At 44.5% G+C, this 230,686-nt stretch carries 207 protein-coding genes (2 of these 207 only partly in view); 85 read left to right on the top strand and 122 right to left on the bottom strand.

What is annotated here, in order from left to right; all coding sequences use genetic code 11:
• The 4 genes from L4D74_RS02930 to L4D74_RS02915 form a co-directional block, all read right to left on the bottom strand.
• On the bottom strand, positions 1-493 hold the 5' portion of the coding sequence (locus tag L4D74_RS02930; RefSeq protein WP_428750611.1) for a DEAD/DEAH box helicase. It extends 764 nt beyond the left edge of the window; only the first 493 of its 1,257 coding nucleotides appear in the window; its start codon is at positions 491-493; its stop codon lies beyond the left edge, outside the window.
• Between the two features lie 180 nt (positions 494-673).
• Entirely contained in the window at positions 674-1,156 is a 483-nt protein-coding gene (locus L4D74_RS02925; RefSeq protein ID WP_250615501.1) for a YehS family protein, read from the bottom strand.
• Positions 1,157-1,381: 225 nt separating this feature from the next.
• A complete protein-coding gene (locus L4D74_RS02920; protein ID WP_428750610.1) occupies positions 1,382-2,992 on the bottom strand; it encodes a methyl-accepting chemotaxis protein in 1,611 nt (536 codons plus the stop codon).
• A gap of 260 nt (positions 2,993-3,252) precedes the next feature.
• Positions 3,253-4,095, bottom strand: coding sequence for a crotonase/enoyl-CoA hydratase family protein (locus L4D74_RS02915; protein ID WP_428750608.1), 843 nt, complete (start codon positions 4,093-4,095; stop codon positions 3,253-3,255).
• A 364-nt stretch (positions 4,096-4,459) separates the two neighbouring features.
• Here L4D74_RS02915 and L4D74_RS02910 point away from each other — a divergent pair, with 364 nt between their 5' ends.
• Both L4D74_RS02910 and L4D74_RS02905 read left to right on the top strand, forming a co-directional pair.
• Positions 4,460-4,729 (top strand): hypothetical protein, encoded by a 270-nt coding sequence (locus tag L4D74_RS02910; RefSeq protein ID WP_428750607.1) that lies wholly within the window; start codon positions 4,460-4,462, stop codon positions 4,727-4,729.
• A gap of 180 nt (positions 4,730-4,909) precedes the next feature.
• Complete coding sequence (locus L4D74_RS02905; RefSeq protein ID WP_250615505.1) at positions 4,910-5,152, top strand: hypothetical protein; 243 nt, start codon at positions 4,910-4,912, stop codon at positions 5,150-5,152.
• 80 nt (positions 5,153-5,232) lie between these two features.
• On the opposite strand, the gene yihG is transcribed toward L4D74_RS02905, so the two are convergent.
• The 11 genes from yihG to L4D74_RS02850 form a co-directional block, all read right to left on the bottom strand.
• On the bottom strand, positions 5,233-6,126 hold the full coding sequence (gene yihG / locus L4D74_RS02900) for a 1-acylglycerol-3-phosphate O-acyltransferase, YihG family (protein ID WP_428750605.1): 894 nt from the start codon (positions 6,124-6,126) through the stop codon (positions 5,233-5,235).
• Positions 6,127-6,271: 145 nt separating this feature from the next.
• Positions 6,272-6,778 carry a phosphatidylglycerophosphatase A gene (gene pgpA / locus L4D74_RS02895; RefSeq protein ID WP_428750604.1) on the bottom strand — a complete coding sequence of 169 codons (507 nt, stop codon included), beginning with the start codon at positions 6,776-6,778 and terminating at the stop codon, positions 6,272-6,274.
• The gene (gene thiL, locus L4D74_RS02890) at positions 6,775-7,746 is read right to left on the bottom strand and encodes a thiamine-phosphate kinase (RefSeq protein ID WP_428750681.1); all 972 of its coding nucleotides are present in this window, start codon (positions 7,744-7,746) and stop codon (positions 6,775-6,777) included. The genes pgpA and thiL overlap by 4 nt, the downstream gene beginning before the upstream one ends.
• Before the next feature lie 91 nt (positions 7,747-7,837).
• The gene (nusB, locus tag L4D74_RS02885) at positions 7,838-8,305 is read right to left on the bottom strand and encodes a transcription antitermination factor NusB (RefSeq protein WP_265675785.1); all 468 of its coding nucleotides are present in this window, start codon (positions 8,303-8,305) and stop codon (positions 7,838-7,840) included.
• Positions 8,305-8,775, bottom strand: coding sequence for a 6,7-dimethyl-8-ribityllumazine synthase (gene ribH, locus L4D74_RS02880; RefSeq protein WP_004741508.1), 471 nt, complete (start codon positions 8,773-8,775; stop codon positions 8,305-8,307). The genes nusB and ribH overlap by 1 nt, the downstream gene beginning before the upstream one ends.
• 175 nt (positions 8,776-8,950) lie before the next feature.
• Positions 8,951-10,060 (bottom strand): bifunctional 3,4-dihydroxy-2-butanone-4-phosphate synthase/GTP cyclohydrolase II, encoded by a 1,110-nt coding sequence (ribBA, locus tag L4D74_RS02875; RefSeq protein ID WP_428750603.1) that lies wholly within the window; start codon positions 10,058-10,060, stop codon positions 8,951-8,953.
• A 145-nt stretch (positions 10,061-10,205) separates the two neighbouring features.
• The gene (locus L4D74_RS02870) at positions 10,206-10,859 is read right to left on the bottom strand and encodes a riboflavin synthase (RefSeq protein ID WP_428750602.1); all 654 of its coding nucleotides are present in this window, start codon (positions 10,857-10,859) and stop codon (positions 10,206-10,208) included.
• A gap of 59 nt (positions 10,860-10,918) precedes the next feature.
• Complete coding sequence (gene ribD / locus L4D74_RS02865; RefSeq protein ID WP_428750601.1) at positions 10,919-12,052, bottom strand: bifunctional diaminohydroxyphosphoribosylaminopyrimidine deaminase/5-amino-6-(5-phosphoribosylamino)uracil reductase RibD; 1,134 nt, start codon at positions 12,050-12,052, stop codon at positions 10,919-10,921.
• Positions 12,053-12,076: 24 nt separating this feature from the next.
• A complete protein-coding gene (gene nrdR / locus L4D74_RS02860; RefSeq protein WP_250615512.1) occupies positions 12,077-12,526 on the bottom strand; it encodes a transcriptional regulator NrdR in 450 nt (149 codons plus the stop codon).
• Between the two features lie 131 nt (positions 12,527-12,657).
• Complete coding sequence (truC, locus tag L4D74_RS02855; RefSeq protein WP_428750680.1) at positions 12,658-13,437, bottom strand: tRNA pseudouridine(65) synthase TruC; 780 nt, start codon at positions 13,435-13,437, stop codon at positions 12,658-12,660.
• 59 nt (positions 13,438-13,496) lie between these two features.
• Positions 13,497-13,796, bottom strand: a complete 300-nt coding sequence (locus L4D74_RS02850; protein WP_428750600.1) for a YqcC family protein — start codon at positions 13,794-13,796, stop codon at positions 13,497-13,499.
• A 117-nt stretch (positions 13,797-13,913) separates the two neighbouring features.
• On the opposite strand from L4D74_RS02850, the gene L4D74_RS02845 reads away from it, so the two are divergent.
• Together L4D74_RS02845 and L4D74_RS02840 are read left to right on the top strand one after the other, a co-directional pair.
• A complete protein-coding gene (locus tag L4D74_RS02845; RefSeq protein WP_428750599.1) occupies positions 13,914-14,963 on the top strand; it encodes a DUF3549 family protein in 1,050 nt (349 codons plus the stop codon).
• Positions 14,964-14,972: 9 nt separating this feature from the next.
• On the top strand, positions 14,973-15,272 hold the full coding sequence (locus L4D74_RS02840; protein WP_428750598.1) for a DUF3301 domain-containing protein: 300 nt from the start codon (positions 14,973-14,975) through the stop codon (positions 15,270-15,272).
• 22 nt (positions 15,273-15,294) lie between these two features.
• On the opposite strand, the gene L4D74_RS02835 is transcribed toward L4D74_RS02840, so the two are convergent.
• A complete protein-coding gene (locus L4D74_RS02835) occupies positions 15,295-15,774 on the bottom strand; it encodes a GNAT family N-acetyltransferase (RefSeq protein WP_428750597.1) in 480 nt (159 codons plus the stop codon).
• A gap of 788 nt (positions 15,775-16,562) precedes the next feature.
• On the opposite strand from L4D74_RS02835, the gene L4D74_RS02830 reads away from it, so the two are divergent.
• Together L4D74_RS02830 and L4D74_RS02825 are read left to right on the top strand one after the other, a co-directional pair.
• Positions 16,563-16,850 (top strand): hypothetical protein, encoded by a 288-nt coding sequence (locus L4D74_RS02830; RefSeq protein ID WP_428750679.1) that lies wholly within the window; start codon positions 16,563-16,565, stop codon positions 16,848-16,850.
• Positions 16,843-17,295, top strand: coding sequence for a YaiI/YqxD family protein (locus tag L4D74_RS02825; protein ID WP_428750596.1), 453 nt, complete (start codon positions 16,843-16,845; stop codon positions 17,293-17,295). The genes L4D74_RS02830 and L4D74_RS02825 overlap by 8 nt, the downstream gene beginning before the upstream one ends.
• Before the next feature lie 77 nt (positions 17,296-17,372).
• Here the strand turns inward: L4D74_RS02825 and L4D74_RS02820 are convergent, their stop codons facing one another.
• The 6 genes from L4D74_RS02820 to L4D74_RS02795 all read right to left on the bottom strand — a co-directional run bounded on the left by L4D74_RS02820 (position 17,373) and on the right by L4D74_RS02795 (position 23,730).
• Entirely contained in the window at positions 17,373-18,623 is a 1,251-nt protein-coding gene (locus L4D74_RS02820) for a glutamate-5-semialdehyde dehydrogenase (protein WP_428750595.1), read from the bottom strand.
• A gap of 19 nt (positions 18,624-18,642) precedes the next feature.
• Positions 18,643-19,779, bottom strand: coding sequence for a glutamate 5-kinase (proB, locus tag L4D74_RS02815; RefSeq protein ID WP_428750594.1), 1,137 nt, complete (start codon positions 19,777-19,779; stop codon positions 18,643-18,645).
• 161 nt (positions 19,780-19,940) lie between these two features.
• Positions 19,941-20,330, bottom strand: coding sequence for a sigma factor-binding protein Crl (crl, locus tag L4D74_RS02810; RefSeq protein ID WP_428750678.1), 390 nt, complete (start codon positions 20,328-20,330; stop codon positions 19,941-19,943).
• A gap of 128 nt (positions 20,331-20,458) precedes the next feature.
• Positions 20,459-21,706, bottom strand: coding sequence for an esterase FrsA (frsA, locus tag L4D74_RS02805; protein WP_428750593.1), 1,248 nt, complete (start codon positions 21,704-21,706; stop codon positions 20,459-20,461).
• A 226-nt stretch (positions 21,707-21,932) separates the two neighbouring features.
• Positions 21,933-22,397: a xanthine phosphoribosyltransferase gene (gpt, locus tag L4D74_RS02800; RefSeq protein ID WP_428750592.1), complete on the bottom strand. Its 465-nt coding sequence runs from the start codon at positions 22,395-22,397 to the stop codon at positions 21,933-21,935.
• A 37-nt stretch (positions 22,398-22,434) separates the two neighbouring features.
• Entirely contained in the window at positions 22,435-23,730 is a 1,296-nt protein-coding gene (locus L4D74_RS02795) for an NCS2 family permease (protein ID WP_428750591.1), read from the bottom strand.
• Positions 23,731-24,633: 903 nt separating this feature from the next.
• Between L4D74_RS02795 and L4D74_RS02790 the strand changes: the two genes are divergently transcribed.
• From L4D74_RS02790 to L4D74_RS02780, 3 genes are all read left to right on the top strand, one after another.
• Positions 24,634-26,103, top strand: coding sequence for an aminoacyl-histidine dipeptidase (locus L4D74_RS02790; RefSeq protein WP_428750590.1), 1,470 nt, complete (start codon positions 24,634-24,636; stop codon positions 26,101-26,103).
• Positions 26,104-26,251: 148 nt separating this feature from the next.
• Positions 26,252-26,455, top strand: a complete 204-nt coding sequence (locus tag L4D74_RS02785; protein WP_428750589.1) for a YaeP family protein — start codon at positions 26,252-26,254, stop codon at positions 26,453-26,455.
• 10 nt (positions 26,456-26,465) lie between these two features.
• Positions 26,466-26,657, top strand: coding sequence for a DUF4250 domain-containing protein (locus tag L4D74_RS02780; RefSeq protein ID WP_428750588.1), 192 nt, complete (start codon positions 26,466-26,468; stop codon positions 26,655-26,657).
• 117 nt (positions 26,658-26,774) lie between these two features.
• On the opposite strand, the gene L4D74_RS02775 is transcribed toward L4D74_RS02780, so the two are convergent.
• The 13 genes from L4D74_RS02775 to bolA form a co-directional block, all read right to left on the bottom strand.
• On the bottom strand, positions 26,775-28,154 hold the full coding sequence (locus L4D74_RS02775; protein ID WP_428750587.1) for a sodium-dependent transporter: 1,380 nt from the start codon (positions 28,152-28,154) through the stop codon (positions 26,775-26,777).
• 248 nt (positions 28,155-28,402) lie between these two features.
• Complete coding sequence (locus tag L4D74_RS02770; protein ID WP_390902939.1) at positions 28,403-29,152, bottom strand: YggN family protein; 750 nt, start codon at positions 29,150-29,152, stop codon at positions 28,403-28,405.
• Between the two features lie 48 nt (positions 29,153-29,200).
• Entirely contained in the window at positions 29,201-29,677 is a 477-nt protein-coding gene (locus L4D74_RS02765; RefSeq protein WP_265675805.1) for a transcription elongation factor, read from the bottom strand.
• A 1-nt stretch (position 29,678) separates the two neighbouring features.
• The gene (gene dinB, locus L4D74_RS02760; RefSeq protein ID WP_428750677.1) at positions 29,679-30,749 is read right to left on the bottom strand and encodes a DNA polymerase IV; all 1,071 of its coding nucleotides are present in this window, start codon (positions 30,747-30,749) and stop codon (positions 29,679-29,681) included.
• Positions 30,750-30,864: 115 nt separating this feature from the next.
• Positions 30,865-31,098, bottom strand: coding sequence for a (Na+)-NQR maturation NqrM (gene nqrM / locus L4D74_RS02755; protein WP_428750586.1), 234 nt, complete (start codon positions 31,096-31,098; stop codon positions 30,865-30,867).
• Between the two features lie 12 nt (positions 31,099-31,110).
• Positions 31,111-32,109, bottom strand: coding sequence for an FAD:protein FMN transferase (locus tag L4D74_RS02750; RefSeq protein WP_428750676.1), 999 nt, complete (start codon positions 32,107-32,109; stop codon positions 31,111-31,113).
• A gap of 166 nt (positions 32,110-32,275) precedes the next feature.
• On the bottom strand, positions 32,276-33,502 hold the full coding sequence (gene nqrF / locus L4D74_RS02745; protein ID WP_428750585.1) for an NADH:ubiquinone reductase (Na(+)-transporting) subunit F: 1,227 nt from the start codon (positions 33,500-33,502) through the stop codon (positions 32,276-32,278).
• 35 nt (positions 33,503-33,537) lie between these two features.
• Positions 33,538-34,134: an NADH:ubiquinone reductase (Na(+)-transporting) subunit E gene (gene nqrE / locus L4D74_RS02740; protein WP_265675809.1), complete on the bottom strand. Its 597-nt coding sequence runs from the start codon at positions 34,132-34,134 to the stop codon at positions 33,538-33,540.
• A 7-nt stretch (positions 34,135-34,141) separates the two neighbouring features.
• Positions 34,142-34,774, bottom strand: a complete 633-nt coding sequence (locus tag L4D74_RS02735) for an NADH:ubiquinone reductase (Na(+)-transporting) subunit D (protein ID WP_244358056.1) — start codon at positions 34,772-34,774, stop codon at positions 34,142-34,144.
• The gene (locus tag L4D74_RS02730; protein WP_428750584.1) at positions 34,774-35,553 is read right to left on the bottom strand and encodes a Na(+)-translocating NADH-quinone reductase subunit C; all 780 of its coding nucleotides are present in this window, start codon (positions 35,551-35,553) and stop codon (positions 34,774-34,776) included. Before L4D74_RS02730 ends, L4D74_RS02735 begins: the two co-directional genes overlap by 1 nt.
• A complete protein-coding gene (locus tag L4D74_RS02725; protein ID WP_428750583.1) occupies positions 35,543-36,784 on the bottom strand; it encodes an NADH:ubiquinone reductase (Na(+)-transporting) subunit B in 1,242 nt (413 codons plus the stop codon). Before L4D74_RS02725 ends, L4D74_RS02730 begins: the two co-directional genes overlap by 11 nt.
• Positions 36,785-36,787: 3 nt before the next feature.
• Positions 36,788-38,128 carry a Na(+)-translocating NADH-quinone reductase subunit A gene (locus L4D74_RS02720; RefSeq protein ID WP_428750582.1) on the bottom strand — a complete coding sequence of 447 codons (1,341 nt, stop codon included), beginning with the start codon at positions 38,126-38,128 and terminating at the stop codon, positions 36,788-36,790.
• A gap of 501 nt (positions 38,129-38,629) precedes the next feature.
• The gene (gene bolA / locus L4D74_RS02715; protein ID WP_428750581.1) at positions 38,630-38,938 is read right to left on the bottom strand and encodes a transcriptional regulator BolA; all 309 of its coding nucleotides are present in this window, start codon (positions 38,936-38,938) and stop codon (positions 38,630-38,632) included.
• A gap of 149 nt (positions 38,939-39,087) precedes the next feature.
• Between bolA and L4D74_RS02710 the strand changes: the two genes are divergently transcribed.
• The 4 genes from L4D74_RS02710 to L4D74_RS02695 all read left to right on the top strand — a co-directional run bounded on the left by L4D74_RS02710 (position 39,088) and on the right by L4D74_RS02695 (position 42,883).
• Positions 39,088-40,218: a methyltransferase gene (locus L4D74_RS02710; protein ID WP_428750580.1), complete on the top strand. Its 1,131-nt coding sequence runs from the start codon at positions 39,088-39,090 to the stop codon at positions 40,216-40,218.
• 134 nt (positions 40,219-40,352) lie between these two features.
• Positions 40,353-40,922 (top strand): YajG family lipoprotein, encoded by a 570-nt coding sequence (locus L4D74_RS02705; protein WP_265675815.1) that lies wholly within the window; start codon positions 40,353-40,355, stop codon positions 40,920-40,922.
• Complete coding sequence (locus L4D74_RS02700) at positions 40,922-41,467, top strand: peptidylprolyl isomerase (protein ID WP_428750579.1); 546 nt, start codon at positions 40,922-40,924, stop codon at positions 41,465-41,467. The genes L4D74_RS02705 and L4D74_RS02700 overlap by 1 nt, the downstream gene beginning before the upstream one ends.
• Before the next feature lie 69 nt (positions 41,468-41,536).
• Entirely contained in the window at positions 41,537-42,883 is a 1,347-nt protein-coding gene (locus L4D74_RS02695; RefSeq protein ID WP_428750675.1) for an AmpG family muropeptide MFS transporter, read from the top strand.
• 125 nt (positions 42,884-43,008) lie between these two features.
• Here L4D74_RS02695 and L4D74_RS02690 read toward each other — a convergent pair whose 3' ends face one another.
• From L4D74_RS02690 to L4D74_RS02680, 3 genes are all read right to left on the bottom strand, one after another.
• On the bottom strand, positions 43,009-43,701 hold the full coding sequence (locus L4D74_RS02690; RefSeq protein WP_428750578.1) for a ChrR family anti-sigma-E factor: 693 nt from the start codon (positions 43,699-43,701) through the stop codon (positions 43,009-43,011).
• A 1-nt stretch (position 43,702) separates the two neighbouring features.
• A complete protein-coding gene (locus tag L4D74_RS02685) occupies positions 43,703-44,281 on the bottom strand; it encodes a sigma-70 family RNA polymerase sigma factor (RefSeq protein WP_428750577.1) in 579 nt (192 codons plus the stop codon).
• A 119-nt stretch (positions 44,282-44,400) separates the two neighbouring features.
• Entirely contained in the window at positions 44,401-45,000 is a 600-nt protein-coding gene (locus tag L4D74_RS02680; RefSeq protein WP_428750576.1) for an LON peptidase substrate-binding domain-containing protein, read from the bottom strand.
• Positions 45,001-45,312: 312 nt separating this feature from the next.
• Here L4D74_RS02680 and L4D74_RS02675 point away from each other — a divergent pair, with 312 nt between their 5' ends.
• The 4 genes from L4D74_RS02675 to csdA all read left to right on the top strand — a co-directional run bounded on the left by L4D74_RS02675 (position 45,313) and on the right by csdA (position 48,916).
• A complete protein-coding gene (locus L4D74_RS02675) occupies positions 45,313-46,107 on the top strand; it encodes an outer membrane protein OmpK (RefSeq protein ID WP_428750575.1) in 795 nt (264 codons plus the stop codon).
• A gap of 124 nt (positions 46,108-46,231) precedes the next feature.
• Positions 46,232-47,125, top strand: a complete 894-nt coding sequence (panE, locus tag L4D74_RS02670) for a 2-dehydropantoate 2-reductase (protein WP_428750574.1) — start codon at positions 46,232-46,234, stop codon at positions 47,123-47,125.
• Positions 47,118-47,720, top strand: a complete 603-nt coding sequence (locus tag L4D74_RS02665; protein ID WP_428750573.1) for a DJ-1 family glyoxalase III — start codon at positions 47,118-47,120, stop codon at positions 47,718-47,720. The genes panE and L4D74_RS02665 overlap by 8 nt, the downstream gene beginning before the upstream one ends.
• Positions 47,717-48,916, top strand: coding sequence for a cysteine desulfurase CsdA (gene csdA / locus L4D74_RS02660; RefSeq protein ID WP_428750572.1), 1,200 nt, complete (start codon positions 47,717-47,719; stop codon positions 48,914-48,916). Before L4D74_RS02665 ends, csdA begins: the two co-directional genes overlap by 4 nt.
• 129 nt (positions 48,917-49,045) lie before the next feature.
• On the opposite strand, the gene L4D74_RS02655 is transcribed toward csdA, so the two are convergent.
• From L4D74_RS02655 to L4D74_RS02640, 4 genes are all read right to left on the bottom strand, one after another.
• On the bottom strand, positions 49,046-49,471 hold the full coding sequence (locus L4D74_RS02655; protein WP_428750571.1) for a SufE family protein: 426 nt from the start codon (positions 49,469-49,471) through the stop codon (positions 49,046-49,048).
• 13 nt (positions 49,472-49,484) lie between these two features.
• Complete coding sequence (gene tcdA / locus L4D74_RS02650) at positions 49,485-50,294, bottom strand: tRNA cyclic N6-threonylcarbamoyladenosine(37) synthase TcdA (RefSeq protein WP_428750570.1); 810 nt, start codon at positions 50,292-50,294, stop codon at positions 49,485-49,487.
• Positions 50,295-50,386: 92 nt separating this feature from the next.
• A complete protein-coding gene (gene mltA, locus L4D74_RS02645) occupies positions 50,387-51,502 on the bottom strand; it encodes a murein transglycosylase A (RefSeq protein ID WP_428750569.1) in 1,116 nt (371 codons plus the stop codon).
• A 70-nt stretch (positions 51,503-51,572) separates the two neighbouring features.
• Complete coding sequence (locus tag L4D74_RS02640) at positions 51,573-51,998, bottom strand: DUF2850 domain-containing protein (RefSeq protein ID WP_428750568.1); 426 nt, start codon at positions 51,996-51,998, stop codon at positions 51,573-51,575.
• A gap of 210 nt (positions 51,999-52,208) precedes the next feature.
• Here L4D74_RS02640 and argA point away from each other — a divergent pair, with 210 nt between their 5' ends.
• Together argA and L4D74_RS02630 are read left to right on the top strand one after the other, a co-directional pair.
• Positions 52,209-53,546 carry an amino-acid N-acetyltransferase gene (gene argA / locus L4D74_RS02635; RefSeq protein WP_428750567.1) on the top strand — a complete coding sequence of 446 codons (1,338 nt, stop codon included), beginning with the start codon at positions 52,209-52,211 and terminating at the stop codon, positions 53,544-53,546.
• A gap of 228 nt (positions 53,547-53,774) precedes the next feature.
• A complete protein-coding gene (locus tag L4D74_RS02630; RefSeq protein WP_265675829.1) occupies positions 53,775-53,954 on the top strand; it encodes a hypothetical protein in 180 nt (59 codons plus the stop codon).
• 116 nt (positions 53,955-54,070) lie between these two features.
• On the opposite strand, the gene recD is transcribed toward L4D74_RS02630, so the two are convergent.
• From recD to L4D74_RS02610, 4 genes are all read right to left on the bottom strand, one after another.
• On the bottom strand, positions 54,071-56,326 hold the full coding sequence (gene recD / locus L4D74_RS02625) for an exodeoxyribonuclease V subunit alpha (RefSeq protein ID WP_428750566.1): 2,256 nt from the start codon (positions 56,324-56,326) through the stop codon (positions 54,071-54,073).
• Positions 56,326-59,949 (bottom strand): exodeoxyribonuclease V subunit beta, encoded by a 3,624-nt coding sequence (gene recB, locus L4D74_RS02620; RefSeq protein ID WP_428750565.1) that lies wholly within the window; start codon positions 59,947-59,949, stop codon positions 56,326-56,328. Before recB ends, recD begins: the two co-directional genes overlap by 1 nt.
• Before the next feature lie 227 nt (positions 59,950-60,176).
• Entirely contained in the window at positions 60,177-63,683 is a 3,507-nt protein-coding gene (gene recC, locus L4D74_RS02615) for an exodeoxyribonuclease V subunit gamma (protein WP_428750564.1), read from the bottom strand.
• Positions 63,684-63,773: 90 nt separating this feature from the next.
• Entirely contained in the window at positions 63,774-64,766 is a 993-nt protein-coding gene (locus L4D74_RS02610) for a TDT family transporter (protein ID WP_428750563.1), read from the bottom strand.
• A 101-nt stretch (positions 64,767-64,867) separates the two neighbouring features.
• Between L4D74_RS02610 and L4D74_RS02605 the strand changes: the two genes are divergently transcribed.
• The 3 genes from L4D74_RS02605 (at position 64,868) to dapD (ending at position 67,620) form a co-directional block, all read left to right on the top strand.
• Positions 64,868-65,761 (top strand): LysR substrate-binding domain-containing protein, encoded by an 894-nt coding sequence (locus tag L4D74_RS02605; RefSeq protein WP_428750562.1) that lies wholly within the window; start codon positions 64,868-64,870, stop codon positions 65,759-65,761.
• Positions 65,762-65,904: 143 nt separating this feature from the next.
• Positions 65,905-66,195, top strand: coding sequence for a YebG family protein (locus L4D74_RS02600; protein ID WP_428750561.1), 291 nt, complete (start codon positions 65,905-65,907; stop codon positions 66,193-66,195).
• Between the two features lie 393 nt (positions 66,196-66,588).
• Complete coding sequence (gene dapD, locus L4D74_RS02595; RefSeq protein WP_428750560.1) at positions 66,589-67,620, top strand: 2,3,4,5-tetrahydropyridine-2,6-dicarboxylate N-succinyltransferase; 1,032 nt, start codon at positions 66,589-66,591, stop codon at positions 67,618-67,620.
• A 135-nt stretch (positions 67,621-67,755) separates the two neighbouring features.
• Here the strand turns inward: dapD and rnd are convergent, their stop codons facing one another.
• The 8 genes from rnd to L4D74_RS02555 form a co-directional block, all read right to left on the bottom strand.
• Complete coding sequence (rnd, locus tag L4D74_RS02590; protein WP_428750559.1) at positions 67,756-68,874, bottom strand: ribonuclease D; 1,119 nt, start codon at positions 68,872-68,874, stop codon at positions 67,756-67,758.
• A gap of 75 nt (positions 68,875-68,949) precedes the next feature.
• Complete coding sequence (fadD, locus tag L4D74_RS02585; protein WP_428750558.1) at positions 68,950-70,650, bottom strand: long-chain-fatty-acid--CoA ligase FadD; 1,701 nt, start codon at positions 70,648-70,650, stop codon at positions 68,950-68,952.
• 195 nt (positions 70,651-70,845) lie between these two features.
• The gene (locus L4D74_RS02580) at positions 70,846-71,724 is read right to left on the bottom strand and encodes an alpha/beta fold hydrolase (protein ID WP_428750557.1); all 879 of its coding nucleotides are present in this window, start codon (positions 71,722-71,724) and stop codon (positions 70,846-70,848) included.
• Between the two features lie 2 nt (positions 71,725-71,726).
• On the bottom strand, positions 71,727-72,275 hold the full coding sequence (locus L4D74_RS02575) for a Slp family lipoprotein (RefSeq protein ID WP_428750556.1): 549 nt from the start codon (positions 72,273-72,275) through the stop codon (positions 71,727-71,729).
• Positions 72,276-72,305: 30 nt separating this feature from the next.
• Positions 72,306-72,623, bottom strand: coding sequence for a chromosome partitioning protein ParA (locus L4D74_RS02570; protein ID WP_428750555.1), 318 nt, complete (start codon positions 72,621-72,623; stop codon positions 72,306-72,308).
• A 186-nt stretch (positions 72,624-72,809) separates the two neighbouring features.
• On the bottom strand, positions 72,810-73,511 hold the full coding sequence (tsaB, locus tag L4D74_RS02565) for a tRNA (adenosine(37)-N6)-threonylcarbamoyltransferase complex dimerization subunit type 1 TsaB (RefSeq protein WP_428750554.1): 702 nt from the start codon (positions 73,509-73,511) through the stop codon (positions 72,810-72,812).
• Positions 73,512-75,470 (bottom strand): DNA repair helicase YoaA, encoded by a 1,959-nt coding sequence (gene yoaA / locus L4D74_RS02560; RefSeq protein ID WP_428750553.1) that lies wholly within the window; start codon positions 75,468-75,470, stop codon positions 73,512-73,514.
• Between the two features lie 135 nt (positions 75,471-75,605).
• Positions 75,606-75,806, bottom strand: coding sequence for a hypothetical protein (locus tag L4D74_RS02555; protein ID WP_428750552.1), 201 nt, complete (start codon positions 75,804-75,806; stop codon positions 75,606-75,608).
• A gap of 281 nt (positions 75,807-76,087) precedes the next feature.
• On the opposite strand from L4D74_RS02555, the gene purU reads away from it, so the two are divergent.
• Positions 76,088-76,921, top strand: a complete 834-nt coding sequence (purU, locus tag L4D74_RS02550) for a formyltetrahydrofolate deformylase (RefSeq protein ID WP_428750551.1) — start codon at positions 76,088-76,090, stop codon at positions 76,919-76,921.
• 630 nt (positions 76,922-77,551) lie between these two features.
• A complete protein-coding gene (locus tag L4D74_RS02545; RefSeq protein WP_428750550.1) occupies positions 77,552-77,812 on the top strand; it encodes a hypothetical protein in 261 nt (86 codons plus the stop codon).
• A gap of 155 nt (positions 77,813-77,967) precedes the next feature.
• Here the strand turns inward: L4D74_RS02545 and L4D74_RS02540 are convergent, their stop codons facing one another.
• Positions 77,968-79,095 (bottom strand): right-handed parallel beta-helix repeat-containing protein, encoded by a 1,128-nt coding sequence (locus L4D74_RS02540; RefSeq protein WP_428750549.1) that lies wholly within the window; start codon positions 79,093-79,095, stop codon positions 77,968-77,970.
• 569 nt (positions 79,096-79,664) lie between these two features.
• Complete coding sequence (locus L4D74_RS02535; protein WP_428750548.1) at positions 79,665-80,264, bottom strand: VOC family protein; 600 nt, start codon at positions 80,262-80,264, stop codon at positions 79,665-79,667.
• A 163-nt stretch (positions 80,265-80,427) separates the two neighbouring features.
• Between L4D74_RS02535 and argS the strand changes: the two genes are divergently transcribed.
• Both argS and L4D74_RS02525 read left to right on the top strand, forming a co-directional pair.
• Positions 80,428-82,161, top strand: a complete 1,734-nt coding sequence (argS, locus tag L4D74_RS02530) for an arginine--tRNA ligase (RefSeq protein ID WP_428750674.1) — start codon at positions 80,428-80,430, stop codon at positions 82,159-82,161.
• 80 nt (positions 82,162-82,241) lie between these two features.
• Positions 82,242-82,670 (top strand): HIT domain-containing protein, encoded by a 429-nt coding sequence (locus L4D74_RS02525; RefSeq protein ID WP_428750547.1) that lies wholly within the window; start codon positions 82,242-82,244, stop codon positions 82,668-82,670.
• A gap of 78 nt (positions 82,671-82,748) precedes the next feature.
• Here the strand turns inward: L4D74_RS02525 and L4D74_RS02520 are convergent, their stop codons facing one another.
• The 3 genes from L4D74_RS02520 to L4D74_RS02510 are packed head-to-tail and all read right to left on the bottom strand — an operon-like array spanning position 82,749 to position 85,473.
• Positions 82,749-82,979 carry a FeoC-like transcriptional regulator gene (locus L4D74_RS02520; protein WP_428750546.1) on the bottom strand — a complete coding sequence of 77 codons (231 nt, stop codon included), beginning with the start codon at positions 82,977-82,979 and terminating at the stop codon, positions 82,749-82,751.
• Positions 82,976-85,246 (bottom strand): Fe(2+) transporter permease subunit FeoB, encoded by a 2,271-nt coding sequence (gene feoB, locus L4D74_RS02515; protein WP_428750545.1) that lies wholly within the window; start codon positions 85,244-85,246, stop codon positions 82,976-82,978. The genes L4D74_RS02520 and feoB overlap by 4 nt, the downstream gene beginning before the upstream one ends.
• Positions 85,243-85,473, bottom strand: a complete 231-nt coding sequence (locus tag L4D74_RS02510; protein ID WP_250615574.1) for a FeoA family protein — start codon at positions 85,471-85,473, stop codon at positions 85,243-85,245. Before L4D74_RS02510 ends, feoB begins: the two co-directional genes overlap by 4 nt.
• A gap of 636 nt (positions 85,474-86,109) precedes the next feature.
• Between L4D74_RS02510 and L4D74_RS02505 the strand changes: the two genes are divergently transcribed.
• From L4D74_RS02505 to L4D74_RS02495, 3 genes are read left to right on the top strand one after another with little or no spacing between them, the layout of a single operon-like run.
• Positions 86,110-86,859, top strand: a complete 750-nt coding sequence (locus L4D74_RS02505) for a 5-oxoprolinase subunit PxpA (RefSeq protein ID WP_428750544.1) — start codon at positions 86,110-86,112, stop codon at positions 86,857-86,859.
• Positions 86,849-87,547, top strand: coding sequence for a 5-oxoprolinase subunit PxpB (gene pxpB / locus L4D74_RS02500; RefSeq protein WP_428750543.1), 699 nt, complete (start codon positions 86,849-86,851; stop codon positions 87,545-87,547). Before L4D74_RS02505 ends, pxpB begins: the two co-directional genes overlap by 11 nt.
• On the top strand, positions 87,532-88,521 hold the full coding sequence (locus L4D74_RS02495) for a 5-oxoprolinase subunit C family protein (protein ID WP_428750542.1): 990 nt from the start codon (positions 87,532-87,534) through the stop codon (positions 88,519-88,521). Before pxpB ends, L4D74_RS02495 begins: the two co-directional genes overlap by 16 nt.
• A gap of 53 nt (positions 88,522-88,574) precedes the next feature.
• Here L4D74_RS02495 and L4D74_RS02490 read toward each other — a convergent pair whose 3' ends face one another.
• Both L4D74_RS02490 and L4D74_RS02485 read right to left on the bottom strand, forming a co-directional pair.
• Positions 88,575-92,123, bottom strand: coding sequence for a helix-turn-helix domain-containing protein (locus L4D74_RS02490; RefSeq protein WP_428750541.1), 3,549 nt, complete (start codon positions 92,121-92,123; stop codon positions 88,575-88,577).
• 129 nt (positions 92,124-92,252) lie between these two features.
• Entirely contained in the window at positions 92,253-93,131 is an 879-nt protein-coding gene (locus L4D74_RS02485; RefSeq protein ID WP_428750540.1) for a zinc ABC transporter substrate-binding protein, read from the bottom strand.
• A gap of 82 nt (positions 93,132-93,213) precedes the next feature.
• On the opposite strand from L4D74_RS02485, the gene znuC reads away from it, so the two are divergent.
• Complete coding sequence (gene znuC / locus L4D74_RS02480; RefSeq protein ID WP_428750539.1) at positions 93,214-94,002, top strand: zinc ABC transporter ATP-binding protein ZnuC; 789 nt, start codon at positions 93,214-93,216, stop codon at positions 94,000-94,002.
• Positions 93,995-94,780, top strand: a complete 786-nt coding sequence (znuB, locus tag L4D74_RS02475; protein WP_428750538.1) for a zinc ABC transporter permease subunit ZnuB — start codon at positions 93,995-93,997, stop codon at positions 94,778-94,780. Before znuC ends, znuB begins: the two co-directional genes overlap by 8 nt.
• Before the next feature lie 159 nt (positions 94,781-94,939).
• Here the strand turns inward: znuB and sucD are convergent, their stop codons facing one another.
• From sucD to sdhC, 8 genes are all read right to left on the bottom strand, one after another.
• On the bottom strand, positions 94,940-95,812 hold the full coding sequence (gene sucD, locus L4D74_RS02470) for a succinate--CoA ligase subunit alpha (protein ID WP_428750536.1): 873 nt from the start codon (positions 95,810-95,812) through the stop codon (positions 94,940-94,942).
• A complete protein-coding gene (sucC, locus tag L4D74_RS02465; protein ID WP_250615582.1) occupies positions 95,812-96,978 on the bottom strand; it encodes an ADP-forming succinate--CoA ligase subunit beta in 1,167 nt (388 codons plus the stop codon). Before sucC ends, sucD begins: the two co-directional genes overlap by 1 nt.
• A 204-nt stretch (positions 96,979-97,182) precedes the next feature.
• Positions 97,183-98,388: a 2-oxoglutarate dehydrogenase complex dihydrolipoyllysine-residue succinyltransferase gene (gene odhB, locus L4D74_RS02460; protein ID WP_428750535.1), complete on the bottom strand. Its 1,206-nt coding sequence runs from the start codon at positions 98,386-98,388 to the stop codon at positions 97,183-97,185.
• A gap of 21 nt (positions 98,389-98,409) precedes the next feature.
• Positions 98,410-101,229, bottom strand: coding sequence for a 2-oxoglutarate dehydrogenase E1 component (gene sucA / locus L4D74_RS02455; protein WP_428750534.1), 2,820 nt, complete (start codon positions 101,227-101,229; stop codon positions 98,410-98,412).
• 127 nt (positions 101,230-101,356) lie between these two features.
• Entirely contained in the window at positions 101,357-102,067 is a 711-nt protein-coding gene (locus L4D74_RS02450; RefSeq protein WP_265677403.1) for a succinate dehydrogenase iron-sulfur subunit, read from the bottom strand.
• Positions 102,068-102,082: 15 nt separating this feature from the next.
• Positions 102,083-103,849: a succinate dehydrogenase flavoprotein subunit gene (sdhA, locus tag L4D74_RS02445; RefSeq protein ID WP_428750533.1), complete on the bottom strand. Its 1,767-nt coding sequence runs from the start codon at positions 103,847-103,849 to the stop codon at positions 102,083-102,085.
• Positions 103,850-104,197 carry a succinate dehydrogenase, hydrophobic membrane anchor protein gene (gene sdhD, locus L4D74_RS02440; RefSeq protein ID WP_428750532.1) on the bottom strand — a complete coding sequence of 116 codons (348 nt, stop codon included), beginning with the start codon at positions 104,195-104,197 and terminating at the stop codon, positions 103,850-103,852.
• Complete coding sequence (sdhC, locus tag L4D74_RS02435) at positions 104,191-104,583, bottom strand: succinate dehydrogenase cytochrome b556 subunit (protein WP_428750531.1); 393 nt, start codon at positions 104,581-104,583, stop codon at positions 104,191-104,193. Before sdhC ends, sdhD begins: the two co-directional genes overlap by 7 nt.
• A 394-nt stretch (positions 104,584-104,977) precedes the next feature.
• Between sdhC and L4D74_RS02430 the strand changes: the two genes are divergently transcribed.
• Complete coding sequence (locus L4D74_RS02430; protein WP_428750530.1) at positions 104,978-106,267, top strand: citrate synthase; 1,290 nt, start codon at positions 104,978-104,980, stop codon at positions 106,265-106,267.
• Between the two features lie 171 nt (positions 106,268-106,438).
• Here the strand turns inward: L4D74_RS02430 and L4D74_RS02425 are convergent, their stop codons facing one another.
• Positions 106,439-107,197 carry a Nif3-like dinuclear metal center hexameric protein gene (locus tag L4D74_RS02425; protein WP_428750529.1) on the bottom strand — a complete coding sequence of 253 codons (759 nt, stop codon included), beginning with the start codon at positions 107,195-107,197 and terminating at the stop codon, positions 106,439-106,441.
• Between the two features lie 79 nt (positions 107,198-107,276).
• Between L4D74_RS02425 and L4D74_RS02420 the strand changes: the two genes are divergently transcribed.
• Positions 107,277-108,047 (top strand): DUF1853 family protein, encoded by a 771-nt coding sequence (locus L4D74_RS02420; protein WP_428750528.1) that lies wholly within the window; start codon positions 107,277-107,279, stop codon positions 108,045-108,047.
• Positions 108,048-108,194: 147 nt separating this feature from the next.
• On the opposite strand, the gene thiI is transcribed toward L4D74_RS02420, so the two are convergent.
• The 3 genes from thiI to pomA all read right to left on the bottom strand — a co-directional run bounded on the left by thiI (position 108,195) and on the right by pomA (position 111,677).
• Positions 108,195-109,643 (bottom strand): tRNA uracil 4-sulfurtransferase ThiI, encoded by a 1,449-nt coding sequence (gene thiI / locus L4D74_RS02415; RefSeq protein WP_428750527.1) that lies wholly within the window; start codon positions 109,641-109,643, stop codon positions 108,195-108,197.
• A gap of 288 nt (positions 109,644-109,931) precedes the next feature.
• A complete protein-coding gene (locus tag L4D74_RS02410; RefSeq protein ID WP_428750526.1) occupies positions 109,932-110,870 on the bottom strand; it encodes a flagellar motor protein MotB in 939 nt (312 codons plus the stop codon).
• Between the two features lie 42 nt (positions 110,871-110,912).
• Entirely contained in the window at positions 110,913-111,677 is a 765-nt protein-coding gene (gene pomA / locus L4D74_RS02405; RefSeq protein WP_265677411.1) for a flagellar motor protein PomA, read from the bottom strand.
• A 325-nt stretch (positions 111,678-112,002) separates the two neighbouring features.
• Here pomA and xseB point away from each other — a divergent pair, with 325 nt between their 5' ends.
• From xseB to dxs, 3 genes are read left to right on the top strand one after another with little or no spacing between them, the layout of a single operon-like run.
• Positions 112,003-112,245 (top strand): exodeoxyribonuclease VII small subunit, encoded by a 243-nt coding sequence (xseB, locus tag L4D74_RS02400; RefSeq protein WP_250615595.1) that lies wholly within the window; start codon positions 112,003-112,005, stop codon positions 112,243-112,245.
• A 20-nt stretch (positions 112,246-112,265) separates the two neighbouring features.
• Positions 112,266-113,150, top strand: a complete 885-nt coding sequence (ispA, locus tag L4D74_RS02395) for a (2E,6E)-farnesyl diphosphate synthase (protein ID WP_428750525.1) — start codon at positions 112,266-112,268, stop codon at positions 113,148-113,150.
• A 22-nt stretch (positions 113,151-113,172) separates the two neighbouring features.
• Positions 113,173-115,038: a 1-deoxy-D-xylulose-5-phosphate synthase gene (gene dxs / locus L4D74_RS02390; RefSeq protein WP_428750524.1), complete on the top strand. Its 1,866-nt coding sequence runs from the start codon at positions 113,173-113,175 to the stop codon at positions 115,036-115,038.
• A gap of 75 nt (positions 115,039-115,113) precedes the next feature.
• Here dxs and gltX read toward each other — a convergent pair whose 3' ends face one another.
• The gene (gltX, locus tag L4D74_RS02385) at positions 115,114-116,547 is read right to left on the bottom strand and encodes a glutamate--tRNA ligase (protein WP_428750523.1); all 1,434 of its coding nucleotides are present in this window, start codon (positions 116,545-116,547) and stop codon (positions 115,114-115,116) included.
• A 164-nt stretch (positions 116,548-116,711) separates the two neighbouring features.
• Between gltX and L4D74_RS02380 the strand changes: the two genes are divergently transcribed.
• Together L4D74_RS02380 and L4D74_RS02375 are read left to right on the top strand one after the other, a co-directional pair.
• Entirely contained in the window at positions 116,712-119,423 is a 2,712-nt protein-coding gene (locus L4D74_RS02380; RefSeq protein ID WP_428750673.1) for a heavy metal translocating P-type ATPase, read from the top strand.
• Between the two features lie 67 nt (positions 119,424-119,490).
• Positions 119,491-119,937, top strand: a complete 447-nt coding sequence (locus L4D74_RS02375; protein ID WP_265677415.1) for a DUF411 domain-containing protein — start codon at positions 119,491-119,493, stop codon at positions 119,935-119,937.
• 84 nt (positions 119,938-120,021) lie between these two features.
• On the opposite strand, the gene L4D74_RS02370 is transcribed toward L4D74_RS02375, so the two are convergent.
• The 3 genes from L4D74_RS02370 to L4D74_RS02360 form a co-directional block, all read right to left on the bottom strand.
• Complete coding sequence (locus L4D74_RS02370) at positions 120,022-120,384, bottom strand: DUF2799 domain-containing protein (protein WP_428750522.1); 363 nt, start codon at positions 120,382-120,384, stop codon at positions 120,022-120,024.
• A 135-nt stretch (positions 120,385-120,519) separates the two neighbouring features.
• Positions 120,520-121,266, bottom strand: coding sequence for an oligogalacturonate-specific porin KdgM family protein (locus L4D74_RS02365; protein WP_428750521.1), 747 nt, complete (start codon positions 121,264-121,266; stop codon positions 120,520-120,522).
• A 409-nt stretch (positions 121,267-121,675) separates the two neighbouring features.
• On the bottom strand, positions 121,676-122,368 hold the full coding sequence (locus tag L4D74_RS02360) for an oligogalacturonate-specific porin KdgM family protein (RefSeq protein WP_428750520.1): 693 nt from the start codon (positions 122,366-122,368) through the stop codon (positions 121,676-121,678).
• A gap of 538 nt (positions 122,369-122,906) precedes the next feature.
• On the opposite strand from L4D74_RS02360, the gene L4D74_RS02355 reads away from it, so the two are divergent.
• Entirely contained in the window at positions 122,907-123,788 is an 882-nt protein-coding gene (locus tag L4D74_RS02355; protein WP_428750519.1) for a TraB/GumN family protein, read from the top strand.
• Between the two features lie 408 nt (positions 123,789-124,196).
• Entirely contained in the window at positions 124,197-124,406 is a 210-nt protein-coding gene (locus L4D74_RS02350; protein ID WP_265677420.1) for a hypothetical protein, read from the top strand.
• Positions 124,407-124,440: 34 nt separating this feature from the next.
• Here the strand turns inward: L4D74_RS02350 and cueR are convergent, their stop codons facing one another.
• Complete coding sequence (cueR, locus tag L4D74_RS02345; RefSeq protein ID WP_428750518.1) at positions 124,441-124,833, bottom strand: Cu(I)-responsive transcriptional regulator; 393 nt, start codon at positions 124,831-124,833, stop codon at positions 124,441-124,443.
• A gap of 179 nt (positions 124,834-125,012) precedes the next feature.
• Here cueR and L4D74_RS02340 point away from each other — a divergent pair, with 179 nt between their 5' ends.
• Positions 125,013-125,669, top strand: a complete 657-nt coding sequence (locus tag L4D74_RS02340) for a YccT family protein (RefSeq protein ID WP_428750517.1) — start codon at positions 125,013-125,015, stop codon at positions 125,667-125,669.
• 145 nt (positions 125,670-125,814) lie between these two features.
• Here L4D74_RS02340 and L4D74_RS02335 read toward each other — a convergent pair whose 3' ends face one another.
• The 3 genes from L4D74_RS02335 to zipA form a co-directional block, all read right to left on the bottom strand.
• Positions 125,815-126,876 carry a porin gene (locus tag L4D74_RS02335; RefSeq protein ID WP_428750516.1) on the bottom strand — a complete coding sequence of 354 codons (1,062 nt, stop codon included), beginning with the start codon at positions 126,874-126,876 and terminating at the stop codon, positions 125,815-125,817.
• Positions 126,877-127,359: 483 nt separating this feature from the next.
• Positions 127,360-129,363 (bottom strand): NAD-dependent DNA ligase LigA, encoded by a 2,004-nt coding sequence (ligA, locus tag L4D74_RS02330; RefSeq protein WP_428750515.1) that lies wholly within the window; start codon positions 129,361-129,363, stop codon positions 127,360-127,362.
• Between the two features lie 73 nt (positions 129,364-129,436).
• Positions 129,437-130,453, bottom strand: coding sequence for a cell division protein ZipA (gene zipA, locus L4D74_RS02325; RefSeq protein WP_428750514.1), 1,017 nt, complete (start codon positions 130,451-130,453; stop codon positions 129,437-129,439).
• A 184-nt stretch (positions 130,454-130,637) separates the two neighbouring features.
• Between zipA and cysZ the strand changes: the two genes are divergently transcribed.
• Positions 130,638-131,375 (top strand): sulfate transporter CysZ, encoded by a 738-nt coding sequence (gene cysZ, locus L4D74_RS02320; protein ID WP_265673806.1) that lies wholly within the window; start codon positions 130,638-130,640, stop codon positions 131,373-131,375.
• A 69-nt stretch (positions 131,376-131,444) separates the two neighbouring features.
• Here the strand turns inward: cysZ and L4D74_RS02315 are convergent, their stop codons facing one another.
• Positions 131,445-131,915: a zinc ribbon-containing protein gene (locus L4D74_RS02315; RefSeq protein ID WP_428750513.1), complete on the bottom strand. Its 471-nt coding sequence runs from the start codon at positions 131,913-131,915 to the stop codon at positions 131,445-131,447.
• A gap of 266 nt (positions 131,916-132,181) precedes the next feature.
• Here L4D74_RS02315 and leuS point away from each other — a divergent pair, with 266 nt between their 5' ends.
• The 13 genes from leuS (at position 132,182) to L4D74_RS02250 (ending at position 145,289) form a co-directional block, all read left to right on the top strand.
• Complete coding sequence (leuS, locus tag L4D74_RS02310; RefSeq protein WP_428750512.1) at positions 132,182-134,758, top strand: leucine--tRNA ligase; 2,577 nt, start codon at positions 132,182-132,184, stop codon at positions 134,756-134,758.
• Between the two features lie 149 nt (positions 134,759-134,907).
• On the top strand, positions 134,908-135,480 hold the full coding sequence (locus L4D74_RS02305; protein ID WP_428750511.1) for an LPS-assembly lipoprotein LptE: 573 nt from the start codon (positions 134,908-134,910) through the stop codon (positions 135,478-135,480).
• A 101-nt stretch (positions 135,481-135,581) separates the two neighbouring features.
• The gene (gene holA / locus L4D74_RS02300) at positions 135,582-136,601 is read left to right on the top strand and encodes a DNA polymerase III subunit delta (RefSeq protein ID WP_428750510.1); all 1,020 of its coding nucleotides are present in this window, start codon (positions 135,582-135,584) and stop codon (positions 136,599-136,601) included.
• Between the two features lie 76 nt (positions 136,602-136,677).
• Entirely contained in the window at positions 136,678-136,995 is a 318-nt protein-coding gene (rsfS, locus tag L4D74_RS02295) for a ribosome silencing factor (protein ID WP_265673801.1), read from the top strand.
• A gap of 4 nt (positions 136,996-136,999) precedes the next feature.
• Positions 137,000-137,470 (top strand): 23S rRNA (pseudouridine(1915)-N(3))-methyltransferase RlmH, encoded by a 471-nt coding sequence (rlmH, locus tag L4D74_RS02290; RefSeq protein WP_102468828.1) that lies wholly within the window; start codon positions 137,000-137,002, stop codon positions 137,468-137,470.
• A gap of 11 nt (positions 137,471-137,481) precedes the next feature.
• The gene (gene mrdA / locus L4D74_RS02285) at positions 137,482-139,368 is read left to right on the top strand and encodes a penicillin-binding protein 2 (RefSeq protein WP_428750509.1); all 1,887 of its coding nucleotides are present in this window, start codon (positions 137,482-137,484) and stop codon (positions 139,366-139,368) included.
• The gene (gene rodA / locus L4D74_RS02280; RefSeq protein WP_265673799.1) at positions 139,368-140,489 is read left to right on the top strand and encodes a rod shape-determining protein RodA; all 1,122 of its coding nucleotides are present in this window, start codon (positions 139,368-139,370) and stop codon (positions 140,487-140,489) included. Before mrdA ends, rodA begins: the two co-directional genes overlap by 1 nt.
• Positions 140,490-141,284 carry a septal ring lytic transglycosylase RlpA family protein gene (locus tag L4D74_RS02275; protein WP_428750508.1) on the top strand — a complete coding sequence of 265 codons (795 nt, stop codon included), beginning with the start codon at positions 140,490-140,492 and terminating at the stop codon, positions 141,282-141,284.
• A 103-nt stretch (positions 141,285-141,387) separates the two neighbouring features.
• Positions 141,388-142,566, top strand: a complete 1,179-nt coding sequence (locus L4D74_RS02270) for a serine hydrolase (protein ID WP_428750507.1) — start codon at positions 141,388-141,390, stop codon at positions 142,564-142,566.
• A 171-nt stretch (positions 142,567-142,737) separates the two neighbouring features.
• Entirely contained in the window at positions 142,738-143,016 is a 279-nt protein-coding gene (gene ybeD, locus L4D74_RS02265) for a DUF493 family protein YbeD (RefSeq protein WP_237483776.1), read from the top strand.
• Between the two features lie 175 nt (positions 143,017-143,191).
• Complete coding sequence (gene lipB, locus L4D74_RS02260) at positions 143,192-143,833, top strand: lipoyl(octanoyl) transferase LipB (protein WP_265673796.1); 642 nt, start codon at positions 143,192-143,194, stop codon at positions 143,831-143,833.
• 4 nt (positions 143,834-143,837) lie between these two features.
• The gene (gene lipA, locus L4D74_RS02255; RefSeq protein WP_265673795.1) at positions 143,838-144,803 is read left to right on the top strand and encodes a lipoyl synthase; all 966 of its coding nucleotides are present in this window, start codon (positions 143,838-143,840) and stop codon (positions 144,801-144,803) included.
• Between the two features lie 156 nt (positions 144,804-144,959).
• Positions 144,960-145,289, top strand: coding sequence for a hypothetical protein (locus L4D74_RS02250; protein WP_102468849.1), 330 nt, complete (start codon positions 144,960-144,962; stop codon positions 145,287-145,289).
• Positions 145,290-145,383: 94 nt separating this feature from the next.
• On the opposite strand, the gene glyA is transcribed toward L4D74_RS02250, so the two are convergent.
• On the bottom strand, positions 145,384-146,634 hold the full coding sequence (gene glyA, locus L4D74_RS02245) for a serine hydroxymethyltransferase (protein ID WP_428750506.1): 1,251 nt from the start codon (positions 146,632-146,634) through the stop codon (positions 145,384-145,386).
• 348 nt (positions 146,635-146,982) lie between these two features.
• On the opposite strand from glyA, the gene L4D74_RS02240 reads away from it, so the two are divergent.
• Positions 146,983-147,582 carry a YitT family protein gene (locus L4D74_RS02240; RefSeq protein ID WP_428750505.1) on the top strand — a complete coding sequence of 200 codons (600 nt, stop codon included), beginning with the start codon at positions 146,983-146,985 and terminating at the stop codon, positions 147,580-147,582.
• A 94-nt stretch (positions 147,583-147,676) separates the two neighbouring features.
• Here the strand turns inward: L4D74_RS02240 and treC are convergent, their stop codons facing one another.
• The 5 genes from treC to gmhB form a co-directional block, all read right to left on the bottom strand.
• Positions 147,677-149,362, bottom strand: coding sequence for an alpha,alpha-phosphotrehalase (gene treC, locus L4D74_RS02235; protein ID WP_428750504.1), 1,686 nt, complete (start codon positions 149,360-149,362; stop codon positions 147,677-147,679).
• A 60-nt stretch (positions 149,363-149,422) separates the two neighbouring features.
• Complete coding sequence (treB, locus tag L4D74_RS02230) at positions 149,423-150,847, bottom strand: PTS trehalose transporter subunit IIBC (RefSeq protein ID WP_428750503.1); 1,425 nt, start codon at positions 150,845-150,847, stop codon at positions 149,423-149,425.
• 236 nt (positions 150,848-151,083) lie between these two features.
• Positions 151,084-152,028, bottom strand: a complete 945-nt coding sequence (treR, locus tag L4D74_RS02225; protein ID WP_428750502.1) for a trehalose operon repressor TreR — start codon at positions 152,026-152,028, stop codon at positions 151,084-151,086.
• Between the two features lie 20 nt (positions 152,029-152,048).
• Positions 152,049-152,423: an MliC family protein gene (locus L4D74_RS02220; RefSeq protein ID WP_428750501.1), complete on the bottom strand. Its 375-nt coding sequence runs from the start codon at positions 152,421-152,423 to the stop codon at positions 152,049-152,051.
• Positions 152,424-152,569: 146 nt separating this feature from the next.
• Entirely contained in the window at positions 152,570-153,121 is a 552-nt protein-coding gene (gmhB, locus tag L4D74_RS02215) for a D-glycero-beta-D-manno-heptose 1,7-bisphosphate 7-phosphatase (RefSeq protein ID WP_265673788.1), read from the bottom strand.
• A gap of 199 nt (positions 153,122-153,320) precedes the next feature.
• Here gmhB and metN point away from each other — a divergent pair, with 199 nt between their 5' ends.
• The 3 genes from metN to L4D74_RS02200 are packed head-to-tail and all read left to right on the top strand — an operon-like array spanning position 153,321 to position 155,868.
• The gene (metN, locus tag L4D74_RS02210; protein WP_428750500.1) at positions 153,321-154,355 is read left to right on the top strand and encodes a methionine ABC transporter ATP-binding protein MetN; all 1,035 of its coding nucleotides are present in this window, start codon (positions 153,321-153,323) and stop codon (positions 154,353-154,355) included.
• Positions 154,345-155,022 (top strand): methionine ABC transporter permease, encoded by a 678-nt coding sequence (locus L4D74_RS02205; RefSeq protein ID WP_265673786.1) that lies wholly within the window; start codon positions 154,345-154,347, stop codon positions 155,020-155,022. The genes metN and L4D74_RS02205 overlap by 11 nt, the downstream gene beginning before the upstream one ends.
• A gap of 33 nt (positions 155,023-155,055) precedes the next feature.
• Positions 155,056-155,868 (top strand): MetQ/NlpA family lipoprotein, encoded by an 813-nt coding sequence (locus tag L4D74_RS02200; protein WP_265673785.1) that lies wholly within the window; start codon positions 155,056-155,058, stop codon positions 155,866-155,868.
• A gap of 136 nt (positions 155,869-156,004) precedes the next feature.
• Here L4D74_RS02200 and L4D74_RS02195 read toward each other — a convergent pair whose 3' ends face one another.
• Together L4D74_RS02195 and syd are read right to left on the bottom strand one after the other, a co-directional pair.
• Positions 156,005-156,781, bottom strand: a complete 777-nt coding sequence (locus L4D74_RS02195) for a Zn-ribbon-containing protein (RefSeq protein WP_428750499.1) — start codon at positions 156,779-156,781, stop codon at positions 156,005-156,007.
• Between the two features lie 35 nt (positions 156,782-156,816).
• Positions 156,817-157,362 carry a SecY-interacting protein gene (gene syd, locus L4D74_RS02190; RefSeq protein ID WP_428750498.1) on the bottom strand — a complete coding sequence of 182 codons (546 nt, stop codon included), beginning with the start codon at positions 157,360-157,362 and terminating at the stop codon, positions 156,817-156,819.
• 110 nt (positions 157,363-157,472) lie between these two features.
• On the opposite strand from syd, the gene queF reads away from it, so the two are divergent.
• From queF to xni, 5 genes are all read left to right on the top strand, one after another.
• On the top strand, positions 157,473-158,318 hold the full coding sequence (gene queF, locus L4D74_RS02185) for an NADPH-dependent 7-cyano-7-deazaguanine reductase QueF (RefSeq protein WP_428750497.1): 846 nt from the start codon (positions 157,473-157,475) through the stop codon (positions 158,316-158,318).
• A 25-nt stretch (positions 158,319-158,343) separates the two neighbouring features.
• A complete protein-coding gene (locus L4D74_RS02180) occupies positions 158,344-160,617 on the top strand; it encodes a tetratricopeptide repeat protein (RefSeq protein WP_428750496.1) in 2,274 nt (757 codons plus the stop codon).
• 103 nt (positions 160,618-160,720) lie between these two features.
• Positions 160,721-162,292, top strand: a complete 1,572-nt coding sequence (locus L4D74_RS02175; protein ID WP_428750495.1) for a GGDEF domain-containing protein — start codon at positions 160,721-160,723, stop codon at positions 162,290-162,292.
• A 215-nt stretch (positions 162,293-162,507) separates the two neighbouring features.
• Positions 162,508-163,869 carry a nucleotide 5'-monophosphate nucleosidase PpnN gene (gene ppnN, locus L4D74_RS02170; RefSeq protein WP_428750494.1) on the top strand — a complete coding sequence of 454 codons (1,362 nt, stop codon included), beginning with the start codon at positions 162,508-162,510 and terminating at the stop codon, positions 163,867-163,869.
• Positions 163,870-163,931: 62 nt separating this feature from the next.
• Positions 163,932-164,708, top strand: a complete 777-nt coding sequence (xni, locus tag L4D74_RS02165) for a flap endonuclease Xni (protein ID WP_428750493.1) — start codon at positions 163,932-163,934, stop codon at positions 164,706-164,708.
• 62 nt (positions 164,709-164,770) lie between these two features.
• Here xni and rlmM read toward each other — a convergent pair whose 3' ends face one another.
• From rlmM to seqA, 6 genes are all read right to left on the bottom strand, one after another.
• A complete protein-coding gene (rlmM, locus tag L4D74_RS02160) occupies positions 164,771-165,862 on the bottom strand; it encodes a 23S rRNA (cytidine(2498)-2'-O)-methyltransferase RlmM (protein WP_428750492.1) in 1,092 nt (363 codons plus the stop codon).
• Positions 165,859-166,308 (bottom strand): DUF423 domain-containing protein, encoded by a 450-nt coding sequence (locus L4D74_RS02155; RefSeq protein ID WP_428750491.1) that lies wholly within the window; start codon positions 166,306-166,308, stop codon positions 165,859-165,861. The genes rlmM and L4D74_RS02155 overlap by 4 nt, the downstream gene beginning before the upstream one ends.
• The gene (locus tag L4D74_RS02150) at positions 166,298-166,924 is read right to left on the bottom strand and encodes an alpha/beta family hydrolase (protein WP_428750490.1); all 627 of its coding nucleotides are present in this window, start codon (positions 166,922-166,924) and stop codon (positions 166,298-166,300) included. The genes L4D74_RS02155 and L4D74_RS02150 overlap by 11 nt, the downstream gene beginning before the upstream one ends.
• Entirely contained in the window at positions 166,917-167,825 is a 909-nt protein-coding gene (locus tag L4D74_RS02145) for a transcriptional regulator GcvA (protein WP_265673776.1), read from the bottom strand. The genes L4D74_RS02150 and L4D74_RS02145 overlap by 8 nt, the downstream gene beginning before the upstream one ends.
• Positions 167,826-168,213: 388 nt before the next feature.
• Positions 168,214-169,860 carry a phosphoglucomutase (alpha-D-glucose-1,6-bisphosphate-dependent) gene (gene pgm / locus L4D74_RS02140; RefSeq protein ID WP_428750489.1) on the bottom strand — a complete coding sequence of 549 codons (1,647 nt, stop codon included), beginning with the start codon at positions 169,858-169,860 and terminating at the stop codon, positions 168,214-168,216.
• Positions 169,861-169,952: 92 nt separating this feature from the next.
• On the bottom strand, positions 169,953-170,483 hold the full coding sequence (gene seqA, locus L4D74_RS02135) for a replication initiation negative regulator SeqA (RefSeq protein WP_250615642.1): 531 nt from the start codon (positions 170,481-170,483) through the stop codon (positions 169,953-169,955).
• Between the two features lie 93 nt (positions 170,484-170,576).
• On the opposite strand from seqA, the gene L4D74_RS02130 reads away from it, so the two are divergent.
• The 3 genes from L4D74_RS02130 to fldA all read left to right on the top strand — a co-directional run bounded on the left by L4D74_RS02130 (position 170,577) and on the right by fldA (position 172,236).
• Positions 170,577-171,332, top strand: coding sequence for an alpha/beta fold hydrolase (locus tag L4D74_RS02130; protein WP_428750488.1), 756 nt, complete (start codon positions 170,577-170,579; stop codon positions 171,330-171,332).
• 98 nt (positions 171,333-171,430) lie between these two features.
• Positions 171,431-171,652: a DUF2788 domain-containing protein gene (locus L4D74_RS02125; RefSeq protein ID WP_250615644.1), complete on the top strand. Its 222-nt coding sequence runs from the start codon at positions 171,431-171,433 to the stop codon at positions 171,650-171,652.
• Positions 171,653-171,702: 50 nt separating this feature from the next.
• Positions 171,703-172,236, top strand: coding sequence for a flavodoxin FldA (gene fldA, locus L4D74_RS02120; protein WP_428750487.1), 534 nt, complete (start codon positions 171,703-171,705; stop codon positions 172,234-172,236).
• 35 nt (positions 172,237-172,271) lie between these two features.
• On the opposite strand, the gene L4D74_RS02115 is transcribed toward fldA, so the two are convergent.
• Positions 172,272-172,784 (bottom strand): DUF4442 domain-containing protein, encoded by a 513-nt coding sequence (locus L4D74_RS02115; RefSeq protein ID WP_428750486.1) that lies wholly within the window; start codon positions 172,782-172,784, stop codon positions 172,272-172,274.
• A 208-nt stretch (positions 172,785-172,992) separates the two neighbouring features.
• Between L4D74_RS02115 and fcrX the strand changes: the two genes are divergently transcribed.
• Positions 172,993-173,439, top strand: coding sequence for a ferric iron uptake transcriptional regulator FcrX (fcrX, locus tag L4D74_RS02110; RefSeq protein ID WP_428750485.1), 447 nt, complete (start codon positions 172,993-172,995; stop codon positions 173,437-173,439).
• Between the two features lie 108 nt (positions 173,440-173,547).
• Here fcrX and glnS read toward each other — a convergent pair whose 3' ends face one another.
• Both glnS and nagE read right to left on the bottom strand, forming a co-directional pair.
• Complete coding sequence (gene glnS / locus L4D74_RS02105) at positions 173,548-175,218, bottom strand: glutamine--tRNA ligase (protein ID WP_428750484.1); 1,671 nt, start codon at positions 175,216-175,218, stop codon at positions 173,548-173,550.
• Positions 175,219-175,468: 250 nt separating this feature from the next.
• Positions 175,469-177,040 carry an N-acetylglucosamine-specific PTS transporter subunit IIBC gene (nagE, locus tag L4D74_RS02100; protein WP_265673770.1) on the bottom strand — a complete coding sequence of 524 codons (1,572 nt, stop codon included), beginning with the start codon at positions 177,038-177,040 and terminating at the stop codon, positions 175,469-175,471.
• A gap of 478 nt (positions 177,041-177,518) precedes the next feature.
• Here nagE and nagA point away from each other — a divergent pair, with 478 nt between their 5' ends.
• The 4 genes from nagA (at position 177,519) to asnB (ending at position 183,445) form a co-directional block, all read left to right on the top strand.
• A complete protein-coding gene (gene nagA / locus L4D74_RS02095) occupies positions 177,519-178,655 on the top strand; it encodes an N-acetylglucosamine-6-phosphate deacetylase (RefSeq protein ID WP_428750483.1) in 1,137 nt (378 codons plus the stop codon).
• 2 nt (positions 178,656-178,657) lie between these two features.
• Positions 178,658-179,872: a DNA-binding transcriptional regulator NagC gene (gene nagC, locus L4D74_RS02090; protein ID WP_265673768.1), complete on the top strand. Its 1,215-nt coding sequence runs from the start codon at positions 178,658-178,660 to the stop codon at positions 179,870-179,872.
• Positions 179,873-179,975: 103 nt separating this feature from the next.
• Positions 179,976-181,556, top strand: a complete 1,581-nt coding sequence (locus tag L4D74_RS02085) for a cation:proton antiporter domain-containing protein (protein ID WP_428750482.1) — start codon at positions 179,976-179,978, stop codon at positions 181,554-181,556.
• Positions 181,557-181,780: 224 nt separating this feature from the next.
• On the top strand, positions 181,781-183,445 hold the full coding sequence (asnB, locus tag L4D74_RS02080) for an asparagine synthase B (protein ID WP_428750481.1): 1,665 nt from the start codon (positions 181,781-181,783) through the stop codon (positions 183,443-183,445).
• A 72-nt stretch (positions 183,446-183,517) separates the two neighbouring features.
• Here asnB and L4D74_RS02075 read toward each other — a convergent pair whose 3' ends face one another.
• Positions 183,518-184,702, bottom strand: coding sequence for an NnrS family protein (locus L4D74_RS02075; RefSeq protein WP_428750480.1), 1,185 nt, complete (start codon positions 184,700-184,702; stop codon positions 183,518-183,520).
• 331 nt (positions 184,703-185,033) lie between these two features.
• On the opposite strand from L4D74_RS02075, the gene L4D74_RS02070 reads away from it, so the two are divergent.
• Positions 185,034-186,035 carry a substrate-binding domain-containing protein gene (locus tag L4D74_RS02070; RefSeq protein WP_428750479.1) on the top strand — a complete coding sequence of 334 codons (1,002 nt, stop codon included), beginning with the start codon at positions 185,034-185,036 and terminating at the stop codon, positions 186,033-186,035.
• Positions 186,036-186,113: 78 nt separating this feature from the next.
• On the opposite strand, the gene L4D74_RS02065 is transcribed toward L4D74_RS02070, so the two are convergent.
• Positions 186,114-187,499: an MFS transporter gene (locus tag L4D74_RS02065; RefSeq protein ID WP_428750478.1), complete on the bottom strand. Its 1,386-nt coding sequence runs from the start codon at positions 187,497-187,499 to the stop codon at positions 186,114-186,116.
• Positions 187,500-187,568: 69 nt separating this feature from the next.
• Positions 187,569-188,639: a cellulase family glycosylhydrolase gene (locus L4D74_RS02060; RefSeq protein WP_428750477.1), complete on the bottom strand. Its 1,071-nt coding sequence runs from the start codon at positions 188,637-188,639 to the stop codon at positions 187,569-187,571.
• Positions 188,640-188,857: 218 nt separating this feature from the next.
• On the opposite strand from L4D74_RS02060, the gene L4D74_RS02055 reads away from it, so the two are divergent.
• Positions 188,858-189,874: a LacI family DNA-binding transcriptional regulator gene (locus tag L4D74_RS02055; RefSeq protein WP_428750476.1), complete on the top strand. Its 1,017-nt coding sequence runs from the start codon at positions 188,858-188,860 to the stop codon at positions 189,872-189,874.
• 44 nt (positions 189,875-189,918) lie between these two features.
• Here L4D74_RS02055 and galM read toward each other — a convergent pair whose 3' ends face one another.
• The 7 genes from galM to mglB form a co-directional block, all read right to left on the bottom strand.
• Entirely contained in the window at positions 189,919-190,992 is a 1,074-nt protein-coding gene (gene galM, locus L4D74_RS02050) for a galactose-1-epimerase (RefSeq protein ID WP_428750475.1), read from the bottom strand.
• Positions 190,989-192,146 carry a galactokinase gene (gene galK, locus L4D74_RS02045; protein WP_428750474.1) on the bottom strand — a complete coding sequence of 386 codons (1,158 nt, stop codon included), beginning with the start codon at positions 192,144-192,146 and terminating at the stop codon, positions 190,989-190,991. The genes galM and galK overlap by 4 nt, the downstream gene beginning before the upstream one ends.
• Before the next feature lie 73 nt (positions 192,147-192,219).
• Positions 192,220-193,272 carry a UDP-glucose--hexose-1-phosphate uridylyltransferase gene (locus L4D74_RS02040; RefSeq protein WP_265673761.1) on the bottom strand — a complete coding sequence of 351 codons (1,053 nt, stop codon included), beginning with the start codon at positions 193,270-193,272 and terminating at the stop codon, positions 192,220-192,222.
• Between the two features lie 53 nt (positions 193,273-193,325).
• Positions 193,326-194,345, bottom strand: coding sequence for a UDP-glucose 4-epimerase GalE (gene galE / locus L4D74_RS02035; protein ID WP_265673760.1), 1,020 nt, complete (start codon positions 194,343-194,345; stop codon positions 193,326-193,328).
• Between the two features lie 307 nt (positions 194,346-194,652).
• Positions 194,653-195,660 (bottom strand): galactose/methyl galactoside ABC transporter permease MglC, encoded by a 1,008-nt coding sequence (gene mglC / locus L4D74_RS02030; RefSeq protein WP_265673759.1) that lies wholly within the window; start codon positions 195,658-195,660, stop codon positions 194,653-194,655.
• Positions 195,661-195,670: 10 nt separating this feature from the next.
• A complete protein-coding gene (gene mglA / locus L4D74_RS02025) occupies positions 195,671-197,179 on the bottom strand; it encodes a galactose/methyl galactoside ABC transporter ATP-binding protein MglA (protein WP_428750473.1) in 1,509 nt (502 codons plus the stop codon).
• Between the two features lie 137 nt (positions 197,180-197,316).
• Complete coding sequence (gene mglB, locus L4D74_RS02020; RefSeq protein ID WP_265673757.1) at positions 197,317-198,291, bottom strand: galactose/glucose ABC transporter substrate-binding protein MglB; 975 nt, start codon at positions 198,289-198,291, stop codon at positions 197,317-197,319.
• A gap of 437 nt (positions 198,292-198,728) precedes the next feature.
• Between mglB and L4D74_RS02015 the strand changes: the two genes are divergently transcribed.
• Positions 198,729-200,072 carry an MATE family efflux transporter gene (locus L4D74_RS02015; protein ID WP_428750472.1) on the top strand — a complete coding sequence of 448 codons (1,344 nt, stop codon included), beginning with the start codon at positions 198,729-198,731 and terminating at the stop codon, positions 200,070-200,072.
• 112 nt (positions 200,073-200,184) lie between these two features.
• On the opposite strand, the gene L4D74_RS02010 is transcribed toward L4D74_RS02015, so the two are convergent.
• Both L4D74_RS02010 and L4D74_RS02005 read right to left on the bottom strand, forming a co-directional pair.
• Positions 200,185-203,301, bottom strand: coding sequence for a beta-galactosidase (locus tag L4D74_RS02010; protein ID WP_428750471.1), 3,117 nt, complete (start codon positions 203,299-203,301; stop codon positions 200,185-200,187).
• 181 nt (positions 203,302-203,482) lie between these two features.
• A complete protein-coding gene (locus tag L4D74_RS02005; RefSeq protein WP_428750470.1) occupies positions 203,483-204,412 on the bottom strand; it encodes a LysR family transcriptional regulator in 930 nt (309 codons plus the stop codon).
• A gap of 86 nt (positions 204,413-204,498) precedes the next feature.
• On the opposite strand from L4D74_RS02005, the gene chrA reads away from it, so the two are divergent.
• From chrA to L4D74_RS01990, 3 genes are all read left to right on the top strand, one after another.
• Positions 204,499-205,695, top strand: a complete 1,197-nt coding sequence (gene chrA / locus L4D74_RS02000) for a chromate efflux transporter (RefSeq protein WP_428750469.1) — start codon at positions 204,499-204,501, stop codon at positions 205,693-205,695.
• Between the two features lie 250 nt (positions 205,696-205,945).
• A complete protein-coding gene (locus tag L4D74_RS01995; RefSeq protein WP_428750468.1) occupies positions 205,946-207,079 on the top strand; it encodes an HD domain-containing phosphohydrolase in 1,134 nt (377 codons plus the stop codon).
• Positions 207,080-207,277: 198 nt separating this feature from the next.
• The gene (locus L4D74_RS01990) at positions 207,278-208,963 is read left to right on the top strand and encodes an AMP-binding protein (protein ID WP_428750467.1); all 1,686 of its coding nucleotides are present in this window, start codon (positions 207,278-207,280) and stop codon (positions 208,961-208,963) included.
• Between the two features lie 50 nt (positions 208,964-209,013).
• Here the strand turns inward: L4D74_RS01990 and L4D74_RS01985 are convergent, their stop codons facing one another.
• Complete coding sequence (locus tag L4D74_RS01985; protein WP_428750466.1) at positions 209,014-209,223, bottom strand: DUF1127 domain-containing protein; 210 nt, start codon at positions 209,221-209,223, stop codon at positions 209,014-209,016.
• Positions 209,224-209,317: 94 nt separating this feature from the next.
• Between L4D74_RS01985 and L4D74_RS01980 the strand changes: the two genes are divergently transcribed.
• Entirely contained in the window at positions 209,318-210,253 is a 936-nt protein-coding gene (locus L4D74_RS01980; RefSeq protein WP_428750465.1) for a LysR substrate-binding domain-containing protein, read from the top strand.
• Between the two features lie 100 nt (positions 210,254-210,353).
• Here the strand turns inward: L4D74_RS01980 and fusA are convergent, their stop codons facing one another.
• Positions 210,354-212,441: an elongation factor G gene (gene fusA, locus L4D74_RS01975; protein ID WP_428750464.1), complete on the bottom strand. Its 2,088-nt coding sequence runs from the start codon at positions 212,439-212,441 to the stop codon at positions 210,354-210,356.
• A gap of 338 nt (positions 212,442-212,779) precedes the next feature.
• Positions 212,780-214,159 carry a DNA repair protein RadA gene (radA, locus tag L4D74_RS01970; protein ID WP_428750463.1) on the bottom strand — a complete coding sequence of 460 codons (1,380 nt, stop codon included), beginning with the start codon at positions 214,157-214,159 and terminating at the stop codon, positions 212,780-212,782.
• A gap of 286 nt (positions 214,160-214,445) precedes the next feature.
• On the opposite strand from radA, the gene L4D74_RS01965 reads away from it, so the two are divergent.
• On the top strand, positions 214,446-216,791 hold the full coding sequence (locus tag L4D74_RS01965; RefSeq protein WP_428750462.1) for a PilZ domain-containing protein: 2,346 nt from the start codon (positions 214,446-214,448) through the stop codon (positions 216,789-216,791).
• A gap of 137 nt (positions 216,792-216,928) precedes the next feature.
• On the opposite strand, the gene serB is transcribed toward L4D74_RS01965, so the two are convergent.
• On the bottom strand, positions 216,929-217,897 hold the full coding sequence (serB, locus tag L4D74_RS01960; protein WP_428750461.1) for a phosphoserine phosphatase: 969 nt from the start codon (positions 217,895-217,897) through the stop codon (positions 216,929-216,931).
• 106 nt (positions 217,898-218,003) lie between these two features.
• Here serB and L4D74_RS01955 point away from each other — a divergent pair, with 106 nt between their 5' ends.
• Positions 218,004-218,606 carry a YtjB family periplasmic protein gene (locus L4D74_RS01955; protein WP_428750460.1) on the top strand — a complete coding sequence of 201 codons (603 nt, stop codon included), beginning with the start codon at positions 218,004-218,006 and terminating at the stop codon, positions 218,604-218,606.
• Between the two features lie 54 nt (positions 218,607-218,660).
• On the opposite strand, the gene deoD is transcribed toward L4D74_RS01955, so the two are convergent.
• The 7 genes from deoD to L4D74_RS01920 all read right to left on the bottom strand — a co-directional run bounded on the left by deoD (position 218,661) and on the right by L4D74_RS01920 (position 225,841).
• On the bottom strand, positions 218,661-219,380 hold the full coding sequence (deoD, locus tag L4D74_RS01950) for a purine-nucleoside phosphorylase (protein WP_265673743.1): 720 nt from the start codon (positions 219,378-219,380) through the stop codon (positions 218,661-218,663).
• Positions 219,381-219,554: 174 nt separating this feature from the next.
• The gene (locus L4D74_RS01945; RefSeq protein ID WP_428750459.1) at positions 219,555-220,775 is read right to left on the bottom strand and encodes a phosphopentomutase; all 1,221 of its coding nucleotides are present in this window, start codon (positions 220,773-220,775) and stop codon (positions 219,555-219,557) included.
• Positions 220,776-220,790: 15 nt separating this feature from the next.
• Positions 220,791-222,125, bottom strand: coding sequence for a thymidine phosphorylase (deoA, locus tag L4D74_RS01940; protein ID WP_428750458.1), 1,335 nt, complete (start codon positions 222,123-222,125; stop codon positions 220,791-220,793).
• Positions 222,126-222,211: 86 nt separating this feature from the next.
• Positions 222,212-222,988: a deoxyribose-phosphate aldolase gene (gene deoC / locus L4D74_RS01935; protein ID WP_428750457.1), complete on the bottom strand. Its 777-nt coding sequence runs from the start codon at positions 222,986-222,988 to the stop codon at positions 222,212-222,214.
• Positions 222,989-223,457: 469 nt separating this feature from the next.
• Positions 223,458-224,723: a NupC/NupG family nucleoside CNT transporter gene (locus tag L4D74_RS01930; RefSeq protein ID WP_265673739.1), complete on the bottom strand. Its 1,266-nt coding sequence runs from the start codon at positions 224,721-224,723 to the stop codon at positions 223,458-223,460.
• Positions 224,724-224,928: 205 nt separating this feature from the next.
• The gene (locus L4D74_RS01925) at positions 224,929-225,726 is read right to left on the bottom strand and encodes a TatD family hydrolase (protein WP_428750456.1); all 798 of its coding nucleotides are present in this window, start codon (positions 225,724-225,726) and stop codon (positions 224,929-224,931) included.
• Positions 225,719-225,841, bottom strand: coding sequence for a DUF5363 family protein (locus tag L4D74_RS01920; RefSeq protein ID WP_428750455.1), 123 nt, complete (start codon positions 225,839-225,841; stop codon positions 225,719-225,721). The genes L4D74_RS01925 and L4D74_RS01920 overlap by 8 nt, the downstream gene beginning before the upstream one ends.
• Positions 225,842-226,193: 352 nt before the next feature.
• On the opposite strand from L4D74_RS01920, the gene L4D74_RS01915 reads away from it, so the two are divergent.
• The 4 genes from L4D74_RS01915 to L4D74_RS01900 all read left to right on the top strand — a co-directional run.
• A complete protein-coding gene (locus L4D74_RS01915) occupies positions 226,194-227,189 on the top strand; it encodes a BMP family lipoprotein (RefSeq protein ID WP_428750454.1) in 996 nt (331 codons plus the stop codon).
• Positions 227,190-227,422: 233 nt separating this feature from the next.
• Positions 227,423-229,009 (top strand): ABC transporter ATP-binding protein, encoded by a 1,587-nt coding sequence (locus L4D74_RS01910; protein WP_428750453.1) that lies wholly within the window; start codon positions 227,423-227,425, stop codon positions 229,007-229,009.
• A complete protein-coding gene (locus L4D74_RS01905; protein WP_428750452.1) occupies positions 229,006-230,130 on the top strand; it encodes an ABC transporter permease in 1,125 nt (374 codons plus the stop codon). Before L4D74_RS01910 ends, L4D74_RS01905 begins: the two co-directional genes overlap by 4 nt.
• A gap of 2 nt (positions 230,131-230,132) precedes the next feature.
• Positions 230,133-230,686: the 5' portion of an ABC transporter permease gene (locus tag L4D74_RS01900; protein WP_265673735.1), read on the top strand. 412 nt of this gene lie beyond the right edge of the window; 554 of the gene's 966 nt are visible here — the first part of the coding sequence; it begins with the start codon at positions 230,133-230,135; the stop codon falls past the right edge of the window.

The raw sequence follows: 230,686 nt of genomic DNA, 5'->3' as shown, positions 1-230,686 counted from the left end.
GGTCTACTTCATCCAACACGACATGCTTGATATCGCCTAGCCGGATCGCTTGTTGATTGATCAAGTCAAGTAAGCGTCCAGGAGTGGCAATGATCATGGTCGGGTGTTGCTCTAACTGGTACTTTTGGGCATCAATATCCACACCACCACACAGTACAATTGACGACTGAGATAGGCTTTTCGCCAGCGGCGCCAAAGCATCATTCACCTGCATCGCCAACTCACGTGTCGGTACAAGAACCACTGCTCCACTGACGTTTTGATGGCTATCAGCGCTCTCTTCACCCGCCGCTGCCCTTTCTCTGTACAATCGTTCTATTAATGCTAAACCATAAGCCATGGTTTTACCGCTGCCTGTCTGAGCAATCGCTAACACATCTTTACCCAATAATGCCTGTGGCCATGTTAACGATTGAATTTTAGTCGGCGACGGGTACATCTTCGCAATAGCGGTAGTCAGCTTAGAGTTAAAATTGAAGGTTTTAAAAGGCATAATCAAGTTCATCGTAGGAGAAAAGTGAGTGGGTACTCTCGGTGTTGCGTCTGGTGGTCTACAGCAACCACTATGAGGGTAAATTAGCGAATATCAGTGAGAACTAAGAGGAATAGGTAAGCCAGCATTGCAGCAAAAGACATTGCATCTTTTGCTGCTTAACTGACTTAACTTACAAGCTTAATCTTGGTATTCGCTTTTGTCTTCAGGACGTAACTGGCGTTGTATCGCCATTAAGAAGTTACGCAAAATCTGATCTTTACATTCACGATAGTGCTTATTGTCTGGCTTACGGAAAAACGCACTCAATTCGTGCTTACTTAGATTAAAATCTACCGATTGTAGGGCATCTAAGATATCTTCTGCTTTCATGTTTAGCGCGATTCTAAGCTTCATGAAAATCATGTTATTCGTTAGGCGCTTTTCAGGCTCAGGTTGCGCACCTTCGCGCTTACCGCGTTTAATATTAATTAAGCCATTCAAGAAAATCGCTAAATCTGTATCGCTTGCTGACTTATAATTATCATCGCTGTCTTTTTTTAACCAATTCGACACTTGTTCACGTGTCACTTTGTGCTCTGCCGCTGCAAACACGTCAATCATTTCTGCGTCTTTAAAGTCAAAGGTATAGCGAATACGGCGTAAAATATCGTTATTAGTCAAAATAAATTCCAAACAAGAAAGTAATCAGCATAGTCAGTAACACAGAGGGTGTAGCAGTATGTACCACTGACCTTGAAAGTCGAGCGCGAAGCCTAACACAACCGTGTTTGACTACCTACCTATTTAAGCACTGATTCGACGATGAAGCCATGTCTGAGAACGAATTATTCAGACATGGCTTAGTTCTCTACACACTGAATGGCTTCCGTTTAACCGCTGACCGGGCTACAACGTGAACCGCGCAACTAAGTGCTCAAGTTCGTTCACTTTCTTGTTGAGCTCATCTACCTGCTTAGCACTGGAATGGGCTCGTTCTAATGTACGATCTGAGATATCACTAATCGAGGAAATATCCGATGCTATTTCCTTTGTCACTGCTGTTTGCTCTTCTGCTGCTGTCGCAATGGAGTTAATCATATTTTGGACATTGCCCGCGCCTGAAACTATCTCTTCAAGTGCGCCAATTGCCCCTTCACTTTGCTTTACTCCCAACTCAACCAGCTGACAATTATCAACCGTAAGCGAGACTGCCTGCTCAGTTCCTGATTGAATTGATTGGATTAACGTTGCCACTTCTTGCGTCGCACGTGTCGTACGCTCTGCCAAGGCTCGAACTTCATCCGCAACGACAGCAAAACCACGGCCTAATTCACCCGCTCTTGCCGCTTCAATAGCTGCATTCAGTGCCAATAAATTGGTTTGTTCGGCGATCTCTTGTATCACCTTAATAACGCTTCCAATTTGTTGACCATGCTCGCCGAGGGCGCTCATTTGAGATGACATCTCTTGCATTTGGATAGACACTTGCTGAACACTCTCGACCATTCCCGAAATAACTTCACGCCCTTCTACCGCACACGACTCTGAACGCTGCGCTTCACTATAGGTCTGGTTACCTTGCTGGGCGACTTCAGAAATAGTTAAGCTAAGCTCCTCTGAAGCTGTCGCTATCAATGTCGCTTTGTCAGACTGCGATGATGCCCCAACAACCATCTGCTCACTAATCGCACTTAGTTCATAGGTTGCCTCTTTAACGTCAGCACTGACAGAGTGGATCGAACATATTAAGTCAGCCAGCGACTGCTGCATTTGATTAATAGATTGCGCTAGAGTCGACAGTTCATCACTTGCGTCATCTTTCACTTTCGCATTCGATAAATCACCATTAGCAATACGACGAGCAATGTCGTTTAATACCGAAACACGACGAACTATAGAGTTAGAAAGTAGATAAGCTACTACGATGGAGCCTACCAATACGAATATTGCTGAAATAATGATAGTCAAAAAGATCACATTGAACGAATCGACTAGACCATTCAGAGATTGATAAGTATCTTGTTTTTCTGAAGCAGAAGCCTCATCAAGCGCCTTTTCTAGCGGGACTAAATACTGCTGAAATAGTTGTTTGGTAATATCAAAATTAACTGAGATACGTTCTTCAGAAACAGACGTCATAACTTCTGCTTCAAAGCTATCGGTATAACGTTGCAGCAGCGTCAAACCTTCTTTCAACATCAAGCTATCGGCCCGGTTGCTCGCTTCTAAGCGTCGCAGCTCCGTAAACGCTGCATGGGCACTGGCTAGGTTGTCTCGATACGCTTGGACAGCCTGAGCATCACCCAGTATCACTTCAAGTGAACTACGATAGACATCGCCAATCTCATCAATCAAAATAAGATACTGCTCAAGCTCAGGGACATCATCACTACTCGCTTCTATCGCAACTTGCTCTGAAGCGGTCACTTCAAACCAAATAATGCTTAACCCAGAGCACATAATTGCGAACACCGCAAAAAAACCGCCGTACAACTTATTCTTAACTGACCACTTCACACTAACTACCTATCAATAGACTTATTTTTCTTCGAGAATTATAAGGCTAATTTGATATAATCACTAGGTAAAGTCGCTCACTATGGGAAACAGTTAACACGCCTCTTCCCATAGTGGGAACATTCGTATCCCATTGAAAATCATATGCTACCGCCAATAAGTGCGGTCATTTTTAGATAAACTAACAAAGATATCACAGACTACTATTACGGTTTTATCGGCCAATATTGAGGTTTTATTTGCCCATATTAAGGCACTGCCTACCAATATTTCTGTCGTTTTTTAAAATTGGCCGCTGTTTTATTACGCAAGCCTTTTTGAGCTTGTTTGAAGTTTTTGCCCAGCATAATTCGAATTTGGCTATACGTTTCATAGGCGAGTAACTTCCATGCAGGGGCAGTCCAATAGCGAGTGTAGATGTGCTTGATTGCAGCCGTAACATCTGGCGATTTAAGAGCGATCTCTTGGCATAACTCATCAGCGGCCTGCATCGGTGTATCATGGATTTCGGTGATCAATCCCAACTCTAATGCACGCGTCGCATCAAGTTGCGTCGCGCACATGGAAATTCTCATCGCTTGGTCTTTTGCCATCACCTCTCTAAGTCCAAGAGAGCCTGCCATATCGGATGTTAAGCCCATTTTTGATTCCATAATAGATAGATTCGCGTTGGGTGAACACATTCGAAAGTCAGCGCCCAACGCAATTTGCATACCCGCTCCCCAGCAGTAACCTTCAATGACAGCAATAACAGGAATCGATAGCGCTCGCCAATTAGCACTAACTTGCTGAGCTCGATTAGCACTTCCTGGCCACACTTTAAAAAGCAGTTGAGCGGCAAACCGTTTATTGGCCATCATGGCACTAAAATCTAAACCAGAACTAAAGTTGTCACCATTACCCGTCAGAATTACCGCGCGAAGCTGACGATCTCGCTTTAAGCGACGACTGATATCAATTAACTCGTCAAACATGATCATATCGACACCATTGAGTTTATCTGGTCGATTCAACGCTATAATGATGACATCACCCCGTCTAACAACCTCAATATGTCGATAGTTATATTCCTTGCTAGAATCATGAAGAGATTCAGATTTCATATTCCACCTTCTTTGCGTGCGGTTGACTGACAGCCATGAATTCTAACCGGACTGCCGCTACCGCGGACGATAGATCTGTTACCACTTAATAAGACATAACTCGACTTTACTTGCTCATAAAAAGCCGATGAGGAAAGTGTAGACACTCACCGATAATTAATTAGTGTATTTACTCAAACTGAGACATTGAGCAGAACGCTCACCGTAATATTCCTTTGTCATTTTGTGACTGCCTCGCTTAATTATGAATCAAGTAAGCCGTGATTATTTGCAGTATCTCCAATTAATATGATTATCAACTTGTGTTATCACGAGGAATTGTTTGAATGGGCTGGTAGTAATGGATAAAAGGGAACACTATCCAATGTCAAATGACTCTAGCAATAAAGATATCAATCAATCACACCCTCTTTGGTTGTCGGCTCTATTCACCGTTGTTACTTTTGTACTGCTTTATTCGGTCCTGCCTAGCTACGTTGGCTTAGATAGCTTAGCAGGCTCGGCTTTACTGTCGATCGTAAGTGAATGGGCTGCACTCATCTCTGTATTGTGGCTACTACCACATATCAAAGGGATCTTTCATTTACGCCGTCGCCAACAAAAAGTATCCAATCTCGAAAAGCTATCCGTGTAGATTAGCCGTGATGACGTTCGACCTTACCACCTATGCACTTTGTTTATTATATACTTAACAACAAGTTACAAGTAAGCACCGAATTCGGCCAAAAAATGTGATCAAGTTCAACTTGATCCATGAATATGGCAGTGGTAGTGTGGTCAGCGATGACGAAAACATGACCACAAGGAGCGTGCTTTGCCGAATATTCAAGTGAGTCGTTGGCTAGTTGAATCTTGCCCTAAAGTCTTAGAGCAAAAGATCATCTCAGCTGTCGCCTACCGAGAAATGAAGGGATCTATTTCTGATATGGAATTGTGTCAGATATTCGGAGAAACCGTTTGGAAGAGCGGTGACAACTACCACACACATGCGGTCTCATTGCACATCAATGAAGAAGAAAAGCGTTGTCGAGTCATTCCTAGACTATCTATCGCTTAATTAAATAAAAAAGGTCTACCTCGCGGTAGACCTTTTTTATAATTCATATTCGCACTAAACAGTGACAGGTAAGTATTCGCTTACTTCAAACCATTATTCTGATAAATTGATTCCAGCGTTTCGTCTTTACGCTTCCAAAGTGCGTTTAACCAGTGATGAAAGCGACGTTTAAACGCTTTGTCTTTAAAGTAATCCCCACTTAGATTTTCATCCATAGGGTAAACCTCTATCTTAACCACTACTTTGGTTAATCGACCTTTAAGCAAATCTTCAAACGGACTTTCGCGGTTTTCTGGATAGGCCAAGGTAATATCAACAACGCCATCTAACAGTTGATTCATCGCGTTTAGGGTAAAGGCTACACCACCTGTTTTAGGTTTGAGTAGATGACGATAAGGCGTTTTACCTGTTTGCACCTTTTCAGGGCTGTAACGGGTACCTTCAACAAAACTGATCATCGTGGTGGGTACATGCTGAAATTTCTCGCACGCCTTTTTTATCGCGTTAAAGTCATCATTACGACGCTCTGGGTGCTTAACGAGGTAAGCTTGCGAGTGACGCTTCATAAACGGCATGTCTAGCCCCCAGCAAGCCAAACCAACAAAAGGGACGTACAACAAGCTTTGCTTTAGTAGAAACTTGCACATTGGCATTCTGTCTTTCATTACCGAGCTGATAATCACAATATCGGTCCAGCTCAAGTGGTTTGAAAGTAGCATATACCATTGTTCAGGCGTGAGCTCCTCGCCCCCTTCTATCTGCCAGTCGATGTTATTGTTTACGTTTAACAACCAGAGGTTAACGGTTGCCCATACCCACATTTGCTTATTTGCCAAACTCGTCATGGTCTTTTGCACTGGATGAAGTGGCAAAATCAATTTGATAATAGAAAGTGTTGAAACCACGACTGCGGTAACCGCCGTGTTCAATATGACGAGAAGTGAGTTGATCAATAAACGCAGATTACTAAGCATACATCTTGTTACGAGTTCAAAAAGGGAGGCTAATAATAACAATTTTTTCAGTTCAGTATAGTAAAGCTTTGTCCCTACTTAACAATTAATCGAGAAAATAACCCTATGAGTTCATAGGGCAAAAACTCTAATACTTACGTTCGCTTTAAGATAGCCAACCAGAGAAGTGACCCACTAAGTACAGACAAAGCCCGGCCATCACACCAGCAACAATGTCGTCAATCATAATGCCTACACCACCATGAACCCGTTTATCTAGCCATCCGATAGGCCACGGTTTCACCATGTCAAAAAATCTAAACAGCACAAAACCCGTTATCAGCCACTTCCATTCATCCACAGGAATGTTTAATGCAGGCACGATCATCATGGTAATCCAAAAACCAGAGAACTCATCCCAGACAATAGAGCCATGATCATGTACTCCCATATCATCAGACGTCACCTGACAAATTTTCACGCCGATAAAGCAAGATGCCACAACCAAGACGACATAAAGACTAAATGGTAGCTGCACCAACAAAAGATACAATGGAATTGCCGCTAACGTCCCCATCGTACCGGGAATGATTGGAGACAGACCACTGCCAAATCCTGTCGCTAGCAGGTGCCAAGGGTTTTTTAACGAAATCAGGCTCAATGGGTTGGTCATACGGTTACCTTAAAGTGGTCAAATCCACTTACGTTCCAGTCTAAAGGGATATTATTGCGATGCAGTTCTAAGTGGCGAGTGCCCGTTATTCTGCCTATACAGCGAAATGGCGTGTTCGAAAGCGCCACCTCTAGTTGCCCGCGGTTCGCTTCCGGAACAGTAAAGCACAGTTCATATTCTTCACCGCTAGTAAGGGCGTAGTACTGTCTCTCATCCTCTTGTTGCAAAAAGGCCGTCAATGCAGGTGAGATAGGTAGCTCAGCAACATCTATTCGCGCCCCTACGTCAGAGCGAGCTAGAATATGTCCAAGATCGGAGACAAGCCCGTCTGAAATATCGATAGCAGAAGACGCAATGTCTCTTAGTGCCATACCACTTAGCACTCTAGGAGTAGACATAAAGTGTTGCTCCACCAGATGCTCATTAAGCGTTGCATCGTCGCTCATACGCTGCTGTAAAATAACATCTAACCCGGCCTTAGCATCACCTAACGTCCCCGTTACGTAAATCCAGTCACCTACATTTGCACCACTGCGAGTGAGCCCCTTACCTTCGGGCAGTGTTCCCTGAACGGTCAGCGTAATCGACAATGGACCTTTTGTCGTATCGCCACCGATTAATTGTATGCCGTAATAATCAGCCAGTTTGAAAAAGGTTGTGGTAAACACTTCGAGCCATGCGTCGTCAACCTTAGGAAGCGCGATCCCCATGGATACCCATGCAGGAGAGGCTCCCATGGCAGCAAGGTCGCTAATATTTGACGCTAACGCCTTATGGGCAATATGAGCAGGGTTTGCATCTGCGAGAAAGTGAGTGCCAGACACTAGCATGTCTGTGCTAACTGCAATGTGGCTATTCTGTGCGGGGGCCACGATAGCGCAATCATCACCTTGGGCTAGGATTACATCTTTACGCTGTTGCTGCTGATGAGCAAAGTATTTGTCAATTAAGCTAAATTCACCGGACATATGGGCAATAGACTCTAGAATTAGGTGCTCAGAGTATATAAAAAAGGCCAGCATAATGCTGACCTTTTTAGGATAAGACGAACGTTAATTGTTACTTTTTACGTACGCTTGGCGCGGCTTTATCAAGCACACCGTTAACGAACTTGTGGCTATCTTCTGCTGCAAACACTTTTGCTAGCTCAATAGCTTCATTGATAACAACTTTGTAAGGAACGTCTTCACGGCTTGTCATTTCGTACATAGCTAGACGAAGCAACGCCAGTTCCATCATATCGAGATCTTGCATTGGGCGAGATACGAATGGACGCAGTTTGCTGTCTAATTCTGTGTGATTCAACGCGACACCCGTGAGCAAGTCACGGAAATACACAACGTCAGTCTCTGGTGCGCTTAACGCTGGCTCTGCGGCATGATGTTCTTCTTCATCATACTTACCACCTGACAAGAATTGTTCTTCTACATTGGCAACATTTTCTTTAGTAATTTGCCAAGAATAAATTGCTTGCAGAGCAAATTGACGTGCATTACGACGTGCGGCTGGTTTCACACTGGCCCCCATTAGGAATCGATTTCAGAAAGAACGTTGATCATCTCTAGCGCGCTTAGTGCAGCCTCTGCACCTTTATTACCAGCCTTGGTTCCGGCGCGCTCAATAGCTTGATCGATAGTATCAACAGTCAAAACACCAAATGCGACTGGTAGGCTGTATTCCAGTGACACTTGAGCAAGACCTTTATTACACTCACTACAAACATAGTCAAAATGTGGCGTTCCGCCACGAATCACTGTACCTAGTGATACGATAGCGTCAAACTTGCCTGTTTTAGCAACGCGTTGAGCTACCAATGGCAGTTCAACCGCACCAGGACAACGAACAACAGTAATGTTGTCTTCGCTAACCTGACCATGACGTTTCAAAGTATCGATAGCACCAGACAATAGGCTTTCATTAATAAAGCTATTAAAACGAGCAATAACAATCGCAATTTTTGCGTTTGGTGCAGGGAAGCCACCCTCGATAACTTTCATATACTTTCCTTATAAACTATGTTCATCTCGCGAGAATCGCCGGATTCTAGCACAACTCAATTATCAATATCTAGCTCAAACTTCCTCACACCTAAATCATTTAAGGCTTGAAGAAGCTTGAATCTATGTGTTAAACGCGGTTTGTTCCGTTTTCACTGGATAAAAACGTTAGCGCCTATTTAGTTACGTACTCAGTCACCGTTAAACCAAAGCCACCAAGCGCGTGGTATTTTTTATCGGCCGATGACAGCAATCGCATTTCATGCACACCAAGATCAGCCAATATTTGCGAACCGACTCCCACACGACGTGAGGTGCCTTGTTTTTTCGCCATGGTTGGTGCTTGGCCGCTGTCTTGCTGCTCAAAGACTTTGATCTTGTGAACGATAGATTCCGTTGTTTCTTCATTACCTAGCAAAACTAAAACGCCGCCCTCGCGACCAATACGCTGCATGGCCTTATCCAAAGTCCAGCTACGTTCAGAGTTTCGATCTGAGCGAAGAATATCAGTGAAGGTATCTTGTAAGTGAACACGCACTAGAGGGGTTTGTGCGGTCAGATCACCACTGCACATCGCATAGTGAATTTGGTTATCAATGGTATCGCGGTAAGTCACGAGCTCAAACTCACCAAACTCAGTAGGAAGATGACAAGCTGCAACTCGCTCAATCGTCGTTTCGTTATTATTACGATACTCAATTAAATCCGCAATGGTACCCAATTTCAGATCATGCTTTTCTGCAAAGATTTCTAAATCTGGGCGACGAGCCATACTTCCGTCGTCGTTAAGAATTTCAACAATCACTGACGCAGGTTCAAAACCCGCTAACTTTGCCAAATCACAACCCGCTTCAGTGTGCCCTGCACGGGTTAATACCCCACCATCTTGCGCGGCAAGTGGGAAGATATGCCCTGGCTGAACCAGATCGGCAGCCTTCGCCCCTTTCGCTACGGCCGCTTGAACCGTACGTGCACGATCTGCAGCTGAAATACCGGTAGTCACGCCCTCTGCGGCTTCGATAGAAACGGTAAAATTCGTCGTGTATTGGGCGTTGTTATCTTGCACCATTGGCGGTAAGCCAAGTAGCTCACAGCGCTCTTTGGTCATAGTCAAACAAATCAAACCGCGACCATGTGTTGCCATGAAGTTGATCGCTTCTGGCGTGACATGTTCCGCAGCCATGATGATGTCGCCTTCATTTTCACGATCTTCGTCATCCATCAAGATGACCATTTTACCTAATCGAATATCTTCTATAATGGCTTGGGGCGTACTAATTGGCATATCACATTCCTGTTATTCATTTTGTTTGGTTGCAGCGTTTGCCATATTGCTCAACGTTTGCTGTTTCACTAAGCGTTATACCGCTCTAAACGGTCATTGTTTCGCTATGCGATGCTGTCTCTCTAAACATGGTCTTATCACTAAACTAAGCGAAACCATTTTGTTGCAAAAATTCCATTGAGATACGTGACTCTGGTTCGCTCTGCGTGTGGCTTTGCAGTAAGCGTTCCATATAGCGAGCCATGACATCCACTTCTAAATTCACTTTGCGCCCAACTTGAAAGCGATCGATCGTCGTTTCTTCAGTTGTATGCGGCACAATGGTGAGTTTAAAGGCATTTTTTCGTAACCCATTGACGGTCAAACTAATACCATCAACCGTAATCGATCCTTTTTCCGCGACATATTTATTGAGTTCTTGAGGCATCTGAACCCAGAACTCGATGGCTCGTCCCACATGCTGGCGATCAATAATTTCGCCAACGCCATCTACGTGTCCAGAAACAATGTGCCCACCAAAGCGCGTCGTTGGCAGCATTGCTTTCTCTAAATTCACCTTTTCACCTACTTGATAGTGCGCAAAGCCTGTCTTATTTAGAGTTTCAACCGACAAATCTGCTGTGTATGTGGTGGCCGTATACGCGGTCACAGTTAAGCACACCCCGTTGGTGGCAATACTATCACCTAGTTTCACGTCACCCATGTCAAGCTTACCCGCATCAACATGAATACTAATATCTTCTCCGCGAGGAGTGATGGCTTGTAGCGTACCTATTGCTTCGATAATACCTGTAAACATCTGTCTCTATTTCTATGTTGTTTATTGGGGTCAGACTAATATCGCGGTCTATTGCGTTATTATTGACGAAGTCGCGACTGTGGAGCGGCTACGATACGAATATCTTGACCCACCATTCGCACGTCCTTAATCACTAAATCAATCGTATCTTGCATCGACTGTAAACCTAAAGCGCCAATCAAACCGCGACCATCCGCACCCATCAGTTTAGGCGCTAAATACACGATCAGCTCATCAACCAATTGTTGTTCAATTAACGCACCAGCTAAGGTTGCGCCCGCTTCGACCCATACGTGATTAATTTGCTGCTCTGATGCTAACCTGGTCAATGTCTCTTCAAGACAAAGCTGCCCCTTCTCATCCGACGATACATTGATATCACCATCCGATTGGGCGATACGAAGCACTGCCCCATCACTTTGATAAAGCGCTAAGTCAGGGGTTAACTGATGTTTCCTATCTAAAATAACTCGAACAGGTTGGCGCAGCTGCACCGCGGTTATCGTATTTGTCACCTGACTTGGCAGTTCGTGCCAACGTACATTCAGTGATGCGTTATCCTCTATCACGGTTTTACTGGTCGAGAGCATTGCACCAGCTTGCGCTCGATAGGCCTGAACATCTCGCCTCGCACAAGGTCCCGTAATCCACTGGCTCTGGCCATTTTCTAGTGCGGTTTGTCCATCAAGGCTTGCCGCCATTTTAAGCTGAACAAACGGCAACCCCGTTTCCATTTTCTTCAAGAAACCCGGATTTAATGCTCGTGCATCCGCCTCTAACAAGCCAACTTGAACCTCAATTCCTGCTTCACGCAACATGCTAAATCCACGCCCCGCTACCTGCGGGTTGGGATCCGACATTGCGCAAATCACTTTCGCGACACCAGCTTTAATAAGCCCTTCCGCGCACGGAGGCGTTCTTCCATAATGCGAGCATGGCTCAAGAGTCACATAAGCCGTGGCGCCCAAAGATTGCTTACCAGCCATTCTAAGAGCATGCACTTCTGCATGGGGCTCGCCTGCTTTTTGGTGATAGCCTTCGCCAACAATCTGCCCATTGAGCGTCAGCACACACCCAACATTAGGATTTGGAGCGGTTGTAAAACGTCCTTTGTACGCCAATGCTATCGCACGACTCATCATCTGATGATCGATAGCACTAAATCCAGCATCATTTGCGTTGGACTGCTTCATACAAGGTGTTCCTTTTTGTATCGATTAATCTTCTAGTCGAGCGATTTCTTCACCGAACTCTCGAATATCTTCAAAGCTGCGATAAACCGATGCAAATCGGATATAGGCCACTTTGTCGAGCTCTTTAAGCTGAGTCATGACTAAGTTACCTATCATGTCACTCGGTACTTCACGCTCACCTGTGGCGCGAAGTTGGGATTCAATATGGCTAATAGCTAGCTCGATAGCATCTGCGCTCACTGGGCGCTTTTCTAATGCTCGCTGAATACCACCCACCATTTTATCTTTGTTAAATGGTTCACGATTGCCATTTGATTTAATGACTTTCGGCATCACTAGTTCAGCTGTTTCAAAGGTGGTAAACCGTTCGCTGCACGCCAAGCACTGTCGTCTACGGCGAACCTGATGACCATCAGCTACCAATCTTGAGTCGATGACTTTTGTATCATTTTCTGAGCAAAAGGGACAATGCATAACACCTCCTAGGGTTGAAGTGGCCATTTATATAGATTGCAGGGACTATAGGTTAGCTATAGTAGGTTGCTAAGACAGTCTATCGAAATTCAACCCATTAAGAAATCTACTATTTAAGCTTCTCGGCTTGATTACTTCATGTAATCCTGAATCGCTTCACATTCTTGCCAAGCAAATTCATTAAACAGACGAATCCAGACATCATCAAAACGAGCATTGATAACAATCTCACTATCAAGGATCGGGTGTATGAACTTTAATGACGATGCATGAAGCATCAGCCGACGAGCAGAAAACTGGTCACGGAACAATCGATTATGTTTACCATCGCCATGTGTTGTATCGCCAATAATAGGATGGCTAAGATGGTGCATATGCCTTCTTAGCTGATGCTTACGTCCCGTTTCGGGTTTCATCTCGACTAAGCCATAACGACTCGTTGGGAATCGTCCTGTCGAGTAAGGTACTTCGACTTTGGCTAACGGTTCGTAAACTGTCACCGCCGGTTGCGCCTCTTTTTCTTGACTCGCAAACTTGTCAGCAATTTTGTCCAATTCCAACTTGAGTGCGTAATCTAGGCGATCGCCCTCTTCTATCCACCCTCGAACAATCGCATGATAGGTCTTTTCCATTTTGTGCTCAGCAAACATAGGCATCGCTTTTGAGGCAACATCACTAGATAGTGCAAACAACAACACGCCAGACGTGGGTCTATCTAAGCGATGCAAAGGGAAAACGTGTTGACCAATCTGGTCGCGAAGCGTCTGCATGACAAATCGTGTTTCACCTTTATCTAACCATGAGCGGTGAACAAGCATACCTGCAGGTTTGTTCACCGCAATCAAATACTCGTCGCGGAAAACAATCTCTAGCGGGGCAACCGGTGCTAAAGTGGTCGTTGATTCTTTCACGGTTTCTGACGAGTTTTCTAAATCACAATCAGAAGAGTGACTGGTACTGTTCGAGGTAGTCACGACTTGGACGCTCCATCAATTTTTTTTAGGATGTGGATAACATCATTATACTGTGGCAAAGTTTGCCAAGACTGCTCAAAATACGGTGTTATGTCGAAATTAGCCGGTAGCGCTTGTCCGGCGGCAAGCATGGCTTCAATTCGAGAAATAAACACCCATTGTAACCACTCTTCTGGCGCTAATGTATCTATCGCAAACGGCTGCGTGCTTAAAAATTTTTCTTCGGCAGGAGATTGCTTCTGCCATAGGCCATGTTGCTGCATCGCCCATTTTAATTCTTCAATATGTTGCTTCATGTTCAATATCTGAGTTGTCAGGCTGATTTAATCCAATGAAAAGCAACCATGACCTTGAAAATTCGCGATAGAATACCATCTATTGCTCTATACCCAAACCGTACTAGGAACAACGCCATGGATACCCTTCATACTTTGACAAACATGCTGGTGAACAGTGGTTGCCAATACCACATCTACGATCTATCACGACGTGTTCAGAAAATTGATAACCAGCAATTTGCCAATGTTGAAAAAGGCAGCCAACCTTATCCGTTTCCCATTCAACGTAAAGCACAATTTGCGGTAGCATACTGGAATGAAGAGAAACAGCCTTGGATCTGGTTTTTAACGTTCAACTTAGACGAGCGCGGGTTATTAAACCAAGGTGATATTGGGCAGTTTATCCAATTTGTCCTAGAGGCAATGGGATCTCGTTTAAGCCAGGAAATGACTGACGAACAGCAGCAAAAGCTAGCAAACAACCCGTTTACCTTCCGACCAAAAGACGACAAGCTCGCCATTTTCCATAGCCTATTAAGAGCTGAGCTTACTTTACCTACTAGCCAATACTACACACACGCTCAAGAATATTTCCAAGGAAAGCTAGGCTGGAACAATTGGCAGGGTGTTGGTTTACAGGGGATTACTGATCTCGCAGCACGATTAACGAATGACGATAATGGTCGAATCGTTCGTGCCAGCTTACGTCATATTGCTAGCGAACCTAAATACGCACTACTCGGTGCCCTTGAACATGTAGCGTTGCCTGACAAACTATCTGATGTCATATTTGAACTCGCACAAGATGAATGCCAATCAAGCGACGCTGATCTGTTTTTGCTGTCCGCTTACGTTCGTGCATTAGCAGGTGGCAAGCCACAACAGCTCGAAACCTTAGTGACAGGCATCCTAAATAGCGCTCGCCTTAGTCACCAAGAGATCCTCATTGCTATTGCAGGTAGAGCTTGGCTTCCTCTCACGACAACAACGATCGCCGACCAATACCTCATTCGCTTAGCACAGACAGGTAATCAAGCGCTGTTTAACCAATTGTTTGCCGATTTAGTGATGATGCCAAGCTTAAGAATGGTGCTATTACCTTTGTTGCATTCAACCCCTTCACAAGAACTCACTACTGCTCTCGTAGGCTTGCAACAAGCCGCAACGCAAGGGCGTACGCACTAAGGATAGGCTGTGATTGATAACCTTCTAATGATTTTGGCGCTGAGCCTATTTTGCTTTTTCTTTTGGCAGCAAAGGCGCCAATCAGAAATAGCGAAGTCGGCGGTAAGTCGTCGCTGTAAAGAACTCGATTTACAAATGCTCAGTGTTTCGTTCGGTACACATAAGATTAAAGATGCCAATGGTCGGTTTGGCTGGCACACCATTTATGAATTTGAGTTTTCCGCACTAGGTGACGACTACTATCAAGGAAAGCTGGTGATGAAAGGGTTTTATGTTCTGAATTTTCATATTCCGCCGTACCGCATGTAAAGGCAATGGCGTCATCTTTGACTTAACTGGCAGTCATGGTAAACATTAAATATGGACCGTGCTCATTGACAGCTTGGCCACAAGATTGAAAGCCAAGTTTTTCTAATAATCGAATAGAAGAGTGATGGTCAACATCAACGTTGGCCGTCAATGACTGCACGCCCAGTTCGTGACTCGCTGTCGGCAGAAAACGCTGCAATACTTCTGTGGCGATCCCTTGATTCCAATACTGTTTATCAAACAAAAAAACCAGTTCAGCTTGCTCTTTCACGTTATCAACAAACACATGACCTAAATAATCACGGGTTCGAATATCTAACACCGCCATTGCGAATATTTTTGGCTCTTCTAATAGCGTTTGAAAAAGTTGACGAGCGGTTTGCAGTGAATGAGGGCCATTCATATACTGACGATTTTTGGCGCAAACATTCAGCATCAAAAAATCCGATTCCAAATGCTTAGTATAAGGGACTAAAAGTGTCCTAAGTGTTGCGATTGTCATGAGGCATTCCTTTACGTTCATTCAGGCGTAGAACAAAATAAGGAGAAGAGGAAAGGCATTGGTGGGTATGGGAAAAAGAAAAGCCCCAACACTCGCGTATTGGGGCTATAGTCTTACTCGCAGCAGTCCGGCTACTATAGGTGCTCCATGCATCATCCGTAATAGTGGCTGAATCCTTCAGCTATATCCTTGCATCGCCGTCCTAGCGGTGTCCATATCATCCAATGACGCTAACCATCCCAGTCAGCTCGCTTCACTTGTTCCTTGAGCGGTGTCCTTGAACATCATCCTGATGTTGATCCTTGCACTCTCCTGAGTGTGTCCTTGTCCTTTTAAATCATCTTCCTGACGATTTTTACGCATCCAGCGTTTGTCCTTACTTCCGTGCTAGCCACTCTCACCTTGAGTCACTAAATCTTCTTCCTGAAGATGACCTTCCTGTGTCTTTCCTGTTCCGTGTCAGCATCCTTCCGACAAGTTCTAATTTACCCGATTTCAGCCTTGAGACAATATACTGGCGATAAAACTATTTTAAAAAAGAAAAGAGATAAACGACATAAACGATAATAATCAACAAGTTAATTAAAACAACACAGATAAAAACCAGGTATTTTTCTCTTTATCTTACAGCTCACGTGAGAGATCTCTCACGCGCTATTTCCACTTTACCCGTTCTCAATCCCTCAACACAGACCAGCATCCGTGGTGAGCTTCACAACTTGTTAAGCTGTACCCTCACGCTATTCAAATGTACTATTCAAAGATGACCTATTTAATGGATAAAAATGATGTTAACCAAAGATGTTTCTACTGAGATTCATGCGGTCCTCACAAGTTTGCACGAGGAAGGAAAGGAGCCAACCGTCGCTTTGGTCAAAGGCAGACTATCGACAAAAGTTCCAATGCCGGCTCTCATCACTGTCATTAAATCATGGAAAGCGAATCAGCACGTTCCTAAAATAGAAGTTGCTGCAGACAACAGTTCACTTTCCCAAGAAGCACGAATTACGGCCTTAGAAGCTCAGGTGCAATTGCTAATAACAAGACTAGAAAAACTGGAAAATACAGATGGTTAAGATTTGGGTAGACGCCGATGCATGTCCAAAAGTGATTCGTGAAACACTTTGCCGCGCCGCAGAAAGAACCGGACTTACCTGCACGTTTGTCGCCAACCACACCGTGCCCGTGCCAAAACGCGACAACATTCATTCAATCACGGTACCCGCAGGTTTTGATATTGCCGACAATGAAATCGTTAAACGCGTTGAAGCGGGTGATTTGGTCATTACGTCCGACATCCCATTAGCAGATGAAGTGATCACCAAGAATGCTTTAGCGCTAAGCCCTCGTGGTGAGCTCTACACCAAAGAAACCATTAAGGCACGGCTTAACATTCGTGATTTCATGGATACCATGCGCTCTAGTGGTATTCAAACCGGAGGACCCGCTCCGTTAGGCCAAACAGAAAGACGGGAATTTGCCAATAATTTGGACCGTTTTTTGGCTAAGGCGAAGCGTTAAGCTTATCTGTTATCAATTCAAAGCATTAAAAAAGGCGCAGTATTCTGCGCCTTTTCTTTGTATTACGTGAAGACTCGTTACGGCCTTGCAAGGTAATCGGCTTTTCCGACCCATTTATAACTGGTCAATTCTTCTAAGCCCATAGGGCCACGAGCATGAAGTTTCTGTGTCGACACAGCAACTTCCGCCCCTAAACCAAATTGCGCACCATCGGTAAAGCGTGTCGATGCATTCACATACACTGCCGCCGAGCCCACCGAGTTAATAAACTTCTCTGCGCTCGCCAAGCTATTGGTCATGATGGCATCAGAATGGCTAGCATTATGAATTCGCATATGGTCAATCGCTTCATCAACATCAGCAACCACCTTCACACCAAGCGTATAGCTGAGCCACTCAGTATCAAAGTCACCTTCTTGCGCCGCGCGTAAATCATCAGCACCATCCAGAATGGCAAGAGCCTTAGGTTCAGCAACGAGTGCCACTTTACCCTGAATACGCTGTGAGAGTGCCGCTAAAAACTCTGACGCTACCTTTTCATGTACCAACAAGGTATCGAGTGAGTTGCACGCTGAAGGACGCTGTACTTTGGCATTTTCTACCACATCCATCGAGCGCTTCAGATCGGCCGTTTCATCAACAAAGATATGACTAATACCAAATCCGCCGATGATCACAGGTATATTACTGTTCTCTTTACACATTTTGTGTAGACCCGCCCCGCCGCGAGGGATGATCATATCAACATAGTCATCAAGCTTTAGTAACTGTGAAACCAACTCACGATCAGGTTTTTCAATATATTGAACGGACGCAGCAGGCAGCCCAGCTTTTGCCAACGCTGATTGAATCACTTTCACTAGTTCCATATTGGAGTGAAAGGTTTCTTTTCCGCCACGTAAAATACTCGCGTTGCCCGTTTTTAAACACAATGCAGCAATATCAATGGTCACATTAGGGCGCGCTTCGTAGATAACACCTACAACACCAAGAGGCACGCGACGACGAGATAAGCTCATGCCATTTTCTAAGACTTTACTGTCCATCTCACTGCCAACAGGGTCATTGAGAGTGATAACGTTACGAACGTCATCGGCAATGCCTTTTAATCGCTGCTCATTGAGCAATAAGCGATCAAGTAACGCTTCCGTCAGTCCAGCTTCTCTTCCTAGATTGATATCGATGGCATTCGCAGCCAAGATAGCAGGCAAGTTCGCCTCAAGTTCATCAGCGATAATATGCAATGCCTGATTTTTCTGTGCCGTCGATGCTGTTGCCAGTGCAAAACTTGCTTGTTTTGCATCGCGACCCATTTGGATCATGTCCATAATTTATCCTTTTGAATTCTTAATCTTGAATGACAACCATGTCGTCACGGTGAATCACTTCTGAGCCATAGTCATAACCAAGTACTGCAGATATTTCATTGCTGTGTTTACCCGAGATCTTAGCCAAGTCACTATCAGAATAACCGCAAATACCTCTAGCAATAAGAGCACCATCTAAGGTGGTCACGCGAACCACGTCACCGCGGCTAAAATGACCAGAAACGCTAACGACACCTTTCGCCAATAGACTGCTTCCCTTGCCAATTACCGCATTCACTGCGCCTTTATCAATGATAATATCACCCGTTGCAGCTGGGCCGGCTAAAATCCAACGTTTGCGGTTTTCTAGCGCTTCTGCAAGTGGCAAGAAACGCGTCCCTTGCGGCTGCTCTGATAAAGCGTCAAAAATGACATTCTCTGCACTGCCTGCAGCGATGATAACTTCTATACCAGCACGTCGAGCGATATCAGCCGCCTGTAATTTTGTAGCCATGCCGCCTGTACCCAGCGTGGTGCCACTACCACCAGCGATTTTTCGCAGCGTTTCATCAATCGTCGTGACTTCTCGTATCAACTCGGCGTTTGGATCTTTACGAGGGTCTGCGGTAAATAAGCCACGCTGGTCAGTCAGCAGCAGCAATTTATCCGCACCGCAGAGAATACCGACCAAAGCAGATAAATTGTCGTTATCGCCGACTTTGATTTCTGTCGTCGCTACCGCATCATTTTCATTCACAATAGGGATAATGTCGTGATCAACCAGGGCATTAATCGTATCGCGTGCGTTAAGAAAACGCTCACGATCATCAAGATCGGCACGAGTTAGGAGCATCTGCCCTATTTTTAGGCCATAGATTGCAAATAAGGACTCCCATACTTGGATCAATTGGCTTTGACCAACCGCAGCAAGCAGTTGCTTACTCGCCATTGAATTGGGAAGTGCGGGGTAATCAAGATGTTCACGACCAGCCGCGATCGCGCCAGACGAAACAATCACGACAGAATGACCAAGTTTTTTTAACTCAGCGCATTGTCTAACTAACTCCACCATATGCGCTTTATTTAACGCGAGTGAGCCACCCGTAAGAACACTTGTTCCCAACTTCACCACAACGGTTTGTTTATTGGTCGTTCCAGAATTGATTTCAGTTGCCATTTCTTTGAGCTTGATATGAAAATTTAATAGGAGTGATGTTTTAGCAATCAAACATCAATTGTACAAGTAAAAACTGGTTAGGCAGGGAAACAGGTGTCGATAAATGATAAAAATAGCCTCAGATGGTCTCTAAGGCTACCTAGTTGCAATATTAGCTCTACTTACACAAACTCAACCGAATCGTCATGAATCTCAACGCAAAGCTTGAACTTTTCACTTAGTACTTTCGTCAACTTTTCATGAAAGACTTCTTGAGTCCGAGTAATCTCTGCCGTTGCTGCTTTTGGGGCAGATTCAAGTACCCATTCACCCACTTGGTTATAACGGCCAATCTGGTACGTAGCTTCTAATTTTGCATCATCTATCGATAAATCTAACCACCAGCCCCAAAACTCGCGGTCTTCGGGAGATTTGCTATCATCCACACAAACCGACAAGCAGTCAAAATGGTAGGCTCCTTCTTTACACAATGGCTCTCTCAAGTAGGGACCAATGGCTTTTAGTGCCGCTACCAAACGGTAATGTGTGGGTTTTTTTGCCTCTTCTGACATCATGAAACTCCGTTTCAATGTAAAAATACGATTTAGACCACATAACTCTACAACTGATGATTTATTTATACTTTTATCAGAGGCTTGGTTACACAGTCATTTCATATTTAACTAAATACACACAAATGTCACCTGAAAAGTTCATCTTCTAACCACTTTATCGCCATTTCTAGCGATTGCTCATACCCTTTGGCGATCCCTTTTGCTGGGATCTGCTTCGCTTTACCATAGTCACTAAACATCGCGACAAGACGATTGTCAGAGATTGGCGAAACCATATCGCCTTCTAAGCTCATCGCGAGAATAGGCACTCGCGTGCGGCGAGACGTCAAAAAACCTTGTACTTTTAATGACCAAGCCATGAGCTGACCCGATAGACTGTTTATATCGACGATATCTTTGCCCAAGCGCGATGCCAACATGTCCAAATACATCTTAGGCATCTGCCTGATTTTTTCGGGTTTGGTTAACACGTCGTGTATCGGGGCGCCGAGAGAAACGCAGCCCTTAATTTTATAGGGCTCTAAAAACGATAACCGTACCATTGCGTTACCGCCAAATCGGAACCCAAGCAAACCGACCTTAAAATGATCGACCCAAGGAATATTTGGCAATTCATTGAGTACCGCTTGATGCAAACAGGAGCTGTCTTCACTCAGTGGCCAACGAGCGCTGTGACCAATAGAGGGCATATCAACCGTCAACATAGCAATACCCGCAGGCGCGAGATAATCACGGTACAAGCGCCACATATCCGTTTGTAATGAGTCTAATCCTGCACTCACGATTACCACAGGCTGAGGCTTATCAGTACTCGGTAAATGAAGATTGGCGACGATGCGCTTATTCTTATACGGGATTTCAAGTTGCTTGATAATATGACTTGTTCGTTTGGCGGCTTCATTATAAGCCGTGTTGGCAAGCACCTGCGCTTGAAGCGCCAAGTTGTCATTTTTTAAGTGTGGATAACCAGCAATACTAAAACACAATGACGCGGTAAAAAGCTGCTCAGCTGACGCGTCACCATCGAGATCATTCGCCTGTTTTTGGTGCAGCATGCCCAATTTAGTCCACTCATAGTTCCAGTTTCCACTATGGTATCCCATCACCGTGTCTAGCCACTCATCCACCGTACGAGAGTGATCAGAAGAAGCAATACGAGCAAGAATTCTCTCTTGTTCAATAGGATCAATACCTTGCCAAACCCACTGCAACCGTAGCAAGTTTCGATACCAAGCCCTTGGCATCAGCTCTCGCTTCTCCTCAAGAATTTTCTCACTACTTGGCATATACCTCATAAGGCGAGAGGTCTCTTTCGCCTGCTTATTCTTTTCAAACAAGGTTTCGGAGATATTTTTACTGACTTCTTCAGACATACGATGACCTTACTAATATCGTTCACATCCTATAGTAATCAAAAAACCGTTTGGGTTCAGTTCTTTTACATCGACAAGCTACAAACTGCACATAACTCGCCGCAAACTCTAGCTATAAAAACGTTAGCTTTAAAACTTTAGCTATAAAAACTCTGGCTACAAAAACTCGAGGTACAAAAAAAGCCCACATTTTCATGTGGGCTCTCTCAATATACGATTGAAATCGTTATTTTTGCTTGCGATTCACAGGCTCTACATAAGATAGAACCATATCCCAAGGCTGCTCAATCCACGTGTCTTGAGGAATATCAACAATATACTCGTCAACAAGATCAATACCAGCAGGCTTTGCACAAACGGTAATCAACTTCGCTTTTGGGTACATTTCACGAATTTTACGAGCGGTATCGCCACTGTCGACGAGATCGTCGATGATCAAGAAACCTTCACCATCGTGTTCAGGTGCTTTCAGTACTGTCATATCACGTTGATGGTCGTGATCGTAGCTAGAAATACATACCGTATCAACAAAACGAATACCCAGTTCACGAGCTAGAATCGCAGCAGGAACCAAACCACCACGGCTTACACCGATGATGCCTTTCCACTGTTCTGCCGGCATTTGAAGCTCAGCAAGTTGACGGCAATATGCGTGCATATTGTCCCATGTGATGATGAATTTGTTAGACATAGTAAAAACCTAAATTATATAAGATCGAATGAGCCAATTATGCTGCTTCAAGGACATACTTAATGATGAAAATTGCCGCCATCACCCAAACACTAACTGAAACGTCGCGGCCTTTGCCGCTGAACAATTTAATTGCAGCGTAAGAAATAAAGCCCAAAGAGATACCTTCTGCAATAGAGAAGGTAAAAGGCATCACCAAGCAAGTCACCACAACCGGTGCGGCTTCTGTAAGGTCACGCCAATCGATGCTTACTAACCCTGACATCATCAGAATTGCAACATAGAATAGCGCGCCAGCCGTCGCGTAAGCGGGAATCATACCAGCTAAAGGCGAGAAGAATAATGCAAGTATAAACAAAATGCCAACAACAACGGCAGTTAATCCTGTTCGACCACCAACTGCAACACCTGCCGTACTTTCTACAAATGATGTAGTGTTTGATGTACCAAGCAGAGCACCAACCGACGTAGCAGTAGAGTCAGCAAGTAGTGCTTTATTTAGACGCGGAATTTTTCCGTCTTTCCCAATAAGGTCTGCTTTTTGAGCAACGCCTACTAGCGTGCCAGCCGTGTCAAATAGGTCAACAAACAAGAACGCGAAGACCACGGAAATCATGCCAATCTCAAACATATGTGAGAAATCAAGCTGTAAGAACGTAGGTGCAATGCTTGGTGGCGTAGACATAATGCCATGCCATTGAACATCACCAAAAATGATACCTAACGCCGTTACCGAAAGGATAGCGATCATCACTGCGCCTTTTAGGCCACGATGTACAAGAGCAATCGTTAGGAAGAAACCAAAGGCCGCTAAAACAGCAGGCAGTGACGTGATCGCCCCCATTGAAACCAGTGTTGCTGGGTTATCGACGACAATGCCAGAGTTTTTCAAGGCAATCAGCGCTAGGAATAAGCCAATACCCGCTGAAATACCAGTACGCAGCGACATTGGAATAGAATTGATGATCCATTCACGAATCTTAAATACACTCAATAGAATGAACAAAACGCCCGAGCAGAATACTGCCGCAAGTGCCACTTGCCACGTGTGGCCCATTCCAAGAACAACCGCATAAGTAAAAAATGCATTCAAGCCCATACCAGGTGCTTGTGCAATAGGATAGTTTGCAACAAAACCCATGATGAAACAGCCAATAGCCGCCGCCAAACAGGTTGCTACAAAAACAGCATCACGATCCATTCCTGCATCAGCTAAAATAGCTGGGTTTACAAAAATAATGTAAGCCATTGTCAGGAAGGTAGTAAGTCCAGCAATGATCTCAGTGCGCACATTCGTGCCATTTTCACTGAGTTTAAATAGCCTTTCGAGCATGTTCGAATCCCTAAAGAGTAAAAAGTAAACGGTTGCGTAAACGATTGGCGCGAATTATAAGGGGTTCAATTCGCAAATTCCACCTAGAATTTTCACTCTATTGCAGATAAATGATCATTAATATGAAATCAATTAACTATGCAATAGTAACAAATTGAGACAGTTAGCAATAAAATCATCGTGAACAAACCGAATGACACTCGCACCAACTGCACATTTTTCATACAACGACTGGTATTATAGAAGACAAAAGAAAGCTAGGGGCGAGATTACAGGCAAAAAAAAACGCCACTCATAGAGTGGCGGTAGAAAAATTTTGGTCATCAATTGGGGTAACCAGCAATAATTTCTAAAATATAGGGGTATAAACTTTATTATCTACCGAAGTAGACGCTGTAGGCGAAGTCTTGTGTGTATACATTTTTACTTGTCCAAAACATCGCGCTTGCTAAACCTTTCATAAATATCACCTTAAACAATACAACTTAATTTAAATGTTGAATCTCGGTTCCTTGGAGGCGATAACTCGGGTTCAATCCTTGAACGGGTGTGTTGAACTTAATCAACTGACCAAAAGAATACCATACTGATGATTAATTACAATGCATATCGTGATTTAAATCACATTTAATTGATAGATCTGTATACAAACGCACTATTCTGAAAGTTTATTACATAAATTAGATCGATAGATATCAAAAGGAAGCAAAATGGGTTATTAACCCTCGAGGCTGCACACTTTCTTTACATCAACATCAAACTACTTATCTATGACTACTCCCTGTTTACAACTAATGGTATCCTTTGCCCATCTTTAATTCGCTAGAAAACCAGAGAATCACAATGACATTTGTGCTTTCTTAGGAATAACTATCTAGCAAAGTCGCTACAAAGGAGAGATCTGTGTCTGAATTCCACTCTGAGATCAGCAAGTTGTCACCAAGCCCGGTTTGGCAGTTTTTCGATAAAATTTGTTCTATTCCTCACCCATCAAAGCATGAAGAAGCGCTTGCGCAAACCATCATCCAGTGGGCTCAAGAGCAAAACCTTGATGTTAAGCGCGATAAAACCGGTAACGTGTTCATTAAAAAGCCCGCTACGGCAGGCATGGAACACAAAAAAGGTGTTGTGCTTCAAGCTCACATCGATATGGTTCCTCAAAAAAATGAAGATACGGATCACGACTTTACTCAAGATCCAATTCAGCCATACATCGATGGCGAATGGGTGACAGCCAAAGGCACGACACTTGGTGCTGATAATGGTATGGGCATGGCGGCGTGCCTTGCAGTGCTGGCATCAGACCAAATTAAACACGGTCCACTTGAAGTCTTGCTAACCATCGACGAAGAAGCGGGTATGACAGGCGCATTTGGTCTTGAAGCCGGTTGGTTAGAAGGTGATATTCTCCTTAATACCGACTCAGAGCAAGAAGGCGAAGTCTACATGGGCTGCGCAGGTGGTATCGACGGTTCAATTCAATTTGACATCACTCGCGAAGCGGCGCCTACCGGTTATGTTGCTCGCCAGCTTATCTTAAAAGGTCTAAAAGGTGGTCACTCCGGTTGTGACATTCATACTGGTCGTGGTAACGCCAATAAACTACTTGCGCGTTTTCTTGCTGGTCACGCAAAAGAACTCGATGCTCGCTTGATCGAATTCCGCGGCGGTAGCCTGCGTAATGCCATCCCACGAGAAGGCTTTGTGTCCCTTGCGGTACCAGAAGAAAATGTTGCTAAGCTCGAATCGCTATTTGCTCAGTACACTAGCCTGCTTCAGCAAGAGCTTGCTGCTATTGAAACTGGTTTAGTGACGTTTAACGAAGCGACTGAAATTAGCGAAGTATTTGAAGCGCAGTCACAAGCTCGCTTTATTGCTGCGCTTAACGCTTGCCCTAACGGCGTGATTCGCATGAGTGATGACATTGAAGGTGTTGTAGAAACATCACTAAACGTTGGTGTTATCACCACAGAGCATAACACGGTGACGGTACTGTGCCTCATTCGTTCGTTAATTGACTCTGGTCGTTCTCAAGTAGAAGGCATGTTGACGTCTGTTGCTGAACTGGCTGGTGCAAACATCGAATTCTCTGGCGCCTACCCTGGATGGAAGCCTGATCCGGATTCAGCCATTATGGCGATATTCCGTGACATGTACGAAGGTATCTACGGACACAAACCAAACATCATGGTCATTCATGCTGGGCTTGAGTGTGGTCTATTCAAAGAACCATATCCGAATATGGATATGGTCTCGTTTGGTCCAACTATTAAATTCCCTCACTCTCCTGATGAGAAAGTGAAAATTGACACGGTTGCTCTATTCTGGGAACAAATGGTCGCACTGCTAGAAGCGATTCCTGAAAAGGCTTAATCCTTACCCATTATAAGATAAGCTGATTAGCTTTTAAGCCGACGTTTTTAAAACGTCGGCTTTTTTGTTTTAGGTCAATCTGGAATTTTGTTTTTTCTCAGTAGCCTGTGTATATTGAGATAAATTATCATTTAGAAGAGAATTAAACATGCAAGTATATGGTTGCTGTGAGAGAGTAAGAGAGCTTTATGCGCAAATAGGCAGTGGTGATCAAGCTTATATACCAAAAGCAGTGTCGTGCGCGGTGCGAGCGTTAAATGATATTGCAGCAGACGATTCACTGCCAGAAGAAGTAAGAGAAAAAGCCGCCTTTGCTGCTGCTAACTTACTGATCTCTGATTTCGACGATTAGAAGGTACCCAATGAATCTAGCGAACTTTGCTACCATGGATACTGTCATGTTGATGAGTATTATCAATATGAAGCTGCGTGATGACTTTAACGGCAGTCTTGACGAACTGTGCGCGACTCATGATTTAGATAAGCAAGCATTAATAGAGAAGTTATCACAAGCGGGTTTTGATTATCTCGCAGAGATCGGACAGTTTAGATAACCGTTTGGACACTTTAGATAACCATGTAGCTATCTTAGATGACAACGTAGATAAGAATAACGCCGACGATAATCGTCGGCGTTATTTAATCAATCCGTTTGACGTACTTAAATTTTCTTAGCCGAATGAGGCCCATATTACCGTCGCGACCAATACCGGACAGACAAACTTCACGTAAAGTGGCCATACTTTACCAAACCAGCCAAGCTGAAAATCAGGGCACCCTTGTTCTAGCTCTTTCACTTTACTCGCCCGGCTCCACACCCAACCACCAAAAATACAGAACATTAGCGCAGCAATGGGCTGTAGGTACTGTGTCGCGATCATCGCCACTAAACCAAATAATTCGCCGAAATTGAATACAATAAAAATACTGAACGCAGCGATCAATGCTCCCAGCACCCAGCTGGTTTTCTTCCTACCCGTGTTTAATCGCTCATCTACCAAGGCAACCGGACATTCAAGCATAGAGATGGACGATGTTAAAGCTGCGATAGTCAGCAGTAAAAAGAAAACGACAGAGAATACCAAGCCCAATAATCCTAACGACTCAAACATTAACGGTAATACCGTAAATACCAAGGTATCTGAACTGATTAGCGACCCATCTTCCGCGTATATTTGCACCCCTTTTTGCATAGCAACAAACATCGCAGGCATCACGACTAATCCAGCAATAAAAGCCACTGATGTATCCACTAAGGTCACATTCATTGCCATTTTCGGCAGATCTTCTTTCTTAGAAAGGTAAGAGCCGTAAATCAGCATGGAACAACCACCAATAGTCAAAGAAAAGAAGCCCTGCCCCATTGCAGCCAGAATCAACTTTCTATCCCAAACTTTTTCAAAATTCGGAACCAGATAGTGTTTAAGCCCTTCCATCGCACCTTGTTGCATCATGATGTAGACAAACAATAGAGCAAATAAAATAAACAAGGATGGCATGAGTCGAGTTGACCATTTTTCAATGCCCTGTTTCACACCGCCTTGTACAATTAAGATAGTCAGCAAGTAAAATGCAATCGTGCCAAAAACATTACGTCCAACACTGAACCCTTTAAACCAATCAGCAAGCGACGCGTAACCAACAATTTCTAAGACCGCGCCAATCAAAAAGCAGATTAACCAGCCGCCTACAATGGAGTAAAACGCTAATACAGCACAAGGAACCGCAAGACCAACCCAGCCTACACATGCCCCTAGCTTTTTAGCCATAGGATTAGAAGAAAGCGAACGCATGCTATCGACTGGGTTCGCTTGTCCATGACGCCCTATCGCCATTTCCACGACGAGCATTGGAAACGCCACGACAAGAATCATCACAAGATAAACAAGAAGGAACGCACCTCCGCCATTACTGGCAACTTGCGTTGGAAAACCCCAAATGTTGCCTAGACCAACAGCAGCCCCTGCTGCCGCAAGAATGAAACCGAGTTTTGAACCAAAATGCTCACGGGGTGTTGCGGCAGTCGCCGACGAAGAAGTTGTATTATTCACTATTGATTAGTCATTGCGTACTAGTTGGCTGATACAATAGTTCAATTGGTCTAGTAAAGCAATATTAAGCAGTGTAATAAACTAATAGATTGGTAAACTAATTTGTATATCTTCTATTCTAGGTAAGTAAACCCAAATAACGTAGCTAACACGATGTGAACGTGGTGGCGAGAACCTCCCAATGAAAATGCCATCCAAGCCGAGCACTGCCAGCTTGGATGTCGAAAACGAATCCGCTTTATAGACCGTTAAATAGTGAATACTTGATAGTCTTTCAACTGAGGAATTTTTTTCTGTAGCTCTTGCTCTTCCGTCGCCACATCGTTAAGAGAGTCGCAGTAATCTTCAGCTTGCTCCTTGATCACTTCGGATTGGTTGTTCATTGTCTCAGCAAGTCGTGTTTTAAGCTCATCCATTTGCTCTGAAAGTGCCGTCAGGTTTAACCCACCTTCTTGCTGCATTTTCTCTTGCAACGCGGTGAACGCGCTACTAAAAAACTCTTTGTTGAACACTTCTTTCGCTTTCTCATAATCCTGCTGCCAGTTGTTAGTAAACGAACTGAACGCCTCAGACTTCAAAACAAAGCTGCCGTCTTGGTGGTAGCGAGATTCGATATCTTTAAAAAACTCGGATAACGCGGTCTTGACGCTATCAAAAGCTGCCGAATTATCGAAGCTTGCAGAAACATCATCAATAAGGTCATTCGTTAGCGCTAAGCCGTTCTCAGCCAGTGCTTTAGCTTGAGGAACATACTTGTTCATATTTTCCCGATAGCTTGCTAGCGCTTCTTGTTGAAGCCTATCGAGCGCCACTTTCTCACCATTGATAAACAATTCATTATTGTCGTCAATTAGCACCTTCGAGCCTTCAGCCTTGACGATTTCGACTTGTTTGCCGTCAAGGTGCACTTCATTCTTGATATCAAGCTTACACTGCTCATAAGCCAAAGACGCTGTCGATAGTAACGACAACCCTACCCCAAACAACAAGTGCTTCAATTTACTCATCATTGCCAATTCCTTCACATTCCTAATGACTTTACACGCTCAAACAATATTCACAATAACATGATGGGTCACACGCTCTCCAACTTGTAAGGCTATCTCATCATCTAACAGTCTTCCAACTAACGCGCGTCCTAATGGCGACTCTGGAGTCACAACTCTTATCCCTTCGGCAACGATTGACACGCCACCACCGCAAGGTAACAGTAGATAACGACTTAGGACTTCTTGGTCGTCTTCCAACTCAACCATAGCGGATAAACCAACTGGAGTGTCGTGATCGAATGTACGAATAACCAAATGTCTTAGCGTTGCTATGTCTTTCTTTATTGCTTCTAATCGCATTGCCTGCCCATGAGCAAGATACGCTGCTTCGAGTGCAAGCGTGTCATATTTATTGTCTGGTATGGTTTCCTCATTGGTCGCAGCATCCACGGTCTGCTCCATTGCAGACAATAGCGTAGTGATTTTTTGTTCCAACTCAACAATGACCTGTTGGACAACGGCGGCTTTATTCATTTCATTCCTCAAACATGGACAATTGACGCGCGCTTTCTAGCGGCTCTAAGATAACGTTCAATCCCAATAATCTAATTTCTCGTCCTTGCTGTCGTTCCAAAATTTCCCCCAATAGCGCCTTGAAATAAGGTAAATCGAGCTGATTGTGAACGTGCTCGATCGTGGTTTGCTTAAAGTCGGCAAATTTCACTTTAACACCTTGCTTAATCACATTTCTCGCGGGCTTTGCTCGATTAAGTCTTGCTTCAAGTTCCGGGTAGAGTTTCTCCTCTATGACCTGCCAACATTGCTCAAAGCTAGTAATGTTTTGGCTGAAGGTGCGCTCTACCCCTATAGACTTGCGCTCCCTTTCTACCACCACTTCCCGCTCATCAATACCATGACTTTTCTTCCATAGCGATGCTCCTAAACGGCCAAAGCGCACGATCAACTCTCGGTAGTCACTGTTTCTTACATCTAAGCAGGTATAAAGACCCGCCCGATTTAATTTCTCTAGACTCACTTTTCCGACACCGGGAATCTTACCCAAGTCTAAGCCATCAATGATACCTTGAACCTCGTCGGGTGAGATCACAAACTGCCCATTTGGCTTATTAAGATCCGATGCTATTTTCGCTAAGAACTTAAGCGGAGCAACGCCCGCCGATGCGGTTAAATTCAGTTCTTGTTCGATATCATGTCTAATACTTTGGGCAATCAACGTGGCAGAGTTTTGGTGCAACTGACAATCCGTGACATCTAAGTACGCTTCATCCAGAGATAACGGCTCTATCAGAGAAGTGTAACGCGAAAAGATCGTACGAATATGCTGCGAGACTTGCTTGTAGACCTCCATTCTCCCCGGAACAAGAAGTAAATGAGGACATAACTTAACGGCTTGCGCAGAGGGCATCGCTGAACGAATACCAAATTTCCTAGCCTCATAATTACAGGTGCTGATCACCCCTCTTTGCCGCTCGTTCCCGCCAACAGCTAGTGGCTTACCTTGATAGTAAGGGTTGTCCCTCATCTCTACCGCGGCGAAAAAACAGTCCATATCAACATGAATAAACTTACGGATCGGGTCAGACACAAACGCACCATACTGGTTATACATACAGCTTCAGTATACGCAATTTCTTCCCTGCAAACACGTAAAAAAGCCAGAGCAATGCTCTGGCTTTGTAAAGTGCTCGATTTAAATCTTATTACGCGATGCGATCTTTTTCCCAAGCCGCCAGTTTTTCTGCGCGAATTTTCTCTTTTGCTTCGCGCTTTTTACGTGCATCGCAAGGTTCTGGACAGTTACAAACTTTATCAATACCTACAGCACCTAGTCCACCACAGCTGCCTTTTACGACTTTCTTCTGAAAGATATAACCCACAGACATCGCGGCAATAACCGCAAGAAACACACCAAATGTAACTAAAAACGTACTCATTTTGTCCACCTCTTACTGATTAAGGTAAGGCTTAAAGGCCTCTGACGCAATTTCTTTAAATCCATCGTCGGTCTTCACCACAATGAACGCTGGAATTTGATTTTCTTCCGCAATTTCTAGTGCTTTTTCTTCACCGAGTACCATAAGCCCGGTCGCTAGACCATCCGCCGTCATCGATGACTCATCTAAAATCGTTACCGACACCACCTTATTATGAATAGGCTTACCTGTAGCAGGATCGATGATATGGGAATAACGTACACCATCTTTCTCAAAATAGTTGCGATAGTCACCAGATGTCGCAATTGCCATGTCACCCGGTTCAATGATTTCTTGAATATTACGCTCATCAGTTGACGGTTTTTCAATCGCGATTCGCCATTTCACGCTCTCACGATTCACGCCTTTCAAACGCATTTCACCACCGACTTCGACCATGTAGTCATCAATGCCAACGCTCTCTAGATACTCAGCGACCACATCCACGCCCCAACCTTTGGCGATAGTCGAAAGATCAACATACAAGCTTCTTAAGTCCTTACGCAAAGTTTCATCTGTTGCCGAAAGATGAGCAATGCCAGTTTGCGCTTTACGTTGAGCGAGTTCTTCATCGGTCGGTACAATTTCAGGTCTTGCCTCTGGGCCAAAACCCCATAAGTTAACCAACGGGCCTACCGTGACATCTAAAGCACCCAATGTTAATTCATTAAGTCGAATGGCTTCCTTCACCACAATTGCTGTCTGCTTAGAGACAGGAAAAGGTTCTGTCCCGTAATAACGATTAAACCTACTCAGCTCTGAATCTTGTCGGTAAGTCGACATTTGATCGTTGACTTCTTCTAGCAGGTCATTGATCTCTGCCTGGATATTTTCCGGTTTTGGCGTGTTGTCTTTCACTATGTACTTCACATTATAGAGCGTTCCCATTGTAGGACCACTCAAATGAATTTGTTCACGACTGCCGCCACAGGCGGACAAAACCATTAAAGCCACAAGGCTTACGATAATCATTCTCAAGCGTTTAGCTAGATGAAACATACTTTTACTCACCTACCGAATTTAAAAACATTCTGCTTATCAGTCTTTTATAAGAACGGATAACCACGAATATTCTTACATTCAAAAAATAAAATGGCTGACTCACATGAGCCAGCCATGATTATACATTACCTAAAACTTAACCACCGAAGTCATCAAGTAGGATGTTTTCATCTTCAACACCAAGATCTTTCAGCATGCCGATAACAGCCGCGTTCATCATTGGTGGACCACACATGTAGTACTCACAATCTTCAGGCGCTTCATGGTCCTTCAGGTAGTTTTCATACAATACGTTATGGATGAAGCCTGTGTAACCATCCCAGTTATCTTCTGGCATTGGATCAGACAGAGCGCAGTGCCACACGAAGTTTTCATTATCTGCCGCTAGGCCATCAAAATCATCGACGTAGAACATTTCACGCTTAGAACGCGCACCATACCAGTAAGACATCTTACGCTTCGATTGAAGACGTAACAGTTGGTCAAAGATATGTGAACGCATTGGCGCCATACCTGCACCACCACCGATGAAGACCATTTCATTGTCCGTTTCTTTAGCGAAGAACTCACCAAATGGACCTGAAATTGTACACTTATCACCAGCTTTAAGTGACCAAATATAAGATGACATCACACCAGGTGCTACGTCAGGGTTATTTGGCGGCGGAGTCGCGATACGTACATTAAGCTTGATGATGCCTTTCTCTTCTGGGTATGAAGCCATTGAGTAAGCACGAATCGAATGCTCTTTTACGATAGACTCGTAACGGAATAAGTTAAACTTGTCCCAATCTTCACGATATTCCTCAGGAATATCATAATCCGCATATTTAATGTGGTGAGGTTCAGCTTCAATCTGAATATAACCACCAGCACGGAATGGTACTTCTTCCCCTTCAGGGATTGCCAGCGCCAATTCTTTGATGAAGGTTGCTTCGTTATCGTTCGAGATAACGGTACATTCCCACTTTTTAACACCAAAGATTTCTTCTGGAAGCTCAATGTCCATATCCGTTTTCACGGCAACTTGACATGCTAAACGCTCACCTTCACGGGCTTCGCCTTTAGAAATGTGGTCAAGCTCAGTTGGTAGAATATCGCCACCGCCTGATTTTACTTTTACGCGACACTGACCACATGAGCCACCGCCACCACAAGCAGAGGAAACAAAGATGCCTTTACCCGCCATCGCGCCGAGTAATTTGTCACCTGGAGAAGTTGTGAAGCTCTTCTCTGGATCACCGTTAACGGAGATAGTTACGTCACCTGTTGGTACCAACTTTGATTTAGCAAATAAGATTACTAATACCAAAGCCAATACGATCAAGGTAAACATCACTACACCAAGGATAATAACTTGCATTGACTATTCCTTAAAATTTGTGTCGTTTACCCGACCTACAGTTGAACACCAGAGAACGACATGAAGCCAAGAGCCATCAGACCAACCGTAATAAACGTGATACCAAGACCACGCAAACCCGGAGGTACGTCTGAATACTTCATTTTCTCACGAATACCCGCTAACGCTACGATAGCTAGCATCCAACCAATACCTGAACCAAAGCCATAAACCACAGACTCGGCAAAGTTATAATCACGTTGAACCATGAACGATACACCACCAAAAATCGCACAGTTAACTGTGATCAATGGTAGGAAGATACCCAGAGCGTTATACAACGGTGGGAAGAATCGATCGAGGATCATTTCTAGGATTTGAACGAGCGCTGCGATTACACCGATAAACGTAATGAAGTTCAAAAAGCTAAGGTCAACACCTGCAACTAAAGCGTTCTCTTTCAACACGTAGGTATAAACAAGGTTGTTCACTGGCACAGCAATGGTCAATACCACAACAACCGCAACACCAAGACCAAACGACGTTTTCACTTTCTTAGACACAGCTAAGAAAGTACACATTCCCAAGAAGAATGATAACGCCATGTTTTCGATGAAGATCGATTTAACAAGTAGACTAATATAATGTTCCATTTCGACCTTACTCCTTCGCTTCTACTTGTTCTGGTTTAAGGATACGGATAGCCCAAATCATAAAACCAATTAAGAAGAATGCTGATGGTGCTAGAAGCATCAGACCATTTGGTTGATACCAGCCACCGTTAGATACCAGTGGAAGTACTTCAACACCAAACAGTTTGCCAGAACCTAGTAGTTCACGGAAAAATGCAACTGTCATCAGTACAAAACCATAGCCAAGACCATTACCAATACCATCGATGAATGACGGCAGTGGCGCTGATTTCATTGCAAACGCTTCCGCACGACCCATTACGATACAGTTCGTAATGATCAAGCTTACAAATACTGAAAGCTGCTTAGAGATATCGTAAAGATACGCTTTCAAGATTTGGTCAACAACGATTACCAAAGAGGCGATGATCGCCATTTGTACGATGATACGCACACTGTTTGGCATATGGTTACGAATAAGCGAAACGAACAAGTTAGACAATGCAGTAACGAAAATTACCGCCAGTGTCATTACAAATGCTGTCTCTAATTTCGTCGTTACGGCGAGTGCAGAACACACACCTAGAACTTGAAGTGCAATCGGGTTGTTATCCAACACCGGTGCAAACAGGCTCTTTTTCATTTCTTTAGCATCAGACATTAGTTCAGACCTCCGTCACGAACCTTCGTTAGGAAAGGACCAAAGCCCATATCACCTAACCAAAAGTCAAATGTGTTTTGAACGCCGTTACTTGTCAACGTGGCACCAGATAGGCCATCTACGCCATGCTCTGAACCAGCAGGAGCACCACCTTTCACCACTTTGATAGCTGGCTTATGGTTTTCATCAAATAGCTTCTTACCAACAAACTGATCACGCCAAGTTGGGTTTTCAACTTCGCCACCCAGTCCAGGAGTCTCACCTTGCTCGTAGTAAGTAATACCGTTCACTGTGTTACCGTCAGTTTGTACCGCTACAAACGCGTACATCATTGACCATAGACCATTACCATGAACAGGTAGAATAAAGCTCGTTACCTTACCGTCTTGCTTAACAAGATAGATAGTACCCACGTTAGCACGACGAATGATCTTCGCTTTATCTTGTTCTGCCGTTAAACGGATAGATTCAGATGGTACTTTTGACGCTTTACGTTGGTCGTAAGTTGCAGCGTCATCATTGCCAACTTTGTCAACAAATTCACCGGTATCAAAATCAACCAAACGAGGTTCAATGTACTCAGCAAACAGCTCAGGGACTGTCCCCTCCGCTTGAATACCAGCAACATCAACAATCTTGCTTTGTTTATCTAAAACCGCATTAGCTTGCTGCTTATCACGTAGGCCAACAGCCGCTGTTGATACAACGATTGAGCACACTAAGCTCAATGCGATAACAACAAACAGCGTTTTTTTAATGCTATCGTTATTACTTGCCATAGCGCGCTAGTCTCCGTTTGATGTTTTTCTCAATAACCACGTGGTCAAACAGAGGGGCAAACAAGTTGGCGAATAAGATCGCTAACATCATACCTTCTGGATACGCTGGGTTAACCACACGAATCATGACACACATCGCGCCAATCAAAATACCGTACCCCCATTTACCTTTGTCGGTAAATGATGCAGATACTGGATCCGTGGCCATGAAGAACATACCGAATGCGAAGCCACCCAAGACAAGGTGCCAATGCCAAGGCATTGCAAACATAGCGTTGGTGTCAGAGCCTACAACATTGAACAAGGTTGCAACGGCTATCATACCGATCATTACACCGGCGATAATGCGCCATGACGCAATGCCCATGTAAACAATCATTGCTGCACCAATCATCAGTGCAAGTGTCGACACTTCACCAATTGACCCTGGAATGTTACCGATGAAAGCGTCCATCCAAGTGATCGTTTGACCAGTAATGTTGTTCAGTAGTGCGCCTTCGCCGCCTTGTGCCCATTGGCTCAGTGCCGTAGCACCTGAGAAGCCATCAGCCGCGACCCATACTACGTCACCCGAGATTTGAGCAGGGTAAGCAAAGAATAGGAATGCACGACCTGCCAATGCAGGGTTAAGGAAGTTACGACCAGTACCACCAAAGATTTCTTTTGCGACAACAACACCAAAGGTAATACCTAGAGCTGCCTGCCAAAGCGGAAGAGTTGGTGGGACAATCAAAGCAAACAAGATTGATGTCACGAAGAAACCTTCGTTAACCTCATGTTTACGTACCATACAGAACAACACTTCCCAGAAACCACCAACAATAAACACGGTTGCGTAGATTGGTAGGAAGTATGTAGCACCAAGTAGCATCTTACTGCCCCAACCTGCGTCGGCCCCTAAAGTGCCGCCAATAGCTTGAGTTAGCCAGTAATGCCAGTTGCCATCGATGATGTTCGCAAGTTCTGCGCCAGCATACATATGGTTAAGCGCCATGATAGCTTGGTTGCCTGAGTTGTACATACCCCAGAATACTGCTGGGAATACCGCAAACCAAACCATGATCATGATACGCTTCAAGTCGACGCTATCACGAACGTGCGAGCTACGCTGTGTCACCAAGCCTGGCGTGTAGAACAACGTCGCCGCTGCTTCATACAGAGCAAACCACTTCTCGTGTTTGCCACCTGGCTCAAAGTGATGCTCGATATCCTCAAGGAATTTCTTAAGCATGAATTACCCTTCCTTCTCAATTTTGTCTAGGCACTCACGTAGGAGTTGACCATATTCGTACTTACCTGGACAAACAAAGGTACATAGCGCCAAATCTTCTTCATCTAGCTCTAGAGCACCAAGGCGTTGTGCACTGTCGATATCGCCAGCACATAAATCGCGAAGAAGTAACGTTGGTTCCATATCTAAAGGCAGTACTTTTTCGTAGTTGCCGATAGGTACCATTGCACGGTCACTACCATTCGTTGTCGTTGTCATGTTAAACAACTGACCTTTAAACACATGGCTTAAGAATGAACGAGTAATAGAGAACTTGTTTTTACCCGGTACAGCCCAACCAAACAATTCCTTCTCACGGCCTTCGCGTAAAACAGAAACTTGTTGGTGATAGCGACCTAGGTAAGCATGAGGACCTTTAGCATGTGTACCTGACAGTACAGAACCAGAGATAACTCTAACTTCACCCGGCATCAATTCGTTATCCGTAACCTCTTCTAGACTAGCACCTAGCTGAGTACGAATTAAACGAGGATTGTTTACTACAGGACCTGCAAGAGAGATAACACGGTCGGTGAAGATTTCACCTGTAGTGAACAGCTTACCAAACGCAATAACGTCTTGATAATTAATGCTCCATGCTACCGTTTCCGCATTAACTGGGTAAAGGTAATGCATGTGAGTGCCCACGAGACCTGCTGGGTGCAGACCGTCGAAAACGTGCTCTTCTACATTAGGCTGAGTTGAACGAGGAAGACTGGTGCCTTTCTTACACACGTATACCTTGCCATCTGTCAATTTAGAGAGAAGGTCAAGGCCGGCTACGAATGCCTCTTTCTGTTCATTGATGATCAATTCAGGTTCAGCCGCTAACGGATTAGTATCCATTGCTGTGACGAAAATCGCCTGAGTTGTTGAATCAATCGCGGGTACCTTGCTAAACGGTCGAGTACGTAAAGCTGTCCACATACCAGAAGCAACAAGCTGGTTTGTGATCGTCGCGCGATCAAGCCCTGCTAGTTGGTCTGCTGTGTAACTTTCGAATGTCACTTGGTCGTTGCCACTTACTTCAATCACTACAGATTGAAGTACGCGTTTTTCACCACGGTTCACTTCGATAACTTTACCGCTTGCTGGTGAAGTAAACATAACGCCAGGGTTCTTTTTGTCTTCAAAAACAACCTGACCTTTCTTTACTTCATCGCCTACACGAGCATGCATTGTTGGACGCATACCCACGTACTCTTCGCCAAGCAAGGCGACTTTAGTGATGGACTTACCATCATTAATCACCTGGGATGGAGTTCCTGCAATAGGAAGGTCCAAACCCTTTTTTATTGTAATCATACGCACTTGCACTACTTTTATCGGGAAAAAGATTCTTTTTATTGCGTAACATTTAGACACGACATTGAGGTGTCTCGCCTCAGCGTTTTAAACACCAAGACAGCAACATCACATTAACAATCTCACTGTGAAATCACAGCGAGATTTGTCTGGTGCGGTAGTTTAACATCTTTTGCAAAGTGGATGCCATGATGAATCCCTGCAATAACCTTATTATTTCGAAAGTTTTGCTATTGCAGCGCTTATCAATATTGATAACTTTGACGTATCGCACAAAGCGTTATTAAGTCTATTAAAATTAAGCAGTTAATTCATTCACAAAATGAAACAATTGAACTTAAACCACCTTCATTCAAAAACATGTTGAAACACTGTTAAGAAAATACCCCTTAAGGGCTAGTGTTTCGAGCGAGACGCCAGCTTCCATTAACAGGACTAATACCAGTTATAAAAAATGTTATTCATCGCTAAATCGACAGGCTTAACTGTACAAAAATGTAACTATTTGCCACCACCAGCGCAATCTGGACTATTTGGAGATTGCTGGTTTTTGTCATTCCACTCTTGAGGGGTATAAGTGTGAATAGCAAGGGCATGGATCATACCGGCTAGCTCCTCAGCTAGAGCAGTATTTATTTTACGATGGCGAGCGATCAATCGATCGCCTAAAAATGCATCACTAACAACGACAACCTTAAAGTGACTCTCTGAACCTGGCGGGACGTTATGCATGTAGCTTTCATTAATGACATCTAGAAACGTAGGGGCAAACGCTAGATTAAGTTTCTGCTCGATGGTTTGTTGAATCATCTGACTTCCTTAAGCAGGGTTATTATTATGACATTGTCGGTAAAGTATATCCTTTACTTAATCAATAATCTCCCCTTAAACCGTATTCTCTTTGGCTATTGGCGCGAGTTTTTGTCAAAATACAGCGATAATCACTAAATCTCATCATTATGAAAACTGAACTTTCCCTGCTCGGCCGCACACTCGAACTGTATCGCTATCCAAAGCTTAATAACGAAAAGCTTCAGGCATGGGATGCAGGCGATGAATATTTGATTACCCATATTGAAGAACAAAACCTCAATCGTGACCAGCATATTTTAGTGCTGAATGACAATTTCGGCGCATTGAGTTGTTGGTTGTCTTCCCTGCACATCGTGACGACCGTTAGTGACTCTTTCATTTCCCAGCAAGGCATACATGCCAATCTTGCTCATAATCACTGTGCCGAGATAAATGTTATCGCCTCCGTTGATAACTGGCCGAAAAACGTCAATCTAGTCATTATGCAAATACCGCGTAATAACCGCTACCTGACTTGGCAATTAAGTCAAATTCGCGCTTTGTATGGTGATACCTGTCAGGTCATCGCGGTAAATAAAGCCAAGGAAATCCACAGTTCAACGCTGAAATTATTCGAGAGGCACCTTGGTCATACGACCACCTCTTTGGCATGGAAAAAGCACCGCTTAGTCTTTAGTGTTGGTGATCAGCCAAACCCACCTCATGTCGATCCGTATACCACTTGGCAGGTAGAAGAAGAGTCTATGACGCTATCAAACTTGCCCAACGTGTACTCAGGGGAAAGTCTCGACCTTGGCGCTCGCTTTTTCTTACCGCACCTTCCAAGCCACACAAAGTACCGAGATATTGTTGATTTAGGCTGTGGTAATGGCGTCCTGTCGGTCAAGCTCAGACTACTCAATCCAGAAGCCACTATTACCTCTGTTGATGAGAGCTACATGGCGGTTGAGTCAGCAAAAAACAATGTATCGCTAAATCGCTTATCGATTGAGAAAGCGCGATTCGTTGCCAATAACTGCCTAGACGGTTTCAGCGCAGAGTCGCAAGATCTCGTTGTCTGTAATCCTCCGTTTCACCAGCAACAAGCCATCACTGATCATATCGCATGGCAAATGTTCTGTGACGCAAAGCATGTTCTTCGGACTGGTGGCGAGTTATTAGTTATCGGAAACCGCCACCTAGGCTACGATAAAAAACTAGAGAAATTGTTTGGTAAGCGGCAGGTCAAACTTGTCGCGACTAATGCTAAATTTGTTATTTTACAGGCGACTAAGTAAAGTTATCGTCATAGTTAGTGAATACGCTAACGACACTATACGTTATCAGATAGAATTTCGTCAGTGCACGCACCCCAGTATTGCGCTGACAAGTGCTGACTCATCGTATTGATGAGTGTAAAAAGGAATTAAGAATGAAAAAGCTCGTTTTAGCCGCAACCATCGTCTTGTTAGCTGGTTGTGCAAGCCCAAAACAAGAACAAATCAATTTTGCTCCACAAGCCGCCACTAGCGCGGCAAAAATTGTCGAAGGCAAAACCATGTCACTTTCTAGCCAAGATGTGCGTACTGCGCAATATGTCGCGTTAATGGATAATGGACGCGCCAATATCACGCCTATTCACACACGACAAAATGTTCGTATTGGCATTGAGAACGCATTGGTTCAACAATTTTCCTCTCAAGGCTATAAAGTCACTGTAAATAGCCCAAATACCGTAAAAGTAGAGATTCAAGAAGCCCTCGTCTCCGTCAAACACACCGTTATGGAAAATGATATGGCTGCCAACGTTGTTGTAGAGCTAACGGTTGAAAACAGCAAAGGTAAATTAGTCAAAACGTATACGGGCAAGGCCACGCGTTCTGGGCTAATGAGCGCATCAAACGATGATATTGAAACCGTCCTCAACGATACTGTTAACCTTGTCCTTAAAGAAATATCGAACGACGCTGAACTGGTTGATTACATGAAGGAACGTTTCTAATGATGAGAACTCTAATTTCAACACTGGCTTTAATGTCTGCCACCGTTTTTGCTGCACCAACCGTACAGGTTGACACCAATATCGGCTCTTTCACCGTTGAGCTAAATGAAGAAAAAGCGCCAGTGAGTGTCGCCAATTTCCTACGCTACGTTGATGATGGCAGTTACGTAAATAGTCAATTTCATCGCGTTATTCCTGGTTTTATGGCTCAAGGTGGCGGCTTTGATGAGAAATTTAATCGACTACCTGTCAATAAAGCGATTCAAAATGAAGCGGCCAACGGTCTTGATAATGACATAGCAACTATCGCTATGGCACGTACTCAAGACCCAGACTCCGCGACGCGTCAGTTTTTTATCAACTACGCCGACAATGATTTTCTCAATTACAGCGTATCAAACCCCGGCTATGCGGTATTTGGTAAGGTAACCGAAGGGTTTGATGTGGTGAAAAAGATGTCTGAGAAGCCAACTCGTACGGTGCGTGGCATGCGCGATGTACCGATGGACCCTATAGTCATTACCAAAATTGAACGCCTTCCATAAACCAATCAACAGAGAGAGTTCGCTCTCTCTTTTTCTTTTTAGGTGAGGAGCACCTCTGTGGAACAGAAAATGACATGGCAAGATACAATCAGAAGCTATTGGGATAAACGTCTACTCTGGGTGTTTATGCTCGGCTGTTCTAGTGGTTTCCCATGGGTATTAATTGGTTCCAATATGTCAGGCTGGCTGAAAGATGCCGGACTTACTCGTACCGCAATAGGTTACTTTGGCTCGGTCTTTGCTGTGTACGCCATTAACTTTTTATGGGCTCCTCTTGTCGACCGCGTTCGACTCCCTATATTATACCGTACGCTTGGGCAACGACGCAGCTGGATCTTTTTATGCCAATCTTTAATGTTAATTTGTACATTATTAATTGCGGGTGTGAATCCAGCGGAAAACCTAATGCTCACGTCGCTATTGGCGTTAGGTATAGCCATTGCTTCGTCTACTCAAGACATAGCCGTCGATGCCTTTAGAATAGATACGTTCCCAAAATCTCAATCCAATAAACTGCCTCAAGCTTCTGCGATGGCCGTAATAGGTTGGTGGACAGGATACTCGCTTCCCGGTTACTTGGCTTTCGTTAATGCCGATAGTATGGGCTGGAATGGCGTGTATTATGGTATGGCTATTATTGTCGGTGTCCTCATGATGTTCACCCTATTGGTAGGTGAACCAAAAACGGATCGGGACGCACTGCAAGCGCAAGCGGAGCAACGCCATCAGAAGGTGGTAGACAACAAAGTTCTCGCTTGGCTTAGTGTCACCGTCATCGAGCCCTTTCTTGATTTCTTCCGCAGCAACGGCGTAAGAGTGGCGGCAACCCTGCTGCTATTTGTATTCCTATTCAAAATTGGTGAAGCCTTTTTGGGCAGAATGTCCATCCCGTTTTACAAAGAAATTGGCTTTAGCAATGAACAAATTGGTTATTATTCTAAGCTCATTGGATGGGGAGCCACCATTGCTTTCACACTGCTAGGCAGCATGTTTAATGTACGATTTGGAATCGTTAAAGGTCTTATGATTGGCGGAATTGCCATGAGTGCGAGTAACCTTATGTTTGCTTGGATCGCTCAAGTAGGGCCTAACGAGCATCTTTTCTTAGCGACGATCATCGTCGATAACTTTACAACTGCGTTCTCCACCGTGGCGTTTGTCTCGTTCTTGACTATTTTGACCGGGCAAGCTTTCTCCGCCACACAATACGCCCTCTTAGCATCGCTAGGGAATTTTGGACGAACAACATTGGCTTCGTTCAGTGGCGAACTGGTCGATATGCTCAATGATTGGAGCCTGTTCTTTATTATCACCTCACTGATGGTCATACCAAGCCTAATTATGCTCTATTCGCTAAGGCACTATTTTAATGACTTACTGACTAAAGCAAAAGAAAGGGACTGCGCGCCAAAGTAGTTTTCGAACATATACTGACTGATATAAAATACACCCCCTATGCTTGCCGCATAGGGGGTGTATTTTTTGCAACATCTAACGCCCTAGCAAATCGTTAGAAGCTGAGCAGCAGCAACCTTACTACTCTAAGGATACATTCCCTTACCAAAGCGGTTAAATAGCCTTGCAACGCCCTGAGTAAATACCAATGGCTGAGTCAAAATAGACAAGCACAAACAGTCTTGTCCTTCCATCGTTTGGGGAGAATGTTTCGTATCTTCGTTTTCTTCTACGTAGTCACCTTGCTGATAATAACCCTGCTCATCACTAAATGCGCCATGGAGCACTAAAGTGGACTCTATCCCTTTATGCGTATGCTGAGGAACTTGTACACCTTCAGTAATGTATAAAAGGCTCACTCGGTAATCTTCACCCAGATCGGCGTTTGAGGTAAAGACTTTACCGCCGTAACTTCGCCACTCTCCCATCCGCTCTACAATCGGCCTTAAGGAAGCTGGGACTAAAAATGTTTTATCATTAACTTTTACTTCAGCAGCAGGGCGAGGTTTTGGTGAGGAAAAATCCACATCTAAAGACATAATATCCTCGAGCATATTTTCAAACACACGCTGGGTTTCGATCTCAGATTTGGTATTACGTTCAGTGCTATCTAGCGGTGACTCTGTCAATGCGTTTGCGGCAATCGCTTCCAATTCAGTCACGCGTTCGCTACATCGACTACACGATTCAAGATGCACAGCAATAGCAACACCTCTTGCCGTGTCTATCTCTCCATTGGCGTAGAGAGAAAGTAAAGTATCATCTGGATGGTAAGCCATATCAATGCTCCTCCATGGAGAGTCGTAATTTTTCCACGGCTAGTCTCAAGCGAGACTTCACGGTGCCAAGGGGGATGTCGTACATATCTGCTACTTCTTGATGGGGTAAATCCTGCAAATATACCGCCCTAACAACGTCCCTTTGTGATTTGGGCAAGCTATCAAGAAAATGAATAATCTGCTCTTTTAACCTATCAGTCTCAGGCGAGTAATGATCGACAAAGTCCGGCGGGCAATAATCTGTTGGCCATATGTCATCAGCCCGCACATGCAATTCCTTCCCTTTCTGCTTACGCAGCATATCGAAGCACAGGTTCCGAGTTATTGTGTATATCCACGTTGATACCGCACTTTTCTGAGCGTCGAATAAGTGCGCTTTCTGCCAAACCGCCGCCATCGCTTCTTGCACGATTTCAATCGCAATCTGATCATTGCCGATATAACGAAAAGCAAATTGCTTCAATCTTGGGGAGTAATAGTGAAAAAGCATGGCGTAGGCTTGCTTATCTCGCGACTTAATCTTAGCCATACACTCGTTCCACTCTTGCTTGCTAAGTGTTTCTGAGTCGTCTGCAATCATAGACAAAATCCTAGGTTAGTTGCATTACGTCATTAGTACAGTGTACGCACGGTTTAAACAATGGATCACAACAAAAGTCATGCGAACATTTTTACCACTGATATTGGCACACTAAGCCATTAACTATTTGGCTTAGATTCAATTAGGCCATGCTTCATTATGGCTTGCTCTATAAAACTCAGCATAGCCTCACAGTCAGGCTGAGCCACTAACTGCTCAAATTCTTGGCAAGATACGGGCAAGACTTCTAACCATCTCTGGCTAACCCAAGTTGCGTCGTCATAAAAACAATGTAAATAAAGCGATTCCAGCACAGGAAAAGCTTTGTAAACTTCTTGCAGTCGTTCACCAATATATTCTTGTTGTCGGCTTAATGTTTGGGGTTGCCATGACGGTAGCCAATTGACATTAGCTAGTCGCAGGCCGTCATACTCGCTAACAACACTGTTAATTAAAAAACGTTTAATGCCCGAAACAGTGATACCCAATATGTCACCTTCCAATACTTCAAAGTCAACGATACTAACGAATGTCCCTGTCTGCGTCACATTGCCCGGTGGGCGCCCCCCATCCTCATCAATCAAACACATTCCAAAGCCAGAACTCTCTTTCAAACACTGAGCTACCATCCGCTTATAGCGTGGTTCGAAGATTCGTAATTTCATTTTCCCTTCAGGTAGAACAATCGACCCTAGCGGAAATAACATAATTTGAGACATTCAGGCTCCTTATCGATATGCACAACGTTTTTACGCTGCTATCAGGAGATTCGATCAACGCATAGAATATTGTTAGCAATTTTAACGTCATTGTTAACAAAAAGATGCGCAGCATTGGTTGATTTGTATGCGATTCATAAAAGTTCCCTTAAACCTTCAATAAATGTGATAGCACTCTCAATATTTAGCAACCGTTTGCGACGTTGCACATTTACTTTGCGATACAAATCGCTATCATGCACCCCCATCGGATGAGTTCGCACGGAAAGCGACCAATTTTTCAGTACAACTTTAATAAGAGTAGATCTCATTATGCGTAAATCACTTTTAGCTCTTGGCGTTGTTGCAGCAGTGGCATCAGTTCCAGCTTCAGCAGAATATCTATACGGTTTCGGTAGCGTCTATCTAGACCACCAAAGCTGGAACCATGGCCCTAATAAAATTGATCAGCCATCAAATGGACCAAGCGTAGGTGATCAACGTAACCAATTCGTGCTAGGTATCGAAGGTGGCGCGGGGTTCACTTGGGGTGAGCTATACGGTTTCTACGATCGTGAAAGTGTTGAAAAGAGCTCATCTGAGCAAAAGAACTCTATTAAAGGTTCTGCGCATGTTTATCTAGGCGATTCTGGCGTGTCTCTATACGGTCAGGTTTATCACCATGATAACCCTAACCAAAGTGAGACGAACCGCGTACTAGGTGTTGGCTATACTGCATTGCAAGGTGACAACTGGTTCTTCAAACCATGGGTGGGTGTTCATGATATTACATCATGGGATAAATTCTCGACTCATCAGAATGTTAACGGTAACAACGGCTACATGGCTGGCTGGACGGCTCGCTACGGATTTGATGCTTTTGGTCAAAACTTCTCGTTTGTAAACTGGAACGAAATTGAGTTTGACCGTAACGATCAGTATGCAGAAAACCAAGGTGGTAAAACTGGCCTAAACGGTGCGGTTGTATTCAACTGGCACGCAACAGAACACCTAACGGCTGCGCTACAATATCGTTACTTCCAAAATAAATTGGGTATTTGGGGCTCTTCTAAATACCAGCAACATTACGGTGACTTACTCATCTACCGTATGCAATACAACTTCTAATTCTTATTCAATAGAAGAAGTTCGAAAAAATGGCGCATTCGCGCCATTTTTTATGCCTGTTACTTTCGAGTATTGGTGATAATTTTGCTATTCTTCGCCTATTATTCGTAACTCATTACTTGCTGTGAACATAACTATTCTTGGCCCCGGTGCCATCGGCTCTTTGTATGCGTACAAATTAAAGCAAGCCGGACACGACGTCTCTGTTTGGGGTAGAAACTCAAACAACACCGTCGACATCCAATTAGATCACTTGCCAACGTTGCAGTTTGCGAATCAAAACCTCGATGCGCTCAAGCGTGCTGACCTGTTAATCGTGACACTAAAAGCCTGGCAGGTTGAAGCGGCGTTATCACCGTTACTCCCGCTACTACACCCCGATACCATGATATTGTTTTTACATAATGGTATGGGCTGCGTCGACAAACTGGCTAAGAAACTGGCGAGCTTCCCAGTACTCCTCGGTACTAGTACACACGGTGCACTCAGACGTACCCCTTTTCATGTTAACCACACCGGTCTAGGGGAAACCCATATTGGCGCTTGGAATAATAAAGGACAGCAATGCCAGTTTTTATCTGACGTACTGAATCATGCTATCTCGCCAGTAAAATGGCACCCATCCATCCAGCATGCCCTTTGGACTAAATTAATCATAAACTGTGCCATAAACCCGCTAACCGCACTCGAGAATTGCAACAATGGGCAACTGGCCGAGCAGCGCTACCGCCATCAAATTGAACAAATTATTGATGAGGCGCACTTGTGTGCCGAGAAAGTGGACGTGACCTTAGATAACGCTGCTCTCAAAGAAACAGTATTCAACGTCATCACCAAGACTGCAGAGAACTACTCCTCCATGCAGCAAGACGTCAGCCAGCAACGCGCCAGTGAAATTGAGTTCATCACTGGCTATGTGGTTAGCATTGCGGAAAAATATCAACTTAATATCCCGGTAAATAATGCGCTTTTTAAACAAATAAAATCCATTGAAGCCAGTTGGAGCAAACATGACTAAACGAATACTAGTGCCTATTGCGCCTGGCACTGAAGAAATGGAAGCCATAACCATCATAGACACCATGATCAGAGCTGGCTTTCAAGTGACGACAGCAAGCGCCGCTTTTGATGGTAGCCTAACAATGAAAGGCTCACGAGGCATCACCTTAACCGCCGATTGCAAGTTAGTAGATGTGGCTGATGATGAGTTTGATGTCATCGCTCTACCGGGCGGCGTTGGCGGTGCTGAGGTATTCAGGGACAGTGTGGTATTAGTTGAAATGGTGCGCCAGCATAAATACGAAGGTAAATTACTCGGTGCAATCTGCGCCGCGCCGGCGTTAGTGCTTATTCACCACGATCTATACCCGGATGCGCTCATGACATGCCACCCTAGCTTTCAATCTCATATCGCAGATGCGTGCTGGCGACCTAAACGCGTCACGTTCGATGTCAATCACAACCTGATGACCAGTCAAGGACCTGGTACAGCACTTGAATTTTCTATCGAGCTCATTATTGCTCTATGTGGTAAAGAAAAAGCCTGGCAAGTCGCTGAGCCTATGGTCACGAATCCAACCTTGCATTATCACGAAATGGGGAAAAGAACATGAGCGTTCTCCAAGCTATCCGTGAGCAGTTTCCGGCGTTAACTCAAGACACCGTCTACCTAGACAGCGCTGCGACAACGCAAAAGCCGCAAGCCGTCATTGATTGCCTGACCGATTACTACAAAAATCAAAATGCTAACGTACATCGCGGCAGCCACTCACTCACCGCTCAAGCAACAAGCCGTTTTGAAAGTGCTCGCGACACCGTTACACGCTTTATCAATGCCTCTTCAAGCAAAGAGATCATTTGGACGAGAGGCGCAACAGAAGCACTCAATCTCATTGCTCAGACCTATGCACGCAGCACTCTTCAACCTGGTGATGAGATCCTAATCTCTGAAATAGAACATCATGCCAACATCGTTCCTTGGCAAATTGTGGCTGAACAAACAGGCGCATCAATCGTCAAGATTCCGATGACACCGGATTGTCAAATTGATGCTAAGCAAGCCGCTGAGTTAATCAACGAACGTACAAAAATTGTTGCCATCGCTCAAGTCACTAACGTCACCGGCAGTCGCCTTCCTATTGAGGCAATCATTGCTGCAACGCGTGAAAAGAGTCGCGCTGTCGTCGTCATTGATGGTGCGCAAGGCATTGTGCATGAGCATACCGACGTCCAAGCACTCGATGCCGATTTCTACGTTTTTTCTGGGCATAAGCTGTATGCACCAGCAGGGATTGGCGTGCTGTATGGCAAGCAAACGCTGCTTGAATCTATGCCCCCATGGCACGGCGGCGGAAAAATGGTCGAGCACGTCAGTTTTGCACAAACGACCTTCTCTGCATTACCGGGGAAATTTGAAGCAGGAACGCCTAATGTCGCAGGCGCATTGGCCCTTGCCTGCGCTATCCAATGGCGTGAGCAGTATAATTTGTCGGAGCTAGAGCAGCATGTCGCCGCTCTTCAACAAAGAGCCTTCGATGCGCTTAATGCTATGGATGATATTACGGTGATCGGTTATCAACCGGGTTCCAGCGTCATTACCTTCATCATGCAAGGCGTCCACCACCAAGACATCGCCACCTTGCTAGATCAGCAACACATTGCCGTACGCTCAGGGCACCATTGCGCGCACCCTCTAATGGATGCACTCGGTGTTAAAGGAACGGTTAGAGCCTCTTTTGCGATTTACAACACGCTACAAGAGGTCGACCGTTTCATCGAAGCACTGGAGAAAAGTGTCGATATCCTTTGATGATATCGCCTTTAAATAGGCAAGAGAGTTCAACAAGATAAAAAAACGCCATTCAACGTAAGTTTGAATGGCGTTCTTATTGAATACGAGATCTTATTGGAAGTAGGTGTCACACCTTACTGCAATAATTTATTGATTTACTGTCGCTTTAACCGTCTCGACGATGGCTTTCAAACCATTACCGCGAGAAGGGCTAAGATGATTGACTAAGTTTAACTGGTCAAAGTAACCATCAATATCAAAAGCCAAAATTTGCAAAGCGGTTTTATTATGGTAAGCCGCTAGGACAATGGCGATTAAACCACGAACGATTCGTGCGTCTGAATCCGCCTCTATATGCCAAATTCCCGCTTCTTCAGTCATGTGTAACCAGACCGAACTTTCACAACCCGAGACCAGCACCTGCTCCTTCTTCGCCTCTGCATCCAGCGGAGGGAGTAATTTCCCCCACTTTACTACCTGACGATAGCGCGCCTCCCACCCGTGAAGTTCAGCCATCGTAGTAGCAATATCACTTGCGGTGATTTCAATGCCAAAAGGTTGGTTATCCGTCATGGTCTGTCTCCCTCTACGCTCGATATTTCTGAATCAATCTGTCAACAATTCTAGATACTGCCACAAAACCAAAGCTCGCAGTCACAACCGTTGCAGCGCCAAACCCACTCGCACAATCCATTCGTTTCGGGCCCTCCGCTGTTGATTTAACGCCACAAACCGAGCCATCTGCTTGAGGGTATTTCAATTGTTCAGTAGAGAACACGCAATCAATACCAAACTTCCTAGCTGGGTTTTTAGGGAAATTATGATGACGGCGCAATGTGTCTTTAAGCTTCTTCGCCAAGGGATCTTGAATCGTTTTGGTTAAATCGGCGATTTGGATTTGGGTCGGATCGATCTGACCGCCCGCACCACCAGTCGTAATGATCTTAATCTTATTACTTCGACAATACGCCAATAATGCCGCTTTAGGTTTCATACTATCAATCGCATCGAGAACATAATCGAAATCTTTGCTGATGTATTCCGCGACATTTTCTGGCTCGATAAAATCATCGATGAGGTTGATTTTACACTCAGGATTAATCAGCTTTACACGCTCAGCCATCACTTCAATTTTGCTCTGACCAACCGTTCCCGTCATGGCATGAATTTGACGGTTAATGTTGGTCACACAGACGTCATCCATATCGATAAGTGTTAACTCACCCACTCCTGTGCGCGCCAGTGCTTCAACTGCCCACGAGCCTACACCACCAATACCCACAACACATACATGCGCAGCGCGAAGTATTTCGACCTCACTTTGCCCATAGAGACGTCGTGTACCACCGAATCGTTGATTATAATTGTCGGAGGCTGGTTGGTTTAGTTCTCGCATAACACTACCTAGCTAATGATGAGTAAAAAAGAAAGAGTGCGATTTATACGCACTCTTTCTATAAAGGTCAACTGCTGCTCTTTTTCAAATAATTATTTCTTTTTTTCGGCTCTTTTTTCTGGCGACAGCGCCCAAGGATCTTGCGAAGGTGAGTTCTCTAAACCTAGCTTCCAAACCCGACCGAAGTGCTTATAGTGCCCCGCTTGAGTGCCCGCGAAATCACCTAGCCCATGATACAAGTCAAAGTGATTTCCTTTCACTGCACCACCGGTATCCAATACAATCAGTAGTCGCAGTTCATGTGCTCCGCTCCACGTACCATCAGCGTTAAGCAGTGGCACTTCCGCTAGAATCGGTGTACCCATAGGAAAGGTACTTCGATCGCCAGCGACTGCTGCCATCGCCTGAAGTGGGATACCTGCCGTACCCGTCACTGGCGCCGCCTTTTGTGGGGCAAAAAAGACATAAGAGGTATTTTCTTCTAGCAAGGCTTGAACGGTTTTTTCATCCTGCTTCATTACCCAGTCTTTGATCGCTTTGAGTGACATTTTTTCTTTCGGCACTTCGTCACGTTCGATCAAAACACGGCCAATACTGACATAAGCACGGTTGTTTTTCCCAGCATAGGCGAAGTACTCTAAGGTATCGTCATCACCAAAGTGCACAAAACCACTGCCTTGTACTTCCATTATAAATGGGTCAATCAAATTATCAGCATAGCCAAGCTCTAGGCCCTGACCATTCAAAGCGCCGCCGTAGATTTCCGCTCGAGTTGGGCACTCTTGTTGGCAATCTGGAAGACCATAAACCGGATATTTAAACTTCTCATCAGGATGATGACGAAGCTCCATAACTGGTGAGAAATAACCGGTAAACAAAACGTTGCCTTTTTTATCACCGCCACCCAGTTGCGCAGCCTGAACACCATATTCACCTAGCTGTTTGGGATCACCACTCTTTATCGCCCATTCTTGCAACTGTTCATACAATGGTTGATACGTTTTTGCCATAGATGGTGAGTTTTTGGTGACCTCGGCCGCCTGTTTTTCAAAACTATTGAAGTTTCTTGGTTGATTGGACTCAATCACTTCTGTCTTGTTCAAAAATGATGGGAACTCTTGGTCATGATACTGCTGTGCGCGATCCGTTTGTTGAGCACACCCAAAAACCAGTAAAACTGAAGCCAGTGGTAAAATACGTTTTATCAAGATTGTTATCCCTTATTGATGTTGCATTCAGGATGGCAAACTCTTTAAAAAATCGCAATAAAACGTAGGGTTATCGGAGGCTTTTTTTGTGTTTTCCTGACAATTCAAACACGGGATGGTAATGCGCTGGCGATAATTGCTGCAATTGGGTTTTATTTTTATTGAGCACTTGGTACTGATAGTGAATATCACCAGAATAAAAGGTTATTAAATCCCCTTTTAAATCAAAACTTGTCGCCACGACTCTGTGGTTGATCGTCACACCATTTTGACTAAGTTCGAACCAATCTTTCACGTAAGAAGCGGCTTCTTTCTCTACCCACATCCCATATACCGACGATTTAGGATTACTATGGCTCTGATAGCGCTGAGCCAGATCCTGATAGAGACTCATCACTGCAACAGTACCGATAATCGCCAATAAAATCAGAACTCGTTCAAACAACTTACTGCTTTTTTTAGGTGACGCAGCACTCACCGCTTGAGACGTTTTCATCGAAATAAACCTAAGCCTCTATGATCAATCCAACTGCCTTGCATTATCTACCTCTGCTCCAATAACTGCTACGACAACTCTATCCAAACATGCTTTTTACTTAACTGATTTCGCTACTCTTAAAATTCCGCTTGCACACAGATGAATAAAAAGTCATTATTTCCACATAAATAACAGACAAGCTTCGGCTGTCAGTAGAAGGTTACCATCGTGAAAATCCGTAGCACCGCCTTAGTAAAAGGATTTAGGCAGTCCACTCCATACGTTAATGCCCATCGCAACAAGACCATGGTAATTACGCTCGGTGGCGAGGCTTTTTCCGACAAAAACTTCAACAATATCATCAGCGATATCGCATTGCTGCATAGTCTTGGCGTCAAGCTCATTCTCGTGCACGGCGCTCGCCCGCAAATCAATGAGCTACTCGAACGAAACGACTGTCACTCTCCCTATCACAAAGGTACACGCGTTACCGATGAACGCGGCTTAGGCTACGTCATGCAAGCAACGGGTCGCCTGCAACTCGATATTACTGCACGCCTGTCCATGAGCCTAAACAATACGCCCATGGCTGGAACGCAGCTCAATGTTGTGAGTGGCAATTTTGTGATCGCTCAACCACTTGGTGTCGATGACGGCATCGATTTTTGTCACAGTGGTAAAGTTCGCCGTATTGATGTCGACGGTATTAATCGCGTTCTCGACCAAGGTTCCATTGTGTTACTCGGCCCTGTTGCAGGTTCGGTAACCGGTGAAACGTTCAACTTACTCTCAGAAGAAGTGGCGACCAAAGTCGCAATAAAATTAAATGCCGATAAATTAATTGGCTTTTGTTCAGAGCAAGGGGTACTGGATAGTAATGGTAACGCATTAGCGGAATTATTCCCGTCTGAAGTTAACCGCATTATTAGCGAACTTGAGATAAACGAAGCTCGCAACCCGGAAAATAGCAGTGGCACCCTACGCTTTTTACGCGCATCGAAAGCCGCGTGTCACGCAGGCGTACCACGTTGCCACCTTATCAGCTATAAGATCGACGGTGCACTCATTCAGGAACTGTTTTCGCTTGATGGTATCGGTACCCAAATCGTTAAGGCCAGCGCAGAACAAGTTCGACAGGCTGAAATCGATGACATTGGTGGCATCTTTGACCTTATACGACCGTTAGAAGAAGAAGGAGTGCTAGTTCGACGTTCGAGAGAGCAACTTGAGCAAGAAATACATCAATTTACCATTATTGAAAAGGATGGCCTCATTATCGGCTGCGCGGCTCTCTATCCCTACAATGAAGACAAAATGGCAGAAATGGCGTGCGTTGCCATTCACCCTGATTACCGGGACGGCAATCGCGGATTGTTATTATTGAACCATATGCGGCAGCAATCTAAATCAAAGGGCATTGAGCAGATTTTTGTCCTCACCACACACAGCTTACACTGGTTTCGTGAGCAAGGTTTCCATGAAATTGGCGTGGAGTCACTGCCTATGTCCAAACAAGATTTTTATAATTTCCAACGTAAATCAAAGATTTTGTCTATGCCAATCTAAATAGTAGCGCTATTAAAACGCCAATAGCGATATGAGTAATATCTGATATAAAACAACAAATGATATATAAAATCGATTGCCATTAATTAATTGCATAAAATATTTTACATCGCTCTCGTTAGTGGCTAAAATTCAATCAAATTACAGGATTTATCGTGATGTAGATCCCATTTATTGGGAGTGCAGGGATAGCTACGTGTGCCACTACTGCCATTGAGAGCAATATCTATGCGTACTGTTATTTGTAATTCTATTCAAAGCTTCTGGGATATGGCTGAAAACCATTTACTTGAAGGTCTAAGCGTTCACTGTGTATTCCCAGCGACTGATAAGATTCAATCGCTTATCGGGCTTTATCAGGAGCAATATAAGATCAATAAAATTACCTTTTCGGAAGTGTTTAATTGACCTTAGTTGCTTTATTTAGAACGCACTACCATGGATGGTAGTTCAGCTTATTCATTATAACTCTTTCCCACTCATGATTACTGCTATCCACGATCACTTTGCTCGCGACTGATCTTTTACACGACCATTATTGGCCGTTCCGATTGTAATCGACTCGCCAGCCCGCTATGCCTGATTGTTTGGCAACGAATGGCTTTCAATATCACTTTCGGCTCCGCTATCAGAGTCAACGTTTTCTTTGCTCGCGTAATACCTGTGTAAATCAACTCTTTAGTTAGTAGAGGCGAAAAGTCGGCTGGCAGAATCATAAAGGTATGCGTAAACTCACTGCCTTGTGACTTATGAATCGTCATGGCATAAGCCGTCTCATGTTCAGGAACACGGCTCGGCAATACCGACTTGATCGAGCCATCAGGAAGCTCAAAAAACACCTTGAGTTTGGCAACCTCTCCGGTGTAATCCATCATACACAAACCAATGTCGCCATTATAAAGCCCTAGGTTATGGTCGTTTCTCGTCACCATAACAGGACGCCCCGCATACCATTGAGCTTCGCCATTGTTGATAATAGCGCGCTGCTTTAGTCGTTGCTCAATTCGCTGATTAAGCCCCACAACACCAAAGTCTCCTTCACGAACAGCACACAGCAATCTATGATTAGAAAAGCTCGCCAGTGCTGATTTTGCCGTCATTCGTTGCCAAATGGCTAACGTCTCTGCGCTCCGGCGCTCCTCTCCATCGGGTTGCGCGGTAATAACCTTTAAATAGGGCTGGTAAGCTTTCACCATACTTTGTAGCAGGTTCTGATAAGCATCGGCGGTTAAATGATGCCATTCGATATCAGCAAACCCTTTATCCCACACTTGCCCAAAGCCACGCGTGTCACTGGCATTGATCGTTTTAGCCAGTTGCCCTATTCCTGATCTCGCATCAAAACGATAGCTTTTTTGCAGCACGCACAAGCCATCCGCTACAATGCTTCTTTGTAGATTTTCTTTGCCTGGAGAATGGCGAATCGCACTACGATGACGGCAATCAAATTGCGTTAACTGCTTGATGGTGTCATTTTGCCCTTGGCTATAACCCTGACTGGCAAACTCACAAATATCCGACAACACTGCCCCCGCCTCAACCGATGCCAATTGGTCTTTATCACCGAGTAGAATAAGCCGAGCGTACGCAGGTAACGCATCAAGCAAACGGTGCATCATAGGCAAATCCACCATAGAAGCTTCATCCAGCACCAGTACGTCTAAGTGAAGTGGATTTTCACGATGGTGGCGGAACTCAACGCGATTAGGGATTGCCCCCAATAAACGGTGAATCGTACTCGACTCCGTTGGAATTTTAGCGAGTATTTCTGGCTCTATCGCCAAGCCACTTAAGGCTTTACCTATCGATTCCGTTAACCTTGCCGCTGCCTTTCCTGTCGGAGCCACCAGCTTAATGATGGGGCTTTGTTGACTGAGACCTGCCTGATGAACAAGCGCCGCGAGTAATTTCGTTACCGTAGTCGTTTTACCAGTACCTGGTCCACCTGAGATGACTGAAAATCGGCGAGTCAACGCGACTGCCGCTGCCACCTTTTGCCAATTAAGACAGCAAGATAACGGGATTAGGTTATCCAATTTACTAAGATCGCTACATTGCTTAGCGTGCATTAATTGCTGGTCGACATCCCCCCAATTGATGATCTCTGGGGTCACGACATCCAGAAAATCACATACCAACTGCTGCCGAACCACTTGGGTATTTTTTTCACTCGGCAATTGCTGTAACGAAGAAAATAAGTAGTGATATTCACGAGCAAACAGCTGATCAAGCAAATTAGCCAGTCGCGCTGGACTTTCGATAGTAATCGCACTTGCCATCGCATTCATCCGATCGGCGATGGTTTGTTCGTATCGATAATAGCGATGTAAATATAAGCGACCATGTTGCCAAACAAGGGGGGTTGGTAGTGTGCCACTTTGAAGCATAGCTAACGACGTCGTGATACTCTTTGCATCATTCAATACTCGCAGCCAATCAACCTGGTTAATTAAGCCATCAATTTGCTGCGCGACCTCGCCATAGATGCCAAGCAAACTGGCACTTGGTAATGACCCTGATGCCAAAGGTAATATTGAGCTCTCTGGTGACGCGTTCATGTCAGGTGTATTGATATCAGATGTGATAGGGGCAAGATTCACGCAAATATGCCCTTGCCCTAGATTGGCACTTGTCAGTGCGGCAAGCCACATCACTTCTGCTCGATGCTCAGACTCTAAAGACGAAACAAACTTAGCAAACTGTAAATCGAGTGGTCGTAATACCTTTTTCTCCGCGAGAAATGCCACGACTTCAGGTAAAGATTGAAACAGCTGTGACATTATCGAGTCTTCCCTTGTTGCTCATTAAAACGATCGTGATGAATGGTCTCGCCAGATATAAGCGCATCAAGCTCTTCTATCAAAGCCTGCGCTGGTTTACTGTTAAAAATTCCAGACGTCGACCCAGGTTCAATACCACGCAAAAATAGATAATAAACGCCGCCGAAATGCGCCTCATAGTCGTAGTCTTTAATCCGGGTTTTGAGAAAACGATGCAGCGCCAACGCATACAATTGGTATTGCAGATCATAACGATGATCGATCATCGCGTGTTTAAGCTGCGCCTGTTGGTAATGCTCGGGACTGTCACCAAGATAATTGGACTTCCAGTCAAGCACATAGTACTTGCCATCATGTTCAAACACGAGGTCAATAAAGCCCTTCAACATGCCACTTGCGGTATAAAACCCAAGATCTTTCGCCTGCGCCGACAAATCATCATGACGCTGAATCACTCGGTTGAGTGACATTGCATCAAGCACCTCTATTGGTAATAAGAACTCCATTTCAACCAACTTCTGTGACGCCCCTTTTTCTCGCAATCGTAACGAAGAACCATCAAGCGGAGTGTCGAGCACACGATCGACAAGATCATGAATAATAGGCAGCCACTGAGGATCGTATTGCTCTTTTTCTAATAACAGAGCAATCACATCGCGATTCACTTCGGATCCCGCAGGCTCGGTAAACGTCACTTCTTCAAATACAGTATGAAGAAAAGTACCCGGGCGCGCCCCTTTCGGAAAATGGTAAATACTTTTTTCTGGTTCTAACAGCGATAGTGTCTCCGCCTCTTGCGAGGAATCAATATCAATACCCGCGGCTTCGATAAATACTTCTCGGTCTGAATCTTGGTGGCCTTGTTTAACCAAATTGGAGTAACTGGTCATTCGCCAGTGACGGTCGATTTCTGTCTCTAAGGTTTTCACACGAAGATCCGGTAACATCACTTCGCTGGGTTTATATAGCTCATCATCAACTTCCGGCGGAGACATCACTCTAATCGCCGTTTGTTGCGCGGCTAACTGCGCCAATGACGATCCCAGTTCATTTACTCCCAGCTCTTTGGCTTGCTGAACTAAGTAACCAATGGCGCTGTGATGCACCCCTGTCGGCTCTTTCGTTGAACGGCCATTTCGAAGCGGAGCAATACCGATAAAACACCCATAAACCGCGCGCGTCAATGCCACGTAGATAAGACGTAGATCCTCTGCTAGGCGCTCTTTATCCGCTTGCGCGAGTGCCGACTTTGACTGAGCAAGATCAATCACAGGTGATTGCAAAGCTTCATCGTAATACTTCGCTTCTGACGCTTCTCTATAGCTGGTGACAAAAGGCAGATAGACTAAATCGTACTCCAAGCCTTTTGATTTATGGATGGTGATAATTTGCACCAAATTTCTTTCTGACTCTAAACGTTGAATATGCTCATCGCTACCACCTAACCCTTGCGCGGCGTCTTCAATAGACTGCCCTAACCAGCGCAACAACGCACTGTCACTTTCTAAATCTTGCCTTTCATTTTGCAATAACTCGCCAAGGTGAAGGTAGTCGGTCAATAAACGTTCGCCCCCAGCTTGAGTCAGCAACCGGCTAGCAATCTCACGTTTAAATAACACGGCGCGCAACATAGGAAGTACACCACGGGTTTGCCATAAGTGACGATACTCTTGAAACTCGGCCGTCACTTTTTCCCACACAGTTTCTTCATTGTTCAGGTCATCTAAGTAGGTAGCGGACAAAGCAAAAAGCTCACTGGCTAACGCCGCTTTTAGTGCTCGTTCATCCCCTAAAGACCACACGGCTTGCAGCAACCGCAACATATCCAGGGCAACACCACTGGCAAACACACTATCACGGTTAGAGAGGTAAACACTGGCAATGCCACGCTCCGCTAGCGCTTGCTTGATTAACTGACCTTCGCTGCCCGTTCTAACTAACACGGCGATATTGCCTGCTTCTATCGGTGTCTGTTTTTCGCCGTTGACTAAAATGGACTTGTGACGTTGCGCCCCAGTGAGCACCGTCTTGATATGTTGCGCAGTCGATGCTGCCATCGCCGTAACATACTCGCCTTTAGGTAACGGTTTTTCTGCTTCTTGTAACCAGAACTCGACCGCTGTTTGCCTTTCACCATCAAGGCACCAGTGACGCAAATGTGCCTTCGGGTTAGCTTGGACGGTAAAAAACGGAATATCATCATCATAAACAAATGGAGAAACCGCCTGCTCAAATAGGCTATTAACCCCCTGAACCATACTTTCGCTTGAGCGCCAGTTGGTGCCTAACGTGTAATGATCGGTCACTTGGTTTCTTGCTTTGATATACGTAAAAATATCCGCACCACGGAAACCATAAATCGCCTGTTTAGGGTCGCCAATCATAAACCAGCCACATTGAGGATGCTGTAAATAGACCCGGCTAAAAATATGATACTGAAGCGGGTCGGTATCTTGGAATTCATCAATCATCGCCACGGGAAACTGCTGGCGTATTTTATCCGCCAATCCATCACCGGATTCAAACTCCAATGCGGCGGACAGGTGCGTCAACAAATCATCAAACGACAACCATTGTTTACTCTCTTTTGCGTCAATGAGGCGCTGTCGGCAACTCTTGATAGCCAGAGCAAGCAAGGGGGTCTTTAACTCTGGTGGTGAGGCAAGGAGTGTTTCTATTGCTTGGAAAACCTCATGAACCGGAGGCTCGCCCTTTGGGGTTTTTTCATTCAACACCGTTTGCGAGAACTTCTCTAAAGAGTCCGGCAAATAATAATCTTTAGTCTCTGATTTAGCCCATTCAGTTATGGCCGCCACCCACGTTGGCAATGATTTTTTGGTGTAACTACGCTTGTTAACATCGGATGCACTAATGCACGGCACAATATCATCCGCGACGGCCAGCCATTGTGATTTAAGCGCTTGGATTGCACCTAGGTTTTGTTGATGCAACGCGTTAAGATCCGCGGCGCTAGCATGACGGGTAAATGATACATCCGGTCCGGTCATATAGCGTGAAATATCACTAAGCAGTGCGCTAGGCGTCGACCATAATTTGCGAACTTCATTAGCTAGATCTAATCCCAAAGGATAAAACTGACTGCGCCAAAAATCCGCTACAACTTGTGCTTTGAGGCGACTTTCATCAGTAATGAATTCATTATTAAAGCGCGCGCCCGACTCAAAGGCGTTTTGCGTTAGCATTCGTTGACAAAAGCCATGAATGGTATACACCGCTGCTTCATCCATCTGCCTTTCGGCTTGCAGCAAGGTAGCGACCGCAAAACGATGATCGTCAATATCCGTCAATAATGGCGCAATCACAGGATCATCACTACTGCCACGTGCAAAGGCGATTCTAGCTTGGTGAATTCTGGCGCGTATCCGATCGCGTAATTCTGCTGTAGCGGCTTCAGTAAAGGTCACCACCAATATTTGGTCAACCGTCAACGGCTGCTGATGTCGAGAGCTTTCATCCCCATGCCCGAGTAACAAGCGCAAATAAAGACCAGCAATAGTGAAGGTCTTTCCTGTACCCGCGGAGGCTTCGATAAGCCTTGCCCCGTGCAAGGGAAAGCTCATGGTATTGAGCGCAATTGGCGTCTGAATATTCTTGTCTGACATGGCGTATAAACTCAACTTTGTGACCTAGCACTTAAATTTTAATAAAAACAACAAGCTATCGAATGTGACTATCAATACCTGAGACCCTATTCACGGAACCATTGCGAGATAATCATTACTATTTACTTAACGAATTACGGTCCCTCTGACCCTGTGGCCGACCAGCAACCCTACATATAGTCTAATAATGCTGGCGGTCACCACTCCTTTCATTAACATCACTTCTTTCAGGAACTCTTAGGTTGAGCCTGTGAGTAATAATCTTCGACCGTTTGGCTTAAGGTTCTTGGTGCTTGTAGTACTTGCGCGGCAATCCGCTTACTCTCTTGCGCCATCGACTCTTCCCATTGCGGCCAAACCCGAGAAATATAGGCATTGCCCCCCTCTCCCGTGACCATGTAGCCGCCAACAAACTTAGCTTCCATTTTACTGAGCATTTTTTCATCATCTGGCTTCCAAGCACCGCGACTATAATTGGCTTCAATGCCGGCCATCGCCGTTTCAGGGAAATACGCCAATGGTTGGTCAAGACCTTGTACATAAAGCGACAGCAGCTCTTTTAGATAGCTCATCGCCGCATCAGAATCTAATGCTGGCAACACGCGATGCACGACCCCTTCTTTTTTGTCATAAGCGAGCATATGGGTCACCTTCCCTTTGCCAATAGCGGCTAGGAGTAGATGGTCAATCCAAGCGCTCAAATAATCGCTAGCTCTTAGTCTGCCACTACGATAGCGAACCAATCCAGACGAGAACTGCCCGGTTATCCAACCTTGCAGGTGAATCCGGTGCTTACCCAAATCGATGAGCAGATTAACTTCTGCATCTTCTACCGCTGAGCTCGTGAGTGCGACCACGGCTTGCGCCAGTTCTTGAGTTTGCCCCATGTTTCCGGCTAATTCCAAATCACCAAAGTGACGAACCGGCAAGAATCCTTGCGCTTTTTGCTGTTGCTGAAAAGCCTGTGTCTTCGCATCAGACAGCTGACCGCCATTTTTCACCAGCGCATGTAAGAGCTCATTACGCAGGCCAAAACTCTCGAGTCCGTTAAGTGAGAAAGGTTCATCTTCTTCCACCATAAAATGCTGCTGATCAAACGACACTTGTAAGCGACGATTGAAAAGATATTGCACAGGCAAACGCCAGAAACGATGGAACTCGGCAAGATCCAGTTCAATCACCTCATCGCTCGTTCGAAGTATCGGCGGTAAAACAAAATGACTCGCAACCGCCCCCACCGCTTGCTCTTGGGCGCTCTGTTGCGCCGTTGGTAACCATTCAGCGGCATAACTTTGTTTTGCACTACTGGCATCAAAATGTGAGGGACTAAATGGCACCATTGGGTATTCTTGAGTTAACTGCTCGATGAGGCGGTGACCTGAGTCATCAACACTCAAGGCTTCATCATCAGGTAGTCGATAGTTTTGCTGACAATACTCCATCAACTCCGACACCAATACCGAAGGCACACGTTCGGTATTGTCTTGAATCGACCGTCCTACGTAACTGATGTACAGCGATTGCTGCGCAGACAGTAACGCTTCCAAAAATAGATATCGGTCGTCATCTCTTCGCGATCGGTCACCAGCGCGCGTTCGTCCGGTCATTAAATCGAAGCTCTCTGGCGGGACACTTCGCGGATATACACCATCATTCATACCAAGCAAGCACACCACTTTAAACGGAATAGAACGCATAGGCATTAAGGTGCAAAAATTGACTTGTCCGGCTAAAAATCGCTGACTAACGCGTGAGCCAGATAATTTATTCGTAAAGTACTGGCGCACGATCTTTGGTGAGAGTTTTTCGTCAAAACAGGCGTCTTGTAACTGCTCCTGAAGACCAGAAATAGTGTCTCGGATCGATTTAATGACCACTTCGCCTTCGAGTTCGACTTTAAAAAAGTCGTCAACGAGCTGATTAATGACACTACGCCATTGCTCAATGCTCACCGCCGTATTGAGGCGCTGACGGTAATTCGCAACAGTATCAATAAACTGTGCTAGCTTGCCCGCTGTTTCGGCGCGCATGCCTTGCGTTTGCTCATACGGCGCGATCACCGTGTCATCGATGGTCAATAGCCCAGATTCTTCACCAATCGCATAGCCTGCCAGCATTCTTGAAATGCCAAACATCCAAGAATTTTGTCCAAACTCAGGCAGTTCAAATTCGCTGGCAGTATGCTCGTCCACTCCCCAGCGCACTTGGGCTTCATCCACCCAAAGTTTGATCATCGCATACTCTTGCTCGTCCAAATCAAAGCGAGCCAATATGGCAGGGACATCAAGAAGCTCAAGTAACTCACTGGAGGTACAACGTAATTCGGGAAGGGCAAGCAACTGATTAAAGGCATTAAGTAGCGGGCTTTCTTTATCCGCCGTGCGGTCAGATATCGAGAAAGGGATATAACGCTCACCCGCGGCATTACCAAACACAGCTTGAATCGCAGGGCTATAAGCATTGATGTCCGCCACCATGACTATAATGTCTCTTGGCTTTAATTGCGGATCGTTATCAAACATCGACAGAAGATTGTCGTACAACGCCTCAACTTCACGCATCGCGCTATGACAGACGTGCAAGGTGAGTGAACGATCGCTAGCGCTCACTTCGGGCTTATGGTCTGAATGTAGAATAACCGCATCATCTTGATGCTCTTCAAGACTCAAAATATCGGCTTGAATGTGATGCAGTAACGAGTCTCGGTCGACCTCGACAAACGCGTCTATCTCATTAGATTCAAGTTGCGAGAGCAAATACAAATTATCTCGCCCCAGCTTTCCCATCGAAGCCAATAAACTGTTGCCAATATCAGTGACGTGAAGCTCATCATCAAGATTGTCGTCAATACTCCCTTTCAACAGCAAGGTTTGCTCACAATCCGATACATCTGCGACGTCATCTACCGTTTGCAAATGTTTGCGCTTATTTGCGGCTAAGCGTGCAAGATACTTACGGTCCCGCACATCGCCCCAGTAAAAACGACAAGGGTTGGTAAACATCATGTGGACATCAATGTGCTGCCCCAGCGCCTTAAGTGCATCCAAATAACGAGGGGGCAGCGATGAAATACCAAACACAAACAAACGCTTTGGTAAACCCGCTAACCGGGAGTCTACTTTCGTATCACCATGACTCTGAGCGAGCGCATCAATAAAATGCTCATACAAATTTGCTCGATGATAAGGCGACTGACCTAATGCTACCGTATGATCATATAAAGACTGCCAAAGTTTCGCCTGCCAAGGTTGCTCATCTTCCAACTCAGCGACGGTGAGTCCGGCTTCCCAAGCCGCAATCCACTCTGGTCGATACACCAAATAGCCGTCATAAATATCGGCAATTTTCTCTGCTAACTGATAGCGCTTAGACGCGTCGTCATCACCTTCAAGATATTGTGCAAGAGGCGCAAAATATTCATCGTGAAGGTGGCTTGGCAACAGATGCATGATTTTCCATGTCATCGCCTCTTTGTTGAAGGCACTTCTTGACGGGACATCATCAAGCACTTGGGTAAAGCGCTCCCATATGAAGGTCGCAGGAAGAGGAAAATCGGTGTTCGCCGCAATGCCAAACTCTTGTGCCATGGCAATTTTCAACCATTGTGACATGCCTGGGCTTTGTACCAGAATTTGTTCTTTTTCGAAGGGGTTATCGAGTGGATCGATCTTAATGAGCTGTACTAATAGGGATTTAAGTACATCGATTTGATTTGAGTGATAAACGGTGAACACGTTACCGCGCCTTTAGCAAATAATCCTGTCTCAAGATTATCACATTACAACGCGATAACGCATAATTACCCATGGATAAACAAAGTCTGCCTATCGAGATACTGTATTATTTGATGACCAAGCCATTTTTATCGGACAATAAGCAAACAGATAACGAATCGCCACATAGCTCACCACGGCCGTGGCAATGATTAGCTCTATATTTGCTAGTGTGAGCACCTGATCCACCGCACTTTGTGGCACATGAACGTTTATCATCCACGCCGCCAATTTAAACAGCGCCGTTGCACTAATCACCAACGGGAAAGTAAATGCCGCGTAGCCTGGGCTAAATGGGAGACGCAGCAGTTTAATGAACGCTAAATAAATCACTATTGTCATCAATACTGCGATACCAAATAACATCGCCACCAGCACCGGTGAAGGTTCTGCAACCACCGTTAAATAGCCCGCTAAAGAGAGGCTTGCTGGCGCTGCCAAAATAGCCAAGGTTGGTTTCGCCGCGTCAGGTATTTCCGTCGCAAAAATTAAGCGATATACCATGCAAGGTAACATCACTGCATAAACAGCAATACCAAAATACAAGGCCGCATTCGCAACGGGTGCTAGTGACGCCGTGCCAGAAAACGCCACATCTGCAACCACAATACCAATAGGTGGCACAAACCAACTTGGCACCATATGGTGCAATTCAAAATCACGACTGCGATGATAAGTAAAACTGGCTAGGAACACGACATGCAGTGCTACTGCGGCTAGCCAAATACTGTCACCGAGCACAGGGAAAAACTGCCCGATAGAGTTCGATACCACCATGGTGGCCATAGCAAATGTCGGTACAACACTTCCCACAACTGGGTGAGCAAGATCCTGCACCAATAAGTGACTATGGAACAAAAATTTATAGGCCAGTATCACCAATAATACGCTTGCAACCGCTGCGCTTGACCACTGCGCGACGTGATGAAAATCACCCGCATTTTCCCAACACCATCCAAGGCTCGCAATCCCTAACGCCAAACCCGCCATCGGGGTTGGTGCGCTTTTCATTTTATGATGAGCTCGTTTTGCTGTCGCAATCATAATCATGCCTTGTCTGCTGTCTATAAGTTGCACTTATGATAATTCTAGTTTACGTTTAGGTATATCTAAATATCCTCAACATACGTTCAGAAAAACAAAACATGAATGCTCATATTTCACTAAAACAACTCAAAGTGTTTGTTGCTGTTACTCAACATCAAACCCTAACCTCGGCTTCTGACACGCTGTTTCTCTCCAAGGCTGCCGTAAGTATGTCTTTAAGCGAGTTAGAAAAACAAATAGGTCATGCCCTTTTTGATCGCGTTAACAACCGTCTTGTAATTAACCAAGAGGGACAAAAGCTGCTGCCACTTGCCGACGAACTATTGAGCCGAGCCAAAGACATCGAGTCCTTATTTTCGGACGAACAAAGTTTTCGTGGTCAGCTACGTATCGGAGCAAGTGACACCATAGGCAATCAAGTCGCGCCGTATTTACTCAGTGAATACCGCCAAAGTTGCCAGCACAAAGCGCAACAACTGTTTATCTCCAACAGTGCGCTTATCTGTGAAAAACTGATTGATTATGAACTTGATATTGGTTTGATCGAAGGTAAAACACTGCATCCAGAATTAGAAAGTACCCCTTTTAGCGAAGATGAGATGTGCATTGTCGCCAATGTTGACCATCCACTCACGGGGAACGAGGTGATTGATCTTTCATTACTAGAAAATAGCGAATGGATCCTAAGAGAGCCCGGATCCGGTACACGCGAATTTTTCTTACGGGCCGTCGCCCCTCGTATCGAGGTATGGCACGAAGCGTTTGAGCTCAATACAACGGAAGCCATTTTAAACTGTGTCTCTTCTGGATTAGGGCTGGCATGCATCTCTAGGCTTGCCGCCCATACAGCTATCCGTGATGGTCGCATCCGTGAAATACCGGTTTCACTCGATATGAAGCGACGATTTTGGCTACTCTTCCACAAAGAAAAATACCAAAGTCCATTATTGCGCTCTTTCATTTCTTTTTGCCAACAATGGCAGCGTAGCTAGGTCTATATCAATATAACGACCCTACGAGTAGTAAATAGGCAATCAGCTCTCAGTTTTGCTGCGCTGACTGGACAAGCATTTTAAACCTATGTATAAACAGCCAGTATTGTCGATAAAAAATTTAACTTGTTAGAGGATTAACCATGGCTGTAATCGTCAAGTACGTGGTGGAACGCAACGGAGAAGAAAAGATGACTTTTACCTCTAAAGCTGAAGCTGACGCTTATGACAAAATGTTAGATACTGCTGATGAACTGTTTACACTGCTTGGTGAAAGCAAGCTCATTGAAAACGAAGAGAAACAGGAAGAGCTTTCCTTATTCTTAGCACAACATAAAGAAGAAGTGCTTTACGCACTGGGTGCTAAGCGTAAGCCAACGCCGAAGAAACCAAAAGCGGTTGAGCCTGTTGAAGCTCAAGACGACGCTGCGTAATATATCAATCGGCTTAGAGTCGCGTACTTTGAGCCGATTATTTGTCCATTTATCTGCTCACCAATAAATACCTTCCCACCCTGCTCACCATTGCCTCATTATCTAAATCCGTATCTAATGCCACAGCCTTATTCTACCGCACAACCCTTGGTACTCATTAACATCATGACTAAGCAACATTGTTAGCGGTTGAAATGATTTCTTTTTGGCGAAAAGTGTCTCTATAAAGACAACCAATATCTTTTTACAGACTTTTGCCCTATTTGCTCTTTCATCTGCCGTTACCACTCTTTAAGATAAAACCAACAACTTAAGATAAAACCATCAACAGAATCTAAGCCCTTGCTGCACTAGCACTGGTTTATGGACAATTCAAAATGGAGAACGATAGTCATGGCAGCATTTTCACTCGCCTTCGGTACCGCCACTAAAAACCGCGATGGAAAAATCATCGAAGCATTTTTTCCACATCCGCGACTCAATCCAAGTGATGCGACAATCGCCGCGATTGCAGAAGTGTCTGGTTACACTCAAGGCAACCAAGCTATCGAGATCAGCCCAGAGCAAAGCGCACAACTGGCGACGGCGTTTGCTAATAATGACGACGCTCAAAGTGCCGCGTTCGCTGAAAAAGCATCACAGTCACAACAACCACTTGTACTTGTAGTGCTTGCAAGCGACGAAAAGCCGCAGTCTGTTGCAGAAGGCTTTTTGAAACTACAACTAATTTCAAACCGCCTAGTACAACCACACGGTACAGTACTTGATGGCATCTTTGGCCTACTGCATAACATCGCTTGGACAAACCAAGGTCCAATCGATCTTCCAGAGCTGGCAGACCGTCAAATTGAAGCACGCCTTGCGGGACAAGCCCTAACCGTCGACTGTGTTGATAAATTCCCTAAAATGGTCGATTACGTGGTACCAACAGGCATTCGTATTGCTGATACTTCACGTGTTCGCTTGGGCGCACATGTGGGTGAAGGGACCACCGTTATGCATGAAGGTTTCATCAACTTCAATGCCGGTACGACAGGTGTGAGCATGGTTGAAGGCCGTATCTCTGCAGGTGTTGTGGTTGGAAACGGTTCTGATATTGGTGGTGGCGCTTCTATTATGGGCACACTATCTGGCGGCGGTACGGTGGTTGTCTCTATCGGTGAAAACTCACTGCTTGGCGCAAATGCTGGGCTTGGTTTCCCACTAGGCGATCGCTGTACGGTTGAGTCTGGTCTGTATGTCACAGCAGGTTCTAAGGTTCGTATGCTTGACTCGACAGGTCAAGAAGTTGAAATCGCCAAAGCGCGTGACCTAGCAGGTAAGTCTGACTTACTGTTCCGTCGCAACTCAGTGACAGGTCAAATTGAGTGCCTCACTAATAAAAGTGCGGTAGAGCTTAACAGTGAATTGCACAGCAATAACTAATACTTTTCGTGTCACGCCCCCAATTGCCTCCAACTCTGAACGAGTGAATAGCTAGCACATTGCGGGATGCGCATAAAAAAACCGAGTGATGATTCACTCGGTTTTTTCTATCTAAAGCGGCTTAATAGCATTCGTTTAGTTCATTCGCTTTTCTAAATGTCGACCTAACACGTCCATTCTCCACCCCTGCATTACATCAGGCAGCTGCGCTGGATCGCGGTCTTTGTTCCAAATCCACGATAAGAACTGATTCAACTGCTTTTTCGATGCTAAAAACTCAGTTGCCAACCCAGTCTGCTGAGAGGCCACTTTTACTTCATCTTTTAACAGTTTAAAGATCTGCTTATAGCCAGGATAATCCATCAAACGCTCAATTTTATCAGGGTACTCGTCCGCAGATAACTGCTTGGCTGATTTCACGATAGAGGCAATTTTGTCGGCATGTCGACGGATAGAGCGAGGATCTAGTCCTTCTTCTTCCATTGCTTTCGGTTGAGTCAATCCAAAGCGCGCGATGGTCCAAAGATCTTGCTCTTTGACCACAAAATTAAGTGCTAAGTCACGACGAATCGCTTCTTTAAGTCGCCATGTTGCGAGTGGCTTAAGCGCGGCTAACTGCTTGGGGCTAAGTTGCCATGCGCCTTTAATATCCAAATAAGCATACTCAGCATTAGGGGTTTTACCGCGTTTTTGTGTCATCAACTCAGACTCTTGCAGCGCCGCATCCCACCAGCCTTTCTCTTCTACTTTGTCGCTTAATTGTTGATATAAAGGCCATAAATAGAATACATCCGCCGCGGCGTAATCAAGTTGCTTTTGAGTCAGTGGGCGAGCAACCCAATCGGCTCTAGATTCACTCTTATCCAGCTGGACATCAATATACTCATCCACTAACGCGGCAAAGCCTGTCGACAGCCCATAGCCAAGGAAGGCCGCCATAATTTGTGTATCTACCATTGGAAATGGCATACAACCGAAGCTATTGGCAAACACTTCCAAATCTTCACCACAAGCATGCAAGACCTTCAGGACTGACGCATCTTGCAATAATGCGATAAATGGCGAGAAGTCGCTTATCGTCAGCGGATCAATCAGGGAAAGCTGATGACCATCATAGAGCTGAATTAAACCCAGTTTTGGGTAGTAGGTTCGGATACGAACAAACTCCGTATCCAACATAACCACGTCGGATTCACGAGCTTTTGTGCATACCGATTCTAACTCGGCAAATTCTGTAATTATCTGATATTCCACGACGACTCTCTTAAAAAAAACAATGCCAGCATTGAGAGCTGGCATTTTAACATCGATAGTAACAAAAGGTTAACGCTAAACCGTTTTTTCTGATGTTGGTGTCAGTTTCGCGTCGTTCTCTTCGCGGAGTACTCGGCGTAAAATCTTACCCACATTGGTCTTGGGTAAGTCATCTCTAAATTCGACACGTTTTGGCACTTTATAGCCAGTTAAATGGGTACGACAGTGCGCAATAACTTCTTCCTTGGTTAAACTGTTATCGCTTTTCACAATATACACTTTCACCAACTCTCCCGATGCTTCATTTGCCTCACCGATAGCCGCCACTTCAAGTACCTTATCGTGCAACGCAATCACATCTTCAATTTCATTAGGATACACGTTGAAGCCCGATACCAAAATCATGTCTTTTTTACGATCGACAATATGCAAGAAGCCATCCTCGTCAAATTTGACGATGTCACCCGTTGATAACCACCCTTCTTGATTGATCACCTCTTTGGTCGCTTCCACTCGCTGCCAGTAGCCTTGCATTACTTGCGGGCCACGAACTTGCAGTTCTCCCGTAGAGTCATCGGATACAGGTTGACCCTCTTCATCAACAATGCGCACTTCTGTGCCCGGAACGGGTAAGCCAATCGAGCCGTTATACTCTTCTAAATCGTAAGGGTAAGCAGCAACTAACGGCGAACACTCCGTCAGACCATACCCTTCAAGCAGTAAACAGCCTGTCGTCTTTTTCCATTGTTCGGCAACGGCGCGTTGCACCGCCATGCCGCCACCCACAGACAGACGTAGCCCTCTAAAATCTAGCTCATGGAAGTCTTCATTATGAATAAGCGCATTAAAGAGTGTATTAACGCCAGTGATCGCCGTAAATGGGTACTTTTGTAGCTCTTTGATGAAGCCAGGAATATCACGAGGGTTAGTAATGAGTAGGTTTTGACCACCCATTTCAACAAACAGCAAGCAGTTTACCGTCAAAGCAAAAACGTGATACAGCGGCAGCGCTGTTACTACCAGCTCACGCCCTTCTTGCAATACTGGTCCGTACATGCCTTTCGCTTGCAGTACATTCGCTATCATATTGCGATGCGTGAGAATTGCGCCTTTCGCCACACCCGTCGTACCGCCGGTGTATTGCAAAAATGCGATGTCGTCACCCGACATAAACGGTTTCACGTATTGCTGGCGACGTCCTTTATGTAAGGCTTGTCGAAATGAAATCGCACCCGGAAGATTGTATTTTGGCACCATGCCTTTTACGTACTTCACGACGAAATCAACCACTGTGCCTTTCGCTCGTGGCAACATTTGTCCAAGGCTAGTTAAGACCACATGTTTGATTGGCGTTTTATCAACAACCTGCTCTAACGTATTGGCAAAGTTAGACACGATTACTATCGCTTTGGCGTTTGCATCGTTGAGCTGGTGTTCTAACTCTCGCGGCGTATAAAGTGGATTCACATTAACCGCGATGAGGCCAGCTCTTAAAATACCAAACAACGCAACAGGGTATTGCAGCAGGTTAGGCATCATAATGGCAACGCGGTCACCTTTTTTTAGCTTTAGCTCGTTTTGCAAATAGGCAGCAAACGCACGGCTGCGCTCTTCTAACTTACGAAATGTCATGACCGAGCCCATGTTAACAAAAGCGGGCTGATCGGCAAATTTATGCACCGACTGTTCGAACATCTCTACTAAAGAAGGATACTGATCCGGATTGATATTCTCTGGCACGTCATTTGGGTATCGAGAAAGCCAAGGTTTATCCACAATTACACTCCTAGCGTATTAAGTCTTGCGTTTAATCTTCAAAATGTGAGCCTTTAAAAAACTTAGCTGTTTAAATCTTCGCTATTTAACAACTTGTTACATTCAACTCACAACCTGAGAATCCGTTACTCATTGGTATTGCTTACTATTACAGCACAGGCAACCCTTTCACGCACGAAACACTCAAACACTTGTTTAATTTTTGTTAACTAGTTCAGAAATTAGTTCAAATACTCTATCTGGCGATTCTAAATGGCAATGATGATCACCGTCTACCCACTCTACTTGCACATTGTTAAGTTTTTCTAAGGCGAGTTTGTCTTGAAGAAAACCGTATCCAGAGCGACCTAATATAACCATATGAGGAATGGAAATGGCGGACATCACCGCTTCAGCGTGTAGTCGCGACATACGATACACAGACTCACATTTGAGCTTGCTATCATGGCGCCAATACCACTGCCCATCAACGCTTTGAAGGTCTCTCTCCACAATAGGACGAACCGAGTCGACATCTAATTTCGTTGCTCGCATCCGCATAGTCACCGCGTCATCAAAGGACGGCAGTGCTCGCCGTTTTTTGTTTCTCCAGCGCTCGCGACTTTCGATGCCTTTTCTCAACCGACTGACCGCTTGAGCGGGGTCTTCTGCCATTGGGAAATGCGCTTCAATTTGAACTAATCCTGCGACATTTTCAGGAAAGGCGGCACTATAGCAACTTGCAATCAATGCACCAAGCGAATGTCCAACCAAGAATGCATTGACCGCTTGAAGATTAACCAAAACCTGATGTAAATCGTCAATATAGTCATGAAAGCTATAAAAATGGTCACTATTTTTATGAGTTGAATGCCCATGACCCGGTAGATCCAAGACCAAAACACGCCAACTCAATCGCTGCTGCTCAATGATAGTCAGCAATTTGTGAAAGCTCGCGGCATTATCCATCCAGCCATGAACAAAAACGACCGTCTTAACGGTCGTTTCCTCTGTTTGAAATACAGCGCCTTGATACTCCAAGTAAGCGATGTTTCTATCGTTAACTTGCAGTAAACACTCTTTAAAAGCTCGCAAGATTACTTCACCTCTTTAATAACTCGACCTTGCGTTGGCCCGTAATAGAAGTCGTCACAGTAGTAGCCCCAGCAAGAATGAAAAGCGCTCGCCTGACGGTTTATAATTAGACGCTCTTCCACTCGCCATAAATACTGTCCGTATGCCTTGATCACTGGAAAGTCTGCTTCAAATTCGCCAACTTTTCCCCGTTCATCGCCCGCTTTACTTCCGCCGACGGTGATCAGTCGACCTCTAGTGTACGTCACCGGGTCAATAAACCCGTCCACGTACGCGATAAAGCGGCCATTAGGCTCTTGGTCGATATCCGGCTTGCCATATTTATCGATAGGAAGGTTAACAATTTCAATTCGGGTCTGAGTCGCAAGGTTAGTGACGGTATCTATGACCCCACCAAGACGAACTTCACTGCCATCTTGCGCATCTACAACCGGTTGATATTGCGCAATAACATTTTCATTCGTTGTAACCAACGAATCCGGCAAGCTACCACAAGCGGTGAGCATGAAAGACAGGCACAATGCCCCTAGCAATTTCAACAATTTATTCATTCTCGTTCCACACATTAATCATTCTCATTATCACACGTACATATCGACACCAAACAGCTGTTCAAGTTCCTCGCGTTTAGCACGGTTCATCACATTCATATACGCTTCTAGCGCTTGTTTGGACCGTCCTTCAGGCAAGTCATAGTGAACGTGAGTACGTTGCACGTCTGCATCAGAAATAGTTTTTACTGAATGAGCCACTGCCTGAGCAACTTTCGTAACCTGTGTAGATTGGCCTACCAGAGAGGAGGGTTGAGACGTGGTGGCATTCGATACCGATTGCTTACGCTTTGTTTTATTCGTCCGCTGCTGAGAATGGACGGTAGGTAAACCTTGAATCGAAACCATATGCCTCACCTAGTGCGTGGTTATGTTAAACGCCTTACTGGAATAACCGTTATGTTATCGTGTACTTGCTGTTATACGCTCTCATATGAGCACAGTTTCCATTATAAAGGGGCGATACCTTCACCCCTTCCACTTATCAACCGAGCCAAAAATCTTAAAATAGCGAGCTAAAGATAACGGGGGAATTTATTCTCTTCCCGGCAATTTTTTCCAAGTCACATTATCTCGCAGATAAACAGGACTCGCCTCTTCCGCTGCAACAACATTGCCTTTTGCTAGCTCATATTGTGCTAAAAAAGCAATATCTTCCGCTTCTGGATAGAGTACACCTGATGGTTGAGTGTCAATCGCAAGTGCCGACAGTGATTCAGAATACGCATCCCAACCGGTTCCTGCCGTTGCCCATGCCTTGTCATCTTTAGGTGTGTTCGCCACTACCGTGTCAGGTGCAACCACTTGCTCTGGTTCAACCTCTGCCCAATCGCCGTTTTCAAGGCGCTCAAAACGCCCCCAATAGACTTCGCTCATACGGGCATCAATCGCGGTCGCAACGTGGGTGGTTTCACTTTTACGGTAAGCGCCTTGCGCCATGGCTTTTAAGGTTGAAATACCAATCATCGGTAAATCAGCACCAAAGCCAAGCCCCTGAGCCACACCAATACAAATGCGCACGCCAGTAAAGCTACCTGGACCTCGTGCAAACGCTAATGCATCAAGATCTTGTAAAGTCAGTCCCGCCTCATTTAGCAGCTCATCAACCATAGGTAAGACTTTCTTAGTATGATCACGTGGCGCAAGTTCACTGCGAACGTAAGTTTTATCTCCCACTAAAAGTGCGACAGAGCAGTTTTCAGTGGCGGTATCAATTGCTAGAATTTTGTTAGTCATCTATTTCTCAATGCGTTCTTTTTTTGGTGCACTTTGCTGGGATTGTAGCAAAAATGTCTCTATTTTTCCGAGGTCTCGAGTCCGCGGTATAGGCGGCAAGCTGGCGAGAAAAGTAGCGCCATAGTCACGCGTCACCAAACGGTTATCGCAAATAATCAGAGCACCACAGTCCTTTTGATCGCGAATCAATCGACCAACACCTTGCTTCAACGTAATAACCGCATCCGGTAATTGCACATGATTAAAAGGGTCACCCCCTTGCAACTTACAGTCTTCAATTCGCGCTTTAAGCAGCGGATCATCAGGTGCGGTAAACGGTAATTTATCGATAATAACACAGCTAAGCGCGTCACCTCTAACATCTATTCCTTCCCAAAACGCCCCTGTCGCCACAAGCAAAGCATTACCTAGTTCCATAAACTCAGCCAAGGTTTTTTGCTTGCTGGTTTCACCTTGCAGCAAGACCGGCAAGGTGAGCGTTTCGCGAAAGCGCTCACCTAACTCTCTCATCATGCTGTGCGAAGTGCATAGGAAAAAACAGCGACCTTGGTTTTTTTCTATGACGGGTGCCAGCATAGCGACCAGCTTCTCAGCGAGTCCTTTACTATTGGGCTCAGGTAAATATCGGGGCACACACAATCTTGCCTGTGTTGAATAATCAAAAGGACTAGGCAGCGAAAATTGCTGTGTTGGGGTCAGACCTAAGCGTGAAGTAAAGTGTTGAAAGTCCTCAGACACTGCCAGCGTTGCTGAAGTGAAAATCCACGCCCCACCTTTCGCTTCAATCTGCTCATGAAATTTATCAGCCACACTAAGTGGGGTAATGTGTAAACTAAACTGCCTTGGCGTCGTGTCGTACCAATAGGAGTAACCCGTAATGGACACATCGCATACGCGTTCAATGCGTCCTTTAATTAAATTAGCGCGCTCAAAAGCGGTATCCAATAATTGGCTGCGACCTAATGCCAGTTTCAGCACATCAATACACAGCACGACAGAGTCACGCAGCCTTTCGACCTCTCGCAAAATAGACGGAGATTTAATCGCATCACGCCAGTTTCCTCGAAACCCCGTATCACCGAGTACAATTCGTAAATCCATCGCCGCTTGCGACAGTCTATCTCCCGCTTTTTGTAACTGCTTCATATCACGCGCTTCAGTGCGGTAACCGATCTCTATATCTTTCGCAAGATCTTGAATTTGGCGGCTCGATAAAGACTGACCGAAATACTGGCTGGCAATGTCTGGAATTTGGTGCGCTTCATCAAAGACAAACACTTCCGCCTCTGGAATCAACTCTCCGAAACCCGTCTCTTTAATGGCCAGATCAGCAAGGAAAAGGTGATGATTTACCACGACAACGTCGGAGTCCAAGGCGCGTTTTCTTGCTTTTAGAACAAAACAATCTTGGTAACTAAGGCAGTCTTTACCTAGACAATTATCGTTAGTAGAAGTGATAGTGGGAATCACGGGACTGTCTTCGGCAATGGCATCGCATTCACCCAAGTCACCTGATTTGGTTTCCGATGCCCAACCACGCACTTTGACTAACTGGGATAGCAATTCGGTATGAGTTTCTGTGGTATGGCTTTCTACCATTTGACGGCTCAACCGATCTAGACATAAATAATTGGATCGCCCTTTAAGCAATGACACTTTGCCATGAAACCCAAGTGCATCGACCATCAATGGTAGGTCACGATGAAACAATTGCTCTTGCAGGTTTTTAGACCCAGTACTGATAATGGTTTTTTTACCACTCAGTAATGCAGGAACAAGATAGGCGAAGGTTTTACCTGTACCCGTGCCCGCTTCTACAACCAACTGCGCTTCTTGCTGAATCGCACTTTCTACCGCGTTAGCCATATCCAGTTGCGGCTGACGAGGTTGAAAACCGGGGATAACTTGTCCTAAGGCTCCGCCTGACGCGAAAGCCTTATTGATTGCTTTAGATACCATGACACCGAGTCAATTAGCTACGAATGGCGTTAGTATACCTGAACAAGGTGTCATGCTTGTAGTGCGTAAGGAGATGTGGAGCATAAACTACCTACCCAAATGCCATAACCTCCCAATGTGCATAAGAGTTTGAAGCTAATGACGATTAAGGTAACGAGACAGCCATGTTGGGGGGCTGTGCTCTTCTTCTGTTGATTTCAATTGTTCTACGGCGTGCTGTGGGGAAACCTTTCCTTCCCATAATAAGTCTAGGCGCTGACTATCAACGTTTTTATCACCTATCAGTTTTGATACTCGTTGATCGTAAAGTTTTCGTGCTAATAGTTCTCTATCCATAGCATTCCCTTCTAAACAAAACAAAGGCCGTAATAAAATCGAAAAAAGTTCACAGCCCTTCGACACGATTTGGAAGATACCTTTCGATTTTGTTGAAACCTTAGTCAGAATAGATTAAAACTGGTGGATAGATTGCGTGTTACGTCAATAAACGCACCAAACTAAAATCCTCTTGATCGTAAATTACGATTCACTTCAATAGATTGTATTTTCAACGTTATTGAGATCGATGCTACTTCAATTGGTACAGAATTTTTACTATTTCACGGAAGCCGTAAATCATGGAAAAGAAAACCCTGTTAACGCATTGTAATGATGCGCCGGGACTCATCTCAAAAATCACCAACATCTGTTACAAACACCAACTGAACATCATTCACAACAATGAGTTTGTAGACAATACCAGTGGTCATTTTTTTATGCGTACCGAACTGGAAGGCTATTTTAATAATCAAACCTTACTGGCCGATTTGGACCAAGCACTGCCTGCAGGCACTAAGCGTTCATTAGTCGATTCATCTCGTAAGAAAGTCGTTATTTTAGTCACTAAAGAAGCGCATTGCCTCGGTGATATTTTAATGAAAAATTTTGATGGCAGCTTGAATGTCGACATTGCTGCCGTGGTCGGAAATTACGATACACTTCAGAGCCTCACGGAAAAATTTGATATCCCTTACCATTACGTGTCTCATGATGGGTTGAGCCGTGAAGAGCACGAAGCAAAAATGCTAACCGTCATTGACCAATATGATGCTGACTACCTAGTACTCGCCAAATACATGCGTGTACTCACACCTGCTTTTGTTGAAAAATACCATCACAAAATCATTAACATTCACCATAGTTTCCTACCTGCTTTCATTGGCGCAAAACCGTATCAGCAAGCCTATGACCGCGGTGTAAAGATCATCGGCGCGACCGCGCACTTTGTTACTAATGATCTTGATGAAGGTCCAATCATTAAACAAGACGTCATTCCTGTGGATCATAACTTCAGCGCGGCCGACATGGCTCAAGCAGGTCGCGACGTTGAAAAGAACGTTCTGTCCAAAGCACTCAATAAAGTCATCAATGATCATGTGTTTGTTTATGGTAATAAAACCGTGATTCTCTAACTCGCTAAGGAGCCAATGAGACTATCAGCTCATGGCTTAGTCACTCTGGCTCCTTTGTTCCATTACCTTGTCTCCGTTTTTAGAATAGTGAGTGCTGTGCTCAAACCACCTATAACGTTACTTGAGGTAGCTATCTACCCTGCTCGCAATTCACGCCATAAGAAAATGTAAGCTTAAGATTAAAACACCTTACATTACCTTACGTTTTAAACAGGCGACTTAAATACTAACCGTTGATAAAAATAAACACTTCCAACTACTTACATAAATATCAATTAAGCATTCATTAGTAAGTCACTCCTTAGCTTGATAAATTGTTCAACAACAAAGCAGCTATCAACAAAACCCTTACACTCAATTACACATCATCATACTAAACTAATATAATCTAGTCATACCAGTTAACTACCTATCGTTACATTTTATTATAAGCTCCCAGTGGCACTTAAAAACAAAAAATATTAACTGGCTACATGATTATTTCTCTCTCCGCTGCAAAGCAATAAAGACAAGTTATATTCCGTTAAATGAGACCATATAAGTAAGAATGAAATAAAATGGATAATTAAACAGGGCACCAGATGCATATAGAACACTTTGGTGCCTGATTTTCTATAGCTAGGAGCAGTAATGAACACTATTCAGTCACTAGAACTGTTAAAGACATCCGCAGAAAACAGAACAAAAACGCTTACACATTTAAAAGAGGAGTTTGCATTCTTAGTCGGTTCAGATATTAAACTCGCTGTTTTAGAAGTTAATCATGACTGGTGCAAGATTATAGGCAACAGTGTTTTTATACTAAAAAATGCTTGTAGCTTTGAAATATTCATCCTGCACATCAGCAAGGTTATAGATATATCAGCAAGCAATTGGGATGAAAATCATTAATATACAACTCAAATACAACGATTTTTCGGTGTTTTTAAGCCAACTCTAATTTAAAACACACCATCTATATATTATATTTAGAGGCTCTATCACGATAGTGTTAAGGCCTCATATCCGAAACTGAGTAATAGAACCGAGTAATAGTACGCTTATGGCTAATTTAAATAACCACTAATAGCCTGGCATGCCACAGGTATAGACTGACTCGGTTCTAGTATGTCCAAATAGCAACTATCTACATTTTTCCTAAATACCATTGGGACTGAATAGTCATTTTTTTCCTGTAATTCTAAATCTGTTTCTATGGACCCCACAACTCCTTCAATCGCTCTTTTTACTCGTCCGCCGGCATCTATATATTCGAAAGGAGAACGAAAACTATTACTTGTGATTTCTGCAACTCCATCTAAGGGGACACCTCTGATGATAATCGATGGATAGTGACCCCACTTAGTTCCACCGAATACAAACCAGTTATTGATCACCTTTATAGATTGTCCTCCTACACCTGGGCTGACGCTAGATTCATGCATATCGAATGAATGACCATTACCTTCTTCTAAAATAACGTTATACGAGGCGGTGTAAGACTCACCCTCCTGACCAGAGCCTGCGATACTATGTCGATTACTATCGAAGACATTACAGAATATTGAGGCTGAAGAATTTCCATTTTGAACGACAATACCATAGCCACGGCTTTTCTTTCTATTGTGATGTATATAATTATTTCTAACTGACACGTTTTGCCCTTTCTTGACAGAAACAGCACCTCCTCCCCAACCATAAATCTCATTATTTTCTACAATTAGCCCAACCGTATCTACCTTATTTTGAACGCCTATTGTCAATACATTCGTATCTATATTTGACACTGGCCCTTGAATCCTCATACCTGTTAACTTTACGTTATTACCCGTTGCAATGATAGGAAAGTAATGCTGTTCCTCATCTATATAATCAACTTTCAGCAACGCCCCCTTGCTACCATTTACACCTCTATCGCTATAAATAACCACGTTGTCAGGAATATCTAACCCATTTTTTATATAAGGTAGTGTTATTACTGCATCACCTGGAATATAGATCTTGGTTTCCCCCATATCTAAAGCCTGTTGTAGACCATTGATATCATGTACTGAGACGGTATTTTGGGAGTTAGCATCATGAATTATCGGGTGTTCAAACCCACCAACCGTGCCACACACATTTAGTCCTTCAGCGTGCAATGGATGAGCTAGTATAATAAGCGACGTGTAAAGTAAGAGTGTTTTAGGTTTCATACGTTTATACCTTCCTGTTAACTTTTACATTATTATTGAGTTTTACTATTCGAAAAATATTGAATCTACAAATTACCAGCACTTCTTCTTTTGGAGTAAGAGTCACTTAAACCAAGCATACTCCTCGAACGGTTGGTTTCGATTTTGCTACATTTCCAACATGATGACTCATCATCATAGCTATAATATGGCTATATGATAAAAATATTGAATCGCAGGCATAGATAAAATTTTGCGAATAAATCGCCCTACTCATGTACAGAGTAATATCTTTAACTTATTACTTTTAATTATTATGATTTGCACTCAGTTACTATTTATAAAATAGTATACCTGTCACGTTGCAGATTTTTATTGATATGTTTCACATTATTTCGATCACAGATAGACGAAAGAATTTGAAAGTCACAGAGTGGACGGAATTTAAAGTAGAAGCCACATGTAATGCAGCTCTTCTGGTTAGTAAAGCAATCACTGGTTTATATGCAATGGCTATCTCTTGCCGAGCCTGAAAGAAAGCACGAGATACCCATTACAGGCGGTTTACTTAGGACGACATTACCTTCGCCCTATATTGACTGTTCCGAAGCGACAATGTTTCTCAAACTATGAGGATGTAATTTGATACATACACCGTCATGTTTAAACGCTACTGTTGGGTTAGCGAGTCGCTCACCTTCTCCATGGGGGCTAGAGAGTTTCATTTTAATGCCATTCTCATCTAAGCAGGCTAACTTAGCCGATAATTCGGGGAACTGCGTGCAAAGATCGGCCAGAAAATCATCCGCAGTGCTCGCTTGTGACGGCACAACAAATTCGACGTGCTCCCAGTGTTCAATGGGGTGAGACTTATTTGGCGCGGGATATGGCAACTCCAAACACTCGATTTCACCTACTTTTGTCACGATTGGTTGCTCAAACTGCATGACAATAATCGGTCGGCCATTAATGATTGCCTCTGAGATAACCTGACCATATCCAAGCCATTCTTGATGTGCTGCTTTAGCGACGTCAGCGTCATTAATTCTCATAGCAATATGGTCAGCTTGATGACGAGAAAGATCTAAAGATAATTGCTTGCATAAATTGAGGATTTTATCCATAAATCCGTCGATTTCATTCAACATCTGAGACGGCATTAAGCCTTTTTGCATCAGGGTTTGTCGCACTATATGATCACTCTTTTTGTACTTTCGAGGCTAAATACTACCAGTAATCCCGAAGATTAAGAAAAAATCCAATACTTGCCCCTAGGTGAAGGGCGTTAAAGTTGCTATTATGTGCGCCAAATTACTAGATGAAAACCAATTCCAAGAATTGAAGGAAATGCGTGTGAATATCCAAGCACTGATCAACGACAAAGTATCTCAGGCTCTTGAAGCCGCTGGCGCACCAGCAGGCAGCCCTGCAGCCGTTCGCCAATCTGCGAAAGCACAGTTTGGTGACTACCAAGCCAATGGTGTCATGGGCGTTGCTAAGAAGTTGGGCAGTAATCCACGAGAATTCGCTCAAAAAGTCCTAGACGTTTTAGACCTAGAAGGTATTGCAAGCAAAACTGAAATTGCAGGCCCGGGTTTTATCAATATTTTCCTTAGCGAAGAGTTTCTAGCTAAACAAGCAGAAGCTGCACTTGCTGATGCTCGACTAGGTGTTGCTTCACAAGAGCAACAAACTATCGTTGCTGACTACTCTGCTCCAAACGTAGCAAAAGAAATGCACGTCGGCCATTTGCGCTCAACCATCATTGGTGACGCTGTTGTACGTACTCTTGAGTTCCTAGGTCATAAAGTGATCCGTGCAAACCACATTGGCGACTGGGGCACACAATTTGGCATGCTTATCGCTAACCTTGAACGTGTGCAAAAAGAATCAGGCGAAGTTTCTATGGAACTGTCTGATCTTGAAGCCTTCTATCGCGAATCTAAAAAACTCTACGATGAAGACGAAGAGTTTGCTGCTCGTGCTCGTGGCTACGTTGTTAAACTTCAAGGCGGCGATGAGTACTGCGCTCAAATGTGGAAAAAACTTGTCGATGTGACTATGGTTCAAAACCAGCACAACTACGACCGCCTTAACGTATCACTCACTCGTGATGATGTTATGGGTGAGAGTATGTACAACGACATGCTGCCTGCAATTGTAAAAGACCTTCAAGCTCAAGGTCTCGCCGTTGAAGATGATGGTGCTCAGGTTGTATTCCTAGATGAATACAAAAACAAAGACGGTGAAGCGATGGGTGTCATCATCCAAAAACGCGACGGTGGCTTCCTATACACCACTACCGACATTGCCTGTGCAAAATACCGTTACGAGCAGTTAAATGCTGATCGTGTACTTTATTTCATCGACTCTCGTCAGCATCAACATCTACAACAAGCATGGACTATCGTTCGTAAAGCGGGCTATGTTCCGGAAAGCACCACCCTTGAACACCATGCATTTGGCATGATGCTAGGTAAAGACGGTCGCCCTTTCAAAACTCGTGCTGGCGGTACGGTTCGTTTGGCTGACTTGCTTGATGAAGCCATTGAACGAGCTGGTGCATTAATTGAGTCTAAAAACCCAGATCTTGAATCAACTGAAAAAGCGAACATTGCCAATACAGTGGCAATGGCAGCCGTTAAGTACGCCGATCTTTCTAAGCACCGTACTACCGACTACGTATTTGATTGGGACAACATGTTGGCATTTGAAGGCAACACGGCTCCTTACATGCAGTACGCTTATACACGTGTAGCATCCGTATTTGCTAAAGCAGGTGTTTCAATGGATGACCTGCAAGGCCAAGTCATCATTACTGATGAGAAAGAGAAAGCGCTGGTTGCTAAACTTATGCAGTTTGAAGAAGCGGTTCAATTGGTCGCTAAAGAAGGTCAGCCTCACATCATGTGTAGCTACCTGTTTGAATTGGCTGGTCAATTCTCTAGCTTCTATGAAGCTTGCCCTATCTTAGGCGCATCTGATGAAGCGACTAAACAGAGTCGTTTGAAACTAGCAGCGCTAACAGCAAGAACCATCAAACAGGGCTTAGACCTGCTTGGTATTGAAACATTAGAAAGAATGTAATGTTTCAATCTAAATAAAATGAGAAGGCGACTTGCGAAGGCAATTCGCCTTTTTTTGAACTCAATTTTGGGAGACCTTCTATGTCGTTTTCACTGCACCCTCAATTAGCGCTCGACACCACTTACCTCGGCGACTTTCCTCTTTGTGTGGCATTGCTTCACAAAGACGATTCGGTGCCATGGGTTATCCTTATTCCAAAACAAGCTAACCTTCGCGAGCTTCACCACTTGCCAATGGCGCAACAGCATCAATTCCTCGCCGAGTCTCAATGCGTGAACCTCGCATTGGAGTCACTATTCACACCTGATAAGCTCAACTTAGGTGCGCTCGGCAACATGGTGCCACAACTTCATATCCATCACATAGCTCGTTTTAGCAATGATATTGCCTGGCCAGGACCACTGTGGGGAAATACCAAAGGCGAATACCGTAGCGATGCAAAACAAACTGAACTTGCTAGCACTCTACGTATAGAGCTGGCAAAGTCTGCTGAATTCCATTACCAATAAACATTCGGTACCGGCAAGTCAGTAACTCGATAAGTAAATAGATCCTGTCACCACAAAAAAGGCCCCGAGGGGCCTTTTTTACATCGTCACCTGAATGGATAAACTATTCGGTTGATTCACGTGATACCTCACCCTAATCAACTGCCCAGCTTTATCACAATCTTCTGTCCTTGAAAGCTTTCCTTTGCGAATCCAGACTGCAAGCATGGCCTCAATACCATCTTCGCTTAGCGCAAACGCCTCAGCAAGCGCTTGACGGGTCACACCTGGATGACACTCTATATGTGCTTTCAAGTCAGCTAAAATCATACCACTTGAACCTCTAGTGCTTTTTGTTTTTTACCCTCAGACTTCAACAGTTTGAATACTAAAAGACCAAATAGCAATATACCCACAATCCATGCTGAACTTGTCGTAGGGTGCGCGCTAAAGTGAGTCACTTGGTAATACAAAGTTGCACTGCCGTATGCAAGACCCATCGTCCATACACCAATGAATCGAGCATATTTCTGGCCAAATTCACGTACGTAAGCCCCCATAGCTGCAACGCATGGTGTGTAAAGTAAGATAAATATAAGGTAAGCAAAAGCAGCGTTTGCGGTGACAAAGTACCCTTTTAGGTTCCCAAAAATAGATGTGTCTACTTCCTGCTCTTCAGCAACAGCCGTCGCATCAGATAAATCTCCAACATCAACACCTAATGGATCGGAATAACTTAAACCAGATAAGTTATCAGGAATAGAAGCAACCGCGTCTTGCAAACTCGCCATTAAGTTGAACTCTTCACCTTCATCATTACCCGACGTGTATAAGCTATTTAGCGTGCCCACTACGGCCTCTTTAGCAAAAATACCGGTAATAATACCCACCGTTGCAGGCCAGTTATCTTGCTGAACGCCCATCGGAGCAAAGACAGGAGTCACAACTTGCGCGGCTTTCGACAACACTGAATTCTCACTGTCCTCATTACCAAATGAGCCATCCATACCAACCGAGTTAAAGAAGCTAAGAATCGTGACGACAACAACAATAGTCTTACCGGCACCCAGCACAAAACGTTTTAGCTTCTGCCACGTTTTGATCATTACGTTTTGAATCGTCGGTAATTCATAGTCTGGCATTTCCATCACAAGGCTATCACTGGCACCTGGATAGATGGTGTACTTCAATACTAAGCCGGTAAAAACAGCGGCGACTATACCTAATAGATAAAGTGCAAAAACAATATTTTGACCACTCTCTGGGAAAAACGCTGCAGCAAAAAGCGCATAAACAGGTAATCTTGCACCACAAGACATGAACGGTGCCATCGATGCAGCCAGCTTACGCTCTCTCTCTTGGTCTAGTGTGCGCGTCGCCATAATAGAAGGGACGTTACAACCAAAGCCAAGGACAAGGGGAACAAACGCCTTACCCGGAAGGCCAATTTTTTGCATGACTTTATCGAGTACAAACGCTGCACGAGCCATGTAACCAGAACTTTCCAACACAGCAAGAAACAAATACAGCGCAGCAATTACGGGAACAAACGTTGCTACCGTCTGAATACCACCACCGACACCGTCAGCAATCAGGGTAACTAACCAAACTGGCAAATGGTCATCAAGCAGATAGTGGCCGCCGTCCACAAGTAATGCGCCCACACCTATATCGAAGAAATCGATAAAAGCACTACCGATATTAATTGAGAACATGAACATCAAGTACATGACCACAAAGAAGAAGGGAATGCCTACCCACTTGTTCAATATGATCTCATCAACTTTTTCAGTAAAACTCCGACTCAACTTACCTTCGCTGCGACGCAGCTTTTTACACTGTTCATGTAAAAAGGTGTACTTCACATCTGCAACTTGTAAATCAATATCAATGCCAGTTTGAACTAGAGCAAGTTCGACTGTCGATTTTTGGTCACTGGTTAATGCGTTAAGCACCATGACGTCATTTTCAAGTGAGCGAATCGCTAACGCCCTTGCATCTACTGCTTCGTCAGCAAACATTGGAGTTAACTTAGCAATGGCATGTTCCATTTCATTGCCATAGTTAAGCATCAGCTTATCAAGCGTTAAGCCTTGCACCACAATTTTATGCAGTTGCTCTTTTAAGGTTCGAACTTGGTCTTTATCCGTTGCTGACAAGGTCACGACAGGACAGCCGAGTGTTTTTTCTAAAGCTTTTATATCTAGCTTCACTCTTTCTCGCTTCAAGGCATCCATTTTGTTAAGCACAACAATCATTGGACGGCCAAGTTCACGCAGTTGAAGCGTCATATACAAACTGCGCTCAAGACTGGTCGCATCAACTACGTTAATAATGAGATCCGCTGGATGTGTTAAAACCGCACGTGAGGCAATGGATTCATCAATACTGTTGCCATCATTACCACTGTCTAGCGCGTAAATACCCGGAAGGTCGGTTAATTGAAAGTCATCTCCAGCATGACGATATTGACCCGTTTTCTTTTCTACCGTTACACCAGCCCAGTTACCAACTTGTTGCTTAGCACCAGTTAGTCCGTTAAATAGAGTCGTTTTCCCGCTATTAGGGTTACCAACGGTTAGGATGGTGTAATTCATTTCGCCGACTCCACTTCGATAGATTGTGCAATTGCATTGCGAATTGCCAGTGAGACACCTCTAACTTCAACCTGAAGTGGGTCTCCCATCGGTGCACGACGGATCACTTTGATTTCAGTATTCGGTAAAATCCCCATTACCATTAATTTTTTACGGACGTCAGTTGAGAGCCCAGATAAAGCAGTGATAACACCACTGCTTCCTACTTGTAATTCAGCCAGCTTCATTTAATTCACCCAAACTATGATTGGTAATGAGAAATATTAACATTAGCACTAATTTTAATGGTGCAACCTTAGGTTTCGCTTTGCGTTAGATCAACTTTGCGCTATTTGTAACCGAACGTAACGTCAAAAAAAACACGTTAATTTCGTCAAATTAACGTAAAACCATTGTAAGCCGTTTAAAAACCAGCCAGGTAAAAACAACAAAATAAAGCAAAAAATCCTTTTAAATCAAACAAGTAACAACTTAACAATGAACTTGTCGCGATTGTTATGGTAGGTTGCCGTTTTTTTTATAAGTACATTAAGTGGGAATCGCTATAGTGAATTCCAACAGAGCAAAACGCTCCTGTATATTAAATTCCAGAGGTGATGTGGTGACCCACATCACTCCGGCAGCAAGCGAAGGTGTCATTGGCACCCGCGGTATGGTCCCCCGGCTATGCCGCGATTTTTTTTGCGTCGCGTTTACCCGCTACAAGATCTGCGCTAGTAAAATACCACCCCCACCTATGCAACTACTCTCACCCTAATAAGCGTGACTTCGCCCTTATAACGTTAGCCTCAAATACTGTACATTTGTCAATCAATCTCAAATTGATCATAATGGAAGGTAAGTATTTCAGGGAATTAGATACGATGATGGCACTAAATGGTGATGTAGGTGAAAGCTACGGCTGTTGGTCTTTAGGTAAAGATGAACGGCTCATTCCTCTATTAGATAAGGCAAATATCGCCTGCGGTTTCCATGCCTCCGATCCTGAAATCATGTCTCAGACAGTACAACTGTGTAAACACCACAATGTATCTATTGGTGCTCACCCTGGCTACGAGGATAAAGTGGGCTTTGGCCGACGAAGCATCACGATGTCTACCGATGCCTTAACCACATCGATTCTATACCAAGTTGGTGCTTTAGAAGGGATTTGCCGGCTTCATCGCTGCAACGTTGACTATATTAAACCCCATGGTGCGATGTATCACGATATGATGCATTCAGCGTCTATCATGCAGGCTATCTTTGCCGCAGCTAAAGTGCTCAACCTGCCAGTCATGCTACTCGCCAACAGTCACACAGAGCAAAACCGCCAACTTGCCAGTAACATGGGTATCTCAATACTCTTTGAAGCTTTTGCTGACCGCTTGTATTTAGACAATGGTGAATTAACACCTCGAAGCCAAGCTAACGCAGTATTCCGCTCCAGCGAACAAATTTTGGGCCAAGCCCGCCGTCTGTTACAAACACAAACACTCATTACTGCATCAGGAAAGAAGCGAACCATTGTCGCAGACTCGCTTTGCGTTCATGGCGATAATGACGCTTCTATCGAAGTCGCAGCCGCTATCCGAACAATTATCAACGGCGGAGGACAAACCAATGGAGATTAAGCTAGAGGTCTATTCTGTCTCAGAATCTAGCCTTATGGTATATTTTGGCAAAAGCATCGACCTTACCCTTCCCCGCTATATTGCAAATTATGCCCAGCAGCTCACCGACGCTTTTCCAGACGCAATACTCAATTGCACACCATCTTATGCTTCTCTCCTTATTGAGTTTCACCCACTAAAGCTGGATTGGGTAACATTACAACGCTTTATCTTAACCATGAAACCCAGTCCTCCCTGCGCTGATACATCACAAAATACTATCCCCCTGCCGACCTACTACGATTTAAGTACCGGACCGGATCTTACAACCATGACAGCGCAACTAAACCTGTCCAAAGAACAAATAATTGAGCTTCACCACTCCGTGCTTTACAGCGTGTGTGCCATTGGGTTTGCACCTGGCTTTGCCTTTCTGGCTGACGTTCCGGAAGAGATACGTATGCCTAGATTAACTGAACCAAGAAAAAGGGTTCCGCAAGGCAGCGTCGGTATCGCCGATCGACAAACAGCAGTGTATCCACAAACGACGCCAGGAGGATGGAACATTATTGGTAATTGTCCATTGCAACTCTACGACGCAGCCTCTCCCCAGACGTCGCGATTAAAAGTTGGTGATAAGGTTCAATTTACCCCGATCAGCCAACGTGAGTTTCTTGAAATGGGGGGAACAACATGCCTAGACTGGTGATCATCAGCCCAGGTCACTTGAGCTTAATTCAAGATTTAGGTCGCTTTGGGGTTGCTCAATATGGACTTAGCCAAGGTGGCGTTGCTGATTTACAGGCACATTGCTGGGCGCAAAAAGTGCTACAAAATCCCACCTCAAATGCAAGTATTGAGGTTTTATTTGGTCATGCGCAATTCCAAGCTCTTGAGCCCATCACCATAATGCTCAGTGGCGCAGATTGTTATGCCAGCATCACTTCCCCAAAGTCTGCGGCTTCATCAAAACAAGCCATATCAAACTGGCGGCCTTTTACGCTCAAGTCTGGTGAAACCTTACAACTAAACACCCCTAGGACTGGCGCACGAACCTACTTATCAGTGAGAGGAGAATTCCAACTGGCTTCTAGCCTTGGCAGTGCGTCAACAGTTGTTAGAAACCGTATAGGGGGGATAAAAAATGGCGAGCCATTACGCCGAGGGGATATCCTCACCATCAATGAGTCAAAACCTCAGTACAATGCTAATAAAGAGGCGCCTACCGAATTAGCTTCGATACCAAGGTCTGCCATTTCTAGGTATCCCATGCAGCAACGCATTCGGCTCATTCCGAGCTATCAATTTTCTAGCTTTGATCCAACGATGACTAAAGCGTTACTTAACCGCTGGTTTACCGTCTCTACGCAAAGTGATCGGATGGGAATTCGTCTGTCTTCCTCAGAAGCACCAACAACTCAACACACGGGGCTTAATCAAACTGATATCATCTCAGAAGGCATTGCATGTGGGTCGGTTCAAATTACACACGGCGGCTCGCCCATTATTTTGCTACAAGATAGACAAACCCTCGGCGGCTATCGTAAAGCAGGAGTGATCGCCTTTCGAGATCTAGCCAAATTAGGTCAATTACGCCCTGGGGCACAAATCCAATTTGAGTTGACAAATATAGAGGTAGAAAGAGTCAAACAACGCGCTTTCTATCGCTACTTTTCTTTATAAGTACTCATTAAAGCAATACTGAGCCCAGAAAGTGACGATTTTTAAGCACATATTTAAGCGCTTTCACTCTCATCACTCTCCAAAGAGGCAAATTTCGAAGGTGAGATCCCAAAATAAAGCTTAAATCGTTGTGAGAAATATGAAGGGTCATTAAAGCCACATGAGAAAGCCACATCTGCCACCTTTTCACCTTGCAATAACATCTCACACGCTTTTTCCATGCGAATTTCACTTAAGTAATCGGAAAAAGTGACGCCGAATAGCGACTTAAAACGCCTCTGCAAGCTGCGCTCAGAAATATACAACACCTTTGCCGCGCTTGAGGTACTAAATTCAGGATTATTAAATTGATCAGACACCAATTGTGTGACATTGGCTTTCCAGTCATCATGCTTCGCTTTATCGGGACTGTTTTCCGCAACGGATTCTAATGTATGAGCGTCTAAATCGGTCGGCTTCGAAACTGGCGGCTCAATCTCTAAGTTATCTTTATTAGTATCAATTAAATTAGCACTATAGAGGTTCCAGCGTATCACCATACGATTAACGGCGCCTCGCTCTATAGGTCGTAATTCGCCCCCTGAGTTATGAATGTGTAAAGGTAAACTACTTGGACTAAAGTCGAGCACTTTTTCCGTTTCTACATTATCAAACTCTTGTGGTGAACAATTGACACTAGGCAAAGGTAAGCCTGAGTCTTCAAACGTGACACTCAGCTTCGTTCTATCAACATCGACGGTAATACTAAGAACCTGCCCTCTCACTAAACGCTTCAAAGCATTTGATAAAACAGAGTTAAAAATAATATCTAAGTTACAATCATCCAAGAAAACATAACTCGTCTCAGAAAGCACCAATAGTTCAATGCGAACACCATGGTGCTCAAACTCTTGCAGCCAAGCTTTGACAGTAAAATTAATAATATTGCTAACAGAGCACACAGCTGGGCGCTGGCCTTCTTCATCAAAGATGGCGTCTAGATTTCGTAATCGCTCATTGAGTCCAGTATTTTGCTTTACGTTATCTAGATACGTATGCTTTGATGCATCGACGGCACTTTGGACTAAATCACGCATTACCTGCTGCCTAACATGGAATACTTTTCTCAGCTGTTGGTTATTCCTGACAAGAACGCGACTTTGGTGCTGTAACTGCTCTGTTTTAAGAGAAACTTGTGTCTTCAACATTTTGTTAATAGCCGTCACACGTCGTGAGCGCCATAGCACAACCCAAATAATCACGGACAGCGCGCCAAAGAAAGCAAAAGCGTAAAAACTTGCCGACTTATACCATGGCGTTAATACCACCAGCCCAAATGACTTTTGGCTAAAACCGCTCTCATCACCGACAACACGAATATAAAGTTGATGTTTTCCCTCTGTCGGTTTATCAAAATTAAGCTCTAATCCTTGAATCTCTGACCAGGTATCATCGCCATCAAAGCGATACTCTATCGCCTTACCCGATGCAAATGGCCACACACCAAACCTCATACCAATCGACTTGCCATAAGGAATATGGAGGTTTCTCACCGGTTCAGAGCCAATAGATACCGATTGGTTATCGACTGTAACCTCGGTAATTAGAACCGTTTGGCTTGGGAGCGCAGTCTGCAGTAATTCGCTTGATATAAACTCGACAATGCCGTAGCGAGAACCAACCGCTATCGCATCAGTTTCTCGATTGTAAGCACAACTGCCATCAACAAATTCATTATTAATCAATCCATAGGGTTCAGATAAGTGCCGCTTAATTTCTCCTGTCGGTAAGTATGCACTCACCCCCATAGAGGTGATGAGCCATAATGCGTCGCTACTCTGAGTCACACACAGCGGACGAATATTGGCACGCTGCAATTCAACTTGGGTTAACGTTCGACTTTCAGGCTGATAAGTAAAGACTCCATAACTGCTAACAGCCCAAAGAGTCTCTTGCATTGATGTCATTTCAATCACACGACCAAACGCTTCACTATCACTGACATAGTTGCTCTTACCACTTTCAACGATATATAGCCCATGATCCGTACCCACAGCTAAACGTTGCTTCTCCAACGCTTTCAATGTGGTTATCTTTGCGGGTAAGTGCTTATTTAGCACCCAATCCGTACCGTAATCTTTCAGTTCATTGCTAGCAACATCAAGAGCAAATAGCCGTAAACCGCTACTCATCCATAAAGTACCACTATCACCGTCTTCAGATTCAAACGCTAAATGCTCAATATCAACGGGTAACGACGGGTACTCTTCCCGCATAGGTGTTACGCGATAACGTCCTAAATCAAGCGATAACAGCCCGCGCTCTGTTGCTAACCAAAGCATTTTATCTCGCTGCGCTACAGAGGAAACTTTCCCCCAAAACACCAGCGTTGAGATACCTTGGTTATTAACGGAATATAAACCATTATTTGTAACAACCCAGTACCCACCTAACGGGTTATTAAACATATCGAGCTTAGTATCAATACGCCTTAGATCATCTTGGTAATTAACGGAAGAACGCCGAAATAGGGCACTGTATTCAGAAAAGTAGCGCACCCCGCCATTGGTCGCTATCCACATCCCACTCATTCCGTCACTGACTAGTGAGTATATTTTCTCGCCAAGCAAGCCATACTCATCATTCAAGTTGACCTCTACTCTATTGGCGCCTCCTTGCGTCTTATCAATCAGATATAGCCCGTGCTCCGTTCCTACCCAATAATACCCTTCGGATTCTTCCAGAGTGAGAACATGAGACTGAGCTAACGGGTAATACTGAGAAGTAGATTGAGATGTAGATGTAGATGTATCGACATCATAGATTTCAACACCCGTCGTAAAACCAACGACAAGCTGTTTGTTTTCTGGAGAATAGTGGAGCGTTGATGCAGAGAGGTTTGCTGACAGTTTAAGTCGCGTTAATGAGCCATTACTCCAACGAAACACACCAATCGAGGTCGCTAAATACCAACTTTCATCGATAAAAAGGGCATCAGCAACATCAATAGACAATCCGCTGTGATAACTTTCAAATAAAGAAAGAGGCAGCATTGTCACCCGTTCACTGCTCATTGAATACATGTAGAACTGCGACTCGTCCACAAACCACAAATTGACATTAGACTCACCTAAGTGGCGAATGGTATTCGTCAATTGAACGTCGTAAATAACTTGCTCTTCGTCTTGAGGAACTTGAGTCAGGACGTGATTATCGCGGTGATACCAGAACCGACCTTGAGCAAAGACCGCATTTGAGGCAACAAATGGCGGATTGTTGAGAGTGACAAAACGGCGACCATCAAAAAAACGAATTTTATCATGGACATCAAAAGACCAAAGTCCACCATCTACCCCGATATATAACTGTTTTGCCGGTAAGTACTGCCCTTGCGACTGCAGTTGAAGTGGGTAAAAAATAGGAGGGAACTCAACGGCAGCTGCCTTAGTACACGATAGTAAAAGGAACCAGCATACACACTGAATCCACAGCCTCGTTTTTATCCTAAATTGCGGCAATATTTTCTTCGCATAACCGCACTCAGCCTCACTATGACGGGAGGCTGAGTGTAACCAAAACGGATAATAGAAAGTGTGAATCACAAGAGCTCGGTTAATTTGCATCGATAATTATCGCTAATTTAATCGATTTAAAACATTTATTAAAGCGCTCACCGTTGATTACCACGCTAATTGCTTAGGTGATCACACCCCACTCCCCCCTATTCACATCATTACTCATACGCTATGAGCCTACTGAGATAAGCAATCAGAGAAACTATCTGACAGCGTATGAAGGAATGTAAAGTAGCTACCATCCTCGACAACAATATCCGTGCCGAGAGGGTCAAGTCGGCCGATGTTTGTACCCGTGCCACGAGTGACTGATTCAATCACAGCTGGCGTGTATTGCGGCTCAGCAAACACACACTTTATCTGTTTTTTCTTAAGCGTTGTTTTGATGTTAATCAGTGTCTTCGCCCCTGGTTTTCGCTCAGGGCTAACCGTAAAGTGACCTAGATTGTTAAGAGAGAAATAGGATTCAAAATACCCATAGGCATCATGAAAAACATAGTAGCCTTCAGTTTGAATCGGCGCGAGCTCTTGTTTTATATCGCTTTCAGCCTTACTAAGGTTTGCCTCAAATTTAGCCAATTTATTCTCATATTCAGTACTATTTTCTGGGTCCAACTCTATCAACTTGGCGCTAATCGCTTGAGCAACTTTTAGCGCTTGTTTAGGGCCTAACCAAACATGAGGATCATAGCTGCCATGATGGTGTCCCTCATGACCATGATCGTCATCGCCAAACTCACGCAGTGACAGCCCTTCAATATCCACAACGGTCACTACGTTCGATTTTCCGTCGAGCGATTTGTCTAAGAAACTCTCTAAGTCGGGACCAAACCAAACGACGACATCACTACTGTGCAATCGCTTAACATCTGAAGGTCGCATCGCATAATCATGAGGAGAAGCATTGGCGTTTAATAACGAAGACGTAGTTTGCCCGTCTAAAATGAGCTCGTGGGCGATCATTTCAAACGGCTTGATGCTATTTAGCACCTCAATTGCCTGGGACTTCATTGGAACAAGTATTGCTAAAGCAGCAAAGGAAAGATAACGCAACATAGTGGCCTCAAGTGGTAGACTGGCTTAAGAGAGTTTTAAATGTTACATTATAACACTTAGCATTTGCAAATGAGTTCTATTCATGTCCGAATTAATTCGACTCGATGGGGTATCTGTCGAGTTCGGTAAACGTCGTGTGCTCGATAACATCACGCTGACGATAAATAAAGGCCAAATCCTCACCCTAATTGGCCCTAATGGTGCAGGTAAGTCTACCTTAGTAAAGGTATTACTTGGACTACAGAAGCGCTACCTTGGCCGTATTGAAAGCGCTAAGAAGCTAAGAATCGGCTATGTGCCTCAAAAATTACATCTCAATGAAACCTTGCCACTTAATGTCGGACGATTCTTAGCGCTGGCTGGAAAATACAGCGCTCAAGAGCAACTAGACGCCCTCAAGTTGGTTGGTGCCGAACACCTCATCAAAAATAATATGCATCAGTTATCGGGTGGCGAAAACCAACGAGTGTTACTTGCCAGAGCCCTACTCCAACGTCCTGATTTGTTAGTTTTGGATGAACCAGCCCAAGGGGTTGATGTACAGGGGCAAATTGATTTATATGATTTAATTGATAATATTCGCCATCGATTCGGTTGTGCGGTTTTCATGGTCTCTCATGATCTCCACCTTGTAATGGCTAAAACCGATGATGTCATTTGTCTTCATCACCATATTTGTTGCCAAGGTAGCCCACAAACCATCACTCAACATCCTTCTTATATCGCTCTTTTTGGTACGGCCACGAAGGAAACTTTGGCATTTTATCAACATCAACATACCCACCACCATCACGATTTGTCCGGTGAAGCGGTGACGGGCGATGCATCGCAGTGCGCACATCATAAACATGGACACACTCACCATGATTGAATTTTTACTTCCTTCTATTTTCGCCGGGCTTGGTATCGCTTTAATCGCGGGTCCACTTGGTTCTTTTGTGGTTTGGCGAAAGATGGCCTACTTCGGTGATACACTCGCTCACGCTTCTCTAATGGGGCTAGCGCTTGGTTTCTTGTTTGACATTAACCTGTATTTAGCACTGATCATTTGTTGTATGGCGCTAGCCGTCATATTGGTTACGCTGCAAAAGCAGCAGCTTGTCGCTACCGATACTTTATTAGGTATTTTAGCGCACAGTGCGCTGTCTCTCGGGCTCGTTGCCGTAAGTTTTCTAGACAATATTCGCGTCGATCTTATGAGTTACCTGTTTGGTGATTTACTCGCCGTTTCTCCGACTGATCTTGCCTATATTTATGCGGGCGTATTAGTCATTGGCGCGTTGTTATTTATTTTCTGGCGCTCTTTGCTCTCTACAACAGTCAGTGAAGATCTTGCTGCAGTCGAAGGCATCAATGTAGATTTGATGCGTCTATTGATTATGATCATGGTTGGACTTGTCATTGCTATCGGTATGAAATTTGTTGGAGCACTGATCATGACGTCACTACTGATTATACCCGCTGCCACCGCTCGTAAATTCACTCGAACTCCCGAAACAATGGCGTTTACCGCGTCAGCCATCGGTATGGTCGCAGTACTTTGTGGCTTGAGCCTTTCTTGGTTCTACGACACACCTGCTGGCCCGTCGGTGGTGATCAGCGCCGCCGCTTTTTTCTTATTAGCTCAACTAATGCCTTCACGTGATTAATAACTCTCCATCAACGCGATGACGCATCATGGTCACATAGCTAAATAAACCAGCGGTAATAAAAAGGGCCCCTACCGGGGCCCTTTTGCAAACCTATTCAAACGTACCATTGATTCAAACGTACATTTAAGGGCTTGTCGTCTTAATCCGACTTGGTTATTACCAACCGGTCACTTCACGAAGTGCTGAGCCAATGTCAGCCAAGCTTTTCACTGTCTTAACGCCAGCTTCTTCAAGTGCAGCAAATTTATCTTCTGCTGTCCCTTTACCACCAGAAATAATCGCACCAGCATGGCCCATACGCTTACCTGGAGGCGCAGTAACACCTGCAATGTATGACACAACAGGCTTTGTCACGTTTGCCTTGATAAAGGCTGCCGCTTCTTCTTCCGCTGTACCACCGATTTCACCGATCATAACGATCGCTTCGGTTTCTGGATCTTCTTGGAACAACTTCAAGATATCGATGAAGTTTGAGCCCGGAATTGGGTCTCCGCCAATACCTACACACGTAGACTGACCAAAGCCTTCATCTGTTGTTTGCTTAACCGCTTCATAAGTTAGAGTGCCTGAGCGAGACACGATGCCCACTTTGCCTTTCTTATGAATATGACCTGGCATAATGCCAATCTTGCACTCATCCGGTGTGATGACACCTGGACAGTTAGGGCCGATCATCACAACACCCGCTTCATCTAGACGAACTTTAACGTCTAAAAGATCAAGCGTTGGAATACCTTCCGTGATAGTTACGATAAGCTTGATGCCCGCATCAATCGCTTCTAGGATAGCATCTTTACAAAATGGTGCTGGTACATAGATAACTGATGCGGTTGCACCTGTCGTTTCTACAGCTTCACGAACCGTGTTAAATACCGGTAGACCAAGGTGAGTTTGACCACCTTTACCTGGCGATACACCGCCAACCATTTGTGTTCCGTAATCAATCGCTTGTTCTGAGTGGAACGTACCTTGACCACCAGTAAAGCCCTGACAAATAACTTTGGTATCTTTATTAATTAGTACAGACATTATTTGCCCTCCGCTGCAGCAACAACTTTTTCCGCAGCTTCAGTTAGAGAAGTCGCAGCTATGATATTTAGACCACTTTCCGCTAATTTTTGCGAACCTAGAGGTGCGTTGTTACCTTCAAGACGAACGACAACAGGGACCTTAACGCCCACTTCTTCCACTGCGCCAATGATGCCGTCAGCAATCAGGTCACAGCGAACAATACCACCAAAGATATTAACAAGAACCGCTTTTACATTAGTGTCTGACAGGATGATCTTAAACGCTTCTGTTACACGCTCTTTTGTCGCACCGCCCCCTACATCGAGGAAGTTTGCAGGTTGACCGCCGTGTAGGTTTACGATATCCATCGTACCCATTGCTAGGCCAGCACCGTTAACCATGCAACCAATGCTACCATCAAGTGCTACATAGTTAAGTTCCCACTGCGCTGCATGTGCTTCACGCTCATCTTCTTGAGATGGATCGTGCATCTCGCGAAGCTTAGGCTGACGGTACATCGCGTTTGAATCAATGTTTATCTTGCCATCAAGACAAAGAAGGTTACCTTCCGCCGTGACCACAAGTGGGTTAATTTCTAGCAGAGCTAAATCGTACTGAGCAAACATGTTGCCAAGACCTAAGAAGATCTTAACGAACTGTTTAATTTGGTCGCCGACGAGACCTAGCTTAAATGCAAGCTCACGGCCTTGATAGGCTTGAGGACCAACAAGCGGGTCAATCGCTGCTTGGTGGATTAATTCAGGTGTTTCTTCAGCAATCTTTTCAATGTCCACACCACCTTCGGTTGATGCCATGAACACGATACGACGCGTTGCACGGTCAACCACTGCACCTAAATACAATTCATTGGCAATGTTTGATGCTTCTTCAACCAAAATCTTAGTGACAGGCTGACCATTTGCATCAGTTTGGAAAGTAACCAGGTTTTTTCCTAGCCATTTCTGAGCAAACTCTTTAACGCCTTCCTTAGTATCATGCAGTTCAACACCGCCCGCTTTACCGCGACCACCAGCGTGAACCTGACACTTAACTACTTTTTTCTCTGTACTAATACGACCGGCTGCTTCGAACGCTTCTTGGGCGGTATCACATGCAAAGCCTTCTGGTACAGGCAAACCGAATTCTGCAAACAGCTGTTTTGCTTGGTATTCATGCAAATTCATTTCGTTATTCCATTTGTTTATCCCTAAAGGGATTTATTATTTCCATAAAGCCGATAAGTGGGCCATACGTCTGTAGGAGGTACTTCTACGAATCACCCGTTAAAGGGCTAAATAAGAGCTAGACGCTGAGCCTGCCTAGCTCCTTTCACTTGGGATGACTACTCACCCCAATAAACAGCGCGTTGTTATATATTGTTCAATACGTTATACATCGAGCAATAAACGTGCTGGGTCTTCTAATAGTTCTTTAATTGTTACCAAGAAACCAACCGATTCACGACCATCAATAAGACGGTGATCGTAAGACAGCGCTAGGTACATCATAGGTAAAATTTCCACTTTCCCATCAACCGCCATTGGTCTGTCTTGGATTTTATGCATCCCCAAAATAGCTGCTTGCGGTGGGTTGATGATTGGCGTTGACATCAATGAACCGAAAACACCGCCGTTAGTAATAGTAAAGTTACCACCTGTTAGCTCTTCGACCGTTAACTTGCCATCGCGGCCTTTGATTGCGAGCTCTTTGATGCCTTTTTCAATATCAGCAAAACCCAAAGTGTCACAATCTTTAAGGACTGGCGTCACCAAACCACGAGGGGTTGATACCGCCATGCTAATGTCGAAGTAATTGTGATAAACAATTTCTTCGCCATCAATGGATGCATTCACTTCAGGGAAACGCTTCAACGCTTCTGTCACTGCTTTCACATAAAAAGACATAAAGCCTAGGCGCGTACCATGACGCTCCTCAAACTGGTCTTTATATTGCTTACGCAGATCCATGATTGGCTTCATGTTAACTTCATTAAATGTCGTTAACATTGCTGTACTGTTTTTCGCTTCAAGCAGACGTTCTGCAACACGCTTGCGAAGACGAGTCATTGGGACTCGTTTTTGGCTGCGCGCCGAAATAGGAGCAACCGCGGCTGGCTCTTCCACTTTTGGTGCGTTCTTCGCAGCAGCAAGGTGTGCCTCAATGTCTTCACGAGTGATTCTGCCGCCAACGCCAGAACCCTTCACATCTTCTGCTTTCAAGCTGTGTTCACCCAGTAAACGGCGAACCGCTGGGCTTAACGCGTCGTTTGACTCTTCTGTCAATGCCGCTTTGTGGCGCTTGTCAGGAGAGGCTTGAGTTGAATCCGTCGTATCTGTTGTCGGCTCGCCCGCAACCGCACCCGGCTTCAGACGTGCAATCAGCTCTTTAGATAGAACGGTCGCCCCTTCTTCTTGAATAATTTCTTCCAGTACACCTGCTTCTGGCGCAGGGACTTCAAGGACTACTTTATCCGTTTCAATGTCTACAATGACTTCATCTCGAGCCACTGCTTCGCCTGGTTTCTTATGCCAAGTCGCGACGGTTGCGTCAGCGACAGATTCAGGTAAGTCTGGAACCAGAATTTCAATTGTCATATCTGTTTCTTCCTTTTACTTCTAGTTCTTAATCAAGGTCAACGCGTCTTCAATCAACGCTTTCTGTTGTTTCAAGTGTACTGACATATAACCAACTGCAGGTGAAGCAGAAGCTGGACGCCCTGCATATTTCAAATCAACACCTACAGGGATTGCTGCACGGAAATTGTGTTGGCTTGAATACCAAGCGCCTTGGTTTTGCGGCTCTTCTTGACACCACACCACGTCTTGTACATTGGTATACTTCGAAATTTTCGCTCGAACATCATCCAATGGGAATGGATAAAGCTGTTCAATACGCACAATCGCAACATCTTCTTGCTCATTGTTACGACGCTGCTCTAGAAGATCAAAGTACACTTTACCAGAGCAGAAAATTACACGTTTTACGTTCTCTGGATTAAGGTCATCAACCTCACCAATCGCTGGCTCAAATGTACCTGAAGCTAAGTCATCGAGACTTGATGTACACAGAGGGTGACGAAGCAGTGATTTTGGTGACATCACAATCAACGGGCGACGCATTGGTCGTACAACCTGACGGCGTATCATGTGATAAACCTGCGCCGGCGTTGACGGGATAATGACTTGCATGTTTTGCTCAGCGCAAAGTTGCAAGTAACGCTCTAGCCTTGCGGATGAGTGCTCCGGCCCTTGACCTTCATAGCCATGAGGTAGCAACATGGTCAAACCACATAAACGTCCCCACTTTTGCTCACCAGACGAAATGAATTGGTCAATCACCACTTGAGCACCGTTAGCAAAATCGCCAAACTGTGCTTCCCAAATGGTTAACCCACTCGGCTCTGCGGTTGCGTAACCGTATTCAAACGCCAATACCGCTTCTTCCGATAACACCGAGTCAAACACTTGGAATGGCCCCTGCTTATCGTGAATATTCGCTAACGGTATGTAAGTACTTGCGTCATCTTGGTTATGAAGAACTGAATGTCTATGGAAGAAAGTACCTCGACCAGCATCCTGGCCTGAGATACGAATACGCTTGCCATCATCAAGGATCGTCGCGTAAGCCAGTGTTTCAGCCATACCCCAATCAACCATCTTCTCGCCATTCATCATGGCGGCGCGATCGTTGTAAAGTTTATTGACTCGACTCTGTAGTTTATGACTTTCTGGGACCTGCCCTAAGCGTTCGCCTAGTTCAACAACGCGCTCTTTTTTAACTGCGCTGTCCCACTCCATATCCCACTCGTGTCCGAGATAAGGAGACCAGTCAACAGAATGGAGTGCCATTGGACGCCACTCTTTCACCACCACTTCACCGCGATCTAACGCATCACGGTATTCGTTTACCATTTGCGTCGCGGTTTCGATATCGCTCTCATTACGCTCAATCAACACATCAGCGTATAGTTTACGTGGGGTTGGGTGCTTTTTAATTTTCTGATACATCAACGGTTGAGTTGCATTCGGCTCATCCGCTTCGTTGTGACCATGGCGACGGTAACAAACGAGATCGATAATCACGTCTTTGTGGAACGTGTTTCTAAAATCAAGTGCGATACGAGTAACGAAAGCGACCGCTTCTGGGTCATCAGAGTTCACGTGGAAAATTGGAGCCTGAACCATCTTGGCGATGTCAGTACAGTACATGGTAGAACGCATGTCATGTGGGTTTGACGTAGTAAAACCGACTTGGTTGTTCACCACGATTCGAACCGTACCACCGACTCGGAAACCACGAGCTTGTGACATGTTGAATGTTTCTGCTACCACACCTTGCCCTGCAATAGCAGAGTCACCGTGAATGGTAATAGGAAGTACCATACTGCCGTCTTTATCACCAAGGCGATCTTGACGCGCTCGCACAGAGCCAATAACCACCGGATTAACGATCTCTAGGTGAGAAGGGTTGAATGCTAATGCTAAATGCACATCCCCACCAGGTGTCGCAAAATCGGCTGAGAAACCTTGGTGATATTTAACGTCACCAGTACCCCAAGTATCGTCGTGCTTCTTACCCGCAAATTCATCAAACAAGTCTTGTGGCTTTTTACCTAAGACGTTGACCAGCATATTGAGTCGACCACGGTGCGCCATCCCAATAACCACTTCGCGTAGACCGGATGCACCCGCATGACGAATGAGCTCTTTCGTCATTGGCACTAGCGCATCACCACCTTCTAAAGAAAAACGTTTTGCACCTGGGAATTTAGCACCTAAATAGCGCTCAAGACCTTCCGCTGCAGTCAGTTCTTCTAAAAAGGTATTTTTTTGGTCTTCGTCAAAGGAAGGTTGACCAACTACAGACTCAAGTCGTTGCTGAATCCAACGCTTTTGTTCGGTGTTCGTCATGTGCATGTATTCAGCGCCAACAGAACCACAATAGGTTTTTTGTAGGGCTTTATGCAGGTCTCTCAACGTCATGCTCTCTTGGCCAATGGCAAAAGAACCTACGTTAAAGGTTTCGTCTAAATCATCATCCGTTAAAGAGTGGAATGCAGGTTCAAGTTCTGCAACGGGGGGACGTTTCCACAACCCTAAGGGGTCAAGATCTGCTGCTTGATGACCGCGAAAGCGGTATGCGTTGATAAGCTGTAGTACTTTTACTTGCTTAGCATCGACTTCTGGATCACTTACTTGGGCACTTGAATGCTTTGTTTCTTTAGCGAGTCGTCGGAAGTAATCACGGACACGTGAATGCGGTTGTTCAACCACATCGTCAGGCTGCATAGGCAACCCATCAAAAACACGTCTCCACTCCTCACTTACCTGTTCGGGATCACTTAGATACAGTTCGTAGAGGTCCTCTACGTAGGTTGCATTGGCGCCAGCCAAGTGTGAAGACTCGAGCCATGCCTTCATCACGCCGTTGTGCATATTTTCCCTTACCAGTAGTTTTCATAGTTGCTGCGGTCTAAGCCGAGCTATCGAAAGTCGATTCTCATAGAGAGAGTCCTCTACTCGAATCGACAATTTTTATAGACTAAAACAACGCCGGACTTACTTAAATCGAACGGTTCACTAACATCGATTTAATGTGTCCGATCGCTTTTGTTGGATTTAATCCCTTAGGACATACACTGACACAGTTCATGATGCCGTGACAACGAAATACGCTAAATGCGTCATCCAATTCAGATAATCGTTCCTCTGTCGCCGTATCACGGCTATCAATTAGCCAACGATAAGCCGCCAATAGGCCAGCCGGTCCAATAAACTTATCTGGGTTCCACCAGAAAGAAGGACACGACGTCGTACAACATGCACACATGATACACTCATAAAGCCCATCAAGATGTGCCCGTTCTTCAGGAGATTGTAAGTTCTCTCTTGAAGGAGGCAAATTGCCATCAGAAACAAGAAACGGCTTAACTTTCGAGTAGTTATCATAAAACTGAGTCATGTCGACAATCAAGTCTCGTACCACAGGTAATCCAGGTAAAGGACGAATAACTATCTTGTCACCCTGCAAAGCGGATAACGGTGTGATACACGCTAGACCATTTTTGCCGTTCATGTTTAAGCCATCAGAGCCACATACCCCCTCACGGCAAGAACGTCTAAATGAAATACTTGGATCTTGCTCTTTTAGCAGAATCAAAGCATCTAGCAGCATCATATCCGAGCCTTCATCCACCTCTAGGGTGTAATCTTTCATGTAAGGCTTCTGATCAACATCTGGATTGTAACGATACAAAGAGAAATTCAGTTGCATAATTTTGTCCTCCTCTTAGTACGTACGTGCTTTTGGTGGAAAAGCTTCACGATGTACTGGTTCCATGTTTACACCACGCTTCGACATCGCTTCTGTCTCCGGATTGTAGATGGAGTGGCATAGCCATTGCTCATCATCTCGCTCTGGGAAGTCGAATCGAGCATGAGCACCACGACTCTCTGTGCGGTAATTCGCCGCCACAGCCGTTGCAAATGCCGTTTCCATTAGGTTTTCAAGCTCTAAACACTCAATACGCTGCGTGTTGAATTCTGTCGACTTATCAGACAGGTAAGCGTTATTCAAACGTTCACGAATCACTTTTAGCTCTTCAAGCCCTTTAGCCATCGCATCACCTTCACGGAATACCGAGAAGTTGTTTTGCATACATTGTTGCAAGTCTTTGCGAATTTGAGCTGGGTCTTCACCACCAGTACTGTTTTCCCAACGGTTATAACGTTCTAGCGAGCGTTCAATGTCCGCTTCTGTCGCTGGCTTCGCATCCGCTTGTTTTTTCAACGTTTCGCCAAGGTGTAGGCCAGTTGCTCGACCAAATACCACCAAATCAAGTAACGAGTTACCCCCTAAGCGGTTCGCACCATGTACTGATACCGATGCAATTTCGCCACAAGCAAAGAGACCTTGAATCTCCACATCCGAGCCGTTGGCATCTTGCTTAATTGCCTGACCAGAAACTTGAGTTGGCACACCACCCATCATGTAGTGACAAGTTGGAATGACTGGGATTGGTTCCTTAACTGGATCAACGTGAGCAAACGTACGAGACAACTCACAAACACCTGGTAGACGCGACTCAAGCGTATCTTTACCTAAGTGATCAAGTTTCAGCTTGATATGTGGTCCCCAAGGACCATCGCAGCCGCGGCCTTCACGAATCTCAATCATCATTGAACGTGCAACCACATCACGACCCGCTAAGTCCTTCGCGTTTGGTGCATAGCGTTCCATGAATCGTTCGCCATCTTTGTTTAGAAGGTAGCCGCCTTCACCACGACACCCTTCCGTCACAAGTACCCCTGCGCCCGCAATACCGGTTGGGTGGAATTGCCACATTTCGATATCTTGCATTGGGACACCAGCTCGAATTGCCATGCCAACACCATCACCGGTATTAATATGCGCATTCGTTGTCGATGCATAAATACGACCCGCGCCACCCGTTGCTAAAATCGTTGCCTTGGATTTGAAATAGCACACTTCGCCCGTTTCCATGCAAAGTGCCGTACAACCCATAATGGCGCCGTCTTCATTTTTCACAAGATCAAGGGCATACCATTCAGAGAAAATCGTGGTCTTGTGTTTGATATTTTGCTGGTAAAGCGTATGAAGCAATGCGTGACCTGTACGGTCAGCGGCCGCTGCGGTACGTGCCGCTTGCTCACCACCAAAGTTTTTGGATTGACCACCAAACGGACGTTGGTAGATAGAGCCGTTATCAAAGCGAGAAAATGGCAATCCCATTTTTTCAAGTTCGATGACTGATTCAGGTCCATTTTTACACATGTATTCAATAGCATCTTGGTCACCGATATAGTCGGAACCTTTTACCGTATCGTACATATGCTGTTCCCAGTGATCCTCATGCGCATTACCTAACGCAACGGTAATACCACCTTGAGCAGACACCGTATGTGAACGAGTTGGGAAAACTTTTGATAAAAGAGCACAGCTTAAGCCTTGCTCTGAAATTTGTAGAGCAGCGCGCATACCCGCACCACCAGCGCCGATTACAACAGCGTCAAACTCTCTAACTGGAATAGTCACTTACGCACCCCACAGAATAAAGAAACCAGAGAAAAAATAACCAAGAAGCACTGCAACAATTGCCAGCTGCAGTCCACCACGTAACTTGGTGCATTTGATATAGTCTGTAAGAACTTGCCATAAACCGATCCACGCGTGAATCAGTACTGATGTCAGGGCAAGCATAGTGAAGACTTTAGTAAAGGTCCCACCAAAAAATTGCGTCCATGACACATAAGAGATATCGCCAGAAAAGGCACAAAAGCTTACGATATAAATCGTATAAAGCGTCATAATGATTGCCGTTGCACGAATCAATAAGAAATCGTGAACACCATTACGACCAACTGAAGAAACACTACCTACCATACTAATACTCCCGCCAACAGAGACAGGATACCTGTCAAGATGAAGGAAACCTTGGCACTTTTTGCGCCCGTATCGAGCTCTTCAAAATAACCAAGATCCATAAGCAAATGACGAATACCACCAACAATGTGGTAAGCCAATGCCGTCAATATTCCCCAAAGAATAAACGTCACGAAGAAACCGTCGACGATGTCTGCAGCTTCAGCGAATCCGATAGGGGAGGAAAGTGACATGGATAGTAACCATAGGAGGATCCCAATCGACACAAAGGTAATCACACCCGACACACGGTGCAGGATGGACGCAATTGCGGTGATTGGCATTTTTATTGTCTGTAAATCTAAATTAACAGGTCTGGGCTTTCTTTCTTTCATGGGCTTGCTCACTCAGCTCCATTGAGCATTTATTGTTATAGATAAATTTTGGCTTGGAAGCCTCAAAAATTAACACAAACTTAACAATTATTCCGTGTTACAACCGAGATAATTGTAATGATAATGTTAAACATCCAGAGTTAGCACCGACCTCACTTCGGTTTGTACCCTCGATTTTATAAGGACTCAGCCAAAATTTTCACCGCAACTATACGGCTCGCAACATTCTAATACAATTGCTGTAACAAAATATGCTACACAGCACAGATTTTTAACCATTTTTCCTTAAAAAATCATAACAAGTGCACACAAAACCGTATATAAATTGACTTTGAAGTCGAAGCAAAGTAAAAAATTGGCACATAAACATCCTGGACGGATTAAATAATAAACAAAGGAGATTGTTATGGCGGATAAGAAAGCGACCCTTCATATTGAAGGTACAGCGCCGATCGAGCTGCCGATTATGGATGGTTCTATAGGACCACAAGTAGTCGATGTTCGTAAGCTTGGAGCGAATGGTTATTTTACTTTTGACCCAGGTTTTCTTGCCACTGCATCCTGTGAATCTCAAATCACTTATATCGATGGTGACAAAGGTGTGCTTTTGCACCGTGGATTCCCAATCGATCAATTGGCTAACAATGCAGATTACCTAGAAGTATGTTACATCCTTCTCATGGGCGAAGCCCCAACTCGAGAAGCATATGAGAGCTTCAAACAGACGGTCACCCGTCACACCATGGTTCACGAACAAATTGCGAGCTTCTTCCACGGCTTCCGTCGCGACGCTCACCCGATGGCCGTAATGTGTGGTGTAGTTGGCGCACTTGCAGCCTTCTATCATGACTCTTTAGATGTCAATAACGACAACCACCGTGAAATTGCTGCATATCGACTCATTTCGAAGATGCCTACTCTTGCGGCGATGTGTTACAAATACTCAATCGGTCAGCCATTCATCTATCCACGTAACGATCTGACTTACTCGGAAAACTTCCTACATATGATGTTTGCTAACCCATGCGAAGAGTATGAAGTTAACCCTATCGTTGCTCGTGCTATGGATAAGATTTTCACGTTGCACGCAGACCACGAACAAAACGCATCAACATCAACTGTACGTCTTGCTGGTTCATCTGGCGCTAACCCATTCGCGTGTATTGCCGCTGGTATTGCTTCGCTTTGGGGCCCTGCTCACGGTGGTGCTAACGAAGCATGTTTACGTATGCTGGAAGAGATCGGTTCAGTCGACAACATCCCTGAGTATGTTGATAAAGCCAAAGATAAAGATGACCCATTCCGCTTAATGGGCTTTGGTCATCGTGTTTATAAGAACTACGACCCACGTGCAACGGTTATGCGTGAAGCGTGTCATGAAGTGCTTAAAGAGCTTAACATTCAAGATCCACTGCTTGATGTAGCAATGGAATTAGAGCGTATTGCACTGTCTGATGAATACTTCGTTTCGAAGAAACTGTACCCGAACGTAGACTTCTATTCAGGTATCATTCTAAAAGCGATCGGTATTCCTGTTTCTATGTTTACCGTTATCTTTGCGATGTCTCGTACTGTAGGTTGGATTGCACACTGGAACGAAATGCACAGTGACCCTGCAAACCGAATTGGTCGTCCACGTCAACTTTACACTGGTGAAGAAATGCGTGACTTCCGACCTCTACATGAACGTGAGTAACTGAGTATCAAATAGCGCTTGATTGAGCACTATTTGTGAATATGTAAACAAAAAAGAGCAGCGCCAGGGCTGCTCTTTTTTATGCCTAACCAATTTATGCTTAACTGATTTATGGCTAATCCACTTCTTAGGCGCGAGTATTTAACGTGCTAACGCTTCAGGTGCTAATAGTTATACTGGATTATCGATATCGACAAATTCGACATCCAAACCATGTTCAGCCGCTAGCCACTCCCCTAACGCTTTAACACCGTATCTTTCAGTGGCATGATGCCCTGCAGAAAAATAGTGTATTCCCATCTCACGTGCCGTATACGTGGTACGCTCTGATACTTCGCCCGAGATAAACGCATCCAGCCCCTGCGATGCAGCCATTTCAATATAATCTTGACCACCACCCGTACACCAACCTACGGTTTCTATACGTTTATTTTCATTTTCTGGTGTAATATGTAGAGGCTCTCGATGCAATACCTTGTTAATACGCTGCGCCAATTCTTGTCCGGACAATGGTGTCTTAAAACGGCCACACATAGCAACTGACTGCGCATGCCCTTCTAACCCTGCCTCAACCTCAATATCAAGCAATTGAGCCAACTGGGCGTTGTTACCGAGCTCTGGATGGACATCTAACGGTAGATGATAACCAAAAAGATTAATATCGTGTTTAATCAAGCTACGAATTCGTTTACCCTTCATGCCACGAATCGCTTCTGGCTCACCTTTCCAAAAATAACCATGATGAACAAGAATGGCATCCGCATTCACCAAAATAGCATGATCGATTAACGCTTGAGAGGCCGTCACACCGGTGACTATTTTTGTTATCTCTACCGCACCTTCAATCTGCAACCCGTTAGGGCAGTAGTCTTTAATGAGTTGCGGTGACAGCTTGTCATTCAATATTGCTTCAAGTTGTAGATGGTTCATGCAAATTCCTGCTTTGTGGCTTGATCCAGATGGTTATAGCAATTTAATCTAATGCTGTCGAAAGGAAAGTATAAAACTCATGATGAAAGACTATTTAGCCGAATTTGCAACATGGATAAGCCAAGCATCGAGCTTAACTAATGGTGATCCTCGTTTGGAAACACAGTTGCCACCAAAGGCAGACCTCATACCCATGGGCACCGCACCCTATCATGGCAATCCACGTTTGGGATTTCTTTATCAAGAGCTCTGTCGTCGTCACTTTGAACAGCACCCAGATTACGACGTCATTGCAGAAGAGATACAATTACAGCAGGATAAAAAGACATTAGGCGCTATCGACTTCTTAATTGGCAATAAACGACAATCTACTTTGGAACACTGGGAAGTCGCCATCAAGTTCTATCTGCTAAAAGACGACCGTTGGTATGGCCCCAATGCAAAAGATCGCTTAGATATGAAGTTATCTCGAATGTTAGATCACCAATTAATGATGACGGAGACTGATGCTTTTAAAACGCAATTTCCTGATCTAGCACCGACTAGCAAGCACCTATTGATGCAAGGAAGACTCTACGTCAATCCATTCAATATCGAGCAGATACCCAAGCAATGCCTTGGATTTGACCTAGACAAAAATAATATCGCTGGCTTCTGGTGCTATCAAAAAGACATCTCTAAATTAACCGAGCCGATGTATGCCCTTCCGAAAAATTTGTGGGCAACTGGATTCACGGGCGCTAAGCCTACCGCCTTAACATGCTGGCCTGAGCATTTTGTTCATTGCCAATCCGAATCTGGGCAATTTTGGTTTATTGTGCCCAATGACTGGCCGGAAAGCTCAATGTAATGAGTTGGATTAGCAAATCAAACGGCTATATTCGTATACTCAACCGCTAAATAGCACGCGCAAAAAAAGGCGCATAATGCGCCTTTTTATTCATATTTTCCTGCAAGTCATGTTACCTGCAATTAAATATGGCTGCACCGCCTATTTCTATGGGCGATAAACCTTAACATTAGCAAAGCCTTGCTCTTGCAAGTACAGCGCTTGTAGTCGGCTCATTACACCACGGTCACAATACAGTAAGTACGTTTTCGTTTGGTCGAGATCGCCGAACTGAGTCCCTAACTTAAAGAATGGTAAGTGTTTCACTTCCACACCTTCGATTTCTAGAGGGCTCTCTTCTTCCTCATCTGCACTACGAATATCTAAAACAATCGCATGCTCTTCTACCGCTTGAACCTGTTCAACTTCTGGTGCTTGCTGTTGGCTTTCTTTTTCTATGTCGCGGATATCCATTACTCTCGCATCAGATACCACTTGCTCAAGAATGGAGAAATCGAACTTCTCTTCTTCAGCTTCTAGCTTTGCTTTCACGGCTTTAACTGTTGGCTTTTTAGAGATCACCCCACAGTATTCTGGCATCGTTTTAGCAAAATCTTCCGTACCAATTTCACGGGCAACATCAATAATATCTTCTTTGTCCCAGTTGATAAGAGGACGAAGAATTAATGTATCCGTCACATTATCAATGTGACGTAAGTTGGTCAGAGTTTGACTTGATACTTGACCTAATGCCTCACCAGTAACGAGGGCCTGGATACCAAACTTTTCAGCAACCATACCACCGGCACGCATAAACATACGCTTAAGCACGACGCCCATTTGACCGTCGTCGACTTTCTCTAGAATTTCAGCCACAACGGGTTCAAAATCGACAGAAATGAACTTTACTTTTGCCGAAGAGCCATACTTATTCCACAAAAAGTGCGCCACTTGCTTCACGCCAATCTCATGAGCTGGCCCACCAAGATTGAAAAAGCAGTAATGCGTTTTAGAGCCGCGCTTAATATGCAGGTAGCTCGATACACCTGAATCAAAACCGCCAGAGATCAAACTCAATAAATCTTCTTGTGTACCTAGCGGAAAGCCACCCAGCCCTTTATGACGAGCAATGACTTGGTTGAGTTTTTCATTGGCAATTTCGACATTGACCGTAACGTCAGGTTTGCTCAATTTAACGCGCGCGCTTTCTACCGCTTGGTTTAGACCGCCACCAACATAACGCTCGAGTTCAATTGAAGTAAACTCATGCTTACCACGTCGCTTAGCACGTACGCAGAAAGTTTTACCTGCAATCAGACCGCCATTCAACTCGAGCACTTGCTCGTAGATGTTGTGCAGATCTGTGAAGTCCGATTGTTGAACTTCCAACACATGGTGAATGCCCGATGTATGCGTCAATATTTCTAAAACTTCATTGTAGTATTGCGCCGAGTTTGCACTCACTTCAATGTGATCGCGACGGTTAAACACCGCTACAGATTCAGTACGACGTTGAATAATAATACGCAAATTGGACTCAAGGATTTTGGTAAAGCGCTTACGCACTGAGTCACTTTTAACAAAAATCTCTGGATGGGGCTTTACGATAAATCTCATAGTCTAATCACATCTCGTTGGAATGCTGTCTAAACCGACAGTAAGGGCAATATAACAACTTTAGTATAATTCTGAGTTACGTTTCCATGCTAAATAGCATCGTTTCAATGTCAGAATTTGTCAGGGGCGCAAGTATATACCTAACTGACTATTGGATTCCAGTTTCTGTCTATTGAACAGGCAATTTCAATGTAAAAACGCCAGCGCGAAAAGCACTGGCGTATGGTTATCACCTTAACACTGTTACCACCTTAACATTGTTATCACCTTGACGTGGTAGCAACCATTCTACTCACCATCCGCAGAGACTTCCTCAGTAAAGAGCGGCTCACCTTGCATAATACTGATTTCTACACGACGATTTCTAGCGCGCTGCCTTTCCGTATCATTCGGCTCACGAGGCTCCGTATCGGCAACACCTATCACTCTTAGCCTTTGATGAGAGAAGCCTTTTACCTTCTCCATTTCCTGCGCAACTGAAACTGCTCTTTGAGAAGATAAATCCCAATTTGAGCGATAAAGTTCAGAATCTAACGGTGTATTGTCGGTATGACCAGATACACGTACTAGGCCTGGGATATCTTTAGCAAGATCCGCCACCTGACGCACTAACGGCCTAAACTTTGGCTGTAAAAAAGCCGAGCCTTCTGGGAAAGCGCCTTTTTCTTCAATTCGAATAACCAGTTGCTGCCCTAAGTTCTCTACCTCGACCGCCCCTTGTTTAATTTCTTGCTGAAGCGCCATCTTTATCGCTTCTTCTAGTTTTTCCAGCTCTTCAGACGCCGCATCTTCGCTTTCTGATGATGCGGTGCCTATTTGATTTTTCTGGGTACGATCTGCTGTTTGGCCACCGGTAATTTTCCCATCATCACGTTGGTTACCACCTGCGCGATCAGAGTCGCCCTCTTGAAATTCCAATGTCTGCTGAGTAATGTCTATCGTCTGCTGCATAATGACATCGATAGGTGTCGGCTCCGGTCGACCCGGCCGAAATTCTTGCGCAATAATACTGGTTCCTTTAGGGATATCCTTCACTTCCAGTCTATTTTGCACACCAAAGGCAAACTTCATCGAGCCAGCAATTTGCTTGAACTTCAACACATCCATTTCTGAAAATGAAAGTAACAGAACGAAGAAACACATTAATAGCGACATCAAGTCGGCAAAGGTACCCATCCATTGAGGGAGACCAGGAGGCGGACAGTCACACTTTTTATCGTCTTCCATTAGAACGCCTCCCCACCTTGCTCAACGTCTAGGATTGGCATGCTACTCACCATCCAAATCAAAAGCGCGTTTGCTTTCATTAAGATAGTTCTTCAAGTAGCCATCGATAACTCGTGGGTTCTGTCCATCTTGAATAGCTAGCACACCGTCCATAATTAAACGACGGTTAAGTTTTTCTTGCTCTCTGCGCAACGTCAATTTATCAGCTATGGGGAAAAAGAGCATGTTGGATAATATTGCCCCATAGAGCGTCGTTAACAACGCCACCGCCATCGCAGGGCCGATAGATTTAGGATCATCCATGTTAGAGAGCATCGCCACCAAGCCAATTAAGGTACCAATCATACCCATAGCAGGTGCAACATCACCGAATGCTTTGAAAACACTGGCCCCTTTAACATGTCGCTCATCGGTCAGCGCAATGTCTTTTTGCATCGCATTTCTTACCACTTCTGCATCATGGCCATCCACCAGCAAGTCGATCCCCTTCTGCATGAAGCTATTTTGAATATCCATCTCTTCTAATGCTAGGAAGCCACCTTTACGCGCCGCATCTGCCATTTCAACGATTTTAGCAATAAGGTCTTCAGGTTCATCAGTTTTGAACATGAACGCCTTGCCAGCAATTTTTGCCGCGCTGAAAAACTGGCTCAATGTGAACTTCATCAACACAACAAAGGTTGAGCCGCCGATCACAATAAACACAGACGTTGTGTCGTAATAAATCATGATGCTTCCGCCAAGCACCATGGCTACAATAATGGATGCCACCCCACCGATGAGGCCAACAAGCGTCGCTAAATCCACTCAATACTCCGTTTTCATTTGACGTCGCACATGATTCTATCGCAATCATAAATGCGCTTGAGTCTATCGCTTTATAATGAGGTTATCGACCAAGCCTTGATATCTTTAAGTTATTTATGACCATAAAATCACAGTTTTGAACATAAGTACCGTAAAACGCGCTAAGTATCCGTCGTAATAAGTCATTTAACTGCCGATAAATCGTGCATTATTTTGCCCGAAACCCTGTCACTACCCTATCTTGCCTACATTTTTGGCAGCATTAATTTGACCATCTGGCGAGGCTCATGTAACGTTCGATCATTTCGGATAAAACAAGTACGTTATGGCTACGAAAAAACCAGAAAATATGTCATTTGAAGCGACAGTCGACGAACTCGATCAGCTTGTCGAACAACTTGAAAATGGCGACCTCGCACTAGACGATGCCCTCAAGAAATTTGAGCGCGGCATTGCCCTCGCACGAGCAGGTCAACATAAGCTTACCGATGCAGAACAAAAAGTGAGTATTCTTCTTAGTAAAGACGATAACGCTGAGCTGCAAGATTTCTCCCAACAGCCAGAGTAACGTCAAAAGTGAGTACCAACATGATCGAGACTTTGCAGTCTTATCAGACAAGAAACAACCAGCAATTAGACGCTTGGTTGGATACGAATCCGTTTCAGAAACAACGTTTAACCGAAGCCATGCGCTATGCGCTGCTACTCGGTGGTAAGCGTGCTAGACCCTTTTTGGTGTATGCCACAGGACAAATGCTTGGTTGCACGCTAGAAGAACTCGACACGCCCGCTGCGGCTGTTGAATGTATCCACGCTTATTCACTGATTCATGACGACTTACCCGCCATGGACGATGACGAGTTGCGCCGTGGTCAAGCCACCTGCCATATTGAGTTTGACGAAGCAACGGCGATTTTAGCGGGTGATGCGCTGCAAACATTGGCATTTACTGTCCTTTCTGAAGGTCCGATTGCTCCAACCTCAGAAACACAACGTATACAGATGATAAAGCTGCTTGCGTTTGCGTCTGGCGCATCGGGTATGTGTGTGGGTCAATCACTGGATCTGGAGGCGGAAAATCGCTTCGTTGATATCCACGAACTCGAGCAGATTCATCGCCATAAAACTGGAGCATTAATAAAGTGTGCTGTTCAGTTAGGCGCTTTAGCCGCCGGAGAAAAGGGCGTAGCCGTTCTACCTCAACTTGAGAAATATGCTGAATCTATAGGCCTCGCGTTTCAAGTGCATGACGATATCCTTGATGTTATTGGTGATACTGAAACGCTAGGTAAACCGCAAGGTTCCGATCAAGAGTTAAACAAAAGCACCTACCCTGCACTACTTGGGTTAGAAGGTGCACAGCAAAAAGCCAAGGCTCTTTTCGAAGAAGCGCTTTGTGCTTTAGATGCAATCCCCTACAATACGCAATTACTTGAAGATTTCGCCCGATATGTCATCGAGCGCAACAATTAACAATACTAAGCGCTAAATTACTATGACACTTGATATTTCCAAATATCCGACACTGACATTAGCAAATACGCCAGAAGATCTGCGTTTGATGCCAAAGGAATCGCTGCCTAAGCTGTGCGAAGAACTGCGGACGTATTTGTTAAATTCAGTTAGCCAGTCCAGTGGCCACCTTGCCTCCGGTCTGGGAACGGTTGAACTTACTGTCGCCTTACACTACGTCTACAACACCCCCTTTGACCAACTCATTTGGGACGTAGGCCACCAGGCCTACCCACACAAAATATTAACGGGTCGTCGTGACAAAATGTCGACGATTCGTCAAAAAGACGGGCTGCACCCATTTCCTTGGCGTGAAGAAAGTGAATACGATGTCCTATCTGTTGGTCACTCATCTACGTCAATCAGTGCCGCGCTTGGTATTGCGATTAGCGCGCAAAAAGAGCAGCAAGACCGTAAGGTCGTCAGCGTGATCGGCGATGGCGCGATCACGGCAGGCATGGCTTTCGAAGCTCTCAACCATGCCGGTGATGTCCACCCAGATATGTTGGTTATCCTTAACGATAACGAAATGTCGATCTCCGAGAACGTCGGTGCTCTAAATAACCATTTAGCACAAGTACTATCCGGTAGCCTTTATACCTCGATTCGCGAAGGCGGCAAGAAGGCGCTTTCAGGCTTGCCTCCAATTAAAGAGCTGGTTCGTCGTACCGAAGAACACCTAAAAGGCATGATTGTTCCGGGCACCTTGTTTGAAGAATTTGGTTTTAATTACATCGGCCCTGTTGATGGCCACGATGTCAATGAGTTGATCAAAACGCTCAAAAATATGCGTGAGCTTAAAGGCCCTCAATTTCTGCACATCATGACCAAGAAAGGCAAAGGTTATGAACCTGCAGAGAAAGATCCGATTGGTTATCACGGTGTACCTAAATTTGATCCATCTCATTCAAGTCTGCCAAAAAGCAGCTCAAGCAAACCCACTTATTCTAAAATATTTGGTGACTTCCTTTGTGATATGGCCGCACAAGATCCTAAGCTCATGGCTATCACTCCAGCGATGAGAGAAGGCTCTGGTATGGTGCGCTTTTCTAAAGAGTACCCAGATCAGTATTTCGATGTTGCCATTGCAGAGCAGCATGCCGTGACATTGGCTACAGGTATGGCTATCGCTGGTAACCACCCTATTGTGGCGATCTACTCGACATTCTTACAACGTGGCTACGATCAGCTTATTCATGATGTTGCTATTATGAATCTACCGATAATGTTTGCGATTGACCGCGCAGGTTTAGTGGGTGCTGATGGTCAAACACACCAAGGGGCGTTTGATCTTAGCTTCATGCGATGCATTCCAAATATGCTTATCATGGCGCCGAGCGATGAAAACGAATGTCGCCAAATGTTATACACGGGTCATACTCATAACGGTCCAAGTGCTGTTCGCTACCCTCGTGGCAGCGGTAATGGTACTACGCCAGAACAAGCGTTTACTGCGCTAGAGATCGGTAAAGGGCGTATCGTGCGAGAAGGGAAGAATGTAGCGATTCTTTCTTTTGGTACGTTCCTAGAAGACGCGCTACAAGCCGCTGAAGCGCTTGATGCTACCGTTGCCGACATGCGTTTTGTAAAACCTCTTGATGAAACGTTGATCAAAGAGCTCTGTGCATCGCACGATGTCATCGTGACGCTTGAAGAGAACGCGATTGCTGGCGGCGCAGGTGCGGGCGTTATCGAGTTTATGATGAGTGAAAAGATACTTAAACCAGTACTAAACTTAGGTCTGCCAGACCAGTTCATCGCGCAAGGTTCGCAAGAGGAACTGCACGCGGAATTAGGCTTGGATGCAACGGGAATTGAGCAATCTATTCGTGATTATCTCGCCAAATAATAGATGGACCTAAACCGTCATAAATTAGATAAACAAAAGGCGACCAATGGTCGCCTTTTTCATTTTTAACATTCATCATGCCTTTGCGTTTGCTTCACGCTCTGCAATGAAAGCTAGCGCCATGGTAATACGAGCAATAACGCGCTCTTTACCCACGAGTTCCATTACCGCATCAACCGACGGAGATTGACCGCCACCTGTTACTGCAACACGAAGTGGCATACCGATTTTACCCATACCAATTTCAAGCTCTTCACACACTGCTGCAATCACTTGGTTTTTGATATTTTCTGTTGTCCACTCTTGCAACGCTTCCACTTTCGCAAGCGCCGCTTCTAGCGGGCCTTTTGCTACGCCGCGTAGATGTTTCTTCGCCGCACCAGCTTCAAATTCAGAGAAATCTTCGTAGAAGTAGCGAACTTGCTGCGCAAGCTCAACTAGCGTGTTACAACGCTCACCCACAAGGGTAATCACATCGGTAATCGCCGGGCCATTTTCGATGTTTAGCTTTTGCTCATCGAGATGCCATTGTAGGTACTTTGCCACGTACTCAGGAGCTGAAGTCTTGATGTAGTGGTTGTTCAGCCACAACAATTTATCAGTGTTGAACGCTGAAGCAGACTTTGAAATCGCATCTAACGAGAACAAGTTAATCATTTCTTCTGTCGAGAAAATTTCTTGGTCACCATGAGACCAACCTAAACGAACAAGGTAGTTGTTTAGTGCATTTGGCAAGTAACCTTCATCACGGTATTGCATTACCGAAACTGCACCATGACGCTTAGACAGCTTAGCGCCATCATCACCAAGAATCATTGCACAGTGAGCAAAAGTAGGTACTGGTGCACCAAGTGCTTCATAGATATTAATTTGACGTGGCGTGTTATTGATATGATCTTCACCACGTACCACGTGTGTGATACCCATATCCCAGTCATCAACAACCACAACAAAGTTGTACGTTGGCGCACCGTCAGTACGACGAATGATCAAGTCATCCATTTGGCTGTTCGAGATTTCGATACGACCACGGATTTGATCATCAAATACCACGCTACCTTCTTTCGGGTTGCGGAAGCGAATCACGCACGCATCACCTTCTGCTGCCGCAGCATTTGCTGCAACAATTTTTGGGTGGTTAGCATCATAACGAGGCATTTCTTTGTTTGCTTCTTGCTCTGCACGAATCTCTTCTAAGAGCTCTTTTGGTGCGTAGCACTTGTAAGCTTTGTCTTCAGCAAGTAAACGATCAACCATCTCGTTGTAACGATCAAAACGCTTAGATTGGAAGTAAGGACCCTCATCCCACTCCAGACCCATCCATGTCATGCCTTCAAGAATCGCATCAACGGCTTCCTGAGAGTTACGCTCTAAATCCGTATCTTCAATACGTAAAACGAACTCACCGCCTTGGCTTTTCGCAAATAACCAAGAATAGAGTGCAGTACGTGCACCACCGACGTGAAGATAGCCTGTTGGGCTTGGAGCAAAACGTGTTTTAACCGTCATTGAAAGTACCTTGTTGTCAACTGCGCACGATGCTCGTCATCGTACGTTGCAAATTTTGGACGCCATTTTATCACCTTGTGCTAAATCTACAATGAATAGCTTGACCTTACCCTAACGTCAAGGTTTATGTTGTAACCTCACACTACGGTTTTTTGAGGTTTATGATGAATGACTATGAGTTAAATTTATCCGGTCTGTCTTGTTCACGCTGTGTGAATAAACTCAAAACCGCGCTAGAGCACACCTTTAGCGATCTTAACATTCACGCTATTAGTACGACACACATAACGTTTTCTTGCTCCGCATCGCTAGAAACTATCTACCCTGTCATCACTAGTCTCGGCTATGACGCTGGGGCTGAGTATCAATTTGCACTCCAAGGGTTAAACTGCCAAAAATGTGTGAATAAACTACAACAGCACCTAGGCGCTTATGCCGGTGTTTCTATCCTACAGCTTGATAAACATCGTCTAACCGTTCGCTCTATTTACTGCCAAGATACACTACAACGTTGGATAGCAGAGCTTGGCTATCAAGCCAACATGATAAGCCCTGACAATGGTAACCGCGCATCAAAGGTTATTGAGCCTGAAAATGTAGCCCCTATCAGTACAGCTGCTACTGCTACTAAAAAAGTAGATAGCAACATTCAATTACTCATTCAAGGCATGACCTGTGCAAGTTGCGTCGCATCCGTTGAGCAATCTATTTTACAAGTTAGCGCGGTGACGCAGGCTCGAGTCAACCTAGCAGAACAAAGTGCCATCGTTTCACTAAGCACGAACACGGACAACGTAGAAGCGCAACTGATCACCGCCGTGACCAATGCAGGTTACCAAGCAGAGATCGTTCACGATCTCTCAGCCAGTCAAGCGCTACAGCAACAGCGCCTACTTGATCATCAACACCAGCAAAAGAAAAACACTATTGTCGCCCTATCACTTGGTGCGCCATTAATGCTTTGGGGTGTTCTCGGTGGCAATATGATGATCAGAAACCCTTTAGACCAAGCGGTTTGGGGAGCCATCGGGTTAGTGTGCTTATGGTTACTTGCCAGTGCTGGGCGTGACTTTTTTGCAAACGCGTTGGGTGCGCTAAAGCACAAACGCGCGACAATGGACACTTTGGTTGCTCTTGGTACCGGTTCTGCGTGGTTATATTCGATGTTAGTGGTGATTAAACCCGACTGGTTTCCACTGCAATCACGCCATGTCTATTTTGAAGCCAGTGCGATGATCATTGGTTTGATTTCACTTGGTCATTTCATAGAGGCCAAAGCAAAGTCCAGAACCAATCAATCACTACAAGCACTTATGACACTACAGCCAAAGTTCGCCACTGTGCTAATGGATGGTAAAGAAACCTCGCTGCCTATTTCAGACATACAGATTGGCATGATATTACGCATCAAGCCCGGTGAAAAAATTCCGGTCGATGCGCACGTCACTCAAGGGCACAGTTATGTCGATGAATCCATGCTCACGGGGGAACCCGTCGCCATATCAAAACAGCAAGGGGATATGGTTGCAGCGGGAACCCTTAACCGAGACGGTAGTTTGCTTGTTACCGCATCCGGTGTAGGAAAGGACACAAAACTGTCTAGAATCATCACCATGGTGAGAGAGGCACAAAGCAGTAAACCAGCCATCGCAAAACTCGCAGACTCCATTTCTGCCGTATTTGTGCCAATTGTTGTCGCGATCGCTATCGCCTCTGCCTTCATTTGGTTCATGGTAGGCCCTGAACCTAAAATAAGTTATATGCTTGTTGTCACGACAACCGTGTTAATTATAGCCTGTCCATGTGCTCTTGGACTTGCTACTCCCCTGTCGATAACGGTTGGCATTGGTAAAGCCGCGCAAGCTGGCATTCTCATTAAAGACGCCGACGCCTTACAAAAACTAAGCCATGTCAACGCGGTTGTATTTGATAAAACAGGCACACTCACCGTTGGTAAGCCTACCGTGCAAGAGGTGTTTTTATTCGATATTTCTGAACCAGAACTCGCGCAACTGGTGTTGCCACTAGAACAACGTTCTGAGCACCCATTAGCGAAGTCCGTCGTGCAATACTGGGAGAATGACCACAGTGCTCACGCTGATCTTGATGTCGAACAATTTGAAAACCTACAGGGAAAAGGCGTTTCTGGTGTAATTCAAGGGCGCTCTGTATTGATCGCATCACTCAATCACATCCAAAGTGTTGGCTTAGAGACGGAGATGATTCAACAGGCATTACAACAAAGCCAGCACCTTGCCTCAACCCCCGTGATTGTTGTTATCGATGGTCATATTCAAGCTGTTATCGCCATTGCTGATGAGGTCAAAGCCGAAGCGAAGTTCGCGATTGCAGCGTTACAAGCCAATGGTATTCATACGGTCATGCTAACAGGCGACAACCACCACGTTGCCAATACGGTCGCAAAACATATTGGGGTTGATCAGACCATTTCTGAAGTATTGCCTGAACAAAAGGCAGAGCACATAAAAACACTTCAACGCCAATATGGCAAGGTAGCAATGGTGGGAGATGGCATTAACGATGCGCCAGCTTTAGCACTGGCTGATGTCGGCATTGCGATGGGGTCTGGCAGTGATGTAGCCATTGAAAGTGCAGCAATGACGCTGCTGAATAGCAACCCCAATTCAATTAACTACGCCATTGAGCTATCACGCGCGACAGTTAAGAATATCAAGCAAAATTTATTTGGCGCCTTCATTTATAACACACTGGGTATTCCTATTGCGGCAGGTGTGCTCTACCCACTATTTGGTTTTTTACTCAGCCCAATTTTTGCAGGGGCAGCAATGGCACTGTCGTCCATAACAGTAGTAACTAACGCCAACAGATTGAGAAACTTTACCAGTAAACACTAATCTTCTTATGCAAGTTGCAAATAACATAAAAACACCAACCATCATGATAATAAATAAGGAATTAGCAATGTCGAACTCATCACGCGTAATAAAAACACTGACACTTTCCATGGCGTTGGTGACAGGTTCTGCGTTGGCAACCAACGTCCTCACCTATAAATCCCCATACTGTGGGTGCTGCACAGAATGGGTCACTCATATGGAAGAGGCGGGATTTGACGTCGCCGTTGAAAACCATAAAGACATGAACCCTATTAAACAGAAGCTTGGTATAACACCAGAGCTTGCCTCTTGTCATACCGCTGTTATTGGAGAGTACGTTTTCGAAGGTCATATTCCAGCGGAAGATATTCGCTCATTCTTAGAAAATCCACCAAAAAATGCTAAAGGGCTTGCCGTTCCAGGCATGCCTTTAGGCTCTCCAGGTATGGAATATGGCGATAAGAAAGATGCGTATCAGGTGCTAGCGTATAATGAAAAGGGTCAAGTGTTTAGCTACCGTTCGTATGAATAGGCCGTCATTGTATCGACAAAAAGTTCATAGTAGCCGGATGTTGAACATAGCAGTTCGACATCCGCCTTTACTGCATCGCTGTCGCTAAAATTGCCCAAAGCTGCGGTTGGCGCGTCCGTCATTGAAGTCAAGTCGAAATCGCCAATCAAGCTCATCACAAATACCTTTATAGGGCTGACGGGAACGACCAAGTCTAAATGCATCTTGCTGACAATATTCATTACGGCCTTGTTCGTAGCCTTCGGAGTAATGAATATATTGAGGCTCCCCATATTCTTTCAGATCAGACTTTGCTTGCTTCAAGTTCCCTTTCTTCGCCTGCTCGTACCCAAAACTGACCCACTCCTCTGCGTTATTCGATAGAGGATAAACGGTTTGACTGCAGCCAAAAAACAGCGTGACAACGCCCAAAATAGCGACAGAACGTAATATAATGTGTAGCACCATGACTCTCCATTTCGTACCTTATAATCATTGTTACGTGACTCATTCAAATGTCGATTAGTCACGAGAAAAATAAAACCGTACTGCGAGGGAGTTCAAAGTAACATCTGGTGCTATTCACTGCATTGTACAAACACCTTAAAACAAATACTTCCCACCAATCAAGAAAGCGCTGTTCGCGACACCAGAGCGATAATAAGGGTGGCGGAAACTGCCTTGGCTTTTGTATTCAAAGTAGGGCTGAAAAGCATATTTGGTTAGCGTTAAACGAAACTCATGATCCATGGTGTTATCCGTGTAAGGATACCAAGGGTGATACGCGCCGCCCATATGATACACATTGTTGTAATGAACTTTGACAGGATGCGTTTTGAACTGGTAAGCGATTTTATTATCAAAGCGATAGTCCATATCAGGCTTATAGCCCCATTTGTCATGCTTAGCGTAAACTTCCACTCGAGTTCGGTGACTTAATGAAACCCCTTCATCAAAATCATAACCAATCTTAAACAAAGGTCGAAACTGCATGGTTTCACCAAGCTGCATTAAGTGTTCATAACCCGCTCCTAACCAAAATTGACGCGATAGCGCAAATTTTTGCTCGATGCCCAACGTGGTTAATGGTGCTCTTGCCGAATGTCCATAATAAACATCATGATGGTTATGGTGGTGATCGCTATGTGGAGTGGTGCCTAGAGGAATGTCTTCAACCTTAAAGCGCAAGGTCGTATCACTGTCAAACGTATGCCCTGCTTCCATTTTGGCGGTCACTTTTGAATCATACAAATAGGTGCTATTAAATTGGACATTTCCCTCGATGTAAGAGGAAGAAGCCAGAGTAGAAAAAGAGAGAATGAGCGTTAGATAGATAATTAAGGTGCGCACAACATTAATCCTTAGGTGCTGAAATTTGGCTAGGATAATGCGCGGTTGATGATGAATGGGCAAATGGCAACAATGTCAAAATAACGACAAATACCAAGCAATATAAAAAACTATTATATTCATAAAATCATAGTGTTGTGACAGTTCGCTAATCGGTAAGTCAGAAGAAGTTTAGCCCTACGCTGAGAATCCACCGACCTCTTACATTAATGCCTACTATTTACCCCAAATGCCTTTAGGTAAAGTTCCAATAAAATGTTCCAAAACCTTCACAACAAAGATAATCCTCCATGAGAGCAAAGCACCAGACACAAAAATAATCCTCCATGAGAGCAAAGCACCAGACACAAAAAAAGGTCCCCGCCGGGACCTTTGTATTATGGAAATATGAACAATATTTTACGTCGGCTTAGAAGCCGTAAGAAGCACCGAATACCAAGGCGTTGTTAACAATGCTATCGCCTTGAGCGTCTTTTGGTCCATGGGCTTGGCTACGGAACTCAACATAAGGCTGAACGCCAGCGCGAGTCCAAGTTGCACGAAGCTCGTGATCCATTGAGTTATCAGCATCGCCTTGCTTAAATACATAGATATTGTTGTAGCTTAGCGCTAAATCTTGGTCCGCAAATGCATAAGCAATCTTGTTATCCAAACGAGTTTCATCGTTGGTTTTCACACCACCACGGTAATCATCCGCTTGGATATGGTGACGAGTACGGTTGCTTAATGAAAGACCGTTATCGAAGTTATAACCAATTTTCACAAGTGGACGATATTGAAATGTTTCACCCGCTTGAATAAGATGATGGTAGCCCGCTGCAACCCACAAGTTATCAGTGATGTTGAATACTTGTTCAGCACCAAGAGTAGTAAACGGAAGAGGCTTTGCCGTGTCTTCAACTTTACCTAGTGGAATCGCATCAAACTCAACTAAAAGCGTTGTGTTTGAATCAAACGTGTGACCAGCTTCTAGAGTAGAGGTTGCTTTTGAACCTTGTAGGTACGAATCATGAAACTGAACGTTACCTGTTACATAAGAAGAACCTGCGAATGCGCTGGTAGAAGCTACTGCTAGTGCGGTTAGAGCGAGAACTTTTTTCATTATCATTACCTATTTAGTTGTTTGGGTGACCGCTTATGTTGCGGTCTTGATTCATTGCCTGTTTGGCTTGACAACAATTTAACGACATTTAATTCGCGCAAACAAATAAATAGCTAAATTTAGTGATCACACGCACACCAATAGCAAATAAAAAAACATAAACCAAACAAATACAATAACTTAATTAGAAATTATAAATTAACATTTATAGATGCAATACGTTGTCATATGACAACTCTCACAAAAAACTCATAGAAAAACCGCCAAATCTGTCTTAACAGATGACTAAGCGACGCTTTAATCGTATTAATCATGCCTATAAATGTGACAAGGATCGATGATTTTAGATTTATCACCAGAGAAAGTGAACTCTTAATAATCGCCACTAATCAAGTTTTCTCCTCTTTTAAGGCAATAGCTGACGTTGAGTTGAGTAATAAAAGCGAGCGTTGAAGTATTCAAGTCCTTGCCGCTATGCTTAGGATCAAAGACAATACAGTCGCCATTCACGAACCGTCGATCATAGCTAAAGGAAATCATGGTGAAAAATTTTGGTGTAAATAAATGGTGGTTGCTTCTTTTATTAACTGCAGTCGCGCCTCTTAAAGCAGAGCCATTAGTGTGGAAAGCATCATATGGTATGCAAACTCTTTATTTAGTCGGTACAGTCCACTTAGGTGATTCATCTATGTACCCTTTGCCTGATGCTCTCACCCAAAATTTGCGGCACAGTAATGGTCTTATCATTGAAGCCGATTTGTCCGAATCGGTGACCATGCCAACTCAGGCCAAGCTCAACAACGTAGAATTCTTACTCGATGCGAAAGAGAACCTCCAGCTTAAGCGTATCGTCGATACGACAAAATTAGACTGGGCGACAATAAAAACGCTCGCTCCGTGGCAAGTCGCCCTAACTTTGCAAAACTATCAATTTCAATCCCTTGGTTTTCATTCTCAATTTGGTGTTGATAATGCCGTAATCAAGCTAGCCGAGACGAATGACATTCCAGTCATAGGTTTAGAAACACTGCAGTTTCAAATCAATTTACTCGCTAAGCAAGACGATAATGGCGTAGCGATGTTGAAGCAAACATTGGCAGAGTGGAAAGATGGAGAGAACAATGTGCACTGTTTGATCGAGTCTTGGAAGGCTGGTGATAGTGGTAACCTGAATATGCTGCTTGATTCAGCCACGACCGATCAAAGCTTTGAACAAGATTTTATTGTCAATCGAAACCAAAACTGGGTTAAGACATTAACAACCGACCCAGATCTTGCAAAAGGCACTTTTACTGTGGCAGTTGGCGCTTTGCACCTTGTCGGCAAACAGAGTCTTATCCAACTATTGTCGCAATCTGGCTATGCTATCGAGCAGTTAACCCAGTCTAAACAAGTCCGTTGTCAGATAAAAGTGCCATGAGCACGTCTCAATTATGAGACACACTTGAGGTGCTTTTATTGTTAATTTACTCAATTACCGAGCAATTCCAGCAAAAAGGCGGTTTATCTTTACGAGGCGATAAATTGCTTTTCTTATATCGCTGTAATTATTCAGCTTTAATAGAATGAAGCTAAGATTGTGTTAGAAACAAAGTAAGTCATAACGCGCTGTTTTCTGATTCAACATTTAACTAAGCACCTCTTTTCCAATTCGTAAATATTCTAAATTTCAGTCCTTTACGAGATGAAGTCGTTCATGAAGTTCAACTTGTTTAGAATTAAAAATTTTTTAAATGCCATAATATTTTTTGAATTATCTGAAAGCTTGCTCATAATCAACCTATCTCAATATTGTGAGATGCGTCACAACTTTAATTAAGGGACTATTATGAATAAGCTACTTACTTTTATCGCTATTACTTCTGTTTCACTTTCAACGGCTGTTTTCGCGACTACCGGAGGTTCCAATGCACCTTATGGAGGAGCTTCCAATCAAACCGCTTCTGGTCAGTATGTCGACTGTAAACTTGAAGACGGTACGACAAAAGTCATTCCGATTCGCGCTTGTGATAAGTTAGGTGGTAAAAAGATTTATTAACGCCAATCAAGAAGAGTAGAACCTAAGTATCGCTCTACTCTTCGCCTTTTAGACCATCAATAATGGGGCACTTAGACTGAGTATCACCTGGACATTTATCTATCCACTGAGTCAATTGCTGTTCCATTTGTTGAAGCGCTTTGATTTTTTGCTGAATTTCTTCACGCTTTTTTATCGTGGTGTTTTTTACGCTTTCACTCATCCGTTGACAACTAAATGCAAGCTCTACCAACTCCCGACATTCATCCAGTGAAAAACCAACCGCTCTTGCCCTCGCAATCACGGTAAGTTCATCAATGTGACGTTGGTTATATTGACGATAGCCGTTCTCGGCTCGGCTCGGTTCTGAGATCAATTTTCGTTCTTCATAAAGACGAATGGATTTTGCCGTTAATCCAGTCGCGCCTGCGACCTCACTAATATTCATCAACACCTCACTAATATTCCTCAATGATGACACCTTGAGAACAAATGTTACCTTACTCGCAAAAAGATGTACGAGCAAACTAGCTTGCAGGTAAATACTATTCTTCGAGATGCAAAATAACTACTATAACCGTTACATGTTTATTATTTTGCCACGTCGGCAAAGTATCTCAAGGAGTGATGATGAAACGAGTAAAAACACTACTTGCTGGCCTTATACTTGCGCCAACAATGGCATACGCGTCAGTAACCGTTGATATTCCCATTGATGTACAACTGCTCACTGTAAATGAAAAAGATGTTGGCTTTTCTAGTCTCGGCTTTGATCATAAAGATTCCGTTACGCTCAACAATGGCGTGAACCAGCTGGTTTTTCGAATTACTAAAGTCGTTTCTGATGGCGGAAATAAAGGTACTAAGTACACCTCTGTGCCACTCGTTGTCACGTTTGATGCGGCAGATGTAGAGCTTAATATTGATGTACCGAAACTTAGAACGCTGGCGCAGGGATCGACCTTCAATGACAAACCGACCTTCTCGGTATTGCAAGACGGTAAAGAAGTTAACAGCTTAAAAAAAGGGAAGATCAACGCAGGACTAAAATTTTACTCTGATACGGTTGCAGAAGTGGAGCGATTTAACAAATCGAACGAACCTGCAAGCTTAAGAAACTTTGGTGCTGTCGCTGCAATACCATCTGAATCACTACCATCCGAGTCAGAAGTAAGTACTAGCAAAGCAGCCGTTAGTTTAAACAACGTTAAAGCGCAATTCGAAACTCTATCAAAAGCAGATAAAGAAGAGTTTCTATCTTGGGCGATTAAAAACCTTAACTAACGAATACAGCAGAAATTAAACCAGAAAACACGACTTACCGTCGTGTTTTTTTATGCCTTATATATTGCATTCTAAACATAGAAGTCACCAAAACCAAAAAAGGCCAGCAATCATGCTGGCCAAAAAAAGCAGTTTGAGATTTAGCTTAGAAGTAGTATTCCATACCTAGACGCCAGCCCGTATCAGTATATTCACCGTGATCTACAGAATTATCCGTTTGGTGAACTACACGTGCGTAAACAACCGCAAGAGGGTCTAGGGCGTACATAACTTGACCTGTAATTGCGCGATCGCTTTCGTTAACTGATGTGCCATCTTGTTCTAGGTCCGTCGACATCGCATAGTTAAGGTTAAACGTCCAATGCTCGATGCCAGTATAGTAAGCACCTACTTTGTATGCACTTTGCTTCAATTCACCAACACCAACAACTGTAGCTTCATTACTTGTCGCTTTACCAGTAATGTAAGCTAAGTGGCCACCGAATGTATCAAAATCTAAGTTTAAACCGGCAATTAATGCTTCACCATCGCCATTCTTACCGACGAAAGCATCATTCTCTACATCATAAACTCTTTCATATGCCACCTTACCTGTGAACACACCTTTTTGGAATTGTGCGCTACCAGAATAAACATTGGATCCAGATTTATCTTCATTACCACGACCAGCACCAACCGCAAAACTGAAGCCACCATACACAGCGGAGTCATAACGACCAAAGTTAGACTGACGATCGTAGTTAATGCGACCGGTGTTACCTACGTTGAAACCTGTACCAGAGCTTTGACCTGTATAGCCATCAAGTACTTCAAACATTGGTGTTAACATACGACCGAAACGGACACGACCCGCATCTTCAAACTCAAAACCGCCGTACGTATCACGTACACCAAAGCCACTCTTTGAACCGTCATCACCAACATCGCCACCTTCCAATTGCCAAATCAGTTTTGGACCGCGTTCAAATTGCGCACTACCACGTACACCAACACGAGACTCATTGTCCATTTGTACTACTTTGTCTTTCTTTAGCTTCGGATTTGTTGATTTAGCTTGCTCACCTGTTTGTGCATTCTGCGCAACAGAGATTGCGATTTGACCGTATAAATCAACTGTTTCTGTCGCTGGTTTTGCTTGAACAGAACCTGCTAAAGTTAGTGACGCCACTGCTGCACCGATGAGAGTGCGTTTAAACATTTTTTCCATGGAATAAACTCCTAAAAATGGATATAGCTGTTTTTTAATATTTCGCCTTAAGTTGGCCGCCGAAGGGAAATATTTCCTTTTTAATTTTAATAACCAGTAGTACTGATTAATTTCCTGTCTACACCGTGTGTATCCATGTCCTTAAGACTAACTTCGCAACAAAAAATATCAATTAACAGTTCACTTTCCATAAAAAAAATAGGAGGCACCGCAAACTTTACCCTCACTTATTGATGAAGATCTTATTTTCTACATAAAAAAAATAAAAACGCTTTTAATCGCTTTAAATCAACAAGTTAAACAAAACAAGCTCGACAGCAACGTGATATGCCTCGCAGTGGTTTTTTATTAAACCTCCTTCAGTAAATAAATAACGAGTTGATCACACAATTATTTATATAATTATTTATATAAATTCAATGTGAAGTTACTCGCAAAAAAAAGAGCCTCATAAGAGGCTCCTTTGATATCACTGAATAACTATTACGGAATTAAATCTATTAAATCTTGTTCGGTTTTTATTTCCACGCCTAGCTCTTGAGCTTTCGCTAATTTAGAGCCCGCATTATCACCAGCAAATAATATATCGGTTTTCTTAGACACACTGCCGGTCACTTTTGCCCCTAATGCTTGCAGCGCTGCTTTTGCATCACCGCGATTAAGTTGTAACAGTGAACCCGTTAACACAACAACCTTACCCGCTAATGGTTGTGGGACATCATCACTAAGCTGTTCAATAGCAGGCCAATGAACGCCAACATCAATCAATGAATCAATGACCTTACGATTTAATTCTGCGGCAAAGAAGTACCTAATGTGTTTAGCCACAATTTCACCAACATCCTGCACTTCGAGCAACGCTTCATGAGATGCCCCCATGATCGCCTCAAGCGTTTCAAAATGCGCAGCTAGATTGGCTGCGGTCGCCTCACCAACTTCGCGAATACCTAAAGAATAAAGAAAACGTGCGAGCGTCGTTTCTTTTGATACCTTAAGCGCATTAACGACATTCTGCGCCGATTTAGGACCCATGCGCTCAAGAACCGTTAATACACCAGCGGATAATTTAAAAAGATCTGCCGGTGTTTCTACCATCTCTTTATCAACAAGCTGCTCTATCACCTTGTCTCCAAGTCCATCAACATCAAGTGCTTTCCTTGAAACAAAGTGCTTGAGCGCCTCTTTACGCTGTGCTTGGCAAACTAATCCACCAGTACAACGAGCCACCGCTTCACCCTCTATTCGCTCGATACCCGATGCACATACCGGACAGGCTTGCGGAAAACAAATATCCTGTGCATCTTCTGGTCTTCGCTCTGGCACAAAGGCAACGATCTGCGGAATAACGTCACCGGCTCTTCTTACAATCACGCTGTCGCCTATTTTGACGCCAAGACGGGCAATTTCATCGGCATTATGTAGCGTGGCATTGCTCACCGTTACGCCGCCAACAAATATAGGCTCTAATTTTGCTACAGGCGTGATCGCTCCGGTTCGCCCTACCTGAAACTCAACGCTGTTTAACGTGGTAATTTCTTCTTGAGCTGGAAATTTATAAGCAATCGCCCAACGTGGTGCACGAGCAACGAACCCGAGTTGCTCTTGCAAGGTGATGTCATCAACTTTAATCACTACCCCATCAATTTCGTACGCTAATGCATCGCGCTTATCTGAAATTGATTTATGATACTCCTTCACCGCCTCAATACTACTGACTCGCATAGTTTCCGGGCCCATAGGAAAACCCCAAGCCTTAAGCTTCGTGAGCCGATCGTAGTGACTCGGTGGCAGTTCAACGCCTTCTACCACACCTAGGCTATAAGCATAAAAACTCAATGGTCTTGTCGCCGTCACTCTAGAATCTAGCTGGCGTAAGCTCCCCGCCGCTGCATTACGTGGATTAACAAATACCTTGTCACCTTTTTTTGCGGCAAGCTCATTCATTTTGTTAAAGCCCGCTTTAGGCATAAACACTTCGCCACGAACTTCAAGACGCGCGGGAATATCACTGCCTTGCAGCTTCAATGGGATCGCACTAATAGTGCGGACATTTTCCGTAATGTTTTCACCTGTTGCGCCGTCACCACGTGTCGCTGCCTGAGTGAGGACGCCATTTTCGTACATCAAGCTCACCGCTAAGCCATCTAATTTAACTTCGCAACAGTAACTTCCCACAGTGGTGCGGTTAACACGTTCGCCTAGCCTCTTATTGAATGCATCTAAGTCTTCATCCGAAAAAGCATTGTCGAGCGATAGCATGGCGATTTCATGTTTGACTTGAGTAAAACCATCCAATGGTGCCCCGCCCACACGTTGGCTTGGTGAGTCCACCGATACCCATTCAGGGTTGTCCGCTTCAATCGCCAGTAACTCTTGCATTAAACGATCATACTCGGCATCGGGGACGACTGGTGTATCCTCCACGTAGTACTTCACGGCGTAATGGTGAAGTTGATCTTTAAGTTCATTTAATCGTTGCTGAGACATGCTTTTATCCTGATCGTAATGATAAAAAAGGCTCCTATTAGTAGGAGCCCTTTTTTACTAATAAATGGTTATGTTACGCACCCGCTTTTAAGCGGTTAAAATCCTGAATCTGTTTTTTATAGGCATCAATGCGAGTTGGGGTGAGTAAGTTACGCTGGTCATCCAACACATTGCCACTGACATCGTCCGCGATCTGTTGTGCGGTTCTAAGCATGAGCTTAAAGTTTTGCTCAGCTTCGCCAAAACATGGCAACGTCATAAAGAATGAAATCCCCTTGGTGGTAAAGGTCTCTGGATCATCATGCTGAAGTGTACCTGGCTGCATCATATTCGCGACACTGAAGAGGACTTTCCCCGTTCCAGATAGATCGGCATGACGGTGGAATATATCCATATCACCGTAAATCAGGCCGTTTTGACGCATGCTATCGAATAGCTTACTGCCGATAAACGGTTCATTACCAGAGCAGTGTACATTCATCACCAACACTTGCATTTCCGGTTCTTCGGGCTCACTAATCTCTGACTCTTTGGGTGTGCTTGGCGCCACGACCTTATCCTGAGCATTCGAGACTGGTTGATTCTCATCAACATCAGAAAATGCTTGTGATGACACGACCTCATCGAAACTCTCTACCTGTGGCGTAACCACATCGATAGCATCAAGGTCGATCTTAGGCTCTTTTAGATCCAGTGGCTCTAAATCATCTGCCGTTTCTTTCGCACTAAATGATGGCATATCGTCAGTTTCATAGGAGGCCGTCAACGAATTCGTCCTATCCCGACGGTTCTCATAGTGAGTCGGTCCGTCCGACACAACGACATCATCGAGAGCATCATCAAGAGGATCAAACGCGGGTGCTTGTTGGTTCAAACCAAAATCAGGTTCGCTTTTAACCTTACGCACGATCTCAAAATCATCTTCTGGTGCCACATAATGATCATCATCTGATGTCTCATCGATATTTCCCAAAGGTCGATCAGCAAATTTTTTCTGGCCTTCTTTCTTGCTTGACCATAAGCCATGAAACAACAGCGCCGCTATGGCTAAGGCACCGACAATAATGAGTACGAATCGCAATTCCTGCATTGTTTGCTCTCAATGTTATAAAAATAGTCCTTATTGAAGTGCTTAAACACTTCCAACTGACCTACTTTACCAAAACTCTACCTATTAATAGAACACCTTAGTATAAGAAGTTTGTGATTTCCTCTGACCTTTTTTGTTATAGTCGCCCTAAAGCCCTGCTAAATCACTATAAAGGAGCTCAACTTTGAACAAAGCCAATACCGGATTTGGTTATTTCCACCAAGGTTTTCAGCTTGCTTTCACGCCTGGCATTCGTCGCTACGTAATTATGCCTTTGCTCGCTAATATTTTATTGGTTGGCTCCGCTATGTATTACCTCTTTTCTAACTTAAATATTTGGATAGAGAGTTGGATGGGCGCTTTACCAGAATTTTTATCATGGCTGAGTTATGTCTTGTGGCCGCTGCTGACGTTAACCATCTTGGCCACCTTTTCGTATTTTTTTAGTACGCTGGCCAACTTTATTGCTGCGCCATTTAACGGTTTATTGGCAGAAAAGGTCGAGGAGTCCCTAACTCAACAAAAAGTGTCTGATGATGGCATACTCAGCGTCGTCAAGGATGTACCACGTATTATGGCAAGAGAATGGCGTAAATTGCTTTACGTACTACCAAAAGCGATTGGGCTTTTCCTGCTGTTATTAATACCCGCTCTTGGGCAAACTATCGCGCCGTTTCTTTGGTTTATTTTTACCGCTTGGATGTTAGCGATCCAATATTGTGATTACCCATTTGATAATCATAAAGTCCCATTCAACGACATGCGCTTGTCGTTGAAAAGAAAGCAAGGCAAAAGCTACAGCTTTGGTGCGATCGTTGCTTTGTTTACTTCAATCCCGATTTTAAACTTATTTGTCATGCCTATTGCTGTTTGCGGCGCAACTGCAATGTGGGTACAAGAGTTTAAAGAACAGCACAAATAACCCTGCAAACTCCAACAATTCACGAATCAGTCCCCCTCTTAGTAAGAAGGGACTGATGAATTGATGGGATTAAGGCTTAAGAGGCTGCCTATTAAAGGTTTTGTGACCGCACTTGCCGCAATTTGAAATGGTTGTCGGGTGATTGTATTCCGCTTTATGGCCGCACTCTTCACATACCAGCACCCCAAAACCGATCATCTCTCCGGCGCTATATACACCTTGGTGCTCGAGATCCTGAAATAGCTCTAACCACTCAACTTTCGTTTTGTCCGTGATATCTAACAGTCCTTGCCAAATCGAGTTAGCCACCATCAAATAAAATGGCCCACTTTTACTTTCTTCATAGTTGTCAGCAAATTCTTTTAAATCCGAATGGATATAAGCAGAGATCAACGCCATTTCATCTTTTGTCATGTCGTTCGCGGCTTCAATCACAGAGCCTGACTTTTCGAGCACATGCTGCACTTCTTCAGGGCTGTGCTTGAGGTTATCCACCACATCTTCAAACATCTCTTCATAGCTGGCTTTACGTTTAGGCATAGATCCCCCTTTTTCGCCACAATCATCACAGCTTACGCTAGACAACAAATGGAATAATCTTATAAGTATAGCGTGCTACGTCATAACACCTAACTGACTACCCCATCAGTCTGCACTCTGCCTAACATTACCATTCAATATGGCAACTTCAACGACTCTGGGTACATTGACTATTGTTGACCGCGCCTGCTTTAGGTATTCTATGATGATCTAGTAGTCTCTGTTTTAACAGAACTCACAAATTCCAAGATAACCGGAAATCATCGATGCAAGAACAATACAACCCGCAAGAGATTGAACGTAACGTTCAAGAGCACTGGGACAACAATAAAACCTTTGTTGTAAGTGAAGACGCAAATAAAGAAAAATTCTACTGCCTATCTATGTTCCCGTACCCAAGTGGTCGACTGCACATGGGTCATGTTCGTAACTATACCATCGGTGATGTGGTTTCACGCTTCCAGCGCCTGCAAGGTAAAAATGTCATGCAACCAATTGGTTGGGATGCATTTGGTCTACCAGCAGAAAACGCAGCTGTAAAAAACAATACCGCTCCAGCACCTTGGACTTACGAAAACATCGAGTACATGAAAAACCAACTTAAGCTTTTAGGCTTTGGTTACGATTGGAGTCGTGAGTTCGCAACGTGTACGCCTGAGTACTACCGTTGGGAACAAGAGTTCTTCACTAAGCTTTACGAAAAAGGTTTGGTTTACAAGAAGACCTCTTCAGTTAACTGGTGTCCAAACGACCAAACTGTACTTGCAAACGAGCAAGTAGAAGACGGTTGTTGCTGGCGTTGTGACACGCCAGTAGAACAAAAGAAAATCCCTCAGTGGTTCATTAAGATCACTGAGTACGCGCAAGAGCTACTAGACGATCTAGACAACCTTGAAGGTTGGCCTGAAATGGTTAAGACCATGCAACGCAACTGGATCGGTCGCTCTGAAGGTGTTGAGCTATCTTTCGCTGTTAACGGTGAAGAAGCGCCACTAGAAGTGTACACAACACGTCCAGACACACTAATGGGTGTTTCTTATGTTGGTATCGCAGCTGGTCACCCACTTGCCGAGAAAGCAGCAAAGAACAACTCTGAGCTTGCGGCTTTCGTTGAAGAGTGTCGTAACACTAAAGTTGCTGAAGCAGAACTCGCAACAATGGAAAAGAAAGGCATGGATACTGGCCTAACAGCTATCCACCCCCTTAACGGTCGCGTTGTTCCTGTATACGTAGCAAACTTCGTTCTTATGGATTACGGCACTGGTGCGGTAATGGCGGTTCCTGCTCACGATCAACGTGACTACGAATTCGCAACGAAATACGGCATCGACATCATTCCAGTCATCAAACCAGAAGATGGTTCTGAGCTAGACGTATCTGAAGCGGCTTACACTGAGAAAGGTGTTTTGTTTGATTCAGGCGAATTCGACGGCCTTGCATTCCAAGAAGCCTTCGATGCCATTGCTGCAAAACTTGAAGCAGAAGGTAAAGGTAAGAAGACAGTAAACTTCCGCCTACGCGACTGGGGTGTCTCTCGTCAACGTTACTGGGGCGCACCAATCCCAATGGTCACGACGGAAGATGGTGAAGTTCACCCAGTACCTGCAGACCAACTACCCGTCATTCTTCCTGAAGACGTGGTTATGGATGGCGTGACTAGCCCAATCAAGGCTGACAAGTCTTGGGCTGAAACCACGTTTAATGGCGAGCCAGCTCTACGTGAGACCGACACGTTCGATACCTTCATGGAATCTTCGTGGTACTACGCACGTTACTGTTCACCACAAGCCGATGACATTTTAGACCCAGAGAAAGCGAACTACTGGCTGCCGGTTGATCAATACATCGGTGGTATTGAACACGCGTGTATGCACCTGCTTTACTCTCGTTTCTTCCACAAATTGCTACGCGATGCAGGCTACGTCACCTCTGATGAGCCATTCAAGCAACTTCTATGTCAAGGCATGGTTCTTGCTGACGCGTTCTTCCACACTAACGAAAAAGGCACGAAAGAATGGATCGCTCCAACTGACGTGACTATCGAGCGTGATGGGAAAGGCCGCATCGAAAAAGCTGTCGATAACCAAGGTCGCGACGTTGAGCACTCAGGCATGATCAAGATGTCTAAGTCGAAGAACAACGGTATCGACCCGCAAGAGATGGTAGATAAGTACGGCGCTGACACTGTACGTCTATTCATGATGTTTGCATCACCTGCAGATATGACACTTGAGTGGCAAGAATCTGGCGTTGAAGGGGCAAACCGCTTCCTTAAGCGTGTTTGGAAGCTGGTTCACGCTCACTCTTCTAAAGGTGCTGCTGAGGCGGTTGATGCGTCTGCGCTATCTGGTGACCAGAAAGCACTTCGTCGTGATGTCCACAAGACCATTGCAAAAGTAACCGACGATATTGCTCGTCGCCAAACGTTTAACACGGCAATCGCGGCCATCATGGAGCTGATGAATAAGCTCGCAAAAGCACCTCAAGAGTCAGCGCAAGACCGTGCAATCCTTGATGAAGCACTAAAAGCCGTGGTTCGCATGCTTTACCCAATGACACCGCATATCTCTTACGAAATGTGGATTGCTCTTGGTGAGTCAAACGTAGACTCGGCAACATGGCCAACGTTTGACGAAAAGGCGTTGGTTGAAGACGAAAAAACGATCGTTGTCATGATCAACGGCAAACTACGTGCGAAACTAACCGTTGCCGCAGATGCGACAGAAGAACAAGTTCGTGAGCTAGGACTCAACGATGAGAACGCGAAAAAGTTCTTAGATGGACTGACGATTCGCAAGGTTATCTTTGTTCCTGGTAAGCTATTGAACATCGTAGCAAACTAAGCAGCGTCCTTGATATAAAGTCGCAGGTGTTATGCCTGCGACTTTAATCACTCATGAGCATTCAACAACATCATTAACCCATCATCGTTTTATTTAAGCTTCCTATTAGGGCGTTTACATAAACCATTGTCTAACGAGTAAGCGGTATTATGCGCCTGTTAAAACACAACCTACTAAAACTCTTTTCCGTGTTCCTGCTCACCTCGCTCCTTAGCGCTTGTGGCTTCCACCTTCGTGGTGAGTACACGGTACCGGATGATATCAAAGAAATTTCCGTCACCAGTTTTGATCAGTACAGCATGATTACTCGCCAGATCAAAGAGCAGCTTCGCCTTAGTAATATTGAACTTGTGACACCTCGTATGGACGTGACCAACCTGCATATCACAGGAGAAACCACTAAAGATCGTACCCTCTCCTTATACCAAAATACCCGAGCGGCGGAAAAAGAGATCACCTATGAAGTGAAGTATCGCGTCACCGTTCCCAATCTCGGCTCAAAAGACTTCACTGCGACTATGACGCGCAGCTATCTTGATAACCCTTTATCAGCGCTAGCAAAATCAGCAGAACGTAAACTGCTAGAAAACGAAATGCGTGAGCTTGCTGCGCAACAAATGATGCGTCAGATGGCCCGTTTGAAAACAGAAATTGAAGAATTTGAACACAAGCAAAAAGAAGCAGAAACGACACCAGAGCCAGTAGCAACGCCTAACTCCTAGTTTGTCTTAAAGAGTTGACGTTTTACTTTGCGAATTTACGTTGTACCGCGAGAGGCGTGTGTTTCTCGCGCCAAAGTTAAGCCTTAGTACAAGGAATTAATGTGAAAGTTTTTGCCGATCGCCTCACCGAGTCGCTCACTCAGCGCTGGTTTGCTTGCTACCTGTTATTTGGTAATGAACCACTATTTATTCAAGAAAGTCGCGCCCACATCATCGCGCGAGCCAAAGCATTAGGCTTCGAAGAACACCACAGATTTGTCGTCGATGCTTCTATTGATTGGAATGACGTTTTTGATTGCACGCAATCTATGAGCCTATTCTCATCAAAGCAAATTATTGAGTTAGAGCTTCCAGAAGCGGGGGTTAACGCCGCTATTGCGAAACAGCTAACAGAAATAGCGAGCCAACTTCATGAAGATATTGTCTTGCTAATATCCGGCAGTAAATTAACCCGCGCTCAAGAGTCTGCCGCATGGTTTAAGGCGCTAAATGGCTGCCATGTAAGCTGTACGACTCCCGATATCAAACGGTTGCCACAATGGGTTACACAGCGATGCCGAGCGATCAACCTCACTCCCGATCATGAAGCCGTCCAGCTATTATGCCAATGGCATGAGGGCAACCTATTTGCGCTATCTCAAAGCCTCGAAAAGCTGACGCTTCTATACCCTGATGGTCAGTTAACGCTCATTCGAGTCCAAGACGCGCTCAGCCGCCACAATCACTTTACCGTCTTTCATTGGGTTGATGCCATGCTGGAAGGCAAAGGCAAGCGAGCACAGAGGATCTTAACTCAACTTGAATCAGAAGGCATTGAAGCCATTATTTTGCTAAGAACCGTTCAAAAAGAGTTGTTTCAACTGGTTAAAATGCAACAAGCACTGACTCAGCTTTCCATGACACAAGTATTTGATAAGTTTCGCGTATGGCAAAATAAGAAACCCCTTTATAACGCAGCGCTGACCCGTTTGTCTCCAGCTAGGCTCAAACAATCTATTCAGTTGTTAGCACAGATAGAAGTCCAAGCTAAAACACAGTATGACATCAGTCCTTGGCCATTAATCCATCAGTTATCCATGAACTTAAGCGTTACTGACACACCAATGTCTTTACCTCACTAAAACCTGTTATAATCCAAAGATCAATAACCGCTGAGTGTTATTGCCTTGTTCTATTCCACCAAAAGAGGAAAACCCCTTGCAACACGAAGAATTGAAACTATTTCTAGCTGATAAAGCAGATGACATGAAAGCCGTCGATATCGTTACCATTGATGTAATCGGTAAATCAAATGTCACTGACTTCATGATCGTGTGCACTGGTACATCGAAAAGACACGTTGTTTCTATTGCAGACCACGTCGCAACTGAAGTAAAAAAAATGGGCCTAGAGCCACTTGGTGTCGACGGTGAACAAGAAGGTGAATGGGTCGTTCTCGATATGGGCTCTACCATGCTACATGTCATGCAAGAGCAACACCGAGAGCTTTATCAACTAGAAAAACTCTGGGGCTAATCGCTTGAAACTACAACTCATCGCTGTTGGGACCAAAATGCCTAAATGGGTAGAAGAAGGCTTTCAAGAGTATCGCCGACGTTTCCCTCATGATATGCCTTTAGAGCTCATTGAGATTCCAGCAGGAAAACGCGGGAAAAATGCCGACATTGCACGCATCTTACAGAAAGAAGGCGAAGCTATGTTGGCGGCTGTTCCTAAAGGCAATAGAGTCGTAACTTTGGATATTCCGGGTAAGAAATGGGATACCCCCCAACTTGCTGAACAACTTGAGAGTTGGAAGCTCGATGCCCGTGATGTCTCTATTTTGATCGGTGGTCCTGAGGGCTTAGCGCCAGCATGTAAAGCGGCTGCCGACCAAAGTTGGTCTTTATCGGCATTAACACTGCCGCATCCATTGGTACGAATAGTGATGGCAGAAAGCTTATATAGAGCTTGGTCAATTACCACTAATCACCCTTACCATCGAGAGTAGTTTCACCCCCTATGAGACTTAAACGTAGCCAGATAAGAGACCATCAGGCAGAAGCGCGACTGTTTAAAAGTCGCGCTTTAGTATCTTTCATCTTCATTATTGTGATGATGATGCTTTTGGTCGCCAATCTATACAATATTCAGATCAATCAATATCAAGATTACAAAACTCGCTCAAACGACAACCGCATCAAAGTCGTTCCGATTGCACCAAATCGGGGGCTAGTTTACGACCGAAATGGCGTACTACTGGCGGAAAACCGCCCGGTATTCAACTTAGAAATCATTCCCGAAAAAGTCAAAGATATGGATCAAACCATCTTAGACTTACGCGAATATCTCGACATATCCGATGACAGAATCGAAGCCTTTCAACGTGAGCGTAAACGCACACGACGCTTTAAGTCTATCCCGCTGTTGACCCAACTCAATGAACAGCAAGTGGCCACTTTTTCTGTCCATCAACACAAATTCCCTGGCGTTGAAATTGCGGCAACCCTTAAGCGCTACTACCCATATGGTGACGTGCTGACTCATGTCATTGGCTACGTGTCTCGCATCAATGACCGCGACATTCAACGTCTGGCTCGCGAAGAAAAAGTGGCAAACTACCAAGCGACTCGTGACATCGGTAAGCTTGGTATTGAGCGCTATTACGAAGATTTACTGCACGGCACAGCTGGCTACCAAGAAGTTGAAGTCAACAGCCGTGGTCGAGTGCTGCGTACGCTTAAGTTTGTTCCACCCACGCCGGGCAAGGATATTGTTTTAAACCTTGATATCAACCTACAACTCAAAGTACATAAGCTACTTGATGGACGTCGCGGTTCAGCCATCGTGCTCGATCCTACCGACAATGGCGTATTAGCGATGGTTTCTAGCCCGAGCTATGACCCTAACGCGTTTGTAAACGGGATATCAAGTAAAGCTTATCGAGCATTACTAAACGACAAAAATAGACCGCTGGTAAACCGAGCAACGCTGGGTATCTACCCTCCGGCCTCCACGATTAAACCCTTTATCGCCGTCGCCGCTCTACAAGAAGGGGTGATAACGCCTACGACAACCCGAAACGATCCGGGTTACTGGCGCATACCAAATTCAAAAACGCGCCCTTATCGTGACTGGTTACGCTGGGGACACGGTAAAGTCACCATTGTCAAAGCCATTGAAGAGTCGGTGGATACCTTCTTTTACCAAATCGCTTATGACATGGGAATTAACCGTCTTTCATCGTGGATGATGATGTTCGGTTTTGGCGACTACACCGGTATCGATATTCATGAAGAAAGTAAGGCTAATATGCCAACTCGTGAATGGAAAATGGCAAGGCACCGCACCCCTTGGTATCAGGGCGACACCATCCCTGTCGGTATTGGTCAGGGTTACTGGACCGCAACACCAATGCAAATTGCCAAGGCGACATCTGTGCTTGTAAACCATGGTGAAGTTCTATCGCCCCACTTACTTCGTGCCACGATTAACAATGGCGATAACTTTGATAACCAAACGCTCACTGAAATTGATAGCCGCCCGCCAATCACAGGAGTGCAAGAGCGGTATTGGGGTCTTGCGTTGGAAGGCATGCGCCGAGTAAATCACGGTGTTAAAGGTACTGCACGTCGTTCATTTAAAAATATGCCGTACCAGTCCGGGGGCAAATCCGGCACCGCTCAAGTATTTAGCTTAGGTGAGGATGAAAAATATAACGCCGATGAAATCGCAGAGCATTTGAAAGATCATGCACTGTTTACAGGCTTTGCTCCGTTCAAAGATCCAAAAGTTGTGGTCACCATTGTGCTCGAGAACGCCGGTGGCGGTTCTACAAATGGCGCCCCTGTAGTAAGGCAAGTATTTGATCTCGCACTAGTTAACAATCAAGAAGGTGAAGAAGAATAATGAAATTCGATCCATCAACAGGACGAAACCGCTTCCTACTTGAACGCTTTCACATCGACCTGCCCTTATTGCTCGGTATTCTTGCATTAATGGGCTTTGGGTTAGTTGTGATGTACAGTGCAAGCGGGCAAAGCCTCGCGATGATGGATAGACAAGCAATGCGTATGGTGTTGTCATTGGTCGTTATGATTGGCTTAGCCCAACTCTCACCTCGCACGTACGAAACCCTTGCACCACTCATGTTTTTTACTGGCGTGATTCTCTTGCTGGGCGTACTGTTTTTCGGCGAGTCTTCAAAAGGAGCACAGCGATGGCTAAACCTCGGTTTTGTCCGTTTTCAGCCTTCCGAACTGCTTAAACTTGCTGTACCTCTTATGGTGGCAAGATATATTGGCAAGCGCACACTACCCATTAGTTTTCAAACACTTATCATTTCCCTTGTGATGGTGATGGTGCCAACCATTCTAATTGCAAAGCAGCCGGATCTTGGAACCTCAATCCTTATCGCGGCATCGGGTATTTTCGTTATTTTCTTAGCAGGAATCAGCTGGAAAATCATTACCGGAGCAGCCATTGCTGTCGGGGCCTTTATCCCCGTTCTTTGGTTCTTCCTTATGAGGGAGTACCAAAAAGTAAGGGTTCGTACACTCTTTGATCCAGAGTCTGACCCACTTGGCGCTGGTTACCACATCATACAAAGCAAAATTGCTATTGGTTCTGGTGGTTTAGGGGGAAAAGGTTGGTTACACGGCACGCAATCACAGCTAGAATTCTTACCAGAACGTCATACTGACTTTATCTTTGCAGTCATCGCTGAAGAATGGGGTATGATTGGTATATTACTTCTTCTGTCATTGTACTTATTCATCATTGGTCGTGGCCTCTACCTAGCAAGCTCGGCACAGACTGCGTTTGGCCGCATGATGGCAGGCAGTATTGTTCTAAGCTTTTTTGTTTACGTTTTCGTAAATATTGGTATGGTAAGCGGTATATTACCTGTTGTTGGTGTTCCTCTACCGCTAATTAGCTATGGTGGTACTTCCATGGTGACCTTGATGGCTGGCTTTGGCATATTAATGTCCATCCATACTCACCGCAAAGCGTTTTCAAAGGCGACATAAATGACTCTGTTTTTTACCTCATCTCACTCTCGCTGGTTGCTTACCTGCTTGAGTATAATCGTCATTGCGGGCTGCTCTTCATCAGACAGCCGCTACGATATTGATAATGATGTGGCTCCAACCACCCCCATTTCAGTTGACCATATTGAAGGTGCTCAACCAAAATATGAACCTTATAGCATGGGTGGTAACAAAGACTATAAATTACGCGGTCAGCGTTATACCATCGTAAAAGATGCGCAAGGCTTTACTGAAAAAGGCCAAGCATCATGGTATGGCAAAAAATTCCATGGACATTTGACCTCAAATGGTGAAGTGTATGACATGTATTCTATGTCTGCCGCGCACAAAACTCTACCAATCCCGAGTTATGTGAAAGTCACAAATACCGATAATGGCAAAGAAACTGTCGTACGTGTTAATGACCGAGGTCCATTTCATGAAGGTCGAATTATTGACCTCAGCTATGCCGCGGCTAAAAAGCTCGATGTCATCAAAACGGGGACAGCCAATGTCAAAATTGAAGTGATTACCGTTGAGAAACCAACCGGACAGCATCAACTAGATAAGCACCCAAAATATGGCATACAAGTGGTGGCGTCACCACATAAAGACAGAATCACAAAATTGTCGAATGAATTAAGTAATACCCTATCGGTTGAGACGTTCCTATCACCGATAAAGAATAATTATCGCTTAATGCTTGGTCCTTTTAGCGACTATAAAGATACTCATGATGCGTTAGAGCAAGTACAAAAGCTCGGTTATACCTCAGCTTTCGTCAAAAAACTTTAAACATCATTGACATAAATCACCGTTGTTACTTAGTGTGTAAGCTCTTTAGTGCGCAGCGACCAATCTGTTACTATACGGATAACTCACAAATACTGTGTTCAACATGAATAAAAACAAGTCTTCTATGAAATTCATTACATCTATTGCTCTTGCAGCAACATTAACGGCTAGTTATGCCGTAGCTACGCCTGTCGTGATGCCTAACGCGCCGCAAATTGCCGCGAAAGGCTTCGTACTTATGGACTATAACTCAGGTAAAGTCCTCGCTGAGAAAGAGATGAATACCCAACTTCATCCTGCCAGCTTAACCAAAATGATGACAAGCTACGTTATCGGCCAAGAGCTAAAGAGCGGCAAAATTGCGCCAAGCGATGAAGTGACCATCAGTAAAAACGCTTGGGCAAAAAATTTCCCTGACTCTTCTAAGATGTTCATCGAAGTAGGCACTAAAGTCACAGTTGAAGAGCTAAACAAAGGCATCATTATTCAATCTGGTAACGATGCTTGTGTGGCAATGGCAGAGCACATTGCAGGTTCAGAAGATGCGTTCGTTGATTTAATGAATGCTTGGGCGAGCTCAATTGGCATGAACGATACGCATTTTGCAAACGTTCATGGTCTCGATAATCCAAACCTATATTCAACGCCATACGACATGGCACTGCTAGGGCGTGCGCTTATCAAAGACGTTCCAGATGAATATCGTGTTTACTCCGAGAAGAAGTTTACCTACAACGGCATCACACAATACAACCGTAATGGTCTATTGTGGGATAAAAGCATGAATGTTGATGGTATTAAAACCGGTCATACAAGCAAAGCTGGTTACAGCCTAGTCAGTTCAGCAACCGAAGGTAAAATGCGCCTTGTTGCCGTAGTGATGGGCACAAAAAATGCCAACGCTCGTAAATCTGAAAGCAAAAAGTTACTAAGCTATGGCTTCCGATTCTTCGAAACCGTTAACCCTCATACCGCTAACGAAACCTTCGTTGAAGAGAAAGTATGGATGGGTGATAAAGATACCGTTGCTCTTGGTGTGGCAGAAGACACATTCGTGACACTACCTCGTGGACAAGCGAAAAATTTAAAAGCAAGTTTCGTGCTTGAAAAACAACTCGAAGCACCCATATCTAAGGGCGATGTTGTGGGTAAGCTATACTATCAGTTAGATGGTGAAGATGTTGCCGAGTACCCATTGCTTGCACTTGAAAATGTACAAGAAGGCAGCTTGTTTAGCCGCTTATGGGACTATATCGTTTTACTGGTTAAGAGCTTCTTCTAGCCACAACGTAAAATGATGATAGCAAACAAAGCCGCATAATGCGGCTTTGTTGCTTTTTACTTCAAGCGTCATCAACTTGCTTATGTGCTACGAACTCGTCTTGAGTTTCGTCGCCTTTGACATTACTATTCGCACCGTTACAACAAATTTGATTTTTTTGGAGTCGCCATTATGTTAACCATCAATTCAGATGCAAAACTCAAAGACCTACTAGAGTTCCCTTGCTCGTTTACATATAAAGTGATGGGTTATGCTAAGCCTGAACTTCCTGAAAAAGTGTTGGAAGTGATCCAGCGTCATGCACCTGGAGACTACAGCCCAACGATTAAGCCTAGCGCTAAGGGCAACTACCATGCTGTTTCAATTAACATCACTGCGACGTCTATTGAGCAGGTAGAAACGCTATACAAAGAACTTGGTGAAATTGACATCGTTCGTATGGTTCTGTAAAAATTTGAATGATTCAATTTTTTTTGAAAGCAGCCTCGGCTGCTTTCTTTTTATTTTTCAAAAAGTTAACTAGTGCACATAACAAACTGGTTAAATTTTCACTATTTAGCTGTAGTTCAAGTCAATGAACAGGTTTATAATGCAAACACTTTATTAAGTAACGACGAGGGTACGAGTGAAGAATCAGCTAATAGTAAGAAAGCTTGGGCGCAAAGACTACGAACCAGTCTGGAAAGCCATGCATGCTTTCACCGACAATCGAAACGACGACACTCGTGACGAAGTCTGGTTAGTAGAGCACAACCCAGTCTTCACTCAAGGGCAAGCAGGCAAAGAAGAACACTTACTCAACACCGGTGACATCCCTGTCGTCAAAAGTGACCGCGGTGGACAAGTGACCTATCATGGTCCTGGTCAACTGGTCGCTTACTTTCTAATTAACCTTCGTCGTAAAAAATTAGGTGTCAGAGATCTCGTCACTCATATAGAGAATCTCGTCATCAACACGCTAAACACCTATAATATTGCGGCGGCGGCAAGGCCGGATGCTCCTGGTGTTTACGTCGATGGAAAGAAGATCTGCTCTTTAGGGCTTCGTATCCGTAAAGGCTGTTCGTTTCACGGATTAGCCTTAAACGTCGATATGGATCTCTCTCCTTTCTTAAGAATTAATCCTTGCGGCTATGCCGGTATGGAAATGGTCCAAATTAGCCAACTTGGTGGGCCTGATAGCGTTGCCAGCGTCGAAGAACAGCTGGTCAACGAATTAATACAATTACTTGATTACGAGCAAGTAGAATTCAGCGAAGAAGCATAAGACGATGAGCAAACCTATACAAATGGAAAAAGGCGTCAAATATCGCGACGCAGATAAAATGGCACTGATTCCGGTAAAAAACATGCCGGAGGAACAAAGAGAAGTCCTACGTAAGCCAGAATGGATGAAGATAAAGCTGCCTTCTGACAGCCAAAGAATTCAAGACATCAAAAAGGCGATGCGTAAAAACAATCTTCACTCAGTCTGTGAAGAGGCGTCTTGTCCAAACCTCGCCGAGTGTTTCAACCATGGTACTGCGACGTTTATGATCCTTGGTGCTATTTGTACTCGCCGCTGCCCATTTTGTGATGTTGCCCATGGTCGTCCAAATGCACCTGAATCTAATGAGCCGCAAAAACTGGCTCAGACCATTAAAGACATGAAACTCAAATATGTGGTCGTGACTTCCGTTGACCGCGATGATTTACGTGATGGCGGCGCTGAACACTTTGCTAACTGTACTCGTGAAATACGAACGCTGAATCCTGAAATTCGTATTGAAACCTTAGTACCGGATTTCCGTGGCCGTATGGATGTTGCCTTAGAAGCATTAAAAGACAACCCACCCGATGTCTTCAACCACAACTTAGAAACCGCCCCTCGCCTTTACCGTAAAGCGCGACCTGGTGCGAACTATAAATGGTCGCTACAGCTGCTAGAAAAATTTAAAGCTATGCACCCAGATATTCCAACAAAGTCTGGGGTAATGATGGGGCTCGGTGAAACAAAAGAAGAGATTGTTCAAGTACTTAAAGACTTGCGAGCTCATGGCGTCACCATGCTGACGCTCGGTCAATATCTCGCACCAAGCCGCCACCACTTACCGGTTGAGCGTTATGTACCACCATCAGAATTTGATGAGCTTAAAGAAATCGCACTAGAGCTTGGCTTTACCCATGCCGCCTGTGGACCTTTTGTGCGTTCTTCTTACCACGCGGATCTACAAGCGAAAGGCGTAGAAATCAAATAACCGCCGTAAAAAGTCCCCCACATAAAAAACACGGATGTGCGTTGCACTATCCGTGTTTTTTTTAAGAAAAATGACCACCATGACAATCTCGTACTCGCATTTTCCTCATTTTTAGGTAGGCTTATAGAAAAACATCAGCCATTCAAGGATGTACGCATGAAATTGCTTAAAATAGGTTTACCCATCATAGCCGCAACACTCATTGCAGGTTGTGCTCAAAACTCACAACAAGACAATTACTTAGAGGCTTCATTCGAGTTATGTAATACCGAAGTGAACCTTTACTCAGTCAGCGATGATGGTCGTGTTCGAGTAGTATGTAAAGATGGCGCGAAGTTCTCAATGAACAGTGAAAAAACGCTGGAAATTATGCGAGATATCAACATTGATTACTGTAACGGTGAAGGCTTAGGGCAATTTAACGAAAGCCGTAAGTACTACTCCTTCAAGTGTAAATCTGGCACGTTACTTAATATTAATAAGTAATTTCACGTTAATAGCTAAGCATCACGCACAAAAAAACGAGCTAATAAGCTCGTTTTTTTTCAATGCCTATGACAGCAAAGCACTTTTAGTTCACTTACGCGTAAACTGGCAGACGCTTACAAATATCTAGAACCTTCGCTTTTGTAGCAGTAATTACCGCTTCGTCGCCAAGATTATCAAGCACATCTGACATCCAATTCGCCAACTCTTTTGCATCAGCTTCAGAGAAGCCACGACGAGTAATCGCTGGCGTACCAATACGGATACCAGAGGTTACAAATGGGCTACGTGGGTCATTCGGTACTGAGTTTTTGTTAACGGTAATGTTAGCAGAACCCAAAGCCGCATCGGCTTCTTTACCTGTGATATCTTTATCAATCAGGTCAACAAGGAATAAATGGTTCTCTGTTGAGTTAGATACGATCTTGTAACCACGCTCTTGGAATTGTGCAACCATCGCTTTAGCATTATCAACAACACGTTGTTGGTAGGCTTTAAATTCAGGCTCCATCGCTTCTTTAAATGCAACCGCTTTACCCGCGATAACATGCATCAGAGGACCACCCTGACCACCAGGGAAAACTGCTGAGTTCAGTTTCTTGTACATGTCTTCGCCAGCGTTTGAAAGAATCAAACCACCACGTGGGCCTGCAAGCGTTTTATGCGTTGTTGTTGTAACAACGTGAGCATGTGGTACCGGTGTTGGGTAAACACCAGCGGCGATAAGGCCAGCAACGTGTGCCATATCAACAAAGAAGTACGCGCCAACTTTGTCTGCAATTTCACGCATACGTGCCCAATCAACGATTTGAGAGTAAGCAGAGAAGCCACCGATGATCATTTTTGGTTTGTGCTCAACAGCCAACTGTTCCATTTCGTCGTAGTTGATTTGACCCGCTTCATCAATACCGTAAGGAATGACATTGTAGTGTTTACCAGAGAAGTTCACTGGAGAACCGTGAGTCAAGTGACCACCGTGCGCTAGGCTCATACCTAAAACAGTATCTCCTGGATTCAGAAGCGCCATATAAACGGCACTGTTCGCTTGAGAGCCAGAGTGTGGCTGAACGTTTGCATATTCACAGCCGAAAAGCTCACATGCACGGTTGATTGCCAATGTTTCCGCTTTATCTACATACTCACAACCACCGTAGTAACGCTTACCAGGATAGCCTTCTGCGTACTTATTGGTTAATTGAGTACCTTGCGCTTCCATCACGCGAGGGCTGGTGTAGTTTTCCGAAGCAATAAGCTCAATGTGCTCTTCTTGGCGAAGAGTTTCTTCTTGAATGGCTGCAAATAGTTCCGCATCGTAATCAGCGATGTTCATATCACGCTTTAGCATCTGTATCTCCTGACTCAGATTGTACTGAAAGTTTCAAAAAAACCACACAATGACCAAAAGCAAACGTTTTCGTCACCACGTTTGATGAATCGCATAATACATAATTTGATCTAGGTCATAAAGGAAAAAATGGATCTTTTTCATGCAGTTTCTTCATAGTGAACGTTAGATTGCATCATGTACGGCAAGAAAATAACCCCATCTACAACCTAAAGTGTCAATAAATCCTTTTACAGTGTGTAAAAATTGAATTACATAGGTTTACCGTAAATTTCTCCTCCTAGCTATCGAAAAGATCATCTTTTTAATACTATTGCCGCCAATTACTATAGGAAGATTTTTAACTTGATGGAAAAACACTCACGCAAAGAAGACTGGATAGCCATTTTAACCGGCACTTTCGTAGTGGCCCAAGGTATATTCTTCCTGCAATCGGCTCAATTGCTGACTGGCGGGACCACAGGTCTTGCGTTATTACTTAGCCAGTTTCTACCGGTTTCATTCGGTATGCTCTATTTTGCCGCCAATACGCCATTCTACTTATTAGCCTGGCGACGCTTTGGGAAACGCTTTGCGATGAGCAGTGCTATTTCCGGTGCGCTCGTGTCCATTTTTGCCGATAACATGCATCATGTCGTGTCTGTCGACCATGTGAATACCGTCTACTGTGCCATCGCAGGTGGGTTACTCATGGGGCTGGGCATGTTGATCTTATTCCGTCATCGCTCCAGTCTTGGTGGCTTTAATGTACTGTGTTTGTTCATTCAAGAGCGTTTTGGCATCTCTGTTGGTAAAACTCAACTTGCCATCGACTGTACTATTTTGTTGGCCTCTTGTTTTTTCGTAGCGCCACCAATTATTTTGGTTTCTATTATCGGTGCTGTGGTACTCAACATTGTCTTAGCGATGAATCACAAACCGACCCGGTATGTGGTCACCTACGGGTAAAAATGAAAACGCCCCTCCATTTGAAGGGGCGTTTTTTATCTGATGACATCTCGCGAATTTCGCCAAAATGGCCCATGGCATAACAGTTTCATGGCTACTTTTTCAATAAAATCGCCACTGTCTGATACGGTTTTAAGGTTATCTCTGCTTCGAGCACAATAAGCGCCTCTGAGTGCGAATAATTCCCCACTACCACCTTGCCGCTTTGAGAAACATATTGTTCCGGCAGCGTGATGGTTGTCTCTTGGGCATAATAATTGTGCAAACAAAGTAAGCGACTGTCTTGGTTCTCTCTCACGTAACCATGAACTTGTGCATGCTTTGGATACAGATCGACATAACTACCATCAGTGATGACTTTGAGCTGTTTACGCAGCGCAATCAAATCCTTATAAAAATAAAAAATTGACTGTTCATCTGCTATAGCGGCTGCCGCGTTAATCTCTGCGTAGTTGTCTGATACACCAATCCAAGACTCACCGGTGGTAAAACCAGCTTGAGCGCTCTCATCCCACTGCATCGGCGTACGAGAGTTGTCTCGTGATTTTTGTTGCAAGATGGACATGATTTCATCGTGACTGTACTGCCCAGCTTGTTGCATCACGCGATACATCGTTAGGGTTTCCACATCTCTATACTGCGATAACTCGCTAAAACCTGGGTTAGTCATACCGATTTCTTCACCTTGATAAATATAAGGGGTTCCCTGCATCAGATGAATCGAAGCTGCGAGCATTTTTGCCGACTCATTCCGATAGAGCGTGTCATCACCAAGACGGCTTACCACCCGAGGTTGGTCATGGTTACACCAAAATAGCGCTCCCCAACCACAACCATTGAGCCCCGTTTGCCAGTGATTAAAGATTCGCTTTAATTCGATGAAATCGAAAGGAGCAAGACTCCACTTTTCTCCATTCGGATAATCGACTTTAAGGTGGTGAAAGTTAAACACCATTGACAGCTCTTTGCCATCTTGCGCGCTGTATTGCTGACAATGCTCTAGGGTTGTCGAAGACATTTCACCCACCGTCACAGAGCCATATTTTTGGAATACCGCTTCACTAATTGCCTGCAGATACTCATGTACTCGTGGGCCATCGGTATAAAAGCGTCGCCCATCACCCTCATCATCGTCCAAAAAGGTTTGTTGCTTAGAAATAAGATTAATGACATCGAGGCGAAAACCATCCACGCCTTTTTTCGCCCAGAACTCAATAACTTGTTTTACTTCTTCCCGTACTGCCGGGTTCTCCCAGTTTAAATCCGCTTGTTCTTGCGCAAACAAGTGAAGAAAGTACTCATCGGTTTTCTCATCAAGCTTCCAAGCAGAACCACCAAACTTAGACTGCCAGTTATTAGGTAGCGAACCATCTTGGTTTGGTTTCCAAATGTAGTAGTCTCGATACGGGCTGTTTTTGTCTCCTAAAGCAGATTGAAACCATTGATGCTCGGTAGAGGTATGATTAACCACAATATCCATTACTAAACGGATACCGCGTTGATGCGCTTGTGCCAGCAGTTCATCAAAGTCTGCCATGCTACCGAAGTCAGGATTGATCGCGTAATAGTCAGAAATATCATAACCATTATCGACCATTGGTGACGCATAAATCGGCGTCAGCCAGATGGCGTCGACCCCCAAGTTCTGCAAATAATCGAGTTTAGAGGTGATCCCCTTAATATCTCCGATACCTTTGCTACCACTATCACAAAAACTTTTCGGATAAATTTGATAGATTGTGGCGGTTTTCCACCATTGTTGCTGAGCCTGTAAACCCATCACCGTCTCACTTACACTTTAAAAAGGAAAAATAGGCTCGCAGATACGAGCCTTGAAATGTTATGCCTTTGCGAGTTCAAGCTCGCCTTTAGACTGGGCTCTCTTATACATAAATAACGTAAGCATGATAGGAATCACGATAGCCACCAGCATAGCCACGAGATAAATGGTCCAATATTGAGGCTGGATGGATAAGATACCCGGTAAGCCACCCACACCGATCCCATTTGCCATCACACCAGCGCTGCCACAAATCGCCGCAGCCGCAGCACTGCCAATCATGGCGCTAAGCATTGGGAACTTGTACTTCAAGTTGATACCATACATAGCAGGCTCGGTGACCCCTAAATAAGCTGAAATAGCGGCTGGAACTGAAATATCTCTCTCACCTTCTCGCTTACTAATAATGATGATGCCAACAACAGCCGACGCTTGTGCGATATTCGACAACGCAATCAATGGCCAGATTGGGGTACCACCCAACTCTTGCATCAACTGAAGGTCAACAGCATTGGTGGTGTGGTGAATCCCTGTGATAACCAAAGGGGCATAGAAAAAGCCAAAGACAATGGCACCCAGTACCGCAAAATCCCCAGTCATCGCCGCTTGAGCTGCAAAGGCTACGCCATCGCCAAGTACTCGACCAAAAGGACCGATCAAAGCGTGGGCGAGCACAACTGACAAGATAATGGATACAAAAGGTACGACGACCAAGTAGAGGTAACTCGGTACGATACGCTTTAAATGCGTCTCAATGAACGCTAACGCCACGCCCGCTAACATCGCTGGGATCACTTGCGCTTGATACCCAACTTTCTCGATAACAAATAGTCCAAAGTCCCAGACTTCAGGTACCTGTTTACCAATAAGGTAAGCATTCATCAGTTGTGGTGACACCAAGGTTACCCCTAAGGTAATCCCCAAAATCGGCGTACCACCTAATTTTTTAACGGTAGACCAACAAACACCAACGGGTAAGAAAAAGAATATGGCTTCACCAATTAACCATAAGAAAGAGTGTACCGTGGCCCAAAACTGGCTAATTTCCGTTAACGTTTGACCATCAAACATTCGAATATCGCCAATAACATTACGAAAACCCAGAATTAAACCACCGGTGATTATCGCAGGTAAAAGCGGAACAAAAATCTCAGCAAGGTGAGAAATACCGCGCTCTACAATGTTCATGTTACTTCGTGCAGCGACTTTAGCTTCATCTTTTGAAGACTCACTTTTACCCGTCATGGCAATAAGGAGTTTATAAACCTCATCGACTTCAGTACCTATCACGACCTGAAATTGACCAGCATTAGTAAAGCACCCTTTTACTAATTTAAGCGCTTCTAAGGCACGCTTATCGGCTTTGTCCGTATCGTTTAATACAAAACGAAGACGAGTTAGACAGTGACTGACACTGGCAATATTCTCTTGCCCCCCGACACCGTCAATGATGGCAGCAACATCTTGTTTGGCTATATGGCTCATCGTATGCAGACCTTTTCTGATAATTGAGATGAATCTCCGCTCACCTCTAATGAATTATAGTATCTTCACCTCAATGATGGGAACATTCCCAATAAAGAGTAGGGACAGTGTGCCACCAGAAAGCACCTTACAGAATGGGAACATTCCCATTAATTGAGCATGATCACACTCTTTGGTTAAATTTACAGCGTTTGTTGTTAATAATGAGAAAAATCAACGAGAGGAAGTCGCTGACGTCAAACAGCTTCTTGAGTGAGGTGCTGAATTGATTCTCCCTGTTCTAGCTGACTGATCAACAAGTGAGCCGCTTTACTGCCAGCTTGTTGGTAACCCGGGTCAATACTATAAACTTTGGGGAAAAGAAATGAGAGAAGCTCATTGCCACCAATACCAGTTACCACAACATCTTCACGCCCTAGTTCCTGCAAGCGTTTCACCGCGCCAAGTGCTAACGTGTCACTGGCACAAACCAGCGCTTGCAACTGAGTACTAATAACTTTATCTACTAAATGGTAAGCACTGTCATGGTGAAGCGCCCCGGTCTGGTAGCAAAGCGCAATACCCTGCTCTTCACACCACTCCTGATAAGCCGTTAAACGTGCTAACCCTGTGGTTTTATCTGTAGGATCGACGCCAATAAAAGCCAAATTCGTTAAACCATCTGTCGCCAACTTACTGAGTACAGATCGAATGAGCCCTTGGTTGTCATAATTAATCGACGATACTTTATCAGTGTCCATCGCGATCACGACCGCTTTCGATTGCCAACGGCTCACCTCTTCTACATCCAGAGAAGTGAATCCAAAAACAATGACACCATCGACATTACGCTTACGTAACACGGTCAGGTGCTCATTGGTTTTTTGTGGATCGAACTGACTTTCCATGATCACGACATCGTAGCCCGCCGCATACAGCACGTTGAGCATGCCACTCACCGCTTTGTTTTCTGACGGGGAGTCCAAACGAGAAATAATGACGCCAATAACCTTGGGGTTGCCACCGCTTCGCATTGACTGGGCAGATTTAGACGGTACATAACCATGCTCGGCAATAATCGCCTCGACTTTCAGCCTCGTATCAGGCTTCACTTTAGGATCCTTGGTGAGCACCCTAGAAACCGTCGATTTCCCAACACCAGAGAGTTTAGCAATGTCCAAAATAGTGAGTTTCTTGCTCATATTACCTTCAATCTTTGACGTTATTTCGCCATACAGCCGTTATACGTTTGACCTGATATCGTAAGCATTGCTTGCTGACCTTTGGTAAACAGCGCCACTTCAGCATCACTTTCTAATTGGCCATCTAGTGTATATTTCACACCAGATGCAGAAGGCACACGATGTAAGTGATTTTCTGTGCCATCAATAAGCACTAGCACTTGCTCATCATCTAAAGCCGTGACCACAAATTCAACCGATTCACATTGATACAAAGTCGAAGAAAGCTCACTGCTTGCGTCGTTCTGATACAGTGAATTTGCACTTTGCTCGGCCTCCGCTGCATATTGACTACAACCAGCAACAACACTAAGTAGGCTGCCTATCAGCAAATACTGCCATTTATAGACGTTCATATTTATCTGCACTCCTTTGCTTTATCGCCATCATAGCTTTACCGCCATCATAACCTTAGTCAGTCATTCAGTTCCGTAGCCCGTTTTCCGTTCTTGTCGCATCCACTTAAAGGCTATGATTCATGCAGCCTAGTCGTACGAGCAGTTTATTTGGCAAGATAAGCCGGAACATCACGAATACTATCTAACACCACTGAAGCAATACTTTCACCACGCTCAGTCACTGGCTTGCCAGTTCTGACCAAAATTTTAGTTGTCACTCCAGCCGCTTCGGCTGCCATCAAATCTTCAGCTTTATCACCCACCATGACAGAGTTCGCCATATCAATATCAAGAAAATCGCGTGCTGAAATAAACATGCCTGGTTTTGGCTTACGACATTCACAGTCTTGCTTATATTCGCCAATACCATGCTCGGGATGATGAGGACAGTAGTAAATCCCATCTAACTCCACACCATTGTCGCTAAAATTCCAGTCCATCCATTGTGTCAATGACATGAAGCGGTCTTCTGAAAACATACCACGAGCGACGCCGGACTGGTTGGTCACCACCACCAGCATATAGCCAAGCTGTTTTAATTTTTTGGCCGCTTCAAATACACCATCGATGTACTCAAAATCATGCTCATCACTGACATAACCATGATCAACGTTTATCACGCCATCACGATCCAAAAATACGGCGGGTTTAGCCACAGGTCACTCTCTTCTTATATATAGGTGTTAATAGACTGAATTATTACATGCTTTGATCGCTTCATCACTATGAAAATGACGTTTAGACGTCTAGACGTAAAAATATCCATTGACACAAATAAGCAAAACCCATAGCATCTTCTAGTAATTGGGATGTAGTTCAAACTTTTATGCTACTCATAGAGTTCAGGTTGATTAGATGATCGAAATTAATCAGGTAAACAAAGTGTTTTATCAAGGCACTAAAGCCATCAATGCACTTGCTGATATAGACCTTCATATTCCAGAAGGCACAATCTTTGGCGTGATCGGCGCATCTGGCGCAGGGAAAAGTACCCTTATTCGCTGCGTCAATATGCTTGAAGCACCGACGTCTGGCGCAGTGATTGTTGATGGCGTTGATCTTACTCTGCTCTCTAAATCAGAGCTCAGCCAAGCTCGCCGTAATATTGGCATGATCTTCCAGCATTTCAACTTGCTCTCATCTCGCACTGTTTTTGGAAATGTTGCACTGCCTCTTGAACTGGCTGGTAAAAGCCAAGCGGCAATCGAAGCGAAAGTATCTGAGTTATTGGTACTGGTTGGCCTTGGCGATAAACGTGATACGTACCCAGCCAATTTAAGTGGTGGACAAAAGCAACGTGTTGCTATCGCTCGCGCACTTGCCTCCGACCCTAAAGTATTATTGTGTGACGAAGCGACCAGCGCGTTAGATCCTGCAACCACCCAATCTATTTTAGAGCTACTTAAAACCATTAATCGTAAACTTAAAATCACCATTTTATTGATCACTCATGAAATGGACGTGGTAAAAAGTATTTGTCATCAAGTGGCGATTATCGGTGATGGTCGATTGGTAGAAAAAGGGTCGGTTGGTGACATCTTTGCTCACCCAAAAACTGAACTTGCGCACCAGTTCATTCGCTCTACATTGGACTTGTCCATTCCTGAAGATTACCAACGTCGATTGCAAACCAGCCGAGTCGAAGGCAGCTATCCATTGGTTCGCCTTGAATTCACTGGTGCAACGGTCGATGCTCCACTTATTTCGCAAATCGCTCGCAAATACAATATCGATATCAGCATTCTTAGCTCTGATCTCGATTACGCCGGTGGCGTAAAATTCGGCATGATGGTTGCTGAGCTCTTTGGCACCGAACTTGATGACAATGCGGCAATAGAATACTTGCGCAACCACAACGTAAAAGTAGAGGTACTCGGTTATGTCCTTTAATTCTGTTTCAGATTGGCTGTCCCTTAATGGTGAACTGCTACTAGGCGCAACATGGGAAACCCTCTACATGGTGGCGGTTGCTGGTGTCGTTGGTTTTGCTGTAGGTATTCCTCTTGGTGTTATTTTACACACTACTAAAAAAGGGGGATTACTTGAAAATACTCGCCTCAATAATATCCTGGGCGCGATTGTTAACATGGGTCGTTCTGTGCCTTTCCTCGTCCTTATGGTCGCGATTATCCCGCTCACCAAGCTGCTAATCGGCACGTTCATTGGTACTACCGCAGCGATCGTACCACTAACGATTGGTGCCATTCCATTTGTGGCTCGCCTTATTGAGGGCGCGTTACTAGAAGTCCCAAGCGGCTTGGTTGAAGCAGCCCAGTCGATGGGCGCGACGCCATATCAAATTATTTCGAAAGTGTTGCTTCCAGAAGCATTACCAACCATTGTGAATTCAGTCACGATCACGCTAGTCACGTTAGTCAGCTACTCTGCCATGGCAGGAACCGTGGGCGGCGGTGGCTTAGGTGATGTCGCTATTCGCTATGGGTTCCATCGATACGATGTCGTGATCATGGCCGTTACTGTGGTCATGCTTATTGTATTAGTTCAAATTATTCAATCGATTGGCGATCACATTGTTCGTCGCGTCGATCACAGATAAAGCAGTTAAAAAGTTTATAACAAGGAGAAAGTCATGAAATTCAATGTTAAAGGTTTGCTTGCTATCGCAGCGGCAGCATCAGCACTTGTGCTATCAGGTTGTGGTGAAAAAGAAGCGGATACTAACAGCATCAAAGTTGGCGTAATGGCTGGCGCAGAAGCTCAAGTTGCAGAAGTCGCAGCGAAAGTCGCGAAAGAAAAATACAACTTAGATGTTGAGCTTGTTACGTTCACTGATTATGTAACGCCAAATGCTGCACTGGATGATGGCTCAATTGATCTTAACGCATTTCAGCATAAGCCATATCTTGATCAACAAGTTACTGACCGTGGCTACAAACTTACTATTGCAGGCAACTCGTTTGTTTACCCTATCGCAGGCTACTCTAAGCAAGTCACTTCTGTTGACGAGATAGCGGAAGGCGCACGTATTGCCGTACCAAACGATCCAACTAACCTTGGTCGTTCATTACTACTGCTAGAGCAGCAAGGTCTTATTACATTACGTGAAGGGGCTGATCTTGCAGCCACTGTGCGTGACATTGTAGAAAACCCAAAAAACATTACGATTGTTGAACTGGACGCGGCGCAACTTCCACGCTCTCTTGACGATGTAGCGCTATCAATCATTAACACCACTTACGCAAGCTCTATCAACCTAACACCAGAAAAAGACGGTGTGTTTGTTGAAAACAGTGAATCACCTTATGTGAACCTGATTGTGGCTCGTGAAGACAATGTGAACGCTGAAAATGTTCAAAACTTTGTTAAAGCTTACCAAACAGAAGAGGTTTACAACGCAGCGTCTGACATCTTCCAAGGTGGCGTAGTTAAAGGCTGGGAATAAGCTGGAGTAGATTTTCTAGTTCATAGAGAATCCCTCAATGATTTGGGTATTCATAGCTCATAAACATTAAAAAAGGTTGAAGCTAAACGCTTCAACCTTTTTTATTATCAGTCGAAAATACTGGCCAGTCTGCGCCCTACTTTAGGTGATCCCAAGAAATATTAGAGACGAGTCGGCAATCATCACACTTAAAATGGAAAATGTCGTGCAGTGGCTCATCAAGCAACCATTCACCCTCACACTTAGGACACTTACGCGCCTTCTCTTCCGCGAGACTCTGACCTCCAACTTTATAAAGGTAATAGTACGTCGGGATATGAGTCATGAACTCAATACGGCCACGAAGATCCCAGCCGCGTCTAAATAGATCACTGCTAACATCGCTCAACTCTCTAAGTGTGGCATGCTCAGCTCTGCAGCCTCCGCCCATTTGCACTTCGTCACACGCTTGCCATTCCGTCTGCCACTTAATCACAGATTTATGATCACCGTTTAGCGTTGGTGGGTTACGGTAAAGAGGAATGGGTAATAAGGTGTCACCGCTTCTTAATGGAGAACACGTATGTACATACGTGGTATACAGTACTTGCCAGCTCGGAGGCGTGACCTCCGCTGACTCTTCCGAGTTTAAATCTTGCCCAAGTAAGCGCATTTTGGGTGCCAGCAAAAACGCATCCGACAATCGCTTAAAGCAAACTTTAACAAAATCTGAATGGTTTTTAGGATGTAAGCTGTCTTGTTCAGGGCAGACAACACGAACATAAAACTCGCCATCCCCCATAACGATAGGAAACTCTCGTCCAAGTACTTGGCCATTAAAGCGAAGCGCGTCCATTAAGCCATTAATGCCTTTTTCTACCGCGGTGATCGTAGTGTTGTCAAAACACTCAAATTGAAGCTCTACAACGTACATATTAAGCGCTAAGCTCCTTTGAATATGGATTTTTATTAGACATTAGGCTCCAACCCATTAAGAAATGAAGCTAAGTCATCAGCAATGACATCACGACGATCAGTGCCCAAGCGCTCTAATATGACTTGTCCGCTAATGTTACATATCGAAATAACATCCATATCGGCATCGGTTGCGGCAATAAAAACCGTCGGTTTTAGTTTTAACCGCTTTTGAGTCACTAAGTGCCCCAATATATTTTCTTGTAAGCGAACATAATCTTCATCACTCCACACTTGCAACAGCGTTAAGGTATTACCTTGCCAAGTGGCGTCCATGTCCGCGCTGTACTGATGACCGTAGAACGCTTTGACGTCATCATGAATCAATAACTCTATACCACGCTCAATACTCTCTAGCTGCTCCGGTGTTTCACGTAAGCTCGCACGCCAAAATACCTGTTGGTCATCTTTACTTTCAATACATGGAGAAATCAGATCATATAACTCTTCATTCGCTGGGAGCGTTTGGTGCTTTTTCTGCCATGATTCTTCATAACGCTTAGCAAAAGCTTCTAACGCCTGTTGTACACTTTGATTCATATCGTCTCCACTTATCATCGTACTGAACACGGATTTCCGCTCACAAAAGATGACAGCTATTCCGGGATCTCGTAAAATTCGCATTATTCTAATCGAAATATCACACAATTATGAGCAAATATTCCAACGCTAAAGAGCTTTCTGGCCTCACTCTTGGCCAAAAAACCGATTATGCTAATCAATACGACCCGTCTTTATTGCAACCGGTGCCAAGAAGTCTCAATCGTGATGATCTTGAGCTGGGCAATGAATTGCCATTTAAAGGCTGTGATATTTGGACGCTTTACGAAATTTCATGGTTAAATAACAAAGGGTTACCACAAGTCGCCATTGGTGAGGCCTACATTCCTGCCACCAGTACTAACCTCATTGAGTCCAAGTCTTTTAAACTCTATCTCAATAGTTATAACCAAACTCGCTTTGCTAGCTGGGATGACGTTCAACGTTCAATTCAAAGCGATCTGTCGAACTGTGCAGGAGAAGAAGTCACCCTTAAACTGATTCCAGTGAAAGACTATGAGCAGTCGGTTATTGTCGGTATGGCTGGGGATTGCATTGATGAACAAGATATTGAAATTAATAGCTATGAGTTCGATGCTAACCTACTGCAACACGCAACAAGCGACGTGATAGTAGAAGAAGCGCTGCATAGCCATCTACTCAAGTCTAACTGCCTCATCACCAATCAACCAGATTGGGGCAGCGTAGAAATTCAATATCATGGTCCTAAAATTGATCGTGAAGCACTACTGCGCTATTTAGTCTCGTTTCGTGAACACAATGAATTCCACGAGCAATGCGTGGAACGCATCTATACCGATATTATGTCCTATTGCCGTCCGAGCACACTCACCGTTTACGCTCGCTACACACGACGTGGCGGATTAGACATCAACCCTTACCGCTCTAGCAGTCAATCATCACCTGAGCATAATGCTCGTATGGCTCGACAATAAATTATCATTAGGAATGGATGCACTCATGAATTCTAAATTCTGGCCTGTATTAGGATTATTCGCTTCGCTTTTTGCGGGGGTGTATTCCATGCCACTTCACGCTGTTAACTTTACTTCACCACTACTTGTTGAAGCAGATAAACTGGTCGAGATTGAACCACAAAAAGCCAGTGATATTGCCAGTGACTACCTTAACAGCCGAAAATTCATTGAACAGACGGATGATCGCCCGTCAAATTTATCTAGAGACGATACTGACCAACGTGTTCGTACCCCGCTGAGTTCGGTCAATGCCCTCACTATTTTAGCGCAAGCGCAATTCAATTTAGGTCATATTAAAAGTGCGCTAAAACGCTTAGATGAAGCAGAGGCGATGACGAAACAGTACCGTTTACTGTTTCTGGAGTTGGACATTCGGATTCTAAAAACCCGATTAACATGGCTAAAAGATGGCGAGGGAGCCAAGGCTCTAGACTCGTTGAAAAGCATAGAAAGTGAGCTTGAAGGCATCCGCAAGGGCCAAAGTATCGCCAACCGCACCAGTTACCGAATTAAAAAGCTGCAAGGTGAAATTGCCTCGGCAGAAAATGAATTTGAACTCGCCAATCACATGTATCAAAAAGCTGGCGTATATATTCCTAGTGATTCCGTGTCGAAGCTATCGATTGATTACCACACCGCTTATGGAACACACTTTTTACGCTATCGCCGTTACAATGAAGCGCTATCTGAACTATTGCTCGCATACTGGGCAGCAATAGAGTTAAATTCTGGGGATCAACTGGCGAACATTAACCAGTTGCTCGCGCAGCTATTTATGCAAAGACAAGTCCTCGACAAAGCGCTGGAACACCTATCTCAAGCCGCAGACTTTTATGACAGCTACCCCGACTCACCCGTTCTCGTCGATGTATTAAAGCTCATGGGCGACATCTACTTCTTGCAAGGAAAGTACAACCTTGCATTAGTGCACTACTTTAATGTTGTCGATCACCGAAGTTTTGACCGGAATATCGAGAAAGTCATCGATATTCGCATTAGCCTCGCATCAACCTATTTGCAGCTCTATAACTACCCATTGGCAGAACAGTATTTAACTCGAGCACAAAGCTTATTGTCCCTGTCAGACTACCCTGCGCTTAAAGCACGCGCCGCTCTGCTCTACGCCGGCCTAGCCTACCATCAAAAAGAAAGTGACAAAGTCTTAAAGCACGCTAATGAAGCGTTAATGCTGAGTCAAACACTGAAACAAACGTCTATTGAGCAACAGTCCTATCAACTACTTGCCCTTGGTCATGAACAAAAAGGCAATTATCAACTCGCGCTGGAAAACATTAAGCACGCCAATTCACTACGTATATATCAGCAAGACCAATTAAATCAAATTAGTGAAGATGCGTTTCGTCAACAAAAGCAGTTTGTAGAGCAAGGGCTTCACTACGAAACTCAAAAGCTTGAATTAAAAGACGCTCTGATTGCACAGCAGAAGTTTCAAAAAGTCGCGTTTGGACTTTTTTGTACTGTTGCTGTCATATTTCTCGTCGGTGTACGAATGTTTTTCGTTAATCGACGAATGAAAGTCGAATTATTAGAACTCAATGACACCCTATTTACCCATGCTCGCTCCGGACTGCCGAACCTACGTTTGCTTAATGCTAACTTACCAAGCTCATTGCAACGTACTCAGCGTAACTTTGAACAATGGCAAGTCGGTGAGCTGATTAATGAGCCACTAAGTGATCGCTTACGGTTTGTGATGATTGATATACCGTTCCTGCGCAACATGTACCTACAAAATGGTTATAAAGCGGGATTGGAGCTAGAGCGCGCTTTTGGCGAATTTGTTCGAAGTAAAATTGACCATCCTGCGCGTATCTATCACTTTTCAGATGCAAACTTGCTGTACATCGAACCCAGTATCAAACCGCGTACTGCCGAGAGCCTGTTCGATGAAATACAAAGTTGGGTTAGCGAGTTCGAACCCAACCGAAAAATCAATCGTATCGTCCGCGTTGGGATGGCGAACTACCCGTTCCTACCGCGAGCTTACACCGCTATCAATGACAAAGAACTGTTGGATATTTTGCTGGTTTCAACGCATATGGCCAGAGACATCAGCATGCAAGAAAGTAAGAGTCATTGGGTGTATCTCAAAGCTATTGATAACGCGCCAGCAGCTAGCCTTGCAACTGATGACATAAGGAAAGCGTGTAAGACTGCGATTAAGCAAGGGTTAATAAAAGTACATTCATCTTCCCAGAATGAGGACGGCTTCAAAAAAACGCTCACTGAAGGGTAAAAAAACAGCACTTGAACCGAAGACTAGGTGACGTTGTGATGTTTTTTGTTATTATCATTTGATGCATCAATAACAATACAACTGATTAGTTTTTATAGAATTTATGGGCCCATCTGAAAGTGATACTTTAGAGCAACTCCATCTGTTAAAAGTACAGTTGGAACAACTACGTCTTGCTCAAAGAGATGCATCGCTTAAAAGTCGACGAGAACAGACTGTACTTAAGCGCTTTATCTCAACACTCAGCCGTGCCCATATCGGCTCTCATCCTCGTATTGATGAAAAACTGATCGAACTTCGTCACGAACTCGAACATAATGCCGACATCAGTAGCCTGATCCCTCGTTTTGCGATTCTAGAACGCCTAATCGCGCAAAAGTCAGCAGCCGTCGATAAACAAGATACCTCGTTAGACGAACAGCTTCGTCGCAGTGGCGAAACGCTTCAACGCGTTTCTGGCTTACCTGCACAAATCAAACGTGATTTGCGTGCCGTACTCACCTACAGTGATAATCACAGCTTCAAAAAAACCGATAATGCTATCAAGCTCCTCAATATCTATGACAGAGCAATAAAAATTATCACCTCTAATAGCGCACTCACCCTTAAAGAGCCAGACGCAAAGCCAAACAACCATCATCTCCTTTTAGGCTTGAATGAAGAGCTACAAAACCTCATAACTGAACTCGATTTTGAAGGTGAATCAGGTGAACAGCTACTCGAAATCCGTGCCAAACTGTTAATGGAGATCTCTGGTGACGCACTTCTTGAGCTGACTTTAAACGTGCTACGTCTGGTTATTGACGCCACGAATTATGAAAGAAAAACCTCTGAGCAATTTTTAGAGCAAGTCAACGTATCCTTGTCTAACTCACTAAAAAATGGCACTCAAAACTTAGACCAAAACCAAGTTTACTTTGAACAAAGACAACAAATTCACCAAGAACTTGGCTCACTAGTCACGACTAGCCAATCGAACATTAGCCAAAGTCAGGATCTCGAAACAGTCAAACGCACAATGGAGCCAGTACTTGCTCAACTGGCTTCTCTCACTGAACGTCTGCAACATGCAGAGATGAGAGAACAAGCCCTACTTGACCGAATGCAGTACAACAATAATCAGCTAGAAAACCTATTTGACGTGACGCAAGATTATCGACGTCGACTAGAAGATCAATCGAAGCGATTGCTTACCGATCCGTTAACCAAAGTATACAACCGGACGGCGTTGTTAGATAAGCTCGAGTTAGAGTATCGACGATGGCTAAAAAACCAACACTCACTGCGATTGGTCATCCTTGATATTGATAAGTTCAAAAGTATTAACCATAACTTTGGTTACAGTGCTGGCGATAAAGCGCTAAAAATCATAGCCCGAACCATCGCGAATACGGTCGCCGATACCGATACGGTTGCTCGTTTTTCAGGAGAGGAGTTCATCCTCATTATGCCGGAACAAAACGATGCTCACTGCCAAAAAGTTGTACAAGAAATTCAATCCAAAATCAGCAACTTACCATTTAAATTCCGAGATCAACTCATCACCATCACCTTGTCGGCTGCCAGCACTGAATTCAATCAAAATGACACCCCTAACGAAGCGCTGGAGCGCTTAAACCAGATCTTGATACAAACCAAAAAACTGGGTCCAAACCAGTTTGCATGGAAAGCGTAATCCACTGTCATTAATAAATAGTGATAGAAAGTTACCTTATATTTGCTAGTCTAATAACTAACCTATGTCGTTAAGTATTAACGAGTTGTGGTTTATAACAATACTAATTATGGCTAATGCATTGCCCTCCCCTACGTTCAGTACCGCACATTTTCATGTACTGTCTCTTCGCCTCGGTTGGCAATCGCTTTTGGTTCTAGACAAAGGAAATGCCTATGATCACGCATATCAGTCCTGCTGGCAGCATGGACCTTCTTTCTCAACTTGAAGTTGAGCGCCTTAAAAAAACCGCCGCTAGTGACCTCTATCAGCTCTATCGAAATTGTACGCTTGCGGTGCTTAATTCTGGTAGCCACACTGACAACTCGAAAGAACTACTAGATAAACACCTCTCCTTTGATGTCAATGTCATGCGACGTGAGCGAGGCATCAAACTTGAACTGTCTAACCCTCCTGAGCACGCATTTGTTGATGGGCAGATAATTAAAGGGATTCAAGAACATCTATTTGCGGTGTTACGTGACATTGTCTACGTCAATATGCACCTTGCCGATAGCCAGCGCCTTAATCTCACCAACTCTGCACACATTACTAACTTGGTCTTTGGTATTTTACGCAACGCCCGAGCACTCACTCCGGGAATTGAACCCAACCTCATTGTTTGTTGGGGTGGTCACTCAATAAACCCAACCGAATATCAATACACCAGAGAAGTCGGCAATGAATTAGGTCTGCGAGAGCTTAATATTTGTACTGGATGTGGACCCGGTGCGATGGAAGGACCAATGAAAGGCGCAGCCATTGGCCATGCGAAACAACGCTATACCGAAAAGCGCTACCTAGGATTAACCGAACCTTCCATCATCGCCGCTGAGCCACCGAATCCTATCGTTAACGAACTGGTGATCATGCCAGATATAGAAAAGCGTTTAGAAGCCTTCGTGCGCATGGCACACGGCATCATCATTTTCCCAGGAGGCCCAGGAACAGCAGAAGAGCTGCTTTATATTCTGGGCATTATGATGCACCCAGATAATGCAGAGCAGCCTCTACCTATTGTGCTTACTGGACCAAAAGAAAGTGAAGCCTATTTCCGCTCTATTGATGAGTTTGTGCGAGACACGCTGGGTGAAGAAGCGCAAAAGCACTACCAGATTATTATTGACGATCCTGCTAAAGCGGCCAGAGTCATGAAAAATGCCATGCCTGATGTCCGTGAGCACCGGAAGAAAAATGGCGATGCGTACAGTTACAATTGGTCGTTACATATTGAGCCTGAATTCCAACTCCCGTTTGACCCAACACATGAGAATATGGCGGGATTAGACTTACACCTTAACCAACGACCAGAAAACCTCGCAGCGGCGCTTAGGCAGGCATTTTCTGGGATTGTTGCTGGTAATGTTAAGGCGGAAGGTATTCTAGAAATAGAAAAGCACGGTCCATTCTTGATTGATGGCGATAAAGCACTCATGACAAAAATGGACAAATTACTTGGCGATTTTGTTCAGCAGCAACGTATGAAACTACCCGGCTCAGAATATATCCCATGTTATAAGATAGCCAACCGCGAATAAAAGCCTGAAACTGCTCGTGAGATTCATTACAATAAGACCACGTTATTCTGTGGTCTTTTTTTATGTCTATTCATCTTGTTATTATTGATGCACTTAATCTTCTCCGACGAGTGCATGCCGTACAACCTGACCCAGAAGATATTGATCGTACCATTCTCACTACGACCCGCACTCTAAAGCGAATCATTAAAGAGTCTGAGCCTACTCATATTATTGCGGTTTTTGACCACCACGACCAAGATCGCGGTTGGCGAGCAGAGATCCTTCCTGAATATAAACAAAACCGCAAACCCATGCCTGAGCCGCTCTATTTAGGGCTAGAAAAGGTTCAAGACGCGTGGTGGCAGCTGGGGATTGATTCGCTACTCTCCGAAGGAGATGAGGCAGACGACTTGGTGGCAACACTAGCCGTTAAGGTTGCAAGTCACGGCGAAAAGGTAACGATAATTTCAACAGACAAAGGTTACTGTCAGCTGTTATCACCCACCCTACAGATCCGTGACTATTTCCAGCACCGTTGGCTTGATGCACCTTTTATCGAGGCTGAATTTGGCGTCAAACCAGCGCAGCTTGCCGACTATTGGGGATTAACAGGCGTGAGTTCTTCTCAAGTGTCCGGTATTCCTGGCGTGGGACCTAAAGCTGCCAAAGAGATCCTAACGCAATATGACAGCATTGAAGCCGCGTTTGCCGGTGAAGAGTTGCCAAAGAAATATCGTAAAAAACTGGATGAGCACATCGACATTGCACGTAAGTGCAAACAGATCTCGTCATTAAAAACGGATATAGAGCTTGGATTTAATTTGCAAGATATTCGCTTTGAAGAGGAAAAAGGCTAAAGAAAGAGAAAATGCTTGGCTCCTAAGAACCAATTGTCCAGGAACCAAGAATCTTAAAAGTATTAATGCGGTGAGATATTCGACAGCACTTGAATATGCACCGTAATTTCTTCGCGGTCATGGTACAAATGCTTCGCTTGAAGCGTAAATTTCACCTTGTTTTCTATTAGAAATATTTTCAGGTTCTCAATGTCCTGAAGCACTTCATCGTAGCGACCTTTCATTGGCAGCTTGAGGTTAAAGATGGTTTCTTTCGCCCAGCCTTTGATTAACCACTCCCCCATAAGTTGCGCAACACGTGAAGGCTTTTCAATCATATCGCACACCAACCACGTCACATTCTTACGAGGCGGCTCAAACTTAAAACCATCTGCTTGGTGGTGCTTCACTTGCCCTGTGTCCATTAGGCTATCCGCCATCATGCCATTATCAATCGCATGCACAAACATAGAACGACGCACTAACTGATAAGTCCAACCACCCGGGCACGCACCTAAATCTACGCCCCACATACCAGAAGCAAGGCGTGTATCCCACTCTTCTTTTGGGATAAACACATGGAAAGCTTCTTCCAACTTCAACGTTGAACGGCTTGGTGCATCAGCTGGGAACTTGAGTCTAGGGATCCCCATAAAGAACGCTGAGTTGTTCACTGGTAACGAGTAACCAATGTAACAGTGACCAGGTTCAGTAAAGCAAATATGCATCACGGGTTTCTTAGCGTTGTCTTTGTTGTATAACAACCCTTTACCGCGCATAGCTTGACGCACTGGAACCGTGAATTTACGGCAGAACTTGAGCAGCTCTTTGGCTTCATTCGTGTCTGGAGTTTCGATACGAAGATCGCCACACATCGGCAGGCCATCTACCTGACTTAACGACTCTAAGATTGGTGAGATACGGTCATCCGATGGTAGTGATTCTAATTCACTTGCAATGGCAAAAATCTGACGAGCAAAGATCAGCGATTTAAAGTCAAGGTCGCGGACTAGTTTTGCTGCATCACCTTCTTGGTAGCATTCAAATAACACATATCCTGAGTTATTTTTTACTCTTGGAAAACCAAAGACTTCAAGCTGTGTTGCTTTGTCTTGAATTTCACCAGCACACTCTTTTTCGAATCCAGAGCGGCAATATAGCATTAACTGTTTCACTGATTGACTCCATCTTTGGTCGTTTCGTCAGTCATCCGATATCCACCTAAGGCAAGAAAACCCCACCCCAACATGAACATCACACCACCTAAAGGAGTGATAGGCCCAAACCACTTCACTCCAGTCAGCGCTAGTGCGTAAAGACTACCACTGAAGAAAAGGATGCCGATGATAAAGCAAATCGCGGCACGATGAAACGCCTTTTGTGAATTAGCGTGTCGGGTATTTACCATAAGCAACGCACAAAACAGCAATGCCAGTGTATGGAGAAACTGATACGTCACACCCGTTTGAAAAACATCCAGTAAATAAGGTGGCAGTAAAGCCTTTAACCCATGCGCAGCAAAGGCGCCCAAAGCCACACTAATTAAGCCGAATAATGCTGCTGTCACAATAAATAACCGGCTAGATTGGCGGTAGTATGGTGTCATCGGGTTAGCAGACATCCGTAATACCTTTAACAAATAGTGCTAATCGATCAACGGCCATTTGGCGATTTTGAGTTTCGGTAAAACCAGAGGATTTTCTTGGTTTTAAGCTATGATCACCATCGGGAATAAAGGTTACTGAGACTTCGTTCGAGAACTCAAACGCGTCAAACTCTTCTCGTTTACCAAACGTATCACGCTCACCTTGCAAGATTAGACAAGGTTTAGCGATGCTCGCCAACTGCTCGCCTTTATATTTTTCCGGTTTGCCTGGCGGATGAAATGGGAATCCCAAACAAGCGACAGCTCTCACGTTATCATGTTCAGATAGCAGCGATGCCATTCGTCCGCCCATGGATTTACCACCAATCACAATCTGACTATCACCAGCGATATACTCTATCACTTCGGTCATCGCTGCTAATAACTTAGGCGCGCGATCCGGTGGTCGCTTCTTACCGTCTTCGGCTCGCTTAATCATGTACGGGAAGTTAAAGCGTACTACTCTGATCTCTTTGGCAGCCAGACGGCTAGCAACATCTTGCATGAACTCATGATCCATCCCCGCACCCGCGCCATGAGCAAACAAAAATATCGGCGCACCTTCTGGGCCATCAAAAATAAGATTATCCATCAAACAATACTTCCTGTTCTTTTTGCGCCTTAGCTAACATCCAATCTCTAAAAGTCGCGATACGCCCCATATCCGCTTGTTTTTCATGACAAACAACATAGAAGGCGTTTTTGCTAACAAGGACTTCATCAAACGGTGCAATTAAACGCCCGGCATCTAACTCTGGTTGTGCCAATACGTTATTACCTAACGCGATACCTTGCCCATGAGCCGCCGCTTGGAGCACCATTGTCGAATGGCTAAAAATTGGACCATGGTTCACATTGACACCATCTAATTCATTTTGCTTAGTAAATTGTTTCCAATCTTTACGCGATGTGTCATGCAACAAGGTATGTTTCGATAGATCAGCTAAGGTATCAAGTGGTTTTGTCCCCAACAGTAATGCAGGGGAGCACAGCGGAACTAAAAACTCTTGATATAATTTATCCGCACGTAGACCCGACCAATTACCTCTACCGTAGTAAATTGCCACATCCACATCATCGGTTAATGAGCCTTCATCCATATCAACCGCCTTAATGCGCACATCAATATCCGGCTCTTGCTCATTAAAATCAGCAAGGCGTGGCACCAGCCATTGAATAGCAAAACTAGGCGGTAGACTAATGGTCAGTGCGCCTTTTTCGCTGCGCTCAAGGACTTTGTCAGTCGCCTCTGACAACGCTGTGAAGATATCTTTAATATCGAGAAAATAACTTTGCCCTTCTTCCGTTAGCAGCAACGAACGGTTTCGGCGTCGGAATAACTTTAAACCTAGAAATTCCTCAAGCGCTTTTATTTGATGACTCACCGCAGCTTGAGTAACGAAAAGCTCTTCAGCAGCACGAGTAAAGCTTAAATGACGCGCAGCAGCTTCAAAAACTTTCAGTGAGTTTAGTGGGGGTAAACGTCTAGACATAGAGCACTCTCAAATGCATTAGTTTTTTTTATCTGAAACATTATAATTTGTCCATTGCCGAACAGCCAGAGAAATTCTATATTTCATCCCGCAAACGCGAGTCTGAACGGCTTGGTTCTCTCTAGAATCAATTGACTCGTGATTGCGATGTTGTGTTTGCAATCTCGATTTTCGAGTTCGGTAGATTCTACCACCATGCTTTGATTAGTTATCCCCTATTCGAAGTGTGTACTTCCTGTATTTTGACCTGTCTGTCAAATTTTCGTACACCGCCTTTATGGCGGTGTTTTTTTTTCCTAAAATTTAATGCCTCATAATGTGCATAAAAAAACGGTCACATTATGTGACCGTTTTTTGCAAATCTATAAATAGCTGAGCTAATCGTTAATTACAGTCCTGCGTTAGCGAAAACTTGGTTAACAATCTCTTGAGCTTCTGCTTCAATAAGCTTAAGGTGCGCTTCGCCCTTAAAGCTTTCACAGTAAATTTTGTAGATGTCTTCTGTTCCAGATGGACGAGCCGCAAACCAACCATTTTCGGTGGTTACTTTAAGGCCGCCAATTGCCGCACCATTACCCGGAGCGTGCGTTAGACGTGCAGTTATCGCATCACCCGCTAACGTCTCAGCCGAAACCATATCCGGAGACAGTTTCTTCAAGATATTTTTCTGCTCAGTATTAGCAACAGCTTGAATACGGTTATATTGTGACTCACCATGCTTAGCAGCAAGCGCTTCATAATACTCTTGTGGGTTTTTACCCGTCACGGCAGTAATCTCAGCCGCAAGCAGACACAAAATGATGCCGTCTTTATCCGTTGACCATGGCGTACCATCTTTGCGCAGGAATGAAGCGCCAGCGCTCTCTTCACCACCAAAGCCAAACTCACCGTTATACAGCCCATCAACGAACCATTTAAAGCCAACAGGCACTTCACACAGTGTGCGGCCCAGATCAGCAACAACGCGATCAATTAAGGCACTTGACACTAAGGTTTTGCCCACCGCGACATCCGCGCGCCATTGCGTACGGTGGCGATACAGGTAATCAATACAAACCGCAAGGTAATGGTTCGGGTTCATTAAACCTTTTGGTGTCACGATGCCATGGCGGTCGTAATCAGGGTCATTACCAAACGCAAGGTCGTAGTCATCTTTCAGTGCTAATAGACCCGCCATCGCGTACGGCGATGAGCAGTCCATACGAACGACACCATCTTTGTCGAGTGACATAAATTGGAAAGATGGATCAATAGCTTCACTCACCAAAGTAAGATCAAGGTTGAAGGTTTTAGCAATCTGGCGCCAATATTCGATACCAGAGCCACCTAATGGATCGACACCGATTTTAAGGTTCGCTTTTTGAATCGCTTCAATATCAATAACATTCACAAGATCATCAATATACGGTTGAACCAAATCACGCGACTCAACAAGTTCAGATTTCAATGCTACCGCAATAGGAAGACGTTTTACATCTTGTAGCTCTGCAGCAATGATCTCATTGGCGCGATCTTCAATCGCCTGAGTCAATTCAGCCTCAGCAGGACCACCATGGGTTGGGTTGTACTTAATGCCACCATCTTGCGGCGGGTTATGCGAAGGTGTGATAACAATGCCATCAGCCTTATCTTCATTGACAAGGTTATGAGTCAAAATGGCATGGGAAACGCCAGGAGTCGGTGTGTAGCCGCCTTCTTCTTGAATAACAACGTGCACACCATTAGCAACCAATACTTCAACCACATTAGCAAAAGCTGGCTCAGATAGCGCATGCGTGTCTTTACCAATAAATAACGGCCCCGTTGTTCCATGCTGTGCACGTACTTCGGCAACAGCTTGGGAGATCGCTAAAATATGATTTTCGTTAAATGTCGCTTTATCGGCACTACCACGGTGACCAGACGTACCAAACTGAACACGATGTGCTAAGTTCTGTGGTTCTGGTTGAATGAGGAAGTAGTTCGATACTAATGCGGGAATGTTGCACAAATCTTCTTGCTGAGCCTTCTGGCCCGCTCGAGGATGGATAGCCATAACAGACGTCCTTATAATATTAAGCCTTAAAAATAAAAAAAACCTCATAATGTCCGCCAGTTGCCGGTCGCTATGAGGTTTGAATCGAAACTCTAAATCGAAGTCGTCACTTTCTCGACGATATCTGCAGGTAATCCCATGACGGTCATCACCTGCTCGACCATTTGCCGCTTACGGCTAGTATTGGTATTGGTGATTACCCACAGCGGTGTATTAGGAATGGCTTTAGGTTTTGTTGTGGTGCCACTTTCTAATAACGTATTTTCATTATCCGCGAAATAGACGCGCTTACGACCTTTCACCTGCGTCGCTTCAGAAAAGCCCTCTGGGTTTAAGCGATGAAGGGTTGATAACACCAACATAAATCTATCGATCGCTTTCTTTAACCCTGCAAATTCGTCAGAGATAAGCAAAGTACGCATTTCTTTAACAAAATCAACCTGTTCTACTTTTGGCGCTTCTTTGCTGACAACGATAGTTTTAGCGGCGGCCGGTTTCTGTTCCGTTTTAGACGCATCAACATTGAGCAGTCGTCTCAAGATATCAGAAGCACTCTCTCCGATATGGTGGGTTTGACTGGCAATGTAACGGTATAGATCCTCATCAACCTCAATTGTTTTCATTCGCTTTTCACAATCTCTATGTTTAAACTCTGGGTGATTATAACGAGTTCCGCCGTGAACCTCTACGATAAACGCATCACGAATAACAGAAAAATGTCATCACTATTAAACTATAAAAGAGAAGGGAGTGGCCAGCCCGTCGTATTGATTCATGGCCTGTTTGGCGACCTCAACAACTTAGGGGTGCTTGCTCGCGACTTAAAACAAGACTTTGACGTCATCAGCATCGACCTAAGAAATCATGGTAAGTCCTTTCACAGCAGTGAACACAGCTACCCTGTGATGGCAAAAGATGTCAGCATCCTCCTTGATTCTCTCAACATTACATCCCCCATAATCATTGGTCACTCTATGGGCGGAAAAGTCGCCATGGCGCTTTGTGAGCATTATCCGCTAGCCAAGCTGATTGTGCTAGACATGTCACCAGTAAAATATCACACCCGACGCCATGATAATGTTTTAGCGGGACTTGATGCGGTGCTATCAACGAAACCGACGACTCGCAGCGAAGCGATGGAACAGCTAGCACAACATGTTGAAATAGAGGGCGTGCGGCAATTTTTAGGTAAATCACTCTACAAAGTTGATGATTATTTAACATGGCGTTTTAACGTTCAATCACTTAAAGCCAACTACTTAAACATCCTAGACTGGCAGGCTATCAGTAAAACTGACGTGCCTATTCTCTTTATTAAAGGCGGAGACTCCGACTATCTAACCGCGGAGCATCAACCTTTAATTCAACAGCAGTTTTCTCACCCAAAAGCGCATGTGATTGCAAAAACGGGGCACTGGTTACATGCCGAAAAGCCGACGGAAGTGCTTCGAGCAATACGCAAATTCATCTAATTTAGACATCAAACTAATGCTTGTTGACCAGCGTGGATTAACTTTAGCTTTTAACAGTGGTATAGTTTCGCGCAAGCATATTGGCATAAAGGAATAGCATGCTTTACGACTACATAGACAAGTTGGAATCTATCGGATTAGATCTATTGTTTGCGTCGATTTTCTTTCTAATCGGCATGGCAATAAAAGACGTTCTCAAGCAAGGCAACGTCCCAACGTTTGGTCGCCGTATTGTATGGCTGGTGCTCTTTCTAGGTTGTGCTGGATTCATTGCCAAAGGCATAATCCAGTTAAGCTGGGAAGGCTCAGGGATTAGTTAACTATCCCCACTTCTTTAGTCAAAAATAGACAATGAAAAGGTACTGAATCTATGGCAAGTGTAGGTCTATTCTTTGGTAGTGATACTGGTAATACAGAAGCTATTGCAAAGATGATCCAAAAACAATTGGGTAAACAGCTCGTTCACGTTCAAGATATCGCGAAGAGCAGCAAAGAAGATATCGATAACTTCGACTTACTTCTTCTTGGTATCCCGACTTGGTATTATGGCGAAGCTCAAGCAGATTGGGATGACTTCTTCCCAGAGCTTGAAGGCATTGATTTTTCAACGAAGCTTGTGGCAATTTTTGGCTGCGGCGACCAAGAAGATTACGCTGAATACTTCTGTGATGCTATGGGTACAGTACGCGACATCGTTGAAGCGAAAGGTGGCACTATTATCGGTCACACTTCAACTGATGGCTATGAGTTTGAAGCTTCAAAAGCCCTTGTTGAAGGCGACGACTCTCAGTTTGTTGGTCTTTGCATTGATGAAGATCGTCAACCAGAACTGACTGACGCACGCGTATCAACGTGGACAAAACAGCTCTATGAAGAGATGTGTCTTGCAGAGCTAGAAGATTAAGCTAAAAAGGCCTCCTAGTAAGGAGGCTTTTTTATTTACGTCGCGCTCATCTCTTCGTCAGCACTCGCCGATGACCGATATTTTGGTTTTTTTCGGATATATAGTTTTCTTTGAATCGTTGCCACCACATCACCACTATCATCTTTGATATGCGTAATAAACTCCGGGAAGCATTTTTCACCGCAAGCCGTCTTTTCAGCAATTTCGTCTAACATACCCTGCGTCACCACAAACTCCGCTTCCAAGCATGAAAAACCAGGTTTAACAAAGTTTATACTCGCTTCTTTGTCCCATACGTAATACTGCTCACGTAAAATCCCCATTAACATCAAAGAGTAAATCGGATCGGTCATTGAAAAAATGCTACCACCAAACTGAGAGCGGTTAGCATTTTTGTTCCACCATCGCAATTTTAGACGCACCTTGACCGTTCGAAAGTCCTCACTAATGTCTACAATTCGGATCCCTGCCCCCCAAAAAGGCGGCCATATATTCAAAGCAAACTTAACGTTGTTAGGTTTGTAGATCTTGGCCAATCGTTTATCCATACTCGGTAACCCATATCCATCTGCAATTTAGTTTCACATGTAAACAAATTGTAACTGGTCAGATGTGTATGTAAAGTGACAGAGTTCGAGTTCTATGTTAATAGTTAGTAACCCCTTGAACTTCGTGGTTTATTGTTAAGCCTTAGTACCCTATAATGAACAGATTATTGACATCTGTTTATTGCTGCAGATCATCACAGGAAAGTATATGTCAGACAATAACAAAGCACTTAAAGATGCCGGCCTTAAAGTCACACTGCCTAGACTAAAGATTCTAGAAGTATTACAAAAGCCTGAATATCAGCATATTAGTGCTGAGGATTTGTACAAAAAACTCATCGATTTGGGTGAAGAAATTGGACTGGCCACCGTTTATCGTGTCCTTAACCAATTCGACGATGCAGGCATCGTGACTCGTCACCACTTTGAGGGTGGTAAATCAGTTTTTGAATTATCAACTCAACATCATCATGACCACCTAGTTTGTCTAGATTGTGGCGAAGTTATTGAATTTTCTGATGAAATGATCGAAACTCGCCAAAAGGAAATTGCGGCAAGATACAATATTGAATTGACCAACCATAGCTTATATCTATACGGTAAATGTGTTGGTGGTGCTTGTAAAGAAGACCCTAAAGCTCACAAACCAAGCTAGCACTAATTCAACAAATCGCTTTAAAACAAAAAACCAGCTCATGAGCTGGTTTTTTTATGCCTAGAGAACCTAACACTAGGTTCTCTAGGATTCGTTTGAACAGCGGTGTTAGTTTGTTTCGATTTTAGCCCAAGTATCACGCAGCCCAACTGTGCGGTTAAACACGAGAGCGTCTGGCTGTGAGTCCTTGCTATCGATACAGAAATATCCTGTACGCTCAAACTGGTAACCTTGCTCAGCAGTCGCAGCTGCTAAACTCGGCTCAACAAAGCCGTTTAGCACAACCAATGATTCTGGGTTAATTGTCGCCGCAAAGTTATCTTCCGCAGCTGGATTTGCAACGGTGAATAAACGATCGTAAAGACGAATCTGAGCAGGTAAGCCTTTATCAGCTGATACCCAATGAATAACGCCTTTAACCTTGCGACCATCCGCTGGATTTTTACCTAATGTCTCATCATCATAGCTACAGAAAATAGTCGTAATGTTACCTTCGGCATCCTTCTCAATGCGTTCGGCCTTAATTACATAAGCGCCACGCAAACGAACTTCTTTTCCAAGCACTAAACGCTTGTACTTCTTGTTTGCTTCTTCACGGAAGTCATCACGCTCAATCCATAACTCGCGAGTAAATGGAACTTCACGGCTACCCATTTCTGGCTTATTAGGATGATTCGCAATATTCAGTGTTTCTGCCGCGCCAGCCGCAAAGTTCTCAATAACCACTTTTACTGGCTCTAACACAGACATGGCACGAGGTGCGTTTTCATTCAAGTCATCACGAATACAAGATTCCAATGAACCAAACTCAATCATGTTCTCTTGCTTAGTGACACCAATGCGCTTACAAAACTCACGGATAGACGCAGGAGTAAAGCCACGACGACGAAGACCAGAAATCGTCGGCATACGTGGGTCATCCCAACCATTCACTAAGTTTTCAGACACGAGCTGACTAAGTTTTCGCTTAGACATCACCGTATACTCAAGATTCAGGCGGCTAAACTCATACTGATGAGGCTGGCAGTCAATCGTGATGTTCTCTAGAACCCAGTCATACAAACGACGGTTGTCTTGGAATTCCAGTGTACACAATGAGTGAGTGATACCCTCAAGCGCATCTGAGATACAGTGTGTAAAGTCATACATCGGATAGATGCACCACTTGTTACCCGTTTGGTGATGCTCGGCAAAACGTACACGGTATAAAACCGGATCACGCATCACCATAAATGATGAAGCCATGTCAATTTTGGCACGCAAACACGCTTTACCTTCAGCAAAGTCACCCGCGCGCATCTTTTCAAATAGCGCAAGGTTATCTTCAGCGCTGCGATCGCGATATGGGCTTGCTTTACCTGGCGCCGTTAATGAACCACGGTATTCACGGATTTGCTCTGGACTTAACTCATCAACATAAGCTAAGCCTTTGTTAATTAGTTCAACGGCATAGTCATACAACTTATCGAAGTAGTTCGATGAATAGCAAATTTCACCAGACCAATCAAAGCCCAACCAGCTCACATCATTTTTGATCGATTCAACGTATTCAACGTCTTCTTTTTCAGGGTTCGTATCATCAAAACGTAAGTTACATTGGCCTTGATAGTCCTGAGCAATACCGAAGTTCAAACAAATAGATTTCGCGTGACCGATGTGCAGGTAACCATTCGGTTCCGGCGGAAAACGAGTATGCACGCTAGTATGTTTGCCATCGGCTAAATCTTTATCAATGATTTGGCGGATAAAGTTCGATGGACGAGCCTCAGCTTCACTCATCTATAACACCTCTATGGTTTAGTATTGTCAGATTGTATAGGCTCCAATGATCCACAATTCTTCGGAAAACCACAACAATAACTCGCACTTTATAAGGATTATTTTCACTTATCCCTTTGCTCAATACTAATCTAACGACACCAAACAAAAAAAACCTCTCCGAAGAGAGGTTTTTTAACTTATGTTTTTAAGACCGATGTTCTTAAGACTTAAGCTTTTTAAGACCTAAACAACTTAGTTAGGTTCTAGCCTAAGGAAGTTTAACATCAGATAGGTCTTCACCAGCACCGATTGCTTTCATTTCACCAGCAACGATTTCCGCTAGAGGGCCAAGGATAACTTGTAGGTTATTTTCACCTAGTTTAACAACACCTTTCGCGCCAAGCTTCTTAAGTACAACTTCGTCAGCTACTGAGCGGTCTTTTAGAGTAAGACGTAGACGAGTGATACATGCATCGATAGACGTTAGGTTATCGTGACCACCAAGAGCTTTTAGGTATTGACGAGCTAGGTCGCCTTTAGGTGCATCACCAGCTGCTGCAGGTGTTGCTTCATCGTCATCTTCACGACCTGGCGACTTCAAGTTGAATGCGCGGATTGCAAAGCTGAAAGTGAAGAAGTATAGAGCACCAAAACCTAGACCGATTAGTAGTAGTACGAATGGTTTAGTCGCTAGACCCCAGTTCAATACGAAGTCAATAAGACCTGCAGAGAAACCAAAGCCGTGTAGTGTACCGAACATGTTAGCAACTACTAGAGACAGACCTGTGAACACTGCGTGCATTGCGTATAGAGCAGGAGCAAGGAACACGAACATGAACTCTAGAGGCTCTGTGATACCAGTTAGGAATGAACAGAATGCTACTGAGAATAGTGCGCCACCAACTTGGCTGCGTTTTTCAGCAGGTGCCGCTAGGTACATTGCAAGTGCAGCACCAGGCAGACCAAACATCATTACAGGGAAGAAGCCGTTCATGAATACGCCAGCGCCTTTATCGCCGCCGAAGAAACGGTGAAGGTCACCAGATTTAACTGTTTCAGTCACTTCTTTCACAGTTGCTGTGATTTCAGGTGTTACTGAGTTAGCAAATTCAAATGTGTGAGTTTGACCAGCAACTAGAGTCTTAGCAAGAGCAGGGTCAACACAAAGTTGTTGGATAGCAGGAAGTGCTTGACCAGCAGCTTGTGCGCCAGCAACTAGAACTTCTTGACATGTACCCATACCGAACCAGAAGTACGAGTTAAGAACATGGTGAAGACCAACAGGGATAAGTGCACGGTTAAGTGTACCGTAAACGAATTGGCCAACAGCGCCAGACGTTGATACAGCGTGTGCTAGTGCATCTAGACCAGATTGGATACCAGGCCAAATAACACCAGAAAGCGCACCAGCAACTAGAGCGAAAAGACCCGCCATAATTGGTACAAGACGCTTACCAGAGAAGAATGCTAACCATTCAGGCAAACGCGTCGTGCTAAATGCGTTGTAAGAGTGACCTGCGATGATACCTGCAAAGATACCGCCAAAGAAAGACATGTTAACGTCTGCGTTAATTGTCGTTGCTGTCGCTGTCAAAACAAAGTAAGCCACTGCACCCGCAAGACCTGCTGCGCCGTTGCCATCTTTAGAAAGACCGATCGCGATACCTAGACCGAATAGTAAAGGTAGCTCACCAAAAATTGCGCCACCCGCCTGTGCCATAAACGGAATGTCTAAAAGGTCTGGCTGACCCAAACGAAGTAGAAGTGCTGCGATTGGAAGCGTCGCAATCGGAAGCATTAACGCCTTCCCGAGCTTCTGTGCATATCCTAGTATATTCACCGTGTGTTCCCCCTATAGGAATTTAGAATTTTGGACGACTTATTTTAGCCGTTCAATTTAGTCCTATTCAGTTTATGAAATTAATTTTGCTCCGCAAATTAAAACGTCCCCATTTGTGATCATAATCACCAGTTTTTACCAAAATGGAGGCTTTTTGCTAGCGAGATCATAAAACTTATTTTATCATACGAAAAAATGACGAGATCTCGTTAGGATTTCGCTGAAGAGAGTTGTCTCATACCCGGTAAATTTGCGACGAACATCAAAATCGCCAGGTAGATTCGCACAATAAAATAACAATAACTCTCATGTAATCATTTAGTTAAAATTAGTTATTTATTAATTTACAGCTTGCTAAGTATTAAATATGACTCTTTGCTAAGTGACACAAACTAAGTGACTCAAACCGCAAGGTGGGGGCTTTGTTTGGCACAAGCAAAGAGGTAAACCGAATTAAAAACACAAGGATTCGCTAACGATGTATGCATTAACCAATTGTAAGGTCTTCACAGGTAGTGATGTTCTCAATAATCATGCTGTTGTTATCAACGGTGAACAGATTGAAGCAGTCTTACCCATCTCAGAACTGTCTGCGTCTATGGAGCGTATCGACCTTAACGGCGCAAATATCAGCCCAGGTTTTATCGACTTACAACTGAACGGTTGTGGCGGTGTTATGCTCAATGATGAAATTACCGCTGAAACAATCCATACGATGCATCGTGCTAACCTTAAATCCGGCTGTACCAGTTTCTTACCAACGCTTATTACTTCTTCTGATGAAGATATGCGTCAAGCATTAGAAGCGGCTCGCACTTACCAAGAGCAGTACCAAAACCATTCCCTAGGACTTCATTTAGAAGGTCCATACCTAAACGTTGAGAAAAAAGGCATTCACAGCGTTGACTTTATTCGTCAATCCGATGACTCAATGATCGACTTAATTTGCGAAAATAGCGACCTCGTCGCAAAAGTCACGCTTGCTCCGGAACAAAACGCGCCAGAACATATCGAAAAACTACGTGACGCTGGCATTGTGGTTTCCATCGGCCACACAAATGCCACTTATGCTGAAGCGCGTAAAGGGTTTGAGTCGGGCATTACCTTTGCGACTCATTTATTCAACGCTATGACGCCGATGACCGGTCGTGAGCCTGGCGTTGTAGGTGCTATCTACGACACACCGGACGTTTATGCAGGAATCATTGCGGATGGCTTCCACGTGGACTACGCAAATATTCGAATTGCACATAAAGTGAAGGGTGAAAAGCTCGTATTAGTGACCGATGCCACAGCTCCAGCTGGTGCTGAGATGGATTACTTTATTTTTGTCGGTAAGAAAGTATATTACAAGGATGGAAAGTGCGTAGATGAGAATGGCACGTTAGGTGGCAGCGCATTAACCATGATTGAAGCGGTTCAAAACACAGTTGAACACGCTGGTATTGCTTTGGATGAGACGCTACGAATGGCAACGCTCTACCCTGCTAAAGCGATGGGACTAGACAACAAACTTGGTCGCATCAAAAAAGGCATGGTTGCAAACTTAGCCATCTTCGATAGAGATTTCAATGTCCAAGGCACAGTTGTTAACGGACAATACGAGCACAATTAAGCATGAATGGCGGACAAATAGGTAACGTAGATTTAGTAAAACAACTTAATAGCGCAGCGGTTTACCGCTTAATAGACCGACAAGGGCCTATCTCGCGCATCCAAGTTGCCGATGTGAGCCAACTGGCTCCCGCCAGCGTTACCAAAATCACCCGCCAGCTTTTAGAGCGCGGCCTCATTAAGGAGGTCGCCCAGCAAGCTTCAACCGGTGGACGGCGAGCAATTTCACTCACTACCGAAGTTGCCCCCTTCCACTCTATCGCCGTTCGTCTTGGCCGTGATTACGTCCAACTTTCCCTGTATAACCTCGGTGGTAATGAACTTGCTTTTGTCCAAAAAGAGTTACACTACGCCGATCAAACTGAACTGGCTAACGGCTTATTAACGAACTTGCACGCCTTTCTCAGTGACCATGAACATCGCATCGACCAATTAATAGCAATTGGTATTACTCTGCCGGGGCTTGTTAACCCAACTACTGGCGTTGTTGAATACATGCCCAACACCGACATCGATAAACTCGAACTGGCTGATCTCATTCGTTCACAGTTTAATGTCGAATGCTTCGTCGGTAATGATGTGAGAGGCATGGCGTTAGCCGAGCATTATTTTGGCTCTAGCCGAGACTGTCAGGACTCGATTCTGGTCAGCGTACACAGAGGAACGGGTGCGGGTATCATCGTCAATGGACAAGTATTCCTAGGGTTCAATCGAAACGTGGGCGAGATTGGCCATATCCAAATTGATCCACTTGGCGAACAGTGTCAATGTGGCAACTTTGGTTGCTTAGAAACCGTGGCTGCTAACCCTGCAATCGTTCAACGTGTCAAAAAACTCATCGACCAAGGGTATGAATCAACGTTGGCGCAAAAAGAAGACATCACTATAGAAGATGTGTGTACGCATGCGCTTAATGGTGACGAACTATCCAAGCAAAGCTTAGTGCGCGTGGGCAACCAATTAGGTAAAGCCATCGCCATGACTGTGAATTTGTTCAATCCACAGAAAATCATTATTGCTGGCGATATTACCATGGCGAAAGATATTGTCTTCCCTGCAATCCAGCGTAATGTCGAGAATCAATCTCTCACCACTTTCCACACAGGCCTACCTATTGTCGCGTCGGAAATAGACAAACAGCCAACCATGGGCGCATTTGCCATGATCAAACGCGCTATGCTCAATGGGGTTCTGTTACAAAAATTGTTAGAAGATTGAGACCTTGTATCGAACCTATCAAATAATAGTTTGATATACTTTGATAAAATGGATGACCACACTTCGGTGTGGTCTTTTTTATAGGCAGAAATTCGTCGTACTTATGGAACTAATACTCGTTACCGTCGCCTTCTTAGCAGGCTTTCTTGCATTAAAGTGTCAACTGCCTCCTATGGTAGGCTTTTTGCTCGCTGGATTTGCACTCCATAGCTTTGGCTTTCAGACTTCAGATACCATCATCACGTTGGCCGATCTTGGCGTCACGCTATTGCTCTTTACCATCGGTTTAAAGCTCGATGTAAAGACCCTACTCTCTAAAGAAATATGGGCAGGAGCAACCATACATAACCTACTTTCGACCTTCTTATTTGCATTATTGCTGGTCGGATTAAAAGTGCTCGGCGTATCTAGCCTTGCGACGCTTGAAATCGAACAACTGATACTGCTTGGTTTTGCACTCTCTTTCTCCAGCACCGTTTTTGCGGTCAAAACCTTACAAGAAAAAGGTGAACTAAACGCCACCTATGGTACGCTCGCGATCGGTATTCTGGTCATGCAAGACGTGTTTGCCGTTATATTCTTAACTGCATCGACCGGAAAAATACCAGAATGGTACGCCATCGCTCTGTTCGCCCTACCATTGGCAAGGCCTATCATGTTCAAACTACTCAATAAAGCGGGCCATGGCGAAATGCTAGTATTGAGTGGTATCTTTTTTGCCTTAGTGATGGGAGCAGGACTGTTCGAAATTGTTGGTATGAAACCGGATCTAGGCGCGCTGATTTTGGGTATGCTACTCGCGGCACACCCTAAAGCGTCCGAGCTTTCAAAATCATTATTTAACCTTAAAGAACTGTTCCTAGTCTGTTTCTTCCTCAATATTGGCCTCTCCGATCAACCCACCATTGAAGGCTTTATACTCGGCGTACTGCTCTTATTTTTACTGCCACTCAAAGGCGTACTGTATTTTGTTGTCATCAACGCATTCAAATTCCGCGTCCGTACCAGCTTATTAACCACACTCACACTCTTTAACTTTAGTGAATTCGGTCTTATTGTTGGAGGACTTGCCTTTAAACTAGGCTGGATCTCTGGTGATATACTGGTCGCATTGGCCATTGCGGTATCTTTGTCCTTCGTGATTTCAGCGCCACTCAATCGAATGGGGCACCTACTCTATTTGCGTTCAGCTAAATGGTTGAAAGAACAGGCCGCTGAAAAAATAAATCTACGAGACCAATTTATTAACCCGGGAGAAGCACAAGTATTGATCCTTGGGATGGGAAGAATTGGTACCGGAGCTTATGACGAACTGTATGATCGCTACGGCAAAGTCAGTTTAGGCGTTGAAGTCCGTGAAGACGCTGCACTACAACACCAAAAACAGGGACGTAATGTCATTGCTGGTGATGCTACCGACCCGGACTTTTGGGAGCGCATTCTCGATACCGCGCACGTTAAGCTGGTTTTATTGGCCATGCCTCACCATTTAGGTAACCAAACCGCGCTATCTCTTTTGCAACAAACGAACTTTAATGGTCAGGTTGCTGCGATCGCCGCCTATCCTGATCAACTAGAAGAATTAAAAGCGAAGGGAGTTAACGCTGCGTTTAACATTTACAGCGAAGCGGGCAGCGGTTTTGCTCGTCACGTCTGTGAACAACTCAACCCTTCATTGAAATAACCAATAGCATTCTCTTAAACAGACCTTTCTGTTTAAGATAATGCCCAAAAAACGGTCACACCTCACACGCCACATAGATAATATTCACTTAATTACAATAATCATTAAATTTCATTCAACAATGGGTGCTGTTTATTATCTTTTTCGTTCGCTGCGGTTGCTTTTTTTTGAGCAGATGGCAAATTGGATTCAAGAGATTTAGATTTAATTAAAAAGGAATAGCTATGTGTTCAATATTTGGCATTTTAGACATCAAGAGTGATGCAGCCGCCCTACGCCCAGTTGCGTTAGAAATGTCTAAAAAGCTTCGCCACCGAGGCCCGGATTGGTCCGGCATTTATTCATCAGATAAAGCCATCCTTGCCCATGAGCGTCTAGCTATTGTTGGTCTAAATAGTGGCGCTCAACCACTCTACAGCCAAGATAAAAAACACATCCTTGCCGTTAACGGTGAAATCTATAACCACAAAGAAATTCGTGCACGTTATGAAGACAAGTACGATTTTCAAACTGATTCTGATTGCGAAGTTATTCTAGCCCTTTATCAAGAATTCGGCGCCGATCTACTTGAAGAACTTAACGGTATTTTCGCATTTGTTCTTTATGATGAAGAAAAAGACCAGTACCTTGTGGGACGTGACCACATTGGTATTATCCCTCTGTATCAAGGGTATGACGAACATGGTAACTACTATGTGGCATCGGAAATGAAAGCCCTGGTTCCAGTTTGTAAAACCATCAGTGAGTTCCCTCCTGGTAGCTTTTACCGTTCACAGGACGCTGAGCCTCAACGTTATTACTTGCGAGACTGGAATGAGTACGCTGCCGTACAAGGCAACTCCACCAGCAAAGCAGACCTAACCGAAGCATTAGAAGCGGCGGTTAAACGCCAACTTATGACTGACGTACCTTACGGTGTACTACTCTCTGGTGGTCTTGATTCATCGATCACGTCAGCGGTTGCTAAACGTTTTGCTGCGATGCGAATTGAAGATGATGGTCAATCAGAAGCATGGTGGCCACAATTACACTCGTTTGCTGTTGGCTTAGAAGGTGCTCCAGATCTTATCGCGGCTCGTGAAGTGGCAGACCAAATTGGTACCGTTCACCACGAGATGACGTATACCATCCAAGAAGGTTTAGACGCCATTCGTGACGTGATTTATCACATTGAAACCTATGACGTAACGACAATTCGCGCATCAACGCCAATGTACCTACTTGCTCGTAAGATCAAAGCAATGGGCATCAAAATGGTACTTTCTGGTGAAGGGGCTGACGAAATTTTCGGAGGTTACCTGTACTTCCACAAAGCACCTAACGCCAAAGAATTCCATGAAGAAACCGTACGCAAGTTACTAGCACTCAATATGTTTGACTGTGCTCGTGCAAATAAATCACTTGCAGCATGGGGCGTGGAAGGTCGTGTACCATTCTTAGACAAAGAGTTTATTGACGTAGCAATGCGCTTAAACCCAGAAGATAAGATGTGTGGCAACGGTAAAATGGAGAAACACATTTTACGTGAATGTTTCGAGCATTATCTGCCAGAATCCATCGCATGGCGTCAAAAAGAACAATTCTCTGACGGCGTAGGTTACGACTGGATTGATACTCTAAAAGCAGTAGCAGAAGAAAAAGTCACCGACACACAAATGGAAACGGCAGCCTTTAGATTCCCATATAACACGCCAACGACAAAAGAAGGTTACGCATACCGTGAAATCTTTGAAGAGCTATTCCCTCTAGAATCAGCGGCGCAATGTGTCCCTGGTGGTCCATCAGTCGCGTGTTCTTCAGCAAAAGCGATTGAATGGGATGAGTCATTCCAAAACTGTGTCGACCCATCAGGCCGTGCGGTCCAAGCTGTTCACAATGATGCTTACTAAGCATTAGACGACCAAACATAACTCACCTAATAAAAAACCAGCCTCTGGCTGGTTTTTTTGTGGCGAATCACATTACCCAGGGTGACCATCTACACGTGGCGTGACCAGCATTTTCCCAAAATGATACACATACATTGAGAATGCATAGGCCCATAGACCGGCACTAATATCAATCATCGTGAACATATGCTGTGGCCAGATAGCAACGCCAACACTGCGTAACACTGCGGCAATCACAACCGCCAAAAAAGGCAGCGTCATATTGGGACCTTGATAGATAGCACGTCCTGTATGCCCCATTGTCACCCGACTTATCATTGCCAAAATCAAACCGCCTAACGCCCCAACTGCGAATAAATGCAACATCGCATGCGCAGCAAACGCATCCGTCAAAAGGCCTCGATAGAGCAAACTCAAAGGGATACAAAGATAGGCTAGCATTAACGACCACACTAAAGGCTCAGATAACGTTAGCCAAGGTTTCCAACGTAACCACTTCACCAACTGAAAAACACCAGCAACCAGCATTAACGGCTGACTAAGGGTTGCAAAAGATAATGGGAAGAAGCTCAAAATAAACAAACCAATTAATGGCAGTGTCGCCCCCCACTCAATCCAGACTTTGGGCTGCGGTTTATCATATTGAAAACGCTTCGCCGCAAAAAAAGGAATCACGCGTCCGCCCATTATTGATAACAAAATCGTAAACCACCAAAGCATAGCCTGCCATACTGCACTACTACTAAAAGGAGGCATCCCTTTAATCGTGGCGAAACTGGCAAAGTTAGCAACAATAGCAAGAAGAAATAACGGAACAAAAAATAGGTTCTTCCAACCTTTTGCAGCATACACTCGTATACCAATCTCATACGCCGCTAACAATATAAACAACGACTCAATAATAGATATCAACCAAAGTGGTGTCGGCGTCCAAAACAAAACCCTGGGTGCCAGCCATAGTGCGACCAAAACAAGTAAGCGATAGTGTTTGGTACCATTCACACCCGTCCAAGTTTGCACTGCAGTCAAAACAAAGCCCACGACAATCGCCATAGCAAAGCCAAAAATCATTTCATGTGCATGCCACCATAATGCCGGGACATGCAGTACATCGGGCTGGCCTTTTTGGAACATGATGACCCAAGCCACGACAGCAAAGATGGCATACACACTTCCCATTAAAAAGAACGGACGAAAACCAAGACGCAACCATGCAGGGATCTTCTCTTCCACTTTTTTGTCTGTAATATTTATCATCGTACTTCACTTAATAATCAATCTAATTACCATAATGCACATTTCATTCCAACATTATTACTTCTTATATAACAGTAAATTAAAAAACATCAGCCACAAAAGATGTCATTTAGACACTACAATAAAGGAGTCAAATAAACCCATTCGAATCCATTAGACACAAAACAATGGATAATAAGAAGTATCCGACATTTGTAAAACGTTTACACCTCTGCCTAATTCCCGTTGCTGTTAGTGTTGTGCATCACAAACCCTTTATTTTTGTGAAACATTGTTTGCGATATTTACACAACAAGCGTCTAATTAGTTTATAGATTATAAGAGGTTTCAGATGGCAACGATAAAAGATGTCGCAAAAGAAGCAGGTGTCTCCGTAGCAACCGTTTCTCGCGTGATCAACAAATCACCCAAAGCAAGCGCCGCTTCCATCGCATCTGTGACAACAGCGATGAAAAAACTCGGCTATCGGCCGAATGCCAATGCACGAGCATTAGTCAGTCAAAGCACGAATACTGTCGGTGTCCTCGTGAGTGACGTATCCGATCCTTTTTTCGGTACCTTAGTGAAAGCTGTCGATAAAGTCGCGCATCAACACGGTAAGCATATTCTGGTTGGCAATGGCTATCACGATGCAGAAGAAGAGCGAAAAGCCATTGAGCTATTAATTAACAGCCGTTGCGATGCGCTTGTCATTCACTCTAAATCCCTCTCTGATGAAGAATTAATCCAATACGCTGAAGAAGTCAAAGGGCTCGTTTACATCAATCGCGATATCCCGCAACTACCGGGACGCTGTATCTCTTTAGATAACTATAAAGGCGCTTACATCGCCACTGAGCACCTGATTCGTAATGGACACACCAATATCGCCTGTGTCGCGTCGTCACATAAGATTGAAGATGTCGACCAACGCCTTGAAGGCTACCGTGACGCACTCAAAGCTAATAACATTACCTTGTCGGCAAGCTATATCGAATATGGTTCGCCAGATAGCGATGGCGGCGAGAAAGCCATGACCAACTTGCTGACCAAATCCTTACCGATCACGGCTGTCGTTGCCTACAATGATAATATGGCTGCTGGCGCTCTTTCTGTACTTGAAGAAAACCAATACGCATTGCCAAATCAAATGTCTATCATCGGTTTTGATGATGGACTCATTGCTAAGTACCTACATCCAAAGCTGACCACAATTCGTTACCCAATACAAATGATGGCAGAAAAAGCAGCGCAAATTGCGTTGGCACTGTCAAAGAGTGAACAAGTAGAAACGGAACCTATGGTCTATTCACCGACACTAGTACAGCGAGCCTCTGTGAGTCGCAATAACTAATACACACCAATTATGGTACACACCGATTATGGAATAAAAAACACGGTAGATTCCGCGTTTTTTATTCTTGTCATCCTATTAGTTCGTCGCTTGTGGTGTTTTGACGGATTCTACATTCACCCCTTCAGCAAACTCGCCACGCTGTAATTTTTCACGAAGAATAGCATGCTGATCTTCCGTGAACGTGTACTTCGACATAATAAAGATTCGAATCAGCGCACCCAGCGCAGGTAATAACGCAATACAGAAGAACATACCATCAAGTGCTGTCTCAGTTTGCTCTGCGTTAGGTACATACCCTATCGAGGCTAAGATAAGACCGGTTAATCCGCCAGCAACCGCTACAGATAATTTACCAGTAAACGTTTGCCCAGAGAAAGTAATCGCCGCCGTACGCTTACCACTGTGATAGTACGAATATTCTACTGTGTCAGCGATCATTGCTGAAATCAAAGGGTTCGTCATCATGAAGATAGCTGTGACTACAGCTAACCATGACATTACAACCGTCGGGTTATCGTATCCGGTCATATAGAAGCCAACACGAGCAATAATTTCCAAAACACATAGAGTGATAAAAATGTCGCGTTTCTTAAAGCGCTTGGTCAATACTGGCGTCGCCAAACAGGCTATCGCACTAACTAAAGTAATCGTACCGATTAACGAGACCAGCCCTGCATCACCCATGTTGTAAGTGAAGAAGAAAATATACAGGCCATTAACTAAGTTAAAGAACACATTCATAAAGAATGCAGCAAGAATAAAGAATAAAGGCTTATTCTTACGCACCGCTTGGAAAGTCTGTTTAAGTGTTACCTTTTCACTCGCCGTCGAAATGCGTTCCTTGGTGTTATAAAAACCATTCCACATGAACAGCAAACCCGCCACCATCAGGACAATAACCGCAGGTAAGTAACCTTGGTCTGCGCGGCCATCAGCAAAATAAGCGCTTAATTTAGGAAATAGCACCAGTGTTGCACCAATACCTGCATTAACACCTAGCATGGCACATGTCGCAGCTTTAGCACGCTCTTGTGGCTCATCGGTCATCACTGACGACATAGACCAAAAAGGCACATCTGAGATGGTGTATAGCGTCCCCCAAAGAATATAAGTGATACCTGCGTACATAACTTTGGTCGAAGTATCGGCATCAATGCTATAGAAAGACGCAATAGTCACTAGCACAATAAGCACTGGGGTAAACAACATGTATGGTCGGAATTTACCAAAGCGAGACTCTAAGGTATCCATATAGCCCGCTATGATGGGGTCATTAACCGCATCCCAGACACGCGCAATCAGAAATATGCTACTGGCAGCGATGGGAGAGATACCCAATATATCAGTGTAAAAATAGAGGATAAAGGAACCAACGAGACCAAAGCTAAAGCATTGGCCCACGCCATATCCAAAATAGGACATCAATTCCTTATTCGAGAGTTTATTTTGTAGGGTAGTCATAAGGTATTCTCATTCAGTATTATTATAGTAAAGCCAGTCGCTTCTTTTTGCCACTGGCCGAACGCTCGCTCAGTCCAGTGCAGCGAGCGATTGAATTAGTTGTACTTCCTCTGTGTCGTAAGGTGTACCGTCATCGTTTAGCAAGTCATGGAACCAGCGCTTAGCGTAGTTTTCGTCACTACGTTTGATTTCCGGCCATGGTAAATGTGTTTGCGTTTTACCTTTCACCAAGCCCCATTGATAGCAGCCGATTTGTTCTGCTTGGAATACGGGTAACTGCTCTAGTAAATGCGATTCAGCATGGCGAGCTAACCATTCGGTACACATCATTGGTCGGTTATGTTGTTTGACGATATCGACAGCTTTTTTGAAGTGCTCAAGAGGTAAGTAGGCGTGGAAAGTGATGATGTCAGACAGCTCCATCGCTTTGCGGTCTGTTGGGTGCTCATAAAGAGGTAAAGACAAGTCCAGAATACTAGGAGCGTGCCAAGCGCCAACCGTCAATGGTTGAACGGGCTGTTCTTCACGTGCCCATTGAAACGCTTTTTCCATTAACTCATGGCTATAACGTTCCATTTCTTCATCAAAGGCAAGCTCGCCCGTGGTGGTAAAAATCATTCGGTTGGTCGGTTCGTTATACAGATCCCAAATAACGATACGTTCATCAGTGTTGTAAGTTGAAATAATATCGCGAATATACGCTTCAACCTCACCCCACTGCGATTTATCCATAACGACATTGCGACCAGGGCTTGCTGCGGCTTGGCTATTGTGAAGCTCCGGCACTGGGGATTTTTGTTCGCCAAGATAAGGATGATCACCTGAGAAACCACAGTCATCCATCGGCGTCATCATGACTTTGATTTTGTTTCGTTCACAAATATCAAGGAAGCGTTCAATTCTCTGGTGCAAACCTTCACGGTCTACTTGCCATACAATAAACGGCAAGTTGGTTCGTAGCGTGTTATAGCCCACACTTGCCGCCCACTCAAGCTCCTGCTCCATCACCTCAGGCGCAAACGTCTCCGCTTGCCACATTTCTGTCCAATTGACAGCCGTGCGCGGTAAATAGTTAAAGCCACGTAGCCAACCATGTGTTTGTTGCCATTGCCACGCCTTTTCTTCAGACCATCTTTGCATCTTACTCACCTTGAATTAATAGGATTAATCAATTTACTAATAATATTAGCTAATATATTTATTAATAGTTTTAATAAAAGAGAGGTGAGATAAATACGTGTAGTCCGTCACATCTCATAAAGGATCGTTAAGGCATTCTGTGATCGTGATCTATCAAAGGTGCATTTGGATGGGCAATTCGCTAATATATAGCTAATAAAATTTTTGGCAGAGATAGAATGACTAAAAGTAAGAAAATCACCATGAGTGACATCGCCGCGGCAGCAGGCGTGTCACAACCTACGGTGTCATTAGTTCTCAATGGCTCTCAAACCGTAAAGATTTCCGAAGCCACCCAACGTAAGGTTCTTGATACTGCGAAAGCTTTAGGCTATCAAAGCAAAAAAGTGGCTCATGCGTTAGGAAGATCGAGAAAAATCGCCATGGTCGTCAATGGACTCTCCAGTTACGATCCTTTCATCGACGCCGTTAATACCGCGCGAGAAGAAGCATGGAACAACGACTACTTGCTGATTACCTTCAGCTACAATCACGATGAGATACTTGCCAACAAAATTGAAACCGAGATCAATAATGGCGATTATGCTGGTCTCATTTATGCTTCAAGTATGACTCGTGAACTCTCCGCCCAACGTGTTCAAACACAGCTGCCGACGGTTTTGCTCAACTGCACAATGAGTGAACAACAAGCCACGCCATCTATCTTGCCCGCGGATATGATCGGGGCCTATAAAGCCATCAAGCATTTAACTGATCAAGGCTATCGACGAATTGCAATGTTAACCGGAGAGAATTGGATGTACGCCTCTACACAGCGTATTGATGGCTATCGACAGGCTCTAATTGATGCGGATATTATTCCAAACGACGATTACGTATTAGAGGCAAACTGGTCTCTCAAAGAAGCGTATGAGCAAACCATTCATTTGCTTGATATGGCAACGCCACCCGAAGCAATATTTTGCAGCAGTGATTATATGGCGATGGGGTGTTACCAAGCGATTGCTGAACGTCAATTGAAGATCCCATCAGATATCGCTGTGATTGGTTATGATAACCAACAAATCGCTTCTGAAAGCTTTCCAGCACTTTCTTCCATTGAACTGCCCTATGCCGATATGGGTAAGTTAGCGATAGATAACGTGCTTGCTCAAATCCAAGAACAACCTTTGCTGTCGCAGATACGAAAAGTTGAAGGTGAGCTAATTGTTCGAGCATCCTCCCTCAAAGCATAAAAAAGTGAGCATATGCTCACTTTTTTATTGCCTAGCCACAGCGACTAAAATTTGAAGCGGTAGGTTGTGTGATGATGGTAACTATCCCCTGCCTCAAGCAAGCCTGCGCCATTCCCCCATTCTGGGTGATTTGGGCCGTCAGGGTAGAATTGTGTTTCCAATGCTAGCCCATCAAGCTTTTCGTAAGTGCGCGTTGAACCAGGAGTACTATCAAGGAAGTTCCCCGAGTAAAACTGTACTGCAGGTTTGGTGGTTAGTACTTCCATCACTACATCCTGCTCTGGAGACTCCAACGTCGCGACCACGGCGCAGCCATCAGTGAGTTTTGTATCAAACACAAATGCATGATCATAACCCCCTGCTATTTTTTGATCTTGTTCAGACAAAAAATCACGGCCTATTCTTTTCAGGTTCATAAAATCAAAGCTCGTTCCCTCAACCTGCTTTAGCTCACCAAGAGGAATAAGATCTTCTCTTGTAGGTAAATAGGCTTCAGCAAACATTTGTAGCTTATGATCCGTGCTCTTCGCCGTGCTTGATTCACCCGCTAGGTTAAAATAGGCATGGTTAGTCAAGTTCATCGGCGTTGTCTTGTCACAAGACGCCTGATAAATCATCTTCAGCGCATTGTCGTCAGTAAGCTGATATTCAACTTGAACCTTTGCCGTCCCAGGGAAGCCTTGATCACCATCTTCCGACTGTAACGACATAGTAAGAGTTGATTCAGTGTGCGAGTCGATACCCCAACGGCGTTTATCAAAACCCTCTACACCCCCATGCAAAGCGTTTTCGCCATTATTACAAGTGACTTGATACGACGTGCCACCTATCTCGAATTGCCCTTTATCAATTCGATTGGCGTATCTCCCCACCACTGAACCAAAATAAGCCCCTTGCTTCATATGTTCCACCATATTTGGCGAACGTAACAACACTTCTCGTTGTCCTGTCGGCAAAGGGAGAGAGCAACTTAGCCATGTTGCTCCGATATCCATAAAAGATGCCGTCATACCCGATGCATTTTTAAGGTGCAGCACCTTTGCAGGTAATCCATCAAACGACGCCGATTGGGTCATAGCGTCTTCAATCGTACTAAAATACTCGCTTGTGGTGATCATTGTGAGACAACTCCTGCTCCATCTTTTGCTTGGCAAACATAAATCGACTCTTTCAAACCTGTTGCTGCTTCATACTGCTCTGCTATCGCTGTCGTTACCGCATCAACGAGTGTTGGCGGGATTAACGAAACAATACAGCCGCCAAAGCCACCGCCAGTCATTCGCACACCACCTTGGTCACCAATCACGCCTTTCACAATATCAACAATGATGTCGATTTCTTTCACGGTGATTTCAAAATCATCACGCATCGAAATGTGTGATTCTGCCATTAGCTCACCCATACGCTTCATATCACCCGCACTCAGCGCTTTTGCTGCTTCAACAGTACGATCATTTTCAGTGATGACGTGACGCGCACGTTTAGCGACCATTTCATCCAACTCAGCAGCACGCTCATTAAACTGTTCAATGGTGACATCACGCAACGCTTTCACACCAAAAATGCGTGCCGCTTCTTCACATTGCTCGCGACGAGTGTTGTACTCACTGTCTACTAAGCCACGCTTTTTGTTAGAGTTAATAATCACAACCGCCATATCTTCTGGCATTGAGACTGCTTGAGTCTCTAAACTACGACAGTCAATCAACAGAGCGTGATTCTCTTTGCCTTCAGCAGAAATGAGCTGATCCATAATGCCGCAATTACAACCCACAAAGTCGTTCTCCGCTTGCTGGCCATTAAGCGCGACTTCAGCTTGCGTGATTTCTAGGTTATAAAGCGTTTTAAATGTCTGACCGATCACCACTTCTAGTGCAGCAGAAGAGCTCAGTCCCGCACCTTGCGGTACATTGCCAGACACCGATATATCCGCGCCACCAAGTTGATAGCCACGAGCCATCAAGCACTTCACCACACCGCGAATGTAGTTCGCCCACATTTTATCTTGTTGAAAAGTGATCTCTTGGGTGATATCAAACTCATCGGTCGCGTCTTGGTAATCAACAGAGACAACGCGAATGAGATTATCGTCACGCTTTGCCGCAGCAACCACGGTTTGATAGTTAATGGCACACGGTAAGACAAAACCATCGTTGTAGTCAGTATGCTCACCAATTAGATTTACACGTCCAGGGGCTTGAATGAAGTGAGTAGGCTTGTAGCCCAGTATATTCTCAAAAGAGTTTGCTACGCTTTGAATTAGATCTTTCATTTTAGATTCTCTCAATACCTGATGCCTCAGTGCTGGCGGCGTTTTGCCCACTTCATAACATCAAACTTTTAAATTATTGTTGTTTGTAATGAACATCACTCAATGCTCTTAGACGTTCTGCTGCTTGCTCGGCGGTTAAATCACGTTGTGATTCGGCCAACATTTCATAACCCACCATAAACTTGCGGATCGTCGCTGAGCGCAATAAGGGGGGGTAGAAAAGCGCATGCAACTGCCAATGTTCGGTGCTTTCACCTTCATTAAAAAATGGGGCGTAGTGCCACCCCATTGAATAGGGGAAAGAGCACTCAAATAAGTTGTCGTAGCGTGACGTCAGCATTTTAATGGCAACCGCTAAATCGTCTTTTTGCGCTTCACTGAGTTCGCTCATGCGGCGAATATGCGTCTTAGGAAGCAGCATGGTTTCGAATGGCCACGCCGCCCAGTAAGGGACAATCGCGAGCCAATGTTCCGTTTCTACAACCGTGCGCGCGCCATCTTTCATTTCTGCGGTGACATAGTCCACCAGCAAGTTTGAACCTTGCTGTTGATAATATTCACGCATTAAGCGATCTTTTCGCTCGATTTCATTAGGCAAAAAACTGTTTGCCCAAATTTGGCCATGAGGGTGCGGCTGTGAGCAGCCCATTGCTTCACCTTTGTTTTCAAAAGCTTGAACCCAAAGATACTCTTTACCCAATTCTTCAATTTGCCCATTCCATGTATCAACAACGCAGCGCAGTTCTTGGGGGGTGAGCTCCGGCAATGTCTTACTGTGGTCTGGCGAGAAGCAGATGACGCGGCTAAGGCCACGTACACCTTGAGTTTTAAACAATGGATTCTCTGATTCAGGAGCATCAGGGGAATCTGGCATCAAAGCCGCGAAGTCGTTACCAAATACATAAGTACCTTGGTAGTCTGGGTTCACATCTCCAGAGATGCGATCATTGGTCGGACACAGAAAACACTTCTCGTCGTAAGTTGGCAGTTGTACATGAGAGACCTCCTCACTTTGGCCGCTCCAAGGACGCTTTGCGCGATGTGGTGACACAAGGATCCACTGTCCTGTTAACGGGTTATAACGGCGATGAGGATGATCGACTGGATTAAATTCAATACTCGACATATTACTTACTCAATGGTTAAATTCTAAAAGTCTCTTGAGATAACGAGGCAGCCTTATTCGCTGTCGTAACCGTTGGGGTTACTGGACTGCCAATGCCACGAGTCCGTGGTCATATCTTGTAATGTACGCGTCGCTTTCCAGTTTAAATCCGCCTCTGCTTTAGCAGTGCTTGCCCAGCACTCTGCAATATCACCTGGACGACGAGGGTGCAGATCGTAAGGAATTGGCTTACCGCTAGCGGTTGCAAATGCATCCACCATTTCTAGAACACTGCTGCCTTTACCGGTACCTAAATTGTAAATATGTAAGCCAGCCTTCAGGCCAACCGCTTTAAGCGCTGCAATATGGCCATCTGCCAAGTCCATCACATGAATATAATCGCGAACGCCTGTGCCATCTGGTGTTGGGTAGTCATTACCAAAAACGGACAGTTTCTCACGACGCCCAACTGCAACTTGAGCAATAAAAGGCATTAGATTATTAGGGATACCCTTTGGGTCTTCACCCATCGTGCCCGACGGATGCGCACCAACAGGATTGAAATAACGTAGTAAGGTGATGCTCCATTCGTCGTCAGAGGTGAACACATCACTCAGGCAGCGCTCCACCATAAACTTACTGGTACCGTATGGGTTGGTCGTATTTCCAACAGGAGAAGTTTCAGTGATGGGCACCACGTCAGGGTCACCATACACCGTGGCAGAAGAACTGAAGATAATGCTCTTAACGCCTGCTTTTCTCATTGCACGAGCAAGAACCAATGTGCCGTTCACATTGTTATCGTAGTACTCAATAGGTTTAGCAACAGATTCACCTACCGCTTTTAACCCAGCAAAGTGAATCACCGACTGAATCTCATGTGCTTCAAAAATGCGATCGAGCAACGCTTCATCGCGAATATCACCTTGATAAAACGTTGGTGCTTGACCAGTAAGCGCTTCAATACGTGCTAACACGGCTTGATTGGCATTGCACAAGTTATCGATGATGATAGGTTCAATACCACTTTCCAACATCTGAACGCAGGTATGGCTGCCGATGTAGCCCATTCCACCCGTCACTAGTACTTTCACATTACACTCCTACGTTTCACTCTAATTGCGAGCGAATTATTCCGCGAATACGCGCTCATTCTTCAAACTAAGGAAATTGTAGCAACAGTCAGCAAGATCATACTGTGATCGAACGCAAAAAGTGTAAACGTTTACACGGATAACAATAAAAAAGTCCGAAAAGATCATTCAATCGTAAATAAAGTGATTTAAAAACAGCATTATAAGAATTACACATAATGTTAAACGATTACATAATCCTGTATCCTTCATCATGATAATAATGAAGGGGGCATAAAAAAGGGCACTCAATGGAGTGCCCTTGCGACTATTTTTTATTGGCGTATTTCATTGAATCGAGCGCGACAGCAAAGATAATGATCGACCCCTTGATAATGTACTGCCAGTACGGGCTGACGCCGATGTAGGTCATACCATAGTTGATCACAGTAAAGATCAATACGCCGGTAACCACACCCGCAATACTACCGACACCACCAGCAAATGACACACCACCTACCACACAAGCAGCAATGGCATCGAGTTCATATAGGAAACCTAGGTTGTTGGTCGCACTACCAATTCGTCCAGCCTCAAGCATACCGGCAAAGCCATAAAACACCCCTGATAATGCATAGACTTTCAACAAGGTTACGGGAACATTTACACCAGAAACTTTTGCCGCTTCTGGGTTACCACCAACCGCGAAGATATTTTTGCCAAACACCGTTTTATTCCAAAGTACCCACATGAATACAATAGCTATAATGGCATAGAAGGTAATATAGGAGAGCCTAAAGTCTCCCATGCGAATAAACCCTTGCGTAAACTCAGAAAAGCGCTCATCAAAACCCGCGATTGGCGAAGCCCCAACGGAGTCATAGTACAAAGAGTTCACACCATATACGATGATCATCGTGCCTAATGTGGCGATAAATGGCGTCACTTTTAAGTAAGCGACAATAATACCGTTCACAAGACCAATGATGGCACCAAGCGCACAAACGACGATAATAACGGCGAAAATCGGTATATCACCTAAATCCGGGAATACTTTATTCACATTGTCTACCGACTGTAGCAATGTTGCAGAAACAACCGCAGCCAAACCAACCTGACGACCTGCAGACAAGTCGGTACCTTGGGTAACAATTAAACCAGCCACACCCAAAGCAATAATGACACGTACAGAAGATTGAGTCAGGATGTTACTAAAGTTTCTTAAGCTTAAAAAAGACGGTTCTTGAATAACAATAATTGCCAATAATATAAAGAGAACCGCATAGATAGCACCTTCTTTTAAGTGCTTCATTGCAAATGATTTAACAGCGTCCATAATAATTTCCCTAGAGGTAACGAGAGGCCAGCTCTAATATTTCACTTTGTGTGGTTTCCTTGGTATCAACGACACCAGCCGCTCGACCATTACTCATGACAAGAATGCGGTCAGTAATACCTAACAACTCTGGCATTTCCGAAGAAATGATAATAATGCCTTTGTTTTTCTTAGCGAGTTCAAGTATCAATTGATAGATTTCAAACTTCGCACCAACATCAATACCTCGTGTTGGCTCATCTAGCATTAATATTTCTGGTTGAGTTAACAGCCAACGTCCAATGATCACTTTCTGTTGATTACCGCCAGACAAAGAACCAATCGAGGTTTCATGAGACGGTGTTTTCACACTCATCGAGTCAATTACCCACTGAGTATCACTTTTCATTTTCTTGTTACTTAACAAGCCCGACTTGGTTTTATAACTGTCGACATTGGCAACCAATGAGTTGAACGTGATATCCAAATTGCCATATATCCCGGTAGAACGACGCTCTTCCGTGACTAATGCAAAACCATTACTGATGGCTTCGTGTGCATCACGGTTCGTCATCTCTTTGCCATGAAGCAAGATCTGCCCTTCGCTTCGCTCGCGAACGCCAAATATGGTTTCAACTATATCGGTTCGACGTGACCCTACTAGACCTGCAACACCGAGGATCTCACCAGCTTTTAAATCAAATGAAATATCTTGAATCGAAGGTTGATTAAGTGCTGTCAGCCCCTTCACTTCTAAAACCGTTTCTTTGGGGACATTACTTTTTTCTGGGAAACGCTGCGTCAATTCTCGCCCTACCATCATTGCGATGATAGCGTCCATATCCAACCCCTCCAGTGGTCGAGTGGTTACCCACTGACCGTCGCGAAGAATGGTTATTTCATCACAAATCGCAAAAATTTCTTCCATTTTATGCGAGATATACACCACACCACAGCCCTTGGCTTTGAGCTTTTTGATAATGGTAAATAGATGATTGACTTCTTTTTCTGTCAGTGACGACGTCGGCTCATCCATGATGACGATTTTTGCATCATAGGAAAATGCCTTAGCTATTTCTAGCATTTGCATTTGAGAAACTGAGAGTGTTTTCACTTTGACTTTAGGATCAATATTAATATCGAGTTCTTCAAAAATTTCTTTGGTATCTCGATACATTTTATCGTGGTCAACAAATAACCCTTTTTTAGGGTATCTCCCTAACCATATATTATCCATTACGGTACATTGAAGTACCTGATTCAGCTCTTGGTGAACCATTGAAACACCGGATTCCAATGCTTCTTTAGAGGATTGAAAGTTAATATTATTCCCAAGAAAGACTATATTACCTTCATTTTTTTCATAAATTCCGAATAGGCATTTTAATAATGTCGACTTACCCGCTCCATTCTCTCCCATGAGTGCATGAATGGAATTTGGTCGCACTTTTAAATTAACTTTATCTAATGCCTTAACCCCTGGAAACTCTTTACTAATTCCTGTCATTTCTAACAAAAATTCATGTTCTTGATTAACCATGGCATCACTTTCTTATTATTACAATTAACCACAAGGCGTAACGTACCCTGAACGAGTAATATATACTCGTTCATACTACCTAATATATTCAATATTAATAATTAGGGAGAACACCGTTCTCCCTAATTTGGTCATTACTACTCTAACGTTGACTTATCAACACCAACGTAAGGAACGCGTACTACTTTGTTCGTCATTTCCCACTGAGTACCTTCTGTCGCTGCTTTTCCGTTTGCAAGATTACGAGCAAGTTCAAACGTCGCCTTTGCTTGCGAGTCAGCATCGTTAAGTACTGTTCCTGCCATTGCTCCTGATTTTACTAGTGCAAGTGCTTCACTCAAGGCATCAACACCGAAGACAGGAACCGCAACACCAGCACCTTTCAGAGCTTCAACTGCGCCCATTGCCATGCCGTCATTGTTAGCAATGACCACTTCGATTTTGCTGCCATTAGGACCAGATAACCATGCATCCATCTTATCTTTTGCCATCGCGGTATCCCACATGCCAGTATCCATGTGCAGTTCATCGGTTTTGATGCCGTTATCGTTGATGGTTTTCACTGAGTAAGACGTACGAGCTTCTGCATCTGGGTGACCAGGTTCACCTTTTAGCATCACGTATTGGATGACACCGTCGCCATTCTTATCCCAAGCAGAGTTTGCTTTCCATTGCTGAGCAATCAAGTCGCCTTGGATAATACCAGACTCTTTAGAGTCTGTGCCTACGTAATACGCTTTGTCATAGCTATCAAGTGCTTTACGGCTTGGTTCTTTGTTATAGAAAACAATTGGCACATCATCCATTTTTGCTTTCTTAATAATGCTTGGTGCAGCGGCAGGGTCCACAAGGTTAATTGCTAACGCTTTTACACCACGAGCAAGCATGACATCTACTTGGTCATTCTGCATTGATTGACTGTTTTGAGAGTCATTCATCAATACGCGAGTATCGCTGTCTTTGTCTGCTTCTTTTACGATCGCTTGACGAACAACCGACATAAAGTTGTCGTCATATTTATAGATCGTAAAACCAACCGTGGTGCTTGCAACCGCTTGAGTTCCAAAGCCCATACCAGCACAAAGTGCAGCCAAGAGTGTTAACTTTCTCATTGAACAAGTCCTATTTGTAAATATTATAATTGAGTTTTGTAGGGGGTAAAACGTTCGGGTTCAGCTTACAACCTGCTCAACATGAAAACGTTTAACCTGAAGTATAGTGACAAAATGAACAATTAATGTGAGGAAGTTAAAAAAAATCACAACCGTAACAAAAGTTGTCAAAACCAAGCCAAATTGTTTGAATTAGTTAACAAACAAAGGAAAAACAACGTCTCTCAATGTTTCACAGTGTAACATCGAGACAAAGATCTCCTTTTTTGGCGATTTTATATGATTTTATTTACCTCGTTTTTAGGCCTCAAAGTGGTAACGATTACATTTTAGCGCATTCAATTACGATCATTCGTCGGTAAAGTATTGCGTTTGGTTAATTAGCGAGTACACTTGCGTCCCCCCACTCTGGGTCACTCTGATTAGGCCTTAATCTCATGCCAAAAAACGCTTCAACGCTCAGCAAAAGAATGAATATTGTTGCCCTCACTTGGCCTATTTTCATAGAGGTTCTTTTACGCACCGCGCTCAATACCACCGACGTATTCATGCTCAGTGGTTACTCAGACGCAGCGGTATCCGCTGTCGGGGTTATCACACAAATCACCTTTTTCCTGATTGTTATTTCTATGATGGTGAGCAGCGGCACTGGCATACTCATCGCACAATACAATGGTGCTTCACGATTTTCAGATTCCGCGCAAGTGGCAGTAGCAAGCATTATTCTTGCCTGTGGTGTGGGTACTTTTTTAAGTCTTGCGTTGTTTTTCGGGGCAGAGCAGTTCATCACATTATTTGGCTTAGCCGATGATGTGGCGGCTTTTGGCTATGACTACCTTATTATTAGTGGCTCCATGACGTTTAACGTCACTATTGGTATTGTGCTCACCACCATACTTCGTAGTCACGGCTATTCTCGCTCACCGATGGTGATCAATCTCATTGCTGGTGTTATCAATATCGCCGGTAACTATTTGGCGCTATACCAACCCTTTGGGCTCCCCGTCTACGGTGTCAGTGGTGTTGCAACCGCGACGGTTGTCAGTCAAGTGATTGGTACGCTGTTGATGTGCCAAGTCGTACGTTCAAAAAATATCGACCTCCCTTTTACCCAATGGCGCACAATCCCTAGCGCCTTATTCAAAAAAATCATCAAAATCGGTGCCATGAATGCTGGTGAGATTTTATCCTACAACCTCGCCCAAATGACGATTGTCTATTTTGTTGTGCAAATGGGGACGTCTTCATTGGCGGCTTACACGTATGCTCAAAACATCACACGGGTCTCGTTTGCGTTTGCGCTAGCTTTGGGTCAAGCTGGACAGATACAAACCAGTTACTTTATTGGCAAGGGATGGGCCGATGATATTCTCACGCGAATCCAAAAATACTATCTCGTTGGACTGGCGGTTTCGACCAGTATCATTTTGGTGTTGTTTGTATTCCGCTACCCGTTGATTGATCTCTTTACCCAAGAAAGCGAGATCGTCGCCCTCGTCGCACTATTAATTGCCGGCTCAATTTTTGTCGAATCTGGTCGTGTCTCTAACCTCATTTTTATAGCTGCGTTAAAAGGTTCTGGCGACATTAAATTCCCCGTTCAAATGGGCATTTTAAGCATGTGGGGCGTTGCTGTGGTTTTTAGTTACCTGTTGGGCATCCACTGGGGATATGGCGTGATCGGTGCGTGGATCGCAATGGGGATGGATGAATGGGTAAGAGGCATTGTCATGATTCGTCGCTGGCGTTCCAAAGTCTGGGTTCGTTTTCAACTGTCCTAGTTACCTTTTCTTCTAGTTACCAAGTTAACCGTTACGTGCCTCCGCTTATTGTGGGGGCACGTAAACCAGCACGCTGACTTCTTCAGAGCGTTCTAAACCTATCTTATTTGAATTAACCTTGCATACTCAGCCGCAACTGATATTGATACTGACGTTGCAATAGCTTAAATTCCTCATGGACACTTGGTGTCCATGAATCATCACCGCCCACTCCCATATGAAAGCCATCCAAACGGACAAAAACAACGCCACTGTCACGCAGCTCGTGGGTGTGTTTGGCAGCGCTTAACGCAGAGGTACTGTATCGGCTTACCGACAAGTGATGCTCACCCGTAATCTGGAGTGCACCTATCTGACTATGTTTAACATCTGTTCTTAGCCCGCAATCCGTAGGAAATATATAAGGAGTATGCATGTCGTCAATGGAAGCGTGGTATCGGCCCATGTGCGCCGCGAGCTTCCTGTCTGGATAGTTTTCAAAAGGCCCCCGTCCATACCAAGACACGCTCTCAAAAGATGGATGTAACGCCAACTCCATACCCACCCTAGGTAACGATGGAAGCCCCGGTGCGGCTTCAACCTGAACATCAATATGAACCTCACCATTTTGATAGATTTTGTAGCACCAAAGCGTCTCAAAAACACAATGGCGGTTATAACGATAGACTCGGCGAGACTCTACTTGGTAATGGTGCTGACGAGCAAAATGCTCAAAGCCAATACATTCGACCTCCAACGAAGGCAGACCAACTGCATCCCAACGAGCAACCCATGAGTTAGGATCAACCCGATTGGCTTCGCTAGTACCAATATCATTGTCCAACGGCGCCCGATAGAAATTATCTGTTAATGGCTGAGCCAACTGTTCCACATCATCTACGCTCCAGGAGACTAATTCTCCGGATGCAGAATCAAACCCGATGACTTGTTCATTAGCGTGTAGCGCCACCCTATTGCCACTCACTGTTGCCATAGGGACGCCTGATCCATTCACACCTCTCAGCTTCAAACCAAGCGCACTCGGCAATTCAATTTGCTGTGACGATAGAAGGTGATTCGCTTCCGACCATGGGGTCGAACACGTTTTAACGATATCGATATTCAAGTGATAATCTCGCCCAATTTGCGCTGCAGGTAATGCGTCCATCAACGACAATAGCGCCTCACCTTGTGGCGACACGTGTAATACTTGCGAACCTTGAGCGATCACATGACCATCTTCGGTAATATTCCAATGCAGCGCTTCATCTTCCGTGGCTGTAAATAAGTACTCACTTTTTACTTTAACGCTAACAGGGTGTGTTGAAATTAACGTTATACAATGAAATTGTTGCGCTTTTTTTGCTTCATAAAGCGCTGGATGCGCGCTCCTATCTGGGAACACTAAGCCATTAATGCAGAACTGACGATCATTAACCTGATCGCCAAAATCGCCACCATAAGCCCAATAAAGCGCCCCGTTTTCATCCACTTTGCTCAGCCCTTGATCCACCCAATCCCAAATAAAGCCACCTTGCAATCTTGGGTATTCTCGAAACGCATCCCAATACTTATCAAAACTGCCTAGGCTATTTCCCATCGCATGTGCATACTCACATAGTATCAATGGGCGATCTTCACCTGGCATCGCTAGCCACTTTTTAATGCCAATTTTAGGCGTGACATTAGGATCGGCCGCAAGGCGTTGGTCATGGTCAACTCGTGCATACATCGGCGCAATGATATCCGTTGCCGCCGTATCCGATCCCCCGCCTTCATACTGCACTGGACGAGAAGGATCACGCTGCTTAGTCCATTGATACATCGCGTGATGGTTATTGCCAATACCCGATTCATTTCCTAACGACCAGATGATGACAGAGGGGTGGTTCTTATCACGCTCAACAAGGCGAGTCATACGACGCAGGTAGGCATTCATCCAAGTCACATCGTCTGACAAACGGCACATGGGGAATTGACCGTGGGTTTCGATATTCGCTTCGTCCACTAAATACAGGCCAAATTCATCGCAGAGCTCATACCAAAGAGGATCATTTGGGTAGTGAGCAGTACGCACCGCGTTAAAATTATTCTGTTTGAGCAATTTAATATCTTCAATCATCGCATCTCGAGTCATGGTATGACCTAATTCTGGATGATGCTCATGGCGGTTCACTCCGCGTATGAGTAGCGCTTGACCATTCACTTTAAGCAGACCTGAAGAGATCTCCGCACAACGAAAACCCACATTGTAAGCTTCGCAGTCGACAAACTTCCCTTCTTCGTCTTTTAGAACCACGACTAAACGATACAAATTCGGCGCTTCAGCACTCCACTTTAGAGGACTGTCAATGTTGATACTATGCTCTGCTAACTCTTGCCACGCCCCTTTTTCGTCGATAAGGCGTTGTGCAAATTTAGACACCTTTTTGCCAAAAACACTCACACCCTGCCTATCGAATAACTCAGCCTCTACTGAATAAGAGCTGCACATTGTTCGCTCTTCTGGCGTGACACTGATGTGAGTTGACACCGTTAACAACGCGTCTCGATAGCATGCGTCCAACTCGGTATTAATCGCCACATCTGCAATAGCGATACGTGGCTTAGTCCGTAATGTCACATTCCGAAAGATACCACTCAACCACCACATATCTTGATCTTCGAGATAAGACCCATCAGACCAGCGCAACACCATCACAACAAGCTGGTTATCACCCGCCACTAACGCATCAGTAATATCAAATTCAGCGGCGAGACGGCTGTCTTGTGAATACCCAATCCAACGACCATTAAGCCATAAGTGAAACGCCGAATTGACGCCATCAAATGTGAGTGTATGTCGCTGTTTGGGATCCAAGTTCGCCATATCAAATACCAGGCGATACACCCCTGTTGGGTTATCGCTTGGCACCTTCGGAGGCGTATCTGCAAACGGGTATTTCACATTGGTGTAAATGGGCTTATCGAAGCCTTGAAGTTGCCAGTTACTCGGAACAGGAATACTCGCCCAACTGGCATCGTCAAACGCAGTACTAATCACCTCTTCCTCTACTAACTCTGGCTTCGCGAAGCACTTAAATTGCCATTCACCATTTAGGCTTCTTTCATTGGTGGATGAATGGCTTTGCAACGCGGCGTGCTCACTATGAAAAGCATGCAAAGGCGCGTGAGCGTTAAGTACATTGTGGTGGGTAACGTGCTGGTTTTCCCACTCACGAGCTAACAAAATTTCAGAAAAAGATCTCATAGTACATTCTCGCCATACGGTAGTTGGTAACGTTTACACTTGGACGTTACCACCGTTTTCTGACAAAAAAAGCACTAGAGGTTGGATTTAAGACAAAGCTGGCAACAAATTCATAACCTTGTGGAAGTGATCACTTTATCGCTTTACCTCGTGAGGACAACGAGCGTTGAATCGGCGATCACTACAGTGCAGCAATAATCGCTTCGTATAATGAATCCTTAAGCCACGACACTTTATGATTCATATGCGAGTGAGTTTTCCATATTAGCGAGATATCAAAATCAGCCACGGGCACCGGAGGCGCAACGGCGGTTAACGCACTTTGCATCAGGCTTATCTCCGCCATTTTCTTTGGCACGATGGCAAACATTTCTCTTCCGTGAACTAATCGACCGATAGTCAGGAAGTTTCGTGATACGGCGTTGACCCTGCGAGATTCACCGACCGCATCAAGATGTTTATCCACTGGAGAGTGGAAGTCACCTGTGGGGCTAACAAGGCAATGAGGTTTAGACACAAATGTGGCGATATCTAATGTCTTCACCTGACAGACCGAAGCATCATAAATACAAACATGCTTTTCGGTATACAATTTTTGCGAGGAAAATGAGTCTTCTAGCTCGGGAATACTGCCAATCATAATATCGAGACGTTCTTGCTCGCAGACCTTTGTGTAGTTATCTCGATTCACATTAATAAAGCGAAGTTTCGCTTTCGGGGCTTGAGACATAACGGCATCATAAATAATCGGAGCAAAAATAAATTCAGCGTAATCGGTGAGTCCTACTTTACAAACCCCATCGTACTCGGACGGTTGAAAGTCACGCTTAGGCATCACTTTAAATTCAAACAAATTCAATATCTGCTCGATAACCGGAAACAGTTCATTGGCGCGCTCGGTTGGAAGCATTTGATGCCCCTTCCTCTGAAATAACGGGTCATCACATAGCACCCGTAATTTCGCTAAACTATGGCTCATCGCTGACTGGCTGACATAACTTTGCGCTGCCGCTTCAGACACGCTCTGTGTTTGATAAAGGTGATAAAACACGACCAAAAGATTGAGATCAATTCGTCTCCAGTCCACCTCCCCCAATCCTATTTCACTCATAGTGCAAACCAAATTTATTAATTTGAGTCATTATAATACTGGCAGTACCATTTGTGCTAATGAAACTCCCATCTAAAGGTTCCGAAGTGACAGTACTATCAAAAGATTCAGCGCCCAATGAGTCACTATTCTCCATTTTCAAACTCTTTTTTGCCCTAGGCTGGGTCAGTTTTGGCGGCCCAGCGGCTCATATTGGTTACTTCAGACAAACTTTCGTTGAAAAAATGCAATGGTTGTCGGATGAAGAGTACGCGCAAATGGTTGCGCTTAGTCAATTTCTTCCCGGTCCTGGCTCTAGCCAAGTTGGCTTTGCCGTGGGTTACCAACGGGCAGGATTAGGTGGAGGGATCATGGCATTTCTCGGCTTCACCCTGCCTTCGATTATTTTGATGATCGCGCTGGCTTTACTGAGCAGTCAATTAACTGAGTCGAATTACTTTCAAAGCCTAGTACACGGTCTAAAACTGCTCGCAGTAGTCGTGGTCGCCGATGCGGCTTGGGGAATGTATAAAAACTTCTGCCAACAAAAGCTCACTGTCGCACTATGTATTTCAACAGCCGTTGCACTACTGCTATTCCAAAGTGTTATTACACAAATTGTAATTTTGCTGGCTGCAGCGTTAATTGGCGTGCGCTACTTAGCAAATCCGGAATTACGTCCAACGCAATCATCGATAAAACTGTCTTACTTCCCAATAGGGCTCTTTTTCGCCTTATTGCTAGGTCTACCGCTGATTACTTGGTTGTCACCTTCATTACAGTTGTTTTCTGATTTCTTCCAAGCAGGCAGCTTAGTCTTTGGTGGTGGGCATGTCGTCTTACCATTGCTGCAAAATATTGTCGGTGACAAAATCACTCAAGACGTATTTCTTACTGGTTATGCGGCAGCGCAAGCCGTTCCAGGTCCTATGTTTACCTTTGCCACCTACATCGGCTATGCCTTATTGCCGAATGCACCGATATGGGGTGCGATTATCGCAACTCTAGGCGTATTTATACCGGGTTTTCTACTATTAATTGGCGTATTAAAGCACTGGCAGCAATTAGCAAAAGTCCCTGCCATTTCAGGTGCGCTCAACGGCGTCAATGCCGCAGTTGTCGGCTTACTGATTGCCGCGCTGTATCAACCGGTATTTATCAGTGCTGTCCTCGAACCTATTGATTTAGCTTGGGTACTGACGGGAGGGTTACTTCTAAAGCAGTTCAAACTGCCTATCGTATGGATGGTGGCTTTTTTCGCTGCTGCTGGGCTCATCAGCCCTTTTGTCCAAAACTTAATATAAATCAAGAATTGATGCAGTTTTAATCAATTTCACTCGTCACGCTTGTCGGCAAGCCTTACACTCTTTTAAGGGGTTAGGTTTGCCGATCGTTCATCCCTTTCCACACTCTCTCCAAATCTATCCCTTCGACTTAACTGGTTCACTTTACTTCGCTCGCGAAAATACATTAGCGTTGATATACCCAAAGTCCATCCCAGACACCGACGCTAGCGAAACAGCCATTAACGTTGCTCACGCATAGGAGGCTAGTATGAGAAAGGAATATTTGGACAATGATAGGCGCTCCCATCAGCGTAGCTACTCTATCGGTCAGGAGCTAAAAACTACCCATCAAGCATTGCGTCAAGAGATACCAGAGCTCTCTAGAATATCCATCGCGCTCTTTGATCCCGCTCATTCTGAATTGAGAACGTTCGTTCACAGCACGATAGAAGGCTCACCATTAGTGCGTTATCGCGCCCCCATTTCACCATCAACCTCATTGGGCAGGTTGGTTTGTCAGCAAAAAAGTCGGGTGGTCAATGATATTGCCTCTAACATTACCGCGGATTCACCTCATTCTACGTGGCTACTTGAACAAGGCTATGCAGCATCACTCACACTGCCCATCATGGAGCAAAATCAATTTACTGGCTTGCTGTTCTTCGACGTCAACAAACCACAATTTTTTGATAATGTAACGGTTGATGAACTCACCCTACGAACAAAAGAAGTCACAGCTTTAGTCAATGAGCAAAGTACCTTAATCCAAGCAGCTGAAGAAATGGCGCACTCGGTTCGCACTACATCGCTCGTTGGAGAGCGTGACAATATTGAGCATGCCTATCGCGTTGGGCAATATGCACACATCATCGCGGATCATATCGCTCCTCTCTATCAACTTGACGATGAAACCATCGATCATATCGTTCGATTCGCCTGTTTACACGACATTGGCAAGTATTCAACGTTAAGCTCCAAACAGTGCTCACTTTGGTTGCAAGATTGGGATAACGCCACCTTAATCGCGGGTAGAGTTCAGCAAGGCGTCAACTTGATCAATCAACTCGCGCGCCAAGTGAGTGAACGACAATATGCTTGCACACATTTACTCAGCGATATCATTCGTTACCACCATGAATACTTAAATGGGACCGGTTATCCGTTTGGCCTCAAACACGCACAGATCCCGATTGCTGCTCGCATTGTGACCGTCGCCAATATTTTCGATGCGTTAACGAGCCATCGCCATTACAGTGAATCGTGGTCATTGACTCACGCACTGCTAGAGCTGGAAAAAATGGTGGCACAAGGACAGCTCGATGGTAATTGTGTTCACCCATTGCGCTGTCATCAGAACAAAGTTAAAAACATTATGCTGACCAATGCTCACTTTGCTAGCTAAGACCAAACCGCTCACTCTTTATCGGGTGAGCTCACATAAAAACTGAGTATTTACTCCAATTCTGTGCTCAGGGACACGAATTATCACAACTCGGCACTTGCAGTAGTCGCACCATGAGGCTAACATTGTATTTGTTAACATTAACTTAACAATAAAATAACTATAAATTATCGTTCTACACGAAAACGGAGTTCAAGAATGATACTGCCTAACGAAAGCGCACACTCCAGCTGTACACTACCACCGCCCAATGAAATGATCCTAAAATGGGCACAAGAACGACCGAATGAGGTCTACCTTAAGCAAATCATTAATCGTGAATTTGTTGAATTTACCTACGCGGAAGTGGCGGATAAAGCACTACGACTTGTCTCGTCGCTTCGTGCACTCGGCATTCAGCCGGGCGACAAAGTGGCACTCATCTCTAAGAACTGTGCTGAGTGGTTTATCTGCGATCTTGCACTCATGCTTGGAGACTATGTAAGCGTCCCTGTTTTTCCGACTGCCGGGGCAGATACGATTGAATACTGTATCACGCACAGTGAAAGCAAAGCATTGATTGCTGGTAAACTAGACGACGACGCCGCTACTGCTCAGGTTATCGCTCAATTACCTGATGTTGTTAGTATCGCTCTACCTTACGACAGTGCGCCTGCGTGCCAGCACACGTTTACCGACCTTATCGCTAAGCACGAGCCAAGTACTGAGCGCCCCGTCCATCATGACGATAAGCTAATGTCTCTCGTCTATACCTCAGGGACTTCAGGGTTACCAAAAGGCGCAATGCTCACTTTTGGCGCTTTTAGCTGGTCGGTGCAAATGCTCATTGACCATATTGGCATAGAGGCGAATGACCGCTTGTTTTCTTACCTGCCATTAGCACACATCACTGAACGTGTGTATATTTTTGGATCCTCTATCCAAGGCGGCGTAATGACGGCATTCCCAGAATCGCTCGATACCTTCATTGAAGATGTCAAAATGCAGCGGCCTACGTTGTTTATTTCCGTTCCGCGTTTATGGACCCTATTCCAACAGCGTATCCAAGATAAACTGCCGCAGAAGAAGTTAAATTTCTTACTGAAAATACCGTTTGTAAACTCGCTAATTAAGAAAAAGCTAATTGACGGGCTAGGACTGGATCAAGCCAGAGTTCTAGGATGTGGCTCTGCACCGGTTTCTCCTGCGCTATTGGAGTGGTATCACAAAGTCGGACTTAACATTACCGAAGCATGGGGCATGACTGAAACCTTTGCCTACAGTACGATCAACCACCCGTTTAAGGCGGATAAGATTGGAACCGTTGGCAACGCAGGTCCGGGAATAGAGCTAAAAATCGCTGCCGATGATGAAATTATGGTTCGAAGCAAGGGACTATTCACGGGCTATTATAAAAACGACATTGCAACGCAAGAGTGTTTTGATAATGACGGATGGCTACATACTGGTGATGTGGGTGCTATTGATAGTGACGGCTACCTAAGCATCCAAGGACGTAAAAAAGACAACTTCAAAACGGCGAAAGGTAAGTTTGTCGCCCCCGTTCCTATTGAGAAAAAACTGTTCGAATATAGCCGCGTGGAGATGATGTGCCTGATTGGTTTAGGCCTCCCTGGTCCCATTTTATTGGTGGTGCCACATGACTTCCCGAACTTCGACAAGAAACGCTATGCGCGTACTGCTGAGCGTGTAGTCAAGCGGATGAACAAAGAACTCGAATCGCACGAACAGATAAAAGGCGTTCTGATGATCAAAGACCCATGGAGCATCGAGAATGGTATCTTAACGCCGACACTAAAAATAAAACGTCATCTACTCGAACAAAAATACCATGAAACTGGTCATAACTGGCCGAAAGACAAGCTGGTCGTTTGGGAAGAGTAACCGTACGATTCTACCCACTTCCTGTCTTAAAAGAGCTGTTAGCAGCTCTTTTATTTTTCCTTAAATTCCTTTCTAGCCTCCGTTACAACTTGCTCTTGAGTCACGCCTATATCATCCCATAAATACATAGGAAGCTCTGACAAGTGTTTTCTGGTGCGATGGTTTTGATACCAACCCTTGGTAATGGAGTAGTTTTTCTTAACTAAATTTATTAAACAAAATAGACTCACAGCCCTTATTTTCATCGTTAGTGCATTCATAGCCTTGACCTCCCTTTAGTGTTGAGATAATTTTCAAGCATCACACCTCGTCTGACAAATGATTGAATTTGACATTGAGTTAAGGAAAACTAATGTGAATGAACGATTACCCCCACTGCAAGGTCTCTACTATTTTTATATCGCTGCAGAACTAGGCAGTTTTAAAAGAGCCTCAGAGTCACTGTTTGTCACCGCAGCGGCAATTAGCCAACAAATCCGCCAATTAGAAGAATCCGTTGGCACGCAACTCTTTCACCGCTCTCACCGAAAGATACAACTAACTCGTGAAGGTAAACTGCTATTTGATGAAGCCAAACAAGGCTTCAAACATCTGCAACAAGGAGTGAGATTAATTAATCAAGATCCCGAGCCGAATCGACTTTCTATATCTACCCCTCCCTCTTTTGCTCAGCATTGGCTAATACCGAGAATACAAAACTTTCGAGAGCAGTATGAAGCCCTTTCTATCTTGGTCGAGCCCACGAACAAACTGGTGCTGTTTCAAGACAGTTTGGTTGATATCTGTATTCGTTACGGAGAGGGGAATTATGACAATATAGAATCACGCTTTTTAATGGATGAAATTATTTATCCTGTTTGTCATCCCCTTTATCAAGAAAAGCATGGCATTTACGACATCAATGATCTTTCTCGAGCTGATCTTATTGAAGATACATGGCCAGACATGGACTGGAGCACTTGGCTCAAAAATGTTGACTGTCAGGCAAGTAGGCCAACCATTCAATATAACGGTTCTCACTTTGTTGTGGAGGGTGCTCTGGCAGTTCAAGGGGTAGCATTGGTTAAGCACAGCTTAGCGGCGCGTTATATCGAAGAAGGAAAATTAATACGAATTGGCCAAATTGGGCTTAGGCCAAGGTATCGTTATTATGTTTGTGCGCCTGCTGGTTATTTTCAAAGGGAGAAAATCACTTCTTTCTGTCGCTGGCTGCAAAGCGAAGTAGACAATTTTCACAACCGACCAATCAAAAATTTAAAGATACTTGATACTAACTTTTCTCTCAAATAATCTCGATATTGCTAGTCGCCTGCACTAGCATGATTTAAATATCATTATGTAAAACAAAAAACCCGCCAAAAGGCGGGTTTTTTAAAGATTAATCAAACAATTACTTGTTTGCTTTCTCTTCTTTAACTTTAGCAATAACTTCTTCAGCAACGTTCATTGGGCACGGTGCGTAGTGAGCGAATTCCATAGAGAATTGGCCACGACCAGAAGTGATTGTACGTAGGTGACCGATGTAGCCGAACATCTCAGAAAGAGGTACGTCAGCTTTAATACGAACACCAGTAGCACCAGCTTGTTGGTCTTTGATCATACCACGACGACGGTTAAGGTCACCGATAACGTCACCTACGTGATCGTCTGGAGTGAACACGTCAACGTTCATGATAGGCTCAAGAAGTTGTGCACCTGCTTTAGGCATAGACTGACGGAATGCACCTTTCGCTGCGATTTCAAATGCGATTGCAGATGAGTCAACTGCGTGGAAGCCACCGTCGAATAGCTCAACTTCAACGTCTAGCGTTGGGAAGCCAGCAAGAACACCGTTGTCCATCATTCCAGCAAAGCCTTTTTCAACTGCAGGCCAGAATTCTTTAGGTACGTTACCACCAACAACTGTTGATTTGAACGAGAAACCAGAACCAGCTTCGCCAGGCTTGATACGGTAATCGATCTTACCGAATTGACCAGAACCACCAGACTGTTTCTTGTGCGTGTAGCTATCTTCAATTGCTTGAGTGATAGTTTCACGGTAAGCAACTTGAGGAGCACCAACAGTTAGGTCAACACCGTAAGTACGCTTAAGGATATCAACTTTAATGTCTAGGTGAAGCTCACCCATACCTTTAAGGATGGTTTCGCCAGTTTCTTCGTCAGTTTCAACTTGGAAAGATGGATCTTCTGCAACCATTTTACCGATCGCGATACCCATTTTCTCAGAACCGCCTTTGTCTTTTGGAGTTACAGCGATTGAGATTACTGGTGTTGGGAAGATCATTGGCTCAAGCGTACACTCGTGCTTAACATCACATAGAGTGTGACCAGTTTGAACGTTCTTCATACCAACTACAGCGATGATGTCACCCGCTTGAGCTGAAGTAAGTTCGTTACGCTCATCTGCTTGCATCTCAACCATACGGCCGATACGCTCTGTTTTACCAGTTGCAGAGTTAAGGATAGTGTCACCCTTGTTCAGTTTACCTGAGTAAATACGGATAAACGTTAGAGCACCGAAACGGTCGTCCATGATTTTGAACGCTAGCGCACGTAGTGGCTCATCAGCAGATACTGTCGCAACTTCACCAGTTGGTTCGCCAGTTTCTTTGTCTGTTAGTGGTTGAGGATCTACTTCTGTTGGAGCAGGTAGGTAATCAACTACAGCATCAAGAACGATCTGAACACCCTTGTTCTTAAATGCAGAACCACAGAATGTTGGGAAGAACGCTAGGTCACGAGTACCTTTACGGATACAACGCTTGATGTCTTCGATTGAAGGCTCTTCACCTTCCATGTACGCTTCCATTAGGTCGTCGTCTTGCTCTACAGCAGTCTCGATCAACTCTTCACGGTACGTTTCAACGTCATCAACCATGTCCGCAGGAACATCTAGGATTTCGTAGTTTTCTGGAAGACCTGTGTCATCCCAAACGTATGCTTTACGGCTTAGAAGGTCTACAACACCAACGAAGTCATCTTCGCGGCCGATAGGTAGAACCATAACTAGTGGGTTAGCACCTAGAACGTTTTTAACTTGGTCAACAACGTTAAAGAAGTCAGCGCCCATACGGTCTAGTTTGTTAACGAAGATCAGACGAGATACTTCTGATTCGTTCGCGTAACGCCAGTTAGTTTCTGATTGAGGCTCAACACCACCAGAACCACAGAATACACCGATACCGCCATCAAGTACTTTAAGTGAACGATATACTTCAACTGTAAAGTCAACGTGTCCAGGAGTATCGATAACGTTCAAACGGTGATCGTTCCAAAAACAGCTAACTGCCGCTGACTGGATAGTAATTCCGCGCTCAGCTTCCTGTTCCATGAAGTCGGTAGTTGATTCACCATCATGAACTTCACCAGTCTTATGGATTTGGCCAGTCAGTTTAAGAATACGCTCAGTTGTAGTGGTTTTACCCGCATCAACGTGCGCGAAAATACCAATATTTCTGTATTTTGATAAATCAGTCATCGTTTTACTCTGTTAATAGGATATAAAATGCGCGCAGAGTATATCACAATCTGTCAAGACGGATACCATTGCGTGCACTTGCATTAAAAAAAAGTTATACCCTTAAGCATCGACTATGACGCAACTCCATCTAAATTAAGATGAAAGCCTGCCCCAGTAAGCCCATTACTACAGAGTACCTTACGTAAGTTCGCAGTTAATTTTAGCTGCTCTTTGTGATTTTTCGATGTCGTTTCTAAAAATCACAGACTTTGTGGGCGCTATTCTACCTAAAATTTCAGAAAAGCCACTATTAAAAGTGCATTTAACGCACCACTCGTCGTTTATTTCGTACGAAGCTAAAGTTCATCAAAGGCCGATAGAGCTTCTGACAACTTTTTAACACCATGAATTTGCATCCCTTCTATACCACCTTTTGGCATATTGGCTGCTGGAACAATCGCACGCTTAAAACCGTGCTTAAACGCTTCCATCAAACGTTCTTGCCCACTTGGAACCGGACGGATTTCTCCCGCGAGTCCAACCTCACCAAACACCACCACGTCTTTTGGCAGCGGTCGATCTTTAAAACTGGACAACAGCGCCATGACTAGAGCTAAATCAGCACTGGTTTCCGTGACTTTAACGCCACCCACAACATTAACAAAGACATCTTGGTCTGCCATTTGTAAGCCGCCGTGTTTATGTAATACCGCCAGCAATAACGAGAGTCTATTTTGATCCAAACCAACGGAAACTCGTCTTGGATTAGCAAGCTGGCTGTAATCCACCAAGGCTTGAATTTCAACCAGTAACGGTCGCGTACCTTCCCATACCACCATGACGGAGCTGCCGGACGTTTCTTCCTCTCCACGTGATAAGAAAATCGCCGATGGATTACTGACTTCTTTTAGCCCTTGCTCTGTCATGGCAAACACGCCCAGCTCATTCACTGCGCCAAAACGGTTTTTATGACTACGTAAAGTCCTAAAGCGACTATCCGTTCCGCCATCCAGTAAAACTGAACAATCAATAATATGCTCAAGAACCTTAGGACCGGCTAAAATACCGTCTTTGGTAACGTGACCTACCATAAAGATCGCGACATTATTTTGCTTGGCATAACGCGTTAACGCGGTAGCTGATTCACGAACCTGTGCCACGCTACCCGGTGAAGACTGAACATCTGATACGTGCATGACTTGAATAGAGTCAATCACCATCAACTTCGGCTGCTCTTTTTCTGCAACTTGGCAAATACGGTCGACATTGGTTTCCGAAAGCATCTTCAAATGATCTTTTGGCAGCCCAAGTCTGGATGCACGCATGGCCACTTGTTGTAGCGATTCTTCCCCCGTAACGTACAGCGTTGGCATTTGCGATGATAGGCGACACATTGCTTGTAATAGTAACGTCGACTTACCCGCCCCAGGGTTACCACCAATAAGAATGGCCGCACCTGGCACAACACCACCGCCAAGCACGCGGTCGAGCTCTTTAAAACTACTCGAAAATCGTGGGACTTCTTGCAAATCAATTTCAGACAAGGTCTGAACACTGGCTTCCGTTGCTCCACCAGCGTAACCAGCTAGGCGCTCGTTACGTGCCACTTGAGGCGATGCAGCAAGGCGAACTTCAGAAATTGTATTCCACGCTCCACATGCATTACATTGCCCTTGCCAACGAGGAAAGTCTGCGCCGCAATCATTACACACGTAAGCTCTTTTCGCTTTTGCCATACTTTATTCACTACCTCATTGACATAAAATAATAATAACAATGCAATCGCTTGCACTTACCGCCCTGCAAGGACGTTGCTTTTTTGTGCTTCCGGTTATTATTTTCGTTCCGACAAGCAATAATTATTGCCAAGACGAGATAATCCACGAAAAATATTCAATTAAAATGCTGTAAAATCATCAGCAGATATCGCTAAGGATTGCGGTACACTAGCCGATAAAACTTTATTGCGCTGTTATATCGATGATGGCATCGCCATCAAACAGGGACACTTTAACAAAACTCATGCAGCAATCAGAAATACTTTCTCTCGCAGAACGACTAATACCGGCTTATCACGCCGAAGATTTTGACTTTGTTCTCAAACAAATCACTGAAGGTGAGACGCCATCGGCGAAACTGCTCGTTAAAATGGAGCTCAATAGACTAATGGCGCCTTGTCATAAACGTATTGATCTTCGAGGGCGCGTCTCTTCACATTGCCATGAATACCAATTTGATGGGCTCACACACTGGCTCGATGACAGAGCATTTGATATGTACCACAAACTGACTCGTAAGTTTGGTGGTTACACTGAAGGAGTGTGGGAAGCTCTCGTTAATAAGCAAACCATTAGTACCATTGGAAACGAGCAAAAATTAAAGCACGAAGGTGAGCTTACCGACCCTGACAGCCCTTACGCGGCAGAAGCGATTAATTTAGGGTACGATCTAAAGCGCAAAGAAAACCGCCTTAGACTTGAATCCCAAGTCTCTATTGAGCTCGAAAATGGCGAACAGGTGCACGGCTTAAGCGTCGACTTATCAAACTCTGGCGCTAAATTTAAAGTGCCGGGCACCTTTGATTATGACCTCGGGCAAATCATCAACGTTCGCTTTGAGGAATTAGCCAAGGGGAGTAACGTCAAAGACATCGAATTGCCAATTGAATATCGAGTTCTTGGTGTTGATGGCATTCACGGCGTCTCTCCAGTGAAGTACCTACGTACCTTAAGGTTGACCCGCACTAATGCTGTTGAGCAAATCGTAGAAAAAACGTTAAATACAGAGTCCAAAAAAATTCGTCATGATAATCAAGACCGAATTACTCGTGCCCGCACGCGAGGCTACGAGCACACTTACCTAAAACATGCTTGTAATCTACCGCTATTCTTTAGCGGTAACGAACTTAAAGTCTCTCTACTTACCGAAAATAATAAAGATATATGGAATTATTGGCACGATGAGCGCCACCAACAAGCGCTTGGCTCACTGTTTTCACCTGAGCGGATGGAACTTCTGATCAAAACGGGGATTAAAGGCTGCAGTAACGTTCTCTATACCTTTACCCATGATCACAATGGTATGAAATTGTTTTACTCAATGATGATGCCTGAAGCCAGTAGAGAAGAACGGCAACTTTTTTGGCATGTCGGTGCCAGACGAGCAAGCTGGAAAGCGTTTCGTCTCTCGGTCTTTGAATTATCAGAAAACGATGTCGTTGCCATTTCGAAACACTACAGTGAGTTAGTGGCTAAGCCAGAAAAACTGACTCATTTCGCGATTTTGCAGGAAATTAGCGACCAAACATCGGCAAGTGATTATTTATTTACCGAAAAACCTCGCATTCCAGCTAGCGGCTTAAACCGTTTTAGACACCCAAGAAAAGTCATTGGTCAACCGCGTGGGCTCTATTTTGACGCTGAGTCTAGACGAAAAGAGCCACGATACGAATTTCGCACACCCGTCACCATTGTTAATGAAAATAATGAAAGCATTGAAGGGGTTACTCTCGACATTTCAAAACGTGGTGCCAGTATTCAGCTGCGTAGCCCTGCGGCTCTTAGCACCGGAATGAAGGTCTCCGTCGCATTTCAAGAATTGCAACTCTACAACAAAACCCTACCTCTTAACCATGTTCCCTACCACGTTGTGCGCATGTCTGAGGATAAGAAAACGGCGTTTCTTGCCATTGCAGAGTCAGGAAAAACCATCAAAATCATCGCATTTTTCAATGGCATGATTGAAAATAATCGTGACAAACTGCTTATCAAAACCGAAATCTTGCCAAGCCCTGAGCTGCTTGAATCGTTGCATAACGTACTACTTGGGAAAATGGTCAGTACGCCAATCTACATCGACAAACGAGGCACTTCGGTTAAGAGCCGAGTCGTGGGTGTTAATTTCCCACTTCCGGGTTATCTGCAGTTTTTTGAACGCATAGGTCATCAGCAAAAACTGGCGCTAGAGCCCATCTTTAAAAATCGCAGTAATAGCATGATTGCCGAACCGATGAAACGCCGACCAGGTTCTAAAATCGTCTATCATGAATTGTATATTGGCGTGCTTAAACTCGGGGACCGAATTCAATCAGTACATACACGGCTTCGTGAAGACTTTGATTCAACACAAAAACGGATAAGGTTTATTAAAGACGCCTTAACAATGGGTGAATTGTACATACTCAGAGTATCTTCAGGCCCGGTTTTTGATGCCCTGACAACTCTAATGAAAAAGGACATCAACGAACTATTAACGCTTAGCCTAAGTCATGCTAGAAATTTGGAAAATGAAATGACGGCAATCTGTGGCTACTGTGAGGTCATTGATATTACTGAAGAAGTGCTTATTCGTTTGGAGCTAAATTGCTGATCAACCGAATTTAACTCTAGACTTCTCTGTTACTAAAAAAGGGGGATTGCCGACTAGCAATCCCCCTTTTGGTTTGAATGTACACACACTGTGTACGCCGCACGGCTTAACTCATAAACCAAATGAGCGAGTGGGTATTACCAATTCACTCTTTTTTGCTTCGCCAGTAACCCTGATAATATGCATACCACGCCGCCAAGTCCGGCAAACTTAATCGCCACTTGCGCTTTTTCTTCGACTTTAGGTTTTGCATGGTAAGCAATACCCAAACCAGCGGCATGCATCATCACTAAGTCATTAGCGCCATCACCAACAGCAATCGTATTGTGCGGTTCAATATCGTATTCTTCAGCTAGCGACTGTAAGATATCGGCTTTCTTTTCAGCATCAACCACTTCGCCAATCACGGCGCCAGTCAGTTTGCCATCAACGATTTCCAGCGTGTTGGATTGAGCATAATCAAGAGATAGTTCTTGTTTCAAGTAGTCTGAGAAGTAGGTAAATCCACCGGATGCAATCGCCGTTTTCCAGCCTCGAGACTGCAGCGTTTTAATCATCTCTCTTAGCTCTGGCATCATGGGTAGTTCAGCACGAACGGCGCTAAGTATCGACTCATCAGCCCCTTTCAATGTCCCTACGCGCTGACGTAAGCTTTGCTCAAAATCTAGCTCGCCTTGCATTGCTCGTTCCGTCACTTGCGCCACTTGCTCACCAACGCCAGCTAACTTTGCAATCTCATCAATGCACTCAATTTGAATCGCAGTAGAATCCATATCGAGTACGATCACTCCCGGCTTGTTAAGATCAGGCACATCACATAATGCCGAGCAATCCACTTGTAATTCCGCCAAGATTTTCTGATGCTCAGACGTTAACGTTCCGGCCATTAACGCCACTTCATACGGTCCAACTTGCCAAGCTTCAAGAATACGGCTCGACTGCCCCACATAAAAATCCATGTCATTAAACATGCTGACAGAGAGGTACGGAGCGTACACTATCCAAGAGGCTTTGCTCTTTTCTAGTTGATGTGAAAGTAGGGTTTCCGGAAAGCGCTCCTTTAAGGGAATGCGCTTTGAAATCACTAAAGGCTTTACAGCGTCCATGTCTTATCCTTCATAAGAAAATTACTACGACGGTACCCTATTGCAATTTACTTGTGCAAGTCTCAATATAAACCAATCAGTAATTTCTTAGACCTTTTGTAAGATTATGGACGGTTCACTGTTTTCATTTCGCAATTTTTTACGCATTGTCGCTTTAGGACTCATTGGTGCGATGGTATTTTTTATCGCCACTAATAGCTTTGTTATCAGCAAAGGTAACGAGAGAATTCAAAGCAATCAGCTAGAAGTACTAAGTAAAATATTAATCTCCCAGGCTTCGTTGTCTGCTCGACAAATGCTTATCGACCAAGACCAAGAACGCCTAGGTGCGTTAACCAATCAATTAGCAACCGAAAGATTGGTACTTGATGCGACCGTGTATAATGCAGAAGGGGTAAAAGTAGCTGCCAGTACCGATGCAAAATCAGCACGAGAAGTACTTGGGCTCGATACACCACTCGCGACGGCCAGTATCGGGCGCCAGCAACTGATAGAACCAATCATAAACGACAATAGTATTATCGGCTTCGTACGTATTACGTTTGAGACCGGAAAAGTCACCGCGATCTCGGATCACCACTACCGAAAAAGTGATCGTTACATGTACATGATGATACTGATGAGCTTTATTTCCGGTGTGTTACTCCTTGTCATTCTGCGCCGCCCCAGCAAGAATAAGGGTGAAAACTTACTGTTAAAACAGCCTTAAATAAACTCCATAAAAAAACCTCGCCAATGCGAGGTTTTTTATAACAAGTACCGATTACTCTTCGTCGCCCAGTAGCACTGAGTCTAGCGCAATCTCCATCATTTCATTGAACGTTGTCGCACGTTCATCTGATGTAGTTTGTTCACCGGTTTTAATATGATCAGAAACCGTACAGATCGCCAACGCTTTAGCTCCGTATTCTGCAGCAACGCCGTAAATACCTGCAGCTTCCATTTCAACACCAACAATACCGTACTTATCCATTACATCAAACATGTCTGGATCCGGGGTATAAAACAGTTCAGCAGAAAATAAGTTGCCTACTTTCACGTTGATGCCGCGTGCTTTGGCCGCTTCTTCTGCATTTCTCACCATTTTGTAGTCCGCAATCGCCGCAAAATCATGGTTTTTAAAACGAATGCGGTTCACTTTCGAATCCGTACACGCGCCCATGCCAATAACAACATCACGAACTTTAATGTCTTCGTTTACTGCACCACAACTGCCTACACGAATAATCTTCTTAACACCGAAGTCTTTAATCAGTTCTGTTACATAAATAGAGCATGATGGGATACCCATACCATGTCCCATTACAGAGATGCGGCGACCTTTGTAAGTACCTGTGTAACCGTACATACTGCGTACGTCACACACCTGTACCGCGTCATCCAAAAACGTGTCTGCGATGTACTTTGCGCGGAGAGGGTCACCCGGCATTAATACAACGTCAGCAAAATCACCCATTTCCGCATTAATGTGAGGAGTGGCCATTATGTTTTCCTTTTTGGTCAAGAACGGTTCTAACCCTCAAGGGTTTGAGGAATCTCGGTTAATTTACAACCTAAAACCGTTAAATTTATTAAATAATTAAAACGCTTCGACGTTTATATTCTAGGAACTAGGAACTAGGAACTAGGAACTAAATCCTAGCCCCTAAAAGCTGTTCTACAAAAAGCTCTTTCCGTAATCCATTGGAGACGTACCAAAGTAGCTAGCAAGGCTCTGACCAATATCAGCAAAGCTGTCACGAAGCCCTAAAGAGCCCGCTGGTATATTGTGTCCATAAACAATGACAGGGATGTGCTCACGCGTGTGATCAGTGCCTGGCCATGTAGGATCACAACCGTGGTCTGCAGTAAGAATCAATACATCGTCTTCTTCCATTAGCTCAATCACTTCATGGATACGAGAATCAAAATACTCTAACGCCGCCGCATAACCGGCTACGTCACGACGGTGACCATACGCTGAGTCAAAATCGACAAAGTTAGTGAAAACAATCGTGTTATCGCCAGCTTCTTTAATTTGCTCTTTGGTTGCTTCAAACAACGCAGGGATGCCCGTCGCTTTAACTTTTTTGGTGATGCCACAGTTGGCGTAAATATCGGCAATCTTACCAATAGACACGACCTGACCCTGTTTCTCTTCCACTAACTTAGTCAGTACCGTTGGCGCTGGTGGTTCGACCGATAGATCTCGGCGGTTACCTGTACGCTCAAACTGACCTTTACCAGGACCAATAAATGGACGAGCGATAACACGGCCAATGTTGTAATCTTCTAGTTCTTCACGAGCGATCTGGCAAAGATCTAGTAAGCGGTCTAGTCCAAATGTTTCTTCATGACAAGCGATCTGGAATACCGAGTCAGCCGATGTGTAAAAGATAGGCTGTCCCGTTTTCATGTGCTCTTCACCAAGATCATCAAGAACTTGAGTTCCTGATGCGTGGCAATTACCTAAGAAACTATCCAGTCCTGCACGCTTAAGAATGCGATCGGTCAGCTCTTTCGGGAAGGCGTTCTCTTTATCAGTGAAATAGCCCCACTCAAACAATACCGGCACACCGGCAATTTCCCAGTGACCCGACGGCGTGTCTTTACCAGATGAAAGCTCTGCAGCGTGTCCATAAGCACCAATGATTTCTACGTCATCATGCATACCCTGAGCGAGCGCACCTGTTGACTCTTTATGCGCCATGGCTAAGCCTAGCTTTGAAAGGTTTGGCAGTGTTAATTCACCGCTACGCTGGTCATTATCAGCAAGACCTTTCGCACAATGTTCAGCGATGTGCCCCATGGTATCAGAGCCAACGTCACCAAATTTTTCAGCGTCGCCCGCAGCACCAATACCAAATGAATCTAATACTAAAATAAATGCTCTTTTCATAATCTCTCTCCCACCCTATGCCAAGTCTTCCGCACGAATATGGCGGTATACACATGGGGTTTCTGTATAGGGTTGATCACTCACCGTCACCGCTGCTTTCAGTGCGTTTGCCGCGTCTTGCCATTGCGCTTCACTACGCGCATGGATTACCGCTAACGGTTTATCTTGATTCGCGCTCTCGCCAAGTCTAATAAATTGGTCAAAGCCAACTGCGTAGTCAATCGTATCTGTCGCGACACGACGACCACCGCCCATTCCAACAACAGCCATACCAATAGCACGAGTATCCATAGCCGACACTGTACCTTCAATATCGGCATAGACAGGCTTAATAATCTCGGCCTTATCTAGGTAATTATCATAGTTTTCTACAAAATCTATCGGGCCACCTAGTCCAGCAACCATAGTGCCGAAGCATTGGGCTGCTTTACCGTTGTTTAAGACCTCGTTTAGCATTGCATCCGCTTGCTCGTTATCATCAGCAAGCTTAGCCAACACTAGCATTTCACTACAAAGTGCCATCGTCACTTCGTACAATCGTGGATTACGGTATTCGCCCGTTAAAAACTGTACCGCTTCACGTACTTCTACGGCATTGCCTGCTGACGATGCCAGCACTTGGTTCATATCAGTAAGAATAGCAGTTGTCTTTGTACCTGCGCCGTTTGCAACCGCAACGATTGAATTCGCTAACTCTTCAGATGCCTCATAAGTGGGCATAAACGCCCCAGAACCTACTTTGACATCCATAACCAGTGACTCAAGACCAGCTGCCAATTTCTTAGATAAAATAGACGCGGTAATCAAAGAGATATTGTCAACGGTTGCAGTGATATCGCGCGTGGCATATACACGCTTATCAGCAGGTGCTAAATCGCCCGTTTGGCCGATAATCGCGACACCCGCTTCCTTAGTTACTTGACCGAAAACTTCGTTTGTCGGTGTAATATCATAGCCAGGAATAGACTCAAGTTTATCAAGTGTCCCCCCTGTATGGCCCAAACCGCGTCCAGAGATCATCGGAACGAAACCACCGCAAGCCGCAATCATAGGACCAAGCATTAAAGAGGTGACATCTCCGACCCCGCCAGTCGAGTGTTTATCAACAATCGGACCACCAAAATTCATATGGCCCCAATCGATAACCATGCCAGAGTCACGCATTGCACAAGTCAGCGCAATACGTTCTGGCATAGTCATTTCATTAAAAAAAATCGTCATGGCGAAAGCCGCAATTTGGCCTTCTGATACGGTGTCATTCGCGACACCTTGAATGAAGCAGTTAATTTCTTCCGCGCTCAGTACTTGGCCATCGCGTTTTTTACGAATAATTTCTTGTGGTAAATACATTAGTACCTCCCCAGTCTTAGCTTGGGTTGTAGAGTATAGAGGGAATGGTGGTGACAAGAAGTGTGTCACCACCTAAAAGCGTTAGATTAGTACGCAGTAGGATCTGCAGTTTCGTCTGTTACTTCTAATGTATTAAGGAGGTTGGTTAGCAGGCTTGATGCACCAAAACGGTAGTGCATGTTATCTGCCCAATCCGCGCCTAGGATATCATCGGCCATAGCAAGGTATGCGGCTGCATCTTCTGCGGTACGAACGCCACCAGCAGGCTTAAAGCCAACCGTTTTTGCTACGCCCATATCGCGAATCACTTCTAGCATCATGCGCGCATATTCTGGCGTTGCGTTAACTGGCACTTTACCCGTTGAGGTTTTAATGAAGTCAGCACCAGCTTTAATGCAGATTTCTGATGCCTTCTTGATAAGTGCCTCTTCTTTCAGCTCACCGGTTTCGATGATCACTTTAAGAAGGATGTCGCCACACGCTTCTTTACACTGCTTAACTAACTCGAAGCCGACTTCTTCGTTGCCTGCCATCAGTGCACGGTAAGGGAAAACGACATCTACTTCGTCTGCACCGTATGCGACCGCCGCTTTAGTTTCCGCTACAGCGATGTCAATATCATCATTACCATGTGGGAAGTTAGTCACGGTCGCAATGCGTACGTCTGCAGTACCTTGCTCTCGTAGCGTTTTCTTAGCAATAGGAATAAAGCGAGGGTAAATACAGATCGCAGCAGTATTACCTACTGACGTTTTCGCATCGTGACAAAGCGCAATCACTTTTTCGTTAGTGTCGTCGTCATTTAACGTGGTTAGATCCATAAGTTTAAGTGCACGTAGAGCTGCTGATTTTAAATCGCTCATTTCTATCTCCGGTCAAAATATTCAATTAATTATCTGACAAACACGTCAGCAATAAATGAACGGACTTGGTTCCTTGAAGACTCGGCTCAGTTGTTATGCATTGCTATTATGCTTAAACAGCAAGACAACCAACACCAATTGCTATCCTTGTCACCGCACAGTACCTGCTCGTAATAATCACCTGATTCCTATCTGGTGAGAACTGGCTCTGGCTAAATAAGCTTCGTGAAAATACGAAGGAATTACTAAGTAGCCTCTACAGTATAGGACTCTTACTCAAAACGGTAGAGCTGATTAAAACGCAAACGGTTTGCTTCTCAAAAAACTTCCATTCAATATTTGAATCGTTTGTCCAATAACGATTCACCAAGGGTTTTAAGGGTCCCAAAACCAAAAAAGCCCCGCAGCAATCTCTTGCTACGGGGCGATTTATTATGACGTCTATATACTAATAACCTACGGCTAACTGTTACATTGCCGCAAGGCTAAGACAGAAGCCAGCAATCGTTGCTGCCATCAAGTTAGATAGCGTACCAGCGATAACGGCTTTCACACCCATGCGAGCGATATCACCGCGACGCTTAGGCGCCAAGCTGCCTAGACCACCCAGTAGAATCGCGATAGAAGAAAGGTTCGCGAAACCACAAAGTGCAAATGAGATGATTGCTTTTGTCTTGTCAGAAAGAACAACCGGCGCAGCTTCAGTTAGGTAAGGGGCAAAGTTTGCAAACGCTACAAATTCGTTAGCAACAGTTTTCATACCGATGAACTCACCAGCAACAACCGCTTCTTCCCATGGCACACCAATAAGGAATGCAAGAGGAGCAAAAACCCAACCAAGTAGCAATTCAAGGCGAAGTTCAGGCATACCGAACCAACCACCAACGCCACCAAGCATACCATTCACAAGCGCGATAAGGCCGATGAATGCGATAAGCATTGCACCAACGTTAAGCGCTAGCTGAAGACCCGCTGAAGCGCCGCCTGCTGCTGCATCAATAACGTTAGCTGGTTTGTCATCGCCTTCTGCTTCCATGTCATGAAGCTGATCGATTGGCTCGTCAGTTTCAGGTTTCATGATTTTAGCAAACAATAGACCACCAGGTGCTGCCATGAATGACGCTGCTACCAAGTACTCAATTGGCACGCCCATAGAAGCGTAACCCGCAAGAACACCACCAGCGATAGACGCTAGACCACCACACATTACTGCGAATAGTTCTGATTGAGTCATCTTTGGTACAAAAGGACGAACAACAAGAGGGGCTTCAGTTTGACCAACGAAAATGTTTGCTGCTGCAGACATAGATTCCGCACGAGATGTGCCTAGTGCTTTTTGTAAGCCACCACCAAGAATCTTGATTACCCATTGCATAATACCTAGGTAATACAATACAGAAACTAACGCAGAGAAGAAGATAAGTGTTGGTAGTACACGGAATGCGAAGATGAAGCCACCGCCACCGAAGACCTCAAACATCTTGCCTGATACAAGACCACCAAACAGGAATGAAGAACCATCATTACCGTAATTGATGACGTTAGAGATAGCGTCTGATACACCGCGAAGTACTTCTTGTCCCCATGGGACGTAAAGAACGAATGCACCGAGTAAAAATTGGATAGCAAAAGCGCCACCCACCGTTCTGATATTAATAGCTTTGCGGTTATCTGATAATAATACTGCGATACCGATCAGTACTACCATTCCAACCAGGCTCATAAACAGGCTCATGGTTTATGACTTCCTTATATTTAATTATTTGGCGTGTAATAAAAATTGAAGCTCAAAAGCGGGGGCGATTATACAAACCCTCAAAAAAGAAAGTAGTACCCCCTTCACACTTTCGTCCTCAACACATAAGACGTACATGCAATTTTGCGACATAGATCACAAGTCAACTCTGTAACAAAACTTAATTTAACAATTACAAGTAACTTTAGTCACAAATAAAAAACAGCAATTTGCTATTATTTAGGACTTGTGACGTAACCGTTTGCGCAGTTTCACTTCGCAGCATGATAAGAGTTGATAGGGTCAACTTTAGCATTTCCGGTTTATTGATAACCCCCTGATAACCACTCAATGGCATATCAGGTGCGTCAGTTTCGATTAATAAGTATTCAAGCGGGAGTTTTGAAATAGTGTCACGTGTCTTTTTTGCGCGTTCATAAGAAATGACGCCACCGACCCCTATATAAATACCTAATTTTATATAGTCCATCGCTTGCTGGTAACTGCCACTAAAACCGTGGATCACCCCACCATATATGGGAGCAGTTTTTCTAAGTAACGCCATCATGTCTTGGTGTGCTTTTCGACAGTGTAAAATAACCGGTAACTTGGCTTTATTCGCCAGTAAAATATGCTCACGTAAGATCTGCCTTTGCTGCTGCTTCACAAGTTCAGCGTCACAGTCTTGGCTTAAGTGATAAAAATCTAACCCGCACTCGCCAATCGCGATGCATTTATTAGACAAACTTTGCGCTTGGGCGAGCGCCTGTTTTAATCGTTCAATACTGGCAGCGGACACGCCTGATAAAAATGAAGGATGGAAGCCAAGGGCATAATAAATATCGGAATGTTGCAGTGCTAGCTGCGCTATTTCAGTCCAGTTTTCTTCATTGATACCTGGAACTATTATGCGCTCTACCCCTGCGACTCTTGCTCCCTTCAATACGGCAGAAAGATCGGTTTTAGCCGAAATGAGGTCTAAATGACAGTGAGTATCAATCATCGTTAGCGGGATCTTGTTTATACGGTGTACAGCTACGTTTGTTCTCCGGCGTCAGCCCCATAGACTGGCACCAGTTATCGTACTTTTTTAACCAAACATGTAACCATTTAAGCATGCATAATACTCTCTCTATTATCGGCATAGACACACAGTAAAATAGCTATCAACATACCAATGAGCAAATGTAATCGATTGCAACCTATTCTACCAAACCCCTTGTTACGCAAAGGATAGCCAATAGTTAGAGTTTTATCACTAAGTTGTGATTCAACACTCATTGCTGTGATAGAAGCGGTTTTTTTTCAACCAAGCAAACGATAAAATGTTTCGCACTGTTTGTAAATTAAACAAAGCATGAGGCTGCGTTATTTACAAACGTTTAATTTCCAGCCTCTAACCACAGCGTTAGCCGGGTCTATTGATTCATCAATGGTCCCCCATTATCTGACACCACAAGGGAACTGAACGTGAAAAAAACTATTCTAAAACTCTCCGCACTTGCAGTGGCGGTCTCGTCTTTCAGCGTATTCGCAGCAAAACCAGCCGTTGTTTATGATACAGCAGGCAAGTTCGACAAATCATTTAATGAAGCCGTTTTTCAAAACGGTGTTAAGCCTTTCAATGCAGACAAAGGCGTCAAAGTACGTGAATTCGAACCCCAAAATGAAGCACAGCGCGAGCAAGGTCTACGCCGCCTTGCCAGCCGCGGTTTCACACCAATCGTTGCAGTAGGCTTCAATATGGCTTCTGCTGTTGAGAAAGTGGCAACAGAGTTCCCTGATATTCAGTTTACTATCATCGATATGGTGGTTGATAAGCCTAATGTTCAGTCTATCGTATTTAAAGAGCATGAGGGTTCTTTCCTTGTGGGTGCATTGGCGGCTAAGGCATCTAAAACTGCAAAAGTTGGTTTTGTAGGCGGAATGGACATTCCACTGATTCGTAAGTTTGAGTGTGGTTATCGTCAAGGCGCCCAATACGCAAACCCTAAAATCGAAACTTTCCAAAATATGACAGGTTCAACACCTGCTGCGTTTGCTGACCCTGCTAAAGGCTCAGAGCTGGCTAAATCTCAATTCTCTAAAGGTGTTGATGTCATCTACGCCGCAGCTGGCGGTACGGGTATGGGTGTTTATCAAGCGGCAAAAGATGGCGGTAAATTCGCTATTGGTGTGGACTCAAACCAAAACCATTTACAGCCAGGTACAATGCTGACGTCTATGGTGAAAAAGGTCGGTGTCGCGGCCTATAACTCATGGGATGAAGCTGAGAAAGGATCATGGGAAGCAGGGATCAAAGTACTTGGCCTTAAAGAAGGCGCTGTTGAATGGGCTTACGATGATAACAACAAAGATCTCATCACACCGGAAATGAAAACCTATCTTGATGAGCTACAAGCGCAAATCATCGCTGGCGATATCAAAGTCCACGATTACATGTCAGACAATACTTGTAATTACTAAGCTCCACAAATCACTAGCATGCACAGCTAGGCTTTCAGCCTAGCGACAATTTTACGCCACTGCTTCAAACACAGTGGCGTATCACACACCCTACACCCCATGGCATAACCATCTTCAATAACGATTATAAAAAATAAAACGACCTATAAAAATTAAAACGATATTTAGGTAATTAGCAGGGAATCATTAGCGGGCACCATTGACGTCGCTAATTAAATATAAGGCAGTATCTCGTGACACAAGGACAATCTATTGCCATCGAACTCAAAGACATCAATAAACGTTTTGGCGCCGTTCATGCCAATCGTGACATTGACCTTCGCGTTCCCAAAGGCACTATTCACGGCATTATCGGTGAAAACGGCGCTGGTAAATCGACTTTAATGAGCATTATCTACGGCTTTTATCATGCCGATGAAGGCTCGATGTGGGTTAATGGCCAGCCATATAAGCCAGCCAACTCACAAGAAGCGATCCGCTCAGGGATTGGTATGGTGCATCAACACTTTATGTTGGTAGAAACCTTCTCAGTACTCGAAAATATTGTACTTGGCGCTGAGGATGGCTGGAAGCTAGAAGAAAGCCTAGGAAAAGCACGTAAAAAGCTCAAAGCACTGGCGAAAGACTACGGTCTTGATGTCCCAATTGATGCTATCGTTGGCGAATTGCCAGTAGGTCTACAGCAACGAGTCGAAATTCTAAAAGCCCTTTATCGTGGAGCCAAAATACTCATTCTTGATGAACCCACAGGGGTATTAACGCCGCAGGAAGCGGATCATCTATTTCGCATTCTAGACAAATTAAGAGCACAAGGTACAACCATCATGATCATCACGCACAAACTGCGTGAAGTCCTCGCAATCACAGACAATATTTCAGTGATGCGTCAAGGGACAATGGTTGAACATGTGGTCACTGCGGACACCAATAAAGAACAATTAGCTGAATTTATGGTGGGTCGTAAAGTTCGCCTAAAAGTAGACAAACACACCTCAACCCCAAAAAAACAGCTGATTACTGTCGACAACCTGCAGTATTTTGATGACGCTGGTGTTGAGCGGGTGAAACGCGTCAGCTTTGGCGTTAGGCAAGGTGAAGTTGTCGGTATTGCTGGAGTGTCTGGGAATGGTCAATCTGAAATTCTCGCCCTCTTATCTGGTATTTTACAACCTCATTCGGGGTCCATACACATTAACAACAGCACCATTGATAAGCTGAACCCACTCAACCCTCAACAAGTCCGAGCGATTGGCGTCGGACATATTCCTGAAGATCGTCATAAACAAGGGCTCATCAATAAATTTGATGCCCAGGAAGCCTACATTCTCGGCTATCACCATCTGCCCCAATACAACAAGGGGTTGTTACAAGACAAGCAAGCGATCAAAGCTCATTGCCAAGCCAGTATGGATAAGTGGGATGTTCGTCCAAACGATACCACATTAAAAACAGCTAACTTTTCTGGAGGAAACCAGCAAAAACTCGTGATTGCTCGTGAAATGGAGCAAAACCCCGATGTCCTGCTCGTAGGGCAACCAACTCGTGGCGTCGATATCGGCGCGATTGAATACATCCACCAGCAGATTATCGCGGCTCGAGATGAGGACAAGGCCGTGCTTTTAGTCTCAGTTGAACTGGACGAGATTCTCAGCCTTGCCGATCGCATTCTAGTGGTCTTTGATGGTGCTATTGTGGGGGAGGTCTCCATTAATGAAGCAGACGAGCAAACACTAGGGTTAATGATGGCCAATATTATGCCGGAACACTTACAGAAAAAAGCAATGACCTCTGGCCAGGAAACACAAGGAGATGTGGCATGAGCCAAGCAAAAGTACCCGCTTGGGTAACCATGGCACTATTGCCAGCCATCAATGTCATGGTCGCCTTTCTCGTGTCTGCGCTGTTATTTATCTATATCGATATCAGCCCAATTGATGCCGCTAAAGTCATGTGGACGGGCGCCTTTGGTTATGCGGAAGGATTTGGCTACACCATGTACTACGCGACGGGCTTTATTTTTACCGGTCTCGCGGTCGCCGTTGCCTTCCACGCTGGGCTTTTTAATATTGGTGGTGAAGGACAGGCCTATATTGGTGGGCTCGGTGTGGGGCTGGTGTGCTTAACGTTGGGTGAATACGCGCCTTGGTATATTACCTTCCCTGTGGCCATTTTAGCGGGCGGGCTGTTTGGTGCCGCTTGGGCGTTTATTCCTGCCTACTTACAAGCGAAACGCGGCTCACACATTGTTATCACCACCATCATGTTTAACTTTATCGCCGCCTCATTCATGGCGTATCTGTTAGTAGAAGTGCTCAAACCAGACAATACCATGGCAACCGAAAGCCGAGTGTTCGCGGTGAGCAGCTGGCTACCTAAAATGCATGAAATCTTGGCGGTATTTGGGATTGATATGGCGCCGAGCCCGATGAACTTAAGCTTTATATTTGCCTTAGTTTGCTGCGCCTTCGTCTGGCTATTTATGTGGCACTCTCGCTGGGGCTATGAAGTTCGCTCGGTCGGCGCTAACCCTTCAGCAGCAGGCTATGCTGGAATCAAATACAGCAAAACCATTATTATCACTATGTTAATCTCCGGCATGCTCGCGGGTTTCTTTGGTCTTAACGTATTACAAGGTGAGCTTCATCAAATAAAGCTTAACTTTGTTGAAGGATTCGGATTTACCGGAATTGCCGTGGCGCTGATGGGGCGTAATCACCCAATTGGTGTTTTGCTGGCGAGCTTGCTGTTCGGTTTTCTCTACCAAGGCGGAGCCGAATTGAGTTTTGAATATGGCGTAGACCGTAACATCGTTGTGGTACTGCAGGGCTTAGTGATCTTATTCTCTGGGGCGCTGGAACACATGTTTAGACCCTCGCTGGAAAGAACCTACCTCAGACTCTTTTCTAAACCTAACCTTAACGCTGAGAAGGGAGTCGCTTAATTATGTTTGAAACGATTATTCTCATGCTAGACGCCACATTACGCGTGGCGACACCGCTGATCCTTGCATCATTGGCTGGAATGTTCTGTGAACGTTCTGGGATAGTGAATATTGCTTTAGAAGGTAAATTACTCGCCGCCGCGTTTGCGGGAGCAGCAACAGCCCATGTTACCGGATCTGCGTGGCTTGGTTTATTCGCTGGGATCGGCGTATCGGTTTTGTTAGCCCTTCTTCACGGCTTTGCGTGTATTACCCATCGCGGCGATCAAGTAGTCAGTGGCATGGCGATCAATATTCTCGCAGCAGGGTTAACTATTACCTTGGGGCGTCATTGGTTCCAGCAAGGCGGTCAAACACCAGCATTATCTGGTGATGCTCGTTTTGCCCCCATTACCTTTCCAGGTGCCGATGCCGTCGCGGATATTCCTGTATTGGGTCACCTTTATTCGGAATTGATTAGTGGGCATTCGATCTTAGTCTACATGGTGGTCTTTATCGTTCCAGCTTGTTGGTACCTACTATTTAGGACGCGCTTTGGACTTCGTCTACGCGCGGT

It is taken from the genome of Vibrio cionasavignyae, assembly GCF_050337155.1.
GTDB lineage: Bacteria > Pseudomonadota > Gammaproteobacteria > Enterobacterales > Vibrionaceae > Vibrio > Vibrio nomapromontoriensis.
This window is presented reverse-complemented; position numbering and strand designations above follow the sequence as displayed.

Excerpts from the sequence above, each read along its gene's own strand:
- L4D74_RS02915 (WP_428750608.1), bottom strand. The coding sequence starts at position 4,095 with ATGAAATCTGAATCTCTTCATGATTCTAGCAAGGAATATAACTATCGA.
- L4D74_RS02910 (WP_428750607.1), top strand. The coding sequence starts at position 4,460 with ATGTCAAATGACTCTAGCAATAAAGATATCAATCAATCACACCCTCTT.
- yihG (WP_428750605.1), bottom strand. The coding sequence starts at position 6,126 with ATGCTTAGTAATCTGCGTTTATTGATCAACTCACTTCTCGTCATATTG.
- pgpA (WP_428750604.1), bottom strand. The coding sequence starts at position 6,778 with ATGACCAACCCATTGAGCCTGATTTCGTTAAAAAACCCTTGGCACCTG.
- thiL (WP_428750681.1), bottom strand. The coding sequence starts at position 7,746 with ATGTCCGGTGAATTTAGCTTAATTGACAAATACTTTGCTCATCAGCAG.
- nusB (WP_265675785.1), bottom strand. The coding sequence starts at position 8,305 with ATGGGGGCCAGTGTGAAACCAGCCGCACGTCGTAATGCACGTCAATTT.
- ribH (WP_004741508.1), bottom strand. The coding sequence starts at position 8,775 with ATGAAAGTTATCGAGGGTGGCTTCCCTGCACCAAACGCAAAAATTGCG.
- ribBA (WP_428750603.1), bottom strand. The coding sequence starts at position 10,060 with ATGCCAATTAGTACGCCCCAAGCCATTATAGAAGATATTCGATTAGGT.
- L4D74_RS02870 (WP_428750602.1), bottom strand. The coding sequence starts at position 10,859 with ATGTTTACAGGTATTATCGAAGCAATAGGTACGCTACAAGCCATCACT.
- ribD (WP_428750601.1), bottom strand. The coding sequence starts at position 12,052 with ATGAAGCAGTCCAACGCAAATGATGCTGGATTTAGTGCTATCGATCAT.
- nrdR (WP_250615512.1), bottom strand. The coding sequence starts at position 12,526 with ATGCATTGTCCCTTTTGCTCAGAAAATGATACAAAAGTCATCGACTCA.
- L4D74_RS02850 (WP_428750600.1), bottom strand. The coding sequence starts at position 13,796 with ATGAAGCAACATATTGAAGAATTAAAATGGGCGATGCAGCAACATGGC.
- L4D74_RS02845 (WP_428750599.1), top strand. The coding sequence starts at position 13,914 with ATGGATACCCTTCATACTTTGACAAACATGCTGGTGAACAGTGGTTGC.
- L4D74_RS02835 (WP_428750597.1), bottom strand. The coding sequence starts at position 15,774 with ATGACAATCGCAACACTTAGGACACTTTTAGTCCCTTATACTAAGCAT.
- L4D74_RS02830 (WP_428750679.1), top strand. The coding sequence starts at position 16,563 with ATGTTAACCAAAGATGTTTCTACTGAGATTCATGCGGTCCTCACAAGT.
- L4D74_RS02825 (WP_428750596.1), top strand. The coding sequence starts at position 16,843 with ATGGTTAAGATTTGGGTAGACGCCGATGCATGTCCAAAAGTGATTCGT.
- L4D74_RS02820 (WP_428750595.1), bottom strand. The coding sequence starts at position 18,623 with ATGGACATGATCCAAATGGGTCGCGATGCAAAACAAGCAAGTTTTGCA.
- proB (WP_428750594.1), bottom strand. The coding sequence starts at position 19,779 with ATGGCAACTGAAATCAATTCTGGAACGACCAATAAACAAACCGTTGTG.
- crl (WP_428750678.1), bottom strand. The coding sequence starts at position 20,330 with ATGTCAGAAGAGGCAAAAAAACCCACACATTACCGTTTGGTAGCGGCA.
- frsA (WP_428750593.1), bottom strand. The coding sequence starts at position 21,706 with ATGTCTGAAGAAGTCAGTAAAAATATCTCCGAAACCTTGTTTGAAAAG.
- gpt (WP_428750592.1), bottom strand. The coding sequence starts at position 22,397 with ATGTCTAACAAATTCATCATCACATGGGACAATATGCACGCATATTGC.
- L4D74_RS02795 (WP_428750591.1), bottom strand. The coding sequence starts at position 23,730 with ATGCTCGAAAGGCTATTTAAACTCAGTGAAAATGGCACGAATGTGCGC.
- L4D74_RS02785 (WP_428750589.1), top strand. The coding sequence starts at position 26,252 with ATGCAAGTATATGGTTGCTGTGAGAGAGTAAGAGAGCTTTATGCGCAA.
- L4D74_RS02780 (WP_428750588.1), top strand. The coding sequence starts at position 26,466 with ATGAATCTAGCGAACTTTGCTACCATGGATACTGTCATGTTGATGAGT.
- L4D74_RS02765 (WP_265675805.1), bottom strand. The coding sequence starts at position 29,677 with ATGAATAAAGCCGCCGTTGTCCAACAGGTCATTGTTGAGTTGGAACAA.
- nqrM (WP_428750586.1), bottom strand. The coding sequence starts at position 31,098 with ATGAGTACGTTTTTAGTTACATTTGGTGTGTTTCTTGCGGTTATTGCC.
- L4D74_RS02750 (WP_428750676.1), bottom strand. The coding sequence starts at position 32,109 with ATGATTATCGTAAGCCTTGTGGCTTTAATGGTTTTGTCCGCCTGTGGC.
- nqrF (WP_428750585.1), bottom strand. The coding sequence starts at position 33,502 with ATGCAAGTTATTATCCTTGGTGTAGTGATGTTTACCTTGATCGTATTG.
- nqrE (WP_265675809.1), bottom strand. The coding sequence starts at position 34,134 with ATGGAACATTATATTAGTCTACTTGTTAAATCGATCTTCATCGAAAAC.
- L4D74_RS02735 (WP_244358056.1), bottom strand. The coding sequence starts at position 34,774 with ATGTCTGATGCTAAAGAAATGAAAAAGAGCCTGTTTGCACCGGTGTTG.
- L4D74_RS02730 (WP_428750584.1), bottom strand. The coding sequence starts at position 35,553 with ATGGCAAGTAATAACGATAGCATTAAAAAAACGCTGTTTGTTGTTATC.
- L4D74_RS02725 (WP_428750583.1), bottom strand. The coding sequence starts at position 36,784 with ATGCTTAAGAAATTCCTTGAGGATATCGAGCATCACTTTGAGCCAGGT.
- L4D74_RS02720 (WP_428750582.1), bottom strand. The coding sequence starts at position 38,128 with ATGATTACAATAAAAAAGGGTTTGGACCTTCCTATTGCAGGAACTCCA.
- bolA (WP_428750581.1), bottom strand. The coding sequence starts at position 38,938 with ATGATTCAACAAACCATCGAGCAGAAACTTAATCTAGCGTTTGCCCCT.
- L4D74_RS02710 (WP_428750580.1), top strand. The coding sequence starts at position 39,088 with ATGAAAACTGAACTTTCCCTGCTCGGCCGCACACTCGAACTGTATCGC.
- L4D74_RS02705 (WP_265675815.1), top strand. The coding sequence starts at position 40,353 with ATGAAAAAGCTCGTTTTAGCCGCAACCATCGTCTTGTTAGCTGGTTGT.
- L4D74_RS02700 (WP_428750579.1), top strand. The coding sequence starts at position 40,922 with ATGATGAGAACTCTAATTTCAACACTGGCTTTAATGTCTGCCACCGTT.
- L4D74_RS02695 (WP_428750675.1), top strand. The coding sequence starts at position 41,537 with ATGACATGGCAAGATACAATCAGAAGCTATTGGGATAAACGTCTACTC.
- L4D74_RS02690 (WP_428750578.1), bottom strand. The coding sequence starts at position 43,701 with ATGGCTTACCATCCAGATGATACTTTACTTTCTCTCTACGCCAATGGA.
- L4D74_RS02685 (WP_428750577.1), bottom strand. The coding sequence starts at position 44,281 with ATGATTGCAGACGACTCAGAAACACTTAGCAAGCAAGAGTGGAACGAG.
- L4D74_RS02680 (WP_428750576.1), bottom strand. The coding sequence starts at position 45,000 with ATGTCTCAAATTATGTTATTTCCGCTAGGGTCGATTGTTCTACCTGAA.
- L4D74_RS02675 (WP_428750575.1), top strand. The coding sequence starts at position 45,313 with ATGCGTAAATCACTTTTAGCTCTTGGCGTTGTTGCAGCAGTGGCATCA.
- L4D74_RS02665 (WP_428750573.1), top strand. The coding sequence starts at position 47,118 with ATGACTAAACGAATACTAGTGCCTATTGCGCCTGGCACTGAAGAAATG.
- csdA (WP_428750572.1), top strand. The coding sequence starts at position 47,717 with ATGAGCGTTCTCCAAGCTATCCGTGAGCAGTTTCCGGCGTTAACTCAA.
- L4D74_RS02655 (WP_428750571.1), bottom strand. The coding sequence starts at position 49,471 with ATGACGGATAACCAACCTTTTGGCATTGAAATCACCGCAAGTGATATT.
- tcdA (WP_428750570.1), bottom strand. The coding sequence starts at position 50,294 with ATGCGAGAACTAAACCAACCAGCCTCCGACAATTATAATCAACGATTC.
- L4D74_RS02640 (WP_428750568.1), bottom strand. The coding sequence starts at position 51,998 with ATGAAAACGTCTCAAGCGGTGAGTGCTGCGTCACCTAAAAAAAGCAGT.
- L4D74_RS02630 (WP_265675829.1), top strand. The coding sequence starts at position 53,775 with ATGCGTACTGTTATTTGTAATTCTATTCAAAGCTTCTGGGATATGGCT.
- recD (WP_428750566.1), bottom strand. The coding sequence starts at position 56,326 with ATGTCACAGCTGTTTCAATCTTTACCTGAAGTCGTGGCATTTCTCGCG.
- recB (WP_428750565.1), bottom strand. The coding sequence starts at position 59,949 with ATGTCAGACAAGAATATTCAGACGCCAATTGCGCTCAATACCATGAGC.
- L4D74_RS02610 (WP_428750563.1), bottom strand. The coding sequence starts at position 64,766 with ATGATTGCGACAGCAAAACGAGCTCATCATAAAATGAAAAGCGCACCA.
- L4D74_RS02605 (WP_428750562.1), top strand. The coding sequence starts at position 64,868 with ATGAATGCTCATATTTCACTAAAACAACTCAAAGTGTTTGTTGCTGTT.
- L4D74_RS02600 (WP_428750561.1), top strand. The coding sequence starts at position 65,905 with ATGGCTGTAATCGTCAAGTACGTGGTGGAACGCAACGGAGAAGAAAAG.
- dapD (WP_428750560.1), top strand. The coding sequence starts at position 66,589 with ATGGCAGCATTTTCACTCGCCTTCGGTACCGCCACTAAAAACCGCGAT.
- L4D74_RS02575 (WP_428750556.1), bottom strand. The coding sequence starts at position 72,275 with ATGAATAAATTGTTGAAATTGCTAGGGGCATTGTGCCTGTCTTTCATG.
- L4D74_RS02570 (WP_428750555.1), bottom strand. The coding sequence starts at position 72,623 with ATGGTTTCGATTCAAGGTTTACCTACCGTCCATTCTCAGCAGCGGACG.
- tsaB (WP_428750554.1), bottom strand. The coding sequence starts at position 73,511 with ATGACTAACAAAATTCTAGCAATTGATACCGCCACTGAAAACTGCTCT.
- yoaA (WP_428750553.1), bottom strand. The coding sequence starts at position 75,470 with ATGGTATCTAAAGCAATCAATAAGGCTTTCGCGTCAGGCGGAGCCTTA.
- L4D74_RS02555 (WP_428750552.1), bottom strand. The coding sequence starts at position 75,806 with ATGGATAGAGAACTATTAGCACGAAAACTTTACGATCAACGAGTATCA.
- purU (WP_428750551.1), top strand. The coding sequence starts at position 76,088 with ATGGAAAAGAAAACCCTGTTAACGCATTGTAATGATGCGCCGGGACTC.
- L4D74_RS02545 (WP_428750550.1), top strand. The coding sequence starts at position 77,552 with ATGAACACTATTCAGTCACTAGAACTGTTAAAGACATCCGCAGAAAAC.
- L4D74_RS02540 (WP_428750549.1), bottom strand. The coding sequence starts at position 79,095 with ATGAAACCTAAAACACTCTTACTTTACACGTCGCTTATTATACTAGCT.
- L4D74_RS02525 (WP_428750547.1), top strand. The coding sequence starts at position 82,242 with ATGTCGTTTTCACTGCACCCTCAATTAGCGCTCGACACCACTTACCTC.
- L4D74_RS02520 (WP_428750546.1), bottom strand. The coding sequence starts at position 82,979 with ATGATTTTAGCTGACTTGAAAGCACATATAGAGTGTCATCCAGGTGTG.
- feoB (WP_428750545.1), bottom strand. The coding sequence starts at position 85,246 with ATGAATTACACCATCCTAACCGTTGGTAACCCTAATAGCGGGAAAACG.
- L4D74_RS02510 (WP_250615574.1), bottom strand. The coding sequence starts at position 85,473 with ATGAAGCTGGCTGAATTACAAGTAGGAAGCAGTGGTGTTATCACTGCT.
- L4D74_RS02505 (WP_428750544.1), top strand. The coding sequence starts at position 86,110 with ATGATGGCACTAAATGGTGATGTAGGTGAAAGCTACGGCTGTTGGTCT.
- pxpB (WP_428750543.1), top strand. The coding sequence starts at position 86,849 with ATGGAGATTAAGCTAGAGGTCTATTCTGTCTCAGAATCTAGCCTTATG.
- L4D74_RS02495 (WP_428750542.1), top strand. The coding sequence starts at position 87,532 with ATGCCTAGACTGGTGATCATCAGCCCAGGTCACTTGAGCTTAATTCAA.
- L4D74_RS02490 (WP_428750541.1), bottom strand. The coding sequence starts at position 92,123 with ATGCAAATTAACCGAGCTCTTGTGATTCACACTTTCTATTATCCGTTT.
- L4D74_RS02485 (WP_428750540.1), bottom strand. The coding sequence starts at position 93,131 with ATGTTGCGTTATCTTTCCTTTGCTGCTTTAGCAATACTTGTTCCAATG.
- znuC (WP_428750539.1), top strand. The coding sequence starts at position 93,214 with ATGTCCGAATTAATTCGACTCGATGGGGTATCTGTCGAGTTCGGTAAA.
- znuB (WP_428750538.1), top strand. The coding sequence starts at position 93,995 with ATGATTGAATTTTTACTTCCTTCTATTTTCGCCGGGCTTGGTATCGCT.
- sucD (WP_428750536.1), bottom strand. The coding sequence starts at position 95,812 with ATGTCTGTACTAATTAATAAAGATACCAAAGTTATTTGTCAGGGCTTT.
- sucC (WP_250615582.1), bottom strand. The coding sequence starts at position 96,978 with ATGAATTTGCATGAATACCAAGCAAAACAGCTGTTTGCAGAATTCGGT.
- odhB (WP_428750535.1), bottom strand. The coding sequence starts at position 98,388 with ATGACAATTGAAATTCTGGTTCCAGACTTACCTGAATCTGTCGCTGAC.
- sucA (WP_428750534.1), bottom strand. The coding sequence starts at position 101,229 with ATGCACAACGGCGTGATGAAGGCATGGCTCGAGTCTTCACACTTGGCT.
- L4D74_RS02450 (WP_265677403.1), bottom strand. The coding sequence starts at position 102,067 with ATGCAACTGAATTTCTCTTTGTATCGTTACAATCCAGATGTTGATCAG.
- sdhD (WP_428750532.1), bottom strand. The coding sequence starts at position 104,197 with ATGGTAGGTAGTGTTTCTTCAGTTGGTCGTAATGGTGTTCACGATTTC.
- L4D74_RS02430 (WP_428750530.1), top strand. The coding sequence starts at position 104,978 with ATGGCGGATAAGAAAGCGACCCTTCATATTGAAGGTACAGCGCCGATC.
- L4D74_RS02425 (WP_428750529.1), bottom strand. The coding sequence starts at position 107,197 with ATGAACCATCTACAACTTGAAGCAATATTGAATGACAAGCTGTCACCG.
- L4D74_RS02420 (WP_428750528.1), top strand. The coding sequence starts at position 107,277 with ATGATGAAAGACTATTTAGCCGAATTTGCAACATGGATAAGCCAAGCA.
- thiI (WP_428750527.1), bottom strand. The coding sequence starts at position 109,643 with ATGAGATTTATCGTAAAGCCCCATCCAGAGATTTTTGTTAAAAGTGAC.
- L4D74_RS02410 (WP_428750526.1), bottom strand. The coding sequence starts at position 110,870 with ATGGAAGACGATAAAAAGTGTGACTGTCCGCCTCCTGGTCTCCCTCAA.
- xseB (WP_250615595.1), top strand. The coding sequence starts at position 112,003 with ATGGCTACGAAAAAACCAGAAAATATGTCATTTGAAGCGACAGTCGAC.
- ispA (WP_428750525.1), top strand. The coding sequence starts at position 112,266 with ATGATCGAGACTTTGCAGTCTTATCAGACAAGAAACAACCAGCAATTA.
- dxs (WP_428750524.1), top strand. The coding sequence starts at position 113,173 with ATGACACTTGATATTTCCAAATATCCGACACTGACATTAGCAAATACG.
- gltX (WP_428750523.1), bottom strand. The coding sequence starts at position 116,547 with ATGACGGTTAAAACACGTTTTGCTCCAAGCCCAACAGGCTATCTTCAC.
- L4D74_RS02380 (WP_428750673.1), top strand. The coding sequence starts at position 116,712 with ATGAATGACTATGAGTTAAATTTATCCGGTCTGTCTTGTTCACGCTGT.
- L4D74_RS02375 (WP_265677415.1), top strand. The coding sequence starts at position 119,491 with ATGTCGAACTCATCACGCGTAATAAAAACACTGACACTTTCCATGGCG.
- L4D74_RS02370 (WP_428750522.1), bottom strand. The coding sequence starts at position 120,384 with ATGGTGCTACACATTATATTACGTTCTGTCGCTATTTTGGGCGTTGTC.
- L4D74_RS02360 (WP_428750520.1), bottom strand. The coding sequence starts at position 122,368 with ATGAAAAAAGTTCTCGCTCTAACCGCACTAGCAGTAGCTTCTACCAGC.
- L4D74_RS02355 (WP_428750519.1), top strand. The coding sequence starts at position 122,907 with ATGGTGAAAAATTTTGGTGTAAATAAATGGTGGTTGCTTCTTTTATTA.
- L4D74_RS02350 (WP_265677420.1), top strand. The coding sequence starts at position 124,197 with ATGAATAAGCTACTTACTTTTATCGCTATTACTTCTGTTTCACTTTCA.
- cueR (WP_428750518.1), bottom strand. The coding sequence starts at position 124,833 with ATGAATATTAGTGAGGTCGCAGGCGCGACTGGATTAACGGCAAAATCC.
- L4D74_RS02340 (WP_428750517.1), top strand. The coding sequence starts at position 125,013 with ATGATGAAACGAGTAAAAACACTACTTGCTGGCCTTATACTTGCGCCA.
- L4D74_RS02335 (WP_428750516.1), bottom strand. The coding sequence starts at position 126,876 with ATGGAAAAAATGTTTAAACGCACTCTCATCGGTGCAGCAGTGGCGTCA.
- ligA (WP_428750515.1), bottom strand. The coding sequence starts at position 129,363 with ATGTCTCAGCAACGATTAAATGAACTTAAAGATCAACTTCACCATTAC.
- zipA (WP_428750514.1), bottom strand. The coding sequence starts at position 130,453 with ATGCAGGAATTGCGATTCGTACTCATTATTGTCGGTGCCTTAGCCATA.
- L4D74_RS02315 (WP_428750513.1), bottom strand. The coding sequence starts at position 131,915 with ATGCCTAAACGTAAAGCCAGCTATGAAGAGATGTTTGAAGATGTGGTG.
- leuS (WP_428750512.1), top strand. The coding sequence starts at position 132,182 with ATGCAAGAACAATACAACCCGCAAGAGATTGAACGTAACGTTCAAGAG.
- L4D74_RS02305 (WP_428750511.1), top strand. The coding sequence starts at position 134,908 with ATGCGCCTGTTAAAACACAACCTACTAAAACTCTTTTCCGTGTTCCTG.
- mrdA (WP_428750509.1), top strand. The coding sequence starts at position 137,482 with ATGAGACTTAAACGTAGCCAGATAAGAGACCATCAGGCAGAAGCGCGA.
- rodA (WP_265673799.1), top strand. The coding sequence starts at position 139,368 with ATGAAATTCGATCCATCAACAGGACGAAACCGCTTCCTACTTGAACGC.
- L4D74_RS02275 (WP_428750508.1), top strand. The coding sequence starts at position 140,490 with ATGACTCTGTTTTTTACCTCATCTCACTCTCGCTGGTTGCTTACCTGC.
- L4D74_RS02270 (WP_428750507.1), top strand. The coding sequence starts at position 141,388 with ATGAATAAAAACAAGTCTTCTATGAAATTCATTACATCTATTGCTCTT.
- ybeD (WP_237483776.1), top strand. The coding sequence starts at position 142,738 with ATGTTAACCATCAATTCAGATGCAAAACTCAAAGACCTACTAGAGTTC.
- lipA (WP_265673795.1), top strand. The coding sequence starts at position 143,838 with ATGAGCAAACCTATACAAATGGAAAAAGGCGTCAAATATCGCGACGCA.
- L4D74_RS02250 (WP_102468849.1), top strand. The coding sequence starts at position 144,960 with ATGAAATTGCTTAAAATAGGTTTACCCATCATAGCCGCAACACTCATT.
- glyA (WP_428750506.1), bottom strand. The coding sequence starts at position 146,634 with ATGCTAAAGCGTGATATGAACATCGCTGATTACGATGCGGAACTATTT.
- L4D74_RS02240 (WP_428750505.1), top strand. The coding sequence starts at position 146,983 with ATGGAAAAACACTCACGCAAAGAAGACTGGATAGCCATTTTAACCGGC.
- treC (WP_428750504.1), bottom strand. The coding sequence starts at position 149,362 with ATGGGTTTACAGGCTCAGCAACAATGGTGGAAAACCGCCACAATCTAT.
- treB (WP_428750503.1), bottom strand. The coding sequence starts at position 150,847 with ATGAGCCATATAGCCAAACAAGATGTTGCTGCCATCATTGACGGTGTC.
- treR (WP_428750502.1), bottom strand. The coding sequence starts at position 152,028 with ATGAGCAAGAAACTCACTATTTTGGACATTGCTAAACTCTCTGGTGTT.
- L4D74_RS02220 (WP_428750501.1), bottom strand. The coding sequence starts at position 152,423 with ATGAACGTCTATAAATGGCAGTATTTGCTGATAGGCAGCCTACTTAGT.
- metN (WP_428750500.1), top strand. The coding sequence starts at position 153,321 with ATGATCGAAATTAATCAGGTAAACAAAGTGTTTTATCAAGGCACTAAA.
- L4D74_RS02205 (WP_265673786.1), top strand. The coding sequence starts at position 154,345 with ATGTCCTTTAATTCTGTTTCAGATTGGCTGTCCCTTAATGGTGAACTG.
- L4D74_RS02200 (WP_265673785.1), top strand. The coding sequence starts at position 155,056 with ATGAAATTCAATGTTAAAGGTTTGCTTGCTATCGCAGCGGCAGCATCA.
- L4D74_RS02195 (WP_428750499.1), bottom strand. The coding sequence starts at position 156,781 with ATGTACGTTGTAGAGCTTCAATTTGAGTGTTTTGACAACACTACGATC.
- syd (WP_428750498.1), bottom strand. The coding sequence starts at position 157,362 with ATGAATCAAAGTGTACAACAGGCGTTAGAAGCTTTTGCTAAGCGTTAT.
- queF (WP_428750497.1), top strand. The coding sequence starts at position 157,473 with ATGAGCAAATATTCCAACGCTAAAGAGCTTTCTGGCCTCACTCTTGGC.
- L4D74_RS02180 (WP_428750496.1), top strand. The coding sequence starts at position 158,344 with ATGAATTCTAAATTCTGGCCTGTATTAGGATTATTCGCTTCGCTTTTT.
- L4D74_RS02175 (WP_428750495.1), top strand. The coding sequence starts at position 160,721 with ATGGGCCCATCTGAAAGTGATACTTTAGAGCAACTCCATCTGTTAAAA.
- ppnN (WP_428750494.1), top strand. The coding sequence starts at position 162,508 with ATGATCACGCATATCAGTCCTGCTGGCAGCATGGACCTTCTTTCTCAA.
- xni (WP_428750493.1), top strand. The coding sequence starts at position 163,932 with ATGTCTATTCATCTTGTTATTATTGATGCACTTAATCTTCTCCGACGA.
- L4D74_RS02155 (WP_428750491.1), bottom strand. The coding sequence starts at position 166,308 with ATGTCTGCTAACCCGATGACACCATACTACCGCCAATCTAGCCGGTTA.
- L4D74_RS02150 (WP_428750490.1), bottom strand. The coding sequence starts at position 166,924 with ATGGATAATCTTATTTTTGATGGCCCAGAAGGTGCGCCGATATTTTTG.
- L4D74_RS02145 (WP_265673776.1), bottom strand. The coding sequence starts at position 167,825 with ATGTCTAGACGTTTACCCCCACTAAACTCACTGAAAGTTTTTGAAGCT.
- pgm (WP_428750489.1), bottom strand. The coding sequence starts at position 169,860 with ATGGCTATCCATCCTCGAGCGGGCCAGAAGGCTCAGCAAGAAGATTTG.
- seqA (WP_250615642.1), bottom strand. The coding sequence starts at position 170,483 with ATGAAAACAATTGAGGTTGATGAGGATCTATACCGTTACATTGCCAGT.
- L4D74_RS02130 (WP_428750488.1), top strand. The coding sequence starts at position 170,577 with ATGTCATCACTATTAAACTATAAAAGAGAAGGGAGTGGCCAGCCCGTC.
- L4D74_RS02125 (WP_250615644.1), top strand. The coding sequence starts at position 171,431 with ATGCTTTACGACTACATAGACAAGTTGGAATCTATCGGATTAGATCTA.
- fldA (WP_428750487.1), top strand. The coding sequence starts at position 171,703 with ATGGCAAGTGTAGGTCTATTCTTTGGTAGTGATACTGGTAATACAGAA.
- L4D74_RS02115 (WP_428750486.1), bottom strand. The coding sequence starts at position 172,784 with ATGGATAAACGATTGGCCAAGATCTACAAACCTAACAACGTTAAGTTT.
- fcrX (WP_428750485.1), top strand. The coding sequence starts at position 172,993 with ATGTCAGACAATAACAAAGCACTTAAAGATGCCGGCCTTAAAGTCACA.
- glnS (WP_428750484.1), bottom strand. The coding sequence starts at position 175,218 with ATGAGTGAAGCTGAGGCTCGTCCATCGAACTTTATCCGCCAAATCATT.
- nagA (WP_428750483.1), top strand. The coding sequence starts at position 177,519 with ATGTATGCATTAACCAATTGTAAGGTCTTCACAGGTAGTGATGTTCTC.
- nagC (WP_265673768.1), top strand. The coding sequence starts at position 178,658 with ATGAATGGCGGACAAATAGGTAACGTAGATTTAGTAAAACAACTTAAT.
- L4D74_RS02085 (WP_428750482.1), top strand. The coding sequence starts at position 179,976 with ATGGAACTAATACTCGTTACCGTCGCCTTCTTAGCAGGCTTTCTTGCA.
- asnB (WP_428750481.1), top strand. The coding sequence starts at position 181,781 with ATGTGTTCAATATTTGGCATTTTAGACATCAAGAGTGATGCAGCCGCC.
- L4D74_RS02075 (WP_428750480.1), bottom strand. The coding sequence starts at position 184,702 with ATGATAAATATTACAGACAAAAAAGTGGAAGAGAAGATCCCTGCATGG.
- L4D74_RS02070 (WP_428750479.1), top strand. The coding sequence starts at position 185,034 with ATGGCAACGATAAAAGATGTCGCAAAAGAAGCAGGTGTCTCCGTAGCA.
- L4D74_RS02065 (WP_428750478.1), bottom strand. The coding sequence starts at position 187,499 with ATGACTACCCTACAAAATAAACTCTCGAATAAGGAATTGATGTCCTAT.
- L4D74_RS02060 (WP_428750477.1), bottom strand. The coding sequence starts at position 188,639 with ATGCAAAGATGGTCTGAAGAAAAGGCGTGGCAATGGCAACAAACACAT.
- L4D74_RS02055 (WP_428750476.1), top strand. The coding sequence starts at position 188,858 with ATGACTAAAAGTAAGAAAATCACCATGAGTGACATCGCCGCGGCAGCA.
- galM (WP_428750475.1), bottom strand. The coding sequence starts at position 190,992 with ATGATCACCACAAGCGAGTATTTTAGTACGATTGAAGACGCTATGACC.
- galK (WP_428750474.1), bottom strand. The coding sequence starts at position 192,146 with ATGAAAGATCTAATTCAAAGCGTAGCAAACTCTTTTGAGAATATACTG.
- L4D74_RS02040 (WP_265673761.1), bottom strand. The coding sequence starts at position 193,272 with ATGTCGAGTATTGAATTTAATCCAGTCGATCATCCTCATCGCCGTTAT.
- mglC (WP_265673759.1), bottom strand. The coding sequence starts at position 195,660 with ATGGACGCTGTTAAATCATTTGCAATGAAGCACTTAAAAGAAGGTGCT.
- mglA (WP_428750473.1), bottom strand. The coding sequence starts at position 197,179 with ATGGTTAATCAAGAACATGAATTTTTGTTAGAAATGACAGGAATTAGT.
- mglB (WP_265673757.1), bottom strand. The coding sequence starts at position 198,291 with ATGAGAAAGTTAACACTCTTGGCTGCACTTTGTGCTGGTATGGGCTTT.
- L4D74_RS02015 (WP_428750472.1), top strand. The coding sequence starts at position 198,729 with ATGCCAAAAAACGCTTCAACGCTCAGCAAAAGAATGAATATTGTTGCC.
- L4D74_RS02010 (WP_428750471.1), bottom strand. The coding sequence starts at position 203,301 with ATGAGATCTTTTTCTGAAATTTTGTTAGCTCGTGAGTGGGAAAACCAG.
- L4D74_RS02005 (WP_428750470.1), bottom strand. The coding sequence starts at position 204,412 with ATGAGTGAAATAGGATTGGGGGAGGTGGACTGGAGACGAATTGATCTC.
- L4D74_RS01995 (WP_428750468.1), top strand. The coding sequence starts at position 205,946 with ATGAGAAAGGAATATTTGGACAATGATAGGCGCTCCCATCAGCGTAGC.
- L4D74_RS01990 (WP_428750467.1), top strand. The coding sequence starts at position 207,278 with ATGATACTGCCTAACGAAAGCGCACACTCCAGCTGTACACTACCACCG.
- L4D74_RS01985 (WP_428750466.1), bottom strand. The coding sequence starts at position 209,223 with ATGAATGCACTAACGATGAAAATAAGGGCTGTGAGTCTATTTTGTTTA.
- fusA (WP_428750464.1), bottom strand. The coding sequence starts at position 212,441 with ATGACTGATTTATCAAAATACAGAAATATTGGTATTTTCGCGCACGTT.
- radA (WP_428750463.1), bottom strand. The coding sequence starts at position 214,159 with ATGGCAAAAGCGAAAAGAGCTTACGTGTGTAATGATTGCGGCGCAGAC.
- L4D74_RS01965 (WP_428750462.1), top strand. The coding sequence starts at position 214,446 with ATGCAGCAATCAGAAATACTTTCTCTCGCAGAACGACTAATACCGGCT.
- serB (WP_428750461.1), bottom strand. The coding sequence starts at position 217,897 with ATGGACGCTGTAAAGCCTTTAGTGATTTCAAAGCGCATTCCCTTAAAG.
- L4D74_RS01955 (WP_428750460.1), top strand. The coding sequence starts at position 218,004 with ATGGACGGTTCACTGTTTTCATTTCGCAATTTTTTACGCATTGTCGCT.
- deoD (WP_265673743.1), bottom strand. The coding sequence starts at position 219,380 with ATGGCCACTCCTCACATTAATGCGGAAATGGGTGATTTTGCTGACGTT.
- L4D74_RS01945 (WP_428750459.1), bottom strand. The coding sequence starts at position 220,775 with ATGAAAAGAGCATTTATTTTAGTATTAGATTCATTTGGTATTGGTGCT.
- deoA (WP_428750458.1), bottom strand. The coding sequence starts at position 222,125 with ATGTATTTACCACAAGAAATTATTCGTAAAAAACGCGATGGCCAAGTA.
- deoC (WP_428750457.1), bottom strand. The coding sequence starts at position 222,988 with ATGAGCGATTTAAAATCAGCAGCTCTACGTGCACTTAAACTTATGGAT.
- L4D74_RS01930 (WP_265673739.1), bottom strand. The coding sequence starts at position 224,723 with ATGAGCCTGTTTATGAGCCTGGTTGGAATGGTAGTACTGATCGGTATC.
- L4D74_RS01925 (WP_428750456.1), bottom strand. The coding sequence starts at position 225,726 with ATGATTGATACTCACTGTCATTTAGACCTCATTTCGGCTAAAACCGAT.
- L4D74_RS01920 (WP_428750455.1), bottom strand. The coding sequence starts at position 225,841 with ATGCTTAAATGGTTACATGTTTGGTTAAAAAAGTACGATAACTGGTGC.
- L4D74_RS01905 (WP_428750452.1), top strand. The coding sequence starts at position 229,006 with ATGAGCCAAGCAAAAGTACCCGCTTGGGTAACCATGGCACTATTGCCA.